Consider the following 226,979-nt stretch of genomic DNA (forward strand, 5'->3'; position numbering starts at 1 on the left):
ACTTCGCAGGGCATGCCGTCGACCGCGACGGGCACCTCGGCCTTCGGCAGCAGGAAGGAGAATAGCCGCAGCAGCGGCGTCACCTTCGGACGGCCGCCGGCGAAGCCGGTAATGCCCTGCGCCATGCTCGTGGCTGGCGGAATGAACTCGCGCGAGAAGATTTCCAGGGCGTCGCGATTGTCGTGATGTACGGCAATCTTGAGAATGACCTCGCGCGTGTGCCGTGTCTGTGACTGCGGTCCCCAGTTGGCTTCGGCGCCCAGGGTTTCAATGTGGGCGCGGCGATAGTCGCCCAGGCTGCGCTGCTCGAAGAGCCGGCGCGTGCGCTTGAGGATGGCCGCGGCCACCGCTTCGGCCTTCTCCACGGCCTCGGGGCCGCCGATCATCATCGTGCCAGTGGCGCGGAATCCGTCCTGGTAGGTGGCGCAGACCTTGTAGTCGCCGCCCGGGGCGGCTCCCTTGGCGCCGCTGACCTTCACCCGGTTGTCGCCGTCCTGTTTGCAGCGCACCTGCCGGAAGTCGCAGCAGACGTCCGGCAGCAGGTAGTGGCCGGGATCGCCGATCTCGTAGACGATCTGCTCGGCGACGGTTTCCGGCGTGATGCGCCCGCCGGTGCCTTCGGGCTTGGTCAGCGTGAAGCTGCCGTCCGCGGCCACCTCGGCGATGGGGTAGCCCATGTTGTCCCAGCTGTCGGCGACCTCGCGCCAGTCCGTGGTAATGCCGCCGGTGGCCTGGGCGCCGCACTCGATGACATGCCCGGCGAGGCTGCCCATGGCCAGCTTGTTGTAGTCGGTGGGCGACCAGCCGAAGTGCTGGATCAGCGGGCCCAGCGCCACGGCGCTGTCGACGCAGCGGCCGGTGATGACGATGTCCGCGCCGTTGGCCAGCGCCTGCGCGATGGGGAAGGCGCCCAGGTAGGCATTGATGCTCCAGGGTTTGGCCGGGAATTCGGCGCCGCTGAACATCTCGCGGATGCCGCGCCCCTGCAGCTCGCCGGAGCGGTCGAGCAGATTGTCGCCGGTGACGATGGCCACCTTCAGATCGACGCCCAACTCCTTGAGCTTGGCGTCGATGGCTGCCTTGCAAGCCGCCGGGTTCACTCCGCCGGCGTTGCTGACGACCTTGATGCCCTGCTCGGCGAGCTTGCCGGCCTGGGCGGCAACGACCGCCGGAAAATCCGTGGCGTAGCCGGCCTCCGGATTCTTCGCGTGCGCCTTGGCCAGCAGCGACATCGTGATCTCGGCCAGATAGTCGAAGACCAACACGTCGATCTGCCCGCTGTCGACCAGCTGGCCGGCAGCCTCCGCGCTGTCGCCCCAGAAGCCCGAGGCGCAGCCGATGCGCAGGTTCTTGCCGCTCATTTGCCGGTCCATTGCGGTGCGCGCTTGTCCTGGAAGGCGCCCATGCCTTCGGCGGCATCCTGCGTGGAGGACATCACCGGCACCATGGCCTGGGCGTACTCCAGTGCCTGCGGCAGCGTCATGTCGCGCATTGCGTGGAAGGCCTGCTTGCCCAGGCGCACGGCGGTGGGTGACTTGCCGACGGTGCGCTCCAGCAGCCAGTCGAGCTTCGAATCCAGCTCGGCGCGCGGCACGACATAGTTGAACACGCCCCACTCCAGGGCCTCGGCGGCCGAGAACTGCTCGCCGGTGATGCACATCTCCTGTAGCTTGCGCGCGGGCAGCATGCGCAGCATGTAGGGCAGGATCATCATCGGCGTCAGGCCGATTTTCGACTCGGTGGTGCCGATGCGGATGTCGTCGGCCGCTACCGCCATGTCGCAGGCGCAGAGCAGGCCGAAGCCGCCGGCCATGACGTGGCCGTTGACGCGCGCGATCAGCGGCAGCGGGCACTCCTCCAGCTCCTTGAAGAGCTTGACGATGTAGTGCTTGGGCTGCGAGAAGTCGACTGCGAAGGCGCCACCCTTGACGTTCTTGGCGAGGTCGGCGCCGGCGCAGAAGGCCTTTTCTCCGGTGCCCGTCAGCACGATGGCCCGGGCATCCTCGGCCACGGCCTGCCGGATGCCGTCGCCGATACGGCCGATGACCTCCTGATTGATGGCGTTGCGTCGCTCTTCACGGTTGATGGTGATCCACTGCGCCGCGCCGCGGCGCTCGACGATGACCGAATCGCTCATGACGGCTCCCTGTTCTGGACAGAATCCTTGACTGGGAGAGCCTATGCAGCGGCTGGTGAGTCGGCCTCACCCATTTGCGCGAGACGGGCGTCAGCGGTAGCGCGGGGTCGTCGTCCTTCAGCCCGACAAGGCGGCTGGGCTGAAACCTCGCTGTCGGGCTAAAGCCCGACCCACGGGCGGTCTGTGGGTCGGCCTTCAGGCCGACATGGTGGTCAAGCCGAAGCGCGGGAGTCGGGCTCAGGCCCTACCCGCATTCCGACGGTCCGGATCAGTCGCCGTAGAGATCGCGCGTCATGCGACTGAAGAAGCGCGTGCGCGTCCGGCTGCCGAACAGGCCCATGACCGCGCGTACGGCGCGGTTCATCCGGCCGGGCACGAAGAGCGGTCCGCGTCCGCGCGCCAGCGCCTGCAACGCCTCCTCGGCGACGGCCTCCGGCGCCATCGGCATGGCCTTCGCCTGCTTGTGCTCGGGCGTGTTGGCGAGATAGGAGGGCGTGCCGATGGCGCCGGCCATGCAGGCCATCACCGCCACACCGCTGCCGCGGTTTTCTTCCCACAGGCTCTCGGCCAGCACATTGTTGAAGGCCTTGCTGGCCGCGTAGCTGGCGATCAGTGCGGAGCCCTGCAGGCTGGACATGCTGGACATCAGCAGGATGCCGCCGTGCCCGCGCTGGCGCATGGGCGGGATCAGCGCATGGCAGAGCGTCAGCGGTCCGCGACAGTTGACGTCGAGGATGCCCAGATGATTGGAGAGATCGGCCTCGTGGAAGTCATCCAGATGCGTGCGCGCCGCGTCGTAGACCAGCAGGCCGATCTCGCGGTCGCCGACGGCCTTTGGTAGGGCATCCGGCAGATCCGGCGCGCCCAGATCGAGCACAGCGGTGGCGACCTCGACACCGTGTGCCGCGCGCAGGCTCTCGGCGACGTCCTCCAGTGCGTGGCTCCTGCGCGCGACCAGCAGCAGCTTCAGGCCGCGGCTCGCCAGCGCCTCGGCGTAGGCGCGGCCGAGCCCTTCAGAAGCCCCGGCGACAAGGGCCCAGGGGCCGAATCGTTCTGCGAACTCGGGTGCGGACATGGCGCGTTATTCCGGATTGGGAGGATGTGCGTGATCGTCGCCGGCGGCGGCTGTCGCGCGCCTCGTCCGTTTCGGTTGCATGAAGCGACCGCGCGCTGTGTGCATGATGGGGGTCTCTGAAATATAGAAAACGATTCTCATGAGCGATAAAACCTGCCTTATCACCGGCCCGACCAGCGGCATCGGCCGCGCCACGGCCGAGGCCTTGGCGCGGCAGGGTTTTCATCTGGTGCTGGCCTGCCGCAATGCCGAGCGCGGCGAGGCGCTGGCCGAGGTACTGCGCGCGGCCGGCGGCAGCGCCGAGGTGCTGGAGATGGACCTCGCCAGTCAGCAGAGCATCCGCTCTGCCGCGCAGCGCTTTCTCGACAGTGGGCAGCCGCTGCATCTGCTGATCAGCAATGCCGGCGTCGTCAATCTGGAGCGGCGCGAGACTATGGATGGCATTGAGGAGAACATGGCGGTGAATCATCTCGCCCCCTTCCTGCTCACCGAGCTGCTGCGTCCGCGCCTGCTGGAGAGCCCGCCGGCGCGCATCGTCACGGTGGCTTCGGGCGCGCACGCCTTCGTGCGCGGCTTCCGCGCCGACGACCCCGAGTTCAGCCGGGCCCGCTACCGGCCGTTGAAGGTCTACGGCCACTCCAAGCTCTGCAATATTCTCTGGACACGGCATCTGGCGAAGCAGCTGGAAGGCACGGGCGTGACGGCCAACTGCCTGCACCCCGGGGCTGTCGCGACCTCGCTGGGCACGAATAACGGGCGTATCGGGCGCCTCGCGATGGCGGTGTTGCGCCCCTTTTTCCGCACTGCCGAGCGTGGCGCGAGGACGTCCGTGCATCTCGCGACGAGCGCGGATGTAGCGGATGTCAGCGGCGGCTATTTCGTCGACTGCCGGATACGCAGGCCAAAGCCGTGGGCCGAGGACACGGTCGCCGCCAAGGCTCTCTGGGCGTGGAGCGAGCGCATGACCGGGCAGCTGCCCCTGGGCTGAGCGACACCACTCGACGGCGCGGGGCTGCTGAAGTAGCGTGAGCAGCGTGCGGAAGGGGAGGCTCTGCAAATGGATGTGCAGATGAGCTGCGGGATCGCGCGCTGGCGTGAATTCGCCCTCGTGCTAGGCATCGTGTTGTTAGCCGGATGTGGGAGCGGTGGCGACCGTGCCGGTGAAGAGGCCTCATTCGATGTCGCATTCGAGGCGGCTTCTGCGCGCGCGGACTGCGGCGGCGAGATTGATGTCGGCGCCGATGTGCCGGCCAGTGGTTTTGCGGTCGACGCTGCGAACACGCGCAATGCGTCCTCGATGATCGACGCCGGCAATGTCGAGCAGCTACAGCTCGCCTTCGTCGATGTCGCAGCAGGCGTGACTGAGCGGCGCGGAGCGCCCGCGGTGACCACGCAGGCGATTTTTGCCGCCGCTGGTCGAGACATCCTTGCCATCGACCGTCACAGCGGCTGCCGCTACTGGTCGTACCGCATTCCCCAGCAGCGCCCGTTGCGCGGTCGCAACGCGGTGCGCTCGAGTGCGATTTACTACCTGCCGGGGGAAGCGGAGGCGCCGCCGCTGGTTCTGGCTGGCGACAGCTTCGGCTTTTTCTACGCGCTGAACGCGCGCGACGGCAGTCTCGTCTGGTCGCGCTTTCTCGGCACCGAGCCGCGCCATCACTGGATTACCGGGGCGTCGCAGCTCGCAGGCGATCGGCTGCTTGTGCCTGTATCGAGCAAGGAAGTGCTGACCAGTGCCACCGAGCTGCTCCGGCTCTGTTGCAGCAGTCACGGACTTCTTCAGGCACTCGATCCGCGAAGCGGCGAGACGCTCTGGACCTATCACACCACCGACGAGGCGAGTTATCACGCCGAAAGCGGGCAATTAGCGCCCAGCGGTGCAACGATCTGGAGCGTGCCGGCGGTGGACGAGGTGCGCTCGCAGGTCTACATCAGCACGGGGCAAAATCTGAGCCGCCCCACGACCGAAACTTCCGACGCCATCATCGCCCTCGATCTGGAAAGCGGCGAGCGCCGATGGGTGTTCCAGGCGACGCCGGGCGATGCCTGGAATCTCGGCTGCTTTCGCTTGCCCGGGCTGAGTCCCGACTGCGCGCTGCCGGTCGGCCCCGATCACGATTTCGGTGCGCCTCCGATACTCGCGCGTCGCCCCGATGGCAGTGATCTCGTCGTCGCCGGAGCGAAGAACGGCGTGGTTTACGCCCTGGATCCGGATAGTGGCGCGCTGGAATGGCAGCGGCGAGTCGGTGTTGGTGGCACCCTCGGCGGCATTCATTGGGGTATGGCCGCTGACGATGAGCGCGTCTATGCCGCCATCGCCGATGCAACCGTCAGCAAGGCCCGCGGGATATCGCTGGGCGCCCTGGAAGTCGGACAGCCCGCCGGTATCCAGCCCGTCACCAACGCACGGCCGGGTATCTATGCGCTGGATCTGGATACCGGTGCGCTCGTATGGGAGCGGCATCCGCGGCACGAGCGCGAGGGCGCGATGTACGACTCGCTGTTCTCTGCGGCGCTGACGGTCACCAACGATGTGCTCTTCGCCGCTTCTCTCGACGGCACGCTGCACGCACTGCGCAGCAGCGATGGCGAGCCGCTGTGGCGATTCAATACGGCCGTAGCCGTCGAGAGCCCCGAGGGAGCCTCAGGCAATGGCGGCGAAATCGACGGCGCCGGGCCAGTGGTCGCCGGCGACAGTCTGATGGTGAACTCGGGCTACGACACCTTCGGGAATCCCAATGCTTATCAGGCTGGTCCCGGTAACGCGCTCTTCGTGTTCCGGTTGCAAGAGCCGTAGACGAGGCTCAGCGCGTGGGATGCTATAGGCACCGTCGCGCTGCAGGTTCCGCGCCTCCTGGCAAAAGGCGCTACCGGATGAAGCCGCGCGACTGGCGCGGGTTACTTTGGTTTCGGCCAAAGTAACCAAAGCCATGGTGCCCGCCGGGTGGCCTGCCGCGGCTGCGCCGCGGCAGGTTCCCGAGTCGGACGACGTGCTCGGGGCACGCGCGAACAGACCATCCTTGGCCTGGTCGCGCTCGCTCGGCATCCCTGCCGAGCGACCCCTGCGCGCGACGCCAGGCTCGGCCACCCTCAAAGGGCACGGATCGTTCGGGCTGGCCGCTTCGCGGCATCGCCAAAGCATCTCCAAGACTCAGTCAGGACGCATCTCTGCGAATCTGTGAAATCTGCGGCTAAAAACTCTTGCGCCTGCCTTCAGGCCTTGAGCCGGTAACCGGTGCGGAAGATCCAGACGATGGCCGTCATGCACAGCGCCATGAAGAAGACCGTCATGCCGAGGCTGACGCCGACGTGGACATCGGCGGCCCCCGTGAAGCTCCAGCGAAAGCCGCTGACCAGGTACACCACCGGGTTGAACAGCGTGACGGTCTGCCAGAAGGGCGGCAGCATGCTGATGGAGTAGAAGGTACCGCCGAGGAAGGTCAGCGGCATGACCACCATCAGCGGCACGATCTGCAGTTTCTCGAAGCCGTCGGCCCAGACGCCGATGACGAAGCCGAGCAGGCTGAAGGTCATCGCGGTCAGCATCAGAAAGAGCAGCATGACCAGCGGATGCGCCATCGGATAGTCGACGAAGAAGCGCGCCGTGATCAGGATCAGCACCCCGATCATCAGCGATTTCGTCGCCGCCGCACCGACGTAGCCGAGGACGATTTCGATGGCCGAGACCGGCGCAGACAGCACCTCGTAGATGGTCCCGGAAAAGCGCGGCATGTAGATGCCGAAGGAGGCGTTGGTCACGCTCTGTGTGAGCATCGACAGCATGACCAGGCCCGGCACGATGAAGGCCGCGTAGTCGACGCCGTCGATGTCGCCGATGCGCGAGCCGATGGCTGCGCCGAAGACGACGAAGTAGAGCATCGTCGACAGCACCGGCGAGGCGATGCTCTGCATCAGGGTGCGGCCGGTGCGCGCCATTTCGAAGCGGTAGATGGCGACCACCGCGCGCAGGTTCAGTTGAAGGTTCATTCGGCGTCTCCGCGGACCAGGCTGACGAAGATTTCCTCCAGCGAGCTCTCCCGGGTGTTCAGATCCCGGAAGGCGATGCCGGCGGCGTCGAGCTTGCGCAGCAGCGCGGCCACGCCGGTCTGCTCGGCGGATGCATCGAAGCGAAAGATCAGCTCCGAGCCGTCCTCTGAGAGCGTCAGGTTCTCCTGCGCCACGGCCTCCGGAATGGTCGGCAGGGGTTCCTGCAGATGCAGGCGCAGCTCGCGCGCGCCCAGCTTGTCCATCAGTGCCCGCGTCTCGTCGACCAGCAGGATGCGGCCGCGGTTGATGATGCCGATGCGGTCGGCCATCTCCTCGGCTTCCTCGATGTAGTGCGTGGTGAGGATCACGGTGACCCCGGTTTCGCGCAGGCCGCGCACCATCTCCCACATATCCCGTCGCAGCTCGACGTCGACACCGGCGGTGGGCTCGTCCAGAAACAATATCTTCGGCTCGTGCGACAGCGCCTTGGCGATCATCAGCCGGCGCTTCATGCCGCCGGAGAGTGTCATCAACTGGCTGTCGCGCTTGTCCCAGAGCGACAGCGCACGCAGGACCTTCTCGAGGTGGGCGTCGTCCCTGGGCTTGCCGAAGAGCCCGCGCGAAAAGCGCACCGCGGCCCATACCGTTTCGAAGGCGTCAGTGGTCAGCTCCTGGGGCACCAGCCCGATGCGGCTGCGCGCGGCTCGGAATTCACGCACCACGTCATGGCCGTCGGCCAGCACGCGGCCACCACTGGGGTTGACCAGCCCGCAGATGATGCTGATCAGCGTGGTCTTGCCGGCACCGTTCGGGCCGAGCAGGGCGAAGATCTCGCCTTCCTCGATGGCGAGATCGATGTCGCGCAGTGCGCGAAACCCAGAAGCGTAGGTCTTGTTCAGACGTTCGACGCTGATGATGCTGGACACGGCTGCTCCCGGCTGGGCGGTATCGGCGGCGCATTGTGCGCCAATGGGCGCGGCAGTGACGACGGCGTCACTGCCACTGCTATCACCTTACCGGCATGGTCGAATGCCGATGCCAGGCTTCGACACGACGCCGCGCAATGCGCTCAGCCCGGAACCAGCAAGAGCTTGCCTTCGGTGTCGCCGCTGCCGAGCATGCGCTGGGCCCGCGCGGCTTCGGCGAGCGGGATACGCGCGCCGACGACCGGCTCGAGCGCGCCGTCGGCGAGCAGCGTGACGAGGTGGCTCAGATCCTCGCGATAGGCCGCCGGCCGGGCGACACGCCAGCTGTCGACGTTGTAGCCGATGGCGCCCTTGACGTCGGTGAGCAGCCGCATGGGTGTGAAGCGCGGCGCGCGCAGCAACGAGGGCAGCGCCGAGCGCAGGCCGACGCGGCCGCCGGAGGCCACGCTCAGCGCGCCGTAGCAGACGAGCGTGCCGGTCGGCTGCAGCAATTCCCAGGAGCGGCGCGATTCGCGCCCGCCGACCGCGTCGAGCACCGCCGCGACACCGCGTCCGTCGGTGAGCGCCTGGACACGCGCCGCGACGTCCTCGCTGCGGTAGTCGACGGGCTCGCCGCCGAGGGCGCGCACGCGCTCGTGCTTGGCGGCCGAGCACAACCCGATGACGCGGATGCCGGCGAGCCGCGCCAGCTCCAGCACGGCGGTGCCGACGCCGCCGGCCGCGGCGTGAATCAGAACCGTGTCGCCGGCCTCCAGGCGCGCCACGCGATGCAGCATCTGCCAGGCGGTCAGATAGTTCAGCACCAGCGCCACGGCCTGCGCCGGGTCCACGGCGGCCGGTACGACCACGCACTGGTCGGCCGGCAGAAGGCGATGCAGCGCGTAACTGCCGTGCACGGTCAGCGCGGCGACCCGTGTGCCGACCGCGAAGGCTTCGGGGACGTCGGGGCCCACCGCCTCGATCTCGCCGACGATGTCGTAGCCGGGCGTGCGCGGCCAGGGCAGCGCGATCGGGTAGACACCCTCGCGGATCATCAGATCGGCGAAGGCGACCCCCGCGGCCAGCATCCGCACGCGTACCTCGCCCGGACCGGGCGGCGCAACGCTGACTTCTTGCATCGTCAGCCGCTCCGGCCCGCCGCGACGCGGTATGACGATGGCCCGGCTGCTGCGTTCTTCCTTCGTCATGCGGTGTCTCCCCCGAGCTGCGCTGTTCACCCGAAGGGGGGAGTATGCCGGCCGTCGAAGGCGCTAGCGTGGCAGGCTGACCGGGGAAGAGCGGAAGAGGCATGACCATGCGCGACGCGCAGCGCGAGCAACGCATCGACGAGTTGCTGGACAAGCAGGCGATCACCGAACTGGTCCACGCCTATGCCAATGCCGCCGACCGCCACGATCACGACAAGATGCGCGCGCTCTATCATCCGGACGCTATCGATGACCACGGCCACTTCGCCAAGGGACCGGCCATGGATTTCATCGACAAGCTGCCGGAGATCCAGCGTGACATGGCCATCCTCCATCACAACATCACGACAGTGAACCTCAAGCTGGACGGCGACAGTGCCGAGGGCGAGGTCTACATTCTCGCCATGCATCAGGTGCGCGCGCCGGACCGGCACTTCGACGTGCTCATCGGCGGGCGTTATTTCGACCGCTACGAGCGGCGCGACGGCGTCTGGAAGTTCAGCTACCGCGCCATCGTCGCGGACTGGTGCTGGCCCTCGGACCCGACAGCCATCGATCTGTCGCATCCCTTCCTGGAAGGCGCGCATATTGGCCGGCCGGGGCCGGAGGATCCGTCTTACGGCTTCTTTTCGCTTTTGCAGCGCGGGCGGCGCTAGGCTGGCGTCATGTCGGACCCCCTTGATACGCCGCTGCTTGACGCCGACGACCTCCTCGGCATGGCCGCCGGCGGTGAGGCGCCGTCGCCGCTGACCGGCACCGCTGCGTTGCTCGTCGATCTGGCGGCGACGAGTGCGCTCGACGCCGAGGAAGCCGCGCTGGCCGAGGCTTGGCTGCGCGCGGCCGGCTGCCCGGTGATCGGCGTCGGGCAGAGCAGCGGCGCGCTGTCGGCGGCCTGCGACGCCTGCGTCGCCGACACCGGTGTTGCTGCGCCGTTGCTGGAAGGCATTCGCGCCGCGCCACTGGCTGCCGCCACGGCCATGCAGCTGCTGCGCGTCACCGAGGGTCTGCCGCTGGAGGCGGCGCTGCACGCCGAGTCGCTGGCCTACGCCACGCTGCAGTCCGGCCCGGAGTACCGCGCCTGGCTGGCGGCGCATCAGCCGGGGCCGATCGTCGTCTGCGACAAAGGCCCGGCCGTACTCATGGAACGCGAGGACGCGCATCTGCAGCTGCGCCTGAATCGTGCGTCGCGCCGCAACGCGATGTCCGTGGAGATGCGCGACGCGCTCATCGAGGCGCTGTCGCTGGTTGCCGCCGATTCCGGTATCGCGACCGTGACGCTGGACGCGCTGGGTGCCTGCTTCTCCACCGGAGGCGATCTCGACGAGTTCGGCACCGCTCCCGACCCGGTCAGCGGGCACCTGGTACGCGGCCTGGCGCTGCCGGGGCGCTGCCTGGCGGCGTGTGCCGAGCGCGTGGCGGTGCGAGTGCACGGCGCCTGTGTCGGCTCCGGTATCGAGTTCCCGGCCTTCGCCGGCCGCATCGTCGCTGCGCCGGATAGCTGGTTCCAGCTGCCCGAGCTGGGCTTCGGCCTGATTCCGGGCGCCGGCGGCTGCGTCAGCATCCCGCGCCGTATCGGTCGGCAGCGCGCGGCCTGGATGATGCTGTCGCGGGCGCCTATCAAGGCTGCCACTGCCCTGGATTGGGGTCTGGTCGATTCGCTCGAGTAGGCCCATCAGTGTTGCCTGTGGGTCGGACTTCAGTCCGACGCGCGGCGCTCGATCAGGCTGGGTTGTCGGGCTAAAGCCCGACCCACAGCTGGTTCTCCAGAGGGCGGATTTCAGTCCGACATACGGAAGCCCGCCTCGCCCTTGGCTTGCGCTAGTCGCAGTCGATCGTCCCCTCGACCGCGAAGCGGCTGCGCATGGCGCGGGCGCGTCCCATCAGATCCTCGGTGTCGGCGGGCAGCAGGAAGCCGTCGGCCACGGAGAGTGCGGCGGCGGCTTGCAGTGCGCAGAAGTACTCGGCGTGGCTGGCGTATTCCTGGTTCAGGCGCTGGCGGCTGAAGGGCACGGTCGTGCCGCCCAGGCCGCAGTCCGTGGAGCGATAGCGCGCCACCGGCACTTCCACGGGTGGCAGGCGGATGCCGCCCTGGGCGTTGCCGAAGCGGTCGCGCGCCAGCGCGCCGTCGGCGTCGAAGGTGTAGCGCGGCGCCTCCGGCGGCCTTGCGCCGCCGCGCACCCAGCCGTCGAGATGGTGCAGGGCGGCGTTGACCGCGTAACGCATGGGGAAGGCGGCACCGGCAAGGATGCAGGCGGCGTGCAGCGGGTGCGGGCGCTCGCCGTAGTTGCCGGCCGTTTCCAGTAGGCGGAAATAGGCCTGTGCCGGGCGCTTGGGCAGGCTGGCCTCAGCACGCAGCGCCTGCCCGAAGACCTGCTGATAGCCGACGTGAAAATCCTGGTGCGCGCTGCCGGCGACTTCCCAGAGCACGAGGTTGTCGCGGAAGTCGGCGGCTTCCGGCTGCGCCTCGTAGTCGCTGAGCAGCTGCAGCACCGGCACAGGTGGCGGCGCCTCGAAGACGCGGCCGATGGGGGACTGGATGAGCAGGCCGTCGATGACTTCGCCGTCGACGTGATCGCCACTGGCGAAGTCGAAGAGCTGGTTGGCCGACTGGCTCTGTCCCGCGACGAGCAGCTTCTCGACCGGCTGGCCCGCCATGGGGTCGTTCTCGCCGCCGTCGCCGCGGATAGCGCCGGCGATCTGATTGAGCATGGTGAAGGCGTATTCGTCGCCGGGGTGGTCGAGCGGCGCGTAGCGCACCGGATCCCAGGTCTTGGGCGTCAGCAGCGGCAGGCAGCAGAGACCGGCCTCCTGCACGCTGACGTGGGCAAAGGCGTAGCCCTCGCGCAGCAGATGTTGCTGGGCGTTGAGCAGGACCACCGGGTTCTCGAACTGGGCGGTGACATTGACCCAATCCAGCACCACCGTGCCGTTGAAATCCTCGGCGCGTTGCGGGCGGCGCAGGAGGAATCGGGTGGTGTAGGGCGCCGTGGTGGCGCCGTCGGCGGACTGCGCCTGGCCGCTGACGAAGTACTCGGCTTCCTCGTAGCCGAGATCGCCGAGATCGAACCAGCTGTCCCAGAGCGCGTGGCCGCGCAGCCCGCCGGTGATCGGGCCTTCCACCGTTACGGCATCCGCGCGGATTTCGGCGCTCTCGGCAGGTGGCTCGGAGCCGGAGCAGGCCGCCAGCAGCAGGGCGACAAGGGCAAGTGGGAAAATCGGGTACGGGCGTGCAGGGGACATGGCGCGGCTCCCGGAAGCCGCCAATCCGGCTGGCGACGAGGCGTTCAGCTTGTCTGCGCGGCCGTGGCAGCGGCCTCATCCGTTCGGAGCAGCGAATCTCGCCCGATTGCATGAGTCGAGCCCCCGGAACGGCGGCTATGCTCGCCCGCATTCATGTAGACGGGTAGATAGCAATGAGCGCTGTTCTCGATTTCGAGCAAGCCCAGGATCCGCCGAAGGCAAAGGGTCTGCCGCTGCTCGGCAATACCCTCGAAATGGCCCGCGACCCCGCGCAGTTCTTCCTGCGCCTGTATCGCGATTACGGCCCGGTCAGCCGCGTCACGGTGATGGGGAACGAGTACACCGTCATCGCCGGCCCGGAGGCCGCGAACTTCGTCGGCTCGCGTGAGGGCAAGGACAGCCTGCGCTCCAAGGAGTTCTGGCAAGGGCTGGTCGAGGAGTACGGCGCGACGCGCACCCTTACCGGCGAGGATGGCGAGTCGCACAAGGAACTGCGCAACATCATGCGGCGCGGCTACTCGAAGGACTCCATCAAGGGCCGCTACAACGAGCTCGTAAGGATCACCGATCGCTGCTTCGAGCGCGACTGGCCGGTGGGGCAGTCCATCAACGTGCTGCCGGCCATGCAGTACATGGTCACCGACCAGCTCGGCACCATCCTCACCGGTAGTGCGCCGCTGGAATACGTCGACGCGATCCGTACCAACATCCTCTACATCCTCAATGTCCTGGTGACGCGCCAGCGCCCGAAGATCCTGCTCAAGCGGCCGAAGTATCAGAAGGCCAAGGCGCGCGTTGAGGAACTCAAGGAGAAGATGGTTGCCGACTGGTACGCGCGGCATCCCCAGGGCCAGGCCGAGCCGTCGGAGGACGAGACGCCGAACCTCATCGACGACATCATGCGCGCGCACGTCAATCACCCGGAAGTCATTCCGGAGCAGGATCTGACCGTGACACTGACCGGTCCCTACGTCGCCGGTCTCGACACCGTGGCGAACACCACCGCGGCCATCACCTACTGCGTGCTGAAGTACCCCGATGTGCGTCGCCGCGTCTACGAGGAAGTCGATGCGCTCTTCGCGGATGGCGAGATCGACGAGAGCCAGCTCTTCGCCAAGATTCCGTCGCTGCAGGGCGCGATCATGGAAGCCATGCGGCTGTACCCGATCGCGGTAGCGCAGATGCGCACGGCCACCAAGGACTTCGTCTTCGACGGCTACCGCGTGCGCGAGGGCGAGATGATCTACGTCGCTACTTCCGTGCCGCATTTCATGGAAGAGTTCTACCCCGAGCCGCAGCGCTTCGATATAGACCGCTACGCCAAGCCGCGCGCCGAGCACATGCAGTCCGGCGCCTACTCGCCCTATGGCCGCGGCCCGCACACCTGCCTGGGCAAGAGCCTGGCCGAGGTGCAGATCGCCCTGTCCATGGCACGGCTCTTCTACAAGCTCGACCTCGAGCTCGACCCGCCCGACTACGAGCTGAAGACCAAGACCGCGCCGACGCCCGGGCCGGCGACGACCTTCAAGGTGAAGGTGAAGGGGTATCGGAACTAGGCGCCCGGCTCATCTCAACGGACGAAGCCCCCACGGGAGCGCTATCGCTACGCTGTGAGGTAAGTCCGACTCACAAGAGCGATAAGTCATGCCCGACAGCAGTCCGGCCGCGGAGCGGCCTTCGGTGTATCAGGCCTTCACCGGCCTTTCCCCCGACGAGATGGAAATCCTGCACCAGGCCGACCGCTTCGCGCAGGCGGAGCTGTATCCGCTGGCCGAGCGTATGGACAACGAGGAGTGGTGGCCGCCCGAGGTCTTTCCGAAGATTGGCGAGACCGGTTTCTTCGGCATTACCGCGCCGGAGGCGCTGGGTGGCTCGGGCATGGATGTCTTCACCAGCGGGCTGGTGCTGCAGGCCTTCGGGCGCTGGAACCATGCGCTGGCGCTGTCCTGGGTCGCGCACGAGAACCTCTGCATGCACAACATCCTGCGCAATGCCAGCGAGGCGCAGAAGCAGAAGTACGTGCCGGGCATGTGCAGCGGCCAGTTGATCGGCGCGCTCGGGCTGACCGAGCCGGGTGCCGGCTCGGATGCGCTCGGCTCGATGCGCACGACGGCCTATCGCGACGGCGATCACTACGTGCTCAACGGCAGCAAGATCTACATCACCAACGGCCCCGTCGCCGACGTGCTGCTGGTCTACGCCAAGACCGACAAGGATCGCGGCGCCAAGGGCATTTCGGCTTTCTTGGTCGAGAAGGACACCCCCGGCTTCAAGGTGGCGCAGAAGCTCATCAAGATGGGCTTCCGCGGCAGCCAGACGGCCGAGCTGGTCTTCGAGGATTGCCGGGTGCCGGCCGAGAATCTGGTCGGCGTCGAGAACGAAGGCGTGCGCGTGGTCATGTCGGGGCTGGATCTGGAGCGGGCGATGATCTCGCCGATCTGCTTGGGCATTGCCGAGCGCGCGCTGGAGCTGTCGCTGGAGTTCGCCAAGCAGCGCAAGCAGTTCGGCAAGCCGATCAGCGAGTTCCAGATGATCCAGGACAAGATCGCCACGATCTACACCAAGGTCGAGGCGATGCGGCTCTACACCTACCAGACGCTGCGCGCGGCCAATGTCATGGGTGAGGACGATGGGGGCCGTGGCGAGATTCACAAGCTCACCGCTGCGGGCGTGCTCTTCGTCGCCGAGACGATGAACGAGGTGCTCAACGAAGCCGTGCAGATCCACGGCGGCAACGGCTACATCTGGGAGTCCGAGATCAATCGGCTGTACCGCTCCATCAAGCTGCTGGAGATCGGCGCCGGTACCTCGGAGGTGCGCAAGCTCATCATCAGCGGCGAGCTGCTGCGTGGCTGAGGGGACGATGAGTCACGAAGCCTGGCTGGCCGAGCAGCTGGCCACCAACACGCCGGAGGCGGTGTGGGAGGCGCCCACCGTTTACCGCGACGATCTCTTCAAGGATCAGGTCATCCTGGTCAGCGGCGGCGGCAGTGGTATCGGCCGCGCCGTGGCACTGCTCTGCGCGCGGCTGGGCGGCACGGTCGTGATCTGCGGCCGTACGCAGGAGAAGCTCGACGCGGTGGTCGACTTCGCGCGCGGCCGCGGTAAGACCATGCACGCCTACACGGCCAATGTGCGCGACGCGGAGTCCGTGGAGGCGCTGCATCAGCGCATCGCCGACGAGGTCGGTGTGCCGGACGCAGTCATCAACAACGCCGGCGGGCAGTTCCCGGGGCAGGCCATCGACTTCTCGCCCAACGGCTGGAATGCCGTGGTGCAGAACAATCTCAACGGCAGCTGGTTCATGATGCAGCGCGCCGCCCGTGGCTGGCGCGATGCCGGCCGCGGTGGCGTCATCGTCAACGTCGTCGTGGTGACCGAGCGCGGCATGCCCGGTGTGGCGCATACCGTGGCCGCGCGCAGCGGCGTCATCGGGGCCTCGACCACCGTGGCCGTCGAATGGGCGCCGCTGGGTATCCGCGTCAATTGCGTGGCGCCCGGGCTGACCGCCACCGAGGGGCTGGCGGTCTACCCGCCGGAAGCGCAGAAGGAGTTTCCGCGTGCCAACGCCATGAAGCGGCCGGGCACGCCCATGGAGATCGCCGAGGCCTGCGTCTATCTGGCCGCGCCCTCGTCCAGCTTCATCACCGGCGAAGTGCTCACCGTCGACGGCGGCGGGCGCCTGTGGGGCGAACTCTGGACCGCCGGCCGGCCCGATTGGTACGCCTGACGCACACCCGGCTCATGCGAACGGCCGAGGGGGCGGTAGCGCCGGCTGGCTTACCATCGCGCTACGTTCCGTTTGATACGCATTCATGACCGAATCCGCCAGCGAGCATTACGTCATCCTCGGCGCCGGCCAGGCCGGCGCCGAAGTCGCAGCTTCTCTTCGCAAGAAGGGCTTCGAAGGCCGCATCACCCTGGTCGGCGAGGAGCCGCAGCCGCCCTACCGGCGACCGCCGCTTTCCAAGGCCTTCCTGGCTGGCGAGGCGGAAGAAGCCAGCCTCTTCGTGCTCAAGCCCGAGCAGATGGAGAAGCAGCGCATCGACTTCATCGGTGGCGCGCGCGCCACGGCCATCGACCGTGACGCCAGCACCGTGACGCTGGACGATGGGCGCGAACTGCGCTACGACAAGCTTGCGCTCACCCTCGGCGGCCGCGCGCGCCCGCTGCCGATTCCCGGCGCCGATCTGGCCAACGTCTTCCTGTTGCGCAATATTGCCGACGTCGAGGCGATTCGGCCGCACATCGTCGACGGGCGCCGGCTCTGCATCGTCGGCGGCGGCTTCATTGGGCTGGAAGTCGCCGCGGTGGCGCGCAAGCTGGGGCTCCAGGTCACCGTCGTCGAGACAATGGAGCGCGTGCTGGCGCGGGTCACCGCACCAGTGGTGTCGCGCTTCTTCGAGCGCATCCACCGCGAGGCCGGCGTCGATGTACGCACCGGCGTGGCGGTGGAGGCTTTCGAGGGCGACGACGGCGCCGTGCAGCGCGTGCGCCTCGGCGACGGCTCGACGCTGGACACCGACCTCGTCATCGTCGGCATCGGCCTGATCCCGCACAGCGACCTCGCAGAGGCCGCCGGCCTCGAATGCGACAACGGCATCGTCGTCAATGAATACGCGCGCACTACCGATCCGGACATCGTCGCCGCCGGCGACTGCGCCAATCATCCCAATCGCTTCGCCGGCGGTCGCACGCGGCTGGAATCGGTGCAGAACGCGATGGAGCAGGCGCGGGTGGCTGCGGCCAGCATGCTGGGCGAGGGCCAAGCCTATGAGAATATCCCCTGGTTCTGGTCCGATCAGTACGAGCTGAAGCTGCAGATGGCCGGGTTGTCCGGCGGCTATGACGATATCGTGCTGCGTGGCGATCCGGAGAGCGGTCGGCAATTCTCGGCCTTCTATCTGCGCGAGGGGCGGCTTATTGCGGCGGACTGCGTATCGCGGCCGCAGGACTTCATGTTCGCGAAGAAGCTGATCGCCGCCGATGCGTTGCCGGACGCGGCAAAGCTGGCGGATGCCGAAGTGCCGCTCAAGGAACTGGTCCCGGCCTGAAGGAGCCACCATGCCCACCATTCGTTTCATCGAGCCCTCGGGCACCGAACATGTCGTCGAGGCCGAGAGCGGCCAGTCGGTCATGGAGGCGGCTACGGGCAATCTCGTGCCCGGCATCGTCGGTGAGTGCGGCGGCTCCTGTTCCTGTGCGACCTGCCACGTCTACATCGATCAACCCTGGTTCGGGCAGCTGGGCACGCCGGACGAGATGGAGGAGATGATGCTCGAAGGCGCTATCGAGCCGGGCGAGCAGAGCCGCTTGTGCTGTCAGATCGAGGTCGCCGACGATCTCGATGGGATGGTGGTGCGGATTCCCGCTGGTCAGCTCTGAGTCTTCTTTGCGGCGCTCTTGCGTGCGCTCTTCTTGCGTGCGGTTTTGCTCGCGGCTTTCTTGGCGGTCTTCTTGACCGCCTTCCTGGTGGATTTCGCAGCCTTGCTTCCGGTCTTCTTCGCGGTCTTCGTCGCCTTCGTCGCCGTTTTGTTTGGCGCGCGCCTCTGGTGGGTTGGTTCCAGGGCAGCTTCCAGCTCGTCCAGGGCTTCGCCGGTGTAGACCGCCAGCCGCTGCAGGGAGGGGATGGCGTTGCGGCACCCGATGTAGCCCACCGTGACCTTGTCGGCGTAGCCGACGAGCGTCATGTTCAGCGCGTAGCCGTCGAAGAGCACCGACATTGGATAGATCGACTCCAGCTCGGCGCCCATCATGTAAAGCCGCTCCTTGGCGGCTACGACGTTGGAGACGACGACGTTGAACAGCGGCGGCCACTTGGGCAGCGTGCCGGTGAGCTGGCCCAGCATCAGCGGGGCGATGCCGAACATTCCGAAGCGCTCCAATGCAGCGGAGGCCATGCCCAGCATTTCGTCCTTTGTGCGCTGAGTGGTGGCGTGGATGCGCTGCAGGCGATGCAGGGGGTCGGGAATGTCGCTGCCGATGGGGCAGACGAAGCCGCTGACGGCATTGCCCGAGCGACCATCGGTCCGCGGCAGGCCGATGGGCACCGAGGCCGTCAGCGAACGCTCCGGCAGCTCGCCCTGTTCCTGCAGATAGCGGCGCGTGGCAGCGCCGCACAGGCTCAGCGCAATATCGTTGATGGTGGTGTCGGTGGCGCTGGCGATGGCCTGCAGGCGGGGCAGTGATAACACTTGCGTGCCGAGCCGGCGCTGGCCGGTGATGGGCACGTTGAAGGGCGTGTCCGGTGTGCGCAGGGCGGCGCGAATGGCGCTGTTGTCACCTCCGCGACTGAGGCGGTAGAAGGTTGCCGCGAGATCGCGCGCATTGCCGGCCTGCAGCTTGCCGCGGCTCAATACGCCGCGCAGCATTTCCTGGAGATTGCGTGCCTGCGCGACGTCCTGTCGGTGCGCTGAAGCCTCGCGCGCGGTGCGCAATGCCGCGCGCAGCTCGCCTGGGCTGCGTGGGTCCGTGGGGTCGGCGGTCAGCCAACTCTTGACCAGCTTCATCGCGCCCATGCCGTCGATGGCACAGTGGTGTGCCTTCAGATAGAGGGCGAAGCGGTCGTTCTCCAGCCCTTCGATGATGTGGCATTCCCAGAGCGGCCGGTCGAAATCCAGCGCGTGCGAGTGCAGGCGTGACACGAGCACGCCCAGCTCGCGCTCGCCACCCGGATAGGGCAGCGCTGAATGGCGGACGTGGTATTCGGGATCGGTTTCGGTGGGCACCCATTGCGGTGGCAGCGCGTGGGCCGCCGGCCAGTGCAGACACTGATCGAAGGGCGCGGGCATGAAGGGATGCGCGCGCAGCGCTTCCGTCAGGCGGTGAAGATAGTCCGGCGGTGCGTTGGGCGGGCGCTTGAAGGTCATCAGGCCGCCGACGTGCATGGGCGTGCGCGCAGACTCCATGCGCAGGAAAGCGGTGTCGAGCACGCTCAGTCGGGTCATTGCGGTCTCCCCTTTGTTTTCGTCCTTCTCGTCAGCCTAGCTGTTTTGCGGCCCGATAGCGCGCAGAGCGCCGACCGCTCGCGCTAGTCAGTTTGGATGATGGAAGAAGGGTGGCGGCGAACTAGTGTTACTGCCGCTATTACCCGAATACCACATTAGACCGAAAGACCGGCATCACGGAGGGGAGACCATGCAGAGCTTCAGGGGCGCCGTTGCACGGTGCTGTTCCATCGCCATACCCGTTATCGCGCTGACTGTTCCGGGCCTCGCGGGCGCCAGAAGTCTGTCGTTGCCATTCGACATCGAGGCCAATTACAACCTGACGCTCAACTACGCGGTCGCGATGCGCATGCAGAATCAGGATCCGGCGCTCACCGACGGCACTATCGATCCGCTGCAGCCCGTGGTGCTGCCAGAAGGGCAGATCATTGGCTTCGAGCGCACCGGCCTGCCCGACACTTCCAATAGTGATGACGGCAACCGCAACTTCGACAAGTACAGCCTGATCAATAATCGCATCAGCGCGCTCGCGGAGATGGCTTTCGAGCGCGACAATTTCGCCTTTGTGCTGAGCGGTAACGCCTTCTACGACGACGTCTTCTTCCACGACAACGACAACAAGAACGCGGATTTCCTTAACCGCTTCGACGATACCGAAACCTACAACGACGCCGGTGAAGGCCGTGCCGGTGATCGCGAGGTAACCGACAAGTTCTCGCAGGCCATGCGCTCGCAGAATGGCCGCCGTGCGCGGCTTCTCGACGCGTATCTGATCGCCGATTTCCCCATCGGCGATTCCTCCTATCTGAACCTCCGTATCGGCCAACAGGTGGTGTCCTGGGGCGAGGCGCTTTTCTTCGGTGGTATGGCGCGCGACATGGGTATCGCCGACGCCAGCGCCGGATTCATACCCGGCGCCGAGGTCAAGGACATCCTGTTGCCGACGCCGCAGGTGTCCGCGCAGATTGGTCTTGGCTGGGACTGGACGCTGAAGGGCTACTACAAGCTCAGCTTCGACGAGAACGAGATCTTCCCGGTTGGCCACTACTTTTCGCCTACGGATGTGCTTGGGCCGGGCGCGGAGTTCGCATACGGCTCGATCAACCCGGCGTATCTCGAGGGGTGCCCCGGCCTTCTAGATGTCGGTCAGTTCAACGACTTCGTCGGCAATCTTCTGGGCGAGCTCAGCGACCTCAGCCAGCTCTGCAATCTCGGTGGTCTCGGTGGGGCGCTGCTCAACGCTCGGCCCAATATCCTGACCTTCCGCGAGGCCGACAATCGTCCCAGCGACAGCGGGCAGTGGGGTGTGGGACTCGACTACCGGCTCACGTCGAGCACCTCGCTTAGCGCGCATTATCTGCGCTATCACAACCCCAACCCGGGGCTGAAGTTCACCACCGGTTTCGCCCGGATCGGTGAGGTGGGCGGTATCGAGATCACCACCGGGCTCATCAATCAGACGGTGCCGGTGAGCTACCGGGTGACCTACTTCGACGATATCGAGCTCTACAACCTGTCCTTCTCCACGACGGCCTTCGGGCTCAGCGTGGCGGGCGAGGTGAACTATCGCGATGGCATCAACATCGACGTGCTGACGATTGCTTCCGGTGTGCCCTTCCCGGAGCCGCAGCGCGGCAAGACCGTGCAGGGTCTGGTTTCGACCATCGCCGCTTTCAATCCGGCCGTAAGCTTCATTGACGAGGTCAATGCTGTCGCCGAAGTCCAGTACATCCGCGTGCTCGACGTTGATCCGATCACCAATCCGCAGACCGGCGTCAATCCGGTCGGTGATGGTGATGAGCTCTTCTTCGTCGATAACGACGCCGCAGGCTTCCAGCTTCTGCTGCTGCCCAGGAAGCGCAATGTGCTGTCCGGTTGGGACTTCACGGGACTGGTTTCCTACGCCGAGCTGAGCTATGGCAATCCGGCACAGGCGGGCTCCTTCGGTGCGCTTTTCGGCGAAGGTGATCGTCGCCTGAGCCTGGGCGGCACCATGCAGTACCTGCAGAACCTCTCCTTCAATCTCACCTACAACTTCTTCTTCGGCGATCCCGAAGCCACCATCGGCGACAGCTTCCAGCGACAGAATCCCTTCGTCGACCGCGATTACCTCGCCTTCAACGCGAAGTACCAGTTCTAGAGGCCTCGCGCCGCCGGCTTCGAAGCCGACCACTTGCAATCACCGGGCTTTCATGACGGAACAGGCAGCAGAATTCGACCCCCGCGACTTCCGGCGCGCCCTGGGCAGCTTTGCCACAGGCGTAACCATCATTACTACTCGCGACGCCGAGGGCGAGCCGGTTGGTTTGACGGTCAACAGCTTCAACTCGGTGTCGATGAATCCGCCGCTGGTGTTGTGGAGCCTTGCCAACGAGGCGATGAGCCTGCCCGCCTTTCGCGATGCCGACTACTGGGCCGTGCACATCCTCGCCACCGATCAGGAGGACCTGTCCACCCGCTTCGCCAAGCGCGGGGAGGACAAGTTCGCGGATCTCGATATCGAGGAGGGCCGCGGCGGCATCCCGCTGCTCAAGGGCTGTACCGCGCGCTTCCAGTGTCGTACCGCGTCCAGCTACCAGGGCGGGGATCACCTCATCTTCATCGGTGAAGTGCTCGACTACGATCATTTCGAAAACCCACCGCTGGTCTTCCACGGAGGGCGCTATGCACACGCTACCCAGCGCGCGCACAGCAAACCCGGTGAGCCCTATCTGGCAGGCAGCTTCGGTGAGGATTTCCTCGGCTATCTGCTGGGCCGAAGCCACTTCCGCTTCTTCTCGCGCATCCGTCCGCATTTGGCGGAGGCCGGGCTGAGCGACGAGGAGTTCTACGTGTTGTCGGCGATGACGCTGAAGCCGCGAATGTCGAGCGTCGATCTCGACAAGCTCACTTCCGGCGTTCTGGACGATTGCTGCACGCAGACGCTGGATAGCCTGATCGGCCGCGGCCTGCTCAAGAGCGAAGAGAAGGTTGCGGACGAATCCGGCTACGAGCTCACCCCGGAAGGTCGCGAGCTGGCGCTGAAGCTGATCTCCGTGGCCAAGGCCGTGGAATCGCAGGTGCTCGCCGGCCTCGGGCCGGATGAAGATGCCGTGCTGAAGTCCTTGCTCAATCAGCTGCTCGGTGTGCTCGATCCCGAGGTCGGCAGCATCTGGCATCCGGACGAGAACGAACGCCCCGGCTGATCGCTTGGTATTTGGCAAGGTTGTAGGACGGCCTTCAGGCCGACAGCCGAGCGCGCGGCTCCGACTGAAATCCCGACCTATCGGCCTACAACCAGGGCGAGGCTTCCCTAGCTTCGGGTGAAGCCGCCTCCTTGGCGTCGAGACCTAGTCTTTTCGAGGGAAGATGGCGGCCATCGGTCGCCTTAGTTTCTGCTGCTAGACGAGGCGAGGGAGCAACACGCCCCGCCGAAACCTACGCAAGGGATAGACTCCATGGATCGGAGAAACGTCTTGCCGCGGCTTGGCGGCAGCACAGCTGTTTGCTTTCTGTTCGGGATCGCGTCGGCGACGGCCAACGAGTTGTCGCTGCCTTTCGGAGTCGAGGGTAGCTACAACCTGACCCTCAACTACGCTGTCGCGATGCGTATGCAGGATCAGGATCCGGCGCTGACCGATGGCACCGTCGACCCGCTGCGAGCTGTGGTGCTGCCGGAAGGCCAGATAGTCGGATTCGAGCGCACCGGTCTGCCTGATACCTCGAACAGCGATGATGGCAATCGCAACTTCGACAAGTACAGTCTGATCAACAACCGCGTATCTGCTCTGTTCGAAGCCGATTTCGAGTACGAGAACTTCGCCTTCGTGCTTAGTGGCAACGCCTTCTACGACGACGTCTTCTTCCAGGAAAACGATAACGAGAACGCGGACTTCCTCAACCGCTTCGACGATACCGAAACCTATAACGACGCCGGCCAGGGCCGTGCGGGGGATCGCGAGGTCACCAACAAGTTCTCGGATGCGGCGCGTTCGCGCGTAGGGCGGCGGGCCCGGCTGCTGGACGCCTATCTGGTTGCCGATTTCCCCTTCGGTGACGCTTCCTATCTCAACCTGCGCATCGGCCAGCAGGTGGTTTCCTGGGGCGAGGCGCTGTTCTTCGGCGGCATGGCGCGTGACATGGGTGTGGCCGATGCCGCCGCCGGCTTCGTTCCCGGTGCTGAGGTCAAGGATATCCTCCTGCCGCAGCCACAGGTCTCCTTCCGCATGGGGCTGGGCTGGGACTGGACGCTAAAGGGCTATTACAAGTTCACCTTCAAGTCGAACGAGGTCTTTCCGGTCGGCCATTACTTTTCCCCGGCCGATGTGCTCGGCCCGGGCGCGGAATTCGCTTACGGCTCGATCAACCCGGCGTACCTGGAGGGCTGTCCCGGCCTGCTCGATGTCGGGCAGTTCAACGACGTCCTCGGCAATCTGCTGGGCGGGCTCAGCGATCTGAGCCAGCTGTGCAATCTCGGTGGTCTCGGCGGCGCCCTGCTGAACGCGCGGCCGAACATCCTCACCTTCCGCGAGGAGGACATCGAACCGAGCAGTCGCGGGCAGTTCGGCGTTGGCCTGGACTACCGGTTGACACCCGGCACGTCGGTCAGCGCGCACTACATCAGCTATCACAACCCGAACCCGGCGCTGAAGTTCACGACCGGCTTCGCCAAGCTCGGTGAGCTGGCCGGCATCGAGCTCACGACGGGCTTGATCAACCAGCGGGTGCCGGTAACCTACAACGTCACCTATTTCGACAATATCGACCTGTACAACGTCTCCTTCTCGAGCACGCTCTTCGGCCTCAGCGTGGCCGGCGAGGTCAATTATCGCGATGGCGTGAATCTCGACGTGCTTACTATCGCCTCCGGCGTGCCTTTCCCGGAACCCCAGCGCGGAGAGACGGTGCAGGGGCTCGTCTCGGCGATCAACACCTTCAACCCGCCGGGCACGCTGTTCGACGGGGTCAGCATCGTCGGCGAGGTGCAGTACATCCGCGTTCTGGATGTCGACCCGATTCGCAACCCGCAGCCGGGCATCGAGCCTGCCGGTGACGGCGACGAGCTCTTCTTCGTCGATAACGACGCAGCTGGCTTCCAGTTTCTCGTGCTGCCGGGACGGCGCAACGTGATCAGCGGCTGGGACTTCACGGGCCTGCTTTCCTACGCGGACCTGACCTATGGCAATCCGGCCCAGTCCGGCTCCTTCGGTGCGCTCTTCGGTGAGGGGGACCGTCGCCTGAGCGTGGGCGGGACGATGCAGTATCTGCAGAATCTGTCCCTCGGCCTCACCTACAACTTCTTCTTCGGCGATCCCGAGGCGACGATCGGCGAGAGCTTCCAGCGCCAGAACCCCTTCGTCGACCGCGACTATCTCTCCTTCAACGCCAAGTACAGGTTCTAGGCGCTTGCCGGGCCGGCACGAGCCGGCCCGGCAGGGGATCAGGGCATGTATTCGCCGCCGTTGACGTCGAGCGACGCGCCGGTGACGACGCGCGAGTAGTCAGACACGAAGAACAGTGCCGAACGCGCGCATTCCTCATCGGGCGGCACGATGCGCAAGGGGATGTTGGCCGCGATCTGCCCCTTGATCTCCTCGACAGGCACGCCGGACTGCTCGGACTGCCATTCGACATAGCCCTTCACCGGTGCACCCCACATCCAGCCCATGTGGACGGTGTTGACGCGGATGTTGTCGGGTCCGAGCTCGCTGGCGAGATATTTCACCGTGGTAGCCAGCGCACCCTTGGAGGCGGCGTAACCGGCTTCACCCACCGGCGGCACCTTGCGCGCGGCCATGGTGTTGACCATGACGATGGCGCCCTGCTTCTGCTGCTGCATCTGGCGGGCAACCGCCTGCGTGAGCCGCAGCGTGCCGAAGAGATTGGTCGCCATGGGCTCCATCCAGCTGTCGATGTCAGCCGTGGAAGCGTGGTCCATGGCACCGTGCACAAAGGCGCTGTTGACCAGCCCGTCGATGCGACCGAATTCGGCCACAGCAGCATCGACGAGCGCCTGGCAGTCCTCCGGCTTGGTGATGTCGGTGACCTGCTTGAGCACTCGGCAGTCCGGGTTGACCTCGCGCACGCGCTGCTCGGCGTCCTCCAGCTTGGCTGCGGTGCGGGCCGATACCACCAGTCCCGCCGCTCCGGCGCGCGCGGCCTCAACAGCCAGCTTCACGCCGAGCCCCGTGCCGATGCCCGAAATCACGATGATCTTGTCCTTCAGCATATGAGTCTCCCTCCAATGGTTCGTTCTGGAAACTGCAAATTTCCGTTGATTAAGCCGCTCAAGGCCTGCCATGCGTTGGCGATGCCGCGAAGCGGTGAGCCAGTGGGCTCCGTGCCCTTTGAGGGTAATTCGTGACCGACTTGCCAGCGGCAAGTCGCAGCGCGAATTACGGCTGGGCCAGGGAAGGCCCAGCCAGGGTCACTTGGCGAGGTCTGGACGACCGAGCCTAGTGACCGCGGCGATCTTCGCGCGACATACGGGCTGCGGTTGCCCGCCATCCGTGGCGCTACCTTTTCGCTAGAACCAGGCCCCGGCCCGGACATCCCTGTCCGGGCGCTCCCAGTGCTGCGAAGTGCCACTGGCACCTCGGTCACTGCTCGCCCCCGAGCACGGCATCCGAGACGGGAACCTGTCGCGGCGCAGCCGCGGCAGGCCACCCGGCGGGCACCATGGCTTTGGTTCCTTTGGCCGTAACCAAAGGAACCCGCGCCGGTCGCGCGGCGACATTCGACAGCGCCTTCGCCATGAGGCGCGGAACCCTCAAGCAAGACGGGGCCAACGGGTTGCAGAGCGAAGCTCCTGTCCCCGTCCTCTGGGCTATCAGCCACCATCGATATGCCGCGCGATATACGGCGCAAAATCCCGCCGCAGGCCATCGGCACTCAGGCCGAAGGCTTCCGGGGTGTAGTGATGAGCAGCCTGCGCATGCTGGGCGTTGTCAGCTTCCAGCCATGCCTGCATGGCCTGCTCGGTGTCCGGGGCGATGTCCCAGCCGATGGTGTCGTAGATGCGCCGCACGACCGCCATGGGATCGCGCACCGTGTCGTTGAAGGCAACGTCCAGGAAGCGATCGCGATACTCGGGGCTGTCGCGCACGGCCATGGTGTGCTCCAGGCCTGTCTTCATGCGCGCGCTCCAGCTGTGCCCGACGGCCTCGGCATCGGGTGCGTCGCTGTAGATGCCGTGCAGGGTATGGATGAAGCTGGCAATGGAGGGAATGCTCTCCACCGGATCGCGGTGGGTCTGCACCACCTGCGCGCCGGGGAAGGCGTCCATCAGCAGCCGCATGCGGTGGATGTGGTGTGGCGCCTTCAGTACCCAGCGCTGGGCAGTGATGCCGCGCTTGCGCTTCTGCCACTGTAGGAAGGCGAGCATGCGCTTGAGGAAGTCGTAGGCCGGGCGCTCGTCCTGCTGCGCCAGCCACTCCATGTAGCTGTCCACCCGCGCGTAGGCGTTGAAGTCTGAGAGGAAGGAATGCTCCATGAGCATGAACTCCTCGTCGGCCTCCTCGTTGGCCATGGGGTGGATGGCCATCAGCTGTGGCATGGCCTCGGTCATCATGTTGACGATGGCGGCGCCCTGCTCGATGCGCGGTGAGGGGTCGTCCAGCGACTCGCCGGGCAGCGGTACGGGCATCTGGGATTCCCAGAAAGGCATCCAGTAGAAGCGCGGGTCGCGAGACAGCAGGCGGTGCAGTTTGGTGGTTCCCGTGCGCGGCAGGCCGACGATGATCAGTGGCGGCGCGACTTCCTCGTCGAGGATCTCTGGCTTGCGTTGGATGTGATCTTCCAGCCAGAGTCGGTTGGCGAGCTGGGCAGTCAGCTTCTGCCGGAAGGTCTCGCGGCCAGTATCCGAGAGCCCGGCCTCGGACTCGAGGGCGGCGCAGAGCTTCTCCAGACCGGGTCGGAAGCTGTCGTCACCGAAGTCCGTCAGCCCGCCGGTCATCTGGCGAGCGGCATCGAGCAGCGCCTGCGGCTGCAGCTTGTCGCCGCTCACGAGGCCACCTTCGCGACATCGGCCAGCTTGCAGTGACGCGTCTCGGGGGCGACGAACTCGGTCGCACCGACCCAGCGCAGGCACATCGTGCCCTGCTCGTGCCCTGCAGTCTGCAGCCAGTTGGGCTGGCCGGGATCCCGGTGGGCGAGGACGATGGTGACGCTGCCGTCGGCGGCCTTCGCCGCCGAATGCTGATTGAGATGAATGCGGTGATAGCGGTAGTCCAGCGATTCCATCCAGTAGTTGTTGATCTGGATGTTCCAGAAGCGGCAGTCGGGGATGCGCGGCAGGTGAATGACCAGGGCCTCGTCCTCGGCAAGCTGCCAGTGCGAGTGGTAGTAGTGGATGTTTGGATCGCCGCCCACGCTCTGGCACAGCGCCTGATCGGCCGAGGGCAGTTCGTTGGAATGCGGTTGATAGCTCTGCGCCCAGTCGGCGAAGAGCCTGGCCGTGCCCTCGACGAAGCTGGCCGTGTTGGCCAGCGCGGTCTGCAGCCGCGCCGCCGTCAGCGGTTCCGGCGTGGCGGAAGGATCGGCGCGGCGGATGGTCATGCGCGCCGGCGTCTCTGCGCTTCTGTCCTCGAAGGTTTGGCGCACGATCAGCGCGTTGGTGGCCTCCTCCAGCTGCACCCAGTTGCCGTCCTGCTTCTCGCGGCTGAGGGTGACGCGGAAGCTGCCGTCGGCATTGAGCTGCATGTCGGCGGCATCAAGGAAGCCGGTCTGGATCATCTTGCCGTCGGATTCGTAGCCGCCCTTCTGCGTGCCGAAGGACAGATAGGCCACGCTGCCGCGATCGCCCTCCACGATGTAGTCGTAGCGGCCGTCCAGCCGTGCCATCAGGTACAGGTTGTCGGGGTTGTCGGCGCCGATCTTTGCCGTTTCGTGCGAGGGCGAGAAGAACCCTGGAAAGGCCGGGTCGGCGTATTCCAGATGCATCTCCAGCCCGATACGCAGCAGTCGCGTCAGGTAGCGGAAGCCCTCGGCACGCTCGAGCTCGGTAACCGGCGTTTCCGGGCGCAGCACCTGCTGGCCGGCGCGCCGAAGATCGTCGCAGAAGCGCTCCCACACTGCGCCGCTGATGACATCGCGGCTCGCGTCACTGTCCATGCCCCACCCGTGGTTCTTGCCTGCCTGAACCCTAGGCGGGCGAGGGGGTGGCGACGTCATCTTTATGCAGTAGGCCCTTCATCCGAAAGGACGATTACCGCCGCGCGCGGCCCCCGGTAGTCTGGCACCATCGTGATGCCAGACAAGTTGGCATCCACCCATTCCATCATCGACATTTCACGATCTCAAAAAGGAGACGCCATGTCCGCAGCGGAATTCCTCAAGCAGCTCCCGCAGGCCTTCAACCCCGAAGCCGCCGGCGATACCGAGTGCGTGCTGCAGTTCAACACTTCGATCCCGGCCTACGCCACGATCAAGAACGGCGAGTGCACGGTGACCGAGGGTACGGCCGACAACGCCGACGTAACCCTCATCATGGAAGACGACGATCTCATCCAGCTCTTCAAGGGTGAGCTCAATGGCATGACGGCCTTCATGACCGGCAAGCTGCAGGTCGAGGGCGACATGATGCTGGGCCAGCGCCTTCAGGGCTTCTTCGACGGCTCGAAGCTGTCCTGATGCAGCGCTGAGCTGTGCGTTTCGCGGCCCGGCTTTGCCGGGCCGTTTTGCTTGGGTGGAGACAAAACAATGCAAACAGAAGAACTCGCCGCCCGCCTGCGGGCGGTCGAGGATCGCGAAGCGATCCGGGAATTGAAGTCGACCTATTTCGCGGCCTGTGACGGCAAGGATCCGGCGACCATGCGCGCCTGTTTCCTCGACGGGCCGGTCGCCATCGACTACGGCGCCATCGGCGCCTTCGACAACGCCGACGACCTCGTACAGGTCTTCCGCGATATCGGCTGCCATCCGCACATGGTCGAGATGCATCACGGCCTGAACCCGCGCATCCGGATCACCGGACCGGACAGCGCCGAGGGCGAATGGGCGCTGCAGTACCAGCTGATCAACACCCAGGAAATGACGCTGACCCAGCTCGGGGCGCGCTACGAGGACGATTACCGGCGTACGGCCGACGGCTGGAAGATCGCCGCCACGCGCTGCATCGTGCATTCCACGCTGGTCATCCAGCTCGGGGAGGATGCGCTCAAGCGCGTCATGGCGGGGGCGCCCGAAGCCGTGGGTGGCGCGGCATGAGCGCGCGGCTGCGAGCGACGGCGGCGCTGATCCTGGTAGGCCTGCTTGCTGCCTGCGGCGGTAGCGGAAGCGGTAGCGGTAGCAATAGCCAGGCCCCCGCGAGCAGTGCCGGTCGCGATGCCGACACAAGCTGCGGCGACCACCCCTGGTGCGATACGAGCCTGTCGCCCGAGCAGCGTGCGGCGCTGCTGCTGGAGGCCATGAGCGTCGACCAGAAGATCGGCCTGCTGGCCGGGGATGACCCCTTTGGGTCGCTCACCGGTGAACCCGCCAACGGCACCAGCGACGGCATTCCCGAGCTGGGCGTGCCACGGCTGCTCTTCTCGGACGGGCCCGTCGGTCCCCGCAAGGGACAGGCCACGGCGCATCCGTCGCCGGCTCTGCTGGCCTCTAGCTTCGATGCCGCGCTCGCACGCCGCACCGGCAAGGCTATCGGCAACGAGGTGCGCCACAAGGGCGCGGACGTGGTGCATGGTCCGGCGATGGACATCATGCGGACGCCCAAGGCCGGCCGCAGCTTCGAATCCTACGGCGAGGACCCCTTGCTGTCGGCGCGCATGGGCACGGCCTGGACGCAGGGTGCGCAGAGCGAGGGCGTGATCGCCAACATCAAGCACTTCGCAGCCAACAATCAGGAAGGCCAACTCGGCGTGCCGCCGCTGACCGGCATTCTGGGCGGTCGCTTCTTCGTCAACGCCGTGGTCGATGAGCGCGTGCTGCGCGAGATCTACCTGCCGCCCTTCGAGGACGCGGTCAAGCGCGGCGGTGCCGGTAGCGTCATGTGCGCCTACAACCGTGTCAACGGCGACGCGGCCTGCTCCAACGAATGGTTGCTGCAGCAGGTGCTGCGGGACGAGTGGGGCTTCAAGGGCTTCGTCATCACCGACTACTTCTTCGCCCAGAAGAACACGGTCGGTGCGCTGCGCGCGGGTACCGATCTGGAGATGCCGGTGCCGCTGCTCTACAACCGGCTGACCATCAACACGAACCGGGCGCTGGGGCGCATCGACGAGACGCTGATCGACGAGCGCCTGGGCAAGACGCTGAGCACCATGTTCCGCTTCGGTGTCTTCGATCGCCTGCCCTTCGAGGAGAACAACGACGCCATCGACCAGCAAGGCCACGCCGCACTGACGCAGGAAGTCGCCGAGCAGGGCATGGTGCTGCTGGCCAATGACGGCCTGCTGCCGCTGCGCGCGGATGCGCTGCAATCCATCGCCGTGATCGGCGCGGCCGACCGCATTGTCAGCGGCGGAGGCTCCTCGGCCGTGAGTTCCTTCCGGCAGACCACGCCACTGGATGGCATCCGCGAGCGCGCCGGCGATGGTGTCGAAGTCCGCTTCGCCGACGGCAGCGACCAGGAAGAGGCCGCCGCGCTGGCGGCAGAGTCGGACATCGCCATCGTTTTTGCGGCCGTCGAGATCAGCGAAGGCGTGGATCGTTCCTGCCTGTCGCTGTCCTGTGCCGGTGATCGCCCGGATCAGGACGCGCTGATCGAGGCGGTGGCCGCGGCCAACCCGCGCAGCATCGCCGTGCTGCAGTCCGGCACCCCGGTGCTCACGCCCTGGCGTCACGAGCTGGCAGCGCTGATCCACGCCTGGTACCCCGGTCAGGAGGGGGGCGCGGCCATCGCGCGCGTGCTCTTCGGTGACGTCGACCCCGGTGGTCGCCTGGCCGCGACCTTCCCCGAGCGCGAGGCGGACCTGCCCACCGCCGGCAGCCTGCGCGCCTACCCGGGCCTGCTGCGCGTGGAATACCAGGAAGGCGTGCTCGTCGGTTATCGCTGGTACGACGCCATGGGCATCGAGCCGGCTTTTGCCTTCGGCCACGGCCTGTCCTACACCGACTTCGCCTACGAAGGCCTGGCCGTGGATGCCGAGGGCGTACGCTTCACCGTGCGCAACATCGGCGATCGCGCCGGCAGCACCGTGCCGCAACTCTACATCGGCATGCCGCAGCCCGACGCCGACACCGTGCAGCCACCACGCCAGCTCAAGGGCTTCGACAAGCTGCGCCTGGAAGCCGGTCAAGCCCGGCAAGTGCGTCTTGCCTTCGACGATCGCAGCTTTGCGTACTGGGATAGCGCGGCGCAAGACTGGGCCGTAGCGCCCGGGTGCTACCGCATCGAGATCGGCGCATCGTCGCGCGACATCCGACTGCAGACGCGAACGGCGCGTGCGGGCGGGAGCTGCAACTAGCGGTCGGTTGCCGGTGGCCCTCCAACCCGACAGCCGAGATTGCATGGTGGCGTTGTCGGACTGAAGTCCGACCTACGCCTCCGGCGCCTCCGGCGCTGTAGGTCGGCCTTCAGGCCGACAGCCTGGATGGGTCCGTCGGGCTGAAGTCCGACCTACGTCTCCGGCGTTCCCCGCGCTGTAGGTCGGCCTTCAGGCCGACAGCCTGGATGAGCCCGTCGGGCTGAAGCCCGACCTACGCCTCCGGCGTTCCCCCTGTAGGTCGGCCTTCAGGCCGACAGCCTGGATGGGTCCGTCGGGCTGAAGCCCGACCTACGTTTCCGGCGTTCCCCGCGCTGTAGGTCGGCCTTCAGGCCGACAGCCTGGATGGGTCCGTCGGGCTGAAGCCCGACCTACGTTTCCGGCGTTCCCCGCGCTGTAGGTCGGCCTTCAGGCCGACAGGCTGGATGGGTCCGTCGGGCTGAAGCCCGACCTACGTTTCCGGCGTTCCCCGCGCTGTAGGTCGGCCTTCAGGCCGACAGCCCGGATGGGGAAGGACGGGGCCATCGGATGCTTCGGAGCGGCGCACGCGCGCCTGTCATGGGAGAGCCACCGGGCTCCGAGCAGTCGCGGCTGCGTGAAACAGGGCCGTAGTATGCATGTGGTTTCCTGGGCGATTGCATGGGGAGGCAGGTGATGGGACGAGTGCATTCGGAGTGGCTGCGCGTCGCGGTGCCGGAGGTCGACCGGCGCACGGTACTGAAGGGGTTGGCGACGCTGGGTCTCGCACCCGCGCTCAGCGCCTGCGGGGATTCGGCACCGCAGCAGGCAGGCCCGGCGCCGGATGTTCCCGCCGATGGGCCGGTGCGCTTCGACCATGGCGTGGCGTCGGGTGACCCCTACGCGGACTCGGTCGTGCTGTGGACGCGGGTCACGCCGGCCGACGATGCCGATGTCCCGGTCGCCTGGGAGCTGGCCGGCGACGAAGGCATGCAGGACATCGTGGCCTCCGGTGTGTTCGTCACCAACGCTGCGCGCGATTACACGGTCAAGGTGATGGCCGATCGGCTGCGGCCCGCGACCCGCTACTGGTACCGCTTTCGCTGCGGTGATGCGGTCTCCATCGTGGGGCGGACCAAGACCGCGCCCTCGGCGGATGCGGCGCCGGAGCAGCTGAAGTTCGCCTTTGCGTCCTGCGCCTGGTATTCGATGGGCTACTTCAACGCCTATCGGGGCATTGCCGAGAAGGCGGATCTGGATGTGGTCCTCATGCTGGGCGACTACATCTATGAGTACGGCGGCGACGAACTGCTTTCGACGCCCTTCGCCCTGGGGCGCTACATGGCGCCCGGGCATGAGATCGTCACGCTCGCGGACTATCGGCAACGTCACGCTCTGTACAAGACCGATCCCGACCTGCAGGCCGCGCATGCAGCCCACCCCTGGATCTGCACCTGGGATGACCACGAGTCCACCAACAACAGCTATACCGAAGGCGCGGACAATCACACCGAGGGCGAAGAAGGCGTGTGGACGCAACGCAAACGCGTTTCCGCTCAGGCCTATTTCGAGTGGCTGCCGGTGCGGGATGAATTCAATCCCAACAACGGGCCGGGCGCCGTTCTGTACCGCCGTCTGCAGTACGGCGACCTCGCTGAATTCTTTGTGCTGGATTCCCGTCTTGAGGGCCGCAGCGTGCAGCCGGAAGACAACGAGGCGGCCGCCGATCCTGCGCGGCACATGATCAGCCGGGCACAGGAAGAGTGGCTGCTCGACGGGATGCGCAGCACGACGGCACGCTGGAAGATCGTCGCCCAGCAGACCATGCTGTCGCAGCTCAACGTGGCACCGAACCGGCCCTTCACGCTGGATTCCTGGGACGGCTATACCGCGCAGCGCGGCCGCCTTCTCGACGCTTTTGCCGGGATTGATGACGTGGTGGTCATCACGGGCGATATCCACACCGCCTTCTGCAACGAACTGACTCCGGACCCCACCAGCAGCAGCTATCAGCCCGGTGTGAGCGGATCAGTGGGGGTGGAATTCGTGTGCCCGTCGATCACCTCGCAGGGCCTCCCTCCCGCCGTGGTGAACGCCCTGCAGCCGTTCAACCGCCATATCCGCTACGCCGAGGGGGCGCTGGAAACAAATCATGGCTATGTGGTGGTGACGGCGACCCCGCAGTGGTGCGACGCCGCCTGGATGTATGCGCTGTCGGTATTGACACCCATCAAGGCCGAGCGACCCGGGCAGGTCTGGCGCGTCAACAGCGGCGAGACGACGTTGCGCCTCAGCCGCTTCAGCCGCTAGTGCGCCACGCACCGGATGTGCGGGCGCCAGGGAGGGCGCGGCGCCGCTAGGGCAGGCGAGGGCGACCTTCGCCCGCCCGGGCGGCTCCGCGTGGGGTCAGGCCTGGGCGGTTCCCTCGGCCTCGCGCTTCCGCGCCATGGTCAGTGCCGTGTCCTCGATCATGTCCTCCTGACCGCCGACCATCTTCTGGCGGCCCAGCTCCAGCAGGATCTCGCGGGCGGAGATGCCGTACTTGGCCTCGGCGCGCTGGGCGAAGAGCAGGAAGGAGGAATAGACACCGGCGTAGCCCAGGGTCAGTGCGTTGCGGTCGATGCGCACGGGGAAGTCCAGCAGCGGCTGGATCAGATCCTCGGCGACGTCGGAGACCTTGAAGAGGTCGACGCCGGTTTCGATGCCCATGCGGTTGGCCACCGCCACGAAGACCTCCGTGGGCGTGTTGCCGGCACCGGCGCCCAGGCCGCCGCAGGCGGCGTCGATGCGGTTGGCTCCGGCTTCGACCGCGGCGATGGAGTTGGCCACGCCCATGGAGAGATTGTGATGGCCGTGGAAGCCGATCTCGGTCTCCGGCTTGGCCTTCTCGCGCAGCAGGCTGATCCGCGCCTTGACGTCCTCGGGCAGCATGTAGCCCGCCGAGTCGGTGACATAAAGGCAGTTGGCGCCGTAGGACTCCATCAGCAGCGCCTGCTCGACGAGCTGCTCGGGCGGAATCATGTGCGCCATCATCAGGAAGCCGACGGTGTCGAGCCCCATCTCGCGGCCGAGCTGGATGTGCTGCTCGGAAACATCGGCCTCGGTGCAGTGTGTCGCCACGCGGATGGTGGTGACGCCGCAGTCGGCGGCCATCTTCAGATGATCCACCGTGCCGATGCCCGGCAGCAGCAGGGCCGAGACCTTGCTGTTCTTCAGTTCCGGAACGACCGCGCGCAGATACTCCTCGTCCGATGCGGCCGGGAAGCCGTAGTTGACCGAGGCGCCGCCCAGGCCGTCGCCGTGGGTGACCTCGATCAGCGGCACGCCGGCCTCGTCGAGGCCGCGCGCGACGTCGCGCATCTGCTGCACGGTGATCTGGTGGCGCTTGGGATGCATGCCGTCGCGGAGCGACATGTCGTGAACGGTGACTTTGCGGCCTTCAAGACTCATTGCTGTTCTCCAAAACTCGAAACCGTGACGCGGACCCTCTTCCGCCGCTTCGCGGCACCTTCTCCCCGGCGGGGAGAAGAGAAACTGGCCCCTCTCCCCCTGGGAGAGGGGTTGGGGAGAGGGCCCCTAGGCCGTAGCCGCAGCCGGCACGAAAACCCCGGCTTGCATACGCTCGGCGAACATCTCCGCAGTGCGCGCACCGGCCGCCGTCATGATGTCCAGGTTGCCGGCGTACTTGGGCAGATAGTCGCCCAGGCCCTCGACCTCCATGTAGCAGGTCACGCGGTGCTCCTCGTCGTCGATGACGGGGCCGTTGACCAGGCGATAGCCGGGCACGTACTTCTGCACTTCCTTGATCATGGCCTGCACCGACGCCTCGATCTCGGCGTGCCTGGGCGGTTCCACGGTCAGGCAGTGGATGGTGTCGCGCATGATGATGGGCGGGTCGGCCGGGTTGATGACGATGATGGCCTTGCCGCGCTGGGCGCCGCCGACCTTCTCGACCCCGGCCGCTGTGGTGCGCGTGAACTCGTCGATGTTCTTGCGTGTGCCGGGGCCCACCGACTTCGAGGACACGGTGGCGACGATCTCGCCATAGCGCACGGCCTGTACACGCGACACGGCGGCGACCATCGGGATGGTGGCCTGGCCGCCGCAGGTGACCATGTTCAGATTCATGACCTGCGAGTCGGCGTGCTCGGCGAGATTGACGGGCGGTACGCAGTAGGGGCCGATGGCTGCCGGCGTCAGATCGATCATCAGCACGCCGAGCTCGTTGAGCTTGCGGCTGTTCTCGGCGTGGACGTAGGCCGAGGTGGCATCGAAGGCAATGCGGATGCCGTCGGCCTCGACGTGCGGCACGAGGCCGTCGACGCCTTCGGAGGTCGTCTTCAGGCCGGCCTTGGCGGCGCGCTGCAGGCCTTCGCTGTCGGGGTCGATGCCGACCATCCATGCCGGCTCCAGCAGCTCGCTGCGCTGCAGCTTGTACAGCAGGTCGGTGCCGATGTTGCCGGAGCCAATGATGGCGCAGCGGATCTTGCTCATGATTCCCTCCCGGGTGGCTCAGGCCTCGAAGCGGACCGAAGCCTCGCCGATGCCCTCGAGTGTCAGATGAAAATGGTCGCCGGCACGCGCCGGCAACAGCGGTGCCAGCGAGCCGGAAAGGATGATTTCGCCGGCCAGCAACGGGATGCCGTAGGCGCCCAGCGTGTTGGCCAGCCAGGCGACGGCCGTGGCCGGATGGCCCTGCACGGCGCTGCCCTTGCCCTCGGCGGCGTGCTCGCCGTTCTTGTCGATGCGCATGGCGACTTCCGCCAGGTCCAGCGTCTTCGGATCGACGCGCTGGCTGCCCAGCAGAAAGACGCCGCAGGAGGCGTTATCGGCAATGGTGTCCTGGATCGCGATGCGCCAGTCGGTGATGCGCGAATCGACGATCTCGAAGCAGGGGCAGACGTATTCCGTTGCAGCGATGACGTCATCTTCCGTGACATCCGGGCCCTGGATATCACGCGCCAGCACGAAGGCGATCTCGCCCTCGGCGCGCGGCTGGATCAGGCTGTGCGCGGCCAGGCTGACCGTGCCGCCGTCCGGCACCTGCATGACGTCGGTGAGGAAGCCGAAGTCCGGCTGATGCACGCCGAGCATGTCCTGCACCGCCGCGCTCGTCACGCCGATCTTCTTGCCGACCACCTTCTCGCCCTCGGTCTGACGGCGCGCCAGGAAGTGCCGCGAGACCTGATAGGCATCGTCGATGGTCATGCCGTTGTGCTGCGTGCTCGGCGGCTCGATCGTCTCGCGCTTGCGCAGCGCATTGAAGAGGTCGTCGCCGATGCCGTTGCAGCTCATGTCGCTCAGACTCATGCCGGGTCCATCTCGTTGTTGAGGAAGTCCAGGCAGGCGCGATTGAAATAGTCGAGATGCTCGACCATCACCCAGTGCCCGCACTGATTGAGCAGGGTAACGCGGGCGCGCGGGCAGCCGGCGGCGATCTTCTGCGCGCCGCCCGGCGGGTTGAACTGGTCGTTGACGCCCCAGAAGCAGAGCACCGGGCAGCAGATCTCGCTCAGGCGCGATTCCATGTTCGGCACGCGCATGGTCGATAGCACGGTGCGCGGCTGATCGGCGCAGACCGCGACGCGCTCGGCGACCACCTCGTCGGCGACCTGCGAAGCATCGAAGAGCTGGAAGCTCAGCAGCTTCTTCATCGCGTCGAAGTCCAGCGGCCCCTCGGCGAAGAGCGCCATCATGCGCTTGATGCCCGCCATCTCGAAGTAGGCCTCGCGTTCCTCGACGCCGCCCGGTGCCATCAGCACCAGGCCGCGCACGACATCCGGATGCGCCAGCGTGTAGCCCAGCGCGATGGCGCCACCCAGTGAGTTGCCCAGCAGCACGCAGCGCTCGATGCCCAGCGCGCCCAGCAACTCGTGCAGCGTCGCGACGAAGAAGTCGTTGACGTACTCCTGATCCTCGGGCTTGTCGGAGAGGCCGTAGCCCGGCAGGTCCGGCACGATCACGCGGTGCCCGGCCTCGGCCAGCGCCGGGTAGTTGTGCTTGAAGTTGCTGTAGCCGCTGGCGCCGGGGCCGCTGCCGTGCAGGAAGACCACGGTCTCGCCGCCGCGGCCGGCTTCGCGCGCACCGGACTCGTGATAGTGCAGCCGCAGGCCGGAGGCGGTCGTCACATAGCGGCCCTCGGGAATCGGGGTGGCGGTCATGGCGGCGACGGAATCCTCGCTGAAGTTGCCGCAATGCTGGCCATCACCGCCGCACGCTGCGTCGTCCTTTTGGATGACGGCGCCCCGAAGGGCGGGGCCTAGCATGGCTTTCGACACAAGCCGTTCAGCGGGGGATCGTTTTGGCGCAGCAGCGCGTAGTGCTCATCACCGGCGGCGCCAAGGGCGTCGGCCGCGGCATCACCGAGGCCTTTCTGGCGGCCGGCGACCGCGTCATCGTCTGCGGGCGCAGCGCCCCCGAGCAGCCGCTGGAGCGCGACGGCAACCGCGCCGGCTTCATCAGCGCCGACGTGCGCGACATGGAAGCCGTCGACGCCATGATGCGCCAGTTCGAGCAGGACTATGGCCGGCTGGACGTGCTCGTCAACAACGCCGGCGGCTCGCCGGAGGCCATGGCCGACAAGGCCTCGCCGCGCTTCCACCGCGCCATCGTCGAGCTGAATCTGCTGGCGCCGCTGCATCTGGCGCAGCACGCCAATCGCCTCATGCAACCGCAGGACGGTGGCGGGGTCATCGTCTTCGTCGGCAGCGTCAGCGCGACCCGGCCGTCGCCGGGCACGGCCGCCTACGGCGCGGCCAAGGCCGGCATCGTCAGCCTCACGCAGTCGCTGGCCGTGGAGTGGGGGCCGCAGGTGCGCGTGGTCTGCGTCAGTCCCGGCATGGTCGAGACCGAGCAGTCGACGCTGCATTACGGCGATCAGGCCGGTATCCAGCGCGTGGCCGACACCGTGCCGCTGCGGCGTCTCGCCCAGCCGCGCGAGATCGGCGACGCCTGCCTGTGGATGAGTGACGCCAGGAGTGCCTATGTTTCGGGAAGCAATCTCGTGGTTCACGGCGGCGGCGAGCGGCCGGCCTTTCTCGATGCGGCTGCGCGTGGCTGAGCGGCGCGCAGGGCTGGGGCTGCTGACGGCGCTGCTGCTGGCGGCCTGCGGCGGCTCGGAGTCGATGCCCATGCCCGATCCCGTCGAGGACGCGCAGCGCCGCTGCGTCAACGCCGATCCGCTGCGCCAGCCCTTCTTCGGCGACACGCATATCCACACGCGCTATTCGCTGGATGCCAGCACGCAGGGCACGCGGCTCGGGCCCTTCGACGCCTACCGCTACGCCCTGGGCGAGCGCATCGGCATCCAGCCCTACGACGATGACGGCGAGGCCACGCGCTTCACACAGCTGGCACGGCCGCTGGACTTCGCGATGGTCACCGATCACGCCGAGTTCTTCGGCGAGATCGAGATCTGCAGCAACCCCGAGGCACAAGGGCACAACTCGCTGGAGTGCATTCTGCTGCGCACTGCCCCGGACCAGGCCTTCATCGCCATCAACGCGCTGCTGGCGCTGCCGGGCATCCCGACCGGAAGCGGTGATTCCGAGGTGCCGCGGTTGCCCTACTGCGGTCTCGACGGCAGCCGCTGCCGCGAGCAGGCGCTGACGCCCTGGGCCGAGATGCAGCGCGCCGCCGAAACCTTCTACGACCGCAGCACGGCCTGCAGCTTCTCCTCCTTCGTGGCCTACGAGTGGACCGGCTCGCCGGGCTCCAACAACCTGCACCGCAACGTCGTCTTCGCCAACGAGCGCGTGCCGGCCTATCCCCCGTCCTATATCGATCAGCCCAGCATCGGCCAGCTGTGGGACGCCCTCGACGAGGGCTGCAATGCCGAAGAAGGCTGCCGCTGGCTGACCATCCCGCACAACTCGAATCTCTCCGGCGGCACCATGTTCGAAGCGCCCGAGGACGGCGCCTTCGCGGCGCGTCGCGGCCAGGCCGAGCCGCTGGTGGAGGTCTATCAGCACAAGGGCGACTCGGAATGCTCGAATGCGGTAGGCGCCGGCATGACGGATGAGCAGTGCGGCTTCGAGAAGCTGCCCTACAACAATTTCGGCGCGCAGCAGCTGGGCCCGTCCGGCACCGGCAACCTCGACGAGCAGGATTTCGTGCGCAACGCCCTCAAGCGCGGCCTGGCCTTCGAGGCCGAGCTGGGCGCCAATCCCTTCGCCTACGGGATGGCCGGTGGATCGGACACGCATATTGCCGCGGCCGGCGAGACCGCCGAGAACGCTTTTCCCGGCCACGGCGGGGCGGGGCAGGGCAATCGCGACGAGGTGCCCGGTCTGACCGATCTCATCGAGTTCAGCCCCGGCGGCCTGACCGTGATCTGGGCCGAGCAGAACACCCGCCCGGCGCTCTTCGACGCCATGCGCCGCCGCGAGGTCTACGCCACCAGTGGCACGCGGCCCATCGTGCGGCTCTTCGCCGGCAGCGAGCTGCCCGCCGACATGTGCGCCGCCGGCGATTTCACCGCCACCGGCTACGACGCCGGCGTGCCCATGGGCGGTGAGCTGGCGGCCGTCGAGGGCGCGCCGCCGCGCATCGCCGTCTGGGCCATGCGCGATCCGGGCGATGCGACCGTCACCACCGCCCAGCCGCTGCAGCAGGTGCAGATCATCAAGGGCTGGCGCGACGCCGACGGCACGCTGCACGAGGAAGTGCGCACCGTGGCCGGCGACCCCGACAATGGCGCCAGCGTCGATACCGCCACCTGCGAGACTTCCGGAAGCGGTGCGGCCAGCCTGTGCACGGTCTGGGAGGACCCTGATTTCGATCCCGACGAGCGCGCCTTCTACTACGCGCGCGTGCTGGAGAACCCCAGCTGCCGCTGGTCCACCTACCAGTGCAACGCCGCGGGCGTGGACTGCGACGACCCGGACGGCGTGCCGGAAGGCTTCGAGGATTGCTGCAACGCCAACTACCCGAAAACCATCCAGGAGCGCGCCTGGACCTCGCCGGTCTGGTACCGGCCGGAACCGTCGTGACGGCGCTGCTGCGCCATCCGCTGCTGCATTTCGTGGCGCTCGGCCTCCTCGTCTTCCTCGGCCAGAGCGCGCTGCAGACGAGCGGGCTCCTGCACAGCCCCAAGCCGCTGTTGCAGCTGGACGCCGCCACCGTCGCGCAGCTGCGCCAGCAGGCCCGGGCCAAGGGCATTCCCTTCGAGCCCCTGCTGCGCGCGCGCGTCGACGAGGAAGTGCTTATCGACCGGGCACTGGCGCGCGGCCTCGATCGCCGTGACCCGGTGGCGCGTCGCCGACTGCTGCAGAACATGCGGCTGAGCTATCCGAAGGCCGGCGAGGCCGAGTTGCTGCGCCGCGCCCGCGCCCTCGACATGCCGCGCCGCGACGTGCTGGTGCGGCGTCGGCTGATCGAGCGCGTGCAGGGCGATATCGTCGACGGCAGCGCAATCGCCGTCGCAGCAGCCGGCGCGCCCATGGCCGAGCAGCGCCGGGCTTCGCGCATGCATCTGACCCACGTCTTCGTCGCCGGTCGCGACACGGCGGCGCAGCAGCGTGCCGAAGCACTGCGCGACGCTCTGGTGCGCGGCGAGATCGCCCCGGAAGCAGCGGGTGAGCCGCATCTCGGCGGTCGGCGCCTTCGCGACGTGGCACCGGCCGATATCCGTCGCCAGCTCGGCGGTGCCGTGGCCGACGCGGCCGCGCGCATGCAGGCCGGGCAGTGGCACGGCCCGGTCGGCTCCGCACAGGGTTGGCACTTACTGCACGCAACGCCCAGCGAAACTGCCGTGCGCAGCGACGCCGGCTGGGAGCAACGCGCTGCACGCTATCTGGCGCATGAGCAACGCCGCCGCGGTGCGGTGGCCGAGGAGCTTGCCGGGCTGCGCGCTGGCTACACGATTCGCCTGCCCGGTGCGCAGGAGGCGCTTCGCCCATGACGAGGCTGTTCAGCACGCTAGCGCTGCTCGTCACCCTCGGCCTGCCGGGCTTGGCAGGGGCGCACGCCCTGGCGCCCAGCGTGCTGACGCTGAGCGCGGAAGGCGACGGCCGGCTGATTGCAGGCTGGCGCTACAGCCTGCGCGACCCCGGCGCCGCCGAGCTTCGCCCCGTCTTTCCGCCGGCCTGCGAGCACCTGCAAGGCCCAGCCTCCACACCGGCCGAGGCCGGTTTCGCGGCGCAGCGCTGGCGCCTGGATTGCAGCGCTGCCAAGCCCGAGGCGCAGCTGCGCATAGCGGGCCTGGCCGACGGCCCGCGCAGCGTGCTGCTGCGTCGCGAAGGCCAAGCCGGCGTCATCAGCACGCAGCTGCTCGATGGTGGGCGCGTCACTGCGCCGTTGTGGCCGGTCGGCTCCGTTCCCTGGTCCGAAACCGCGCGCGATTACATGGGCATGGGCGTTGAGCATCTGCTGCTTGGCCCGGATCATCTGCTCTTCGTCGTGGGCCTTTTCCTGCTGGTTGCGCGCCTGCGTCAGCTACTGGCGCTGACGCTGGGCTTCACGCTCGGCCACAGCCTGACGCTGGCGGCCTCGGTGCTGGGCTATCTGCAGCTGCCGCAGGCCGTGGCGGAGTGGGGCATTGCAGCCAGCATCGTCTGGCTGGGCTGGCGGGTGCTGCGCGCCGGCCCGGCGCAGCAGTCGGGCACGCTGTGGCTGACGGTGGCCGCGTCCGGCTTCGGCCTGCTGCACGGCCTGGGCTTCGCCGGCGCGCTGGCCGATATCGGCCTGCCGGAGTCGCAGCTCTGGCTGGCGCTGGCGGCTTTCAATATCGGCATCGAGCTGGGGCAGGTGGCGGTCGTCGTCGCCCTGACCGGCTTGGCGTGGGTGTTGCGTGCCCTCGCTCGCGCGCCCTCGATACGGCACGCGCACACGACGGCGGCGTACGCGATGGGAACGATGGGCGCATTCTGGTGTATTGACCGCGGGGCGCTGTTGCTGCCTCCGGTATGGTGAATTCGACGGTTTTCGAAGGAGATTGCAATGATGATGCGCAGGGTAATGGCATGGGGCGGCTGGCTGGTACTGGCACTGAGCACCCCGGCGACAGCGCAGCAGGCGAGCGTGGCGGATGTGCTGGATTGCATGTCCCAGGCAGTTCCGGAGGAGGTTGTCATCCTCCAGGAGTTGCGCTTCGAAACCTTCTCCAGTGAAAGCGATGCCGACCCCGAGCTGCTGGCCGCGCGCCTCCACATGCGCGTGACCCGTAATAGCCCGGACGCCGAGCGGCGCCTGCAGGCGGTGATGAAGGTACAGGCCCCGGACTATCTCGCTGGCGCCTCCTATCTCCTGCGCGAGGCCGACCATGAAGACTCGGACGGCATGTACGTCTTTCTGCCGTCGGTAGGGCGCGTGCGCCAGGTCAGTGGCGGCTTCGCGGACACGGCCCTGATGGGCACGGAGTTCAGTTACAACGATTTCCGGCGCTGGCAGGGCCTCTTCGGCAACGTCAACGTCGAGTATGTCGAGCGCGGCGAGCGCCAGGGCCGCCCCGTGCATCGCTTGCGCCTGACCGACCCCAGGCCCCGGCGCAGCGCGCACGATCGCGTCGATGTCGCTGTAGACGCCGAGCATTGTCTGGTGGTGCAGGCCGATCTCTACGCCGGCGACAAGATGCGCAAGCAGCTCACGGTGGACGCCGAGCACCTGCGCCAGTTCGGGAGCTACTGGTATCCCATGCAGCTGACGATGCAGGATCTCGACAGCGGCGCCCGCACCGACCTGCGCGTAGAGCGCATCCGCGCCCGGGTAAGTGCACCAGAAGGCGTCTTCGACCCCACCCGCTTCCACCGAGTCGAATAGCTCCATCTTCCCCTCTCCCGCTTGCGGGAGAGGGGTTAGGGGAGAGGGCCCAGGGCCCACAGAAGCACCGCCCCCTCCAAGCCCCACGTCCCCCTCTCCCGCCTGCGGGAAAGGGGTTAGGGGAGAGGGCCCAGCAGAAGAAGCAAGGCTCCCCAAGCAACAACAAAGACCCCCAACTCATCCATCTGCGCGAGGCGCGCGAAGCCTCCTCCCGCAAAGCTGGGCATCAAGCGGCACCGACCGCCAACCCAGCCCTGTGAGGAGACACCATGGCCCTGAACCTGGAAGCCATCGAGCTGATCCGTCAGCTCAAGTACCGCTATTTCCGCGCCATTGACACCGCCGACATGGAAACGCTGAAGGAGGTCTTCACCGAAGACGCCACCGTCTGCTACGTCGGCGGCACCTACCGCTTTGAAGCCGAAGGCCGCGACAACATCCTGCAAGCCCTGGAATACGCCTTCCACGCCGAGGCGATCGCCTTCCACCACGGCAATCACCCGGAAATCGAAGTGCATTCCGACACCGAGGCCAGCGGCCGCTGGTACCTGCGTGACTGGTTCCTCGACCTGCGCCGCAAGATCACTACCGATGGCGCCTCCTTCTACCGCGACCGCTACGTCTTCTGCGACGGCCGTTGGCAGATCCAGCACAGCGGCTACGAACGCGTCTGGGAGATCGTCGAGGAAGTCACCAAGACGCCGAACATTACCGCGCACTACCTCGCCAAGCACGGCAAGACGCTGCCCCCCGACGCCTAGCGACCCCCAGGTCCGCCTTTAGGCCGGTTGAGGCATGCTTTTCGGTGGCTTGACTTTAAAAAGTTCACCAATATCAATGCGCTAAGAAAAAACCTGATCACGGCGTCATCCAAGTCACGCCCCCGAACGTAAGATCGAACAACGAAGACGTATAATTGGTAGCCATGAACGCAAGTCAGCGTGGATACGCGACAACTTTGATGCTGGCAGCGGGATTGTTGTGGGGGGAGGTTGTCTCCGCGCAGGACGTGAGTGGCGAGCCCGGTGTGGCGCGTGTCGCCGTTGTGTCTCCGGACGTCGAGCCGCTGGAAATGGGCCGCCCCCTGGAGACTTCAGGGGATTCCTCGCGTGCAGAACTGGTCGAGCAGCTCCAGCTGCTTGAGTGGGACCGCCAGCAACCCCCGCGTTTTGCTTCCGGGTCTTCGCTACCCGAACGGGCGTTCGGAGTCTTCTTCCGGGCGGTTTCTGGGGGCGGTGGCGCTAGCCAGGATCTCGCGCGCATCAATCCGGATCTGCCCGAATAAGGCTTCACTTTTGGTTCATCTGGCTTAAGGCACGTTTCGTGCTTGTCGTAACTTGACAACGTAATAGGTAGCTGATTAGCTCATGCAACGGTTCAAGGGGTTTCCCGAATGAAAAAAACAGCAATTGTTCTGGCGGCAAGCGCGTTCGCTGGCACCTCAGCATTCACGCACGCCCCGCTCGTGCTGGCGCAGCAGTCGCGTGCGATGTCTCAGGCGGAGGCCAACCAGGTTGCGAATAGCCTCGGCCAGGCGAATGTAGACGAGGCTGTCGAAGCCGGTTACATCGTTCAGGTTGATGGTGGCTACGCGCTCACCTCGCGAGGCCTTCAGGCCGCCGAGGGAGCCGGGCTGCTGGTTTCCAAATCGCTGATTCCGCTGGCCGTCGGCTTCGGCGTGGCTTTCGTCGGGCTCGGCATTGTCGCAGTTGCTGATGACGACAGGATCGAGGCGCCTGGGGCGGGCCCGGATCCCGATCCAGACCCGGATCCCGATCCTGATCCAGACCCCGATCCGGACCCAGATCCCGATCCGGACCCCGATCCAGACCCGGATCCCGATCCCGATCCGGACCCAGATCCTGATCCAGACCCGGATCCCGATCCCGATCCCGATCCGGACCCGGATCCCGATCCCGACCCCGATCCCGATCCTGATCCAGACCCCGATCCAGACCCGGATCCCGATCCGGCACCGGGCGGTGGCGGCACGGGCGGCACGGGCGGCACCGGCGGCACCGGCGGCACGGGTGGCGGCACCGGCGGCACGGGTGGCGGCACCGGCGGCACGGGTGGCACCGGGAGCTAGTTAGCGACCCTGGTGATCAGGCATGCCCAAGGAGGGGGCGGGTTCCCGCCCCCTCCGTTTTTTTGGCGTCTCGCATGAAAATCGTGGAAAGGACGAAGGGCAGTTACCGGTCTGCTGCGTTGTTGGCGTTGGCTATCTGTGCCTTGTCACCGGTCCAGTCGGTTGGCGCGTATTGCGTTGCGGGCGTGGAAACCGACGCAGCCTTGCCGCGTCAGGAAATCACTATCGCGGGCGCGATCGCGGGCAGCTCGCCCACGCATGTCCTTGCACGCGCGGAAGGCATGCCCATCTCCGAAGCACTCAAACAGGCCGGGGGTCTCCGCCGGGACGCTTATCCGCTAGGCGCCCTGCTGTTCCGCCGCCTGCCCGAGATGGCGACAGCTCCGCGTGGCTCGCAGTCGTATGCGGACCTGTCTGCGGGCGCGTTGGAGGCCTTGCAGATCGTCATTTCCGGCCCTGCTTCGGGTGCGGCGCGCGATGCGCTCGTCGATGTGCTGCGCCGCGACCGTGGCTTTGCCCGTCTCCCGGTGGCCGTCGATATGCCGACAAGGCGTCGCTTCCCCGAGCGTGACGTGCTGCTACGCGCGGGTGATGTGCTGTTCATTCCGCAGCGCCCCAGCAACGTCGCAGTGATTGGTGCCGTCAAGTCACCTGGCGCCATCGCCTTCAGCACCGGCGCTTTGGCCGACGACTACCTCGACCGTGCCGGTGGCCTGCTGGAAGGCGCAAGCATGGAATCGGTCGGCGTCTATCTCCCGTCCGGCGGGCTGCGCGAGCTGGCAGTCAGCCCCTGGAAGTACCAGCCTCAAAACGTGCCGCCGGGTTCCATCATCGTTGTGCCTTACCGCAACGAGTCACTGCAGCGCTACGCCCGCGACGCGCGAGCACAACTGGCGCTCAATGAGCTTATGGCGGCCGACGGGGATCGCGGTGGGCGTGAAGGCGCGGCGGTGCTGTTGCCCCCGCTCGCCGAAGCAACCACCGCCTGCCCGGCACCGTGACGCGGCACCGAAGTAAGGAACTGCCGCGCCGAGCCCGGCTTGCTTCCGTCGCCTCCTTCGCCCTGGCTTTGCTTGCAGCTACTTCGGCCCCGGAAGCACAAAGCCAGGCCTGGGTAAACCAGTACGGTCAGGTCGGCCTCGCCCAGACGCCGACAGCGCGTGGCATGGGTACGGGCGCACTGGATTTCGGCTACGCGCAGTTCGACCCGTACCGAAGCTACACGCTGCATGCGCAGCCCTTCGATTGGTTGCAAGGCACCTTTCGCTTCACCGACGTCCGAAATCGCCGCTTCGCGACTAGCACGACGGGAGAAACCTTCACGGACAAGGGCTTCGACCTTCAGTTGCGGCTGTGGAAGGAGAGCGACCTGTTGCCGCAGGTTGCCGTCGGATTGATGGATTTCGGCGGCACTGGCCTTTTCTCCTCGGAGTATGTCGTTGCCAGCCGCCGCTACTACGACCTCGATTTCCACGTCGGTATCGGCTGGGGGCGACTGGGCAGCAGCGCCGATTTCGATAATCCCTTGGGCCTGGTGGCTGATCGTTTCGACAACCGCCCCCGCGGCTTCGAAGGCGGCCTTGAGAACACCGGCGAGTTGCAGCCGGAAACCTGGTTCCGTGGTGATACAGCGATATTCGGTGGTATTTCCTGGACTCCCAATCAGGGGCCACTCTCTCTCTATGCGGAGCTGGAGGGCAATGACTACCAGTCCGAGCGTGGCCCGAATCTGCCGGCATCCTCCCGCCTGAATTTCGGGCTGAACTATCGGGCCTGGGATGTGCTGGATCTCGGCCTGAGCTACCAGCGCGGCGAGACACTGACCTTTTCCGCCCACACGCATGGCCGCTTCGATGCGTCGCCGAAGCGTTCGCAGATGCACACGGGCGCCCCCCTCGCTGTGCGTTCCTACAGCACGGCGCTGGGCCGCCCGACGTCCCGCAAGATCGATCCGCCCACCGTCACCCGCATCACGCGCGAGCTGGCGCCCCAGGGTATCTACCTCCATGCCATGGACGATGATCAGGGCAGCGACACCCTGACTGTCTGGTTCGGGCAAGGGCGTGCCAATAGTCTTGCGCCTGCCGCAGGCCGGATCGCCCGATCAGTGCTGCGCTACACCGGGCGCGCCTATCAGGACTACACGCTGGTCGACGTCACCGGCGGCGCGGAAAGTGCGCGCTTCCGCTTCCCGCGCGCGGTCTTCCACCAGGCCGTGGCCGGCCCCGCTTCACCGGAAGAGCTCATCAGCTACCTGGAAGTGCAGGCGCCACGCACGGCGGGCTACAGCGAGGCGCGCTACCGGGATCTGCTGAGCTATCCGGCGTTCAGCCACAGCTTCTCGCCCCAGGCCCGCACCAATATCGGCGGGCCTGACCAGTTCGCGGTGGGGCAGTTGCTGCTTCGGGGCGCGGGTACGCTGCAGCTCACCAAGGGTTGGAGTTTCACCGGAGCTGTCGCACTTAACCTATTCGATAACATCGGCAATCGCCTGGGCACGCAGTTCCCGAGCGGTCTGCCCCGCGTGCGCAGCGACATCGGCCTGTACCAGCGCACCGGCAAGGACTACTACCTGGCCCAACTGGAGACCAACTACATCTTCCCCGTGGCCAGCGACTGGTATGGCCGCGTATCGGCAGGCATCTTCGAGGAAATGTACGGCGGTCTCGCCAGCGAGCTGCTTTACCGGCCGACCGGCGCGCGCTGGGCGGTGGGCGCGGAAGTCAACCGCGTGCGCCAGCGCGACTTCGATCAGCGCCTCACCTTCCGGGAGTACGAAGTCACTACCGGTCATCTCACCTACTACCACGAGCTTCCCTGGCAGAACGTACGAGCGGTCGTCAGCGCTGGGCGTTATCTGGCCGGTGATCTGGGCATGACTTTCGACTTCTCCCGCGGCTTCCGTAGCGGCGCGCGTTTCGGTGTCTTCGCCAGCTTTACGGACGTCTCCTCCGAGGAGTTCGGGGAAGGTTCATTCGACAAGGGCATCTATTTCAGCATCCCGCTGGACTTCTTCGGCCCGCGCAGCGCCAAGGGTGCCGCCACCTACATATTCCGGCCGCTGGTGCGTGACGGTGGGCAGAAGGTCACCGCCGGGCGCTCGCTCTACGACACGTTGCAGTATTCCCATACGCGGACGCTGCAGAACGAGCCGGAGGCCTGGCTGCGATGAAGCTTTCGGTGCGCAACAGTTTCCTGCTGATGGCCATGGTGCTGCTTGCTGGTTGCAGCACCACCAGGTCTGTAGTCGATGCGCTGTCGGCGCCTTTCTCGAAGGCGGTCGACTATCCGCCCGTGGCTACCGTGCCGCGGCTGGATTATCCTTACGCGCAAATCAGTGTGCGAATCGACGGCGGAACGCCGGGTCGCATGATGCTGGTCAGGGAGGAGAATGGCGTTCAGCAGTGGATGGCGGCCGACGGTTCGGCCATCTGGCTGGAAGGCTGGCGCATCCTCGCTACCCGTGGCCTGCCGGAGGACGCCGTCATCAACCAACCGATCTTCGCGACGCCGAACCTGCAGTCGCTGCTTTCCGGGGAAGCGCAATCGCTGGACCACGCGGCCTATGTAGCAGGCTCGGACGACGTGCTGGGTGAGACGCTTGTCTCTCGGCTATACCCTATCGGGCAGCCCACGCCAGTCCGCATTGGTGGTCAGGTGCGCCCGTTGCAGCGCGTCGACGAACGCGTTCAGCGCGAGGCTTCGGGGGGCCGCTACACCAATGTCATCTGGCTGGACCGAAGCTCGGGCCGCGTCGTGCGGCTTCAGCAGCGGATTCCGGGAACCCCTCATCGGGCCGATATCGTCTGGCTTTCCAGAAGCCCGGACGCCGGCCAAAACAGTAATCAGGACCCTGACGAGTGAATCAGTACCAAGACCCGCAAACGCAACAGGGAGCCATGCCCTTCCAGGCTGACGAGGACGAGATCGACCTGCGCCAGCTGTTGAAGACACTCTCCGAAGGCCGCCTGATCATCATCGGCTGCATTCTGGGGGCGCTGCTGCTCGCGGTTCTCTACGTCTGGGCTGCTGAGCGCGAGTACGAATCCAGCGCGCTGGTGCAGGTGGAGATGGAGAACAAGAGCTCGCTGGACGCAGCGCTCGGCGAGCTGCAAGGCGTGCTCGGTGGGCAGGAAACGCCGGTATCGGCCGAGATCGAGATTCTCAAAAGCCGCATGGTGGTTTCCAATGTGGTCGATCAGCTGCGCGAGTTCATTGTCGCCGAGCCACGGTATTTCCCGATCATCGGTCGTGCCTGGGCGCGTACTTTCGGCGGCGACGAGCCTGCAGATGCCTTCCTGGGCCTGCGGCAGTTCGCCTGGGGCGGCGAGCGCATCACGGTCACGAATCTGGAGGTTGGTCCTGAGCTGATCGGGAAGGAGTTGCGGCTGACCGCAGCAGGTGACGGCGAGTACCGGCTGACGGGGCCGGACGACCATGTTCTGATCGAGCGGGGACGGGAGGGCGAGTTGGAGCAACGCGCCACCCCTCTGGGGGTAGTGGTCATCTTCGTGCAAGAGATCGTGGGCCAGCCGGGCACGGAGTTCGTCGTGACGCGCCGTAGCCGCAACCGTGTCATGAGTACGCTTCAGCAGGAGCTCTCCGTGACTGAGCGCGGGCGCGACAGTGGCATCCTCTACATCACCGCGTCGGGCAGCTCGCCGAAGGAGGCCGCCGCGCGCGCCAACAAGCTCATTCAGGCCTATCAACGCCAGAATGTGGAGCGAAAGTCGCAGGAAGCACAGCAGACGCTCGACTTCCTCAACGAGCAGTTGCCCCAGGTCAAGCAGGATCTGGAAGCTGCCGAAGCCAAGCTCAACGAATACCGACTGCGCGAGGGCTCGGCCGATCTCACCAAGGAAACCGAGCTGGTGCTGGAGCGCAGCGTCACATTGGAGCAGCAGCGCACCGAGCTGGAGCAGAAGCGCCAGGAAGCCCTGCGCCGCTACACGGCGGATCACCCCGTCATCCAGACGGTCGACGCCCAGCTGGCGGATACCGAGCGCCGGATGGAATCGCTGCGCGGCGAGGTTAACCGGCTGCCTGAAACGCAGCAGGAGCTGCTGCGCCTGCAGCGCAACGTGGAGGTGAACACCGAGCTGTACACCTCCATGCTCAACTCGGCGCAGGAACTGCAGATCAAGCGCGCCGGAACCGTTGGCAACGTGCGCATCATCGACCTGGGCGTGGAACCCGAGGAAGCCGCGAGACCGCGTGGCGGTCTGGTGCTGGCGTTGGCCTTGGTGCTCGGCGGCATGCTGGGCGTCATGGCGGTCTTCCTGCGCCGGGCACTGCGCGAAGGTGTCAGCGACCCAACGGAAGTCGAGCAGAAGCTGGGCTTGGCGACTTATGCCGCCATCCCCTTCAGCGAGGAAGAGCGCAAGCTGGAGCGCCAGCAAAGGCGCCGCGCGCGCAAGCGCGGCGAATCGGTGGGGCTGTTGGTCGGCAATGCGCCGCAATCCATTACCGCCGAGTCGCTGCGCAGCCTGCGCACCTCGCTGCATTTCGCGTTGCTGGACGCGCCCAGCCGCGTCATCGCAGTCACCGGCCCGTCACCGGGTCTGGGCAAGTCCTTTCTGTCGCTCAACTTTGGTGCGGTGTTGGCCGAAGCCGGCAGCAAGGTCGCCGTCGTGGACGCCGACCTGCGGCGCGGCCACATGCACGAGCGGATGGGCATGCAGCGCAAGCCGGGTCTGGCGGATTACATCGCCAGCGATGCCAGCCTGCAGGACGTTATCCGCAGCGTCGAGAAGCACCCTGGGCTTGATTTCATCAGCGCCGGCACGGTCGCTCCGAACCCGGCCGAGCTGCTGCTGAACACCCGCTTCGAGGAGCTGCTGAACACCCTCGCAGAGCAATACGATTACGTCATCGTCGATACACCGCCGGTCCTTGCGGTGACCGACGCGGCTATCGTCGGCCGCCTGGCCGGCGCCACCCTGCTCGTGCTCAAGGAAGGCGAGCACCCGATGGCGATGATTGCCGACGCCGTCAACCGCCTGAAGCGAAGCGGCGTCACAGTGCGCGGCGTCGTCTTCAACCAGATGGGGGTCACTGCCGGGCGTTACGGCCGGCAGGGACGTTACGGCTACCGCTACGGATACACCTACCAGTACAGCTCGAAGGCATGATGAACACATCCAACAGACGCCTCGCCCCGGTCCGGATCCTCGCCGGTCTTCTCGTCGCCGGCCTACTAACGGGCCTCGCCGGCTGCTCGGTTCTGCCGGGTCTGAACGTGAATCCCGAATCGGACGCCGATCGCCGACAGGCCGCGTTGCCCTACACGCTGCTGCCGATCACGCCCTCGGTCATCCGGGAGCTTGAGGACCGCCAGAGTTCGCGCGCCCAGTTGCCGCTCGAAGGCTCTCTGCGCCCTGTCGAGGAAGTCCGGAATCGCGGCTACAGCTACCGCGTGGGTGCCGGCGACGTGCTCAATGTTGTCGTCTGGGAGCATCCCGAACTCACTAACCCGGGCAACGAGCTGCGCGATACGCAGAGCGCCGGGCGCCTGGTGGGGCCCGACGGCAAGATGTTCTATCCCTATGTCGGCAATTTCCAGGCAGCGGGCATGACCCTTGCCGAGATCCGTGATTACATCGCGGAGAATCTGCAGCGGGTTATCCGCACGCCGCAGGTGGACGTGCGCGTGCTGGAGTACCGCAGCCAGCGGGTCTTCGTCACCGGCGAGGTCGAACAACCCGGCGTCTCGGTCATCGACGACACCCCCCGCGGCATTCTCGACCTCATCAACGAGCATGGGGGCCTGCGCGAAACAGCCAGCCGCCGCCTCGCCGTACTGTCACGCGAAGATGAGTCGCACCTGATCAACCTGCATGCCCTTCATGCGCGTGGCGATACGCGCTACAACATCGCGCTCGAGCCCGGCGACGTTCTCCATATCCCGGACAATTCGGCGGACAAGGTCTTCGTGCTGGGAGAGGTCGAGGAGCAGGGCTCGGTACCCATCGACCGCAACTACATGTCTCTGACCGAGGCCATCGCCAGCGCTCGCGGCATGGACGCGCTGGCGGCCAACGACGCTTCGGTATTCGTCTTCCGCAGCGGCGTCCAGCCCGGTGTCAGCCAGCTCTGCGATTGCGAGCCGGAGGAAGCCCTGGTCTTCGGCCTGGATCTGAGCCGGGCGGACGGCATCCTTCTCGCCGAACGCTTCGAGTTGCAGCCGAGAGACGTCGTCTACGTATCAGCAACCGATTTCGCGCGCTACAACCGCGTCGTGAGCCAGATACTGCCGACCGTATCAACGCTTTTCCAGCTCGACCGCCTGGTCAACGATTAAAGCCGACGCTCAATCGAGCGCCAGCGTGACATCAATAAACATCCCTTCTCCCCGTGGGGGAGAAGGTGCCGCGAAGCGGCGGAAGAGGGGCGGGGGGCGAGGAGTCACGCCACGCACCAATAAAGTGCGCGACACGTCCGGTTCCAAAATGTCACATCGCTCCTGCGGCCGGTCGCTAGTTGGTGTACGGGTAAGTCGTCATGGCACCGGGAGACCGTGGCGTACGGGGTTGCCAGGGAGGCACCCAATGGCCGCCTGGGGAAGGGCGCAGCGTCCCGATTCATCGAAGAGTAAGCACCCCATTGGCACGTTAGCCGCCACGCAGCACCAGTAGCAGGGGCCGTCATCAGCGCGAAAAGTCACTTCGGCACAATTCTTGTTTCAGCTGTATGTCGAGAAAAAGGGGGGGGAGGCGTCATGCTTCTCCCCGCGGCGCCCAGAGCTTTGGCGACGCACGTAAGCTGAAATCTGGATTAGGAATTCACTCAACCTCCCCAAGTCATGGGGTTGCGCGTGCTGATGTTGCAGCGCATCATCGGCAAAGAGCGCAGGGAGTACTAGGGAGAAGCGCATAGTGGCGAAATATTTAGTTTGTGGCGGCGCCGGCTATATCGGCTCCCACATGTGCAAGCGTCTCCACGAGGCGGGTCATGAAGTGGTCGTCTGCGACGATCTCTCCACTGGCCACCTAGGCGCTTTGCAGTGGGGTTTGCATGCGTGCGGCTCACTTGAGGACGCCGCCTTCCTGCGCGAGCTTTTCGCCACTCACGACTTTGATGGCGTGCTGCACTTCGCCGCCCTGTCAGTCGTGGCGGAATCCATGCGCGACCCCCAGCGCTACTACGGCCACAACGTGGCCGCCACCTTGAACCTTCTGCGCGTCATGCGCGAGTTCGAGGTGAGCAAGCTCGTGTTTTCCTCTACCGCCGCCGTCTTCGGTGAGCCGCTGTCCCGCGTCATTGCGGAAGATCATCCTACCGTCCCAGTAAACCCTTATGGTCTGTCCAAGCTGATGGTGGAGCAGATACTGCGGGACAGTGCCCGTGCATACGGGCTGCGAGCAGTTGCCCTGCGCTACTTCAATGCTGCCGGCGCCGACCCTTCCGCGGTGATAGGTGAAGCCCATGATCCGGAGACCCACCTGATCCCCAAGCTGGTGCGCAAAGCCGCTGGGGAGGGTATGCAGGTGACGATCAATGGAACCGACTACCCGACCGAAGACGGCACCTGTATCCGCGACTACGTCCACGTGAACGACCTTGCGGAGGCGCATTTGCTCGCGCTGGATCACTTGGACAACGCGGTCGGTATGCATACCTTCAACCTGGGGAATGGCACCGGCCATAGCGTGAAACAAGTTGTAGACGCAGTGCAAGAAGTGACCGGCGTGGCGCTAGACATACCGGTTACCGGGCGTCGTCCCGGCGACCCGGCACATCTGGTAGCCGGGAGCAAGCGGGCTCGTGCGGTGCTCGGCTGGGAACCACGCTATACAAAGATTGCGGACATCATAGAAACGGCAGTTCGCTGGCATGGGACCGATAGCTTCCGTAACTGGATAGCCGAAGCAAGTGAGGCGGGCGATGCGGCCGCCGAGACGGTGCGGTTCGACGCACGTCAACAACAGCGGAAACAGGGCTAACCTCAATGGAGGGAAGCATCACTCGTAGCGTGGATGGCATCTCCTTGGATCGTCCGGCAGGGCGGGGGATCGTAAGAAACCCCTATCTGCAAAGCCGTAGAAAGAGACTCGTCGACATAGCTGGTGCCCTAGGTATTGGTGTGGTTTTTTCCCCAGTCATCGTTGCCCTTGTCTCGATCATGGCCTTTCAAAATGGTCCGATCATATTCGGTCATGAACGTGTGGGGCATCGCGGAAAGAAGTTCAGGTGTTACAAGTTTAGGAGTATGGTCCCTGATGCAGATCAGGTTCTTAGCGATTTGCTAGAGAATGACTCGGAAGCGCGTGCCGAATGGGAAAGGGATTTCAAGCTGAAACGGGACCCTCGCGTAACCAGAATAGGTAATTTCTTACGAAAGACAAGTCTCGACGAGCTTCCACAGCTTTGGAATGTGCTGAAGGGTGAGATGAGCTTGGTGGGCCCGCGGCCTATCGTGCGGGAAGAGCTCGCTCGTTACGGCAGGGGGGCGCGATTCTATCTGAACGCTCGACCGGGACTTACGGGGTTGTGGCAGGTTTCTGGCCGCAGTGACATCGATTACGGTCGACGGGTTGCGATGGATCGAACCTACTCAGAACGTGCAGGATTCCAGATGGATGTGAACATCATCGCCCGTACCGTTCTGGTTGTGCTCAAAGTAAAAGGGGCGTATTAAAAATAAGCGAGCGCACACCGGATCGTGCGCGGTTGTATGGCGTTATCTCACTGCCCTGACGCCACAAGGCGTTTTAAAAACTCTCAAGACATCTCCTAATGCATATCTTAGACACGGGCTTAGCGCGCCGTTCGAATCTGTTCAGAAAAAGCGCAGCCTACGGAATGCAGGTGCCGAGGGCCGGCCGAAGGTTGATAGGGAAGACCCGGGCGGGCAGTACTACGAATCGGCCGATAATAGTCAATTCCATACCTAAAAGCGGCACGCACCTCTTGATGCAGGTTGCTAGAGCGCTTCCCAACACACCATATTATGGTGCGTTCATCGCCCAGACGCCATCAATTTCCTTGCGGATGCGCACGGACAAGGAAATATGTAGGAAATTAAGTAGCGTAGTTCCTGGAGAGGTGGTTGGCGCCCATCTTCATCATTCAGAACCTGTCCGAGAAACGTTAACCGCACTAAATGCTGTTCATCTGATGATCGTGCGCGACCCCGTCGATATTCTATTGTCCGAGGCCCACTATCTCGGTAGCATGAACCGCTTTCATCGGATGGCTAGAGAGTTCAAAGGCCTGGGCGAAGAACAGCGGATTCAAATGGCGCTGCATGGATCGAAGCAAGTTCCATCGTTATTTCCGGAATTCCCCAATCGCATTAATCCGTATCTAGGTTGGTTGCGAGATCCATCCGTGATGGTCGTGCGCTATGAAGATATAAATGACTTGGAACGCAGACACAAAATTGTAGAAGCAATCGTCAAGAGATGGTATTCAGGCGATGATCTTGATGGCGAGAAGCTGCAGAGTCTGGTTGCGTCATGTGTTAACGCTATTAACCCTGAGAAATCGCATACAGCTAGCCGCCGCCGTTCATCGAGTAGCCGGGAAAAATTGAAGTCTCACGAACTCGTTGCGGATCTTCGTGACAGTCTCGGCTATCGATGAACGGCAGCGTCCATCAGAAGTATATCAATGTGGTCGCCATTGTACCCCCACCGCACAATGGTATGACTGCGGTATCTAGAAAGTTCGTGACAGAGCTATCGTCGCAATTTTCTACCAACGAGTTTCTGGTGAGCAAACCCGGATTTGTCAGAAGAGAACTCTGGCCAATCTACCGCCAGCTGGCTATATTTTCGAAGTTGATCGAGGCTCTGTGCAAGACGAAGGGCCCGATATATTTCGTTCTGGACTCTAACAAGGGCATTTGGGCCAATCTGTTGCTTCACTTGCCGTTGTTCATGTTCAGTAAAAGACCATTGATCTTGCATCATCATGTTTTCAGCTATTTGAATAGCCGTGATGCGAGAGTTGGATGGATATCTCATCTCCTCGGTGAGCGAGCGATGCATGTTGTCTTGTGCACTTGCATGCAGGAAAAACTGCAGACCCTGTACCCAGGTGCAAGAAATGCGATTGCTATAGGCAATGCCCGGTTCCTTAACATAGAAACAACACACCGCGAATCTGCGGCATTGAACAAGTTGGGATTTCTCGGCAACATTTCCCGCGAGAAGGGCGTTCACGTCTTCATGGATACTGTCAGGCGCCTTTCGGTTCTGGGGGTAACGTTGGAGGCAGAGATAGCTGGCCCGATTGCCGACAAAAGCGTTTGGAATGACATTGAAGCGTTCGTGAACGAAGCTCCGGATTCTCGATCTTACATTGGCCCTGTATACGGGGGCGATAAAGATCGGTTCCTTGCGGGAGTCGACGTGCTTTTGTTTCCCTCAGAGTATTCAAACGAAGCACAGCCTGTAACGATATTTGAAGGTATTGCTTCTGGTATGCCGGTTCTCGCGACAAATATAGGTTGCATACCAGAACAATTGCCAAAGGATTGGGTTTTTTCTCGAGCAGATTTCGTCGAAAAAGCGGCTCATTTGCTTGAAGAATGGTGCCGAATGCCTGCGAAGTTTTTTGCTGCCACCCAGGAAGCTTCCAGCCGATGGCGATCAGAGCAGTCAGAGGCGGTATTGCAGTATAACGATTTCGTAGAATTGGTTGATGCGCATTTGGCATAGCTGATTTTTATTCCCCGCAAGGAAAACATGAACGCAAAAAGAAGATCGGTTGATCGCGTTAAATTCATTATTGATTCTGTGACTGGTCGTTCAGTGCTGCATTTGGGGTGCGCTGATTGGCCTTACACGTTGAAGAAAATAGAAGATGGCGCGTTACTGCACGATGTCATAAATCTCCATGCAGCCAATGTCACAGGGTTCGACATATCGACTCCGGGCGTGAACGCTATGCTGGAGGCGGGATACAGCGATATCGTGTTAGGTAACGCTGAGGAGAGCCTTTATGCGCAGCTAGGCAAGACTTTCGACGTTGTGCTCGCCGGAGAAATAATAGAGCACGTCCTTAATCCGGGTTTGTTTCTTGAATCTATAAAATCGGTGATGGGCGATGACTCTCGATTGGTTATAACGACGCCGAATTACGCGGCTATTAAGAAGGTCGCCAGGGCTCCTCTACGAGAAATCGTCCACCCCGAGCATGTTTGCTATTTCTCCCCAAACACCCTTGCAGTATTGCTAGAGAGTGTAGGGTTGAACATTGAAGATGTTCAATATTATTGGGTCGCGCCGAGAAAAGCTTCAAGGGTCGCGAACTGGCTCTTGAATGTGTTTCCGCTATTTCGGCCATGGGCCGACGGTATCTGCGTGACCGCGACTCGAGCAGACTAAAGGAATGAGTCTTTCTCGTAAAATCCAGCGGCTTAAAAAAAGACTGGAAGAGACTGTCACGGCAAACGCTAGCGCGCGCGATAGTCGAGCGGAACGTCGCGGTATTGTCTTTGTTTGGGTCACCAGTCTCCCATATCATATCGACAGGGTTCTCTCGTTAGGCCCTGAGGCACACGGCATCTTTGTCGCTGAGAGATCGGAAACGTATGGAGGTATACAAGGTTCTACGCAATTGCCCGCGAACTGCGTATATTTGTTTCCCAGGAAATATGAAGATATTGGCGCGATAGAACGTTCGCTCAAGCTCGTTGTAGAATTATATAGACATCCGGGTAGCTGTATATTTGTATCGGGCTACAACAGACCGGAAGTGATGGTGTCGTCTATTATCTTCAGGATTTTTGGCCGTCCTGTTTTCGTAATGCAGGATTCGAGATACTCCGATAGGCCGCGGTCGTTAGTCCGGGAGCTAGGGAAAATGATCCTCTACCTCCCTTATAGTGGGGCGCTTGTGTCAGGTAAAGAGGCGTCGGATTATCTCCGTTTTCTTGGGTTCAGGCGCCGGCCGATTGCAGAGTTTGGTTACGATACAATTTCTTTGGATCGGATCAGGGGAGGGGCTTCTGCTTCGATGCCCCAGAATAGAGCGCCGTTTCTTTTTGTTGGAAGGTTGATTGAAAAAAAGGGTTTAGATTTTTTACTCCAAGTTTACGCAGAGTACCGACGCGTCGCGAAAAGCCCAAGAGATTTGCGCGTGCTGGGTGATGGCCCTGAACGTGATAAGTGCGAAGAACTCGTATCATTTTACGCAATAAATGAGGTCCATTTCTTGGGAGCGGGTGGGCAAAGCGATGTTGCTGCCGAGATGGCTACAGCTCACGCTTTACTTGTACCGAGTAAATATGAGGAATGGGGCCTAATTGTCAATGAGGCCCTGGCATTCTCTCTCCCGATTATCGTTTCGTCGACAGTTGGAGCTAGTAAAGAACTCGTAAGAAATCTGGTTAATGGGATTATCGCTTCACCTAATGATGCGAATGAATGGATTGCGGCATTGCTTTCGGTCGACGAAGATGAGGCCCTTTACAAAAAGCTGGTCTCCGGGGTGAGCGAGTCGGCACAGAAGGCGGATGTGGTAGAGTTCCGGCGCGCGGTTTTGAATTTAGTCGCAGGAAATCGCGATTAAAAGCCCAATTCTACTGGGGAGTCGGCTCAATCAGTCGACTAGGAGTTTGCTTCAATGATAAAGAGATGGGTGCGTACATGAATCTACGCTGGACGTTACGACGGTTGCGGGCTTATATCGGTAGGCCGCGAACCGAAATCCAGATAAAAGCAGTTTCGCTAGATGATGGGGATCGATGCAAGAATCCGATATTTCTTATTGGAGTTCATCGTTCCGGTACAAGCTTGACCCGTAGGATACTGAACAGCCATCCATCCATTGCTTGCCCGCCGGAAAGTTTCTTTTTCTCGCATTTTGTTGAAATGATGGCGGACCCGTTAACTTACGCCGGCTTTCGTGGCTTGGGTTATGAAGACCAGGCAGAAGTTGACAAGTGTCTTGCAAAGCTGGCCTCAGTTCACCATGAGCAATACCGTATTGCTTGCGGGAAGGCCCGTTGGGCGGACAAGACACCACAGTACACGGCTATTATTCCCCAACTTGGCAGATTGTTCGGCTCTCGCGCGCAGTTTGTATTGTTGTATCGACATCCTTACGACATTGTTCATTCCATTTATTCGCTTGGATGGGAAATGGGTGAGGGCGGAAGAGATAGATTCGAAAATAATGTGCTTTATGTTCGTGAGCGGCTGTCGATGATGCTTGATTTTGAACGGACAAGCACGCAAGGGGTCCACCGGATAAAGTATGAAGAGTTGGTTGCGAACCCTGAGGCTGAGCTGAAGGCGACTTGCGACTTTTTGGGTGAAGAATATTGCGATTCCATGCTTGATTTTAATAGCGGCAATCACAATGTAGGAACAGAGGATTCGCAAGTTCGTGGCACATCGAAATTCCAGTTGAGCTCAAACAATTGGGGTGATCTGTCGTTCGATAAGATGAGAGTTCTAAAGGAACATTTGTCGGATATTGTTTCAGAGCTGGGTTACTAATAGCGACCTATTGTTCGATGCCTTCAAAAGAGATTAATTAATGCTGCGTTATCCAGACTTTCTGATTGTAGGTGCCATGAAGGCTGGCACAACGACGCTTCACGCTGATCTCGGGCTTCACCCCTCTGTGTATACGAGTGACCTTAAAGAGCTCGCATTCTTTTCAAGCGAAGCATGTCTTGAGAGTGGGAATCAGAGATTATACAAGCGACACTTTGAAAAGGCAGCTTCGGATCAAATATGCGGAGAAGCATCAACTCAATACACGAAGATTCCGCAGTTCACCGGTTCGGCTGAGCGTGCGGCATCGATCGTTGGTCCCGACCTAAAAATTATATACGCGGTGAGGGAGCCTCTAGACAGAATAGTAAGTCATTATGTTCATGAATTTTCGCGTGGCGCGACAGATTTATCGATCGACGATGCGGTGCGTTCGGACAAGCGGTATATAGCTTTTAGCTCTTACTACCAGCAGATAAAACCCTGGGTTGGAGCGTTTGGAAGAGGCAATGTAGCTATTGTCGTTTTTGAAGAGTACATGCGGAACAGGGGGCGCGGCCTTCGCCAGCTGTGTGATTTCTTGGGGATTGATTCTTCCGTGCTTGAAAACCGCGGCGCCGAAGAGTTGAAAAGTCACTTAAATCATGGATCAGCGCAGTACAGGGTCGAGGGTGCGTTTGCGAAGCTCATTACAACGCGATCTTACCGCGCCGTGAGGCGATATGTCCCGGAGAATATAAGAAAGAGAGTCCAACGAGCTGTTGGAAGAAGGCGAATTCCGAGCGACGTCAATCTCTCGCTGGCTACGCGTTCTCTGGTGACGCAAGAAATATTGGCGGATCAATATAGTTTTATAGACCTCTTAGGTATCGATTCCGACGGGTTATGGGAGCAGTGGAGGGGTGGGGGCGCTATCGACAGCGGGGTAAAATCTATTAGCCCAGTGCTAACTGCGCGTCCGACGCATTGAACATTATTTATTAATCATGAGTGCTAACGGCGATCAGATGCAGGACGTAACAAAGCACGGTCATGGCAGCGCGGCGCCGTCTTACCGGGTGCCCTTGTTGGCTTGTGTTGTTTTATTGATCGGCCTGGGCTTTACGCTGAATTTCACGTCAAGCGAATCAAATAGCCCCTTAGCACTGATATTTTTCACCTTGAACGGATCGTTTTTTGGCCTGATGCTGAGCCGGAGCCTTTCCCGGCAGCCAATCTCGTTCGAAACCATGGCCTGGTACTTTGCTTTTGTCTTTTTCTTTCTTGTTCCGCTTGCCCAAGCGATTAGTGGTAACTGGAAATGGTTTGAAGCCAGCAACCTGTCCGATGGTATCTTACTGAGCTATGTCAACCTCTACATCCTTTCGGCTTTCACTGTTTTCTTCTTCGCTTACAACGTCGCGAAGAGGAGGTTCCAGCGTCGGTATTTTGATCCGCATAAGCATTTTTACTATTGGGTGCCATGGAGAACGTTCATAGTTGGCAGTGGTTTCCTGTGCCTGCTCCTTTTATATGCGGCAGATTTTGGTGGTATAGAGTCCTTGATCTCGAGGTCGGCCAGAGGCGAGTCGGTTGATATGACGGTAGGAGAGCAGTCAGACCAAAGAGCTATCCTTGTTATAGGGAATAATATCGCTCGCCCGGGTCTGCTTTTCTTTGCGCTGATAACATTGTTTCTTCCGTCTATTGCTAGAGACAGGCGTTTTGGGGGGTGGGCTACTTTGGGTCCATTTTCTTTTGTCTTTTTTGTTTTCGCTATTTTAGCAAACCTACCGACAGGACCGGCGCGCTACTACGTATTATCTTTGGCTATGCTTATTTTGGCTTTTGTCTTTAGATCTCAGTCTGTGAGAGCTGGCGTAATGCTCATGTTCTTGACGCTCGGTATTTACATATCGAGTATTTTAGACCGCTTGCGGTATACTGGCTGGGACTTGATGGGCTTGTTTCAGTTCAATACAGATTACTTTTTTGTTGGGCATTTTAATAGCTTTGAAACTGTCGCGCATTGCGTGCTCTGGGTGAAGGAGAAAGGGGTATCGTTCGGCGCGGAACTTCTTGGTGTTGTATTGTTTTGGGTTCCAAGGTCTCTTTGGCATGGTAAACCGCAGACGCCGAGCGTGGAGTTCTCGTCTGGATACTTGTATCCGCAATATGGGTTTGAAATCCATAATGTCGGGCTTTCGACTCTCGGTACTTTTTATAACTCTTTCGGTATCATCGGGGGGCTGATTTTTGGTCTAATTATGGGTGTTTATGCGGGCTTTATGGATGGTAGATTTTCAGGTGTTCATGCATCCTATAAGACGAGCCGCGAGCAATTACAGCACGCGCTCCCTTCATTAACCCTATATCCTTTCCTGGCGGGCGCGTTCTTCATGTTGTTACGCGGGCAAGTATGGATGGGGTTCCAGTGGAGTGTTTCTATAGCTATCAGCTACTTCTTGATTAGAAAAATAGCTGTGCGCCGGGCTCGAGTCTGTCCAGTTAATTAACAAAAGGCCATCAATGTTAGTTCGCAACCAGGTTTTGAGGAGAATGTACGAATTTACTGCACCCCTTCGGCGAGGCGTTCCTGTTCGAACGAGAAAGATTGCAAAGTTCGAGTTGTATCGCGCCCTTCATATGGCAGGGTTCAGGCCGTCACCTTCTCTTCGAGGGCTTTCTGAGAAATTCGATGGATTCCTGCTGCCTGCTTATCGAAAAGGGTTTTTTATAGAAGCTGGTGGCAACGATGGCTTTAGCCAGTCTAATACTTATCACCTCGAGAAGTATTACGGTTGGAACGGTCTCCTTATAGAGCCTGTACCGTGGCTCGCGGATCTCGCAGAGAAATTCAGAAATGCTACAGTTGAGCGGGTAGCACTCGGACGGGCGGGGACGGCGGAGTCAACTATCCGCATTACAGAAGATGATCTGAAGAGTAAGGCGTTTGTTGAAGGGCAGTCGGGCGGTTTAGAAGTGCCAGTCCGGCCGTTATCCGAAATCCTCAATGAAAAAAAAGTTTTCGAATGCGATTTTTTCTCGCTCGATGTTGAGGGCTTTGAATGTGAAGTTCTCTCTGGGGTGGATTTCGAGAGCTGCAAGTTCCACAATATTCTTATAGAGACTAGTGATATTGGTTCTTTGCCTATTCCATGGTCCATGTTTGAGAAGCCTTTGCAACTCACCCATCACGATTATCTGCTCGTCGGAAAAAAGGATTGACCTAGTGTTGCCCCTGTGGGGGCATGGTGGAATGAGCGAGGGGCTCTTGATTAGAGAGCATATTGAGGGCTCGCTGCTCATCCTCGGGCTTTTTTAGAGCCGTCTACATGGCGGCTGCTTTTATTTTGATGAGCTCGAATGGATAGTTTGCGGTATCAATGCGTGAATGTTTTTCGAGTGCCCACGGTTGTGATTAATATGTCTCGGTGTGCCTATCTTTCTTCACAATTCAGATTTTGTGATTTTGGTGGATGTGAGATTAATGAGTCCCGTAGACGAGCGTTCAGTTCCTTTTTAGTTGCGATGAACGGTTAAGTTGATGTTATACCATCTAAGAAAGTTTCGGTCGATAATAAATGTTAAGCAAGAGTATATACTCCGTCGAGCGGGGTATTCCGTATTGCCAGCCAAAAAGTCATTAACTCCAGCTGTTGTACACGCGTGCACCTGGAAAACTGGGAGTCAATGGGTTCGCCTTGTCCTGTCGGATCCGCGAATCTACATGAATACTGGTCTTACGCCCTACTTTTTTCCTAGCATGTTGGAGTCGGCTAAAGGCGGGCAGAGGTTCCGTATTCCATCCCGTAGTATCGTGACCAGTGCGATGATCGACTATGAGAGCTATAGCGATTTCCTGAAGCCGCCGGGAACGCGGCCATTTTTTGTCGTGAGGGATCCTCGCGATCTTGTTATCTCAAGATATTATTCGGCTCGTTATTCTCATCCGGACAATAAAGGTATTTTAGAGGTAAGAAAAGTGCTCGAATCGATGAGCGAGGAAGACGGTATAATTTATACCATTCGAGAGCGGTTTGAGCCCATTGCAGTCCGTATCAATAGCTGGTATGAGGCTGGAGAAATAGAGGGTGTTCCAATCGTGCGCTTCGAAGCTCTCACTGGGGAAAAGCAAGTGACGGTTTGGACTGGACTGCTAGACCGCCTTGGTATGACTGTGGGCCCTGATGTTGTAGAAAAGGTTCTTTCATTTTACAGCATGAAAAATATGCGTCCGCCAGGAACTAATAAGTCTATAAAGTCGGCTAAGTATAGGAGCGGAGAGTCGGGAGAGTGGCGAGAGCATTTCACACCCGCGGTATCAGATGCATTCTATTCGCTTTATGGGGATCTCCCTAGCAAGCTTGGCTATGAGTAGTCGTCTTTGAATGCGGATAATAGAGTGATAGCGGGAGCCGTAACCTGGCTGGTTCCTGCGCGCCTGATTTACACCGCTTCGCAATGGGGAATGCTGAGTTCGGTTGCTTGGTTCACCGATCCGGAAACAGTCGGTGCGTATGGCTTGGCATTGGGGGTCGTCACGCTTGTATATCGTTGCTTCGAATTTGGAATGGGGCAGGCTGCTAATGTAGATCACAATCGGGCCGCCTTGGACTCAGAGTATTACTCTTTACGCGTTCTTTTTACGTCGACGGGGTTTCTTGTATGTGTTGGCATTGCTCTGCTGTATTACCAAGGGTCATTTTCTGGGCTTTTGATTTTGTCTTTAGCGGTTCCGAAGGGGATTGAGGCTTACTCGGTTCTTATTTATGCATTTCAGCGTCGTGCGAATAAAACGCACTACATGGCGCAATCTCTTATTCTTCGAGGTGTTTCTGGTGTTTTAGCGTTCGCTTGTGTTTTGTACTTCTCTCGTAGTTTGGTCGTGGCGCTGCTTGCTCTAGCGTTAGTATGGTTGATGATTGCTGTTTGTTTCGACCGAATCCGTGATCAGAGCGATATTACAGGCAGTCGGTTTCGTGTGCTTGTTTCCTTCGCGCGGGGCGTCGCGTTAAGAGATGAATATTTTGACAAAGCTATAGTCTTAACGATCAAGTTGCTGCCGTTAGCTGTTGCTGGAGCTGCAGCTTATGCCACCGGAGTGGTCCCTCGAATCTTGCTTGATGGGACTCATGGAATGGCTGTTATCGGGGTCTTTACTGTATTATTTTACCCGATGCAAGCAGGTAATATGGTCTTTTCTGCAGTTGAGTCAGCTACTCTTGGACCGCTTTCTGCGAGTCTGCAGAAAAAGGACTGGGTCCAGTCCATGAGTATATTTATTCGCCTTATTGCGTTCGTCTCCACTTTTTGTGCTTTAGGTGTTGTGTTTGTGTATTTTCTTGGGGGGTGGGCCTTAAATGTATTCTATGGCCCAGATTACTCAGGTTATAAGGGCGCATTCTTTTTGCTGGCTATTGCGTGGGTGCCGAGGTATCTTGGTTCGTCAATAAAGTGCATTGCTATCGGCTTGGAGTATTTTCGTGCTGCACTGTGGGCGCAAGTCGCTATGTTTGCTGTAGGCTTGTTGACGGCATTATTGTGGATTCCTGACTATGGTTTATATGGAGCTATATATTCTATCGCAGCTGCACACTGTGCTTTCTTGATATCGAGTGTGGTTGTTTCAGGAGTTTCCGTTCATCGGGTTTATCATTGAGTGTTTCTTGTTTCATTATAGGGGAGCGCTGCTAACTATACGGATGGGGCGTTGGGTTGGATTCCTAGAGTTATGGTTTTCAATGTATATTGAGCGATTATGATTTATTGGGTTCAGGCGCGGTTGCCGTTCCGTATTTCGTCGGATCTTGAGGTGGTGTAATTGAAACGGGCATTAATAACTGGTGTTACGGGGCAAGATGGCGCTTACCTGGCCGAGTTTCTCCTTCACAAAGGCTACGAGGTCCACGGGATTAAGCGCAGGGCCTCACTGTTCAATACGGATCGGATTGATCACCTTTATCAGGATCCACACGAGGACAAGCGTCGGTTCATCTTGCATTACGGCGATCTCACCGATGCAACGAATCTGATCCGCATCATCCAGACCGTGCAGCCGGACGAGATCTACAACCTCGGGGCGCAGAGCCATGTGGCAGTGTCCTTTGAGAGCCCGGAGTACACGGCGAACTCGGATGCGCTGGGGACGCTGCGCATCCTGGAGGCGGTGCGGATCCTCGGGTTGGAGAAGAAGACGCGGGTCTACCAGGCCTCGACGTCCGAACTCTACGGCAAGGTCCAGGAAATACCGCAGAAGGAGACGACGCCCTTCTATCCGCGCTCGCCCTATGCGGTGGCCAAACTGTATGGCTACTGGATCACGGTGAACTACCGCGAGTCCTATGGCATGTATGCCTGCAACGGGATTCTCTTCAATCACGAGTCGCCCTTGCGGGGCGAGACCTTCGTTACCCGCAAGATCACGCGCGCGATGGCGCGGATCTTCCTCGGGCTGCAGGAATGTCTCTACCTCGGGAACATGGATTCGCTGCGCGATTGGGGCCACGCTCGCGATTACGTAGAGATGCAGTGGCTGATGCTGCAGCAGGATGAGCCGGAGGACTTCGTTATCGCTACCGGCCGCCAGTATTCGGTGCGGGATTTCGTCAATGCGGCTGCGAGCGAACTCGGCATGAAGCTTCGCTGGGTAGGCACCGGGGTCGACGAAGTGGGGTATCTGGAGTCGGCGGGCGAGGGATGTGTGGTCGCCCCTGGGGCACGAATTGTGGCGGTTGACTCGCGATACTTCCGACCGGCGGAAGTGGAAACGCTGTTGGGTGATGCGACCAAGGCGCGCGAGAAGCTGGGTTGGACGCCGAAGATCACCTTCGAAGAGCTTGTCGCGGAAATGGTGCGTGAAGACCTGAACAGTGCTCGTAGGGATGATCTGGTCCGCAACGCCGGTTACAAGTCCTTCGACTACCACGAGTGATGATGCAACAGGATTCGAGAGTTTTCGTTGCCGGCCACCGCGGTTTGGTGGGGTCGGCGATCTGCCGCAAGCTGCAGGCGGAGGGCTACTCGGGCGTGCTGACGCGGTCGCGCAGTGAGACCGACCTGACCGACCCGGGCGAGGTTCGGCACTTCTTCGCGGAGTCGCAGCCGGAGTACGTGTTCCTCGCAGCGGCCAAGGTCGGTGGGATCCACGCCAACGACAGTGCGCCTGCGGATTTTTTGCGCGACAACCTGCAGATCCAGCTCAATGTGATTGATGCCGCGTACCGGGCTGGGGTGAAGAAGCTGGTATTTCTGGGCTCCTCCTGCATCTACCCGAAGCACGCGCCGCAGCCGATGAAGGAAGAGCATTTGCTGACGGGGCCGCTGGAGCCGACCAACGAGTGGTACGCGATCGCCAAGATCGCCGGCATCAAGCAATGCCAAGCTTACCGTCGGCAGTACGGCTTCAATGCCATCAGCCTGATGCCCACGAATCTCTATGGGCCGGGCGATAACTTCGACCTGCAGAATTCCCATGTGCTGCCGGCGTTGATCCGGAAATTCCACGAGGCGCGGGAGGCCGGCGAAGCCACCGTGACGGTATGGGGTTCCGGCATGCCGCGGCGCGAGTTCCTGCACGTGGATGATCTGGCCGATGCCTGCTTGTTCCTGATGCAGCACTACGACGGCGAGGACATCGTCAATATCGGCTGGGGGGAGGATCTGAGCATCGCCGAGTTGGCCGCGATGGTGAAGGAAGTCGTCGGCTTTGAGGGCGAGATCGTCTATGACAGCGATAAGCCGGATGGCACGCCGCGCAAGCTGATGGATACCAGTCGCCTGACGGGGCTGGGCTGGCGGCCGAGCATCGGCTTGCGGGAAGGTCTGGAGCAGACCTACCGGTGGTTTCTGGAGAATCGCGAGGCGATCCGGGCGTAGTTCGATAGCGTGCGGGTGAGTCAGGCGTGTCCGATTGGGGAGAAGTCGCGATGTCCGCCCCTCATCCGGCGCTGCCGCGCCACCTTCTCCCGCGGGGAGAAGGGACAGCAGCCCGGTCTTGCCAATATGGGATTGCCGTTCCGAGGCGAGGCGAAAGCCGGCCTCCCGATCCGCCGCCCTCCATCCCTGTGACGCAGGGCGCGCCCTTAATGGTCGGGGTGGACATCTTCGCTGAGTGCAACAGAAATGTTGTGTTGAACGCAACAGAAGTGTTAAGTTCCTCTTCGTGAATAGCCGGGAGATGAAGCGGTGGCTCGAGAAGCAGGGAGCGACCTTCGAGCCGGGCAAGGGCGGCCACCTGAAGGTCTACCTGAACGGCCGGCGTTCCATTCTCCCGATGCACTCGGCTGAGCTGAAGAAGGGCACCGAGCAGGCGATCAAGAAGCAGTTAGGGCTGAAATGACGATGAACCTCAATTACCCAGTAGCGCTCGAGGCCGCAGACGATGGCGGCTTCGTAGTGACCTTCCCGGACGTCCCTGAAGCAATCACGCAGGGTGAGGACGAAGATGAAGCCTTGCTGCGCGCGGTCGATGCGCTTGAGACCGCGCTTGAGATGTACGCGGGCGCCGGTGAGGCACTCCCGGTGCCCAGCAAGGCGGATGGTGGGCAGCGCCTGGTTCACCCGACCACGCAGGTCGCCATCAAGTTGGCCGTCTATCAGGCTATGCAGGAAGAGGGGGTACGCAAAGCCGAGCTGGCGCGGCGCCTGGGCTGGCATATGCCGCAGGTCGATCGGCTTCTGGATTTCCGGCACGCGGGCAAGCTGGCGGCGGCGGAGTCAGCGCTGTCGGCGCTTGGGCGAGACATTCACGTTGATGTCGTGAAGATTCCGACGGCTGTGACTCGACAGAAGCGGAGATCGCGGAGCACGCAGCGTGACGAAGCAGCGGTATAGGTAATCCCTTGGGGCGGGGCCCCAAGACTCCGATTTTATGGAGCTACCCAAGTTGTCATTATTTTGGGAAGTTCGAAGTAGTCGTAGTGTGGCTGCGATCAAGCCAAGCAAGCTAAATGCGCTCTGCACCGGACCGGTACGAGGCGAGGCTCGATCGGTTTCAGCTGATGTTGTAAGCCACGGAGGTGTCAGGTTTTGAGCGAAGGAGCTGGCGGGTATCTCAGCGAAGACGATTTCAGGCACGCGGTTGCGTCGGTGCCGCTGGTTTCGGTGGATCTGCTCGTGGTGCGCGATGGCCATCTGTTACTGGGACGGCGGCGGGATGAGCCGGCGCGCGATACCTGGTTCGTTCCGGGTGGCCGCATTCGGCGCGGGGAGGCGATTGCCGACGCGCTGCAGCGGGTCTGGTGGGCCGAGATCATCGGCGATATGCCGGCTGCTAGCCCGCAATTGGTCGGCGCTTACGAGCACTTTTACGATTGCGCCTTCGATGGGTCGGAGAGCGCGACCCATTATGTGGTGCTGGCGTACCGTTTCGATCTATTGGAGAAGGTCGAGCTGCAGCCGGGATCGCATGTGGAGACGTGGTGGGCGCCGATTGACGGGCCAGCTGCGGAGCATGAGGGTTGTCCGGTGCATCCGAACGCACGCGCCTATTTCAGCGCGTTGCGTGGTGGCTACCGGGCCTGATTTCCGGGCTCACTCGGCAGGCACGGCGAGTGGAGATTGGCAGGGCGTTGTCGTAGTACGATCACGTTATGCGCCTTACCGCTGAACAACACCGCGCTATTGTCGACGAGGTCCGCAGCATCTTCGGCCCCGAGGCTACCGTGCGCCTGTTCGGTTCACGGGTTGACGACACGCTGCGGGGCGGGGATATCGATTTGCACATCGAGGCATTCGGGACGCCCGAGGTTGTGTTCGACAAGGAGCTTGAGCTGAACGCGCGGCTGCAGCGCCGATTGGGCGACAGGCGGATTGACGTCGTGGTGCACCGTAAGGGCGCCAACCCGCGTTCGATCGATGAGCAAGCACACGAACAGGGCGTGGTGTTGTGAGCGAGGGGTTGGTTGAAGAGCCGTCCCGCCGGATACGGTATCTCATCGATCTCGTGGATCGGGAAGCAACACAGCTCTCCGGTGTGCGGAGTCGGTTGCTGGGCGACCACTGTGAGGTTGATGAGGCGCGCGCCAAGTCGTTGTTGTCCGATGATCTGGGGATTGATCGGTTGGAGTCCTTCGGAGCGAAATTCAGCCGTATGCAGGACACCGTCATGGACAAGCTCGCACCGGCGGTACTTCGGCTCGTGGGGGAGCTACCGGCTGCGGCAGCCGATAACCTCGATCGGTTGGAGCGCCTCGGGCTTGTCGGCGTCGCTGATGATTGGCTTGCAATGCGGCGGATCCGGAACCGCCTCGTACATGAATACATCAAGGACGCGGCCGATCTGGCGTTGGTACTGGAGCGCGCTTGTCACTTCAGTAAGCAGATGCAGGCGGACTATGGACGCGTCCGGGAGTATGTCCTCAATCGCATCGATTGAGGAGGTCGGCTTTGATCCCCATGCATGTGACGCTGGGTGCGATTAGTGAGAGGTCTGCGAACGTGAGAGTTGCCTGCTGGTGACTCGGCCTGATTCCCGGCCAAGGACGTGGATCAGGTACTTGTGTTCGATTTCCGGCCTACCAACGTGAAGAGCTTCTGCTCGAAGGCATGCAGGATTGCGTCCTGGTCCAGGTTCTCCTCTGCATACTGTCGTGCCTTCAGGCCCTTCGCATCGCGCTCGCCAGCATCGGTACCCAGTTTGCTTAGTGCTTTGGCGAGTGCGGCGCTATCTCCAGGGGGCGTGCAGACGCCGCAGCCTCCGTCTTCGAGGGCGTCCCACAGGGCCGTTCCCTGCTCTGCCGTCGCGATGGCGGGGCGACCAGCCGCGAGGATGTTGGTCAGCTTGGAGGGCATGACGAGGTCTGCTGCTTCGCGCTTCTGGATCACCAGATGGATATCGGCAGCACCCAGCATCTCCCCCAGGCGGGCGCGCGGTTGCAGGTCCATAAAGTGCAGGCGGGGGAGCCCCAGTTCCGCGGCTCGCGCTTCCAGGCGTTCGCGATCGGAGCCGTTGCCCACGATCACAAAATGGAAGCGGTCGTCGTCCTTCATCTCGTGAGCCGCGTCGAGCAGGACATCCAGCCCTTGCTTGGTGGCGATGGCGCCGGCGTACATCACGAGGACGTCGTCCGGGCTGACACCGAGCTCCTTTCGGAAGCGGTTGTCGCGATCCGTGGGTGTGATCTGGGTGATATCAGCCCAGTTGGGGGATAGCCAGGTGCGATCCGTGTCGGCGCCCTTCTCGTTGGCGCGCCGGCACATGGAGGGCGTGATCGAGGAGACCCGGGTCGCGCGGCGGAGGAAGAAGTTTTCCAGGGCGAAGAGCAGCCGGTCGAGCTTGCCCATCTTCAGCATTCCGAGTCGCAACGCGGCGTCGACCTGGAAATCCTGGACATGCAGGGCCCAGGGGACGCGCCGGAGCGCACGGTAGAGCGTCGGCATGACCGCCGTCTGCAACGGCGGGCAGATGGCGATGACGACGTCGTAGCGCTTGCGGGAAAAGAGGATCCGCGACCACCAGTACAGCGAGGCGAAGGAGAAGCCCAGCTCCATCAGGATGCGTTTCTTCGCGGAGACGCTTCCGCTGGCTGGGACGGGATGCGGCGTGCGGAAGACGGTGACGCCTTCGAGGGATTCCTTCCAGAGGCCCTTTCCCGCATAGCCAGCCTGGACGCGCCATTCGGGATAGTGGGGCAGGCCGGCGATGGCATCCACGTCGTGTCCGCGGGACGCCAGCCATTGCGCCAGCTCGCCGGTGTACTTGCCGGTGGCGGTTTCTTCCGGGGAGAAGTTCAGGCTGACAATGAGAACGCGGAGGTTGGGCGGCTCTGACACTTTGGTGGGGTCCGATGGGGGTTGTGGATGGGTGGGATCTGGGGCGCTGGGGGTTCTTGCGTTCTGGTGCCGCGCGTGTCTGTCCCTCTCCCCTAACCCCTCTCCCGCAGAGCGGGAGAGGGGGACGAGCTTGCTCGGACGCGCAGGGCGGCGGCTTGCAATTTGCTTGCCATTTCCGGGGTGCGGCTGTAGCCATCCTCGAAGCGCACGATGTCGTCCTCACCTAGGTAGCTGCCGGACTGGACTTCGATCAGTTCCAGCGGGACGTGACCGGGGTTGTCCAGGCGGTGGCGGGTGCCGCACTGTCCTGTGGAAGCTATCGGATCGAGGCCTCGATTCCCCGGCAGATTCTGGGTGAGGCCTTCAGTGTCGTGCGGGCATGGAGCGGCAATCGTGGGGCGGATTGCGATTCACGCGGCGATACCTTCGAGTTGCAGATGGCTCACATCCGTGCGCCTGCTGGCGTGCTCGAAAGTGATGGCGCAGACGTTGCCGCTGGCATCCAGCTCCAGCAGCGTGTTCTCGTCCAGATCGCGAGTTTCTGCGATTACTCGCTCCTGGAACTCGATGTACAACGTGTCCGTATCGTCGAAGTACTGCACTTTCATGATCTGACACCTCGATCAAAGAACGCATTGTGTACCGTCTCTCCGTCGGGAAGCAAAATAACCCGGAGATGCTTGCCATCCGCTTCCGGAATGCATCGCCACCGCCGGATGCCGCCATCTTCCTGGATCTGCTCTTGTTCCGGGTATTCAACGACACTGGCGATCCAGTCATCCTTTATCCCCGAACGATCAGGGCGGGCGCGCGTGACCTCAAAGTATCTTGTGGTTTTCATTGCGCTTGAGTAGCCGTCGTATGGCGAAGGAGGGTTCGCAGAACTGACACCGATGCAACTGCGACGAACCGAGGTCAGCTGATGGTGGGCTGAGCATCGAAGGCTACCCTGGGTCCGCGTGCTCTCGTGGGTGGCTGACTCCCGATCTACAGGCGGGGCCTTACGGCTTACAAGGCATTCTCCTGCTCCTGCGTCCGTCCGTAGACATCCTCGAAGCGCACGATGTCGTCCTCGCCGAGGTAGCTGCCGGACTGGACTTCGATCAGCTCCAGCGGCACATGGCCGGGGTTGTCCAGGCGGTGGCGGGTGCCGAGGGGGATGTAGGTGCTTTCGTTCTCGGTGAGCAGGAAGGTGTCCTCGTCGCGCGTGACGCGGGCGGTGCCGCAGACGACGATCCAGTGCTCGGCGCGGTGGTGGTGCATCTGCAGGCTGAGCTTGGCGCCCGGCTTGACGACGATGCGCTTGACCTGGAAGCGAGGGCCTTCGGCGATGGTCTCGTAGCTGCCCCAGGGGCGCAGAACGCGGGCGTGCAATTCTGTCTCATAGCGCTCCATCAGCTGTAGGCGCTTCACGAGCTTCTTGACGTCCTGGGCACGGTTGGCGGGGGCGACCAGCACGGCGTCGGAGGTCTCGACGACGATATGGTCCTGCATGCCGACGGCGGCGACGAGGCGGGATTCGGCGTGCACCAGGTTGTTGCTGCTGTCTTCCAGCAGGACGTCGCCATGGGTGACATTGCCGTGCTCATCGGCGGGGAGCTTTTGCATGAAGGTCCAGGAGCCGACGTCGTCCCAGCCGGCGTCTATCGGGACCAGGGCCGCGGCCTGGGTCTTCTCCATGATGGCGTAGTCGATGGAATCCGAGCGGGCGGCGCAGAAGGCGCCGGGTTCCAGGCGGATGAAGTCGAGGTCCTTGGTGGCGTTGTTCAGTGCTTCGCGGCAGTGCTGGAGCATCTCGTTTTCCAGTCGCTCGGCTTCCTGCAGGAAGGTGGCGGCCGGGAAGAGGAAGAGGCCGCCGTTCCAGGAGTAGCTGTCGTCGCTGCAGTAGCGCTCGGCGGTGGCGCGGTCCGGCTTTTCGACGAAGGCGTCCAGCTGGAAGCCGCCCTGGGGCAGGGCGGTGCCGCGCTTGAGATAGCCGTAGCCGGTTTCGGGGCGCGTGGGGGCGATGCCGAAGGTGACGATGCACCCTTCACCCGCAACAGTGCTGGCGGTTGCGGCGGCGGCGCAGAAGCTGGCGATGTCCTCGACGGCGTGGTCCGCGCTCATCAGGAAGACCTGGGCCTCGGGGCCGTAGCGCTCGCTGACGTGCAGGGCGGCGATGGTCGCGGCCGGGGCGGTGTTGCGGCCTTCCGGCTCCAGGATGATGGTGGCGTTGTCGATGCCGATCTCGCGCAGCTGCTCGGCAACGAGGAAGCGGTGATGGTCGCCGCAGATGACCAGCGGCGGCGCTGCGTCGGGCAGCTGAAGCGCGCGCTGGGCGGTGGCCTGCAGCAGCGAGACATCGCCGAGGAGCTTGTGGAACTGCTTCGGGAAGCCGTCGCGGGACAGCGGCCAGAGGCGGGTGCCGGTGCCGCCGGCGAGCAGGACGGGGACGATCATGCGGTGACTCCTGATGTCGTGTCGATCATGGCGAGCAGTTCCTCGGTCTTGCGCTGCATGAGTTCGGTGTCGCCACGCGCTTCGACGTTGAGCCGGATCAGTGGCTCGGTGTTGGAGGCGCGCAGATTGAAGCGCCATTCCGGGTATTCGATGCTGAGGCCGTCGACGCGCTCGATCTTCTGGGCTGCCGGGGCGTAGTGCTGCTCGATGGCAGCAATGGTCGTGCCAATGTCGGCCACGCGGCGGTTGATCTCGCCGCTGGCCGGGAACAGCGCCATGCGCTCGTCGACCAGCGCTGACAGCGGCTTGCCGGTCTCCGAGATCAGCGCGGCGATCAGCATCCAGGGCAGGGTGCCGTTGTCGCAGTAGGCGAAGGCGCGGAAATAGTGGTGCGCGCTCATTTCGCCGCCGTAGAGCGCGTCCTCGGCGCGCATGCGCTCCTTGATGAAGGCGTGGCCCGTCTTGGACTGCACGGCACGGCCGCCGGCGCGCTCGACCATGGCGATGGTGTTCCAGGTCAGGCGCGGGTCGTGAATGATGGTGGCGCCGGGGGTTTCGCGCAGCAGGGCCTCGGCGAGCAGCCCGACGATGTAGTAGCCCTCGATGAAGCGGCCTTGCTCGTCGAAGAGGAAGCAGCGGTCGAAGTCGCCGTCCCAGGCGACGCCGAAATCGGCGCCGTGAGCGATCACCGCGTCGCTGGTGGTCTGTCGGTTCTGCGGCTCCAGCGGGTTGGGGATGCCGTTGGGGAAGTCCGGGTCCGGCTCGGTGTGGATGCCGATGAATTCGATGGGCAGGTGCGGCTTCAGCGCTTCGATGAGCAGGCCGGCCGTGCCGTTGCCGGCATTGACGACGACGCGTAGCGGGTCGATGCGGCGGTTGGCGACGTAGCCGCGCAGGAAGGCGACATAGTCAGGGCGCATGTCCACCCGTTCGATCTCCGGGGTGCCCTGGGGCTCTGCAGTGGATGCGGCGACGGCCGCTTCCAGGTCACGCAGGCCTGTGTCGCCGGAGATGGGGATGGCGTTCTCCCGGACCAGCTTCATGCCGTTGTAGTCGGCGGGGTTGTGGCTGGCGGTGATCATGATGCCGCCGTCATAGCCGGCTTGCTGCGCCGCGAAGTAGACCTCCTCGGTGCCGCAGTAGCCGATGTCTACCACCGCGCTGCCGCCGTGATTCAGCCCCAGCGCCAGCGCCTCCAGCAGGCTGCGGCTGGAATGCCGAATGTCGCAGCCTAGCGCGACACGCTGGGGCGCGAAGCGCTCGGCATAGGCCAGGCCCAGGCGGTAGGCGATGGTTGGGTTCAGCTCATCCGGCACGCGGCCACGGATGTCGTAGGCCTTGAAGCAGCTCAGGCGGGGGCTGGTCGTCATGCGGCGCATTGATCGCGGTACAGGCTGACTATTGTGCACTACAGCATTGGATCGCTGCGGGCGCTTTAGCGGCCGGCTATTGGGACGAGTCAGCCTGTTTGGCGGGTTGTGTGTTTGGCATGGCGTGAGCGTGGTCAATCCTTTCGATCGGTCGTTCTGTCGATAGTGGATCCCCGATGTGTGGCAATGGCCTCTAGGCCGGCTTGGGTCGTTGTGTTGTTGCGTGGGACCCTACCTTCGAGTGGAAGCTTGAGGGTCGGTCCGGCTCGGGCCATATTGTGACCAATTGAATGGTCATGAATGCTATGGAAAAGACCTCCGTTACATTGGCAGAAGCCAAGGCCCGCCTCAGCGAATTGACCGCGCGCGCAGCCGCTGGCGAGGACGTTGTCATCACCAAGCGTGGCCGCCCTGTCGGCCGATTGACTCGTTTCACGCCGGCCAAGCAAGCGGTGGATATCACGCGCCTGCAAGAGCTGACTGCGGAACTGCCGAAGCCGTCCGCGGCGGATGGCGATGCCGTAAGCCTCTTGCGGGAAGACGCGCGCTACTGATGTTCAATGCGGATACGGGCATCCTGGTTGCCGGGCTGACTAATGAGGTGCGTACCGCCGATGCGCAGCAATGGCTGGCCGAGCAGTCGGCAGGTGAGCTTGCAATCAGCCAGTGGGTCGACACGGAATTCTCCGCCGCGCTGTCGATGAAGCTGCGCATGGGCCAGCTGCAATCGAGCGACCGCGCGGAGGTGTTGTCAGCCTTTGCGCAGCTGGTCGCGGAGTCCTTCCATATCCTGCCGATTGGCAGCATGGATTCCGGTGTTGCTGCGCGCTATGCGGATCAGCACGCTACCGGCTTGCGCGCTGGTGATGCGCTGCACTTGGCGATTGCCGCGAATCAGGGGGCGCGGATCCGTACGCTGGACAAGCGCTTGGAGGCGGCGGCCGAGTCCCTGGGCGTGAGTGCGGCATTGATCTAACCGGTTTTTGTCGGGCAGAAGCCCGACCTACGGGGGGTTGACCGCGTAGGCCAGGTTTCGGGCCGACATGGACGGTGCTAGCGGCTGGCTTCGCGCGAGACGTTCGATGGGTCGAAGTGCCGGTCGTCGAAGTCACGCTCGACGATCGGCTCGTGCTCGTTGTGCAGGGCCTGTACCAGGTAGCGGCCGTTCTGGAAGTCGTAGATGGTCTCCGCGACGGGGGCCAGTGCCTTGAAGGCATAGGCCATGACGGTATGGCCTTCCTGGAAGCGCCATAGCTCGCCGCGCTGGTCGTAGACGTCCACGAGCCGGATCTGCCAGCCATCCTCGTCGATGTAGAAGGTACGGCGGCCGTAGATGTGCGAGGTGCCCTCCTTCACCTCGGATTCGACCACCCAGACGCGGCGCAGCTCGTAGCGGGGCAGCTCCTGGTCGATGTGATCCTGTTGCACGATGTCTTCGTAGCTGTGCTCGTTGCTGTGCAACCCGTAGCTGTTCGCCGGTACGTACATTTCCTTCTTGCCGACGAGCTTCCAGGAGTAGCGGTCCATGGCGCCGTTGAACATGTCCAGCTGGTCGTTGGTGCGCTGGCCGTCGGCGGCGGTGCCGGGGTTGTCGTAGGCGACGCTGGGGGCGCGGCGCAAGCGGCGTTGGCCGGGGTTGTACTGCCAGGCGCGGCGCGGTTCCTTGGTCTGATCCATGGTGTCGTGGACCAGGGTGATGGTGCCGGCCAGGCGTGCTGGCTCGGTGACCTGCTGGAGAAACCTGATGATGACGTTATCGAGATCCTCCGGCTCCTTGCCCTTGGTGTTGTAAGGGAAGGCGACGTCCTCCTGGATGACGACGTGGTTGTAGCGGCCGCCCTTGGTCACTGCGAACTGGTTGTTCCAGCGGCGGACGCCAGAGCCCAGATAGCGCACCTTGTGGTTCCACATGGCGGCTTTGCCGTTTTCCGGGATGGGGAAGGGGTAGCCATTGATGGCATCGACAAGGGCCTCGCCGTTGCCGCCCAGGCTGGCTTCCTTGGCGTTGCGCTTGGTGCCCTCGTAGATCCACTCCGGGTTGGCGAAGGTGCGGCGCGTCTCGTAGACCTTCATCTTGAAGGTCTCCGGGTGCTGCTCGAACATCTTGATCTGCCCGGCCGAGAGCTTGTCCTTGTGCTCGTCGACGTTGTCGGCCGTGATGGTGAACTTCGGCGTGTCATCGGGGAAGGGGTTGCAGTACCAGCTACCGGGGCCGTCGTAGCAGTCCGGGGGCTCGGTCAGGCCGCCGTCCCAGGCGGGGATCGTGCCTTCCTCGTTGCCGGCACGCTTGGCGCCGACCGGAGTCAGCTCGTCGCCGAGCTTGGCGGCGTCGCCGTCGGCGGCGAGTGTGTGCAAGGGGGTGGCGAGAAGTACCGCGCCCGTCAGCGCGGCGGCGGTCTGGCGGAGGAGTCGCTGTGGCATCTGGCGTCCTTGTTTGAATTCCTCCCCAATGGACACGGTATAAAGCGCCTCGTTCGCATGCGATGTCGGCGTTGGCCATGCTCGCTGGCAACTGGATGGTCTCGGTGCGGTGATGTTGCGCCGCTTGCAGCGGTCTGTCGGTCTTGCGTCCAAGGTGCTGGATGGGCGGGCAGGGTGTAAGCCCGACCTGCGGATGCCGTGCTGTTGCCCAATTCGTCGATCTTCGGCCCTAAGCGCGGGCTTACGCTTCCATTTTCGTGTACATATAATGTGTACACAATTCCATCAGGAGCGTGGCAATGACCGAGGTCAGCGTGCGCGAGGCGCGAGAGCAGATCTCCCGGCTTTTGGAGCGGGTGCAATCGGGCGAAGAGGTCTTGATCCTGCGCCGGGGCAAGCCCGCAGCGCGGCTGGTGGGGCCGGCCCCCGGCCATGTCGTGTTCCGGTCGAGGGCGTCGCTGCGTGACGAACTGCCGGCGATGCAGGAGTCGGCGAGTGTGGCGGTTCGGTCGCTTCGTGATGCCGAACGCTACTGATGCTCTATGTCGATACCAGTGCGCTGCTGCCCTACTATCGGTCCGAGTTGGCCAGCGCGGTGGTCGAATCGCTTTTGTTGGAGCAGTCTCAGCCAGTGCAGATCAGCGACCTGACGCGCGTGGAATTTGCGTCGGCGCTGGCGCGCTGGGTACGGATGGCCGAGCTCACGGAATCACAGGCCAACCGGGTGGAGTCGGCTTTCTACGAGGATGTCTCCGAAGGGCGCTTCCAGGTCGCGGCGCTGACGCGTTCCCACTATGAGCGGGCAAGCCACTGGCTGCTGACACGGCGCACAGGGTTGCGGACGCAGGATGCACTGCATCTGGCGTGCGCAGAAGTGGGCGAGGCGCGCTTGCTGACCCTGAACGATGATCTTCGCGCTGCAGCGGCGTTCTTCGGGGTGGCAACGCAGGCGTTCCCCCCGTGATCGCGGCATACGCATGGGGCCGGGCAGGGGGTGCGTGGAATCGGCTTTGCTGGAGGTGTATCATATTTGTGTCTGTTTGTGTTGCACCCTCATGGAGGTGGAAGCGATGACCAGTTCAACGATTCACATCCGGGTCGACGACGAAACGAAAGCCAAAGCTGTGCGCGTCCTGGAAGCCATGGGGTTGGATGTTTCGACCGCCGTTCGTATTTACTTGGTGCGGATCGCCGCAGAGCAGCGCCTGCCGTTCGAGCTTCGTGTGCCGAACGCTGTGACGCAGGAGGCCATTTCAGAACTGGAAGGTGGGCGTGCCCACCGGGCCGAGAACGTCAACGATCTGCTCGATCAGTTGAATGCGGACGATTGAGTACGCTTCGCAATTCAAGCGCGACTACAAGAAGGCCAAAAGGAACCCGCAGTACCGCAGGATCGACAGCTGCTTAGCGCCTGCTCTTGAAGACTTGGCCAGCGACCGTTCCCTTGAAGGCCCGCCGCTCCGTGACCATCCGTTGTCTGGCCGGTGGAGCGGATATCGCGAGCTGCACGTCCGGCCCGACCTTTTGCTGATCTACGCGAAAACCGATGCCGAGACGCTGCGCTTGTTTCGCCTGGGCTCGCATTCTGAGGTGTTTGGTTGAGGCGGAGGCCGCGCCCGCTTCGGAAGTAGATTTCAGCCTTGCTAGCCTTCCGCTTGCGTCGTTCGGCATGGAAACGGAGTCGCCCTCATGGAAGACATCCGCGATTACTGGAGCGCTTTCGTATGAGTGAGCTGCATCGTGTGACGATTGATCCCGACATGTGTGGCGGCCGCCCATGCATCCGCGGGCTGCGGATTCGTGTCAGAGACGTTCTCGAGCTACTCGCTGCGGGTGCTTCAAGGGAAGAGATTCTCGAGGACTATCCCTATCTTGAGGCGGCGGACATCACGGCGGCGCTGGAATACGCGGCGCGGCAGAGTGATCACTCGGTGTTGTCGGTGGCTTGATGCGGTGCTAAGCGTCGCTGGCGCACCGTGAGCGAGCCGTTTCTGCGGCGACGAATCGTGGCAGGGCGCGGAGATCGCCGCGGTCACTAAACTCGATCTTCCGGATCTCGTTAAGTGACCCGGCCCGGGCCATCCGTGGCCCGGGCGCTAACCCGGATTCGACTTGCCACTGGCAAGTCGGTCGCTGGAGCTTCGAGGACGATTTGTCGTTTGGGCCGCTATGGGGCGTGTAGCGAGAACCGCCGCAGGCACTAAACTCGGTCATCCGGACCTCGTTAAGTGCCCCTGCTCGGGCCATCCATGGCCCGAGCGCTGAGCCGCGCTGCGACTTGCCCCCGGCAAGTCGGTCGCGGCTCAGCCCAATCGAATCACCGAGTTGAGGAGAAGGCGCACCAGCATGGTCTGGCGGGTGACGCCGGTCTTGCAGAAGATGGAGCGCAGGTGGGTGCGGGCGGTGTTGCGGCGCACGTTCATTTCCTCGGCGGCTTCGTCGAGGGTCAGGCCTTCGGCGAGCAGCAGGGCGAGGGTGGCTTCCATGCGGGTCAGGCCGAAGAGGCGGCGTACCAGCTCGTGCGAGGGCTGGGCGGCGTTGGCTTCGGGGTCGCGCAGGTAGACCACTGCGGCCGGGCGGTTGGCGCCTTCGGAGTACTCGCCGGCGGGCACGGTCTTGATGAGGATGCCCAGGTTGGCGCGGCCGGAGGGGCGCGTTACGGCCAGGGCGTCGACCATGGATGGGGCGTCGTCCTCGCATTCGCCCGAGCAGGCGCGGCGGATGATGCGATGCAGCTCGCGCTCTTCCTTGGTGCGGTCGAGACGCAGCGCGTCGCGCGTCATCCAGATGCCGTCCTTTTCATCGAGGATGCGGCGCGCTTCCTCATTGGTTTCCATGATGTTGCCGTGCTCGTCGTAGCTGACGATGCCCAGCAGCATGCGGTTGATGGTGCCGGCGAAGAGCTGGCGCTCGGTCTCCAGGAAGTCCAGGCGCGAGTGCAGCTGGATGGCGCGCTTGAGGTGAGGCAGCACGAAGCCGACCAGCGCCTTGTCCTCGTCCGAGAAGGCTTCGGCCTCTTCGGTGCGCGTGACGCGCAGGCGGCATTCGATGCCGTCGGCGGTGTAGATGTCGGCGCCCAGCAGGTGCCGGATGCTCAATGGCTTGAGGTATTCCTGGTAGACAGTGCTGTTCAGCCACTCCTTGCCCACCATCTCTTCGGCCGTGACCACCTGGCCTTCCTTGAGGCGTACGAAGGGGTCGATGGAGGAGAAGTGGGAGGTGTAGGAGTCGGTGGCCTGCTGCGTGGTCTCGCCGGTGTTGATCATGACGCCGGAGTTCTCCGCCGACGGCGGGCGCAGCATCAGCGTGACGTGTTCGGCGCCGAGGCGCTGCTGGAGGATTTCCAGGGCTTCGCGCCAGGGCGGGGTGCTCAGTGGTCCGTCGTAGAGCGCCCCGACAAGCGCATCGAGCGCCTGAAAGGCGGGCGAGCCGGTGAGCTCGGCGAGCTCGTTCGTGGCGGACATATCAGGCCGCGTCGCGGCGCGAGCCTCGGCGAGGCTGGTCTGGGTCAGAGGCATGCTTGTTGTCTCCTGCGATCATTCCGGTCGGGTGGCGTCCCGGCGAAGGCCGGCGCCCCAATCTCATTTACTTTTGCGTCGTATCCTGCGCGCCCGGTCAAGCGTTGTCGAGTCGTTGTTTCTAATGAATGGCGACGGGGGTCGTGGCTCGTCCTTGCGGGGGAGGCGTCGCAGCGCGGCTGCGGTGAGGATGCCGCCACTGTCCGCCGTTGCGGCGTGCAGCCTTTCCGAACCCACGCAGAGGACGGCAGCGACCCATGCCCGAAGAGAGCCAGATGAAGCAGGCCATGCAGGCCTATATCGACCACTTCAATGCCGCCGACCCGGATGCCGTTGCGGCGCTCTACACCGAGGACGCCACGGTGGAGGATCCGGTGGGCAGCGAGCCCAAGCGCGGGCGCGAGGCGATTCTGGAGTTCTACCGCATGGCGGTGCAGACGGGGGCGAAGCTCTCCCTGGCCGCGCCCATCCGCGCCTCGCATGCTGATGCCGCGGCCATGGCCTTCGACGTCAATCTGCAGATGCCGGAAGGCCGCAGCCTGATCCGCGTCATCGACGTCATGCGTTTCGACGACGCTGGCCGCTTCCGCAGCATGGAGGCCTACTGGGGGCCTTCCGATGTGACGCCCGCCGCCGAATAGGCGGCGGGCACCGCGCCGGGCCGGCATAAGCGGTCCGGCGCCCTCAGGCCTCGAAGACGTGGGCGAGCGTCGGCTTTTCCTGCAGCCCCTGGTCCATTTCGACCACGCGCCGCTTCTGCTGCTCGGCGGGTACCTTGTCGATGTCGGTGTAGAACTGCTCGTACCACTCGCGCAGCTGATAGATCGGGCCGTCGCCTTCGCAGAGCAGCGGATTGTCGATGCGCACCTTGTTGTGCCAGATCTCCACGTCCTCCGAGAAGGCCTTGCAGGTGAGGTCGACGTACTGCTTGATCATGTCGTTGCTCTGCTCTTCGCTCATGCCCGGAATCTTCTTGACCATGACGCCGAAGCGCAGCTCGAAGCGGTTCTGGTCGATGGGCACGTGCGAGTTAAGCAGGATCGACTCGATGGGTACGCCCTGCGCCTCACCGAACATATGAGTGATGTGATACGCGGGCCCGAAGTAAGTTGCGATGGTGGTGAGGTGGCCGTTCGCGCCGCCCAGGCGCTCGTTCTTGCCGACCATCACCTGGGTGGCCTTGTAGCCTTCGAAGATGTTGGCGAAGTAGAGGACGTTCTCGGAGCCGTGCACCGGCGTGAAGTGCGCCATGTCGCTCTGGTTATCGATCAGCTCGCGGCAGTTGGTGGCGATGTCCCACTTGACGATATGCCAGTCCGACCATTCGTCGGATTGGGTCGCGTCGATGTGCGGAATATTCTGATCCGCCGGCGGCTCGTTGCCTTCGGGGTCGTTCCAGACGAAGAGCAGCTGGTTTTCCTCGTAGGTGGGCCATGACCGAATGCGCGCCTTCGGAGGGATGCGCTTGCAGTAGGGAATCTCGGTGCATTTCCCATCGCTGCCCCAGTGCCAGCCGTGGAAGCGGCAGACAACCGCGTCGCCCTTGACCTCGCCCAGGCCGAGATCGGCGCCCATGTGTGGGCACCAGGCGTCCAGCACGTTCAGCTTGCCGGACTCGCCCTGGAAGACCACCAGACGCGTGCCGAAGATGTCCATCGAATGCGGCTTGCCGTCCTTGTAGTCGGCCGCCAGGCCCAGGCAGTGCCAGCCGCGGGCATAGCGCTCGGGCGGTGCGGCAGACTCGATCTGATGTGTCGGTGCCTTACCGGAAGCGGGGCGGATTGCAGTGACCATGGGCTACTCCAGAGGTGCTTTTCTATCGAACAGTCTTGGAGGCAGCGGGCCCGGCTGCATCACCCATTTGCGTGAGTCCTTCAGGCGTCAGGAAGTTCGACAAAAAGGCCGGTAGTCATTTCGGACGATGCCCCGAGGAGGGCCGGGTGGTTGTAATGCATGCACCAATTTTTGCCGTCGGCGGCGTCGTCCGCCGGCCGATGACTACGACAGCAGGAGCAAGGCATGCAGAACAAGGCCCAGAGCAACGTCACGCCGGCGAGTCCCGAAGTGTTGGTCCAGCGCGCGCGCGATCTCATCCCGAAGCTGGTGGAGCGTGCACCGGAGGCCCGCAAGAACCGCCGCGTCCCGGACGCCACGATCCGCGACCTGCAGGAAGCCGGTCTCTTTCGCGTGCTGCAGCCCAAGGCCTACGGCGGCTACGAGATGGATCCGCAGGTCTTCTACGACATCGCCATGACGCTGGCCGAGGGCTGCATGTCCACGGGCTGGATCTACGGGATCATGGGGGTCCACAACTGGCAGCTCGCACTGTTTGATCCGCAGGCCGCCGCGGATGTCTGGGGCGAGGACACCAGCACGCTGGTTGCTTCCACCTACATGCCGAAGGGGCAGGTGACGCCGGTCGAGGGCGGCTTCAAGTTCAGCGGGCGCTGGGGCTTCTCCAGCGGCATCGACCATTGCGACTGGGTGCTGCTCGGCGGGCTGATTTTCACCGACGGCCAGCCGCCGGAATACCGCACCTTCCTGGTGCCGCGCTCGGATTTCCGCGTCGAGGACACCTGGCACACCATGGGTCTGCAGGGCACCGGCAGCAACGATGTGGTCGTCGAGGACGCCTTCGTCCCCGAGTACCGGACGCACAAGGCTTCCGACGGCTTCAACGGCACCAACCCCGGCGGCGACACCTTCACCTCGCCGCTCTACAAGATTCCCTTCGGGCAGATTTTCGTGCGCGCTGTCTCCTCGGCTGCCATCGGTGCGCTGGAAGGCGCGACCAAGTCCTTCCGCGACTGGGCGACCGACTGGACCGGCAACATGGGTTCGAAGACCGCCGAGCAGCCGCTCGCGCAGTTGGCCATTGCGGATGCGCTGACGGCCACCGACGAGATGAAGCTGGTGCTGCACCGCAACTTCGAGGAAATCCTCGACAGCATCCACAACAATCAGCCGCTGCCCATCGAGCGCCGCGTGCACTTCCGCTATCAGGCTGCGCAGGTCGTCGAGCGTTGTGCTGATCGGGTCTCCCGGCTGATGGGGGCGGCCGGTGGTCGCGCCATCTTCACGGACTTCCCCGTGCAGCAGCCCTTCCTCGACATCCACACCGCCCGCGCGCACTACGCCAACAACGCCTTCATGTTCGGCGGCAACTACGGCAGCGTGATGCTCGGCAAGGACAACACCGACTTCTTCCTGTAAGCGCGGCCCGGGGGCACGGCAATGAGCACGGAACATTGGGATGAGCGCTTCGATGTGGTCGTCGTCGGCTCCGGCGCCGGCGGCATGACCGCTGCGCTGCGCGCGCAGACGGAAGGCCTGTCGACTGTCCTGCTGGAGAAGAGCGACCGCTACGGCGGCACAAGCGCCGTCTCGGGAGGCGGTATCTGGATCCCCTGCAACGACCAGATCGCCGAGCTTGGTGAGTCGGACAGCTACGAGGAGGCGCTCACCTATCTGCGTTACCTCACCGGCGGTGAGGTGCCGGAATCCCGCATCGAGGCCTATCTGCGGAACGCGCCCGAGATGGTGCGCGCGCTGGCCGCGGACAGCGGCATCCACTACCGGGCCGTGCACAAGTATCCCGACTATTTCCCGGACAAGCCCGGCGGCAAGCCGGGCTTTCGCACCATGGAGCCGGCCGCCTTCGACGCCGCCCAGCTCGGCGATGCCTTCTGGCAGCAGCGCGAGCCCTTTGCCGGCACGCAGCTGATGGGCCGCGTGTCCATGGACCAGGTCGAGGCGCATACGCTGTTCACGCGCGGCAAGGGATGGTTCCTGCTGACGCTGAAGATGATGGGTCGTTACTGGTCGGATCTTCGCTGGCGCCTCAAGACGCGCCGCGACCGCCGGCTGACGCTGGGACAGGCGATGGTCGCCGCATTGCGCCACGGGCTCGATGCACGCGGCGTGCCGATCCGGCTCAATAACGCGCTCGTCGGGCTGATCGAGGAGAACGGTCGCGTCGTCGGCGTCGAGGTCGATTCGCCGGAGGGCCGCAAGCGCCTGCGCGCCGAGCGCGGCGTCGTGCTCGCCACGGGCGGCTTCGAGTCCAACCAACAGATGCGCGAACAGTATCTGCCGCAGCCTACGCGCGCCGAATGGACGGCGGCCCCTTACGGCCTGAATGAGGGCGAGGGCATCCGCGCCGGGCAGGCGCTGGGTGCTGGCACGGCATTCATGAACCTCACCTGGGGCACGCCCACCGCGCACATGCCGGATGAGGCGCCGCAGCCGGGGCTCTTTGTCGAGCGCGCGCTGCCGGGCTGCATGCTGGTCAACGGCAACGGTCAACGTTTCTGTAACGAGGCCGGGCCGTATACCGAAGTCATCTATGCCATGTACCGCGACCACGAGAAATCCGGTTGCACGGTGCCGGCGTGGTTCGTCTTCGACGCCACCTTCCGCAAGAAGTATCCGGCCGGGCCAACGCTGCCGGGCAGCATCCAGCCGGATCGCAAGCTTCCGAAAAAGTGGTGGGACAAGGTCATCTACAAGGCGGATTCGCTGTCCGAGCTCGCCGCCAAGATCGGCATTGATGCTCAGGGCCTGGCGCAGTCGGTGGAGCGCATGAACCGCTATTCCCGGCTGGGTGTGGACGCGGAATTCGGCAAGGGCGTCAACGTCTTCGATCGCTACTACAGCGATCCGACCGTCAAGCCGAATCCCTGCCTGGGGCCGCTGGAGAAGGGGCCTTTCTACGCGCTGCGTGTGGATGCTGGCGAGATCGGCACCAAGGGTGGCTTGACGACCGACGAGCGCGCGCGCGTGCTGCGCGAGGACGACGGTCAGCCCATCGCCGGTCTCTACGCCGTGGGCAATTGCTCGGCGGCGGTCATGGGTCGCACCTACGCCGGCCCTGGCTCGACGCTGGGCCCGGCCATGACCTTCGCCTATATCGCCGCGCGCGAGATGGCAGCCGAGGGCGGCGCGCAACGCAAGGCTGCCTGAAGTCGGGCGGACCGGCCGGCGTGCGGCTTTGCCGCGCCGCCGGCACTAAAGAACAAGATCAGGAGACAGCATGGGCAGACTGCAAGGAAAGGTCGCGCTGGTGACCGGCGCCGGCCAGGGCGTGGGGCAGGGCATCGCCTACGCACTGGCGGCCGAGGGTGCGGCTGTGGCCGTGACCGGGCGCACCGCATCGAAGCTCGACGACACCGTCGCCGGCATCCGGGAGCGCGGCGGCAAGGGCCTGGCGATTGCTTGCGACGTCAAGGATGCCGCCGGCATCAGCCAGTCCGTCGAGACCACCGTCCGCGAGCTGGGCGGGCTCAACATTCTGGTCAACAACGCCCAGGAAGTTCCGCTCGGCGCGCTGAACGACGTCACCGACGAGGCCTTCACGGCGGGCTGGGAATCCGGCCCGCTGGCGAGCTTCCGGTTGATGAAGGCGGCTTACCCGCACCTCAAGGGCGACGGCAATATCGTCAATCTGGCCTCGCCCGCGGCGCACCGCTGGGATATGGCCGGCTTCGGCTGCTACGGCGCCGTCAAGGAAGCCATCCGCCAGCTGACGCGCGCCGCGGCCTGCGAGTGGGGCGGCGAGGGCATCCGCACCAACGCCATCCTGCCGCTGGCGGCGTCGCCGGCCATGGCCTGGTGGATGCGCGAGTATCCGGAGCAGGGCGAGGCCTTCGTCGGCACCGTGCCCATGCAGCGCGTCGGTGATTGCGAGGCTGATATCGGTCGTTTCGTCGCAACCCTGTGTTCGGCTGATTGCGCCTATGTGAATGGTCAGAGCATCGCCTTGGATGGCGGGCAGGCTCGAATTGCATAGAGAGGCTCGAGGAGGATGATTACGAAACTTCTCCTCCTCGCGAGACGAGTCAGTACAGCGGACGCTATTGGCACCGTCTCGCCAGCGGTTCCGCGCTTCATAGCGAATGCGCTACCGGATGATGCCGCGCGGCCGGCGCGGGTTACTTTGGTTTCGGCCAAAGTAACCAAAGCCATGGGCGAGTCCGCTGCGAATGCCCGGTGGGCATTCGCAGCGGAGGAGCGCCCGGACAAGGATGTCCGGGCAGGGTCACTTAGCGAGGCAGGAGCCGAGCTTAGTGACCGCGGCGGTTTGAGCGAAAAGGCGGCGCTACAGATGCCTTGCACTTACAGGCCATGCGTCGCGCAAGGATCGCCGCTGTCACTAGATTCGGTCTTCCAGACCTCATCAAGTGACCCTGGCTGGGCCATCCATGGCCCAGCCGTGATGCGCGCTGCGACTTGCCACCGGCAAGTCGGTCGCGCATCACCCCTCAAGGGCACGGATCGCTCTGGCTCGCCGCTTCGCGGCATCGCTGCTGAGTCGTTCCTGTTCGTTTCTGGTTGCAATCGTCCTCGAGGGTGTACGCCATGACTGCTCCCGCTGAGATCGCCGAGGCCTACACGCCGCTGAGCATCGGCCCGCTGCAGCTGCGCAACCGCTTCATCAAGTCCGCTACCAACGAGGGCATGGCCAGGGGCGGTGTGCCCTCGCAGGCGCTGGTCAATCACCATCGCCGCATGGCGGCGGGCGGGGCGGCGATGACGACGGTGGCCTACTGCGCGGTGACGCCGGACGGGCGCACCTTCGAGGATCAGGTCTGCCTCGATGAGGCGACGCTGCCGCATCTGCCAGCACTCACCGAGGCCGTGCACGCTGAAGGCGGCGCGGCCTGCGCGCAGATCACGCACGGCGGCTGTTTCACCTTCCTGCCCGAGATGTCGACGCGTTATCCGCTGTCGGCCTCCGGCGGATTCAACCCGCCCGGCGTCATCAGCGGCCGCTTCTTCAAGACCGCCATGGACGAGGACGACATGGAGGCCGTGGCAGAGGCCTTCGTGATGGGAGCGAAACGCGCCCAGGCAGCCGGCTTCGACGCGGTCGAGATCCACATGGGGCATGGCTATCTGCTGTCGCAGTTCCTGTCGCCGCTCTACAACCGTCGCAAGGACGGCTGGGGCGGTGACGCGGCCGGCCGCGTGCGCTACCCGGCCGAGGTGTTGCGGCGCGTCGTGGCCGCTGTCGGCGATGAACTGGCAGTGACCTGCAAGATCAGTGTCGTCGAGGGCCACAAGCGCGGGCCCGCCATCGAGGATGTCATCACTACGGTGCGCGCCCTGGAGGCTGCCGGTGCGCACATGGTGGTGCTCTCCGGCGGCATGAACGTTGAAGCGCCCTGGCAGATCTTCGGCAGCAATATGCCGAAGGCCGCCGTCACGCAGATTCAGAACGGCGTCGTGCGCACGGCCACCAAGCTGATGCGGCTGGTGGAGCCGAAGATCACCTTCCGCGAGCTGTATCTGCGCGAGTACTCCAAGCGGATTCGCGAGGCCGTGCCGACGCTCAAGCTGGCCTATCTGGGCGGGGCGAAGAGCGTGGACGGCGTGGCGCAGATCATGAATGACGGCTTCGACGCCGTGGTCATGGGCCGCGCGCTGATCCACGATCCGGCTCTGGTCAACAAGTTTGCCGGTGGCGAACTGCGCGTGTCGGGTTGTACGGCCTGCAATGAGTGCGTGGTGACGATGTACGGCCCCGGCGGCACGCACTGCGTGCTGACCGAAAGCGGCGACGCTGAGGCCAACGCCCGCCCCGCGGCCGGTTGATATGGCGGACGATACGGACATCACCGTCTGGGCGCGCGCGAATCTCGGCCCGCGCCAGGGCGCACGAGCGCTGGTCACGGGCGGTGCCAGCGGCATCGGTCTGAGTGTGGCGCGCGGGCTGGGCGCACTGGGTGCCGAGGTCTGCATCGCCGACGTCAATGCCGAGGGCGGGGAGGCCGCCGTCGCGGCGCTGCGCGCTGAGCTGCCGGAGGCGGACTTTTCCTTCGCCCGGCTGGATCTGGTCGACCCGGATTCGGTGGCCGCCTTCTGTGACGGATTCGACGGCCCGGTGCTGGATATCCTCGTCAACAACGCCGGCATTCTGCCGCCGCTGCGGCGGATTGAAACGTTCGCCGGCCAGGAACTGGCCTTTGCCATCAGCGTGCTCGGACATTTCGCCCTGACCGCCCGGCTACTGGGCCGCCTGGAAGCTGCCGATGCGCCGCGCGTGGCCTGGCTGTCCAGCCTTGTGCACAGGCGCGGCACGATACGGCTGGACGATCTTGCCTGCCATGACTATGAGGCCCAGCACGCCTACAACCAGGCCAAGATCGCGAGCCTGATGCTGGCGCTGGAATGCGAGGCGCGTGCCCGCGCCCATGGCGCGAAGCTGGTGTCTCTGGCTGCGCACCCGGGTGTTGCGCGCACTGCCATCGGCCACAGCCGCGATGGGCAGCCGCGCCAGAATCTGCACGACCGGCTCACCGATTTCGCCTTTCACGCGGCCATGCGGTTGCTCGGCCAGCCGGCGGAAGTCGCGGCGCGGCCGGTGCTGCGCGCAGCCACCGATGCGCAACTGCCGGGTGGCAGCCTGTTCGGTCCCGGCGCGCTGGGCGAGACGCGCGGAGCGCCGCGCCTTCTGACGCCCACGGCCGTGGCGCGAGAGTCGGGCGCTCGTGCGCAGCTGTGGGACTACTGCTGCGAAGCCACCGGCACCGATTTCGACTGGGATGGGATCAGCAAGGGGAGAGCGGCATGAGCGAAAGAGGGAAGGCGCTGGCGACTGTCTGGTTCGCCTACGCGGTGGCCATCGCCGCCGGTGCGGTGACGCTGTGGCTGATGGAAGGATCGGCGCTGTGGCGCGCCTTCGTGGCCGATGTGGTGGCCACCGTCGTCATTTTCGGTTTCAGCCGCGCCTACAGGAACTCCAGCTTCTACGACGCTTACTGGAGCGTGATTCCGCCGCTGCTGGGTGCCTATTGGTGGTGCGCCGCCGGTGCGCCCAATGATGCGCGTGCGCTGCTCGTCATGGCACTGGTGCTGTTCTGGGGTATCCGCCTGACCTGGAACTGGGCACACCACTGGACCGGCATGCAGCACGAAGACTGGCGCTATCCGATGGTGCGCAACGCCAAGCCGAAGATGGCGCTGTTCACGGACTTCTTCGGCATTCACTTCTTTCCGACTATCCAGGTCTTCCTGGGCTGTCTGCCGCTCTATGCCGCTACCACGTATTCGCGGCCGCTCAACTGGCTCGATGCGGTGGCGGCGGTGGTGACCTTCGGCGCCATCTGCATCGAGATGATCTCGGATCTTCAGCTCAGAAGCTTCCTCAGGACGGCCAAGCCGGGCGAAGTCATTCGCAGCGGCCTGTGGGGCTGGTCGCGGCATCCAAACTATTTCGGCGAGATCAGCTTCTGGGGTGGTCTGGCGCTGTTCGGGCTGGCGGCGCATCCGGAAGGGTGGTGGTGGCAGATCATCGGTGTCATCGCCATGGCGCTGATGTTCATCTTCGCCAGCATCCCGATGATGGAAAAGCGCAGCCTCGAGCGGCGCCCGGCCTACGCCAAGCTCATGCGTGAAGTCTCGATGCTGGTGCCTCTGCCACCGAGGCGCGGCTGATGACCGCGCACCCGCTCACCGTGCCCACCGAGGCGCCGGAGCGGGTGCCGGCCGGCTGGTACACGGTGGCTGCCGGCGCTGCGCTGCAGCCCGGGGCGCTGCAGTCGGCGCGAATTGCCGACATCGATCTGGTCGTCTACCGCACGGCCGACGGGCAGGCGCATTGCGTGCACGATCGCTGCCCGCATCTGGGCGGCCGCTTCAGCCAGGGTGGCTGGGTCGACCACGAGCTGCTGGTCTGCCCGGTGCATCGCTTTTCCTTCGATCGCGAAGGGACCTGCCAGCGCACCGGCTACGGCAGCGCCGCGCCCAAGGCCTGCACCCAACCCTGGCCCTGTCTGGAGCGCAACGGCCTGGTCATGGTCTGGTATCACCCCGAGGGCGTCGCGCCCGGCTGGGAGCCGGAGGCTCTCGATGCCAGCGGCCATCTCGGGCTGAAGGTCTGGAACGATGCCGTGGCGGCGCCGGCGCAGCTGATCATGGAAGGCATCGCCGACCAGGGCCATCTGCAGACCGTTCACGGCTACGAGGCGGTGGCGCGCACTGCCGAGTTCGACACGAGCGGAGCCAGCCTGCGCACGGCCTATCGCTTCGACAACCCCGGCGATCCGCCGCGCTGGCTGCCGGCGGCGCTGCGCAATCGGCTACAGGGCGGCCAGGAAGTGCGCTTCGAGTACTGCGCCTGGGGGCTGGGATACTCGGTGACCGATGTCGAAATCCCGGCGCTGGGCCTGGGCATGCGGACTTACGTCAATCCCACGCCGGTCGCACCCGACCGCTGCCAGCTCTGGCACGGCATGGCGCTGCGCCGGATCAGCGACCCTGGCCGGATCAGCACCGCCCTGAAGCCGCTGCCACGCGGGATGGTCGAGGCGCTGATGCAGGCCGTGCTGCGCCGCGGCTATCTGAAGGATATCCACGACGACATGCGGCTCTGGGAGCGTCTGGAGCCCGTGGCCAAGCCCGCGCTGGCGCCCGGCGACGGCCCCGTCGCCGCGCACCGGCGCTGGGCGGCGCAGTTCTACGATTGAGGCGTGTGCTAGCACGCTAGCATTCGCCTAGAATGGCGGGCTGCAAGCCGATGGAGCTCGGATATGACGGACCTGCACGTGCGCGATGTCGACCCGGAAGTGGTGGCCGCCCTGAAGGCCATGGCGGCGCGGCAAGGGCGTTCCATGTCCCAGGTGCACCGGGAACTTCTGGAACGCGCCCTGCGTCCCGATAAGCGTTCGTTGGCGGCGCATTTGCTGACGATTCCGGAAGTCGGGTGCGACGAGGATTTCGAACGCGTCGACGAACCGCCGCGCGATGTATTTGATTGACACCAATGTGGTCTCGGAACTGCGCAAGGGGCGCAGAGCCGATCCGGGTGTGCGCGCCTTTTTCGAGGACGCCGCGAACGAGCAGGTGTCGCTATTCCTTTCCGTCATCACACTCGCCGAGCTGGATGCTGGCGTTACGCGCGTGCGCGGCCGGGGCGACCACGAGCAAGCCGCGCATCTGGCTGCCTGGCTGCAGGCGATCCGGCGTGACTACGGAAGCAGTCTGCTCGCGGTGGATGAGTCGGTTGCCGCTCAGCTCGGCCCGCTGCTGGCGCACGGGCGCGGTGGGGTCGTCGACCGCATGATCATGGCGGCGGCGCTGGCCCACGGCCTGACCGTCGTGACGCGCAATACCCGCGACTTTGCGGCGGTCGCTACGCGCAACCCCTTCGCGCACCAGTAGGGTCAGTCGATCCCCGGCGTCCGGGGAAACCAAGTAGTACTGGCCGGCTAGCGTGCCGCCGTCGACGTTGCGCACGCCGCCACGCATTGCATGCACTGCAGGCGTTGGGTGCCTCAACATTCTTGCGCTATCCTCCGATTCATGATCAGACCCGCGCTAATTGCCGAAGTCCAAAAGCTCAGCCCGACCGAGCGGCTGGAATTGATCAGCGCCGTATGGGATTCGCTGCCTCATGCGCAGCTGCCAGTCTCCGATGCAGAGAAGCGGCTTTTGGATCAGCGGCTAGCCGATGCCGAGGCCAATCCGGATGATGAATCCTCATTGTCGGATGTAGTTGCTCGGCTGGAACACCGTAGCCATTGACTTACCGCGTCCGGATCCGTCGGCCAGCTGAAGCGGATATCCAGCAGGCCGAGGACTGGTACGACGAGCAGCGACCGGGATTGGGCGTGGATTTCCGGAGCGAAGTCATTTCGTTGTTGTATCGGCTCGGTGATACGCCCCTAATCCATGAGCAGGCTTATGGGGAGGTGCGGCGCGCCCCTGTGCGTCGGTTCCCGTTTCTCGTTTGGTATCGCGTCAGCGGCGACAATGCCCAAGTCCTGGCGTGTTCTCACTGTCGCCAGCACCCCGGCGCGGTATTTCAGAGGTTTCGGTAGCGTGGTGGGTTGGCGGGCGGTTCGGTGGCACGGAGCGGTTGGCGACACCTGAGCTAGCCGATGCGCAGTGGCAGAGCGCCTGACCTGATTCCCAGTGTCACGCATTTGAGGGAGAGGCTTAAGCGTTTGGACCCCGGCGCCGCAAAGCGCAATGGTCAAATCATTCCACCCCCGGCGCCCCCGGAAATCCGACGTAGTACTGGCCGGTGAGCATGCCGCCGTCTACGGCGATCTCGGAACCGCAGAGGTAGGAGGCCGCGTCGCTGGCCAGGAAGGCGCTGACGCGGGCCACTTCGTCGGGGTCGCCGACGCGCTGCAGCGGCACCATGTGGTAACGCTTGTTGACCTCGGCGCGTTCCTCTGAGAAGGGGTTGCCCATGGAGGTGTCGACGCCGCCGGGGTGCACCGAGTTGACGCGTACGCCGCGGTGGCCGTACTCCATGGCCGCCACGCGCGTCAGCCCGCGGATGCCCCACTTGGTGGAGCAGTAGGCACCCAGCCCGTTGGCGCCCTTCATGCCGTCTGCCGAGGAGATGTTGACGATCGAGCCGGAACCGCGCTCCAGCATGTGCGCGCCAATGATACGTACGCCCAGGAAGGTGCCTTCCAGATTGATGCCGAGCACGCGCTTGTAGTCATCCAGGCTGGTTTCCTGGATGGTGCGGAAGAGCAGCACGCCGGCGTTGTTCACCAGCACGTCGATCTGCCCGAAAGCCTCCAGCGCGGCATCGCGCGCCGCTGTCCATTCGGCCTCGGAGCTGACGTCCAAATGCACGAAGCGCGCGGCCTCACCCAGCTCGGCTGCCAGCGCGGTGCCCTCGTCGTCGAGGACGTCGCCGATCAACACGCGCGCGCCTTCTGCGACGAAGCGGCGCACCGTTGCCGCGCCCATGCCGCGGGCGCCGCCCGTGATTACGGCGACCTTGCCGTCGAGATTGCCTTCTGCCATTGCCGGTCTCCCTTGTCGTATTGTCGTGTCGAGCCTTTCGAGCGGGCTCAGATATAGATGCGCAGTTGCTCGATGTGCCGCGGGCCCTTGAAGCGAAAGAGCGCGATGCCACGCCGTTCGCCGATGTGAATCGTGGCGGTCACGTAGTCGCCAGCGGCGATGAGCTTTTCCCAGAACAGGCCGCCGAGTTCGGCGCCCAGCTCCTGTGTCGAGGCCGTGGGCTGGCCGGGTAGATCGATGCGACAGGGTTCGCCCAGACACTGCTTCAATCCGTTGCGGTGACCGTCGCGCAGCGCGCGCAGGCAGCCCTCGGCGCGCGCCTTGCCGCGGCTACCGACACCGCCGAAGCCGCGCATGAAGCCGAGCATTCCGCCCAAGCCTTGGTGCCGCAGCATGTGGCTGGACAGCGCAGCGTGGCTTCGCATGCCCTTCATCCCGGCGCGCAGCGACTGGCCGATCATCTGCGGCAGTTCCCAGTGCGCGCAGAGCCGGCGCACGCGCAGCGCGTCCTCGCTGCCCGTTAGCTCGTAGCGGATGTGTGCGGGGACGCCCAGCTCCAGCCCGGTCGCCATGCGCGTATGGATGATGACGTCGCGCGCGACGGAATCGCCGCAGGCCAGCTCGTGCGCAACCTCGAAGTGGATAGTGTTGGGCGCGATGAAGGTGTCGTAGAAGCACGCGATGGCTGCAGGCCCGGCGTGCGGGCGCGAGCCGACGGGGTCGTGGATCTCCGCGTTCTCGGCGAAGAGGCCCAGCCAGGCCGCGCGGTCGTGCGCCGCCACCGCCTCCGGCGAGGCGCTCACGCAGGCCAGCATGGCCTGCGCCGGCCAGTCAGAGGACATAGGGGATCAGGGCGCGCCGCTGCGCGGGGTAGTCCGGGAACTGTTCGCGGTACCAGCGGTGCGTGGCCAGCGCGCGCGGCACCAGGTTCGAGGCCGTGATGAGCAGAATCATGACGCCCGGCAGCCCCCAGGTCAGGACCGCGAAGCCGGTCCAGGCGACGATCTCGCCGAGATACTGTGGATTGGAGACCCAGCGGAAGCCCCAGCCAAAGGGAATGCGATAGCGCGGCGCATCGGGGGGCGGATTCGGTTCGCGCAGGTTCCGCATGACCGACTCCGAGGTCAGGATCAGCAGGAGCCCGACCGCGTAGATCGCCAGCCCGATCAGAAAGCGCGGATCGGTCAACCAGCCGGGTGTCAGATGCGTGCCGTACTCGGTGAACCACAGCGCGTGCAGGTAGCCGTGGATACCGGTAACGAACATGCCCATGGCCATGACCATGAGACTGAAGCTGCTGCGCGCACCGGGCGCGGCGCGGATCGCCAGCGGGAAGAACCAGCCGCGGTTGCCGTAGTGGAGGATCCAGATGCCGGCGAGTACCAGCGTCGTGACGGTCCAGGCGTCCGTGTCGCTGGCCAGGAAGAAGACCAGAAAGGCCACCGTGGCTGGGATCTCCATCAGCCACCAGCCCAGCTTGGGATGGAGATTGATGCCACCGCCCTGCGCGAAGCGGCCGTAGGGGGCGGGCGTGAAGATGCTGCCCAGGAAGGTGACGACGGCGAATGCCAGGCCGATGGCCAGCACCGTGTCGAAGACTGCGTCGCCTGTGTACCAGCTCATGCTTCTCTCCCCCTAGCGCGATCATTGTTTCGGAGCTTGTCGTCTCCGTTGCTGTGATGGTGCCGGGGGCTGGGGGTGATGGGCCTCATGCGAATGCATGAAGGCGTGTGCGACAGCAGCGCTTCTCGAGTTGCAGCGTGGCTGCAGCGATGGGGTCTCCAGCGAGCACGAAGCCAGTGATTGCAGATTTCTAAAATGCCATCATAATGATGGCGGGTAATGAAGGTGAAATCATATGGCGAGGATGACTATCCGAAATATTTCCGATCCGCTGCACCGGGCGCTCAAGGCGCGGGCCGCAGCCAATGGGCGCAGCGCTGAAGCGGAGGTGCGCTGGATTCTGGGCGAGGCCGTGAAGCGGCCCGACGGGCTGCGCATGGGCGAGGCCCTGCATGCTCTCGGCCGGGAACTGGCGATCAGTGATGCCGATGTCGATGCCATCGAAGCGCAGCGCAGCACCCAGGCGGCGGAGCCGCCGCGTTTCGAGTGATTGTTCTCGACACCAATGTCGTTTCCGAGATGATGCGTCCGCGGCCTGACGCGGCTGTACGCGAGTGGCTGGATGCCCAGGCTCCGGAAACGCTCTATCTCGCCAGCCTGAGCCTCGCTGAACTCTGCTTTGGCGTTGCGGCTCTGCCTGAGGGACGACGGCGCGCCAAGTTGTCTGCAATGGTGGATGGCATTGAATCGCTCTTTCGCGGACGGGTGCTCGTCTTCGATGCCGCTGCCGCCCGGCGTTTCGCGACGCTGGCGGCCGCTGCGCGCGCGACCGGTCTGGGGTTCCCGCGGCCGGATGGCTACATTGCGGCCATTGCCGCGGAATACCGCTACAGCGTGGCAACGCGCGATACCGGTCCTTTTGAAGCGGCTGGCATCAGTGTCATCAATCCTTGGCGCATGCCAGCCGGGGATGGGGCGGGAGGCTAGCCGCCCTACTGCACCACCGCCGGATGCGCCTGACAGGGCTCGCCCAGCATCTCCCGATGCGACGGCGGCTGACGGCCGTCTTCTTCGGTGATGCCGTATTCCTGCGCCAGCTCGGCGCCGATCAGGGTCTTGCCGGAGCGCTCCATGCGCTGTTCGTCGCGATACAGCGCGGCGACGAGATTGCCGGTGAACTCCGGCGTCTCGGCGATTTCCCAGAAGCCGGTGTACTTGTCCGGCTCGCGGCTCATGACGCGGCGCGTGCGGTCGGTCTGCAGCATGCCCATCCAGATCGAAGCCGTGGCCACGTTGTGCGGCTTGAGATCCACCGCCATGTCGGCTGCGAACTTGTCGACGGCCACTTTCTGTGCGCCGTAGGCCGGCCCGTGCATGTAGCAGCGCGCGCCGAAGGATGAGGTGAAGACGATGAGCCCGCCGCCACGGCCGACCATCTGCGGCGCGGCATGCCAGCTGGCGACGTAGCCGGACTTGATGCCGACGTCGAAGACCTGGGTCATGTCCAGCGGCTTCTCCCAGAAGCCGCCCGGCTCGATGAGCTGGTCGTGCAGGAAGGTGGCGTTGTTGACGAGGATGTCGCAGCCGCCCTGCTCCATTTTCACGCGCTCGAAGAGCGCTTCGACCTGTGCGTCGTCGGCATGGTCGCAGGCTACCGCGATGCCCTTGCCGCCGGCCTGGTTCACCAGCTCGGCGGTGGCGCCCACCGTGCCGGGCAGGTCGGCGTCGCCCTCATTGAGCGTGCGGCCGGTGACATAGACCGTTGCGCCGTGTCCGCCCAGGGCGAGGGCAATTCCCTTGCCGGCCCCACGCGAGGCGCCGGTGACCACGGCCACCACGCCTTCAAGCTGCTTGTCGCTCATCGCTTCTCCTTCTTGAATTTCGTCGCTTATCCGGTCCTGCTATCAAGCAGCCGGTTTCTCGTTGCGCAGTTCGTATTTCAGGACCTTGCCCGAGGCATTCATCGGCAGGGATTCGCGCACTTCCACGTAGCGCGGCGCCTTGTAGTTGGCCATCTGCTCGCGGCACCAGTCGCGGAAGGCTTTTTCGTCGAGGCTCTGACCGCTTCTCGGCACCACGAAGGCCTTGCCGACCTCGCCCATGCGTTCGTCCGGAACGCCGACCACGGCGACCTGCGCGACGGCCGGGTGGGCGCTGATCAGGCGCTCGATCTCGGCGGGGTAGCAGTTGAAGCCGCCGCAGATGTACATGTCCTTGAGGCGGTCGGTGATCCGGAGATAGCCGCGCTCGTCCAGGCTGCCGACGTCGCCGGTATGCAGCCAGCCCTCGGCATCGATGGCCTTGGCGGTAGCTTCCGGGTCCTCGAAATAGCCCTGCATGACGTTGTAGCCGCGTACGACGATCTCGCCGGCTTCCTCTGCAGGCAGCAGCCTGCCGTCCTCGCCCATGCAGGCCAGATCGATGCCCGGCAGCGCGCGGCCGACGGTGTTGACGATGGTTTCGGCGTCGTCGTCGGCGTCGCAGAGCGTGACGATGCCGCAGGTTTCGGTCAGTCCGTAGCCGGTGAGCACGATGTCGAAGCCCAGCTCGGCGCGCACGCGCTCGATCAGGCTGGGCGCCACGGCCGCGGCTCCGGTGATCGTGGCGCGCAGGCTGGAGAGATCGCGCCTGGACAGCTCGGGGTCGTCGAGCAGGCTGACGAAGAGGGTGGGCGGTCCCGGCAGCACCGAGATGCGGTCGGAGGCGATGCGCTCGACGACCTTGGTCGTATCGAACACGGCCTGCGGATAGACGGCCATGCCGTGCATCAGCCCGGCGAGCCAGCCCACCTTGTAGCCGAAGGCGTGAAAGAAGGGGTTGATGATCAGATAGCGGTCGTCGGCCGAGAGCCCCATGCATCGCGACCACTCGCGGATCGCGCGCAGGTTCTGGCCGTGGGCCGTGACCACGCCCTTGGGCAGACCGGTGGTGCCCGAGGTGAACATGATGTCCATGACGCTGTCGGCGTCGAGCGCTTCGAGGCGCGCGTCGACGGCGGTGCGCCCATCCTTGGGTGCTGACTCGAGGAGGGCTTCCCAGGTCGTGTCGCCGGCTGCTGCATCGTGCAGAACCACGACATGCTCGAGACTGTCGGGGCGGTGGGCGTCGAGCTGGCTGGGATAGTGCGCATCGAGGAAGCGGCCGGCGCAGAACAGCAGCTTGGCGCCGCTTTTTTCCAGAATGTAGCCAGCCTCGTTGCCGCGCATGCGTGTATTGATCGGTACCAGCACCGCGCCGGCGCTGTGGATGGCGAGTGCGGCCATCACCCACTGCACCGTGTTGGGCGCCCAGATGGCGACGCGATCGCCGGTTTCGATGCCCTGGGCGATCAGCGCCGCCGCAGCGCGATAGCGGATGGCGTCCAGCTCGCTGTAAGTCGTGACGCCGCCCTGCTCGTCAACGAGGGCGGGGCGATCACGATGGTGGCGGACGGCTTCGGCGAAGACGCCCGGGGTCGTTTGGGGCAGTGCGTCCTGGCTCATTCCGGATAGGTGATGCGTAGCTGTGAGGATGTGGGCAGCGCCTGGCAGGAAAGGATCCAGCCTTCGGCGAGCTCGGCGTCGTCGAGCACGACGTTGTTGCGATGCGTGACGCTGCCTTCGTCGAGTCGACACATGCAGGCGCCGCAGGCACCGCTGCGACAGGAGAAGGGCGCCTCGATGCCCGCTTCCTGGAAGGCGTCGAGCAGGGGTTGGTCGGCGCGGCCTTCGGCTTCGACGGTCTGTCCGTCGATGTGCACGGTCAGCGCGACCGGGCCCTCGGGGGCGTCGGCTGCCGGCGCGGCCGGCTCGGCGAGCGCGTCGGCGTCGCTCGGTAGCGAGACGAAGCGCTCCACGTGCACACGATTGCGCGGCAGGCCCATGGCATGCAGGGCAGCGGTGGCCGTGTCCATGAAGACACCGGGACCGCAGACAAAGCAATCGGCGCGTTCCCAGCCGCGGGCGAGCATGGTGAGCTGCGTCTGCGTGGGGTAGCCCTGCACGCTGTCGAGCCAGTGGATGATCTCCAGGCGGTCGGGGTGTTCGCGCGCCAGCTCGGCCAAGGCTTCCCGGAAGATGATCGAGGCCTCGTCGCGATTGGCATAGATCAGCCGTACGTGGCCCCGGCCCGCTGTCAGCACCGATTGCAGAATGGAATAGCAGGGCGTGATGCCGCTGCCGCCGGCGAACATCAACAGGTCGGCGTCCAGCGTGCGTGGCACGAAGACGCCGGCCGGCGGCATGACCTCGAGCGTGTCACCGGGGGTGATGTTGTCGCAGATCCAGTTCGAGGCGCGGCCATCGTCGATGCGTTTGATGGTGACCTGCAGCGGCTCTCCGGCATAGGGATTCGAGGACAGCGAATAGCAGCGCGGCAACGCGCCGTCGTCGTGCGGCACGTGCAGCTGCAGGTGCTGGCCGGGTTTGTAGGCGAAATCGTCGAGCAGGTGCTCGGGGACGGCGAAGCGCAGGGAGTGCGCATCCGCTGTCTCGGTGATGACTTCGTCGACCGTCAGGCGATGGTAGGCAGGTACGTTCATTTCCGGTGAATCAGCCGTCGAGCATTGCCCAGCCGTTGTCGACGCGCATCTCGGCACCGTTAACGAAGCGGGACTCGTCGGAGGCCAGGTAGATCACCATCCAGGCCAGGTCGCGCGGCTCGGCCATGCGCGACATGACCTCTTCCATATCCGGCATGTCGGGCAGCTGGCCGGGTTCTATGCTCTCGTGCAGCTTGGCCACCATGGGCGTCTTGATGCCGTCCGGCACCACCGCGTTGCAGCGGATCGGCAAGTGGTGGCGCTTGCAGTGCGCGGCGACGCTGCGGGTCAGCGCGAGGACCGTACCCTTGGAAGCGCTGTAGGCGGCAAAGGTCGACTGCCCCATGATTCCGGAGATCGATCCCATATTGATGATCGAGCCCGAAGGGCGCTGCTTCATCGCCTTCAGGCCGAAGCGGCAGCCCAGGAAGTAGCCGTCGGCGTTCACGCGCATGATCTTGTGCCACAGATCCAGCGAGGTGTCCTCGATGGAGCCGGGCAGCAGGATGGCGGCGTTGTTGACCAGTACGTCCACACCGCCGAAGTGCTTCTCGGCTTCGGCCATGACGCGCTCCCAGTCGCTTTCCGAGCTGATGTCGTGCTTGAGGAAAAGCGCGTCGGTGCCGAGCTCCTTGGCGATGCTGTTGCCGGCCTCCTCGTCGACGTCGGTGATCACCACGCGCGCGCCCTCGGCGACCATTAGCCGCGCGTCCTCGCTGCCGAGTCCGCCGCCGCCGCCCGTGATGAGGGCCACCTTGTCCTTGAGTCTGTCCATGCGCTGCTTTTCTTCCTTGCTGATTCTGTATGCCGCGGGAGGTGTACCGACCTGCTATCCCGGCCGGTGGATCAGGCCGCCTCGGTCGAGGCGCTCTGCTGCGGGTTCTTGCTCGCGAGCACGGCACCGGCACGGCGGCCGGACCACAGGCAGTCCGCCAGCGAAAGACCGCTGACGTAGCCGTTGGAGGCCAGCCCCACGGCTGCCCGGCCGGCGGCATAGAGCCCCGGGACGGCTTGGCCGTCGTCACGCAACACCGCACCGCTGTGCTCATCGACACGCAGGCCGCCGAGAGTGATGGCCGGGCAGGGGAACATCGGATTGCCCGCCGAAATATCGATGGCGTAGAAAGGGCCGGTGGTGAGCGCGTGCCGCATCTTGTCCGACTTGCCCAGCGGGTCGGGCTGGCCGTCGCGGATGGCGTTGCTCATGCTGGCTGCCGCGCCCTGCAGGTTGGTGGCCGACAGGCCCAGCTTCGGTGCCAGGCTCGCCAGTGTCTTCGCGCGCTTGGCGAAGAGCATCAGCAGCAGCGAGGGGATGGCCTGGAAGGCCCAGAGCTTGCCGAAGATTGCTTCGCGGATCGCGCGGCGCCGGAGCTCGCGGTCGAGGATCAGCCAGGCGCGACCGTCGTGTTCTTCGCACATGCGCACGCCCAGCTTCGCGCCATAGACCTCCTCGTTGCAGAAACGCTTGCCCTGACTATCGACGATCAGACCCTCGGGCCAGGGCGACGGCGGGTTGATGAAGCGCCAGGCCGAGACTTTCTCCAGGCGAGCGGTGCTGCCACCAGCGGACAGACCGAGCCGGATGCCGCTGCCGTCGCAGCCGGTGGCGCCGAGGCGCAGGTTGTCCATGTAGCTGGGCGCGTGCTCGGAGAGCATTTCCCGGTTGAAGACGAAGCCGCCGGTGGTGAGCACCACGCCACGCGTCGCGCGGATGCGCAGCGTTTCGGCTTCCTCGGCCTCTATACGCGCGACCCGCGCACGCAGCTTGTCGGCGAGGCCGCCGGCGACGTTGTGCAGGCGCTGGGCGAGGGCGCTTAGCCGCGCGTGACGCTTGGCGGCCTTGGACCCCGGCGGCAGGCGGCCGACCTCGGCACCCAGCACGGCGCCGGAGTCGCGGTCAGTGATCAGGCGGCGTACGGCGGTCTGGCGACTGACGCGGATGTCGCGCGCGGCTACCGCTTCCTGCAGCGCGGCGAAAAGCTTCCAGCCGGACATGCCCGGTGCGGCCGTGCGGTGGCCGCGCGGCGCGGGCTTGGCGATGGCAGCGTTCTCGGGAACGGTTTCGCTGCCCGAGAAGTAAAGATAGACCCCGTCGCGCGGGTAGGAGGTCTTGGGAGGCTTTGACTCGCTGGCGAAGGGTATGCCCAGCGTTTCCAGCCACTCCAGCAGGCCGACGCTATCCGCGCAGAAACGTTGCAGGGTCTCGGGGCTGACGGCGTCGCCGACCTCCGTGGCCAGATAGGCAGCCATGGCTTCGGGGCTGTCTTCGAAGCCGGCTTCGCGCTGGTAGCGCGTGCCACCGCCAGCGTAGACCACGCCGCCCGACAGTCTTGAGGCCCCGCCGCCGTCGAAGCGCTCGCAGATGAGGGCGTCGGCGCCGTCGTCATGCGCGCTGATGGCGGTGGCTGCGCCCGCGGCACCGAAGCCGAGCACGAGAACCTGGACTTCCTGGTCCCAGCTTGCACCGGCCGGGTCAATGGCCAGCGGCTGTGCAATCGCCAGTGTGCCGTCGCGTTGGCTGTTGCTGTGTGGGTCGCTGGCCATTGCCTGTCCGCGCGCCTGTCGCTGCAATCGAAGCCTCGATTATTCGTATATGGCGAATCCGGGCTTCGTCCGGAATGACTAGCCTTCAGCTCGCGCCCGTGTTGAGGGCTTCGGGAACGTTGTGATCGAAGCACTTCTCTTCGCTGCGCCGGCTGATGCGCCAGCCCTGCGCGGTGCGCACCAGCTCGTCCACGTACCAGAGGCCAAGGAACATGGTCTGCCGCACGCCGCCGGCCAGCTCCACGGTCATCGGGTTGAAGCAGACACAGCGCGCCCTGGCCGTGTCGCCGTCGACCTGGATGCTGATGTTGCCGATCATGTGGCAGTAGGCCGGGAAGTTGGGCAGCACTTGGGCGAGCCAGGGTTTGACCTTGTCATAGCTGCCTTCGATGCCCCCCATGGCGGTGTAGTCGATGTGCGCGTCCGGTGTGAACACGGCGTCGAGGGCATCGAAGTCGCGGGCATCGATGGCGTTGACGTAGGTCACCAGCACCGACTCGATCTCGAGGCGGTCCGAGATGGTCTGCAGGTCGAGCATGGTTGTCTCCTCCTTGGTTATCGCGTGAGCGTGCGGCGGCACGCTCACCACGGCACCGTCCGAGTGCATGAGCCATCGCGAATTCCCGGTGGCAAGGTTCGGCCGTGCATGGCTGGCCGAGATGCGGGTGTGGCGGCCGTTCTGCGCGATCGCTTCTTCAGCCCTGCGTCACGGCCAGCGTCCGCGCACAGGCCAGCGCCTCGCGACGCAGGGCGGCGTCGCCGCCGGGCGGGTTGCGCCCGTCGCCCCGGAACAGCGAAAGCCCCTCGATCATCGCCGTGATCAGCACGGAGCGTCGCCGGCGCTGCGCCGGGCGCATCTCCGGGCTGGCTTGAGCGATCAGGGATTCCACGGCCGTGCTGTAGCGCTGGTAGAAGCCGGCCATGATGTCGGCGATATCGCGATTGCGTGCCGACAGCGCCCACAGCTCCCAGAACAGCCGGCAGCTTCCGTCGTCATCCTGCTCGTTGAGCAGCATGGCTAGCAGTGCTTCCAGATCCTTGGAGCCGCTCGCCTCGAAGCGCTCGCGAGCGCGATCCAGCTCACGCGTGAACAGCGCTGACAGCAACTCCACCAGTGTCGGGAAGTAGTACTGCAGGTTGGAGAGGCGGATGCCGAGGCGCTCCGCGACCTTGCGCAGCGAGAAATCGGCGTAGCCGGCCTCGATCAATGTAGACGCGGCTGCATCCAGGATCTGGTCGCGCCGCTCGCGGCCCTTCGTGCTGGCAGGCGCTTTCATATGAAGCACGGCCTTTTATGGCGAGCGCTCCAGCATACCCAGGGTTAGGTCGCTTGACTAATTACAAGAAAGTAGGTCGAATGACCAATATCAGCAAGTGGCGCGCGCTGGATTACCCGCGAGCAATGTGCACCCGGCTTTCTTCATCACCGGCGAAGCCGCTTGCTGATCGGGATGTGCGAGACAAGTGACAGGAAGGAGGATGCGAAGTGATTCCAGATAGTTCCGAGTCGAGGTCCGTGGTGATCGTGGGTGGCTATGGCGTAGTCGGCAGCCAGGTCGCTAGCCTGCTGGCGGCCCGTGATCCACAACTCGAGCTGCTGATTGCCGGCCGCGACGCGATCAAAGCAGCCGCAGTTGCTGACACCTTGCCGCGGGCCCAAGCGGTGGCTGTGGATCTGAACGACATCGACCCCTTGCACGGCCTGTCCCAGCTGCCGGATCTGGTGTTGTGCGCGGCCAACGATCTGCACGACAAGCTGCTGCGAGCGTGCGCGGCTCGCGGCGTTGCGCTGATCGATATCACGCGCTGGCCGGCGCGCATTCAGGACGCGCTGCGCGTGCTACCTGCAGTTAGTGGTGCCGAGGCGCCGGTGGTGTTGGCTTCCTCATGGATGGCGTCGGTGCCGGCGACGCTGGCCGCGTACGTCGCGCGCGGCATGCATCGAGTGACGTCCGTCGAGATCGATATTCTCTATGCCCTGGCGGATCGGGCCGGTCCCGACTCGGTGGCGTATCTCGATCGCCTGGCCACTCCCTTCGAGGCGATGGTGGATGGCGAATGGGTCCGGCGCCGGCCCTTCGCGGAGTCGGCGCGGGTGGCCTTCGACGGCGCCGGCCACGCGACAACCTATCGCTTCGACACACCGGACCAGATGACCTTGCCGGCCATCACCGGCGCCGGCAGTGTCACCGCCCGCATCGCCTTTGACGATGCCTGGGCCACCGGCGCGCTGGCCCTCCTGATCCGTTCGGGTATCTGGCGCCTCATCAGCGGACCGCGCTTCGCGGGGCTGCGTCGTCGCATGCTCTACAACCCCGGCGAGGGAGGTCATCACCGCATTCGGATCCAATTCAGCGGTCGCGATGCGCAGGGCGCCGGTGTGTCGCGGGAGCTGATACTGGATGATCCGGCAGGGCAGACCCACCTGACGGCGGTGGGCGCTGTTATTCAGATAGAGCGCGTGATGGGGTTACGCGGGCACGAGCGGGCCGCGGTGCCGGAGGGGGCACAGTACGCCGAGGCCGTGACCGATGGCGCGCTGGCAGTGGAGACCCTGCGCCAGTGCGGAGTGGAGGTGGCGGGCCTCGACGCGACCGCTGGCGCCGACGGCGAGCCGGGGCGGCGCGCGGCGTAGTCCCGGCCCGGTTCGCGGGCGTTCCCCACCGCGAGCGGGCGCGCAGCTGCCGGCGGGGAGCGGGGCGGGGCTTCGTCCCTTCGGACGACGCACCGGCTGGCCGGCCGGTTGAAGAATACGCGCGTAATCAACAAGAACCACCATTACTCATGCAGGGAACATCGCCGTCCGCCGCGCGCTGTGCCGGCGTCCGTGGCAGGCCGCGCGCGGCCGCCGCGGCGCGCGCCACCACCTATCCGCGGTGCTCCCGCGCGTCGACACTGCGCGTTGGCGAGCGCGTTGAGTCCATGCTCTGGGACGCGGCATGAGCGCTGACGGTCAAAGCTTCTTCCATCGCATCCGCACCGGCTTTGAGGGCGCCTTCGCGCGCTGGGGGGAGTTCTGCCATGACCACCCGTGGTGGATCGTCCTCATCCTCGTCGGCGCGCTGGCCTATCTCGCCACCGAGTTCGACACGATGGAGGTCGATACCTCCAACGAGGTCTACCTGCACAAGGACGACCCGGCACGGGTGGCGTACACCGCCTTTCAGGAGGAATTCGGTAAGGACGAGCGGCTGGTGGTGCTGGTCGAGTCCGACGGCGATATCGTCAACGAGCGCTTCCTCCGTCAGCTCGAGGCTTGGCACGAGCGCCTGAAGGAGATCCCGCAGGTCGACAAGGTGGATAGCCTGATCAATGCGCGGCTCACCATCGGTCGCGAGGACGAGTTGATCGTCAAGGATCTGCTCGAGGATTGGCCGCAGACCGAGACGGAGTTCGATGCGCTGCGCGAGCGCATCCGCAGCAATCCGCTCTATCGCAACCATTACGTCAATCCGGACCTGACGAAGACTGTCCTGATTGTTACGCCGGATGCCCACACGGCGAGCTATTCGGGCGCCGGGGCCAGCGACGACGTCGACGACTTCGACTTCAGCGCCGGTTTCGGTGATGACACCGCATCGGCCGAGGATCCGGAGAGCGAATCGAAGGACGCGGAAGATGAAGCCAAGTTCATCACCGACGACGAGATCTACGCGATAATCGACACGGTTCGCGAGCTTGAGTCGGACTTCGCCCGCCCCGACTTTCGGATTGGCGTCTCCGGATCGCCCTTCATGATGCACCAGCTGAATTTCATCCTGGGGCGGGACATGTTCGTCTTCTCCGGGGTCGGGATCCTGGTGATTGCGGCGCTGCTCTTCGCCTTGTTCCGGCGCTGGGTGATGGTGGTGCTGCCGGTGGGTGTCTCTGCACTGGCGGTGTACTCGACCTTCGGGTTGATGGGCGTTCTGGGCATGGTGATCACGCCTTCCGTGCAGATCCTGCCCTCGCTGCTGCTGGCTGTCGGTGTCGGCAGCGCAGTGCATATCCTCACCGTCTACTTCCAGGCCGTGGATCGTGGCGACGACAAGCGTGGCGCGCTTCGCTACGCCCTCGGCCATTCCGGCCTTGCCGTGCTGATGACGGGGCTGACCACTGCCGGTGGCCTGGTCTCCTTCATTACCGCGAATCTCGCACCCGTGGCCGATATCGGCATCATCGCGCCCATCGGCATTCTCAGCACGCTGGTGTTCTCGCTGGCGCTGCTGCCCGCGCTGATCGCGATCATCCCCTTCCGGAACAAGGGGCTGCGCGACGAGGCCTCGGGGCCGTTGCAACGCTTTCTGATGTGGTGCGCGGATGTCTCCACAACGCATCCGCGGCGCGTCGTCGGGATCTGGTTCGCGCTCATTGCCGTTTCGTTGATTCTGATTGCGCAGATCCGTCCCAGCCATTTTCCGCTGGACTGGTTCCCCGAGGGCAGCGAGATCCGCGACGCTACCGAGACCATTGACGCGCATTTCGGTGGCGCGACTTTCACCGAGATCGTGGTCGATACCGGCGAGGAGAACGGCCTGCACGATCCCGAGCTACTGCACGCGGTGGATCGGGCCATGCGCTTCACCGAGGAGCTGGAGGTCAGCGGCGTGCAAGCGGGCAAGGCGACCTCGCTGCTGGACATCAACAAGGAGCTGCACCAGGCACTCAACGGCAACGATCCGGACTATTACCGCATCCCCGACGACCGTCAGCTCATCGCCCAGGAGCTTCTGCTCTTCGAGAATTCGGGTTCCGACGATCTGGAGGACATCGTCGATACCCGATTCAGCAAGATGCGCATCACCGTGAAGATGCCCTTCGTCGACGGTATCCATTACGCGGACTATCTCAAGGAGTTCAAGAGCGGTTTCCGGGAGATCATCGGCGAACGTGCCGACGTTACCTTCACGGGGGTGATCGCTCTGCTGGCTGGCAGCGTCAAGGTGCTGATGGGCGACACCATCCGCGCCTATCTGCTGGCCTTCTGCATCATCCTGCCGCTGATGATGCTGATCGTCGGCTCGGTGCGTATCGGGCTCATCGCGATGATTCCCAATCTGGCGCCCATTGCTCTCACGCTGGCGCTGATGCCGGTGCTCGGTATTCCGCTCGACGCCTTCACCATTTTGGTCGGCTCCATCGCCCTGGGGCTGGCTGTCGACGACACCATTCACTTCATGCACAACTATCACCGCTACTACGCTGAGCTCGGCGATGCGCCTAAGGCGGTGCGGGAGACGCTGCGCACGACCGGCAAGGCGCTGCTGGTCACGACATTGGTGCTGTCCAGTGCCTTTTTCGTCTACCTGCTCGGCACGATGCACAACCTCCAGGATTTCGGCCTGCTCACCGGCTTCTGCATCATCGTGGCTTTCCTGGCGGACGCCCTTCTGGCCCCCGCGCTGATGATGCTGGTGGCGCAGCGTCAAGCGAAACAACGCAAGGAGAAGACGGCATGACCTACATCAACAGGCTCCTCACGCTGGCCATTCTGCTCGGCCTGTCGCTGTCGGCCGCGGCCGAGATGTCGGCGCGCGAGATCATGCAGAAGGTCTACGACCGCGATGACGGCAACAACGCGGTGATGGACATGAAGATGGCGCTTATCGACGCCGACGGCGATACGCGCCGGCGCGCGATCCGCTCCTTTCGACGCGACGACCCGGAGAACCCCGAGGATGCCCAGAGCGTCATGTTCTTCCTGGAGCCGGCCAACGTCGAGGGCACCGGATTCCTGACGTACGACTACGACGACAGCGACAAGGACGATGACCAGTGGCTCTACCTGCCGGCGCTGAAGAAGGTCAAGCGCATCGCTGCCTCGGACAAGAGCGGCAGCTTCATGGGCACCGACTTCACCTACGCCGACATGAGCACGCCGGATATCGAGGACTACAGCTACGAGCTGATGAAGGAGACCCAAGTCGGCGAGCACAAGGTCTGGCAGATCCTGGCCGAGCCGAAGTCCGAGGACGAGGTCGAGCGCACCGGCTACAGCAAGACGGTGAGCTTCGTGCGGCAGGACAACTTCGTGGTCATCCGCTCGGCCCACTGGCTCGCAGACGGCGGCCGCATGAAGTTCATGGAGGTCAAGGAGCTGGAGAAGGTCGACGGCATCTGGACGCCGCTGCACATGGTCATGACGACCAAGAAGGGTAAGCAGACCGAGCACGCCAGCGTGCTGCGCTGGGAGAACATCAAGTACGACCAGCCCCTGGAGGATGCGCTCTTCACGCAGCGGCGCCTGAGGCAGGGGCTGTAGTCCTGCTGCAGGATTCAGGCATGCGCGCCCGATCTCCCGCGCCGCGGCGTTGTGCCGGGGCCATGGCGGTGGTGCTCCTGCTCGGCCTCGCGCCGAATGCCGGCGCGCAGGACGACATGGACGACATGCTCGGCGGTTTTGACGACAACGAGGACTACGCCGACGTCATCGAAGTCGACGACCCGTCTTCGGCTGCGCCGGAGCGTCGACGTATCTGGGGCCTGAGTGGCAGCCTCGCGGCTGCGGCCAGCTACAACTACCGGGACCATCGCTCGACGACCGGCACGGACTACTCCGGGCTGTCGAAGTTGCGCCTGCGCGGCACGATCACGCTGGAAGGGCGCTTCGGTGACAACTGGCGCTCCGAGATCGACCTTAGCGGCTGGCAGGACCTCGCTTATGCCTGGCGCGACGCCGACTACACGCAGGCCGTTCTGGACGCCTACGAAAAAGAGCTGGAGGTGCTCGACGCCTGGGTGGCCGGCGAGGTACTGCCATCCACTGATCTCAAGCTGGGGCGGCAGATCGCCGTCTGGGGCTTCTCGGACAATCTGCGCGTCCTCGACGTGCTCAGCCCGCTGGACAATCTGGAGCCGGGGCTGGCCGACATCGAGGATCTGCGCCGGCCGGTCGGCATGGCGCGTCTGGACCACTACATCGGGCCCTGGCGGCTGAGCGCCTTCGCCACCCCCGAGCACCGTTTTTCGCGCAACCCACCTTTCGGTAGCGACTTCTACAGCGTCACCGACGGCGAGGGCAATGCGGCGCGTTTCCGCGAGATCCGGCCGGATGACTTCGACAGCGTCGATTACGCCTTTGGCGCGCTGGGACGCTTCTCGGGTTGGGATCTCAGCTTCAACTACGCGCGTTACTGGGCCGACCAGCCTTATCTCGACGCCAGCGGATTCGATCGCAGCGACGCCGCCGCTACGCAGGAGGATTTCGAGAACGATGTCGTTCTGCGGCACAGCCGCGTCACGCTTGCCGGCTTTGGCAGTCAGCTGACGCAGGGTGGCTGGCTCTTCAAGCAGGAAGCCGCAGTCATCGACGGCCTGGAGCTGACACGCAGCACGCCCTTGGAGCAGCCGCTGCCGCTGATCAACGCCCTGCCCATCGTCGGCGCGCTGGTGCCCGACACGGGCGGGCAGATCCTGCCCGAGGACGCGCGCGAAGTCCGGCGCTACGACATGCTGCTCGGTGTCGAGTACTTCGGCATGGCTGATACCACCTTCAGCTTCGACCTGGCCGCGCGCCGGATCGCGGATTTTGACCAGGACCTGGCGCGCTCCGGCTATCTGAAATGGCGCAGCGAGACAGCCTTCCGCATGACCCGGGATTTCCTCAACCAGCGCCTGCGCATGCTGCTCATCACGGTGCTCTTCAACCGTGATGGCGAATTCTGGACCAGTACCGGCGGTGCGATTCACCGCGCGAGTGCCGAATACGAGCTGACCGGCAGCGTCGAGCTCACCGGCGGTGTCGCCGTCTACGAAGGGGGTAATCAGGAGCCCTTCAATGTGGCGGGGGACAACGACCGCGTCTTCGGGGAAGTGAAGTGGTCCTTCTGAAATGGGATGGCGGCTTCCAGAGCCTCCTTCGTCTGCTGCATCGGGGTGAAGTCGGCCGGCCGGCGCCCCGTTATGGTCAACCCATTACCTTGGAATCTGGAAAGACATGAAAACGGCGATCACTGGAGCTTGCGGTTATGTCGGGCTGAATCTGGTCCGGACACTTCTTGATGCCGGGCACGAGGTCGTGGCGCTGGATCGCGTGCATTCGCCGCATCTGGATACGCGGGCCAGCTGGCAAGAGCTGGATATTTTCGACGGGCCGGGTCTGCGGCGTGCGCTCGACGGTGTTGAGGTTGTTTTCCATCTGGTAGCGAAGATCTCGCTGCTGCAGGAAGACGAGGCCACCTGGCACGTCAATGTGGAAGGCGTAAAAGCGGTCGCTGAAGGCGCACTGGCAGCCGGCGTACGCCGTATGGTGCACGTCAGCTCGATCGCCTCCTTCGATATGTACCAGAATCGGGGGCGGACTATCGACGAGACCGCACCGCGCTCGACTGACGCGGCGCTTCCGGTCTACGCGCGTTCGAAATACGCCGGCGAGTGCGAGTTGCTCAAGGTCGCGGAACGCGGCCTAGAGGCGGTCGTCTGCTATCCCACTGGCGTGTTCGGGCCGGAGGATTTCGGATCGCCGATGCCCCACCTGAACGGCAACATGGTGGACGCCGCCCGTGGCCGCCTGCCGGTGATGGTGGAGGGTGGTTTTGATCTGGTCGACGTGCGCGATGTCGCACAGGGCCTGCTATTGGCGGCCGAGCACGGCCGCAACGGCGAGAACTACCTGCTCGGTGGCGACTTCGTCTCGATGATCGAGGCCTGCCGCATGTCCGCACGGTTGGTCGGGGAGCGCGGCCCCCGCATCATGCTACCGATGAAGGTGCTCAAGACGATCGCGGCGATCGTTGGGCCACTCGCCCGGCTCCTGGGCAAGGAGGCAGGCTCCTTCTCCGAGGTGGCGCTTGCCACCATCGAGACGTCCGGGCCGATTGACCACTCCAAGGCCAGCCGGGAACTCGGTTATCAGGCACGGCCAACCGAGGAAACGCTGCGCGATCTGCTGACCTTCTGCATCGACCACGGCATTCTGCAGTCTCGTGGCAATGGGCTGCAGGATGACGGCAGCGGCTTGCGTGGCGCGAGCGAACGCGACGCATGAGCAGCGCTGACGCGGACGCCCACGGGGCTTTGCAGCAACTGGCGATCGAATACGCCAACGCCATCGACGCCCAGCAATGGGATCGCCTGGACGACGTCTTCCTGGCGGATGCCTGGATCGATTACACCGCGGTCGGCGGCATCGCCGGGCACTATCCGGAGGTGAAGGCGTGGCTGCCGAAATCCCTGGGTCTGTTCGGTGGTTATATGCACTTCGTCGGCAACTTCGCTTTTCGAATCGACGGAGACACGGCGACCGGGCAGGTGGCCTGTATCAACCCCATGGTGCTGCCGGGCCTGATACCAGGGCTGAAGCGGACCATGGCGATCGGCGTCTGGTATGACGATCAATACCGCCGCACCGAACAGGGATGGCGCATCCAGCAGCGCCGTGAGCGCAAGAGTTTCACGCTCAACGAGCCGCTGTGGATGATGATCGGGACCTGGATCTATCGGCGTCGCAATATGCGCGATGCCGAGAAGCGTCAAGCCAAGCCATCCTGAGTAGAGCCGAAGCGCTAGCGTCAGGCCCCTGCCTTCTTCTTCAGACGATAGGCGTGCAGCAGCGGCTCGGTGTAGCCGCTGGGCTGGGTGGTCCCCTCGAAGATCAGCGCGCTTGCAGCCTGGAAGGCGATGCCGTCGAAACCCGGCGCCATCGGCTCGTAGCTGGGGTCGCCGGCGTTCTGGCGGTCGACGACCTCGGCCATGCGCTTGAGCGTGTCGGTGACCTGCTCGCGGGTGCACAGGCCATGTAGCAGCCAGTTCGCGATGTGCTGGCTGGAGATGCGCAGTGTGGCGCGATCCTCCATCAGGCCGACATCGTTGATGTCCGGCACCTTGGAACAGCCGATGCCCTGGTCGATCCAGCGCACGACGTAGCCGAGGATGGTCTGCGCGCTGTTGTCCAGCTCGTGCTGGATCTCGTCGGCGGACAGGCTCTTCGGATCGTCGAGCAGCGGAATGGTGAGGATGTCATCGAGGCTGGCGTGCTCGCGATTCTTCAGTTCCTTGATGCGCGCGAAGACGTCCACCTGGTGATAGTGCAGGGCGTGCAGCGCCGCGCCGGTGGGTGAGGGCACCCAGGCGGTGGTGGCACCGGCCTTGGGGTGACCGATCTTCTGCGCCATCATCGCCGCCATCTCGTCGGGCATGGCCCACATGCCCTTGCCGATCTGGGCGCGGCCGGGCAGGTCGCAGCGGATGCCGACGTCGACATTCCAGTCCTCGTAGGCCTTGATCCAGGTGGTCTGCTTCATCTTGGTCTTGGCGACCACCGGGCCGGCCTGCATGCTGGTGTGGATCTCGTCGCCGGTGCGATCGAGGAAGCCGGTGTTGATGAAGACGACGCGCGAGGCGGCCTTGCCGATGCAGTTCTTGAGGTTGACCGTGGTGCGGCGCTCCTCGTCCATGATTCCGATCTTCAGCGTGTCGCGCTCCAGGCCGAGGGCATCCTCGACGGCCTCGAAGAGTTCGACGGCGAAGGCGACTTCCTCGGAGCCGTGCATCTTCGGCTTCACGATGTAGACCGAGCCGCTGCGCGAGTTGCCCTTGCGGTCGCGGTTGCTGCTATCGGCCTTGAGATCGTGCATGGCGGCGAGGGCGGTGACGAAGGCATCCATGATTCCTTCGAAGATCTCGTTGCCCTCGGCGTCGACGATGGCCGGGTTGGTCATCAGATGACCGACATTGCGCACGAAGAGCAGGGAGCGGCCGTGCAGGCGCAGCTCGCCGCCGTCGGGCGTCGTGTAGAAACGGTCCGGGTTCAGGCGGCGCGTGTAGGGCTTGCCGCCCTTTTCCATCTGCTCCTCGAGGTCGCCCTTCATCAGGCCCAGCCAGTTGCGGTAGACCTCGACCTTCTCCTCGCCGTCGACCGCGGCCACGGAATCCTCGCAGTCCATGATGGTGCTGACCGCGCCTTCGACCAGCAGGTCCTTGACGCTGGCGGCGTCGGTCTTGCCAATGGGGTGCTCGGGGTCGATCTGGATCTCGACGTGCAGGCCGTTGATGCGCAGCAGCACGCCCTTGGGCTTGGCAGCGTCGCCGGCGTAGCCGACGAACTGCTTGGGGTTGGCGAGCGCACTGGCCTTGCCATCGGCCAGCTTCACGCTGAGCTTGCCGTTGGCGATGGTGTAGGCGGTGGCGTCGGCGTGGCTGCCATCGGCCAGCGGCGCGACCGCGTCGAGATGTGCGCGCGCCCAGGCGACGACCTTGTCGCCGCGCACCGGGTTGTAGGCGCCGCCGCGTTCGGCGCCGCCGTCCTCGGGAATGATGTCGCTGCCGTAGAGGGCATCGTAAAGACTGCCCCAGCGCGCGTTGGCCGCGTTCAGCGCATAGCGCGCGTTGCGCACCGGCACCACCAGCTGCGGACCGGCCTGGGCGCTGATCTCGCTATCGACGTTCTTGGTGGAGGCCTTGACGTCGCCGACGTCCGGCTCGATGTAGCCGAGCTCGCTAAGGAAGGCCTTGTAGGCGGCGTGATCGTGCGGCTGCCCCTTGCGCGCCGTGTGCCAGTCGTCGATCTGCTTCTGGATCGTCTCGCGCTTCTCCAGCAACTCGCGGTTGCGCGGCGCGAAGCGGGTAATGGCTTTTTCGAGGCTGGCCCAGAAGTGCGCCGGCGTGACCTCGGTGCCGGGGCAGATCTCCTTGTCGATCAGTTCCTTGAGCTCCGTGGCGACGCGCAGCCCGCCGACCTGCGTGAAATCGGTCATCGCTTCCTTCCTGATAGTTCTGAGCAATATCGGCCTATTTTAGTCGCCTCCACCGGTGGAGCGATTTCGCGTGCCGCGCGGCCGGTCACGGGCGCCGCCTCGACTCACTCCTCCCAGGCCGGCGGCAGCAGCGCGCGCACATCGGCACGGCTGTAGCGCGGGTCGATGAGGTAGACGCAACCGGCGTCGTCGGCCGAGCGGATGACGCGGCCGGCTGCCTGCACGACCTTCTGCAGGCCTGGGTAGAGATAGGTGTAGCGCCAGCCGCTGTCGGCGCCGAAGATGCCCTCGATGGCCTCGGCCATGCGATCGTGCAGCGGGCTCACAGGCGGCAGCCCCAGCGTGGCGACGAAGGCGCCGATCAGGCGCTCGCCGGGCAGATCGATGCCTTCGGCGAAGACGCCACCCAGCACCGCGAAGGCGATCGCCGGACTGTCGGGCCGGAAGTCGCCGATGAAGGCCTGTCGCTCGGCCTGCGCCATACCGGCATGCTGCCGCCGCTGCGGAACTTCCGGATGATGCGTGGCCAGCGCGTCGGCGACGTCCTGCATGTAGGTGAAGCTGCTGAAGCAGGCGAGGTAGTTGCCCGGACGCTGCTGAAACTGCCGCGCCATGAGTGCTGCGATCGGCCGTGCCGAGGCGGTGCGGCCGCGCCAGGTGGTGTCGATGTGAGTGACGCGATGCACCGCCAGGCGTTCCGGGTCGAAGGGCGAGGGCGCCTCCAGTGTCGTCGTGGCTTCCGGAAAGCCGAGCAGTTGGCGGAAGTAGTCGAAGGGTGCCAGCGTTGCCGAGAAGGCGACGACGCCGGCGGCGTCGCGCAGCCGCGGCGCCAGATGCGGCGCCGGCACGACGTTGTGAATCGCCAGCCCGATCTGCTCGTTGGCGAGCAGGCCGGTGTCGCGCCCCCGCTGCAACTCGCAGAGGCTGTGCGGGCCGAAGATGTCGCAGAGCTGCTGGAAGGCCAGCAGATTGAAGTACAGGCCGAGCAGCTCCGTATCCGGCCGCGCCGGATCCTCGGCCAGATGGCCGCCCAGCGCGCTGACGGCGCGGGTGACTGCGTCGCGCAGCTGCTGCGGCGGCGCTTCCGGTTCGCTGTGGCCTTCGGGCAGGTCGATTTCCAGCCGGCCCAGCGCCTGATCCAGCCGGCCGAGAGCGGAGCGCGCGTCGGCGGGCAGCTTCGTCTGCAGCGCGTGCAGCTCACCCTGCGCCAGGCTGGCCGAATACATGGCGCGGGCGCGCGCCACCAGATTGTGCGCCTCGTCGACGAGCAGGCCGGCGCGCCAGTCCTGCTCGCGCGTCAGCGCGTGCAGCAGGGCGTGGCGGTCGAAGTAGTGGTTGACGTCGCCGATGACCACATCCGCCCAGCGCGCCATCTCCTGGCCCAGGTAGTAGGGGCAGATGCCATGCGCGCCGGCCACGCCGCGCAGCGCGTTCAGATCCAGCCGGCGCAGGCTTCGCGCCTGCTCGCGCGCGGCTGGCAGGCGGTCGAAGAAGCCGCGCGCCAGTGGGCAGCTCTGGCCGTGGCAGGCCTTGTCCGGATGTTCGCAGGCGGTATCGCGCGCGCTTAGCTCCAGCGCGCGTAGCGGCAGCGGCTCGTCGTCGTCCCGCAGGGCGGCGATGGCCTCGCGCGCAGCCAGCCGGCCGGAGGTCTTGGCCGTCAGCCAGAAGACGCGGTCGAGATGCCCGGCGCCCAGCGCTTTCAATGCCGGGAACAGCGTGCCCATGGTCTTGCCGGTGCCGGTCGGCGCCTGCGCCAGCAGGCGGCCGCCGTCGCGGAAGGCGCGGAAGGCGTCGCGCATCAGCATTCTCTGGCCGGCGTGGCGTTGCGCGAAGGGGAAGACCATGGCGGTCAGCGCGGCGTCGCGCGTGGTGCGGTGTTCCTGCTCGCCCTTCAGCCATTGCGCGTAGCGGGCCGCGCGCTCCTCCAGCCAGGCACTGAGTTCGTCGCTGCTGAAGGTCTCGGTGTCGCTGTGCTCGCGGCGCTCGTCGACGTCGTAATAGACCAGCCGCAGCGCTACCGTTTCGAGCTTCTCGGCTGCGGCATAGAGCGCGCCGTAGCAGCGCAACTGCGCCCAGGCCAGCGCGCGGTGATTCTCCGGCACGCGCTCGATGCCGCCGCGGAAGGTCTTGACCTCCTCCAGCACCGGGCCGTCCGCGTCGATGCCGTCGATGCGGCCACCGATGCGCAGCCCGGCAATGTCGCCGCTGACCGGTACCTCGCGCCGGTAGTCCGCTCCGCGCATCGAAGCCACGGCCTGGTGCCCGGCGATGCCTTCCTCGGCGCTGGGCGCGGGCGTGAAGCGATGATCGAGATCGCCGCTGCGCGCCACGAAGGCGCAGAGGCTGCGTACGGCAATGCGTGGACGGTTGTCGCCTTTCTCCGCGACACCGCCGTCACCCGCCGGAAATGACGGTCCAGTAGACTCGGTTCCGGCCGGTCGGGAGGCTTCGAATCGTTCGGGGATGTCGGGCCGGTTCGTCATTCAAAACAAGGGAGATATTCAATGCGTCAAAGCAAGGGAGCGCTTGCGGCGCTCGGTCTTTCGCTGATGCTCAGCGTACCGGCAGCCAACGCGCAGCTTTTGGGAGGAGTCCAGTCCACGCTCGGCGGGCTGGTCGGTGAAGTTGGCGACACGCTGGGCGAGGTGCTCAATGCGGGCGCGCCGGATGCCATTGAGGGACAGTACATCGTCGTGCTGGAAGACGACGCCGGCCCCGTCACTTCCGTTGTGCAGCAGCTTCTGGGCACCGTTGGCGGTGAGCTCCTCGGCGAGCTGCCCATTATTAACGCGGCGGTGGTGCGCGTGGACGCTCTGTCGGCCCGCATCCTGGCGGCAAGCCCGCTCGTCGACTATGTCGAGCAGGATCAGCTGATGCACGCGACGGCCACCAGCACGCAGACGCCCGCCACCTGGGGGCTGGATCGCAGCGACGAGCGCCAACGCCAGCTCGACAATGCGTACAGCTATCCCGGCGACGCGGCCGCTGGCGCACACATCTACATCATCGACACCGGCCTGCGCGCCAGTCATGAGGAATTCGTCGGCCGCGTCGGCGGTGGCCGCAACTTCGCCGGCACCGGCTTCCTCGGCCTACCCATTCCGCTGCTTGGCCCGGTCCTCGACGGCCTGCTCGGCGGCGAGCCGGACCCGGAAGACTTCTCGGACTGCAACGGGCACGGCACGCATGTCGCCGGCACTGCGGCCGGTACGACTTACGGCATCGCCAAGCAGGCAACGGTCTACGGCGTGCGCGTGCTGGACTGCGCCGGAAGCGGTGCCAACTCGGCGGTGATCGCGGGTATCGACTGGGTGGCCGAGAACGCGCAGATGCCGGCCGTGGCGAATATGAGCCTGGGCGGCGGTGCCTCGACGGCGCTGGATGATGCCGTGCGCGCGGCCGTTGACGCTGGTGTTGTCATGGTGGTCGCGGCCGGTAACGACGACGCCGATGCCTGCGGCGGCTCGCCGAACCGCGTCGCCGAGGCCGTCACGGTGGGCTCGACGACGATCAACGACGATCGCAGCAGCTTCAGCAACCGCGGCAGCTGTGTCGACCTCTTCGCGCCGGGTAGCGACATTACTTCCGCCTGGTACGAGAATGACACGCAGACCAACACCATCAGCGGTACCTCGATGGCGTCTCCGCATGTCGCTGGCGCAGCGGCTTTGCTGGTCGACGAGGGAGCTGGCGATGTGCAGGCCGTCTTCGATTTGCTGATCGACGACGCTACCAGCGACGTCCTCAACGGGATCGGCTCCGGTTCCCCGAACCGGCTGCTCTATGTCCGGCCCGAGTAAAGGACACTAGTTGCGAGCAGGTAAGACGGGCGCCGATCGGCGCCCGTTTTTCGTGGAGCCGCCCCAAGTCCGTCGACGCATGCTGGACACGTGGCGGACGCGGACAGCGTCGCGAGATCCTGCCCGATATTGTCGGAATCGTCGGAGGCCTCCCCCCGGTCTTCGACACCTCCGTAGTCGATGCAATGATCGACACTGGCCCCGGCTATTCGCCGGGGCTCTTTTTCGTGTGGCGCCGTATTGCCTTGTCGCCGGCATAGCGCAGAGTGGATGATGGCGGTATTGATGGATCGCCCACTGCATGGAGGCGATCACCCGCCAATCCGCGAGGAGGTGCCATTGCCGCTTGAAGCGACGCCCGGGCAGACGCGACGCATCTTGATCCTCGATGACGATGCGCTGGTCGGGCAGACCATTCAGATGATGATCGAGGAGCAGGGCATCGGCGAAAGCCGCGTCCTGAGCACTTCCGATGAATTCTTCGCGGTACTCGGGGAATGGGAGCCCTCGCATGCCATTCTCGATCTCGCGATGCCGGGAATGGACGGCGTGCAGATCATTCGCGAGCTATCGGAGCGGGCGCCGGATATCCGGATCGTGCTGCTCAGTGGGCTCGGCCAGCGGGTTATCGACTCGGCTCGCATCTACGCGCGCGAGCGCGGGCTGCATGTGGACGGTGCGCTGGAAAAGCCGGTGTCGTCGGCTCGGCTACGCCAGGTCCTCTGCTCCCTGCCGGCCGACGATGGGCTGATTCCGATTGCCGAGCTGTCCTCGCAGCCGGATATCTCGGTGGCCGACATTCGGGGCGCGCTGAGTCGCGGCGAGATTGAGCCCTTCTACCAACCCCGGGTCAATTGCGCCACGCGCAGCCTCGTCGGTTTTGAAGCGCTTGCGCGATGGCGACGGGGCGAGCAGGACATCGTCATGCCACCGCGCTTTCTGGATCAACTGGAAAGCGGTGGGCTGATGGATCAGCTGACCGAGTCGATGGCGGAGCAGGCCCTGCGCTGGTTCTCCGGCCAATCCAGTTTCGGCTCGGGGCTGACCCTGAGCCTGAACATCGCGCGCGAGAGCCTGCGCAGCGAAGCGCTGCTGGAACAGCTGGTGGGGCGTTGTAAGGCGCTGGAGCTAGACCCGACCCGCATCGTGCTGGAAGTGAGCGAATCCGCTGTCATGTCCGAGCCGAAAGAGGCAGTGGGGCTTTTCACTCGGGCGCGCGCCCGCGGCTTCGAGCTGTCGGTTGACGACTTCGGCAGCGGTTACGCTTCGTTGGCGCAATTGGTAAGGCTGCCCTTCTCCGAGCTCAAGATCGATCAAGGGGTCGTGCGCGCAGCTACGCAATCGCGGCAAGGGGAGCTCTTGCTCAGCACCATTGTCGATCTGGCCGCAAATCTGCAGATGCGCGCTACCGCGGAAGGTGTCGAGGATGCTGTCACTTGCGAGCTGCTCGCCAGCATGGGATGCAGCTGCGCGCAGGGCTTCTTCTTCTCGGAGGCCTTGCCGGCCGATGAGGTGACAGGCTGGGCCGAGCGCTGGGAGGCAAGCCAGTCCTTGCCGTGGGAGTCGCCTCCGCTGCGCTACGGCTGACCCCGGCGGTTTCCCTTGCGGCGCACGTTCAGGGATGGCGCTGCAGCCACCAGCGTTCGATGGTAGTGACGCTGCGTTGCAGCAGCTCGGCGTCGCGGGGTGCCGTGACGCGCAGGGTGCCGCCGATGCGCTGGCCGTCGCGGCCCTTCGCGACGGTGCAGACAGTCAAGGGCAGTTTCAGGTCGCGCTCGGGCAGCGGCAGCACGCAGTCGATCTCGTCACCCTCGTGCAGCGGCAGATCCTCGCGGCTGAGGAGCAGGGCGGCGCCGGACGCCGAGATGTCGAGCAGGCGGGCCGGACGCGCGTGATTGTCGAGGATCAGCCGGGCTGGCGATGCGACGAGAGTGGCAGGAACCGTGACGCGGTAGTCCCGGCGGCGCTCGAAGTAGCTCAGGCGCGAAGGCCAGTCGACCATCAGACTGGCGTCCGCGGGGTCGTCGTCGCTGGTATTGCCGATAAGGCTGTCGATGCGCGTCACCATCACCAGCGCCGCACCATCGAGTTGGCTCTGCACGTAGAGCCGGGTGTCCGCGTGCAGTGGCCCCCCCGGTGGTCGCGGGCGCGGGGCATCGAGCACCAGATAGCGTCGTGCCAGATCCATGGAAAGCAGCATGGAAGTGAACTCACGCGGGCTGTTGGCCGGGCGGATCGTCAGCAGGTTGCGCATGCGGCGCAGCCGCACGAGCAGGCGGCAGACTTCCTCCGGGTCGTCAATGGCGCCGGAAGTATCGACTTCAGCCGGCGGGGAAGGCGAGATGTCCGCCACGCTCGTAGCGCTCCGTTGTCAGGCCCAGGGCATCCAGGCGGTCGCGCGACTGACCGAGCCGGGCGCGCAGCATGCCGCCGAGGCGGCGCTGGGTAGCGGCGAGCGCGCCGAGTGTCTCGGTGTCGCGCTCCGGGTCACGCGCCAGCGCGGTCGCGGCGGTCTGTAGAGCCGTGGTGGCGTTGCGCACGCTTGTAGCGTCACCGTCGGCCAGCGCCCGCATCAACTCATCCTGGGCCTCGGCGACGGCCGTGGCAGCGGTGCGGCTCATCCGAGCCGGCTCCCGAGGGCAGCCTCAAGGCCGATCAGCGCGTCGGCAATGCGCTGGCTGTCCGGCTGATAGCGGCCCTCGTCGACGGCGCGCCGCAGCTCGGCGACGCGACTGCTGTCGAAGGGCGCCGTGCCGCCGGCCTCGTTGCGCGCGGTGAGCACAGGGGCGTCGCCGCGGGCGTCGGAAGGCGCGGCCGCCGCGTCGGCGGGCCGCACATTGCCGCCGGCGCTGCCGCGGACCGCGGCATTGGCCTTTGTGGGATCGATCTTCATGCTGGCGCCTTCCTGCGACGACGGGTTCGCAGGCTGTATCGGCGCGATGACGGGAGACTTTAGGCCGGCCAGCAGGCCGGAAAGTGTCGGATTCATGGCGAGACCTCGACGGTGCCGGCGGCGACGATGCTGGCTTCCACCTCGCGGCCGGACTGGGTGTTGCGTACGCGCACGACGTCATCGCGGCCGCCGGCGGCCATTGCCTGGCCGGGCATGCGAACCTCGATGCCGTGGGCACGGCTGATGATGGTGACGCGGTCGCCGGTGGCGACCAGGCGCGATCGCTCGATGTCGGCCGGGCTGAGCACATGGCCGGCGGCCAGACTGCGCCGGGGGCGGCGGCCCACCACATCGTCGGCGCCGCCGAACCAGCCGTAGCCGAGACTGGCGGTGTCGCGTGGCATCATGCGGATGTCGGCGGCGCGCAGTGCCTCGCCGGCTGCGACGGAGCGCTGCAGCACGGCGACCTCGGTACGGCCGCCGCTGCGCACCGGCACATAGATGCGCCAGGCGGGTTGGCTGCAGGTGATTTCAACGCTGGCGCCACTGCGATTGCGCGCACGTACCCGGCCCTCCGGTGCGCGCCGGCAGCGCGGCACGCGGGTGTTGGGGTCAATGGCTGCGCTCGCGGCTTCGTCGCCGACCGCGGTGGCCGCCGCGTGCTGCAGACGCTGTGCATCTTCCCACTGCGCAACGGCCAGCGGTGCGGTGAGCAGCAGGAGCAGGGCGAGCAGGATTCGGACAGGCGACATGGGCAAAGGCCGTTGGGCGTGCCCGGAATGAGGCAATGCCCGTGCCGTGGCCGCTCGTCGGCGACGGATGGCGGGGACTCAAGCCTGCGGCGTCCGGGCCGATGACGGCGTCATGGACACCGGACTCTTGCAGAGCATCGACCAGCAGACCCGGCTAGCGGGCTACAACCGGCTGGCGCTGCTGATCTTCTCGCTAGGTGGGCAGGCGACCTTCGGCATCAATGTTTTCAAGGTGCGCGAGGTTCTGCCCATGCCGGCGCTACAGCAGCTGCCGCGGGCGCATCCGCTGGTGCGCGGTATCTTCGATTGCCGTGGCGTGGTTATGCCGGTGGTCGATCTCGCCGCGGCACTGGGGCTGGCCGGCGGACAACCGGCCTCGCACGTGGTGGTCACCGAGTTCAACCGGCGTCTGCAGGCCTTCGCGGTAGGCGGTGTCGAGCGCATCCTGCACGTCGATGTCGCCGACGTGCTGCCGCCTGAAGATGCCGACGGCTTCCTAACAGCGATGACGCGTTTCGAGCAGCGCACCGTACAGATCGTCGATGTCGAGCGTGTCCTCGTCGAGATCGGCGGCGGTGGCGAGCGCATCGCGGCGGCCGCGCCGCAGCAGCAGAACGGCTGGCGCGCGCTGATTGCCGACGATTCGGTGGTGGCGCGGCGACAGGTGGAGGACACCGTGCGCAGCCTCGGCCTGGACTGCATCTGCGTGCCGGACGGCGCGCGCGCGCTGGAATGGCTGCGCGATCAGGCGGCCGCGGATCGTCTGGGCGATCTGGCGCTGGTCATCTCCGACGTCGAGATGCCGCGGCTGGACGGTTACGCCCTGACCGCCGAGATCCGGCGCGATGCGGCGCTGCAGGGCCTCTTCGTGCTGCTGCACACTTCGTTGTCGGGCGTGAGCAACAGCGCGATGGTTACGCGCGTGGGCGCCGATCGCTTCATCACCAAGTTCTGCCGCGAGGAGCTGGCGCGCGCCATCGCCGAGCGGCTGCAGGCGCTGGGCGTGGCCGAGGCGGCCTGAGCCGCCGCCCGGCGGCTCGAGTGCCGCCGCTCGTCGGTATGGGCCTCAAGGGTCGGGGCAGGGGTATGCCGGTTGCTCGGCTTCCAGGGCATTCGTCCTTGGGGAGCCCGCAATGGCCCATCCGCTCTTCGGTATCCACGCCAACGCCCTGTCGCTGCAGTCGCAGCGGCTGGAGATGATCGCCGGCAATCTGGCCAACGCCGATACGCCCGGCTACCGCGCTCGCGACATCGACTTCAAGGCCGCGCTGGAAGCCGCCGCGGCCGGCCAGCAGCGTCCCGCCGAGACGGTCTACCGCACGGTCGATGCTGCGCTCGACGGCAACAGCGTCGACGCCTCGAAGGAGCAGGCCGCCTTCGCCGACGCCGCGCTGCGCTACGAAGCCGCGCTGCGCTTCATCGACGGGCGCGCCTCGTCGATGATGACGGCGATCACCGGGCAGTAGGAGGCGCCATGTCCAGCATGCGCATCTTCGATATCGCCGCCAGCGCCATGAGCGCGCAGAACACGCGCCTCAACGCCACCGCCAGCAATCTTGCCAACGCCGACAGCGTCGCCGGCACCGCCGAGGGCGCCTATCGCCCGCGCGTACCGCTGTTCCACACGCTGATGGACGACGCCGGGGTCGCGGGCGTGGCCAGCGGCGGTGTTGTCGATTCGGCCAAGCCGGCCGAGGCGCGCTACGAACCCGGCCATCCCATGGCCGACGAGCAGGGCTATGTCTACGCCCCGCCCATCAATTCCGTCGAGGAGATGGCCAACATGATTTCCGCCTCGCGCTCCTACCAGAACGCGGTCGACGTCATGAGCACCTCCCGCGACCTCATGCTCGCCACGCTGCGTCTCGGGAAGTAAGCCATGGATATCGCCAGCAGTTCCGCCAACCCCTTCGCCGCCCTCGGTCTGGCGCGCGAAGCGCCCGAGCAGCAGAAGCAGGAGCTGGGCCAGGAGGATTTCCTGCGCCTCATGCTCGCCCAGCTACAGAATCAGGATCCGCTCAAGCCGCAGTCCAACGGCGAGTTCCTGGGCCAGATGGCGCAGTTCGGCATCGTCGACGGCGTGCAGGAACTCAACAGCGGCTTCGCCGACCTCGGCGGTCGTCTGGCCGGCGAGCAGACGCTGTCGGCGGCGGCGCTGCTGGGCCGCGATGTGCTGGTCGATGCCGAAGGCCGCTACAGCGGCGATGGCATCGCCGGCAGTGTGCAGCTCGACCGCCCCGCCGAGCGCGTCGCCATCGAAGTCGTCGACGGCAGCGGCCGCACCGTGCGCCAGCTCAGCTTCGATGGCAGCGCCGGCGGTGAGATCACTTTCGCCTGGGATGGTCGCGACAGCGAAGGCGAAATGCTGCCGGCCGCCGACTACAGCCTGGTCGCCAGAGCCGAGCGCCCGGGCGGCAGCGAGCAGCTCGCCACCTGGCTGGCCGCACCGGTGCGTGCGGTTAGCCGCGACGGCAACAACGTCCGGCTCGAGCTGGATGGTCTGCCCCCGACGCCGCTTTCCGATATCCGTCGCATCTCCTGAATCGCCCGCCGACCCCGAAGCAATCCCGAATCCTTCTCGAATCTTCCCCGGAGCCCGCCATGTCCTTCTCCACCTCGTTGTCCGGCCTCAATGCCGCTTCCGAGAACCTGAATGTCACCAGCCACAACGTGGCCAATGCCAACACCACCGGCTTCAAGGGCTCGCGCGCCGAGTTCGCCGATGTCTTCGCCAATGCCGGGCAGGGGCTGACCGACCGCGCTGTCGGCGGCGGCGTGCGCCTCGCCGGCGTGCGCCAGCAGTTCGACCAGGGTTCCGTGGAATTCACCAACAAGCCACTGGATCTCGCCGTTTCCGGCGAGGGCTTCCTGACCTTCGCCAATGGCGAGGAGCTGAGCTATTCGCGCGCCGGCGCGCTTGGCACCGACCGCAACGGTTTCGTCACCAACCCACAGGGTGGACGGCTGCAAGTCTTCCCGGCCGACGGCAATAACGGCTTCGATACCGGCCGGCTGGAAGATCTTCAGGTGTCCACGGCCGACAACCCGCCGCAGGCGACCACGCGCATCGGGGCCGGCATCAATCTGCCCGCCGGCTCGGATGTTCCGGCCACCACCCCCTTCGATCCCGACGACACCAGCAGCTTCAATCACACCACCTCGGTGACGGTATTCGACTCCCTCGGTCAAGCGCGCACGGCCGCCCTCTACTTCTCGAAGACCGCCAACGACGGTGAGTGGGAGCTGCGCACCCGCGTCGACGGTCAGGATGTCGGCGGCCCGCAGACCATCGCCTTCGACACCGCCGGCCAGCTGAGCACGCCGGCGGGCGGCGAGATCGCGCTGCCGGCGCAGGCGCTGGGCGGCGGTGTCGACGACCTCGAGCTGACGCTGGGTCTGAGCGATATCACCCAGTACGGCGGCGGCTTCAGCGTCGACGCCCTGCGACAGGACGGCTTTTCCACCGGCCGCATGACCGGCCTGGAAGTGACCAAGGAGGGCATCGTCCAGGCCCGCTTCACCAACGGTCAGGCCAGCCCGCTGGGACAGATCGCATTGACCAGCTTTGCGAACCCCGAGGGGCTTTCCAAGCTCGGTGACACGAACTGGGGCGAGAGCTTCAACTCCGGTCCGGCCATTCGCGGAGTTGCTGGCTCCGGCGACCTCGGCCGCATCGAGTCCGGTGCGCTGGAGGCCTCCAATGTCGATCTGACCAAGGAGCTGGTGAACATGATCACTGCGCAGCGGACCTTCCAGGCCAACGCCCAGATGATCACCACCAACGATCAGGTCACCCAGACCGTGCTGAACATCCGCCGCTAGTAGCGCGCCCCCGCCATGGATCGCTCCCTCTACATCGCCGCTAACGCCGCCACGCTCGCTCTGCGCGGGCAGGCGGCGAACAGCAACAACATCGCCAACGCCACAACCAGCGGCTTTCGCGCCGAGATGGTGGCCTCCGAGGCAATGCCGCTGTCGGATTCCCGACACTACTCGCGCACGCTGCCCGTTGGTGTGTCAACGGCCGATGGCGCGTTGCAGCACACCGGCGATCCGCTGCACGTGGCCATGCAGGGGGATCATTACCTCGGCGTGCTCGGCCCCGACGGTGAGCCGGCTTACACCCGCGCCGGCGATCTCAAGCTCAACGCCAACGGCCAGCTCGTCACCGGCGCCGGGCATCCGGTGATGGGGCAGAACGGGCCCATCGCCGTGCCACCGCACGAGCAGATCGCCATCGGCGCCGACGGCACGCTCTCCATCGTGCCGCAGGGCGCGGCCGACGGCACCCTCGTACAGCTCGACCGTCTGCAGGTATCCGCGATCTACGGCGGCGATATCCGCCGTCGCGACGACGGCCTGCTGCGGCTGCGCGAGGGCGGCGAAGCGGTACCGGCGGCGGGCGAGGTGCTCGCCACCGGCAGCATCGAAGGCGCCAACGTCAATACCGCCGAATCGCTCGTCAAGATGATCGAGCTGTCCCGGGCCTTCGAGCTCAACGTCAAGCTCATGCAGAGCATTGACCGCAACGCCGAGGCCGGATCGCGCTTGATCCGCCGCGGCTAGGGCCTGTTAACCATCACCGGGTCGCCGCGTTGCAGCCCGAAATCCGTGCAGGCAAGGAACGAGGAGAGAAATTTGGAAATCGCAAATGAACGACGAGTGACGCCGCCTGGGCGGATTTCGGGCGCAACCCGGAGGGCCGGGATCAATTTCCCGCAATCCGGCGTCGTCACTCGCTCGTGTAGTGCGGCTACACCACGCTCGCTCCTCCTGGGCTTGCGTGAAATTGATCGCCGGCGCGGCGACGCGCTGATGGTTAACAGGCCCTAGGAGTCACCGCCATGATGAAAGCACTGTGGGTTGCCAAGACCGGACTCGAAGCGCAGGACACGCGCATGTCCGTGGTCTCCAACAATCTCGCCAATGCCAACACCACCGGCTTCAAGCAGGATCGCGCCGTCTTCGAGGATCTGCTCTACCAGACCGTGCGCCAGCCTGGTGGCGCCACCACGCAGCAGAGCGATATGCCGACGGGCCTGATGCTGGGAACCGGCGTGCGCGTGGCGGCTACCGAGAAGAATCACGCCCAGGGCAATATGCAGCAGACCGGCAATGCGCTGGACGTCGCCATTGATGGCCGCGGCTATTTCGAGATCCAGATGGCCGACGGCAGCCTCGCCTATAGCCGCGACGGTAGCTTCAAACTGTCGGCGCAGGGCGAGCTGGTGACTGCGCAGGGCTTCCTGCTGCAGCCGCCTGTGAACGTGCCCGACGGCGCGCAGAGCGTCACCATCGCCGCCGACGGCACGGTCAGCGCGAAGCTCGCCGATCAGGCGCAGCCGCTGGAGATCGGGCGCATCACGCTTACCGATTTCGTCAATCCCGCCGGCCTGCAGCCGCGCGGCGGCAACCTCTACGCCGAGACGGCGGCCAGCGGCCCGCCGCAGCAGGGCACGCCGGGCCTGGACGGCCTGGGAAGCCTGGCGCAGGGCGCGCTGGAGGCTTCCAACGTCAATATCGTCGAAGAGCTGGTGTCCATGATAGAGACGCAGCGCGCCTACGAGATGAACTCCAAGGCGGTGAGCGCGGCCGACGACATGCTGCGCTTCGTCAACCAGCAACTCTAGGCCCGCGATCATGCACAGGCTTGCCCTTATCCTGGTTCTGGCACTGCTCGCCGGCTGCGCGTCGACGCCGTCGCCCATCGACGAGCCGCCAGAGCCTGTCAGCTATCCCGAGCCCGAGGCCGGAACCGCTGGCAGTCTCTACCGGGGCAACAGTGCCATGGCCCTCTTCGCCGATCAGCGCGCGCGGCGGCCGGGCGACGTGCTCACCATCCTGCTGCAGGAGAATACGCAGGCGCGGACTTCCTCGAGCACCGAAACCAGCAAGAGCAGCGGCATCTCGCTGCCCAACCCGACGCTCTTCGGGCGGCCCGTGACGAAGGGCGGGGTGCCTATCCTCGACACGGCCGTGGACACCGACAACAGCTTCAGCGGCAGCGGCGCCAGCGAGCAGACCAACCAGCTCGACGGCTTCATCAGCGCGCGCGTCATGGAGGTCACGCCGAACGGCCTGCTGCGCGTGCGCGGCGAGAAGCGGCTGCGCATCAACCGCGGCGACGAGATCATCGTGGTGACTGGCCTCGTACGCCCGCAGGACATCGGCGCCGACAACACCGTGCCATCGCTGCGCGTAGCTGACGCAGATATCGCCTATCGCGGCCGCGGCCAGCTTGGCCAGGTGAATCAGCAGGGCTGGCTCGGCCGCTTCTTCAACTCACCTCTGTGGCCCTTCTAGGTGACGGCAATGTCCAAGCACCGCAGCTTCTATCTGGCGCTGGCCCTGATCGCGATGCTGGTCGTGGCCTCGGCCGCGCACGCCGATCGCCTCAAGGATCTGGCCGACGTCGAGGGCGTGCGCGCCAACCAGCTCATCGGCTACGGTCTGGTGGTCGGCCTCGACGGCACCGGTGACCAGACCAGCCAGGCGCGCTTCACCGTGCAGTCGCTGAAGAGCCTGCTCACCCAGCTCGGCGTGACTATCCCGCCGGATGTCAATCCGCAGCTCAAGAATGTCGCCGCCGTGGCGGTGCACGCCGAGCTGCCTGCTTTCGCCAAGCCGGGTCAGACCATCGACATTACCGTCAGCTCACTGGCCAACGCTGGCAGCCTGCGCGGCGGTTCGCTTTTGATGACGCCGCTCAAGGGGCCGGACGGCCAGGTCTACGCCATGGCCCAGGGCAGCCTCGTCGTCGGCGGCTTCGGTGTCTCCGGGCGCGACGGCTCGCGGGTGTCGGTGAACGTGCCTTCGGCAGGCCGCATTCCCGGCGGTGCCATCGTTGAGCGCGCCGTAGCCAGTACCACTGACCCTGGCGATCACATCACGCTGAATCTGCACAGTGCCGATTTCACCACGGCTGCGCGCATTACCGAGTCGCTCAACGCCGTCTACGGCGCCGGCACGGCCGAGGCGCTCGACGCCGTCTCGGTGCGCGTCGCCGCACCGCGCGACGCCTCCCGGCGCGTGCGCTTCATGGCCGAGCTGGAGACGATGGAGGTCGACCCGGGGCAGGCGGCGGCGCGGGTGGTGGTCAACAGTCGCACCGGCACCATCGTCATTGGTTCGAATGTGCGCGTGTCGCCGGCGGCGGTGGCGCATGGCTCGCTGAGCGTGACCATCTCCGAATCCTTCGGCGTGTCGCAGCCCAATGCCTTCAGTGACGGCGAGACCGTAGTCGTGCCCGAGAGCCGCATCCGCGTCGAGGAGGAGGACAGCCGCATGTTCCTCTTCGACCCGGGTGTGACGCTGTCCGATCTGGTGCGCGCGGTCAACGAGGTGGGCGCGGCACCGGGCGATCTCATCGCCATCCTCGAAGCTCTCAAGCGCGTCGGTGCGCTGCGCGCCGAGCTGGTGGTGATCTGAGCATGAATCCGGCCGCAGCCAATGCCATGCCGGCCAACGGCGCCAATCTAGACGCATTGCGCCGTCAGGCCGTCGCCGACCCGGATGCCGCATTGCCTGAAGTTGCGCGTCAGTTCGAGGCGCTGCTCACGACGCAGATGCTGTCGGCCATGCGCTCGGTGAGCCTCGGCCCGGACGACGCCGGCAAGCACGCCGAAACCTGGCGCGCGATGATGGATGGCGAACTGGCGCAGGCGCTGTCGCGCAGCGGCAAGGGCCTGGGGCTGGCCGAGCAGCTGGTCGCGCAGCTGAAGCGCGGTGGTATTCAAGACGCCGCGGCGACAGCCGATAAGGTGGGCATGAAGCTGCCCGAGCATCGCATCGAAGCCCGGCGCGCCGCCCCAGTGGCAGCGGCGCCGGCAAGCGGCGCCGGCGGTGCCGGCAATCCGCGCAACTTCGTCGAGCGCATCCGTCCGCACGCCGAGGCCGCAGCTGCCGCGCTGGGAGTGCCCCTGCGCGCGGTCGTTGCCCACGCCGCGCTGGAGTCGGGCTGGGGCGCGTACGCGCCCGGGGACAACTTCTTCGGCATCAAGGCCGACAGCCGTTGGCAGGGGCCGAGTGCCACGCGCGCCACGCTTGAATTCGAGGATGGCGCGCTGCAGCCCCGGCGCGAAGCCTTCCGTGATTACGATGGCCCGGCGCGCGCCTTCAGCGACTATGTCGACTTCCTGCGCTCCAACCCGCGCTACACCGGCGCGCTCGCCAATAGCGACGGCGAGGCTTTCCTGAATGGGCTGGCCGAAGCCGGCTACGCTACCGACCCCGGCTATGCCGACAAGCTGTCGCGCGTCTACCGCTCGTCGCTTCTGGATGCCGCACTTGATGCCTCGCCGGCACCGCCGGAGCCGAGGGAGCAGAGACTATGAGCGACATGCTGCGTATCGGCACCTCGGCGCTGCTGGCCTACCAGCGCTCGCTGAGCACGACTTCGCACAACGTTGCCAATGCGGGGGTCGAGGGCTACTCGCGCCAGCGGGTGGGCCTGTCGGCACAGGTTGCCGGCTCGCCTTTCGGCTCGGGTGTCACCGTTACCGGTGTCGAGCGCATGACCGACGTCTACGCCAACAGCCGCCTAGTCGACGACAGCAGTGGCCTGGCCGCGAGCGGACGGCTGGCCGATATCGCCGCGCGCGTCGATCGGCTGATGTCCGACGCCGACACCGGCATGTCGGGCGCCATCAGCGAGTTTTTCGCTGCCGCACAGGATGTGGCGGCCGAGCCGAACAGCCTGGCCGCGCGCGAAGTGCTCTTGGGCAGCGCCGAGAGCCTCACCAGCCGTGCCGGCGCGCTGTCCTCGGCGCTGAATCGCCTCGACGGCGAGATCGACCAGCGCGCCGCCAGTGTGGTCGAAGAAGCCAATGACCTGATCGCGCAGATGGCGCGCGTCAACCGCGACATCGCCGCCGGCGCAGGCAGCGTCAACGATCTGCGTGACGAGCGCGATCGGCTGACTCGACAGCTGTCGGAGCGCATCGGCATCCGCACGACGTTGCAGGACGGCGACCAGCTCAATGTCTATACCCGCGACGGGCATGCGCTGCTGCTCGGTGCGCAGCCCGGTCGCCTACAGATGCAGTCCGACCCGTCCGACCCTTCGCGCCAGCGGCTGACTGTGGGTGGCGGCAACGGCAGCATACCGATTGCAGCCCCCAGTGGCGGCGAGCTGGGCGGGCTCTTCTCTGCGCGTGGCCAGATTATCGACCCGGCGCGCGATCGGCTCGGCGCGCTGGTCGGCGACCTCGCCACCGCAGTCAATGCCGCGCAGGCCGCCGGCACCGATCTCGACGGTGCCGCCGGTGCGCCGCTGTTCCGGCTGGGAGCGCTTGGCGCCGTGCCGAATGCCGCCAATACGGGCGGTGCCACGCTGGCCGCGAGCATCGCGGGCGATGCCCCGCTGCCCGAAGGCGGCTTCACGCTGCGCTACAGCGGCGGCGCCTGGCAGATCAGCAGCGGCGGGCAGGGGCAGTCTCTTTCGGGCAGTGGCAGTGCGGCCGACCCACTGCGTATTGGCGGCGTGGCTGTCACCGTCTCCGGAACGCCCGCCGAGGGCGACCGCTTCCGGTTGCGCCCGGGTGCCGACGCGCTCGCCGGGCTGCAGACCAGCAGTATCGGCGCGCGCCAGATCGCGGCCGCCGGTGCGCTGGCGCCGACGCAGGATGCGGCCAATGCCGGCACGCTGGAGCTGCGCGCGCTGGAAACCACCGACGCCAGCAACCCCGGCGCGCGTGCGCCGGCCGAGATCGTATTCGATGATCCGAACAGCTATCGCATCGATGGCGGCGCCTTGCAGACCCTCGGCGGTGACGGCCGCATTGACGGGCCGGGCTGGTCCCTGCAGCTCGCCGGACGCGCGGAGGCCGGCGATCGCATCCAGCTGACGCCCACCGGCGCGAACAGCGGCGACAACGCCGGCGCCAGCCGCTTGGCGGCGCTGGCCAGCATGCCGCTGACGGCTTCCGGCTCTACGCCTGCCGGCGGTTACGCCGACCTGGTGGCCAGCGGCGGCGTCGTCAGCCGTCAGGCTGAGGCCTCGCGCGACGGTTTCGAGCGTTTGATGGCGGCCGATGAGGCCGCGGCGAGCGCCGTCTCCGGCGTCAATCTCGACGAGGAGGCCGCGAATCTGCTGCGTCTGCAGCAGGCCTACCAGGCCGCATCCAAGGTCATCGCGGTGGCCGACGATCTCTTTCAGTCCCTGCTCGCGGCCGTTCGGAGATAAGGCATGCGCATCGCTTCCGAGACCATTTTTCGCCAGGCCGTTGCGGCCATGCAGCAGGCACAGACCGATCTGGCGCGCGGCCAGGAGCAGCTTTCCAGCGGCGAGCGCATCCAGCGCGCCGGCGAGGATCCCAGTGCCTTTTCCAGCGCGGCGCGCATGGCTGCACGCGAGGCGCAGCTGGAGAGCTTCGCGCGCTCCGGTGAGCGCGCCACCCAGCGACTGTCGCTGGCCGAGACGCGCATCGCCGAGACGCGCGACGTGCTCGACCGCGTCCGCGAGATCGCCGTGCAGGGCAACAGCCCGGCGCTTTCGGCCACCGATCGTCAGGCGCTGGACACCGAGCTCGCACAGATCCGCGAGCAGCTGATGCAGTCCATGAATGCCACTGACGGCGCCGGGCGGGCGCTTTTCGCCGGCACGGCTGAGGGTGAGGCCTTCACGGTAGCCGGCGACGGCAGCCTGCGCTACGCTGGCGACTCCGGCGCGCGCCGCATCGCGATCAGCGAGAACGCCAGCGTCATCGACGGCGAGCCCGGCAGCCGCGTCTTCGGTAGCGATGGCAGCAACGTCGTGGATGCTGTCGACGGTCTGCGTGCCGCCCTGGCCGAGCCGGACGCGACCCTGCGTGCGACCGGAATCGCCGATTCCCTTGACGCGCTGGACCTGCGCCTGGATGCGTTGTCGCTGGCACGCGGGCGCATTGGCGCGCGCCTGTCTGCCGTCGAGCAGGCGGCCGATGTCGGCGTCGCCGAGCGCGACCAGCTCACCGCTGCGCGCTCGAAGCTGATGGATACCGACATCGCCAAGGCCGTAACGGAGGTCGCTCAGGCCGGGAATCGCCTGACGGCAGCCCAGCAGAGCTATCTCCAGGTCCAGCGCGGTTCGCTCTTCGATCTCATCCGCTAGTCGGAGCGCCGCTACCGTCTTGCGGGTCGGGCGTGCCCGGATATGGTTGCGACTGCATTGTCGGTTGGTCGTCCGCTGCCTAAAGAATCGGCCATGACTGCATCTACTCCGCGACACGAAGCTGAAGCTTCATCCGAAGCCTCCTCGGAATTCGGCGATCTTGATCACCGCTATCGAGCGGTATTCAACTCCACCTACCAGTTCATGGCCGTAGTACACCGCGATGGCTGGGTGCTGGACGTCAACGATGCCGCGCTGGCCTTCGCCGGCGTGGCGCGCGAGTCGGTAATCGGCAAGCGCGTCTGGGACACGCCCTGGTTCGCCTACAGCGCGGCTGCTGCGCAGCGCGTGCGCGAGGCCTTGCAGCGTGCGCGGCAGGGTGAGCTGGTGCGCTACGAGGAAACCATTGCCGGTTGCGCGAGCGCGCGCGCCGAGATCGACTTCTCCATCAAGCCGGTCGTGGGTGACGCGGGCGCGGGCAGCCTGCTCATCGCGGAAGGTCGCGACCTCACCGAGCGCCAGGTGGCGCGCGGTGCGCTTCTGGAATCGGAGGAACGACTGCGCTTGAGCTTCGATCTGGCGCCCACCGGTAAGGCCCTGGTCGACCTCGATGGCAGCTTTCTGAAGGTGAACCATGCGCTCTGCAGCCTGCTCGGTTACGACCAGGAAGAGCTGCTGCGCATGGGCTGGCGAGAGATCAGCCATCCTGACGACCTCGAAGTTGGCCGCCAGCTGGCCGAGGACACGGTGGCCGGCAAGCGGCGCGGCTACCGCTTGTTCAAGCGCTATCGGCATCGCGCCAGCCACTGGGTGCATGTGCAGCTGGATGTGAACATCGCGCGCGACACCGAGGGCGCGCCGCTCTATTTCATCGCCCAGATCCAGGATGTATCGGCGCGCCGTCGCGCCGAGGAGGCGCTCTTCGAGGCCAAGGAACTGGCGCAGGTAACCCTCGCCGCGATCGGCGACGGTGTTGTGCGTACCGATGCGAGCGGTGTCATCAGCTACGTCAACGACGCCGCCTGCGCGCTGCTCGGCCGGCCGCGCAACTCCCTGGTCGGTCAGCGCTTCGGCGCATGCGTGACGCTGCATGCACAGGAGGGCGACGACCCGCTTCCCGATCCGGTGGACCATCTGTTGCGTTTGGGTGTCGAAGTCGATGCCGATCCTTTTCCGCGCCTCGCCGCCACCGGTGGCGCCCTCATTCCGGTGCGCTACACGCTGAAGCCGATGATGGGGCGCGACGGTGGCGTGCTGGGCTGCGTCTTCGTTGTCCAGGATGTCTCCGACGCCAGCCAACTCAGCGCGCGCTGGGCGCATCAGGCCCGGCATGATCCGCTGACTGGGCTGCTCAATCGCCGCGCCTTCGAGGACTCTCTCGATGAATGCAGTGACAGCGTCGCCGATAGCGGTGATCTGTCGTCGCGCCAGCACGCCCTGATCTACTTCGACTTCGATCACTTCAAGATCGTCAACGACACCTGCGGCCATAGCGCGGGCGATCGTATGCTGGTGGACCTCTCGCGTCTGCTGCGTCGCCGCCTGCGCTCCGGCGATCAGCTGGCACGGCTGGGTGGCGATGAATTCGCGGCGCTGCTTCTCGATTGCACGCTGGAGGATGCGAAGATCATTGCCGGCAAGCTGCTGGAGAGTGCCCGGGCCTTTCGTTTCGAGTTCGGTGAGCGCCGCTTTGGAGTGACCCTGAGCGTGGGTGTGACCGCGGTCGGCGCCAGTGTCGACGAGACGCTGGCGCGTGCCGATACCGCCTGCTATGTCGCCAAGCACGACGGTGGCAACCGTGTGCACGTTTCTCACGAGCGCGACGCCGGTGTTCGCCGCATGCGGCGCGAGATGGATTGGGCCAACCAGCTGCAGGCGGCGCTGTCCGGGGAGGCCGACCGGCTCGTGCTGCAGCAGCAGGCCATCGTCTCGCTTGCCGACGGCAAGGTGCACGGCCACGAGATCCTGCTGCGCTTCCGGCGGGAGGACGGTGAACTCGTGATACCGGAGCACTTCCTGCCGGCGGCGCGGCGCCTGGGCTTGATGCCGCAGATCGACCGCTTCGTGCTCGCCAGCGTGGTGGATGCCGTAGCTGCCGGACACGCTCCCGAAGGACCACTCTGGATCAATCTCTCCGCCGCCTCGATCACCGATCCCTGTTTCGAGGCGGAGGCGATGATGCTGCTCGATGCAGCCGGCCTGGGCGCAGAGCGCTTGAACTTCGAGATTGCGGAGGGGGGCGTTGCCGGCAACGCGCTGGCGAATGCGCCGTTGGTGAGCGCGCTGCGACACCGCGGCCACGGTATCTGGCTTGACGATTTCGGCACCGGCTTCGACGCCTTCGAGACCCTGCGTCTGCTGCGTCCCGATGGCATCAAGATCGAGGGCCGCACCGTCATGCATCTTGAGAGCGAGCCGGTCTACCGGCATCTGCTCGATGCGGCCTGCGCGGCTATGCGCGAAATGGACGGCTTGGTGGTCGCCGAGGGCGTTGAGAACGAGGCGGCCAAGGCGGAGCTGCTTCGGCGGGGCGTGACCCTGGCGCAGGGCTATGCGCTGTCGGGTGTGGTACCGCTGGCGGCGGGCTGAGCGGCTTCGGCAACCGCTCGTCGGTCGCGGACGACCGCTGAGGCGAGCGGTGACCGGGCGGGGCTCAACGTGGGGCGCGGGGGGCCGATAGCGGAATCGAAGGCGCCGCTGGCGCCCCACCACTGCCCGGCACGCCGGGCCCGCTATAGGCCCAGAGCCACCACAGGAGTCTTCGCCATGCTTTCGATCAACACCAATGTCATGTCGCTCACCGCGCAGCGCAACGTGTCGGCCTCGCAGTCCTCGCTGGCCACCTCGATGGAGCGTCTGTCCTCGGGTATGCGCATCAACAGCGCCAAGGACGACGCCGCCGGCCTCGCCATTTCCGAGCGCTTCAGCACGCAGATTCGCGGCATGAACCAGGCCGTGCGCAACGCCAATGACGGCATCTCGCTGTCGCAGACCGCCGAAGGCGCGCTCAACGAAGTCACCAACAACCTGCAGCGCATCCGCGAACTGGCCGTGCAGTCCTCGAATGCGACGAACTCGCAGTCCGATCGCGACGCCCTGCAGGCGGAAGTCAGCCAGCTGCTCTCCGAGGTCAACCGCGTCGCCGACAACACCAGCTTCAACGGCGTCAAGCTCCTCGATGGCAGCTTCACCGGTGCGCAGTTCCAGGTCGGTGCCAATGCCGGCGAGACCATCACCATCGCCTCGCTGGCTGACGTCAACACCGGCGACATCGGTTCGGTGTCGGCGAACAACGATGCCGGTCTGACGGTTGCGGCATCCACCCTGACCGGCTTCGGCACCGCCTTGTCGGCCGGTGACCTCACCATCAACGGCGTCGACATCGGCGCGCTCTCCGCTGCCGGCAGCACCGCCGAGCGTGCCGGGCAGTTGGCCAACGCCATCAACGAGGTTTCGCAGCAGACGGGTGTGGGCGCTTCCTACGACGCCGCCACCGGTGATCTGACGCTGAACAGCGAGGCAGGGGTTGTGGTGGCCGGTGCGGCCGATGACGCCACCATCACTGGCTACGCGAATGCCACCATCGGCTCGGCCACGACCAGCACCGGTATCGACACGCTGACGGTTGCCAACTTCGCCGGCGCCCAGACCGCCATCAAGCTGATGGACAGCGCGCTTCAGACGGTCAACGGGGCCCGCGCCGATCTGGGTGCGCTGCAGAGCCGCTTCGAGTCGGTGGTAGCCAACCTGCAGACCAACAGCGAGAACCTGACGGCTTCCCGCTCGCGGATTCAGGACGCCGACTTCGCCTCCGAGACGGCCAGCCTGAGCCGCGGTCAGATCCTGCAGCAGGCCGGTACGGCGATGCTGGCCCAGGCCAATGCCGCGCCGCAGAACGTGCTCAGCCTCCTCCGTTAATGGAAGCGGCGGTGCACAGGTATCCGTAGTCCCGAGACGGGGGTCGAGGCAACTCGGCCCCCGTTTTGTCTCGTGCCGGCATCTCCGGCCAGGAGTAGAGAGCAATGAACGAAATCACATCCATCGAGCGTTTCCCGGCCGAGGCCCCGCGCATGGCGCAGGGCATGCCGCCCGCGCTACCGGCTGCGCCGGCCGCGGCGCAGCCGGTAGCGCAACCCGCTACGCCGGAGGCCGTGCCGCAAAGCGCGTCGCCGGCCGACGTCCGTTTCGAGGTCGATCAGGCTCACGAGCGTGTCGTCATCCGCTTCAGCGACCCCGCCACTGGCGAGGTCGTCCGTCAGATTCCCAGCGAAGTGCTGCTGCGCGTCGCCGATATGATCGCCGAGTCTCGTGGCGGCACGGTGGATGCAAGGGTCTAGGAATCGTCACCAGGAACACTCGGAGTACGCCTCATGGCTACGACATTTGCCGGTATCGGATCGGGTCTCGATCTGGAATCGATGGTTACCCAGCTTGTGCAGGCCGAGCGGCAGGGCCCTATCCAGCGCATCAATCGTGTCGAGGCCCGCGCCAACCAGGAAAACAAGGCCTTCGACGCCGTCAACAGCAGCATGAGCGCGCTGCAGAACGCCGCCAAGGCGTTGGAGGACGCAGTCGCTGGTCGCGCCATGAAGGCGGTGGTGCCGGAAGGCGCGGCCTTTTCGATCACTGCCGGTGCCAGCGCAGCTGAGAGCACCTTCGATGTCGAGGTCGAGGCCATCGCGGGGGCGCAGAAGCTGCGCTCGACGGCGCTGGATGCCGAGACCAGCCTGGGCAACGGCACGCTGACCTTGTCGCTGGGTGGCGAAAGCTTCGATGTCGCGGTCGCTGCGGGAGAGGGAACACCGGCGGAAATTGCCCGCGCGATCAACGACGCCGGCGACAATCCGGGCATCCGTGCCAGCGTCATCAACGGTAGCAACGGCGCCTATCTGGTGCTCGCCGCCGAGGAAACCGGCGCGGCGAACACCATGACCGTCACTGCCAGCGGTGGCGACGGCGGGTTGGCAGCTCTGCAGTACACCGGCGATCCTGTTACCGACGGTCTTGAGCAGATCGCCGCGGCGCGTGATGCAGTGATTCATGTCGACGGCGTGCAGCTGAACAGCGCCACCAACAGCTTCGTCGACGTGCTGGATGGCGTCAGCATCGACGTCAGCAGCGCCGCGCCCGGCGAGACGGTGGCCACCATGGTCACTCGTGACGATGACGCCTTGGCCGGGGCCGTCGCGGCCTTCGTCAAGGCCTACAACGACAGCCGCGAGCTGATGGCCGGGCAGACCCGCTACAACCCTGAATCGGGATCGGCCGGGCCGCTGCAGGGTGACGCCGCAGCGCGCGGCTTGACGTCGGCGCTGCGCGATATGCGCAATGTCACCGGCGCCGAAGGCAGTGAGTTGCAGGCGCTGGTGCAACTCGGTATCAGCAGCGATACCAGCGGCAAGCTCAGCTTCGACCGCAGCGCTTTCGATACGGCGCTGGCCGACGATCCCGAAGGCGTGGCGGCATTGCTAGGCGGGCAGGGGCTGGCCGGGCGCGCCGACAGTCGTCTTAGCGGATATCTGGGCAGTGATGGCCTCATCGCTTCGCGCAAGGAGGCCCTCGACAGCCGTTTGGAGCGGGCTTCCAGCGATCGTGAAGCACTGGATCGCCGGCTCGAGCAGGTCGAGCGCCGTCTGCGCAGCCAGTTCGCCGCACTCGACACGCTGATGGCGCAGATGCAGCAGGACAGCAATTTCCTCGCCCAGCAGCTGGGCAGCACAGGCTTCTAAAGTCGGCGCGCGCGCAGCCGATAGCCTGAACAGGTCCACCAGCGAGAACACATCATGTCCGTCGCCTACGCCCGAGCCATGCAGGATTACGGTCGCTCCGGTCCCCTTGCCGCCGCCAACGAGCAGTCACCGCAGCAGCTGGTTGCCTGCCTGCTGGATGGTGCGCTGACCCGCATCGCCGTCGCGCGCCGCGCGCTGGTCGAAGGTGACGCAGCCGCGCGCGGTCAGGCTTCCACTCGCATCATCGAAATCCTCGGCTATCTCGACGGAATTCTGGACGTGCAGGCTGGTGGTGACATCGCCGAGCGCCTGCGTGGCCTCTACAGCTACTGCGTGCAGCGGGTCTTCACCGGCAACCGCCGTGCGGATGACGACGCCTACGCCGAGGTCGCCGCGCTCATCGGCGAGATCAAGTCGGCCTGGGATGCCTTGCCGATGCAGGCCGGAGCCGCGGCGTGAGCGGTCCGACCGAGCTGGCCGCGCGTCTGGGCGCCGCCCTGCAAGGGGGCGACTTCGCGGGCGCACTGGCGCTGGCGCAGTCCAATGGCGAGCAACTGCGCAGCGCGCACGCCGAGGGGCGTCTGGCGCCGGAAGGCATGCGCGAGTGGCTGGATGTCTATCAGGGCTTGATGGCCCACGTCGCCAGCCTGCGCGAGGACACGCGTACCGAGCTCGCCCGCATGCAGGGCAGCCGGCGCGTAGCGCGCGCCTACGCCGATGCCTGACACCGCTCTGACCGCGCGCGCGCGCATGCCGCTGGCGTTCCAGCCGCGGCAGGACGAGGCGCCGACGCCCTTCGTCTCGCTACTGCGACGGCTGATCGACATCGGCGGACTGGGCGGCGTCCAGGAGAGCGAGGAATCCGACGCCGAAACCGGCGCCACCAGCGAAGCCGCGCGCAGATTGCACACCAAGCTCGATCTGCTGCTCTGGATGGGCGCGGAACTGCTCGCCGTTCATCGGCCCTTACCGCCTAACCGGTCGGTTGAGCTCCACTCGGACCGTCTGCTGTTGGAGACGGACGGCAGCGATAGCGGCGATGAACGGCGGTGGTTGCTGCTCTACTGTCTCGACGGGCTGCCCTTGCCGCTGCCGTTGCCCGTGCGCTGCACTGCTGACGGTGATCGCCTGGATTGCACGCTGGACGCACCCGATGCGGCCACCGCAGAACTCTACAGCCAGCTGCTTTTCCGACTTCACCGACGCGAGATCGCCGCCCGTCGCACAAGCTGAACAGCTGGGCGGATTGGCGTTCCACGCGCCTTCGCTGCGACTATGATCGGCATCGTCTGGGTTCTGTCGGGGGCATCAGCCGCTTGCGCATCGCCATTGTTTTCCCGCATCAGTCGGTGGCCGACTTGGTCGCCGCCGGCCTGCGTGCGCAGAAGGGTGTCTCTCGAGTAGACGTCTTGCCCTCGGGCAGCGGTTTCATGCGCGCGCTGCGCACGACCAGCGCGAAGCTGTTCATGCTCGACGGCATGAGCATCAGTGTTGCGCTGATGGTGGATCGCCTCGACCGCATCCGGCGCGCGCACCCTTCCGCCTCCGTTCTCCTACTCGCTTCCGAGTATCGCGAGACCGTGCGCCTCGGGCTTCAGCACGGCGTGACCGGCGTCGTCAAGGCGGATGCCGATAGCGAGCGCTGCATGGAAGCGCTGCGGCAGTTGGACCAGGGGCACAGCTGGCTGCCCGCGGATCTCGTCGGTGAGCTGGTTGGGGCGCGCGCCAAAGGCAACGATCGCAGTGCGGTCGCTGAGTTGCCGGCACGTCAGCGTCAGGTGCTGGAATTGCTCGCCAATGGCATGACCGTGCGCGAGATCGCCGAGGTGCTCGGTATCGGCGTCAAGACCGTGGAGACCCACCGCGCGCGTCTCATGCAGCAGCTCGGTGCGCGCAGCAGTCACGAGCTTCTCGTCATGGCTTTGCAGGGTCGGGTCGAGGTATAGCACCTTCCCTCGCGGTACGCTGGTTCAGGTATCGGAGAAACCCTTACACGGTTCAGGATATCCCCGGTAGGCGCCTGACGTCCCTTAGCCAATGATGCATTCCGCGACGGGAATTCGTCGCTCGCCCCGCGACGGGGTTTAGACAAGCATCGATAAGAGCCTGAGGGGAACGCCATGCCGATGAATGCCGTCCAGCAGAGCAGCAACCGCACCACGGTGACGCCGCAGCTCGCGCGTCAGATCCGCTTGCTCGGTCTCAGCGCCGAGGATCTCGAGACCGAGGTTGCGCAGTGGCTCGCCAGCAACGTGATGCTGGAGTTCGATGTCGCCGAAGAGGACGCCGAGGATGATTCCCTCGACGCGGATGGCGAAGACAGCGCTAGCGAGCTGGCGCTGGATTCCAACTGGGATGAGAGCTACAGCCCCATGGCCGGCGGCGCCGAGCGCTTTGACGCGCCGGCACCGGTGGCGCAGCCGGAGCCGCAGTCGCCGATGGCGCAGTTGACGCGCGATCTGCCGCTGGAGTGCGGCAGTGCTCAGCAGCTCGCTGCGGCATTCACCGTGCTGGCGGCGATCGACGAGCGCGGATGGCTGGAAAGCGATCTGCACGAGCTGGCTTGCGCCAGCGGCCACCCCACCGGCGAGCTGGTTTCGGCCCTGGCTCTGATCCGCAAGCTGGCGCCGCCCGGCTTCGCTGCGCGCGATCTGGCGGAGTCCTTCCGCCTGCAGCTGGATGCGATGGCAGACAGCCCGGCCGTGCGCGACGCGCGTCGCCTGGTCGACGCCGGTCTCGAACGCCTGGCCGGACGCGAGATCACGACCGTGCAGCGCCGCCTGCGCATGGATGACGCCGCGCTCGCCGAGGCGCTGGCCTGCCTGCGTCGTCTCGATCCGCACCCGGGCCGCGCGACCACCGAGGGCGCTCCGGTCTATCCCGACGTCGTGGTAGCGCCCGTCGATGGTCGCTGGACGGTGACGCTCTCCGAATTTGCGACGCCGCGCCTGCGTGTGAATCCGGTCTATGCGCGCGCGGTGGAAGCCGCCGGCCCCGGTCAGGGCGCCATGCGTGATCAGCTGCAGGAAGCGCGCTGGCTGCTGCGCGGCCTGGAGCAGCGGGCCGACACCCTGCTGCGTGTGGCGCACGCCATCTTCCGTCGCCAGTTCGCTTTTCTGGCCGACGGCGACGAGGCGCTGACGCCGCTGATGCTGCGCGAGATCGCCGGCGAAGTGGGCGTGCACGAGTCCACCGTATCGCGCGTCACGCGCGGCAAGTACGTGGCCACGCCGCGCGGCATCTTCGAGCTCAAGCACTTCTTCGGTGCTGGCTTCGGGGTTGGCTGTGCCGCCTCCAACGGCGCGGCGCGGGCTCTGGTTCGACGCTTCATCAGCAGTGAGCGCCCGGGCGCACCCATGGATGACGCCGCCATCGCGGCCTGTCTGGCCGAGCGCGGCATCCGCGTGGCGCGGCGCACCGTCGCCAAGTACCGAGAGGCCATGGGCATTCCGCCCGCTCGCTTGCGCGGCATCGCTCAGCCACTGGCGCTCAGCGCTTGATCTCGAAGCTTTCCTGATCCGCGGTAATCAGCGCGTGCTTGGGCGCGCGCAAGGAGCCCTCTGCATGGTTTACGACACCGTCATGACGCTGGAAGCGCCAGCTGCCCCCACCGATACGGCAAGCGCGCTGCCTTCCCAGAGCGCTCGCGCTTCCGGTCGCGACGCCGTGCGGTCGGCGGCGGCGTCTGCCGGCAAGGTCGGCGACAGCCTCGTCGGCGACAGCCAGGCCATGCGACGCGTGCGCCAGCTGATCGGGCAGGTGGCCGGCTTCGATACCAATGTGCTGATCACCGGCGAGTCCGGTACCGGCAAGGAGCTGGTCGCCCGTGCCATCCACGACGCCTCCGAGCGCGCCGGACGGCCCTTCGTCGCCATCAACTGCGGCGCCATTCCGGCCGAGTTGCTCGAATCCGAGCTTTTCGGCCACGAGCGCGGCGCCTTCACCGGGGCCATTGCCGCTCGCAAGGGGCGTTTCGAGCTGGCCGACGGTGGCACGCTCTTCCTCGATGAGCTCGGCGACATGCCGTTGCCCATGCAGGTCAAGCTGCTGCGCGTCATCCAGGAGCGCAGCTTCGAGCGTGTCGGCGGCACACAGACGCTGAGCTGCAATGTACGCATCGTCGCCGCCACACACCGCGACCTCGAAACGCGCATCGATGAGGGCAGCTTCCGCGAGGATCTCTACTACCGCGTGGCGGTATTCCCCATCGAGCTTCCGCCCTTGCGCGATCGCAGCGAGGATCTGCCCGCGCTCATCGCCGCACTCTGCGCGCGCACCCAGACGCACGACGGCCAGCCACTGCTGATCGACGACTCCGCCTGCCGTGCCCTGGCGCAGTACGGCTGGCCCGGCAACGTCCGTGAGCTGGCGAATCTGGTTGAGCGGCTGGCTGTGACCTGTCCCACCGGCAGGGCCGGGCTGCAGGATCTGCCGCCGCGCTACCGCGGCGATTTTCGTCTGCCCATTGTCGAGGCGCCGACGTCGACTGCCACGCCGGCCGCCGAGGGCGCTACGACGCTGCCACCGGAAGGTATCGACCTGCGCGATCACCTCGCGCGCATCGAGGTTGCGTTGATCCGCGAGGCGCTGACGCGCACGGACGGTGTCGTCGCCCACGCGGCGCAGATGCTGAACGTGTCGCGAACGACGCTCATCGACAAGCTGCGCAGGCACGGCATGACGCCGGACGGCGCTGCTGCGCCGGTGAACGGCTGATGGCGCGGCACGGCGATTGCCCCATGAACAGCGGGACCCTTCGGTGGGGAATGTCTGGCCATGGATGACATCGGAATCAATCGCGTGCTCGGGGAAATGCGGGCGCTGCAGCAGCGCTCGCAGCTACCGGCCGCACAGCCGGTTGCCGAGCCGGCCAAGGAGAGCGGCTTCGTCGACGCTCTGCGCGACGCGGTGCGCGGGGTCAATGACAAGCAGGTGGACGCCGCGCGCGCTGCCGAGGATTTCCAGCTGGGCCGCGGCAACCTCGTCGAGACCATGCTGAAGTCGCAGGAATCCGGCATTGCCTTCCGGGCTGCGGTCGAGGCGCGCAATCGCGCCGTCTCGGCCTACCAGACCATCATGAACATGCCGTTGTAGGAACCACACCATGGCGCAAGGCACTTTTCCCGGTCTCCAGCAGCTCGCTCCCTTCAAGCCGGTGCTGTTGCTCGCCGGGCTGGCGCTGGCTATCGCTGCCGGCATCAGCATCTACATGTGGTCGCGCGGCACGGACTGGACGCCGGTTACCAGCGGCGTCGAGTTGAGCACTGCCTCCGGGGTTGCGCGCGAGCTTGAGTCCGCGGGCATTCCTGCGCGTGTGGCCGCCAGCGGCGACAGCGTGCAGGTGCCACGCACGCAGCTGCACGCCGCGCGCATGCAGCTCGCCGGCAGCGACAATCTGGGCGGTGCCGGTGGCTTCTCCATGCTCAGCGAGTCGCCCGGCTTCGGCGTCAGTCAGTTCATGGAATCGGCGCGCTATCAATATGCGCTGGAGACCGAGCTGGCGCGCACCGTCGCCAGTCTCTCCCCCGTGCGCAGCGCGCGCGTGCATTTGGCCACGGCACGCGATTCGGCCTTCGTGCGTGACCGCAGCCGGGCGAGCGCCTCGGTGGTGGTGGAACTGCGCAGCGGCCGTCGGCTGGACGCCGCCCAGGCCCAGGCCATCGTCAATCTGCTGGCCGCCAGCGTCCCCGATATGGCGCCGGAGGCGGTGACCGTCGTCGACAGTGCCGGCAACCTGCTGTCGCGGCGCGAAGGCGATGAAACCGCCTTCGGCACGCGCGAGCAGTTCGATCTCGCGCGCCAGACCGAGGCCATGCTGGCTTCGCGTATTGTCGGGATGCTCGAGGCCGTGGTTGGCGAAGGGCGCGTGCGTGCCCAGGTGACCGTCGAGCACGAACCGCAGAGCACCCAGCGTGCCAGCGAACGGCTGGACAGCGAAGCCCCGGTGATAACCCGCGAACGGCTGCGCGAGGAGCGCGAGGGCGTCGGTCGGCAGGGCGAGCCCGCCGGCGCGGCGGCCAATATGCCCGGCGAGCCCGAAGCCGCCGCCGGTGAGCCGCCGGCGGGAGCGGCCGGCGATGGGCCCTCGATGCGCAACGTCGAGCGCGATTATGTCGTGGGTCGCGAGTACGTCGTCGAGTCGGTGCCCGCTGGCAGCCTGCGCCGTATCTCGGCGGCGGTGCTGGTCGACCAGATGCCTGTCATCGATGCCGAGGGCAACGCCACGACGCGCGCGCCAGAGCCGGCCGAGCTGGCGCAGCTGCGTCAGTTGGTTGAGGGCGCGATCGGCTTCGACGCTGAGCGCGGCGACCGCCTGAGCATCGAGCACGCCCGTTTCGCCACACCCCTGGTCGGCGAAGGCGCGACACCCCAGGCGGCCTCGCTCTGGGAACAGGCCGTCGATGATGGCTGGCTGCAGATGGCACTGCGCAACTTTGGCGGCGTGCTGCTGCTGCTGGTGCTCATATTCACCGTGCTGCGCCCGACGCTGCGCGCGCTGCTGCAGCCGGTTACGGTCGATGCCGCCACCGACCGCGGCGATCAGCTCCAGCTCGCCGGTCATGGCGAAACGGCCGAGGCCTACGATGAGGCGCCGAGCGTGCGTGAGGCGCCCTACGAACGCCAGTTGCAGGCCGCGCGCAGCGTCGTGCAGCAGGACCCCAAGCGCGTGGCGCAGCTGATGCGTACCTGGGTGGGCAACGATGGCTGAGGCCCTGATGGAGCGTCCCGCCACGGCTGCCGCAGTGCCGGGTGACGGCACGCATCGCGCCGCGGTGCTGCTGCTGTCGCTGGGCGAGGCCGAGGCCGCCGAGGTGCTCAAGCACATGAGCGCGCGCGAGGTGCAGAAGCTGGGCGCGGCCATGGCCCGCATGGGCCCGGTGTCCACCGAGCAGGCGCAGCAGGTCATCAGCAGCTTCGTCAGCGAGCTGGATGGCCAGACCTCGCTGGGCGTTGGCGCCGACGAGTACGTGCGCAAGGTGCTGGCCAATGCCCTCGGCGACGACAAGGCTGATCGCCTCATCGACCGCATCCTCGTCGGCAGCCAGACCAAGGGCCTCGATGCGCTGAAGTGGATGGACGCACGCGCCATCGCCGATCTGGTGCGCAACGAGCATCCACAGATCGTTGCCATCGTGCTGGCCTACCTGGAGCCCGACCAGGCCGCCGAGGTGCTGGGCCTGCTGCCGGATCGCACGCGCGCCGATGTCGTCATGCGCATCGCCACGCTGGAGGGCATCCCGCCCAACGCACTTTCCGAGCTGGACGAGATCATGGAGCGCCAGTTCTCGGGCAACAGCAATCTCAAGGCTTCCAGCGTCGGCGGCATCAAGGTGGCGGCCAATATCCTCAACTTCCTGGACTCCGGCGCGGAGACCGAGCTGATGGAGGTCGTGCGCAGTCAGGACGAGGCGCTGTCCGAGCGCATCGAGGACTTGATGTTCGTCTTCGACGACCTCGCCACCCTCGACGACCGCTCCATGCAGCGCCTGCTGCGCGAGGTGCCGGGCGACCGGCTGCCGGTGGCGCTGAAGGGGGCGGAGTCGCGCGTGCGCGACAAGATCACCGCCAACATCTCCAAGCGCGCCGCCGAAATGCTCATGGAGGATCTGGAAGCGCGCGGGCCGGTGAAGGTCTCCGACGTCGAGGCCGCGCAGAAGGAGATCCTGGCGCTGGCGCGCCAGTTGTCCGACAGCGGCGAGCTGACGCTGGGCAGCAAGGGCGGGGGCGAGGAATATGTCTGAGCCCGCCCGCCGCGCCGAGTTGCCCGACTTCGGCAACATGCGCCGGCCGCCCACGGCGGGCGAGCTGGAGGATCTCGAGACCCGCGCTTACGCCGAAGGCTGGGAGAAGGGCCACGCCGACGGCTTTGCCGCCGGCTTGGCCGAAGCGCGTGGCGCGGCGCAGCGTCTCGACGCTATCGCGGGCGCGCTGGCCGCGCCGCTGGCCGCCGCCGACGCGGCAGCCGTCGAGCAGCTGCGCGAGCTGGCGCTGCGCGTTGCCGGGGCGCTGGCGCGCCACACGCTGGTCGCCCGTCCCGAAGCAGTGGCCGGCCTGCTGCAGGAAGCCGTCGCCGCGCTGGCCGACGCCGAAGGGCCGGTGCACATCACCCTGCACCCGCAGGATCGTGCGGCGCTGCCCGAGTCCATCGCCTTGCCCGAGTCCGTGCGTTGGCACGACGACCCGGATCTGGCGCGCGGTGACGTGCAGGTGCAGCGCGCGGCGAGCGGTATCGACGCGCGGCTGGAGTCGCGGCTGCGTGAGTTGGCGCGTCGCTGGCTGGACGCCGATGACGATGAGGCGGCACACGAGGCGCGCGAATGACGGTCATCGATCCCGCCCAGCGCGCTGGTGCCCTGAGTGCGCAGTTGCGCCAGCTCGGGCGCCGCTGCCCGAATAGCGAGGAATACTTCGTGCGCAGCGGTCGATTGCGCCGTGCCGTCGGACTGACGCTGGAAGCCGAGGGATGCAACGCCCCGATGGGCGCGCGCGTGCAGATTCTCTGCGGCGAGGGGCGCGAGGTCAGCGCCGAGGTTGTCGGCTTCGCGCACGGTCGCACCCTGTTGATGCCATTGGAGCACGCCGCCGGCCTGACGCCGGATGCCGTCGTGCTGCGGCGCGGCGACGGTGTTGCGCGCATCGGCGCGGATTGGCTCGGGCGCGTGGTCAATGCCAACGGGCGAGCCCTGGACGGGCGCGCCGATCCGCGCGGCAGCCGTCCTTCCGACGCGCTGCCGCCGCCGATCAATCCGCTGTCGCGTCAGCGCATCACCCAGCCGCTGGATGTGGGCGTGCGCGCCATCAACGGCGTGCTGTCGCTGGGGCGCGGCCAGCGCATCGGCCTCTTCGCCGGCAGCGGTGTCGGCAAGTCGACACTGCTCGGCATGATGACGCGCAACACCACGGCCGATGTCGTTGTCGTCGGCCTGATCGGCGAGCGTGGCCGTGAGGTTGCCGACTTCGTGCACGACACCCTCGGCCCGGACGGCCTGGCCCGCGCCTGCGTCGTCGCCGCGCCGGCCGATGCGCCGCCGCTGGCACGCCTGCGCGGCGCCTGGCTGGCCACCGCCGTGGCGGAATACTTCCGCGACCGGGGCCAGTCGGTGCTGCTGCTAATGGATTCGCTGACGCGCTTCGCCCACGCCGGCCGCGAGATCGGTCTGGCCACCGGCGAGGCGCCGGCCACGCGCGGCTATCCACCGTCGGCACTGGCGCGGCTGCCGCAGCTCGTGGAGCGCGCCGGCAACGCCGACGGCCCGGGCAGCATTACTGCTATCTACACCGTGCTGGTCGACGGCGACGACCTGCAGGAGCCGGTGGCCGATGCTGCGCGCGCGGTGCTCGATGGCCACATCGTGCTGTCGCGCGCCATCGCCGAGAGCGGACGCTTTCCGGCCATCGATATCGAAGCCTCGGTGTCGCGTGTTATGGACGCCGTCACCGACCAGCCGCAGCAGCAGGCCGCGCGTCGGCTGCGTCGGCTGCTCGCCGCCTACAGCACCCATCGTGACCTCATCACCATCGGGGCCTACAAGGCGGGCAGTGATCCGGACACCGACGAGGCACTGGCGCGCTGGTCGCGCATCGAGGCCTTCCTGCGCCAGGACACGCGCGAGGCTGCTGATCTCGACAGTGCACGCCACGCCCTGCAAGCCATATTCGAAGACAAGGGGACATCATGAGCAAGCGAGAGCCGCTGGACGCCGTCGCCACCGTGCGGCGGCAGCACGAGAACGCCGCCGCCCGTGATCTTGCCGCCGCGCAGGCGCGGCATGCGGCCGAGGAACAGCGCCTGGCCGAGCTGCAGGGCTATCTGCGCGAGTACGAGACGTCGCCTGCGCAGGCTTCCGTGCAGTGGCTGGCCAACCGCGCGCGTTTTCTGAGCCGCCTGCAGGAAGCCGTGCAGGCCCAGCGCCAGCGCCTGCAACAGACCGAGTCGGCGCTGGAGGTGAGCAGTACAAGGCACCTTCTCGCGCGCCAGGACCGCGAAGTACTGCAACGCCTGCAGGCCGGCTATGCCCGCGCCAATGATCGCGACGCTGAGCGGCGCGCTCAGAACACGCTCGACGACTGGAGTGGAACGCGTCACGGCGGCGCCGTGGCATGAACGGCGCCGGCACCATCTCGGGGACGGCCTCGACCCAGCCGGCCGCGCGGCCTTCGGAGCGTGGCGCCAACGGCGGCTCTGACGGCGGCGCTTTCGCGCGCCTGCTCGGCGGCCACGACGCGGCACCCGCATCGCGTCCGCCCGCCCTCGCGGATGAACCCACCGCGCGCCGCACCGAGTCCGCCGGCGACGGCGAGGCCGCGCGCAGCTCCGCCGCAGGACCGGAAGAAGCCGATAACCAACCGGCCCGCACCCCGACGCCCGAAACAGAAGCCAGCGAAGCGAGCGAGAGCGGCAAATCCGAGCGGGCCGAGCGTCCGCGCGTCGGCGCCGAAAGTGCTCAGGAACCGGACCCTGAAGCTCCCGATATGCGTGCCGATGCCAACGCCACCCGCAACGCCGACACCGATAGCAATGCCAACAGCAATGGCGATGGCGAGTCCGACGCCAATGCGGACGCTGAAGGTGAAGCCGAACTGATGGCGGCACTCGTGGCGCCCGCCGAGGGGCGTCGCGCCACTGCCGAGGCGTCGGGGCGCGCCGAGGCGGCGCGAGCCGCGGCGTTGCGTCAGCCTTCGAGTGATGCAGCCGCCGGAGCCGCACGCGCCGACTCCGAAGCACAGTTGCGCGCGGCAGCCGAATCCCTGGCGGCGGCGAAGGCCGTCGCACCCGAGGTGGCGCCCGCCGCGGCGCGCTCGGCGATGCAGACGCTGCCGGCGGTACTGAAGCAGCCCGCGGCGCAGGCCCAGCAAGGCATCGGAGCAGCCAGCGCCGCCGCGAGCGAGAGCCCGGGTGCGGTCATGACGGTACTGCCCGCGAGTGTGTCCACCGCGACCAGCGCGCCGACGATGCCGATGGCTGCGGTCAGCGCCACTTCTCCGCAGCAGCTGGCCGAAACAGCAGTACGACTGATGGTGCAGAGCGTCGCCGAAGGCAAGTGGCAAGCCAGCCTGCACCTGGAGCCGGCCGATCTTGGCCGCGTGGAGGTGCAGATCGGACGTGACCATAACGGGCTCAGCGCGCACTTCGTCACCGCCACCAGCGGCGCGCGCGCCGCGCTGGAGCAGGCCATGCCGCAACTGGCGCAGCAGCTCGCGGAGCAGGGCATGAGCTTGAGCGATGCGTCGGTTTCCCAGCAGCAGAACCGCGGCGGATCGTCGCACGAGACAGCTGCCATGGCTGAAGACGAGGGCGGTAGGGGCAGTGATGCGGAGGTGGCGCTGCCGCTGATACCTGAAAGCGGCGCCGCTCTTCGGGCGCGCGGCCTCTTCGAGGGCTGGGCCTAGGCTCGCGGACCCGCGCTTGCAGCAGTAAGCGCAGCACTAACGATCCGATGGAGCAAGCGCGATGGCCGAGGCCGCGACAGAGCCGAAGAAGGGGGGTGGCGTCATGAAGCTGCTGATGGGCCTGCTCTTCGCTGCGGCCGTGGGCGGCGGCGGGGGCTGGTACTACTTCACGCAGATGGTGCCGGTCGAGGCCTCCGAGGCGGAAACCGTCAAGCGCGCCGACCCCATCTACTGGCCCTTCGATCCGGCCTTCGTGGTGAATCTTCCGGATGGCGCCTATATGCGCTACCTGAAGGTGGATCTGGCTTTGATGACGCGCGACGTTCAGTTGCCCGCGATGCTTGAGAAGCACGCGCCGCTGTTGCGCAACGAGCTCCTGATGCTCTTCTCCAACGCGGAGTACGAAAAGCTGCTGAACGCCGAAGGCAAGGAATCGCTGCGCGCGGACGCGATCAGCAGCCTGAATGCGCGCCTGGTCGAACTGGGCGCCGCCGAGGGCGGTATCGAGGATCTCTACTTCACAAGCTTCGTGATGCAATGAGCGGCAACGATCTTCTCTCCCAGGACGAGATCGACGCCCTGCTCGGGGGTGTCGATTCCGGCAGCGTAGACACCGAAGGCGACGACGTCACCGCCGGCGAGGCGCGTCCCTACGATCTGGCTGCGCAGGACCGCATCATCCGCGGCCGGCTGCCGACACTGGAGATGATCAACGAGCGTTTCGCGCGCCATTTCCGCATCGGCCTCTTCAACATGCTGCGCCGCAGCCCGGAGATCTCCATACGCGGCGTCGAGATGGTGAAGTTCTCCGACTACGTGCATTCGCTCTTCGTGCCTACCAGCCTGAACCTGGTCAAGGTCAAGCCGCTGCGCGGCACCGCGCTCATCGTCTTCGAGCCCAAGCTGGTCGTGACAGCTGTGGACACCTTCTTCGGCGGCGCCGGCAAGTACCCGGTCAAGATCGAGGGACGTGAATTCACGCCGGTGGAGTATCGCGTCATCCAGCTGATGCTGCACCAGGCCTTCGCCGACATGCGCGAGGCGTGGGGGCCGGTCATGCAGCTCGACTTCGAGCAGAGTGGCTCCGAGGTCAATCCGCATTTCGCGACCATCGTCTCGCCCAGCGAGCTGGTGGTGGTCTCCCGTTTCCACGTCGAGCTGGAGGGCGGGGCGGGGGATATCCACGTCACGCTGCCCTACGCCATGGTCGAGCCCATCAAGGATCTGCTCGATGCCGGCCTGCAGTCCGACCGCAACGACCGCGACGACCGCTGGGCGGCGGCGCTGAAGCACCGCATGCAGGACGCCGAGGTAGAGATCTCCAGCGTGCTGCGCACCTCGTCAGTGTCGCTGCGCAAGCTGGTGCAGCTGCAGGCCGGTGACGTCATTCCGCTGGACTGGCACGAGAACCTGGAAGTCTGCGTCGAGGACATGCCCGTCTTCCGCGGCCGTCTGGGTACCGCCAACGGCAATCACGCCGTGCAGATCACCGAGTTCATTCGCCGCGACAACCCGACGCCGTCGCTCACCGCGCTGGCTTCCCCCTCCTCCGGCTGAGTATCCGCATCATGAGCGAAACCGCCAAGACAGACACCGAAAGCGCCACCGAAACCGAAGCCGCGAGCGAAGGCAGCAAGCCCGAGACCACTGCTTCGAAGGGGCCACCGCAGGCGCAGCCGGCGCAGTTCGATCCGCTGCACGACAGCAGTCAGGCCGCCGACAGCGATCTCAACCTCGACGTCATTCTCGATGTCGGCGTGACGATGTCGATGGAAGTCGGCCGCGTGCGCATTCCCATTCGCAACCTGCTGCAGCTCTCACAGGGCTCGGTGGTCGAGCTGGACCGGCTCGCCGGCGAGCCGCTGGACGTCTTCGTCAACGGCACCCTCATCGCCCACGGCGAAGTCGTCATGGTCAACGAGAAGTTCGGCGTGCGCCTGACCGATGTGGTCAGTCCCGCCGAGCGCATCCGCAAGTTGCGGTAATGGAGCCAAGTTCTCTGGCAGACGGCACCGGCGCTGCTGCGCTGCGCGCCTTCCTGGCGCTGCTGGCAGTAGTGGCCGCCATATTCGCCACCGCCTGGTTCGCGCGACGTGTGCGCGGCCGGCTGGGCGGCAGCGCCGGCTGGTTCCGCGTGCGCGCTGCCCATGCCCTGGGTCCGCGCGAGCGGGTGTTGCTGGTGGATGCCGCCGGCGCGCATCTGCTGCTGTCGGTGGGCAGCCAGGGTGTGCGCGTGCTGCATCGCTACGCCGCCGAGCCCGAGCTTCCCGAAGCCGTGCCCGCGCCGAGCTTCGGTCAGGCGCTGGCGCGCATGCGCGGAGAAGCGCAATGACGCGCGCGTTGCTCGCACTGGGGCTGATATTCGTCGCGCTGCCGGTGGGCGCGCAGGAGCTGTCCATGCCGGCGCTGACCATGACCACGCAGGAAGACGGCAGCCAGAGCTGGAGCCTCAGCTTCCAAGTGCTGGTGGCGATGACGCTGATCACGCTGATGCCGGCACTGTTGCTGTCGATGACCGGCTTCGTGCGCATCATCGTGGTGCTGGGTCTGCTGCGTCAGGCGCTCGGCACCGGCCAGACGCCATCGAACCCCATCCTGCTGGGTCTGGCGCTGATGCTAACCGCCTTCATCATGCAGCCGACCGCGAATGCCGTCTGGGAGCAGGCGGCGGTGCCCTATACCGAAGAGGAGATGGACTTCGGCGAGGCCTTCGCGGCCGCGCAGCAGCCTATGCGCACCTTCATGCTGGCGCAGACGCGTGAGTCGGACCTGGCCAGCTTCGCGCAGCTCGCCGGTGACGCGCCCTACGCCGACGCCGAGGCGGTGCCCTTCACGGTGCTCGCCGCGGCCTTCGTCACCAGTGAGCTGAAGACCGCCTTCCAGATCGGCTTCCTGCTCTTCATTCCCTTCGTCATCATCGATCTGGTGGTCGCCAGCGTGCTGATGTCGCTGGGCATGATGATGCTGTCGCCGATGCTCATCAGTCTGCCCTTCAAGCTCATGCTCTTCGTGCTGGTGGACGGCTGGACGCTGGTCATCGGCGCGCTGGCGGGTAGCTTCGGATGACCCCGGAAACGGTACTGACCATCGGCCGCGGCGCGCTGGAGGTGGTCGTGCTGCTGGCCGCGCCGCTGCTCGTCATGGCATTGCTGGTGGGTCTGTTCATCGGCGTCTTCCAGGCTGCCACGCAGATCAACGAGATGACGCTGAGTTTCATTCCCAAGCTCGTCGCGGTGGCGTTGGCCATCATGGTGGCCGGGCCCTGGATGCTCAGCCTGCTGGTGAACTACACGCAGCGGCTCTATACGAGCATCCCCGGCCTGGTCGGCTGAGGTGGAGGGCGTGCTGGCGCTGGATGCGCTGGCGGCGGCCTACCATGGCCTGCTCTGGCCACTGCTGCGCACGACGAGCTTCGCCGTCATCGCGCCGGTGCTGGGCGCGCGCAATGTGCCGGCGCGCGCGCGGCTGACGGTTGCGCTGGCGCTGGCGATCCTGCTGGCTGCGGTGTTGCCGGCGCCCCCCGACCTGGCCGTCTTCTCTGCACCGTGGTGGCTGACCGTGCTGCAGCAGGTTGTGGTCGGGCTGTGCATCGGCTTCGTCTTCCTCTTCGCCTTCGAAGCCGTGGCGCTGGGTGCCGAAGCCATATCCGCAGCATCCGGCCTGTCCTTCGCGCAGGTCACCGATCCGCTGCGCGGTACCAACTCGGGCGTGCTTGCCGGCTTCATGACGGTGATCGTCATGCTCATATTCCTGGCCATGGACGGGCATCTGCGACTGGTCGATGCCCTGGCCACCAGTTTCCTGCTGTTCCCCGTGGGGGAGGCGCTGCCCGGACCCGAGCAACTCATGGTCTGGATGCGTTTCTCGGCGATCATCTTCACCGGGGCGGCGCAGGTGGCGCTGCCCGTACTGACGGCACTGCTGGCCGCGAATCTGGCGCTGGGTCTGGTGTCGCGCGCTGCGCCGGCGCTGAATCTCTTCGCCATCGGCTTCCCGGCGACGCTGCTGCTGGTGCTGCTTGCGATGTGGGCCTGGCTGCCAGCGCTGACTGCGCCGCTGGGTGAGCTCTTCGAGGCCTCCTTCCGCATGGCCAGCGGAGGCGGCTGAGGGTTGGCTGCCCGCTCGCGGTGCAGTCGCGCCCCAAGGTTGCGCGCCCGGTTCGAGCGCGACCCGCGCGTGGAACAGCGCCGCCCGCTGCTTCCGGCGTCAACACACTGAAATAGAAAGGAAAACGCCTACCGCGTCGGAGTTGGCAAGGCCCTTGCGTTCCTGAGAGGAAAGTTTCTTTCTTCACAGGAAATATCGCATGCAGCAGTGTTGCCGTCTCCGCCACCTCCCGCCTTCCGCCGACCCGGGCCGGGGCTAGGGCGGTGTCCTGGAAGCTGCTCAAGCTGGGCTTGCTCGGCACGGCGGGCGAGCCGCGCTTCTTTCCGAAGGCGGCGCCGCTGCGCGAGCACTACGACGTCGTGATCATCGGTGGCGGCGGCCACGGTCTGGCCTGCGCCTATTATCTGGCACGCGATCACGGCATCACCAAGGTCGCGGTGCTGGAGCAGAACTACCTGGGCGGTGGCAACACCGGGCGCAACACCACCATCGTGCGCTCGAACTATCTGACGCCAGAGGGAGTGCGCTTCTACGACACCAGCCGCCGCATGTTCCGCGATCTCTCCGGCGAGCTGGAGATCAATCTCTTCTATTCGGAGCGCGGCCATTACACGCTTGCGCACTCCGACGAGGCCATGCGCACCATGCGCTGGCGCGCCGAGGTCAACCGCCACCACGGCGTCGACAGCGAGCTGGTGGACCGGGAGGCAGTCGCAGCCGGCGTGCCGGGTATCGATCTGGACTGCGGCGGTCAGCAGGCCGTGCAGGGCGCCCTCTATCACGCCCCCGGAGCGGTGGTGCGGCACGACGCCGTGGCCTGGGGCTACGCCCGGGCGGCGGTCGAGCGTGGCGTCGAGATCCACCAGAAGACGCGGGTGACGGGCATCCGCTGCGAGGGCGGGCGGGTGCGCGGCGTCAGCACCGACCGCGGCGAGATCAGCTGCGGTGCAGTGGTTTCGGCCGTGGCCGGATCGACGCCGTCGGTCACCGACATGCTCGGCCTGGACACCCCCATCGAGATCTATCCGCTGCAGGCCTGCGTCACCGAGCCGGTCAAGCCCTTTCTCGACACCATCGTCGTCTCGGGCAGTCTGCACGTCTACGTCAGCCAGTCCTCGCGCGGCGAGCTCGTCATGGGTGCGGCGGTCGATCCGGCCGTGCTGCACGGCACGCGTTCAACCTTCGACTTCGTCGAGGGCCTGGCCGACCGCCTCATCGATCTTTTCCCCTTTGTCGGCCGGCTGCGCGTGCTGCGCCAGTGGGCCGGCATGGCCGATCTGACGCCCGACTTCGCGCCCATCATGGGCACCACGCCGGTGCAGGACTTCTATCTGGATGCGGGCTGGGGCACCTGGGGTTTCAAGGCGACGCCGGTCGCGGGCTGGACGATGGCTGCCACGGTGGCCGCCGGCCGCAACCACGAACTCATCACGCCCTTCGGCTTCGAGCGCTTCCGCGATTTCGCGCTCGTCGGCGAGAAGGGCGCGGCCTCGGTGGGGCACTGATCATGAAGCTGCTCGATCTCCCCATCATCGGCGCGCGGCCGCTATCCGAATTCGTCTACGGCGGCGAGCATCGCCCGGCGCCGCTGGGCGAGCCGGATGGCGCGGCCACGGCCGATCACGCCTTCAACCGCAGCGGCGGCGCACCGGTGCTGCGCGAATGGTGGTGCCACACGCCCACCGGGCGCTGGTTCCTGCTGGAGCGCGACACGCGCAGCGACACCGTGCTGCGCGTGCTGCCGACCGAGGAGGTGGCGCGTGCCCTTCCGACGCTCTGAAGCCGGACCGCGCGAGTGGATCGATCGCTCGCGCGCCATCGCCTTTCATTTCGAGGGACAGGAGTACAGCGCGCATCCCGGCGATACGCTGAGTTCGGCGCTGCTCGCCAACGGCGTGACGCTGCTCGGGCGCAGCTTCAAGTATCACCGGCCGCGCGGCGCCTTCTCGCTGGCCGATCACGACGTCAATGCGCTGTTCTGCACGAAGCAGGACACGCATCTGCGCGGCGATGTCACGACGCTGCGCGATGGCAGGGATCTGTACCCGGTCAATGTGCGCGGCACGCTGGCCAACGATGCCGACCGCTATCTGGATCGCCTCGCGCGCTTCCTGCCGGTGGGCTTCTACTACAAGGCCTTCTACCGGCCGCGCGCGCTCTTCCCGAAATGGGAGCGTGCCATCCGCAAGCGCGCCGGGCTGGGCAGCGTCGACCGCAGCTGGAAGGCGCAGCGCCGTCCCAAGCGCAACGAGCATTGCGACGTGCTGGTCGTCGGCGCCGGCCCGGCCGGGCTGAGCGCGGCGCTGGCCGCCGCCGAGGCCGGCTTCTCGGTGGTCATCGCCGACGACAATGCCCATCCCGGCGGCAGCTTCGACTACCAATGGCTGCACGACGAGGCGGCGCAGCGCACGCGCGACGCGCTGATCGCGGCCGTCACCGCGCATCCGGACATCCGCCTGCTGTGCCCGGCGGTGGCGCTCGGTCATTACGCCGATCATCTGGTGCCGCTGTCCACGCCCGCCGGCATCGTCAAGATGCGCGCACGCGGCGTGATCGTCGCCACCGGCTTGATCGAGCAGCCGGCGGTCTTCCGCAACAACGACCGTCCGGGCGTCATGCTGGCCTCGGGCGCGCAGCGCCTGCTGCATCGCTTCGGCGTCGCGCCCTGCCGGCGCGCCGTCGTGCTGACGGCCAACAGCGAAGGCTATGCCGTGGCCCTCGATATGCATCGGGCCGGCGTCGAGGTCGCCGCCGTCCTCGATATGCGCGAGGGCGAGGAGGCGAGCCCCGCCGCAGCGACGTTGGCGCAGGCCGGGGTGCCGCTGCTGTACGGCCACGCCATCTACGAGGCGCACGGCGCCGAGGCCGTGGAGGCCGTCACTGCCGCGCCGCTGGGTTCGCCCGGTCGCTGCAACACCGTGGGTGCGCAGCGCATCGCCTGTGACGGCGTGCTGCTCAGCACCGGCTGGGCGCCGGCCGGGGCGCTGCTCTATCAGGCCGGCGGCAGCTTCCGCTACGACGCGCATCTGGCCATGCCGGTACCGGAGCGCTGGCCGGAGACGGTGGTGCCCGCCGGTCGTCTCAACGGCGCCTTCACGCTGGCGCAGCAGCAGGCCGACGCCCGCGACGCCGCGCAACGCCTGGTCGCCGCGTTGCGCGGTGACCGCGTGCCGGCCTCTGCGGACCACCGCGACGACCAGGCGCATGGCTCGGAGTGGCCGGTGATCCGGCATCCGGAGGGACGCAACTTCGTCGATCTCGACGAGGACCTGCAGCTGAAGGATCTGGAGCAGGCCGCGCGCGAAGGCTTCGACAACATCGAGCTGCTCAAGCGCTACTCGACGGTGGGCATGGGCCCCAGCCAGGGCAAGCATTCCAATCTCAACGCCATCCGCATCCTGGCCGATCATCTGGGGCAGGGCATCGACGAGACCGGCAGCACGACGGCGCGGCCGATGGTGCGGCCCGTGCGCCTGGAGGATCTCGCCGGTCGCCGGCTGCGGCCGCAGCGTCTGACGCCGCTGCATGAGGCACATCAGGCGCTGGGCGCGCATTTCATGGAAGCCGGCGAATGGCTGCGGCCAGCCTTTTACGGCGATGCCGCCGAGGCCGACAGCGCGATCGCCGCGGAGGTCGCCGCGGTGCGCAGCCGGGCGGGGCTGATCGACGTCTCGACGCTGGGCAAGATCGAGGTGCTCGGTGCCGACGCCGGCCGGCTGCTCGAAGCGGCCTACACCATGCGCATGACCAACATTGCCGTAGGGCGCACGCGCTACGCGCTGATGGTCGACAGCTCCGGCGTCATCGTCGATGACGGCATTGTCGGGCGCCTGGCCGAGGACCGCTACTACGTCACGACCACCAGCGGCCACGCCGCGGCGACCTTCCGGACGCTGAGCCGCTGCGCGCTGGAATGGGGGCTGGACGTGCATCTGCTCAACCGCACCGGCCAGCTCGGGGCGCTCAATCTGGCCGGGCCGGAGGCGCGCCGGCTGTTGGCGCCGCTGGTGAGCGATGTCGGTCTCGACGAGGATGCCTTTCCCTATCTCGGCATCCGCGAAGGGCGTGTCTGCGGCCATCCGGCGCGGCTGGCGCGGGTCGGCTTCGTCGGCGAGCTGGGCTACGAGCTGCATCTGGATGCGCGCGCCACGGCCGAGGTCTGGCAGGCGCTCATGCGCGATGCCGACGCGCCACGACCCTTCGGTGTCGAGGCGCAGCGTCTGTTGCGGCTGGAGAAGGGACACATCATCGTCGGGCAGGACACCGACGGCCTGAGCGATCCCTTCGAGGCCGGCATGGGCTGGGCGGTGCATTTCAAGAAGCCCTTCTTCAACGGGCGCGCGGCGCTGCAGCAACTGAAGCCGCGCATGCGGCGCCGTCTGGTCGGCTTTGCGTTGCCGGCGGGTGTCGAGACGCTGCCGCGCGAATGTCATCTCGTCATCCGCGACGGTGTCATCGCCGGTCGCGTCACCAGCATCGCGCACAGCCCGACGCTCCGGCATCCCGTCGGGCTGGCGATGGTGGACGCGGCGCTGGCCGACAGCGGCGAGGCGCTGCAGATCCGCGGCGACGACGGGCGCATGCATCGCGCCGAGCAGCGAGCAACACCTTTCTACGATCCCGAAGGGCTGCGCCAGAAGGCCGGGGAGGCCACGGCATGAGCGAGCTGCTGCGCATCGAGCGGGCGCTGCGCCTGCATCAGCTGCTCGGGCCGGGCGCGGCGGCGGCGCTGCAGGCCGCCGGCCTGCCTTGCCCCGAGGCCGAGCAGAGCGCCCTGTCGCACGGCGGCGGCTTCGTCGCGCGCACCGGCGCCGAGAGCTATTTCCTCGCCGTCGAGCACGACTTCGCGCCGCTCTTGGCCGCGCCGGCCTGGCACTTCCCGGTGAGCGACACCGTCTTCCGTCTCGAGGGCGCGGGCTGGGGCCGGCGCCTGGGCGAGCTCTGCGCGCTGGATCTGCGCGCCCTCGCCGAGGGTGGCTGGCTGATGACGCGGCTCGCCCACCTCAGCGTCTGGCTCTACCGCCCGCCGGCGACGGCGGCGCTGCTGCTCGGCTGCGATCCCTCCTACGCGCGCTACATGCAGACCACGCTCGAAGCCGTGGCTGCGAGCGCTTCCGATACCGCGAAACCCTGACCACAGGAGTCACACCATGCTGCCCAACCACATCCAGGACATGCTCAAGGAGCACGACATCCGCTTCGTGCTCGCCCAGTTCGTCGACATTCACGGCGTCGCCAAGACCAAGTCGGTGCCGGCGCAGTGTCTGATGGACGTCGTCGAAAGCGGTGCCGGCTTTGCCGGCTTCGCCGTCTGGGGCCTCGGCATGGGACCGCACGGGCCGGACTTCATGGCACGCGGCGATCTCGACACGCTGACGCCGGTGCCCTGGCAGCCGGGCTATGCGCGCATCGCCTGCACCGGCTACGTCAACGGCGAGCCCTATCCCTACGACACACGCTACGTGCTGCAACAGCAAGTCGCGCGGCTGGCCGAGCGCGGCTGGACCTGCCACACCGGGCTGGAGCCGGAGTTCAGCCTGCTGCAGCGCACCGAGGACGGTAGGCTGGCGCCGGTCGACGAGACCGACACGCTGGCCAAGCCCTGCTACGACTACAAGGGGCTGTCGCGTTCGCGCGAGTTCCTGGAGCAGTTCGTCGAGGCGCTGCAGAAGATGGACTACGACGTCTATCAGATCGACCACGAGGACGCCAACGGCCAGTTCGAGGTCAACTACACCTACACCGATGCGCTGACCTCGGCCGACCGCTTCGTGCTGCTGCGCATGGCTGCCGGCGAGATCGCCAACAAGCTGGGCATGATCTGCTCCTTCATGCCCAAGCCGGTCTCCAACCGCACCGGCAACGGCATGCACTATCACATGTCCATCACCGACGCGGACGGCAATGCCGTCTTCCACGACGACGCCGACCCGCAGAAACTGGGGCTGTCGAAGACGGCCTATCACTTCCTCGGCGGGCTGCTCGCCCACGCGCCGGCGCTCTGCGCCTTCGCCGCACCCACCGTGAACTCCTACAAGCGGCTGGTGGTCGGTGGCTCGGCGTCGGGGTCGACCTGGGCCCCGGTCTACATCACCTATGGCGACAACAATCGCTCGGCGATGGTGCGCATCCCCTACGGCCATCTGGAGTACCGCCTGCCCGACGCCGGTTGCAATCCCTATCTGGTCACGGCCTCGCTGATCGCGGCCGGCCTCGACGGCGTCGAGCGCGAGCTGGACCCGGGTCCGGCGCGCAACATCAATCTCTACGATCTCGGGCTCGACGAGTGCCGCAGCCAGGGCATCGGCATCCTGCCGCAGAATCTCGGCGAGGCGCTGGCCGCACTGGAGGCGGACCCGCTCTTCGGCCAGGCGCTGGGCGAGGATCTGGTGCGCGAGTTCATCACCATCAAGCGTGACGAGTGGATCGACTACAGCCGTCACGTCTCGGACTGGGAGGTGGCGCGCTATGCCGAGTTCTTCTGAGCATCCATTCCATCCGCATCGGGAGCGAGCATCATGTGCGGCATCGTAGGGCTGTATCTCAAGGACCCGTCGCTGGAGCCCAGCCTGGGCGCCCTCTTCGCGCCCATGCTGCTGAGCATGGGCGACCGCGGCCCGGACAGCGCCGGCTTCGCCATCTACGGCGACGAGGTGCCGGAAGGCAGCCTCAAGCTGACGCTGCAGAACGAGGACCCCGCCACCGACTGGCAGGCGCTGGCGACGCGCTTCGAGCAGGAGCTGGGCGCGCCGCTGGATTGGTTCCGCAATGCCAGCGCCGCCGTTTTCAAGACCGCGGTCGCCGAGGATGCCGCGCGCGAATGGCTGGCGGCGCAGGCGCCCGGCACGCAGCTGATGAGCGTCGGCCGCAGCATCGAGATCCTCAAGGGCGTCGGCCATCCGCGGCTGGTCGCCGAGCGCTTCTCGCTGGCCGGCATGCGCGGCACCCACATCATCGGCCACACCCGCATGGCGACCGAAAGTGCCGTCAGCATGGCCGGCAGCCACCCCTTTTCCACCGGGCATGATCTCTGCCTCGTGCACAACGGCTCGCTGTCCAATCACAACCGCCTGCGACGCCAGCTGCAGCGCGAGGGCATGCGCTTCGAGACCGACAACGATTCGGAAGTCGCCGCCGCCTATCTCACCTGGCGCATGGCGCGCGGCGACACGCTGACGGCGGCGCTGGAAGGCGCCATCGATGATCTCGACGGCTTCTTCACCTTCGCCGTGGGCACGCGCGACGGCTTCGCGGTTCTGCGCGATCCCATCGCCTGCAAGCCGGCCGTGCTGGCCGAGACCGACGCCTTCGTGGCGATGGCCTCCGAGTACCGCGCGCTGGCGAAGCTGCCGGGCATCTCCGGCGCCCGCGTCTGGGAGCCGGAGCCGGGGCAGGTCTACGTCTGGGAGCAGCGCGGCAGCACGCCGCAGCGCATGGCGGAGACCGGATCATGAAGACGATCAGCCTCGCCGAGACCAGCGTGCGCGCGCTCAACGGCCAGCTGCACGCACAGGCGGCCGAGTGCAGCGAGCGCGAATGGCGCATCACTGAGCCGGACGGTCGGCATGCCATCGCCTGCGGCCTCGATCAGGAACTGGATGTGCGCATTGCCGGCCATGCCGGTTACTACTGCGCCGGCATGAACCAGAAGGCCAGCGTCACCGTCGAGGGAACCGTGGGTGTGGGCGTCGCCGAGAACATGATGTCCGGCCGCGTGCACATCATGGGCAATGCCTCGCAGTCGGCGGGTGCCACGGCGCACGGCGGCCTGCTGCGCATAGACGGCGACGCCTCGGCGCGCTGCGGCATCTCGATGAAGGGCGTGGACATCGTCGTCGGCGGCAGCGTCGGCCACATGAGCGCCTTCATGGGCCAGGCCGGCCGGCTGGTGGTCTGCGGCGACGCCGGCGAGGCGCTGGGCGACTCGATCTACGAGGCCCGTCTCTACGTGCGCGGCAGCGTCGCCTCGCTGGGCGCGGACTGCGTCGAGAAGGCGATGCGCGACGAGCACATCACCGAGCTGGGCGCCCTGCTCGAAGCCGCCGGCGTGGCGGCCGATGCGCGCGATTTCCGGCGTTACGGCTCGGCGCGCGCGCTCTACAACTTCCGCGTCGACAATGCCGACGCCTTTTCCGGAGACGGCGATGGACAATAGCCAGGACGCGTGGACGCTGCGCGAATCGCACAGCTTCGATCGCCACACCATCCACGAGATTCAGCGCGCCGCCACCACCGGCATCTACGACATCCGCGGCTTCGGCGCCAAGCGCGCGCTGCCGCATTTCGACGACCTGCTCTTCCTCGGCGCCAGCATGTCGCGCTACCCGCTGGAGGGTTATCGCGAGAAATGCGCCACTGATGTCGTGCTCGGCGACCGTTTCGCGGAGGCGCCGCTGCATCTCGACATTCCCGTCACCATCGCCGGCATGAGCTTCGGCGCGCTCTCCGCGCAGGCCAAGGAAGCCCTCGGCCGCGGCGCCTCGGCCGTCGGCACCTGCACCACCACCGGCGACGGCGGCATGACCGACGAGGAGCGCGGCCATTCGCGCCAGCTGATCTATCAGTATCTGCCCTCGCGCTACGGCATGAACCCGGATCACCTGCGCGCCGCGGACGCCATCGAGGTCGTGCTGGGGCAGGGCGCCAAGCCGGGCGGCGGCGGCATGCTCATGGGGCAGAAGATCAGCGACAGGATTGCGCAGATGCGCACGCTGCCGATGGGCATCGACCAGCGCAGCGCCTGCCGCCACCCGGACTGGACCGGGCCGGACGATCTCGCCATCAAGATCGAGGAACTGCGCGAGATCACCGACTGGAAGAAGCCCATCGCCATCAAGATCGGCGCCAGCCGCACCTATTACGACGTCAAGCTGGCGGTGAAGGCCGGCGCCGACTTCGTCGTGCTGGACGGCATGCAGGGCGGTACCGCCGCCACGCAGGAAGTCTTCATCGAGCATGTCGGCATCCCCATCCTCGCGGCCATCCCCCAGGCGGTGCAGGCGCTGCAGGAGATGGATATGCACCGCAAGGTGCAGCTGGTCGTCTCCGGCGGCATCCGCAGCGGCGCCGACGTTGCCAAGGCGATGGCGCTGGGCGCCGATGCGGTTTCCATCGGCACCGCGGCGCTCATCGCGCTGGGTTGCAACGATCCGCGCCGCGACGCCGACTACCGGCGCATCGGCTCGGCCGCCGGCTTCTACGACGACTACCACGCCGGGCAGGATCCGGCCGGTATCTCGACGCAGGATCCGGAGCTGGGCGCGCGCCTGGATCCGGAGCTGGGCGGCCGGCGGCTGGCGAACTTCCTGCGCGTGCTGACCATGGAGGCGCAGACCATCGCCCGCGCCTGCGGCAAGTCGCATATCCGCAATCTGGAGCCGGAGGACCTGGTCGCGCTGAGCATCGAGGCCTCGGCCATGGCGCGCGTGCCGCTGGCCGGCACGGAATGGATTCCGGGGCGGGGCTGATGTGATGGCGTCCGATCCTCGCGCCAGGCAGGCGGCCGGGTCGCCGGGCGACGCCTACGTCCCCAAGACGCTGGCGACCCGGCACAGCGACGCCGATCGCGATCACGCCCTGGAGCGCTACATCGGCACCGTGCTGCGCCGCTCGCGCAACGCGCAGGAGCTGACCATCGCCGATGTCGGGCAGCTCGCCGACCTCAGCGCGAGCATGGTCAGCAAGATTGAGAACGGGCAGGTGGCCACCAGCCTCGACGCACTGGCGCGGCTGTGCGGCGCGCTGGGGCTGACGCTGTCGCAGCTCTTCCGCGACTACGACTCGCCGGAGGGCGGCGCGCAGCTGGTCAAGGCCGGCGAGGGGCTGGAGGTCGTGCGCCGCGGCACGCGCCGCGGGCACACCTACCATCTGCTCACCGATCACCGCGGGCACCAGCGCAACTTCGAGCCCTTCCTGATCTCGATGGACGACGAGAGCGAGGCCTTTCCGACTTTCCAGCACGAGGGCATGCAGTTCATCTATCTGCTGCAGGGGCGCATCGATTACCGCCACGGCAAGCACGTCTACCAGCTCGAGGAAGGCGACGCGCTGACCTTCGACGCCAGCGTGCCGCACGGACCCGAGCGACTACGCGCGCTGCCTATCCGCTTTCTCGCCGTCACGGTCTTTGACGAAAAAGCCTGACCCGGCGCGCCGTCGTTACTCGGCGACGGTAGCCACGAGTTCCCGCTCGGCATGCCACCGGTCCCGCAGCGCTGCTCAGCTTCGGGGTTCGGGCCGCAACGGCCAGCGCGCCTGCACGCGATAGGCGCCCGGCCGGCCGGCGCTGCCGGACTCGATCAGCGCGAAGTCGTGCACGTGCCACGCCACTGCGGGCACGGCCATCCGTACCGGTTGCGTGACCCGGCGGCGCAGCGTCAGGTGCGGGCGGAAGGGCTCGTCGGGCAGGGCGATACCGGCTTCGCGACAGACGGTCTGCAACTGCGCGACGAGGGCGGTCAACGACTCCGGCGCTAGGCTGGGCCCCAGCCACTGCACGCCGGCGGCATCGAAGCCATCGAGACGGTCCAGCGTCAGGCTGAAGGGCGCGGCGTCGATCGCATTCGCAGCCTGCTGCAGCGTGGCGACCTGGGCCTCGCTGACGGTGCCGGCGAAGGCCAGCGTCAGGTGCAGGTGTGCGCGCGGCACGTCGCGTCCGGGCGCGGAGTAGCGCGAACGCAGCTGCACTGCGGCATCGCGCGGCGCGTCATCCGGCCAGAGCGCGAAGAAGACCCGGTGCGCCATCAGCACGCTCCGACTGTCGCCGGCCACAGTCCGCGATTAGGATGAGCGCTGGCCGTATCGGGCGCTTTGCCAGCCGGCGGCTGCATCCAGCACGAAAGAAAAAGGAAGTGGAGACGATGAGTGAATCCGAGTGGCGCTTCGAGACCATTGCCGTGCACGGCGGCTATTCGCCGGAACCGACCACGCGCGCGGTCGCGGTGCCGATCTACCAGACCGTGGCCTATGCCTTCGATGATACCCAGCACGGGGCGGATCTCTTCGATCTGAAGGTCGAGGGCAACATCTATTCGCGCATCATGAACCCGACCTGTGGCGTGCTGGAACAGCGCATGGCCGCGCTGGAAGGCGGTGTCGGTGCGCTGAGCACGGCCTCCGGACAGTCGGCGGTGCTCTATGCCATCCAGACCATCGCACGGGTGGGCGACAACATCGTGTCGGCCAGCACGCTCTATGGCGGCACCTACAATCTCTTTGCGCACACCCTGCCGCAGCTCGGCATCGAGGTGCGCTTCGCCGACCCGCGCAAGCCGGACAGCTTCGGCGCGCTGATCGATGACCAGACCAAGGCGGTCTTCATCGAATCCATCGGCAATCCGCTGGGCAATATCAGCGATATCGCGGCCATCGCCGAGATCGCCCACGCCGCCGGCGTGCCGCTGATCGTGGACAACACCGTGGCCACCCCCTATCTGCTGCGGCCCTTCGAGCACGGCGCGGATATCGTCGTGCATTCGCTGACCAAATACCTGGGCGGACACGGCACCACGCTGGGCGGCGCCATCGTCGATTCCGGCCGCTTCGACTGGGCCGCGCACGCCGAGCGTTATCCGCAGCTCAACGAGCCGGATCCGAGCTATCACGGTGTCGTCTACACCGAGGCACTGGGCGCCGGGGCCTTCATCGGCCGCGCCCGCGTCGTGCCGCTGCGCAACACCGGTGCGGCGCTGTCGCCCTTCAATGCCTTTCAGCTGCTGCAGGGCATCGAGACGCTCGGGCTGCGCATGGATCGCATCAACGACAACAGCCTGCGGATCGCGCAGCACCTGCAGCAGCATCCCAAGGTGCGCTGGGTGAGTTATGCGGGGCTGTCGGATCATCCGGACCACGAGCTGGCCAAGCGCTATCTCGGCGGTCGACCGTCCGGGGTGCTGACCTTCGGCGTCGCGGGTGGTCTCGAGGGCGGTGCGCGCTTCCAGGATGCGCTGCAGCTGTTCACGCGGCTGGTCAACATCGGTGACGCCAAGTCGCTGGCCACGCACCCTGCCTCGACCACGCACCGGCAGCTCAACGCCGAGGAGCTGAAGGCTGCCGGGGTGACCGAGGACATGGTGCGGCTGTCGGTGGGCATCGAGCATATCGACGATCTGATCGCCGACCTGGATCAGGCGCTGGCGGCCGCGTAGGCCGCCGGCCCGAGGGCGCCGCTCAGCGCACGACGAAGACGGAAACGTCGGCGCGGGTGGCGATCTTGCCCGCGTTGGAATGCAGGATGTGCAGCTTGTCGGCAAGGCCCGGCACATGCGAGGCCATGACGACGAGATCGACGCCGGTCTCCTTGATGGCGTCCAGCAGCTTGTCATCCAGATCCACGGAGGGGTCGTGGGAGACGATGGCCTTGGCCGAGGTCTTGATGCCGTGCGTGACGCCCTGCTCGTCGGCAAAGGTTTTCAGCTTCTGCTCGAACTCGGTCGGGTTGGCGGCAACCGAGGTGGGCGTATTCCCCGTCACGCCTACGTAGCAGAGATTGGCGTCGTACTTCTGCGCCAGGTGGATGGCTGTCTCCAGCGACTTGTAGAGCTTGTCGCTGTGCTCGAGATCGGTGGGCACGAGGATGGACTTGTACATTCTGATGTCTCCCTTCGGCTTGGTGGTTGCGACCACGGCGATTCCAGTCTAGAGCACGATGGCTCGCTTCGCCCGGTACGGATGCTGGTGTGCAAGCGGACTTGCTGTGGGCGTCAGGTGATGCAAGCATGAAACGCCGCTCGCCGGCCCGAGGAGACACGCGGTGAAACCGCTATCGCTTATCGACAACGCCTTTCTGCTCCTAGAGCAGCGCCAGCAGCCGCTGCATGTTGCGGCCCTGTGCGTGCTGCAGCCGCCACCCGACGCGCCACCGGACTTCGCCTACCGGCTCGCCGAGCGCATGCGCCAGTCCACGGGCGCCGTGCCGCCCTTCAATCATCGGCTGGTGCGGCGCGCTGGAATCAACTTCTGGGAGGAAGCCGACGACTTCGATATCGCGCAGCATTTCGTGCATCTGGCGCTGCCCAAGCCGGGCCGCATGCGCGAGCTGCTGGCGATGATCTCGCGCGTGCACGCCGCGCATCTGGACCGTGCCTATCCGCTTTGGCGCTGTTATCTCATCGAAGGGCTCGCCGACGGGCGCATCGCGCTCTACTTCAAGATTCATCACGCGCTGGTCGACGGCGTCGCCGGCATCCGCCTGCTGATGAAGACGATGGGGCCTGACGCCGAGGCCTCGCTGGCCATTCCGCCGCCCTGGGAGGCTTACACGCGACGCGGTGGCAAGCGCTCGCTGCCGCTGCCGTCACCGGCGCTGCGTGGCGTGGAAACACTGCGCGGGCTGGCGCGGCAGGGCGTGGCCAGTGCGGCTCCCGTATGGCATCGCCTGTCGCAGAGCCGGCGCGACAAGCGTGCCGGCGATCCTGCCTGCGTCGATGCCGCGCAGGCGCCGCGCAGCATTTTCAATCAGAACATCAGCGGCTCGCGGCGCTTCGCTGCGCAGTCCTATTCGCGGGCGCGCGTCAAGGCCATCGCCGCGCATTTCGGCGCTACCAGCAACGACGTCGTGCTTGCGATGTGCGGCTCGGCGCTGCGTCGCTACCTGATCGACAACAACGCCCTGCCGAGCGATCCGCTGGTGGCGGCGGTGCCGGTTTCCACGCGCAGCGACGACGGAACGAGCGGTAACGAGGTCGCCTTCGCGCTGACGCACCTCGGCACGCATATCGCCGATCCGGCGGAGCGTCTGTGCGCGGTCAAGGGCTGCATGGATTACAACAAGGCAGCGCTGCGCAGCCTGAATCCGGCCCAGCTCTACGCTTATGAGGGGCTGCTGTTCGCGCCCAGCCTCTTCGGCCTGCTCACCGGCCAGCGGCGCGGGCGCACGGTGGTGAACGTCGTCATCTCGCATGTGCCGGGTCCGAGCGAGGATCTCTACTGGCAGGGGTGCCGGCTGGATGGCATCTATCCGGTGTCGGTGGTCATCCACCAGATCGCCCTCAACATCACGCTCATCAGCCGCAACGGCGAGATCGACTTCGGTCTCATCGGTTGCCGCCGCACGCTGCCGCATATGCAGCGGCTGCTGGACTACCTCGAAGAGAGCATCGTGGAGCTGGAGAAGGCCATAGGGGTGACCGCCGCGGAAGCCGTCACCGAAGAGGCCTGAGCGCGTCGGCGCAGGTCGGGCTCAGCGGCTCCATTCCAGGCCGAGCAGCAGCGTGTTGCGCTGGTAGGCGAAGCTGTCGAAGGAGCTGTTGTTGTCGCGATATTCGTATTCCAGCAGCGCGCTCCAGTTTCTGCCGAAGCGCCAGCGCGTTCCCAGCCGGGCGGACAGGCGATCCTCGGTGCGCCGCTTCTCGGTGGTGCTGCCGTCCGTATTGCTGAAGCGGTCCGCGTCGCGATACCGGCTGTGCCGGTAAGCGAGCCGAGCTTCCAGGGAGAAGGGGCCGGGCAGGGGCTGACCGACTTCCAGCCGCAGGCGGTGCCGAATCGGCGAGCGACTGAAGAAGGCCTCGGGCTCTTCGAGATCGTCGCGGTCGTTGAATTCGATCCGATAGCCCGTGCGCCACCAGCCGCGACCGAGCCGGCCGGAGGTGCGCAGGCGTGCCCGGTAGCGCCAGCCGGTGAGGAAGTCGTAGCTGTCATCGGCCTGCACGCGCGTGGCCGCTAGCCGGGCGTCCAGATAACGACTGCCGCCCAGAGCGCGCTGCCAGTCGAGGCGTCCGGTGTATTCCTCCTGCAGGCGCTCGTCGTCGATGCGGATGGCGGCTAGCTCGCCGCGGTACTGCAGCGTGCCGCCGGCGAAGGCGGTCTGGCGGCCGGCCGAGCCGCTCAGCAGGGCGGTATTGGCGCGGCGCGTGCTGTCGTAGCGGCGCAGGAAGGCGCTGGCATCGAAGATCCCGGCGCCGCGCCGATGCGAGGCGTAGCCGAAGAGTTCCAGGTAGCCGTCGCTGTCGGTATCGCCGCGGTTGATGTCGTTGAGCAGCGAGGGGTTGCCATCGAAGCCGCCGCCCGCAAAGGCGTAGACGCTGGTCTCCCGGATGCTGCGCGTCCGGCCCAGGCCGGCTTCCGTGAGCCGCCGCAGCGCATCGGTGTCGGCGCGGTCGCGGGCCTGCTGGTAGCGACGCGCTGCCTCGGCGTCGCGCCCGCGGCGCTCTGCGATCAGGCCGAGGTGATAGCGCGCCATGGCGTCGAATCCGGAGGTGTCCGCGAGGCTCTCGAAGGCCGTCTCGGCGCGATCGTAGTTGCGCAGCTTGTAATGCGTCAGCGCCATGTTGAAGTGGAGCTTGGGCGTGTCCATGCCGGCATCGCGCGCACGCTGAAAGGCGCCCAAGGCCTTCCGTAGCTCGTCGTTACGGAAGTGCGACACGCCTTCGTCGAAGTGGTAGCGGCCGCTTTCGGCGGCTGCGCCTGTAATCGGCATGCCGATGCCGAGTTGAAGGGCGACCAGTACGAGCGCCACTGCGCGGAGGTATCGAAGACCTGCCGATGGGCTTGCTGTCACGCCGTTGCTCTCCTGTCGCAAATATTTTCGTTATGTACGCGAAAAAGGAGCGGCGTCTGCCGCTCCCTTCCCACCATCCGATACTGCGATGGTGACTGTAAAGGCGCTCGACGGGTGTTAGCTGTTGCCGCTACCGAGGCCTTCAGGCCGGCCTGCACCCTCCGGGCGGCCCGCCCCTTCAGGGCGCTCGGCGTTGTCGGGGCGTTCCATGTCCTCCGGGCGTTCGGCGTCATCCGGCCGATCCATGCCGTCGGGGCGGATCATGTCATCGGGACGGCCAGCGTCGTCCGGGCGCCCGGTGTCGTCGGGACGACGGTCCTGGGCGGCCTCGGCCTGCTCGCGGCCGAAGGCTTCGCCGTCCTCGCGTGCCTGCCGTGCGGTTTCCAGGCCCGCGCGGGAGGCTTCCTGCGCCTGCTCGCTGGCCTGTTCGGGCAGCGCAAGCTCGGCCTGCGCATCGGCCTCGGCTGAGGCATCGGTGTCGTCGCCGACTTCCGCGTCGGCTTGGCCTTCCGCATCGGCTTCCGCGGCATCGGCGACCACGGCTTCGACATCGGCGGAGACCGAGGCGTCGATGTCGACGACGTCGGAGGGGGCCTCGGTGGCGTCCATGACGTCAGCTTCGAGGCCGTCGAGACCCTGGGCGTCCTGGGCATGGACGGTGGAGAAGGCGAGTGCGGCGGCTGCGGCCAGCAGCATTGCGGGTGTCTTTGGCATGTGTCTGCTCCTGATTTCGTGCGAGAGGTGAGCCGACGTTCCCGGTTGGATCAGTGCCGAATTTGTCGCTCGTCCTCTACACGAGGAGGTGCCACGATTCGTTCCATTCCCGCGCCGGGAAACGGCCGTTGAACCCCACTCCGAAAGCAGCGACGCCCCGAGCTGTTGTCAGCCCGGGGCGTCGCTGCTGCGCATGGCCGGGAAGGCTGCAGAGGTCGGGTCGGCTACCGCCGTTGCTACGGCCTACCGCCAACGTCGTCGGGGGCATTGCCGCCCACGCCGTCCGGGCGGCTGTTGTCCGGCAGATCGGGTTGCTCGCCGGTGGGCGTTTCCGGTCGGTCGCTGCCTGGGTTTTCCGGGCGGTTGCCGTCACCTGCGTTGTCCGGTCGATTGTCGTTACCGTTACCGGGGCGACCGGCGCCGTCCGGCGGGCCGACGCCCTCGGGCGGCCCCTGGCGCTCGCGTGCCTCTTCGGCGGTTTCCTGGCCGAACTCGGCGCCGCGGTCGCGTGCCTCGGCCGCGGTATCCCGCCCCGGTATCTCGCTGCCGCCATCGCCGCTGTTCGGGCGCGCGGCGTCGGGCAGTTCGATGCGGCGGGCGGCATCGTCGGGCCGTTCCTCGGCGCCGATGACATCCATTTCGAGCCCGTCGAGCGGGTCGGCGTAGACCGCCGGCGCGGCCACAACGAGGGCGGCGCCCACCAGGAAACTGTAGAAGGCCTTATGCATGAGGGTCACTCTGGGGCTTGGTCGCGATGCTCGCGAGAAGGTCGTTGGCATTGTGACGATTCAGATTGGCGCCATCCATCTTCCGGGCGCGCAGGTTGACACTGAAACTCCGCGTGCCGCCGCCGTAGGAAATCGTGGCAACGACGCTGCCTTCATCGCCCAGCAGACGCACCGGCAGATCCAGCGTATTGGTGCCCTGGGCGAGGTCGGTGGTCCAGCGCAGCTCGCGCTGGCCCGGGTAGCCCTCGATCTCGACGCTGTCCGAAGCTTCGAGGCGGATCTCCGCATTCTTGAGTTCGCCCGGGCTGCGGAAGGCGAGCTGCACCGACTGCGTGACATTCGGCTCGAGTACCACGGCTTCCATTGCGTTCAGCGGCTGGGGCTGCCCGCTCCAGGGCGACCAGAGCACGCCGATGGCGACGCCGAGCACGAGGCTGGCGGCTGCTGCGAAGCCGCCCCACTGCCGGTGCCTGCGGCGGCTGTCGGCAGCACGGAGCGGCGCCAGCAGGCGATCGTTGCGCTGGCTGTCTGCGGGCACATCCTCGCCGAGGGCGCGGAGCTGTGCCCGGAACCGCCGCTCGATGGCCAGCTGTTGCGCGCAGACGGCGCAGGCCTCGGCGTGGGCGCGCAGGCCGGTGTCGTCGGCGATCTCGCCGTCGAGCCATTCATCGATATGGGTGCGGAATTCTTGACAGTTCATGGCATCACTCTCCAGCCCTTACACGCTCTTCGGGGACGCAGGGTTCCATCAGCAGCGCGCGCATGCGGGCGCGGGCGCGGTGCAGCCGGGACTTGAGCGTGCCCAGCGCGATGTCGCCGTCGCGGGCCAGCTCCTCCAGCGAATAACCTTCGATGTCGTGCCAGGCCAGCACGGCGCGATGTGCGGCGCTCAGTTGCGCTATGGCCGCGTTGAGGCGCTCGCGGTCGAAGCGCTGCTCGGCTTGCGCTTCGGGTGTCTGCTGAGCGTCGCCGGGCCACTCCTCGAGCACGGTTTCATCAACATCGGCAATGTCCAGCGGCGTTCGCGTGTGCCGACGCACTTCGTCGATGTAGAGATTGTGCAGCGCGCGCGCCAGCCAGGAACCGGCTTGATCGAGTTCCTCCAGGCGCTGCTCGCGCTGATACAGCTTCAGCAGCAGGCTCTGGACCAGATCCTCCGCGCGTGCGCTGTCCTGCGTGAGCTGCCGGGCGTAGCGGTACAGACGGTCGAGATGCGGCCGCACGCTTGCCTCGAAGCGCTTGCGACGGCTCTCGAACAACTGGCTGACCCGGCCCATTTTCATAGCCCCCTTACACGCTGAGACGCCCGGAATCGTTCCATCCGGGCACCGCCCCCGGGTCGACGATACACGCGCGAAGTCCGGGCGCTAAACCGGAAGCGCCTCAGTCGTAATGGCTCCAGAGTCGGAGCACTTTCACGACCCGCTCCGCTTCCAGCACCTGGTAAACCAGCCGGTGCTGGATGTTGATCCGCCGCGAATAAGCACCCGAGAGGTCGCCGACCAGCTTCTCGAACGGTGGGGGCCTTTGAAAAGGGTCTTCAGCGAGGATGGCCAAGAGCTCCTGTGCCTTCGGCTTCAAGCCGCTGGCGGCCAGCTTCCTTGCATCCTTCTGTGCCTGCCGGGTGTAGACCAGCCGCCAGCTCACCAGTCCAGATCCTCATCGCATTCATCAACCGGGGCCGCCATACCTTCCCGGATCGATTCACGCATGCCGGGTACCGACAACAGATAGAGCGTCTCCTGAATCGCCTCCCAGTCTTCTTCTGAGACCAGAATCGCCTTGTTCCGCTTGCCGGAAATCAGCAGCGGCTGGTGCGAGGACGCCGCTTCGTCGATGAGGCGATACAGATTGGCGCGGGCTTCGCTGGCCGTGATGGCAGACATGGCAGAGACCTTCTTCACTAAGGGACCCCGCAGGATAGTACGGAAAAACGTACGTACGTCAAGAAGTACGTTGTATCGGACGCACCTTAGTAGTGGAGGAAGTGTCAGTCACCGCTGTGAAAACGTTCAGGGGCAGTTCAAGCCACTTGCGCTGAAATCAAATCGCAGTCAGGAGTGGCGCGTCCACATAGCTGCGCCGTTTTCCCGTCAAGACAATCCATAACAATCACTGGGAGTGATTATGAAAAAGCACATTGCCACTATCTCCGCGTTTGCGCTGACCCTCGCAACCGGCCCCGCTGCTGCCGACGGCTTGCTCGGCCTTTCAGGCGGCGCCGACGTCAAGATCGGCGTCAACGCCGAGTCCTCGCTCGGCAAGCAGTTCAAGGCCCTTGATGCCGATGGCGACGGCGTCATCACCAGGAACGAGGCCGAGGCGAACGCCGAGCTGACTTCGAACTTCGGTGCCATGGATGACGACAACGATGACGCCCTGACCAGGGCCGAGTTCAAGAGCGGCCTCAAGGCACGCGCCGAAGGCGCCGGCAACGCCGCAGCGAATGCGGCCGACAAGGCCAAGGCCAGCGCCAGGGCCGGCGCCGACGCATCCGCGGACGCTGCGGCCAAGAGCAAGGCCAAGATGGAAGCTGGCGTCGAGGCCACCGGCGAGGCAGCCAGCGAGGCGGCCTCCAAGACCAAGGCGGGCATCAACGCGGGCGTTGAGGCGACGGCGAACCTCGGCAGCAAGCTTACCGAGCGCTTCCGCTCACTCGACGAGAACGGCAATGGCCTGATCAGCAAGGCTGAGGCCGATGCCAGCGCCGACATCGCCAGCAACTTCGAGGCCGCAGACGACAACGGCGATGGCGTGCTCACGGGCGCCGAGTTCAAGGTGGCCGCCGAGGCCGACGCCGAGAAGGAAAGCGGCGGTTTCTTCAGCAATCTCTTCGGCGGCTGATCACAGCCTGCAGCCAAGGCGGGCGCCCGCTTCCCCGGCATTCGCCACATCGAGCCCCGCGCAGTGCGCGGGGCTTCTTTGTTTGGAACGCTGGTTCCTGGATGACCGCTTTCCTCACAGCAGGCTTCCGCTGCTGAGAGGCCGATCCAGGCTGGGCTCAGAGCAGATACATCCGTAGGGGCATCCAGAGCCCCATGGCGATCATGATCAGGTTCTCCGTGAGGGAGACAAAGCCGAGGGGCACATTGCTGTTGCCCCCTACGCAGGCGCACTTGAGTTCGCGGCGATCCATGTACACCGCCTTGAACACCGATATGGCGCCCACGGTGCCGATGAACAGCGCCACCGGAGCCGCCAGCCAGGTCAGCGCACCCGCCAGCATCAGGATGCCCGCGAAGGTTTCGCCGAAGGGATAGAGGTACCCGTAACCCACCTGCTTCTGCGCCAGCAGGTCGTAGTTGAGAAACATCGTGCTGAAGCTTTCCACATCCTGCAGCTTCTGCAGCCCCAGCAGGATCATGGCAATGGCAACGAACTTCTCGACGGTCATCAGCGAGAACACCGCGCCGCTGAAAAACCACATGATGGCGGTGGCCATCAGCAGAGCGGTGCCGAAAATGGCGATCACCGGCTGGTAACTGGTCTCGTTGTCGGGGTTGTCGAGCCCTAAATGCACACGCAGCTCCTCGTAACCGCCGACGCGCCGGCCGTCGATGAAGGCCTGCGGTGTGGTCTCTACATTCTGTTCCTGCTGGAAGGCATCGACCTCTTGCCGGGTGGTCAGCGGATGGTCCTCTACCCGGTAGCCCTTGCGCTCAAGTAGGAATTTGCTCTTCAGGCCAAACGGACACAGATGCTCCGACATGACCATTCGGTAAAGCTGGGCGGTCTTGCCCTGGTCGCTATCTGCCATGGTGCTTGCTCCTCAAGTTGACTGCCGAGATGGCCTGTCACGTCCGGCACTTCGCCGCCTGATCGAGGTTATCCGGTACCCCGATGGCGCGCACCGAAGCGGCGAATGTGGCGTGCACTTCACGTCACTCGGCGCAGCAGCGCCGCGTCATTCCCTGCCGCTGAAGCTGCGTTCCTCGCGGTAGGGTTGCTCGGCGGAATCCTGCACGAGCACGCGCGCATCACGACCGCGCTCCCGGGAATTCTCCGCCGAGAGAATGGCGGCCGAAACGGCGGCTTCCTTGCTGTCGTAGCGGGGGATGTCGGCGTCCCCCTGCGCCTCGTCGGTGGTCAGTTGCCAGTGGCTTTCCTTCGGCGTGACGTAAAGCGTATCTCGCGACATTGCGGTAACGATCCGATGCATTGAAGGGGCACCGTGGAGTAGACGCCTGATCTTGCGATGAACAGCGCTTCAGTTCCGGGAAGCTGGCCGCTGCGCATGGTCACGGACATCCTGCAGGATCCATTCATCGACCGCGGTATCGTCGGAACTACCGTGGAGCACGTTGATATTTCCGGTGCCCTCAATGACCACTGCGCGGATGGCGCGGCGATCATGCACATTGGCTTTGCGCAGGTGCGTGCGCAGATCGTCCTCCGTTACGCGTGCCACGCGCATGTTCTCTTCCTTGACGATTCCGCCCGGCCCCATCAATAGAATCGGCGTGTTGTCCGTCGCCTTGGCAATGCCGCTGAAGCGTCCACGCAGGCGCGAGACCAGCAACTGCAAGCCATAGAGTGTGGCAAGGGCCACCATGCCCTGCAGCAGCGGCGGATCCTTCGACGCGACCGTGGTCGCGATCATCGAGCCGACCGCGATAGTGACTGCGATGTCGAATGTCGACATCTGCGCGAAGCTGCGTACGCCCGACCATCGCGCGAGGACGAGCGTCGTGCCGTACATGCCCAGCGTGCCCAGCACCACCCAGAGCAGTGGCGTAAGTCCAGGGGCGGTAAACCAATCGATCCACATAGTAGGCTCCTGATGATGTGCAGCGCGCTAGTAATGAGCGGGGGAAGATTGCGGCGCGTCCTTCTGGGTCCTTATTGCTCCGCTGCGCTGGAGGGCGGCGGTCAGGCTGCGGCTGAAGGGAGAGGCGGGGGCACTCCTTGAGGGCTCTGGCGGAAGCGCCCGGAAGGACCGTCACACGCCGAGCCGTCGCGCCGGGAAGCGGCCATCGGAAAGACGTTCTGCCGAGAGCGGGCCTACCGAAGATGCCGCCTGCTCCGCCGCAAGGGCTTCAGGTGTCGGCGAACATCTCTTCGGGCGTGCGTTGCCAGATCAGCTTCTGCCCCTCGTCCTCGCCCAGTAGGGTGATGGGGTCGGCGTTGTCGACGTGGCCATACAGCCCGCGATAGACCGAATACCCGCAGAGCTGCTGCAGCCGCTTCGGGAACTGCCGCGCCGTTTCCAGCGGGATGCCGAGCTGCTGGTTCTCCTGCTGGCGCATGAACCCGGCGGCGTAGTAGTTCGCCACCGCGAAGCGGCGCTCGTTGCTGCGGTTCTCGCCGCCGGCGTGCCAGAGGCTGCCGTGCCAGAAGAGCAGGCTGCCGGCCGGCATCACGCCCGGCACCGTGTCGCAGTCGATGTCGTACTCCGGCATGCCGGAGGCCTTGTGGCTGCCGGGTACGAGGCGCGTGGCGCCGTTCTCCTCGGTGAACTCGGTGATCGCCCAGACGCAGTTCAGCGTGAAGGCTTGGTGCGGCTTCGGCACGGGAATGAGCTGGTCGTCGGCGTGAACGGGCTGCGCCCCCTGGCCGGGCGACAGCGTGATCGCGCTCAGCGAAGAAAGCTGCAGCTCCTCGTCCAGCACGCGCTCGGCAAAGGCCAGCGCTGTCGGATGCACCGGGATCTCCCAGAACTCCGGACCGTGCACGAGCAGGTTGTAGATGCGCACCGTGCGCTTGCCCTCGAAGTCGGTATCGCGAAAGCCGAAATCCTGTTCGCGCTCGACCCGCAGCAGAGCCTGCTTGATGGTCTCCACCTGTGCGGGATCAATGGCGTTCTCGAAGATGACGAAGCCATCGCGCTCGAAGTCGCGCAGCTTGGCGTCGATGTCCCAGTCGGCTGCCGGCATGCTGTTCTCCTCCTTCTTCTTGGTATGCCCTGTCAGCGCATAGCAGTAGGCGCGACGGGGACAAACTTGCACGGAGTGATTCAGCCCCGCAACCGCAGCATGGTTGCGCGTACCCAGAGCTTCCGCGTCGGCATTAGCCCCTTATGGGCCGAGGGGGCGGGCTGGTTGTTCCCGATGGCCCTGTTGTGCCGGAATCCGTCATCTCTCCGACTGGTGGCCTCTCCCCGACGGCTCATCGAGGCTGCTGCAGACATCTTGGTACCGATGATGCAGCCTTCACCTTTCAGCGACTTTTTGGTCACATTAGTGCTGCTACCTTTCCTGCCATTCTTCGAACAATGATGATCGATCAGTGGAGGTATAGGGATGAGAGCGCTCTTCAATCAAGCACCGCTGTTGATTCTGACGGTGCTCCTGATTGCCTTTCCACTTATTACAAAAGCAGCTGAAGCGCCCGGGGCCCTGACTTTCATCGTTAAAGATCAGAACACCGATCGGCCGCTCTCCACCGCAATAATAACGATTACGGAACGGGCGACCTCCTCCACACGATCTGTAGCCACCGACGACCAAGGCCGCATCGTCGTTGAAAACCTCGACCCCGGTCTCTACTCAGTGGGCGTCGCAAAAGATGGGTTCGCTTCATTGTATGAGCCAAGCGTACGCGTGGTAACCCGCAAAAACACCAAGCTCGAGCTCGAACTTAGTCGTCCCTGAAGATTCCTTCACAAGCTCGCTTCCGGCGCCATAGCCCTGCGGTCCGGCGTGGTGAGCGGCAGTAGCGCGGCCAGGATTTGGGCCCAAAAAGCGATGATCCAGCGCATCAGCCACCGTAGGTTATAGCCGGCAGCGGCCAGCACCGGGTTCATGGCATCGCCGAGCGCACCCTTGAGGTGGCAGCGGCGCATGCGGTTCTCTTCCTTGAGGTGGCCGATGGTCGGTTCGACCGCCTGTCGGCGCTTGAGCAGGCGTTTCTGGCTGGGTGTCAGGGTCTTGGGCTTGCCGCGATGGATGACGGTGACGCCTTCGGGCTGCCTGCCGCGATAGCCGAGGTCGACGATGGCGGTAGTCGGTGAGATGCCGGTGAGGATCTCGGTCTGTTCCAGATGCTCGGCCAGGGTGTCGCCGTCATAGGGATTGCCGGGGAAACTGCGGGCACCGACGATGAGGCCTTTCTTCGCCGTGATGGCGATGCCGGCCTTGACGCCGAACTCGTAGGGCTGCCGGGCTTTGCCCTTGCCGATGCACTCGACCTCCGGGGCGTGCAGGGCGTAGAGCTTGTTTTTGTCTTTCTTCTGCTGGCTGCGGATGCGCTCGGCGCGCGCCAGCAGCGTGGCGAGCTTGTCTTGCTGTTCCGGGCTGGCTTTGCGTTGGATGTCGCGGATCAGCCGGCCGAGGATGGTGCGCTGCTTGCCCAGCACGCGCCGTAGGCGCTTGTACTGCTTGGCGTGGGCGTAGCCGCCGGCGCGGCGGCGCAGGCTGGGGCCGATGCGAGCGTAGCTTTGGCGGAGATCGATGCCTTCGGATCTCGCGGCTTTGACCAGCTTGTAGCGGGCAATCTCGAGCAGGCGGCTGTCGGTGGGATAGGCCACGGCCTTCTCCTGCACGGTGCTGTCGATGACCACGCGTTCCAGATCCCGAGGCCGGATGGCCTTCATGGCCTTGGCGGCTTCGATGGTCTGGGCCAGCAGCTCTTCGACACCGGCTTCGCCGAGGCGCTGGCGGAAGCGGGTCAATGAGGAGGGGTCGCAGGGCAAGGTGGTCTGAAAGTAGACCTCGCCGCAGAAGTGCTGCCAGTAGGGATTCTCCAGCCAGCGGGCACAGACCTGTTCGTCGGACAGGTTGTAGGCGTGCTTGAGATACAGCAGGCCGACAACCAGGCGCATGGGCAGCGCCGGGCGGCCCGCACCGGCCGGCTCCGGTGGCAGCACGCCGGAGAGCCGCTCGGCGATGGCCTCCCACGGCATCTTCTCGGCCAGCTTCACCAGCGGGTGCTCATTCCCGATCATCTGATCGAGCCGCGCCCGAAACAGATCGTCGCTTCGTCCTTCGGGGCCTTCGCAGGCCGCAGGCTTGTGGCGCATCAGCAGGCGTCCAAGTTTTGCAAGGTTTCGAGGCCCATTATCGCCTTTGCTGGCGATTTCTGGAAGCAGATATCGCTACTTTCTCGCGCCTGATCAATGGGTTGCGGATTGTTCAGGGCCGACGAACTTAGAGAGCAGCTATTCGAGATCGTTGTCCGAGAATGGAAAACTGACCCCCTCGAGTCACCTAGCAGCGTCTATATAGATCGAGAAGCATTACGAAGTGCAGTTGGCGGCGGCGCAGATCCACTCCTCTCTCTTGACGGCTTGCCTGGCCTGGCATCCGCCAGTGAATTCGCCAGCTTTAGCGTGCGCGGCCGTGGGCCAAGAGATAACTTGATATTCGTTGATGAATTCCCCTTCGATAAAGCGATACACTTTGACGCGACACTTGGTGAAGAAGAAGATGTCGGTGGGGGCGGGCGGTTCTCCATTTTCGCACCGAACGTTATCAGTGGTGCAGAGTTTTCACCGGGAGGCTGGGGAGCGGCATATGGTGGCCGCGCGGGATCATTACTCAAACTAGAAGTCGCTGACGGAAATCCAAGCCCATCAGCGAGCTTGCGGCTCGATCTAGCGGGCTACGAGGTGGGTTATGACGGCCCCGCCGGAATTACTGAAGGCTCAACTTTACTCGTTTCTGCCCGACGGCTGGATTTTGGTGACTTGTTTGAAACCATCGAAGAACTAGACATCGGGGAGCCTGTCTTAAGGGACATCCTTATAAAGTCTGTCGTACCAGTCAGCCAGGACAACACGTTAGAAATTCTGATGATAGATACACGCGAAGACTTTACTCGCGACGTGAACAACGTGTTCGAATCACCAAATTTCGAAGATGCTTCACTTCAAGACTCCGAACAAGATAGTGATTTGTATGGTCTGACATTGCAATCCTTGCTCGGCGATAATGCTGTCTGGTCCAACAAGGTCTACTATCGCAAAAGCGACAAGGTCAGTTCAGAGGGCGAGGCATTTCCAGATTTGGCACCTTCGGGGTCGCCCGCTTCCAGTTTTCCGGTGCGGGAGGACATCATCACCATCGGAGAAGCTGAGACGGAGATAGGCTGGCGAAGTGACTTCGAGACCCTTAATAGATGGGGAATTTTCAGTAGCGGTATTCGAGTAACGGAGCTTGAGCTAGTCTATGAGACAACCCTCGATGGCGACTGGATCCGGTTTGTTTATGACAGCGATGACTTTAGACCAGACTCAGAGCAGAAATTTATTGTGCTGACGCCAGAGAACACCGACTCCTCACTCAACCAGACAGAAACGAGTTATGCAGGTTACGTAGATCAGGTCTTTGAATTCGGTGATTGGAGCTTTGGCGCGGGCGTACGGGTTGAGCGGGACGGTTTCGCGAGAGAGAGTTTCGCGTCGCCGCGTTTCAGAGTCAATTGGCGCCCGAGCGGAACAATCAGATATTTTGCGACCGCAGGACTCTTTCACCAGTCTCCACGTTATTTAGAACTTGCCGCGAACGATTCGAACAATCTGGATAACGAAAGAATCACTCATCGTAGCTTAGGCGTTCAGTGCTTTCCCAACAGAAACTGGTCGATATTGACGGAGACGTATTACCAAAGCCTGGACAACTTGATCGTAGACCTAGATCGAGTCAACGGAACCTTTGCGAACATCGGTGAAGGCAGATCGTACGGATTGGATATCGTGGCCGACGGCATGATTCGCGAAGGCGTTTACGGGACCGCGACCTATTCTTATAACAATGCAGAGGTTGACCGAAAGGACGGTCGCGGTAACGTGGCAGCCGAGTTCAGCCGCGACCACGTCGCCACACTCGGCCTTACCTGGGAAATCAATGACAGGTGGAAGGTCGCGGTGCGCTACAAATACCTTTCCGGGAGGCCAGACGACGAGTTTATAATTCACCCAGACGTCTTGGGAGACGGGGAACCTCTACGCTTCTCTAAAGAGATCACCGAGCGCAATATCGGTCGCAAAAGCAGTTCTGCTTTGTTGAACGCTCGCGTTGACTATCGTCGCGCGTTTGGGCCCATAGACGTAACAGCGTTTCTCGATGTCATCAACGTAACCGCAGCATCTTCGAGCGATGATACCGAGTTTGATTACCGTCGAGGCGTCCAAGTTGAAGATGACAGTGAAGCCGAGCCGCTTATTGGCCTGCGACTGGATTATGCTTGGTAAGGATGCAGCAGATGGCAGACAAGCTTTTTGCCGCTCCTATTAGAGTTTTGGTCGTGGAAGACAATCGCGATATCTGTGAGAACATTGCCGCATACCTTGAGAAGTACAGGTACGTTTTGGATTTTGCTTATGATGGCATAAGCGCTATGCACTTGGCGTTGACGAATCCATTCGACGTTATTGTTCTGGATATTATGCTGCCGAGAATGGACGGCCTAACGTTCTGCCAAAAGCTGCGAGCTGATGCTGCACTGGAAACGCCCATTATCATGCTTACGGCCAGGGATACGCTGGACGATAAGCTTAAGGGGTTTATGGCGGGTGCCGATGATTATTTGGTCAAGCCATTCGCGCTGCAAGAGCTACATGCCCGACTGCAGGCCCTGTACAAGCGCCGTCATGGAAAAACCATGAATCGCTTGACCATTGGTGACCTGACCATGAACAGGTCTACGTTGCAAGTGCATCGCGGGGGGAGGCGCGTCGATCTCACCCCTGCCTGCTTGAGGCTACTTCAACGATTGATGGAAGAGACTCCGTCTGTTGTGGCGCGCGAAGATCTCGAAGCGTCGTTGTGGGCCAACGAGCGCCCCGATGGTGATGCGCTTCGCTCGCACATGTACAAGCTGCGGCAGGCTGTTGATAGGCCGTTCGATAAACCACTAATTCATACCGTACACCGCGTCGGGTACCGAATTGCAGAGGATGCTTAGAAATGTACCGGTACAGTTTGCGCACGCGTGTCGCAATTGCATTTGCAATATGTGTCGCTGTACTCAGTATGGCTTGGGGGTTTGCTTTCTTCGCTGCGATTAGGTTGAGCGAGGACCGTGTGCTGATGCATCAGCTGCAGCGCGCCGCCGAAAGTTATCCCTCGCCGACGATGAACCTTCGCGGATACGATGATGTTGACAGCCTGCCTGAATCACTCAGGGGCTGGGCGAAGACAAACCCCAATGAAGGGTTGCACGAATTCCAGACCGAAGAGCTTCATGTCGCTGTAGTACCTACAGATACGGGACAGGGACAGGCATTCGTGGTCTTCGATGTTGCCGGGATTGAGGCAGCGTCTTCAGAGGATTGGTGGTTACTGCTCTTGATCACCGGTGTCGTGGGGACGCTCGGTGCTCTTGGTTTCGGGTTGGGGGTTCTTGTGATGCGTAGAGCTGTCGCCCCCGTCGCGCAACTTGCCAGAGTGGTCGCAGATATTGATCTGGACCAACGATCGGGCGCAGATCATAAACGGATAGAGTCGAGTCGCTTCGGCGACGATGAGGTTGGCGTACTCGCTGCGGCCATCGAGAAGACGCTTGATCGTATCAGCGAATTCGTCGAGAGAGAACGAAACTTTACGGCTGCAGCCAGCCACGAGTTGCGAACGCCGATCACGGTGATCACAGGCGCGATTGAACTGCTAGAGCAAAGCGATCTGTCGGCGGATGACGTAAGGGCGTTGGATCGAGTGAGGCGTGCGACACTCGACATGAGGACCACGATTGAAATGTTTTTGAGCCTCGCTCGTGAAACTGATGACGGGTTGTATAGCGAGCATTTTTTGGTAAAGCCGATGGTCTGCCGGGCGATAGATCAACAGCGGCATCTACTGAACGGCAAGTCGGTTTATGTTGATGTCGACGATCTCGCTGGGCCGGAGGTCGATGGACATCCGCAAGCATTTTTTATAGCGGTGAGTAATCTGGTGCGCAATGCATTCGAGCACGCGCTCGACGGGCAGGGGCCGATTACCATTACCATAAAAGAGCGGGAGCTATTAGTGGCCAATCAGGTGAGCAGTTGCGCGGATGGGAGGTACGGAGCGGCCGAGCCATTGTCGTCCGATGGATATGGTCTAGGTCTGGGCATTGTTCAACGGTTGTGCGAACGCAACGGCTGGTCGTTCTCGCTGAACGTTGATGATGCGCGCGTAGCCGCATGCCTCTCGTGGTGATGGCTGACGCTTGAATTCCCCAGTACCGAAAGCAGCTTCCCACCCAAAATTGCGGCCCTCGCGAAGGCCTCGGGACTGACACCACCGAGGCGGCTTTGACGTCGATTGGAGTCAATCTCCGACAGACCACGGTTTCGCCACGACCGCTTCGGGCTGCGGATTCAACCGATCGACGCAATCTTCATGGCCCCCTCAGGTTGCTACTTTCGTAGCGCTCCGTTGCTTGCTCACGTTGTCGCCTTCCCGTAAATTCGGTCCATTGCAAGCTGGAGATCTCCGGGCACACTACGGCCCAGGAGGCCAGCGATGCGCAAGAGCAAGTTTTCCGAGAGCCAGATCGTCAACACGCTGAAGCAGGTGGAGGGCGGTCGCTCCGTCAAGGAGGTCTGCCGTGAGATCGGCATCTCCGATGCCACGTACTACACCTGGAAGTCGAAGTACGGGGGCATGGAGGCGGCTGATGTGCGGCGGCTCAAGGAGCTGGAAGAAGAGAACAACCGGCTGAAGCGGATGTATGCGGATCTGGCGCTGGAGAACACAGCGCTGAAGGATGTCATCGCAAAAAAGCTTTAGGTCCGGCGCACAAGCGCCCGCTGGTGGCGATGCTCCGCGAGGAGCACGGTTTCAGCGAGCGCCGGGCTTGTCAGGCGGTGGGCTTGTCCCGATCGGTTGCGCGATACCGGCCTCGGCCGGATCGTGACGAGGAGGTCATCGTGGTGCTCCAGGAGCTGGCAGAACGCTATCCCGATCGCGGCTTCGGCAAGCTGTTTAAGCTGGTGCGTCGGCGTGGCCTGGTCTGGAATCACATACCGTAATCGCACACAGTTCAAGAGCTGACCTGACTGTGCGGAGGTTGCGATGAAAAGCTATGTGGGCCTGGATGTTTCGCAAAAGACCACGATGATTTGCGTGGTCGACGAGGAAGGCAACTGCTTGTGGGAAGGCGCCTGCGATAGCCACCCACTCGAAATGGCGCAGGTCCTAAAAGCCCATGCGCCGAATCTTCAGCAGGTCGGTCTGGAGACTGGTCCGCTTGCCGTATGGCACTGGCACGGCTTGAAGGATCTTGGTTTGCCCATCGTGTGCCTGCATGCCAGGCATGCCCATGCCGCCATCCAGATGCAGGTCAACAAGACGGACCGCAATGATGCACGTGCTCTGGCTCAGATCGTCCGTACAGGCTGGTACCGACCTGTTGCCGTGAAAAGCATGGAAACCCACCGTATCCGCCTCATGTTGACCGCGAGGGCTCGCGTCGTATCCATGCGGGTCACGCTCTACGCGCAGATTCGAGGGCTGGTGAAGACGTTCGGGCACGTGATGCCACCTGGCCGAGGCAGCCAATTCGAGCAGCTCGTTCGCGACGTTATGGAAGCAGATCCTGTGCTTGCCGGAACATTAGGCCCTCTACTTGAGTTGTGGTGCGACTTGAGTCGCCAGTTACGAAAATACGATCGCGACCTGGTTCGGACCGCGCGCAGACTTGAGGTCTGCCGCCGTTTGATGACCGCGCCTGGTGTAGGGACTTTGACGGCACTAGCCTTCGTGACCGCCATCGAAAACCCACATCGCTTTCGACGGTCGCAGGATGTTGGTGCTTATCTTGGCCTTACACCGAGGCGGTATGCTTCCGGCGAGGTCGACCGTAGTGGCCATATCTCCAAATGCGGCGACCGGATGACCCGAAGCCTACTCTTTGAAGCCGCGAACGTGCTCATCACCCGCAGTCATACCGACTCTGCTTTGCATGCGTGGGCACGTTCGCTACGGCAACGGATCGGCGCCAAAAAAGCGAAGGTTGCTTTGGCGAGACGTTTAGCTGTAACGCTGCACCGCATGTGGGTGGACGGCACTCAGTTTGACGGGCAGCGGGGATTACCCGCTGCTGCTTGAAGGGTAAAGAGGACGCAACTGCCGGTTCGTCGCCAGGATCATCCCGAGACTCGCTTGACGGCTTGTGTTTCAAGACCGCGTGAATCACATAGGGAGATCCTTGCGACACTTGGGCGCTATGTGGAGGCCGACCAGATCGGACCTCGGAGACGACAACGAGCCAGGCAGTTGCGCATTCTCAGTGCTGGATGTTGACAGGGGCGATTAGACGACAAGCGCGTGTGGCGCGTGTACTGCGCCCTGAAGCTCAACCTACGGCGCAAGGGCAAGCGGCGCCTGCCGCCGCGCATTCACCAGCCGCTGGTGATCGGCGAACGCATCAACAGCTCATGGTCGGCGGATTTCATGTCGGATTCGCTCTGGGATGGCCGGCGTTTCCGTACCTTCAACGTGGTCGACGACTTCAACCGTGAGGTGCTGGGCGTCGAGATCGATCTGAACCTGCCGGCACCGCGTGTCATCCGTGTTCTCGACCGCATTGCTGCCTGGCGGGGATACCCGCAAAAGCTTCGACTGGACAACGGCCCGGAACTCATCTCCATCGCCCTGGCCGATTGGGCAGAGGCGCGCCACGTCGAGCTCTGCTTCATCCAGCCCGGCAAGCCCATGCAGAACGGCTTCATCGAACGCTTCAATGGCAGCTATCGGCGCGGCGTGCTCGACATGTATGCCTTCCGCACACTCTCAGAGGTCCGCGAGCGGACCGAGCACTGGCTGCGCGACTACAACGAAACGATTCCCCACGACGCCCTGAACGACCTTACCCCTGCCGAATTCCGGCAGATCCACCAACCCGGAACCTCTAGTTATGCGTGGACCTGATCTGGGGAGTCGACAACGTTACTCGCCATAGCGCACGTTATCCAGTCGATTTTTGGTGGGCCTTGACCGAGATCAAGATGCTGCTTTGTGGAGCCGCTTAGGCTGCCACTGTTGGGTGCGGATGCGCCCGCTAGGGCCGTCAGGAGCGCGTGTTATGGCTAGCGGGATCGGAATGCGAAAGTACGGCACCGGTGGGTATGTCTCGGCTCTTGCTGGTTGGCATCACCCGATGGCGCTTGGGGCGGTGAGCGTATTGCTCGCGTTGGTAGGGCTGCGTTGCGGGGGGTGGGTTTATGCCTGGTAAGCGCGCTGAGGCCGGTGGTGCTTCGTCGAAGCTGATCGGCATCCTCAAGGAAGATCACAACCATTTCGCGGTGTTGCTGGATGCGCTGGACAGGCAGGCCGACTTGTTCGCGGATGGCGAGGCGGTGGATTACGAATTGCTGGAGACTGGAATCTCTTATCTGCGCGCTTACGCGCACGCCGTGCATCACCCGCTCGAGGAAGCCATTCTGGAAAGGCTTAGCGAGAGGGCGGCGGATGACGGTTTGGTTGGTCGGGAACTCTCGCTTCAGCACGAGCGCCTTGAGGACTCTCTGAAGTTGCTGCAAAGCGCTTTCCACGACGCCGGCGAGGATCAGTCCACGCTGCGTCAGCCACTGGCCGAAGCCCTGCATCGCATGGTCAGCGATATGCGCGCCCACAACGTGTGGGAGGAGGCGAATTTCTTCCCGGCGGCCGGGCGCGCCCTGGGTGCGCAGGATTGGGCGCAGTTGTCGACGGGGGCAGAGGGGCAGGCCGTTCCCGCGGCGCGGCCGCTGGACCCTCGCTTCAGCAATCTGTTGCAGCAGCTCGGCTGCTCGGTGTCTGCGGACGGCGAGTAGACGCTTCAGGCGGGGCTGATTCAATGGCTCTATCCGGGCCGGTTTCCTGCGGTGTTGGCAGTGACTTGCTAAGTTGATGCAGCGCGTGGCATATCGCCTTCCTGTTCCTTCGGGAGGCTTGACGGAGTGACGCCCTTCCGCCTCGCTATCCGACTTGCGCCGCAAATACCTAAAGACAAGGAGACCTGCTCATGCATATCACCCAGACCCTTCGTCGCGCCGTACAGACGCGCGGTGACGCCACGGCCACCGTGTGTGGCGACCGGCGCCGCAGCTGGCGCGAGGTCGCTGACCGTGTGGCGCGGCTGGCGGGGGCCGTGCAGGCGCTGGGTGTGCAGCGCGGGGATCGGGTGGCGATCCTGTCGCTGAACAGCGACCGCTACATCGAGTATCTCTACGCGGTCGCCTGGGCCGGGGCGGCGGCGAACCCGGTGAATATCCGCATGGCGCCGGGCGAGATCGCCTACACGCTGGAGGATTCCGGCAGCCGCGTCTTGTTCGTGGACGATACCTTTGCGCCGATGCTGCCCGCGCTGCGCGAGCAGGTGTCGGCGCTGGAGCAGGTCATCTTCTGCGGCGACGGCGAGCTGCCCGAGGGCACGCAGGGCTTCGAGGCGCTGATTGCTGCGCACGGGCCGGTGCCGGACGCCGACGCTGGCGAAGAGGATCTGGCCGGCCTGTTCTACACCGGCGGTACCACCGGCAAGGCCAAGGGCGTGATGCTGTCGCACGACAACGTCATGCACAACATGCTGAACGCGATACCGATTCTGGGTTACGACGCGTCGACGGTGTATCTGCACGCGGGGCCGATGTTCCATCTGGCGGACATGGCGAGCACCTTCGCGGTTACCGCGGCCGGCGGCGTGCACTGCGTGATTCCGCGCTTCGACATCGAGCCGCTGCTGGAGATCATGCAGCGGGAGAAGGTCACGCACACCATGCTGGTGCCGACGATGATCAACATGCTGCTGGCTTCCGGCCGCATTCAGGAATTCGATCTGTCCAGTCTGCGGCGCATGCTCTACGGTGCCTCGCCGATGCCGGAGGCGGTGCTGCTGCGCGCCATGGAGGCGCTGCCGACTACCGGCTTCACGCAGGGCTACGGCCAGACCGAGGCCGCGCCGCTGATCACCTTCATGCCGCCTGAGGCGCACTACGCGGGTAGCGACAAGCTGGCTTCCGCCGGTGTGCCCGGCTACAGCGTGGACGTCGCGATCATGGACGAGGACGGCACGGCGCTGCCCAACGGCCAGGTGGGCGAGGTCTGCGCGCGTGGCGGCAACATTATGCAGGGCTACTGGAAGCGCGCCGAGCAGACGGCCGCGACGCTTCGCGACGGCTGGCTGCGGACGGGGGACCTGGGCTACATGGACGACGACGGCTTCGTCTTCATCGTCGACCGCGCCAAGGACATGATCATCAGCGGTGGTGAGAATGTCTTCAGCGTGGAGGTCGAAGGCGCCATTTATCAGCACCCGGACGTGCAGGAGACCGCCGTCATCGGCGTGCCCAGCGAGCGCTGGGGCGAGGCCGTGCACGCCGTCGTCGTGCCGAAGGCGGGTGCCACGCCCACCGAGCAGGCCATCATCGAGCACTGCCGCGGCGTCATCGCCGACTACAAGCTGCCGCGCAGCGTCGAGATCCGCAGCGAGCCGCTACCGGTCAGTGGCGCGGGCAAGATCCTGAAGACGACGCTGCGCGACGACTGGGGCACGCGCAACGGCGCCTGAGCGGGCTCAGCAGAGGCCGGGTGCGGCCAGCCAGGCCGTGAGCGCGACCGGCGGGATGGCCAGCAGGTTGAGGGCGAAGCCGGCACGCGCCATCTGGCCGACGCTGACGCGGCCGGTACCGAAGACGATGGCGTTGGGCGGGGTGGCCACCGGCATGATGAAGGCGTAGCTCGCCGACAGCGCCACGGCCACCACCAGCATCGCCGGCGGTGCGCCCAGGCCGACGGCGACAGCAGCCAGCACCGGCACGAAGGTCGTGGCCACCGCCGTGTTGCTGGTCAGCTCCGTGGCGAAGATGACTAGCGTGACCACCGCAAGCAGCAACACGGTCGCTGGCACGGCGCCCAGCCCGCCGATGCCGCCGGCAATGAAATGGTCGACCCCGTGCGTGCCGATGGCCTCCGCCAGACTGAGGCCGCCGCCGAAGAGCAGCAGCACGCCCCAGGGCAGGCGCAGCGTCGTGTCCCAATCCATGGCCGGCACGCCGCGCCGTACCGGAATCAGGAAGAGTGACAGCGCGCTCAGGATGGCGATGGTCGGGTCGGTGAGCAGCGCAAGACCGGGCAGTTCGGCGAGCTGCGGGCGCAGGATCCAGGCCAGCGCGGTGAGGCCGAAGACGATGCTGACGATCTTCTCGCCGCGGCTCATCGGGCCGAGCGCGGCCACCGCCTTGCCGATCTGCTCGCGGCCTGTGCCGAGGCTGGTCAGCCGCATGGGGAAGGCCCACCAGGTCAGGTAGGCCCAGGCCAGCGGCAGGAAGACTGCCACCAGCGGAATGCCGAAGCGCATCCAGTCGAGCATGCCGATGCGGCAGCCCAGCTCGTGCTCCAGATAGCCGGCCGCCACCAGATTCGGCGGCGAGCCGATCAGGGTGCCGACGCCGCCGATGGAGGCCGCGTAGGCAATGGCCAGAAGCAGGCAGGTGGCGAAGCTGGTCAGCGCGGGATCGTCGGGTGCATCGGGCGCGTCCGGCTCGCTGACCATGCGGATGACGCTGATGGCCACCGGCAGCAGGATGATGGCCGCGGCGGTGTTGGAGATCCACATGCTCAGCCCGGCCGACGCCAGCATGAAGCCGGCGACGAGCCGGCGCGGGCCGGTACCCACCGCTGCGACAATGTGCAGCGCCACGCGCCGATGCAGCCCCCAGCGCTCCATGGCCAGGCCCAGAATGAAGCCGCCCATGAAGAGGAAGATGATGTCGCTGGCGTAGGGCTTGGCGGTAGCCGCCATGCCGGCCACGCCCAGCAGCGGGAACAGGCCGAGCGGCAGCAACGCCGTGGCAGGCAGGGGTAGCGTCTCGCACAGCCACCAGGTAGCCATGAGCACGCCCACCGCCGCCGTGGCACGGCCGGCGTGACCCAGGCCGCCAGCGTCGGCATCGGGAATGAGTGCATAGATGACAAGCGCCAGCGCCGGTCCAAGCATCAAGCCGATGCGCTGGATGCGCAGGGAGGGGCCAGCGTGTTCGCTGCCAGTGGCGGGAGTCATATGTGCAGCCTACTGGCGGCGCCGGAAGCGCACTAGCCGCTGCGGGCTTGGCGGTGTCGGGCGAGGATTGTCCGGGCGTCGACGCGAGGTGCCTGCAAACAAGAAGGCGGTGGGGTGCCCATTGGGCAAACCCCGCCGCCAGTTCTGTACCGCCTTGCCGCTTCGACTAGAAGCGGTAGCCGGCGCCGACCATAAGCACCCAGGGATCGATATCGACGTCGACGCGCGTGCTGCCGTCGTCGCTGGGATCATTCGGGTCGCCCTCGAAGTTGATGGTTGCTTCCGTATCGATGGCAATCCACCAGAGTGCTGCGTTGAGGAACCAGTTCTCGGCGACTTCCCAGTCCGCGCCGACTTGAACCGCCGGGCCGAAGCTGTCTTCGAGGTCGATCTTCGACCGACCCAATGCACCCTCGAGGCTTTCCGAGCTGCTCTCGTCGAAGAAGAGGGTGTAGTTCACGCCGATACCGGCGTAGGGGTGGAAGTTGTTCTGCGTCGGGATATGGATGTTGAAGAGCAGGGTCGGCGGCAGGTGAGTGACCTCCGCGATCTTGCCGAGGCCGCCGAGATCCGGGCCGGTGGCCTTGATGTCGTGGTCGAATGGCACCGCTCCGAGCAGGTCGATGCTGAAACGATCATTCAGCATATAGCTGATGGAGAGGCCGGCGGAGAAGGCGTCATCCACCTCGACACCGTTGCCGGGGAAGCCAGCGACGTCGCCGCTCGAATCGTTCGGATAGACCCAGGCGCCGCCGACGCGCACGATCAAGTCGCCCGCTTCGTGTGCATGAGCGAGTGGCGCGAGACCGAGCGATGCGACGACACCCAGTGCCGCGATGAGACGGGTGCTTTGCCTGTTTGCGTACATGACCTTGCCCTTGTTGTTGCTGCTGGTTGCAGGAACGACCCCCGGAGCAGTGCATCGTCAGCCAATGCCGCGTGGGCGCCGTGCCGGGGTATCGAAGCGATCCCGCTTCTCCATCCCCGACAAGCGCCAGCGTAGGCAAGTCGATGGTTAGGCCCTTTGACCCAAGTCAAGCTTTTGCAGCCGATTGAGGGTCGTATCGGCGGGCCTTCTTGCTTCGGCTAGTAGCCCGTACGTTGCAGCTCGGCAACGATGTCGGCGAAGACTTGCTCGCGCGAGAAGTGCAGAGCGCTGTTGTCTTCGCCGTTGCAGCTTACGCTCAGCATTCCGGGAACGGCGGAGCTGCTCACCGCCATGTGATCGAGGCCGGGGTGTGGCTGTTCCGGGTCGCTGCTCGTGCCGTCGATCTGGCGGGCGATGACCGGCGTTTCGCCCATGCCGTCGACCCCGTAGCTGCGGAAAGCCTGCGAGTCCACCGGGATGTAGCCGTCATTGGGTCCGTCGCGGCGGCTCACCACGTCGTAGAACAGGCGGAGGTCGCGATAGCAGGGATGCGAGATGTCGTCGATCTTCAGGCTGTAGGTGACGTAGCGGATCGGGTGCTGCGGATCCTCGGGCAGGGGATAGCGCGCGTTGAAAGCGGGCGGGCAGTCCTCGGTGATTGGGTCGCAGCGCATGTCCGTGCTCTTCAGCATGTAGTGGCGCGACAGTGCGACGACGGATTCGGTAGCGTCCTGCAGGCCGATGGTGCCGTTGGCGATGAGGCCGTCCAGGCCGAAGACCGCGCCCAGCGCGGCTAGCCGGCATTCCGGCAGCAGGCAGGCGGCGCTGATCTGCAGCGCCCAATCCGCCAGCTCGGTGCCCATATTGGCGCCGGCCAGGGAAGTCCAGCTGGCGATATGCCGGTGCATGGGCTTGCCGCTGTGGTCGTTGTCCAGCGCCGCCATCATGTAGCGTGAATCCGGGCAACCCTGCGAGTGGCAGATGATGTTGAATTGCAGCCCATCCAGGCAGCTGGCCTCGTCGGCGAAGCCGCTGCGTTCACGCAGGGCCGGGTCGCTGCAGTAGTCGGTCTGGGCAATATGCAGGCCGTCCACGCCCTCGCCGGCGCCGGTCTCACAGAGCTTGGCTGCCACCGTCGGTCCATCGCAACGGCGGTAGAGCAGCTGCCCGCGTGTGGCGTGGCTGGCGTAGGCCAGCTTGTCCGGTTGGTAGACCACCGCACCACCGGCTTCCAGCATCTTCTTGATGCCGTAGACCTCGAAGTCGCCGTTGCCGTCCATGCGGTCGCCGTGGAAGGAGCTGTCGGCGGTATTCGACCAGGAGTGCGACAGCAACACCGGCCAGCGCGTGGCGAAGGGCTCCGCGCTGGCCGTGCTGCCATCGCCGCCGCCGCAGCCAACCAACGGCTGCGCCAACAGGAGCAGCGCGAGGAGGCGACCCCGGGCTTTCATCACAGCAGCGGGATTCGGGTGCCTATGCGATCGGCTGGTGTTTCGTCGATAGCGTCGATGATGTCGGCCATCGCTCGTGCTACCGGCAGCAGTTCGTCCTGCGCGATCTTGTCCAGGGTATCGGCCGCGTCGTAGAGATAGGCGGGGCCAGCGATGTAGCTGACGGTAGGTACGCCGGCGACATAGACGAAGGAGGCGTCGGTGGGAATGCCTTCGCCACCCAGCAGGATACCGGCGGCGTCGACGCGGTTGGCCGACATCACGACCGTGCGTTGCAGGTCGTGCTCGACGACGGCGTCGATGATGCGCTGTTTCAGCGGAAACGCCAGATTTTCCATGATGCCGCGTGGCTCGACGCTGCCGGTCAGTGTCAGCGTGCCGTCGTCGTTGATGGCCTGCTTGGCGACATGCTCGATGGTGACATTGGCCACCAACTCGTAGGGCGTCTCGTTGTTGGTGATGTACTTCTCGACGAAGGCCATGTGGCTCTGGTAGCCGGTGAAGTGGCTGTCGAAAGTCGAGAACATCAGCGTTCGCTCACGCGATTCGGGCGGTTGCTGCGCGTAGTATTCGGCCAGGGCCAGCACCTCGGCCGAGCCGCTGGCGTCCTCGACGGCGCCGTCGAAGACCGAGTCGTGGTGCGATTGCACCTGGATGGTTTCGGCGCTGTTGCCGGGCAGGAAGCCGACGACGGTGCGCGCCTCGACTTCCTCGCGGCTGCCAGACATCACCAGCCGCGCGGTCAGCGGCTCCTCGGCGGCGTCCATCATTGCGCGGATGCGCTCGCCCTCGGTGGCCGTGACCCAGACGCCGGGAATCGTCATGCCCAGGTCGCGATAGAACTCGTTGTAGTACTTGTTCGAGTCGAAGTAGTCCGACAGCACGCCGACCACGCCCACCGCACCGGCATCGATCGCCGCTTCCACCGCAGAGCTGATGTTGGTGATGTAGGGATTGGCGGCAAAGAGGGTGTCCAGCGGGTCGACCATCGTCAGCCCCGGGTCGTAGACGTATTCGCCGAAGGCGAGCAGGCCGGCGTTGGCCAGGATGAAACTCAGATCGAAGAGCACCAGCTTGCCTTCGACATTCTGCGTGGCGAAGGACAGCGCACCGGCGCCGCCGACGTCGACGATCTCGGTCTCGATGCCCTCGTCGCCGGTGGAAAAGCGCGACGGCTCGCCCGGCGTGATGAAGGAATGCGCGATGGGGAAGCTGTCGACCGGCTCGCCGCCGACATGCAGCTCGTGGCGGTCGCTTTCCCACTTCCAGGTGGTCGCCGTCTCGTACTGGACGTCTTCGAGCCCGATGGCCTCGAACTGGCACTTCATGTAGGCCGCGGCGCGATACCCGGATTCCGTGCCGCTGCGGCGGTAGCCGAGATTCACGATTTCCTCGGCGTAGCGGAAGATGGCCTCGGTGCTTGGCATGCCGTCGTCCTCGCGGCCGAGGCGCTCGCCGGCCGGCGTGCAGTTGTTCACCGCCACGCCCGAAGGGGCCTCGTCGCTGCCGCAGCCGCTCAGCAGAAGTAGTCCGGCAGCGCAGGCTGCCAGCAGGTGCATGGATCTCGTCATTTCTCCCCCGCGAATGGTGATCATCGTCCCGGCGTCGCACACGGCGCGCCGGCAATCGCGAAGCTTCGCCCGCGAGGGTCCGGCCGGCAATCACTTCGGACGACACATGCCTTATCCTTTTGCGCCAGGGGGAAGAGTTATGACGAGAGCCGCCGAGCGTTTACTGCAGCGACCGAGCGTGCCCATCAGCTATGTGTTGTTGACGATCGCGCTCGGCGATGAGCAAGGCGCGGATCGCGCCGCGCTGCTGCGGCGCGCGGGCATCGCGCCACAACAATTGGATGATCCGCAGGCACACATCTCGCTGGCGGCCTATCGCGAGCTCTGCCTGGGGGCGATGGAAGCCTCCGGCGATGACGGACTAGGGCTGGCCTTCGGGTTGCGCGCGCCGCTGACGGCGCACGGTATTGTCGGCTTCGGCCTTATGAGCCAGCCGACGCTGCGTGCGGCCTTCAACTTCGCCGAGCGCTTCGGCACACCGCTGCGGCTGCCGGCCTGGGATCTGCATTTCCGGACCGAGGCCGGCGCCGGAGTCATCGATGCGGTGGAAAGCGTGCGCTACGAGCCGCTGCACGTCTTCGCCTGCGATCAGCTGCTGGCGACGCTGGCTACGCTGATCCGCGCGATCCTGCCGCAGGCGCATTGCACCGTCTGCTTCGATTACCCGGAGCCGGCGCATTTCCGCCGCTACGCCGATGCCCTGCCACCCGCGCGCTTCGATTCCGGCGTCACCCAGCTTCGCATCGCCGAGGAGGCGTTGGATTGGCCGATTCCCTCGGCCGATCGCATCGCTGCCCTGCAGGCCGAGCGGGCCTGTGCGAATGAGATGGCGCGATTGAATCCGCCCACCGACCTGGTGGGACGGGTGCGCCGTATCCTGACCGAGGCGCAGGGCGGTTATCCCGACATGAGCGCGGTGGCGACGCAGCTGCACGTCAGCCCGCGCACCCTGGTCCGACGGCTGTGCGAGCGCGGCAGCAGCTTCAGCACGCTGCTCGAAGAGGCCCGGCGCCGCGATGGTGTCTCGCTGCTCGCCGATGGCACGCTGACCACTGCCGAGATCGCCGAGCGTCTTGGCTACAGCAGCGCAGCGAGCTTCGCGCGCGCCTTTCGCAAGTGGACCGGCAGTCCGCCGGGCGCCTGGCGCAGCCGGGCAGGGGCTGACGCCCCGGCCGCCGCCGCGGTCGGGCGTCGCAACTAGGAGCAGGGCCATGGCCGGAGCCACACGCGACGCCGCCTACGACGCCAAGCGCCGCATCACCCTGGTCACGGCAGTGGTGAACCTGCTGTTGGCCGGCGGCAAGATTGCCGGCGGGCTCATCGGCAACTCGCAGGCGCTGGTGGTCGACGGCGTGCACTCGCTGTCCGATCTGGCCGGGGATGCGCTGGTGCTCTGGGCGGCATGGATCGGCGCCAGCGGCGCGGACCACAACCATCCCTATGGCCACAAGCGCTTCGAGACGGCCGCGGCGCTGGGCATCGGCGCGCTGCTGCTGCTTGTCGCCGGCGGCTTTGCCTTCGACGCGCTGCGCCGGTTGGCGCAGCCGGAGTCGCTCGCTGTCCCGGGCGCCCTGGCGCTGTCTGTGGCGGTGGTCTCGGTACTGGCCAACGAGATCATCTATCACTACTCGCGACGCGTGGGCGAGCGCTACAACTCCGACTTGATCCTCGCCAACGCCTGGCACCACCGCAGCGATGCCTTGTCCTCGGTGGTTGTCATCGTCGCGGTGGCGGGCGCGATTGCCGGTGCGCCCTGGCTGGATGCGCTGGCGGCGCTGGTGGTTGCGCTGATGGTTGGGGCCGTCGGTTGTCAGCTGGGTTGGCGAGCAGTACGGGAGCTGGTGGACACCGGCGTCGATGACGCCGCGCTCGCCGAGCTGGGGGTGCTCATCCGCAGCGTCGACGGTGTCGCGGATTTCGATGATCTGCGCACACGCCGCATGGGCGGCGCCACGCTGGTGGATGTGCGCATCCGCGTCGACGGTGACCTCAGCGTGCGCGAGGCGGAGGTGATTGCCGAGGCCGTGCGCGAAACACTGGACCGGCACGCGCCGCACACCACCGGGGCCCTAGTGCGCATCGCGCCGCACTGAGCGCGACCGGGCTCGTCGGGCGCGGCCTACCGGTCATCCGGAGCGCGCCGCGCGCCGGGGGTGGGGGAGCAGGGGTTGCATCCCGGGGGCATCGCACACCCAGAAGGCGCGCCCCCGGCATGGCCGAGAACGAGAGCGGTCAGGAGAAAACCGAAGCAGCAACCCCGCGCCGCCTCGAACAGGCCCGCGAGGAAGGCCAGCTTGCCCGCTCGCGGGAGCTGCCCGGTGCGCTGATTGCGGTGGCCGCCGCGCTGTCGGCCTGGTCGATGGGCGACGTGCTGCTGCGCGACTTCGCGGGATGGTTCGCCCACGCCATGCGCCAGGCCGGGACACAGCATGACGACATGCTGATAGCGGCCGGCGATCTCGCCGTGCACGCCGGTGTCGTGCTGCTGCCCTGGCTGGCTATCGTCATCGTCGCCGGTGTCGGCGGTACGCTGGTGCTTGGCGGCTGGAACCTCAGCGCCAAGGCGCTGGTGCCCAAGGGCGAGCGGCTGGACCCGGTCAAGGGCTTCAAGCGTATCTTCGGTCTCAACGCCTGGGTGGAGATCAGCAAGACTCTGCTCAAGTTCCTTCTGGTGGCGGGGCTGAGCTTCACCGTCATCTGGCTGATGCGCGAGGACATCGCCCGCCTGCCGCGCATGGACGCGGCCGCCGGCTTCGGCGCGGCAGGCGGCATCCTGCTCGCGGTCTTCGCCGCCGGCGCATTCTCGTTGCTCATCATCGCTGCCATCGACGCGCCCTGGCAGCTCTTCAACCATCGGCGCCAGATGCGCATGACGCGCGAAGAGGTCAAGCGCGAGGCCAAGGACACCGACGGCAAACCCGAGATCAAGCAGCGCCAGCGCCAGCTGCAGGCCGAGGCCGCGCGCGGGCGCATGATGGAGGCCGTACCTGAGGCCGATGTAGTGGTGCTCAACCCCATCCACGTCGCCGTCGCGCTGCGCTACGACGCCGGTTCCATGGATGCACCGGAGGTCGTCGCCAAGGGCGCCGGCGAGGTCGCCGCGCATATCCGCAGCATCGCCGCCGAGCACCACGTGCCGATGCTGCAGGCCGCACCGCTGGCGCGTGCGCTGTACCGGGCCACCGAGGTCGGCGAGCGCATTCCGCCCGGGCTCTTCGCCGCAGTTGCCGAAGTGCTTACGTGGGTCTACCGCCTGCGCGCGGCGACTCCCGGAGATCAGCCGGAGAAACCGAATCCGGCGGTCGATGACGCGCTCGGGGCGCCGCTGACATGAGCAACGCCCTGACTGAAACCGCTGGCCCGGGCTGGGGCGACCGCCTGCGCGGAGTGCCCTTGGCCGCCGCCGCGGCGCCGCTGCTGCTGATGACCATGCTGGCAATGGTGGTGCTGCCGCTGCCGCCCTTTGTGCTGGATCTGCTCTTCACCTTCAACATCGCCGTCTCGCTGATGGTGGTCCTGGGCGTGGTCTACGTGATGCGGCCGCTGGACTTCAGCGTCTTCCCGACCATCCTGCTGCTGGCCACCCTTCTGCGCCTGGCGCTGAATGTGGCGTCGACGCGCGTCGTGCTGCTCAACGGTCACGAGGGCGGTGACGCGGCGGGCAAGGTCATCGAGGCCTTCGGTTCCTTCGTGGTGGGCGGCAACTACGGCGTCGGCATCGCCGTGTTTCTGATTCTCACCATCGTCAACTTCGTGGTCATCACCAAGGGCGCCGGCCGCGTCTCGGAAGTCTCGGCGCGCTTCATGCTGGACGCGCTCCCTGGTCGCCAGATGGCCATCGACGCTGACCTCAACGCCGGCACGCTGACGCGTGAAGAGGCGAGCGCCCGGCGCGAGGAGCTGCGCGAGGAGACCGACTTCTACGGTGCCATGGACGGCGCCAGCAAGTTCGTACGCGGCGACGCCATCGCAGGCATCTTGATTCTGGCCGTCAATCTCATCGGCGGCTTCGCCATCGGCATGGCGAGCCACGGCCTGTCGGCCGGCGAGGCCGGATCGCGCTACACGCTGCTGACCATCGGCGACGGCCTGGTGGCGCAGATTCCGGCTCTGCTGCTGGCGACGGCGGTGGCCATCCTGGTGACGCGCCTGTCGCGCTCGCAGGCCATGGGTGCTTCCGTGCGCGGCCAGCTCTTCGGCGATCCGCGCGCCTTGCTGGTCACCGGCGGTCTGCTGACGGCGCTGGGCTTTGTGCCCGGCATGCCGAACGTGGTTTTTCTGCTGCTGGGCGGCGTCGCGCTGGGCGCGGCCTGGCTGATCCAGACCCGCCGCGCCGCCGAAGCGGTCGAACAGGCTGCCGAGGACGCTGCGCCCGAGACCGAGGCCAAGCGCGATCTGAGCTGGGAAGATATGGCGCCAGCCGACGCGCTGGCGCTGGAGATCGGCTACCGCCTGGTGCCGCTGGCCGACGACAAGGCCGGCGGCGAGTTGATGGGGCGCATCCGCGGTGTGCGGCGTCGGCTTTCCGACGAGCTGGGGTTCCTGGTGCCGCAGGTACACGTGCGCGACAACCTGAGCATGGAGCCGGCCCAGTACCGCATCCTGATCGGTGGCGCCGTCGTCGGCCACGGCGAGGTCATGCCGGAACGCTGGCTGGCGCTGGACCCCGGCAATGTCATTGCGCGCGTCGAGGGGCACGCCACCAAGGACCCGACCTTCGGCATGCCGGCGCTGTGGATCGAGGCCGAGACGCGCGCTCAGGCGCAGGCCAACGGCTACACGGTCGTCGACCCGGCTACGGTGGTAGCCACGCACATCTCGCACATCGTGCAGAACCACGCGCACGAGGTGCTGGGCCCGGACGAGACCCAGCATCTGCTCGACGTGCTGGCACGCAGCTCGCCGAAGATGGTCGAGGACCTGGTGCCGAAGACGCTGCCGCTGGCCACTGTCACGCGTGTGCTGCAGGCGCTGCTCGCCGAGAAGGTTTCGCTGAAGAACCTGCGCGCCATCATCGGCGCCATGGCCGAGCGCGCTTCTGCCGGGACCACCGATCCGCAGGCGCTGCTCGCGGCCGTGCGCGCCGCGGTGGGCCGCCAGATCGTACAGACCATCTCCGGAGGTACCGATGATCTGCCCGTGCTCAGTCTGGCGCCGGCGCTGGAACGCCTGTTGCAGGACGGCGCCGGGAACAACGCCTTGGAGCCGGGTTTGGCGGAACGACTGCAGCAGGCCATCGGCACGCACGCCGAACGTCAGGAAGCAAGCGGTGATCCGGTCGTGCTGCTGGTGCCGCCGGCGCTGCGTCCGACCCTGGCGCGCTTCGTGCGCGCCGCCGTACCCAGCGCTCACGTGCTGGCCTTTGACGAGATTCCCGACACGACCCGGCTGCGACTTGCCGGGACGGTTGAATAAAGCGGAGAGAGAGCCACGTGAAGATCAAGCGCTATTTCGCACCGACCATGCGCGAAGCCATGCGCCGCGTACGCGCCGATCAGGGAGCCGACGCGGTGATCCTGGGCAGCGAATCCCGCGACGGCGGCATCGAGCTGGTCGCCGCCATCGACTATGACGCGGCCTTGCTGCAGCAGGCAGTGCGCCGACAGAGCGGCGCGGCCGAGCCGGCGCATCCCGCTTCGACGCAGGCGCAGCCGCAGGACGAGGCGGCATCCCGCCCTGCACCCGGGGTCTGGGAGCAGGATCCGCAACTGCAAAGGCTGCAGCGCGAGCTCGCCGACGTGCGCCGCATGCTGTCGACCAGCCTCGAGCAGCAGACCGACGCCACCCTGCGCGCGCATCCGCAGCGGGCGCGGGCCCTGCGCAACCTGGAGGCGCTGGGCATCGACAGCGGTCTGGCGCGCGAGATCGCGGCACATATTCCCGAGCAGGCCGCCGGTCCGCGCCAGCGCAATCTGCCGCTGGCGCTGTTGGCGCGCCGACTGCGCGTGCCGGGGGCGGCTTTCTACAGCGCGCCCACGCGGCTGGCGCTGATCGGCCCCACCGGCGCCGGCAAGACGACGACGCTGGCCAAGCTGGCCGCGCGCGCCGTCGCCGCCGACGGTGCGCGCGAGGTTACGCTGATCAGCATGGATGGCCACCGCGCCGGCGCAGAGGCGCAGATCGGCGTCTATGCCCGGCTCCTGGGTGTGCCGCTGCGCATTGTGCGCGGCGCCGACGAGCTGGCGACGGCGCTGGCGGATTGCGCCGATTGCCGGCACGTCTTCGTCGACTGCGCCGGTACCGGCCCGGCCGACAGCAAGCTGGCGGCGCTGCTGCCGCGGCTGGCGGCGATGAAGGAAGGCCCGCAGCCGCTGCAGACATTGCTGGTGCTGCCCGCCAATGTGCAGCGCGAGGACCTGCTCGGCGCCATCGCCCGTTTCGCCCCGGCAGCGCCGGTGGCGGCGGCGCTCACCAAGATCGACGAGTGCAGCCGCTTCGGTGGCGCGCTGTCGGCGCTGATCGGCACGCGCACGCCGCTGGCCTGGCTGGCCGACGGCCAGGCCGTGCCGCGCGACCTGCACCGCGTCGACGCCGGCGAGGTCGTTCTGCGCGCTGCACGCCAGGCGCGTGCCGCCCAGCAGCAGGAATTCTCCGAGCAACAAGCCCTTCGGGAGGGCACCCATGCATGATTCCATTCCGGGCCAGGCCGCTGGTCTCGCCGACGCACAGCACGGCCCCGTTCGCGTCATCGCCATCGCCAGCGGCAAGGGCGGCGTCGGCAAGACCAACGTCGCCGTGAATCTGGCCCTGGCGCTGCAGCTGGCGGACAAGCAGACCATGCTGCTCGACGCCGATCTCGGCATGGGCAATGTCGACGTGCTGCTTGGCCTGCAGCCGCACTTCAACCTGATGCACGTCGTCGGCGGGCACTGTAGCCTCGACGAGGCATTGCTGGAAGGTCCAATGGGGCTGGCCATCGTGCCGGCGGCTTCCGGCAAGCAGCGCATGGCCGATCTTGCCCACGCCGAGCACGTTGGGCTGGTCAATGCCTTTTCCTCGCTGACGCGGCCGCTGGATTGTCTGGTCATAGACACCGCCGCCGGCATCTCCGACAGCGTGGTCACCTTCTCGCGCGCCGCGCAGGAGGTCGTCATCGTGGCCTGCAACGAGCCGGCCTCGCTGACCGACGCCTATGCCCTGATCAAGGTGCTGTCGCGCGAGCACGGCGTGGCGCGCGTGCACGTGGTGGCGAACATGGTGAAGAGCGCGCCCGAGGGATTCGACGTCTACGAGAATCTCAAGCGGGTGGCTGCGCGCTTTCTGGATGTGCACATCGACTATCTCGGCCACGTGCCTTACGACGACTTCCTGCGCCGCGCCGTGCAGCGCCAGCGCGCCGTCGCCGAGGCCTATCCGGGCTCGCCGTCGGCGGCAGCCTTCCGCGAGCTGGCGGCGCGCGCGCTGAAATGGCCGCTGCCGAAGGGTGCGCGCGGCGATACCGAGTTCTTCGTCGAGCGCATGGTGGCCGGAGGTGCGACGGCATGATTCCGGCCGCGGCCTACGAGGCCAATGCGGGCACTTCGGTGAACGCGCTGGTCGCCGAGCATCAGGAGCTGGTGCGGCGCATCGCCTGGCATCTGAGCGCGCGGCTGCCCGATTCGGTGGATGTGGATGATCTCATCCAGGCCGGTCAGATAGGCCTGATCGAAGCCGCGCGCCACTACAAATCCGACGGCGGCGCCAGCTTCGCGACCTTCGCCGGCACGCGCATCCGCGGTGCCATGCTCGACGAGCTGCGCCGGGGCGACTGGATGCCGCGCTCCGTGCATCGAAACGCTCGCGCCATCTCTCGGGCTGTGCGCGCGGTGGAAGGGCGTAGCGGGCGCGCGGCGACCGAGACCGAGATCGCCGCCGAGCTGGGCGTGCCGCTCGCCGAGTACCACGCCATGGCCGACGCCGCTGCGCGCGGGCCGCTGCTGTCGCTTGAAGGCCTGAGCGCAGAGGACGACGCGCCGCCGGATGTTCCCGACGCCGACAGCCCGGATGCGCTGGAGCAACTTGCCGGCGCCGGCTTCCGTCACGCCCTTACCGAAGCCATTGATCGGCTCCCCGAGCGCGAACGTCAGGTTATGGGCCTGTACTACGACGAGTCCCTCAATCTTCGGGAAATCGGCGGCGTGCTCGGCGTCACCGAATCCCGGGTCTGCCAGATCCATGCCCAGGCCGTAGCCCGTTTACGCGGGCGACTGACGGCCTGGCTCTAAGCCCACAGCGAGGCCTGCCATGAATACCAATCTCCGCATGCTGGTTGTCGACGACTTCTCGACCATGCGCCGCATCATCCGCAACCTGTTGCAGGATCTCGGCTTCAAGGACATCACCGAGGCCGACGACGGCAGCACGGCGCTGACGACCCTGAAGAGTCAGGAAATCGACTTCGTCGTCACCGACTGGAATATGCCGGGTGTCACCGGCATCGACCTGCTCAAGGCCATCCGCGGCGACGCGACGCTGAAGCACCTGCCGGTGCTGATGGTCACTGCCGAGGGCAAGCGCGACCAGATCATCGAGGCCGCGCAGGCCGGGGTGAACGGCTACATCATCAAGCCCTTCACCGCGCAGACGCTGCGCGAAAAGCTCGAGAAGATCTTCGAGCGCCTGGAACAGGCCGCCTGAGATGAGCGGCCTTCCCACCCAGGATCGGGCGCTGGCCGCACAGGCCGAGGCGCTGGTGGCCGCGCTGGGTCGTGACGACCACGAGGCCGCTGCCGAGGCGCTGGCGGCGCTGGCAGCCTTCGACAGCGCGCATCTGCGCGGTCGGCTCGGGCGGCTGGCGGCGGCGCTGCACGCGCGCATGGACGCGTTGCCGGGGCAGGCTGCCGATAGCGTTGCGCAGACCGGCCACGCCACGCTGCCCGGTGGCACTGAGGCCGTGCAGTCGCTGGATCACGTCACTGCGCTGACCGAACAGGCGGCGCACCGCTCGCTGGATCTGGTCGAGCAGGGGCGGGCGCTGGTCAGCTGCCTGGAATCATCGCCCGACCACGCCACGGCCTGCGCCGAGCTGCGCGGCATCTTTAACGACCTTGCTCTGGCGCAGGGCTACCAGGACCTCACCGGTCAGATCCTCAAGCGTGTGCGCCAGCTGATGGCGGGTGTCGAGCACAGCCTGCAGGCGCTGGCCGAAGGTCAGGACAGCGGCACAGTCGCGACCGGCCCGGCCGTGCCGGGCGTCGATGGCACGCGCAGCTCGCAGGCCGACGCCGACGACCTGCTGGCCGAGCTGGGGATCTGACCAATGAGCATGGATCCGGAACTGCTGAGCGACTTCCTCAACGAGGCGCAGGACCTCGTCGATGCGGCCAACGCCGACGTCGGCGCGCTGGAGGCTGCGCCGGAGGATGCCGATCTGCTCAACCGGATGTTCCGCGCCTTTCATACCGTCAAGGGTGGCGCCGGATTTCTCGGCGTCCAGCCGCTGGTCGATCTCTGCCACAAGGCGGAGGATCTGCTCTCCGAGGTGCGCGCCGGCAAGCTGGCGTTGGGCGCCGAAGGTATCGATGCGGTGGCTCAGGCGCTGATGCAGGCTGAGGGCATGCTGACCGCGCTGGCCAACGAAACCGAAGTCAGCCCCGCGCCCGAGGCTGTCTTCGAGGCGCTGCATCGTGCCCGCCATCCCGAGGGCGTGCAGACCGATTCCGAGGAGATCAGCGAGGACGAGTTCGAGGCGCTGCTCGATGAACTGCACGGTGGCGCACCGCCGGGGAAGAGCGCCAAGGATCAGACGGGCGCCGACGACGAAAAGGCTTCAGCCACCGAGTCGGCGCAGCCGGATGCAGTTCCCGCCGCGCCGGCTGCGCCTAAGGCCGCCGTGCCTGCCGCAGATAAGGCCCCGAGCAGCAAGGAAGGCGGCGCGGGCGCGCGCGAAGCACCGGTGCGTGTCGAGGCCAAGCGCCTGGATCAGCTCATGGATCTGGTCGGAGAACTGGTGCTGGTGCGCAATCGCCTGAAGGCGCAGCCGGAAGGTCTCGACCAGACGGCGCGGCGCGCGGTGGCAGAGCTGGATCACGTCACCGGCGCGCTGCAGCGCAGCGTCATGGCTGTGCGCATGCAGCCGGTGGGGCGCGTCTTCTCACGCATTCCGCGCCAGGTGCGCGAGCTGGCGCGTGGCCTTGGCAAGCAGGTCAACGTCGAGCTTGAGGGCGAGGAGGCAGAGCTAGATAAGCACATGCTCGATGCCATGGCCGATCCGCTGGTGCATCTGGTGCGCAACAGCCTGGATCACGGCATCGAGGAGCCGGTGGTGCGGCAAGCGGCTGGCAAGCCCGCCGCCGGGACGCTGCGCGTGGCCGCGCGCCAAGCCGGCGACCACATCGAGATTCTGCTTTCCGACGACGGCGCCGGCATTGATCCGGAGGCCGTCAAGGCCGTGGCCGTCAAGCGTGGCGTCATCACCAGCCAGGAAGCCGCCACCATGGAGGCCGAAGCCGCGCAGAAGCTCATCTTCGCGCCCGGATTCTCCACCCGCGAGGCGGTGTCGGATGTCTCCGGCCGGGGCGTTGGCATGGATGTGGTCAATAGCCGCATCCAGGAACTGGGCGGCAGCGTGACACTGGAATCGCAAGTCGGGCAGGGCACGCGCATCCGCCTGCGCCTGCCGCTGACGCTGGCCGTGCTGCCTTCGCTGATGGTGCGGGTGGGCAGCCATGTGCTGGCGTTGCCGCTGGCCGAGGTGCGCGAGCTGTCGGCGCTGGACCCCGAGCAGATCGAGCAAGTCGGTCAGCGCTGGCAGCTGCCCATGGCGCGCGATGTGCTGCCGCTGCGATTTCTGCGCGGCTGGATGGATGGCGACGAGGCCGTGCATCCGGGCCTGATCGTGCAGGTGGTGGTCGAGCAGCGCAGCTGGGGACTGGTGGTCGACAGCGTCGTCGGGCGCGAGGACATCGTGGTGCGCCCGTTGGCCCGCCAGCTGCGTGGTATTCCTGGCTACAGCGGCGCCACGGTCACCGGCCGGGGCGAGGTCGCGCTGGTGCTCGACCCGGCCTCGCTGGTGCGCGCCGGGAATCGCCGGCAGGTAGCTGCCTGATGGACAAGATCACGCCCATCGGTCTGCTGCTGGCCGCCGTGGCGGTGGTCGGCGGCAGCATTCTCAAGGGCGCAGGGGCCGGCGCCCTGCTTTCCGGCGCCGCCTTCATGATCGTCTTCGTCGGTGCCTTCGCTGCTATCTGTATTCATACGCCCCCGGCCACCCTCAAGCACGCCGGCGGCATCCTGAAGTGGATCTTCAAGCCGCCGGCGACCTCGGCCGAGGCCCTCATTGCCGAGCTGGTCGAGTGGAGCAATCTGGCTCGCAAGCAGGGGCTGCTGGCGCTGGAGCCAGCGGTTGAAACGCAGTCGGACGCCTTCGTCCAGAAGGGGCTGCAGCTGCTCGTTGATGGTTCCGAGCCGGATGTACTGCGCAGCACGCTGGAGGTCGAGATCGACGCGCGGGAGCACGCCGACACGGCCGCGGCCAAGGTCTACGAGAGCGCCGGCATCTATCTGCCGACCATGGGCATCCTGGGCGCGGTCATGGGCCTGATGGCCGTGATGCAGAATCTGGCCGATCCCAGCAAGCTCGGCGCCGGCATTGCCGCGGCCTTCGTCGCCACCATCTACGGCATCGGTGCGGCGAATCTCTTCTTCCTGCCTGCGGCGGCCAAACTCAAATCCGTCATAGCCGACCGTACGCGGTTGCGCGAGATTGCGGTGGAAGGCCTCGTCGGCATCGCGCGCGGTGACAACCCGCGCAACATCGAAGCGCGCCTGCGCGGCTTCACGCACTAGCGGGCCGGTCATGCGTATGCCAGCCGAAGCGGCCTTCATGCCCCCTCTTCCCCAGCCCTTTTCCCCGAGAGGAGGGGGGAGCAATAGCTCCTCTGCCTCCGAAAGAGACGCCGGGAAGATATCCGATGTTCCTTCGGTGCTTTGGTGTATCGCCCTTCGTTCATATCCCCGCATAGAGGAGCGGCGGAATAGCCCCTCTTCCTCAGGGAGACGGTTTGGGCAGAGGGCCCACTGACATGGCGCGCAAGGTCAAGCACGAGGATCACGTCAACCACGAGGCCTGGGCCATTCCCTATGGCGACCTCATCACGCTGCTGCTGGCCTTCTTCGTGGTGATGTACGCGGTGAGTTCCATCAACGAGGGCAAGATGCGCGTGCTCTCGGACGCCATGGTCGTGGCCTTCGGCGGCCCGCCGCGCGCGCTGCAGCCCATCGACATCGGCGACCACTCACCGCGTCGCGCCATGCGCGAGCAGAGCGTCGATCTGATGTCGATTACCCGGCCGATACCGCATCCGGCCGGCATCCAGGCCGATCTGCCGATGTCGCGCCTGCCGCCGCAGCGGCCCACCGAGCCGCAGGTCGATCCGCAGCTCGCGGAGCTGGGTGCCGAGATCGAGCGCAAGCTGGCCGAGCTTGTCGCGGAGGGCTCGGTGCGTGTGCATCGCGGCAAGGACTGGCTGGAGATCGAGATCAAGGCCGACATCCTGTTCCCGAGTGGCTCGTCGGATCTGACGTGGCCGGCGCGGAGCATCATCGCCGAGATCAGCGGCGTACTGGCCGAGTTCGCCTATCCGCTGCGCATCGAGGGCCATACCGACAATCTTCCCATCGCCACCACGCGCTTTCCCTCCAACTGGGAGCTGTCCGCCGCGCGGGCCGGCAGCGTCGTGCACATGCTGCGCGGCGGCGGCGTTGCGCCGGAGCGCATGACGCTGGCCGGTTTCGGCCCGTACCGGCCGGTGGACGGCAATGACACGGCCGAGGGCCGCAACCGCAACCGGCGCGTCACCATCATCGTGCTCGGTGACGACTCGGTGCTGGTGCCGCGAGTGGGGGAGCGCTCATGAGCGTCTGGACCGTCGCCAATCAGAAGGGTGGGGTCGGCAAGACGACCACTGCCGTCACGCTGGCCGGCATCGCCGCCGAGCGCGGCCTGCCGGTGCTGCTCATCGATCTCGATCCGCACGCCTCGGCCACACACTATCTGCGCGCCGCCGACGACGATGGCGCGCAGGCGCTGTTGCGCGGCGAGACGCCGGTGCCGGTGCGCTGTAGTGTGCCCGGCATCCATGTACTGGGAGCCGGCGCCGGCCTGGCCGCCATCGAGCGTCAGCATGGCGCCAACGGCATGGGTCGGCGCCTGAGCCAGGGTCTGGCCGCCCTGCGCGAGCGCTTCGACCCCATCATCATCGATACGCCGCCCATGCTCGGTACGCTGCTGATCAACGCGCTGGCTGCGGCCGATGCGCTGGTCGTACCGGTACAGACCGATCCGCTGGCCCTGCACGGCCTGGAAGGCCTGATGCGCACTGTCGAGATGATGCGCAAGGCCGGTGCGCAGGTGCCGGAACCGGTGATGCTGCCGACGCTGATGGACCGCCGCGTCAGGATCAGCCACGAGACTCTGGATCAGCTCAAGAGCCGCTGGGGCGCGGCCGTCTTCGACGGCGGCGTCGTGCCCATGGATACCCGCATCCGCGAAGCCGCGCGCGACGGGCGCACGCTCAATAGTGCTGCACCCTATCGCCACGCCACCTCGACCTATGAGGCGCTCTTCGAGCGTCTTTACCAGCCCACGCCGGAGGCGGCCTGATATGCCCCGAGCCGATCTGCAGGAATATTTCGACAGCATGCTGGCGCCGGAAGCTCCGCCGGAAGCGCCTTCGGCGCCATCTGGCACGCCCCCAAGGCCGCCGCAGCTGGCACCGGACGTCGCCGAGCGCCTAGCCGGTGCGGTGTCGGTGCCGGTGCCCGAGCCGGAGGAGGCGCATGTCGGTGGGCCGATGCAGGAGTGGGTGGTCTTCAGGCTCGGTTCCCAGCACTACGCGGTGGATGTACACGGCGTGCGCGAGATTGTGCGGCCGCCGGAGCTGGTGGCCGTGCCGCACGGCCCGTCCACGCTGGTCGGCATGGCTAACCTGCGGGGAGCGGTGGTGGCGGTCTTCGACGCCGCCGCGCTCATCGACAGCGGTGCAGTGACGCCGGGCATCGCTGCCCGCATCATCGTTCTGGAGCACAAGCAGGATGTCATCGGGCTGCTGGTCGACAGCGTCGAGGAGATATTGCGCTTCGACGGCGACCGCGCCGAGCCGCCGCCACGAGTGGGCGCCGATGCCGCGCACGTCAAGGCACTAATGCGCCAGCCCGAGCGCATCGTGCTGCAGCTGGACCCCGACAGTCTCTTTGGCTGAGAGGGCGTTTTCAAAGCCGCTGCGCTCGGCCTCTCGGCCTGCGCGGTGCTCGAGGCGCTTCGTCCGGAATGACACGGCGCGATAGCCCCGAAGGAGCAGGCGCATCACGTGCCCGAGGATGCTCATGTATCGGCTGATGACCTGGACTTCCTGCACTTCGGGCATGGCTGAATGGCCTTCGTCCGCTCGGTTCCGAGAATCCCCTCTGCGCGCCGGCCGGCCGACGTAGGCATCTGCAGCTCGCGCTGATTGCCGGGGGCGCCCGCGTTCCGTCGCCTTTCCGGCCGTGGCGCCTGAGTCGATGCACCGCAGTCGATCCCCGCAACCACTCATGCGCGTACAGGCACCGCCAGTCGGTTGCGGCATCAGTTTTGCCCGCTCCTGACCGTTAATTGCTTCAGAAGCGGTGACGTCAGAGCCCGTAGCCCAAGGAGCGGAGATGGCAGAGCAGACAACGCCGGCGCATGAGATTTCCGATTCGCTCTCGGTCCTTCCCGCCGACTGCGGTATCGCGCAGGCGGAAGCACTCCGTGGCCGTCTGGCCGGACTGCGCGAACTGGAGGTGCCGTTGCAGCTCGACGCTTCCGCGGTCGAGCGCGTGAGCACGGCCTGTCTGCAGCTGCTGGTCGCGCTTTTCCGCGAGCGCGCGGAGACCGGCCGCAGCAGTGCGCTGCAGGCGCCCTCAGCGCCTCTGGCCGAGGCCGTTGTCTGCCTCGGTCTGTCGGCCTCCCTGCCCATCGTTGCGCCCGACGCAACCCACGACGAGATCCACAACGAGACCGCCTCATGACGCACATCCTCACTGTCGACGATTCCGCCTCCATGCGGCAGATGGTCGCCTTCACGCTGCGCGACGCCGGCTTCGATGTTTCCGAAGCGGGCGATGGCGCCGAGGGCCTGAGCGCCGCCGAGCAGCAGCGCTTCGACCTGGTGTTGGCCGACGTCAACATGCCGAATATGGACGGCATCGCCATGATCAAGGCGCTGCGCGGCCTGCCGGACTACCAGTACACGCCGATGCTGATGCTGACCACCGAGTCCTCGATGGAGCGCAAGTCCGAGGGCAAGGCCGCCGGCGCGACGGGCTGGATCGTCAAGCCCTTCGAACCCGAGAACCTGGTCAACACGGTACGGAAGGTCCTGGGGTGATGCGCCCGGCCGGTCACGACATCGAAGCGCGTCATGGCGATTGACGTCAGCCGCTTCCGCGAGGCCTTCTTCGACGAGGCCGACGAAGGCCTGGCCACGATGGAGTCCGGGCTGCTGGCTCTGGAGAACGGTCAGGCCGACACGGACACGCTGCATGCCGTCTTCCGCGCTGCGCATTCCATCAAGGGCGGTGCCGCCACCTTCGGCTTCCCGGACATCGCCGAGGTGACGCATCACCTGGAATCACTGCTCGACGCTGCGCGCAACGGCAGCCGCGAACTGGGCGCGTCCGAGATCGACGCTCTGCTGTCGGCCACCGACTGCGTGCGCCGGCAGGTCGCTGCTGCCCGCGAAGGCGAGACGCTGGATCACGACACGCTGGCGCCGGTGCTCGCTGCGCTGGAAGCGCTGCAGAGCGCGCCGGAGCCGACTGCACGCGCGGAAGCGCCCGAGGCTTCCGGCGCCGCGGGCTGGGATATCCGCTTCGTGCCGGAGCCGCATTTGCTCAAGACGGGCAACGACCCCATCGCCATCCTGCGCGAGCTGCGCACGCTGGGTAATTGCGAAGTTGCCTGCGATATCTCGGCGCTGCCGGCGCTGGCTGAGTTGACGCCGGACCAGCTCTATCTGGATTGGCGCATCCGCCTGCACGGAGAAGCGCAGGAGGCGGCGGTACGCGAGCTCTTCGCCTGGGTGGAGGACGATTGCGCGCTGGAGGTCGTCCCGTTGCAGGCCGAACACGTCGAAGAGCCGGAAGCGGCGGAGGTCGCACCCGTCGCCGCGGCCTCGGTTGAAGCGCCGGCATCAAAGCCCGCTGCCGCGCCGCCGCCGGTGGCACAGGCCGAGCAGTCCTCGATCCGCGTGCCGGTGGACAAGGTCGACGCGCTCATCAATCTGGTCGGCGAGCTGGTCATCACCCAGGCCGCCATCGCGCAGGATTCGGCCGGGCTCGACCCGGTAAAGCACGAGCGTCTGCTCAATGGTTTGTCCGACCTCGAGCGCAACACGCGGCATCTGCAGGAGGCCGTCATGGCCGTGCGCATGATGCCGGTGGGTACGGTCTTTTCTCGCTTCCCGCGCATGGTGCGTGACCTGGCCGGCAAGCTCGGTAAGCAGGTGAAGCTGCAGATGGTGGGCGAGGCCACCGAGCTCGACAAGGGGTTGATCGAGCGTCTTGCCGATCCTCTGACGCATCTGCTGCGCAACGCCGTGGATCACGGTATCGAGCAGCCCGAGGTGCGCATCGCCGCCGGCAAGCCGGCCGCCGGCACGCTGTCGCTGGCCGCGCGCCACGAATCGGGGCAGGTAGTGCTGGAGATCACCGACGATGGTGCCGGCCTGAATCGCGAGCGCATCCTCGCCAAGGCGCGCGACCGCGGTCTCATCAACCAGGACCCGGCGACCGATGCCGAGGTCTGGCAGCTCATCTTCGAGCCCGGCTTCTCCACCGCCGATGAGGTCACGGATGTTTCCGGACGCGGCGTCGGCATGGACGTGGTGCGCAAGAACATCAGCGCGCTGTCCGGGCGCCTGGACATCGCATCGGAGGCCGGTGTCGGGACGCGCCTGACGCTGCGCCTGCCGCTGACTCTGGCCATCGTCGATGGCATGCAGGTGGCGGTGGGCGACCAGATCTTCGTGCTGCCGCTGGGTGATGTCATCGAGTCGATGCAGCCGCAGCCGGCGGATATCGAGGGCGTCGGCGGGCGGCCGAGCCTGCTGCGCATGCGTGGCGAGTTCGTGCCCATCGTCGAGCTGCGCAGCCGCTTCGGAGTGGGCGGCGAGCAGCCGCCGCTGACCGAGGCCATCGCCGTGCTGGTCGAGGCCGAGGGCCGGCGTGTGGCGCTGGTCGTGGATGCCTTGATCGGCCAGCAGCAGGCCGTCGTGAAATCTCTGGCCTCGAACTTCCGCCGCGTCGATGGTGTGGCGGGCGCCACCATCCTCGGCGACGGGCGGGTGGCCCTGATTCTGGATGCCGCCGACATCGTGCGCGGGTTGTCCCGCGCGCAGGCGGCCTGACCTATGGAGCAACGCATGCAAGCACAAGCCGTGGCCGAGCGCGCCATCGAGGATGCCGAAGCCGGCAACGCCAGCCGCGAGTTCCTCACCTTCGTTCTGGGTGAGGAGGAATACGGTGTCGACATCCTCAAGGTCCAGGAGATCCGGGGCTACGACACCGTCACGCGCATACCCGAGGCGCCCGAATTTCTGAAGGGTGTCGTCAATCTGCGCGGGACCATCGTGCCGGTCATCGACCTGCGGCTGAAGTTTCACCTGTCGCGCGCTGATTACGACGCCTTCACGGTCATGATCGTGCTCAACCTCGCCGAGCGCGTGGTGGGGGTAGTCGTCGACCGCGTTTCCGACGTCATGGCGCTGGGCAGCGATCAGATCTTCGATCCGCCCGAATTCGGCAGCACTGTCGATACCGCCTTCATTACCGGTTTGGGCTCCGTCGAGGATCGGATGCTGATCCTGCTCGACATCGAGGGCCTCATGCGATCACGCGAAATGCAGCTGATCGACCACGCCATTCAGCAGTAACCCTTCCCGAGGAAGACCCCAATGAGCAAGCCGAACAATCTCTTTTCCCGTCTCGGGAAGCAGCACACCAACCACGTTACGGAACTGGAGGCGCAGGTCTCCGCGGTACGCGAGGCCCTGGCTGTCATCGAGTTCGATCTCGGTGGTCACGTGCTGGACGCCAACGAGAACTTCCTGAATGTCTTCGGCTTCACGCTCGACGAGCTGCGCGGCAAGCATCATCGCGCACTGGTTGACCCCGCCGAGGCAGCGACGCCGGCCTATCGCGCCTTCTGGGAGGCGCTCGGGCGCGGCGAGCGCGCTTCGGGGCGTTATCGGCGCTTCGCCAAGGACGGCAGCGAGGTCTGGCTGGAGGCGAGCTACAACCCGCTACGCGACGCCGACGGCAAGCCCTACAAGGTCGTCAAGTACGCCATCGACATCACGGCCAGCATGCAGGCCAGCGCGCAGCACCTGCGCGTCTCGCACGCGCTGGAGAACGTTACGACGAATGTGATGATCGCCGACAACGAACGGCGCATCGTCTACATGAACCCGGCGGTGAAGGAGATGCTGAAGGAGGCCGAGGCCGATATCCGCAAGGAGATTACGAGCTTCTCGGTCAACGGCCTGATGGGGGCATGCATCGATGGCTTCCACAAGGATCCGGGTCACCAGGAAAAGATGCTCGCGGCGCTGAAGTCGACCTATCGCACCGAGATCAAGCTGGGTGGACGCACCTTCGGGCTGATCGCCAGCCCGGTCTTCGACGCGGACGGCTCGCGCGCCGGCACCGTCGTGGAGTGGCAGGACCGCACGGCGGAGTTGAAGCTGCAGGCCGAGGTCGCCGAGCGTGCGGAGAAGGAGAAGGCGATCGCCTCCGAGAATCTGCGTGTGCGCTACGCCCTCGACAACGTGACCACCAACGTCATGATCGCGGACAACGAGCGCCGCATCATCTACATGAACCCCTCCGTGACGGAGATGCTGGAGGCGGCCGAGAGCGATATCCGCAAGGACATCCCGAGCTTCGACGTCGCCAAGCTGATGGGTGCCTGCATCGACGGCTTCCACAAGAATCCGGCGCACCAGGAGAAGATGCTTGCAGCGCTGGAGGACACCTACCGTACCGAGATCAAGCTCGGCGGTCGTACCTTCGGCCTGATTGCCAGCCCCATCTTCGAGGCGGATGGCACGCGTAGCGGCACGGTCGTGGAGTGGAAGGACCGCACGGCTGAGCTGAAACTCGAAGCGGAGATCGCCGAGCGCGCCGAGAAGGAGAAGGCCATCGCCGAGGACAACCTACGCGTGCGCAACGCGCTGGACAACGTCACGACGAATGTGATGATCGCGGATAACGACCGCAACATCATCTATATGAACAACTCACTGGAGGCGATGCTCAGCGAGGTGGAATCCGACCTGCGCAAGGATCTGCCGCACTTCGATGTGCGCAAGGTCATGGGCGCGAACATCGATATCTTCCACAAGAACCCCGCGCATCAGATCCGTGTGATCGAGAGCCTGCGCGATACTTTCAGCACGCAGATCAGGGTGGGCGGGCGCATTCTGTCGCTGACGCTGAACCCCATCAGCGACGAGAACGGCGAGCGCCGCGGAACGGTGGTCGAATGGCTCGATCGCACGCTGGAGGACGCTGTGGAGCGTGAGATCGGCGGCATCGTAGACGGTGCGGTGCGCGGCGACTTCTCGACGCGCGTCTCGCTCGACAGCAAGACCGGCTTCTTCGAGCGGCTGGCGCAGGGCATGAACGAGCTGCTGGATACCAACGAAAAAGCCTTCAACGAGGTGCTGACGATCCTCGGCAGCATGGCCGAAGGCGATCTTACCAAGCGCATCACCGCCGATTACGAGGGCACTTTCGGGCAGCTCAAGGCCGACGCAAACGCCACCATGGAGAAGCTCACGGATATGGTGGTGTCCATCCGGCAGGCCTCGGAATCCATCAATGTTGCGGCGCGCGAGATCGCGGCTGGTAACTCCGATCTGTCCTCGCGTACCGAGCAGCAGGCGGCGAGCCTGGAGGAAACCGCTTCCTCGATGGAAGAGCTGACCGCCACCGTCAAGCAGAACGCCGAGAACGCCCAGCAGGCCAACGAGCAGGCGCAGAGCGCATCCACGGTGGCCTCGCGCGGCGGCACGGTGGTTGAGCAGGTGGTCGCCACCATGGGCGATATCAACGAAAGCTCGAAGAAGATCTCCGATATCATCGGCGTCATCGACGGCATTGCCTTCCAGACCAACATTCTGGCGCTGAATGCCGCGGTCGAGGCCGCGCGAGCCGGCGAGCAGGGCCGCGGCTTTGCGGTGGTGGCGGGCGAGGTGCGCAATCTGGCACAGCGCTCAGCAGCGGCGGCCAAGGAGATCAAGGAACTGATCTCCACTTCCGTCGACAAGATCAAGGGCGGCACCGAGCTGGTCAACAAGGCTGGCACGACCATGGACGAGATCCTGGCATCGGTGAAGCGGGTGACCGACATCATGGGCGAGATCACCTCGGCCTCGGCCGAGCAGTCCTCGGGCATCGAGCAGGTCAGCCTGACGATTCAGCAGATGGACGAAGTCACTCAGCAGAACGCCGCCCTGGTCGAGGAGGCCTCGGCCGCGGCACGCTCGATGGAAGAGCAGGCGGGCTCCATGGAGGAGCTGGTCAAGCAGTTCCGCGTCGTCGAAGAGGTCGAGAGCCACGCCAAGGGCTCGGGCGTGCGCAAGGAAGTCACCCCGGCCATCAGCGAACCCGCGGTCCGGCGGGAGCCGGTCCCGGCGAAGCCGGCTGCGGCGCTTGCCGCCAACCGCAACGGCGGGGTCAATGGCCAGCACGCGCCAGCAGTCGCGGCGGCCAGTGACGGAGCGGGAGCCGAGCAATGGACCAGCTTCTGAGGTCGCGCGCCGCGATGCCGGAACCGGCGCTTTGGGTGGGCGTGCTGACTGCGCTTCTCGGTTGCTGCTACTGCTTTGCCGCCTGGGGCGCAGCCCTGGACGGCAGCAGTGCGATACCGCCTTCGGCGGGGGAGCGCGCGGAGCCTCGCCGGTGAGCGACTTCGCGTACAGCGAGCGCGACTTCACGCGCATCCGGCGCCTGATCCACGAGCGGGCAGGGATCGCCCTGGCCGAGGCCAAGCGTGACATGGCCTATTCGCGGCTGACGCGCTTGCTGCGCGCCGGCGGGCATCGGCGCATGGCTGACTATCTCGACGGTCTGGAGCGAAAGGGCAGCGACGACGACTGGCAGGACTTCGTCAACGCGCTGACCACCAATCTGACGAGCTTCTTCCGCGAGGCGCATCACTTCGAGATGCTGGCCGAGCATCTCCGGCGACCTGGGGCGCCGGCCAAGCAGCGCATCTGGTGCGCGGCCGCCTCGACAGGCGAGGAAGTCTGGAGTCTGGCCATTGCGGCCTGCGAAGCCTTCGATCGCATCGATCCACCGGTAGAGATCATCGGCAGCGACATCGACACGGCCTGCCTGCAGAAGGCGGCGGCCGGTGTTTATGCGCTGGCGCGTATCGAGGATGTTTCGGGAGCCCGGCGCAAGCGCTTCTTTCAACGCGGCATAGATGGCAACGCGGGGCTCGCGCGCATGCGGCCCGAACTGTACAAGCTGGTGCGCGTCTATCGCTGCAATCTGCTGGATGCGCGCTGGCCGGTGCAGGGGCCATTCGACGCGATCTTCTGTCGCAACGTCATGATCTACTTCGACAAGCCGACGCAGCACCGTGTGCTGCGGCAGATGGCGCCGCTGCTGCGCGACGACGGCCTGCTCTTCGCCGGCCATTCGGAGAGCTTCTTCCACGCCGCCGATGTTGTGACCTCTCGCGGACGCACTGTCTACGCACCCGTGCGCGGCGCCATGGGGAATGCGGCGTGAGCGCGGCTGCCACCGAGGGCTATGTCGACAGCCAGCTCGGCGCGCGGGTCATCAAGATCCTGCCCGGCGAGTACCGCGCGCTCGCCGCGCGCGACATCCCCGGCCAGCCGGTGCTGGCGACGACGCTGGGGAGCTGCGTGGCAGCCTGTCTCTTCGATGCGGAGCGACCGGGCATCGGCGGCATGAACCATTTCCTGCTACCCGACAGCGAAACCGGAGACGGCGCGCGCTACGGCGTGCACGCCATGGAGTTGCTCATCAACGCCATGCTGGCGCTGGGCGCGCAGCGGCACAGCCTTCGCGCCAAGGTCTTCGGTGGCGGAGCAGTGTTGGCAGCGGTGACCAACATCGACGTCGGCAAGAAGAACGCGGCCTTCGTGCGTCGTTTCCTGGCCATCGAAGGCATTCCGGTGGTGGGCGAGGATCTGCTCGGTCCGCATCCGCGCAAGTTGCTCTTCTTTCCCGCCACCGGCGAGGCACGAGTCAAGCGTCTGCCGCTTTCCGCCGGCGTGGCGCTGGCCGATAGCGAATCGCGGCTGCGGCGCAGCGGCCCTCCGGCCGCCCCCGACGTGGAGCTGTTCTGATGAGCGCGCCCATCCGTGTGCTGCTGGTGGATGACTCCGCGGCCATGCGCGCGCTGTTGCGCGAGCTGCTGGCTGACTATTCCGATATCGCGGTGGTCGGCGAAGCCGCCGACGCCTATGCCGCGCGCGAAATGATCAAGGCACTGGACCCCCAAGTGGTGGTGCTCGACGTCGAAATGCCACGCATGAACGGTCTGGCCTTTCTCGAAAACCTGATGCGGCTGCGGCCGACGCCGGTCGTGATGTTCTCCTCACTGACCGCGCGCGGCGCGCAAACGACGCTGCAGGCCTTCGCCCTCGGCGCCGTGGAGGTGCTGCAGAAGCCGGCCAGCACCGACGATGCGGCGTTGCGCGCGGCGGCCGAATCCTTGGCCGCGGCGCTGCGGATGGCCGCACGCAGCCGGCCGCGCATGCGCAAGGCACCACCGGTGGCGCCCGGCAAGTTCGCCGGAGCCGTGGCCAGCGCGCGCCGGGTGTGCCTGATCGGAGCCTCTACCGGTGGCACCGAGGCCATCCGCGAGTTGCTTGCCGAATGGGCGCTACCGGATCTGGCCGTTCTCATCGTGCAGCACATTCCGGCCGCCTTCTCGGCTTCTTTCGCCGAACGACTGGATCGCACCAGTCCACTCTTCGTACGCCATGCCGTTGACGGTCAGGCGCTGCAGGCCGGGCACGCCTACGTCGCGCCGGGCGGCTGGCACATGCGCGTGGCGCGTGCGGCGGGCGGCTACGCGCTGCAGCTCGACGAAAGCCTTCCGGTCAACCGCCACCGGCCATCGGTGGACGTGCTCTTCGACTCGGTCGTACCGCTGGCGCAAGACTGCGCCGCCGCAGTGCTCCTGACCGGCATGGGCAACGACGGTGCCGAGGGCATGGCGCGGCTGCGCGCTGCCGGTGTGCACACCGTGGCGCAGGACGAAGCCACCAGCGTCGTCTGGGGCATGCCTGGCGCGGCCGTGCGCTTGGACGCCGCCGACGCGGTGCTGCCGCTGGGCGCCATCGCCGGTCATCTGCGCGGCACCGTTCGTCCCGATAACGTCGGCGCGGCCTCAAGCCGCCGTCCGGACAGCCGATATCCCGAAGTAAGGATTCCCCGATGAGATCTCCCATGCTCCGTTACTTCGCCGCTCCCGTCGTTGCCTCCCTGATAGCGCTTGCCCTGCAGCCGCTGCCGGTCTCCGTCTGGATCACGGTGCCGGTGGCGCTGACGGCCTTCGCCGCCTGGGGAGTGGCGTTGTATCTGGCCATGCGTGCCACCGAAAGCGATTCCGAGGCGCCGGCGTTGCTCAGCCAGCTGGGGGAGCGCGCCGACGCCGAGATCGGCGGTGCCCGCGGCGAGATCGCGCGCGTGCGCGAACTGCTGAGCGAGGCCGTGGGTGGGCTGACCAGCAACTTCCAGGACATGGCTCGACAGGCGCGCGAGCAGGAGCAACTCGTACAGAGTCTGGCTCGCCCGGAAGGGCAGGACATTAGCGTCAGCAGCTTCGCCAGTGAAGCGCAGGCGCTGATGCAGGGCTTCGCCGGCCGGCTGTCCGAGGTCGGCCGCCGCTCGCAGGCGACTGTCGAGCGCATCGACGCCATGGCTCAGCGCCTGGACGAGATGTTCGTACTACTCGAGGACGTCAAGTCCATTGCCGACCAGACCAATCTGCTGGCGCTGAATGCCGCCATCGAGGCGGCGCGTGCGGGTGAGGCCGGGCGCGGTTTCGCGGTGGTGGCGGAGGAAGTGCGCTCGCTGTCGCAGCGCTCGAACAATTTCAACGAGCAGATCCGCAAGCTCGCTACCGAAGCGCGCGAATCCATCGCTTCGGCGCGCGAGGCCGTCGAGGAAATGGTCGATCGCGACGGTGACCTTTCCGCCGAAGCCACGCGCCAGACCGAGACGCTGGTCGGGCATGTGCGCACCGTGCGCGAGGCACTGGATCGCACCGCCGAGCAGGCCACAGCCGGCAGCCAGAAGGTTGGACGCGCGGTCGGAGAGGCGCTGCGCGCGCTGCAGTTCGACGATATCGCGACACAGGCCCTGGGGGCGGCCGACCAGCATTTGCTGCGCCTGACCGAGACGGCGGAGCATGTCGGTGCGGTCAGCCGGCCGGCGGCCAGTCGCAGCGAGGCCGGGGTGGCACAGGCCGCTGCGCAGTCCAAGGTGGTGGAGCTGAGCCGGCCGATGCACAAGCCGGTGTCGCAGGCGAATCTGCAGGCGGGCTCAGTCGAGCTTTTCTGACTCGCGGAGCTGGCGATGCGGCGGCTATCATCGCGGGATGCACGATTCCATGATCCCGGCGCTTCGTCGCCTCGCCGCCTTCCTGTTCCTCGGCTTCGCTGCGCCGCTTGCCGCGGTCGCCGATGACGCGGACCTCTACGCGCGCTTCGACGAACTGACGGCGGCGGTGCTGCCGCATCTGCCTGTGCCGGAGTACGCACGGGCGCCCGACCGTATCGCCTGGTTCGCCGGCGCCGCCGAAACGGCGGATCTCGCCGGCTTGCAAGTTCGCCTGCTGGATGCCAACGGCGCAACGATTGCCGAATACACCATCGATGAGGCGGGCGTCGCGGCACAGCCGCATCCGCTCGGTCAGAACGTGCATCCGGGGCCGGGGGAATATCTGGTCGAGACCGTCAGCCCGGGGGAGGCGGAAGCGACCCAGCGCGAGCCCCTGACGCTGCGCGGCGACGAGCAGCTGATCCGGGTACTGGCGCCGGGCGCAGGGCTGCGCAATCGCGATCCCAAGCTGCGCATCTGGGGCGATGAAGGCGGAGCCGGGCTCATGACGCGCGTGATCGACTGGTTCGGGCTGGGTGGTCAGCCGACGCGCCTGTCTCTGCGCGAGGATCTGCTGGAGGCGCCCGATGTCGTTCACGCGCAGCAGCTCTGCCGCGAGCCGGCCACGGCGCTGGCAGGGCTGCAGCATCTTCGCGGCGTCGGTGTAGCGTTGGAGGCACGGCCGCCGGGGCTCGAACTTGCGCAGGCGCGCTGCGCGCTGACGCTCGGCATGCGCGGCGTGGCAGTCGATGGTCTTGGCGCCGTCGGCAAGCGACAGGTGTCGCAAAGCGGGCTGGTCGACGCCGTCATTGATCTGGCTGCCCTCGATATCGAGCGCGGGGCAGCGGAAACTGCCATCGAGGTGTTGCGCGCCTTGGAGCCGATGATCGAGCCACAGGCGCACCCGCACTTTCTCGACCGGCTTTCGCTGGCGCTGCTGGAGACCGGCAATCCCGCTGCGGCCGGTGAGGTGTTGGCCCAAGGCCCGCATCTGAGCGTCTCTCAGATCTGGGACGAGGAGGGCGCAGCCGAGCCGGTGCTCGCCTTCATGCTGCTCAACCACGCAGTGACGCTGCACGCGGCGGGGCGTGGGGACGAGGCGCTGTCGGTCTTCGACATCATCGGTCAGCGTGATACGCGCGGCCCATTGGGTCGAGCACTGCGCGATCGCGCCAATCTGGTCCTGGGCAGCGAGATGCTGCAGCGGCGTCAGGGCAGCGAGGCAGCGGCCGCCTTCAACCGCATCAACCTCGACGGTCCGCGCTCGGCAGCGGCGCTGCTGGGCCGCGGCTGGGCGGTGTTGCAGGGGCCGAGCGCGCATATGCGGCGCGAGCGTGTGCAAGGCCTGAGTCAGGCGGGTTGGTCCGAAACCGCGCTGCGCGCGATGTTCAAGATCGGAGCTATCGGCTGCTTCGAATTGCAGCATTTCACCCACGATGTGGGGGCCTGCTCCGGTTCCACCCGCTTCGAGCGCGCTCCGCTTGAGCCCGAGGAAGCGCAGCTGCCAGAAGCGGCTATGCGATTCTGGGGGCCGCTGATGGAGCGCGACCCGCGCGAGCCGAATGTGCTGCGCGCGCATCTTGCGGGGGCCGAGGCCTTTCTGCTGGTCGGCCAGGTCGAGCGCGCACAGCAGCTGCTGGACGCGGCATTGGAGCGACTGGATGCGGTAGAGGCCAGGCTGGGGGCGGCGCGTAATCGCCTGTCGAGCCGCGGCGCGCCGGATCCCGGATCGTTGCTTCAGCCGAACGCCGCGCGCGTGGAATCCGATCTGCGCTATTGGCTGCTGGATTGGTCGAGTGGCGCGCGAGCGGCGCAATTGGCTGCGAGCCGGGATACGCTGGATAGGCTGGCAGCCGCCGTGCGCGACGGCGATGCGCGCCGATCGCTGCGCACGCTGGCCGACGATTTCGGCGAACGACGTACCGCCGCCGCTGCCGAGGCCCTGGATGCCCAAGCCGAGGGCTTGCGCAGCCTGCGCGCCGAAGCGCGACTAATGATGGCGCGGATCTATGACCGGCCGGCCGGTCAAAGGACCGGGCCGTAAGCATCATCAAGCGCGCTCGGTGCGCCGAAGGAATGGGCCCACCGCGTTCGCGCGAGCGTTGCGCCGCGGTCATCGCCTTGGTTAGCGCGCGCGTTCCGCCGCGCTCAGTGCGTTTGCTTGAAGGCGCCGTCGAAATAGACCAGGAAGGCGTCGTCGGTGTTGTCGTCCGGTCGCTTGCAGATCAGCTGACCTTCCCAGACCCCGCGCGCGGGGTCCGTGCCGTAGAAGGAAATGCTAATGCTGTCTTCATTGTTGACGCAGGTGTACTCGCTGTCGCTCCAGCGCACATTGAAGAGCGAGGGTTTGTAGTCGTCCTTCTCCGGGCCATTGAAACCGACCGGCACACTCATCACGACGCGTCCCTGCTCGCTACCGACCCCGTCCAGATGCACCTCCCGGCCGAAGCTGCGCAGCGTGAGCTGGTCGCCTCTTAGGTCCGAAAGCGCTAGAGGGCCGGAATCGCCATCCAGATCGACCCGCCATCCGTCGACATTCGAGCCACCGTCGCACGCTGCCAGCGCTGCAACCAGCGCGGCGCCAATGATCCTTCGCTTCATTGCTCCCCTCCTTCTACCCGGTCTCCCCGCCGGTGACGCGAGGGTAACGGTGCCGGCACTGCCTGTCACGCTGGCGGCAGGTGTGCCTTGCGTCAGGGGGGCGGAGTGGCCGACTGGTGCCGCGCGATGACGCGGCATGCGAGTTGCGGTGCCAAAGCCGAGTAGATCGCGAGCGGTACGCACCAGAGCAGCAGCGGAATGCCCGCGTCCAGCGCCAGCCCGAGCAAGGGCGGGGCGATCGCCGTGGTCAGAACCATGATGGCGGCGGCTACGCCGCGTACCTTGCCCATTTGCTGCGTGCCGAAGAGCTCAGCCCAGAGCGCGCCGGCGTTGACCTGGTTGGCACCGCTCATCATTCCGAGCAGCGCGAAGACCAGCCATGGCCCGGCAGCCGGTGGCAGCCAGACCAGGGCCAGCAGCGCCGGTACCAGTGGCAGGATCTGGTAGCGCAGCACTGCGACGCTGCCGATGCGATCGATGGCGCGGCCGGTCAGCCAGTTGGCCAGCGCCTGCGTCACGGCGAAGACGGCGAAGGCCGGCGCGATGTCGGCCAGGCTCCAGCCCTTGATGCCACCGATGGAGGATTGGTGAAAGAAGAGCGCCGTGATGATGAAGGGGGGCAGGAGCACTACCGCCAGCGCGGCTCGGAAGCGCGGCATGCGAAGTAGTTCGATGCGCAGCAGCGACGGTGCCTGCGTGTCACCCGCAGTGTGGGCTGGTTGTGGCAGCGGCCTGGCCATTCCGGCGAGCAGTGGCACTCCCGCCAGCAGCACGACGCCGGCCGTGGCGGCCCAGACCATGCGCCAGGGCAGCAGATCGAGGGAAGCGGTGATGACCAGCGGCCACATCGCCTCGCCGACGATGAAGCCGAAGGCGGCGATGCTGAGGGCGCGTCCACGTCGGGCATCGGCGTGGCGGGCTGCGGCGACGATAGCGATGTGCCCGCACAGCCCCTGGCCGCCCAGGCGCAGCAGCAGGAAGGCGGGCAGCAGCATCAGCGGATGCGTGGCCGTTGCGAGCAGGCCGGCGCCGACGCCCATGCAGCCCAGTGCCAGCATCGCTGCGCGGGGCAGGCTGAGGCGGTCGGCCACAGCCCCCAGCCAGAACATCAGGCTGCCGCTGATCAGGGTGGCGACGCCGTAGACCATGCCGAGCTGGCCCTCGCTGAGTCCCAGCGCCGTACGCAGGGGCTCGCCGAAGAGGCCGATGAAGTAAGTCTGCCCAGCGCCTGAGGTCAGTGCGGCGAAGAAGCCGAACCAGGCGGCGCGTCGGGCGAAGTCTGCGGGCATGCGGGGCAGGGTGCGGCTCAGGGGGCGCGCATTGTCGGCGATGCGCGCCGTTGCTGCCGCTCCCGACTCACTCTTCGGGGGTATTGCGCAGTTCGGCGAGGATCTCGCTGATCGTTTCGAGACGCTGCAACGGGCCGTCCTCCTCGAGCAGCTGCTGTCTCCGCTCGGGCGTGATCGGCAGGTGCTCGGCGATGCGGCAGGCCACCCAGTCGGCGTCGTCGAGGCGCTGCGGCGCCGGAAAATGATCGGCGCCGACGCGCTCGATGGCGTCCTCGAGCATGGTGCGCAGCGGCGCGAAGTGATCGGGCAGCGGCATCGGGTCGGGTGGCTCCAGCAGGGCGACGCGGGCGCTGATCAAGCCGTCGTCGGCGACAGCGCGCGTGGTGATGCGGAAACGGTTCTCGCCGCGCGCGCGGATCAGGAAGCGGTCCTCCGAGGGTTCTTCCCAGTGGCTGATGCGCGCCGTGCAGCCGACCTCATGCGGGATGGCGGCAGCGCCTACCTCGAAGCCGGCGCGGATGAGGCAGACGCCGAAGGGGCCGTTCTCGGCCAGGCAGCGCCGCACCATCGCCACGTAGCGCGGCTCGAAGATGCGCAGCACGATCTCGCCGCCCGGAAAGAGTACGGTGCCCAGCGGGAAGATCGGCAGGGTCTGCTGCAGTTCGTCGTCGGCCTCCATGACGGCAGGATGCGGGTCGATGGGCGCGCCGGCAAGCGCCGCCCTGGCGCCGACCGCACTATGATGTTCGGCTGTATGTCGATCCCCTCTGCCAGATCCGATGCCGGTATGACCGGGCGCGGCCTCGTGCTGCTGCTCGGCGCGATCATGGCTTTCGGTCCCTTGTCCATCGACATGTATCTGCCGGCGATGCCGGCGCTGGCCAGCGCCTTCGATGCCGGTGAGGCGCAGGTGCAGCTGACGCTGAGTGCCTATCTGGTGGGGCTGGCCATCGGGCAGCTGCTCTACGGGCCGATCGCCGATCGCTTCGGCCGGCGGCGGCCGCTGATCTTCGGCATCGCTGTATTCGTGGCGGCATCGGCGGGCTGCGCCTTGGCCGGCAGCATCGAGCAGCTGATCGCGCTGCGCGTGCTTCAGGCGCTGGGTGGGGCGGCTGGCATGGTGATGGTGCGGGCGGTGGTGCGCGATCTTTTCGACGCCAGCGGCGCTGCGCGCATCTACTCGACGCTGATGCTGATCATGGGCGTGGCGCCCATTCTGGCGCCGGCGCTGGGTGGCCAGATCCTGATCTGGCTGGACTGGCGCTGGATCTTCGGCCTGCTCGCGCTCTTCGGGACAGCGTGTCTTCTGGCCGTGACGCTGCGCTTGCCCGAGACACTGGCGGCGGCGGTGATGGCGGACAATCGCGCGCGACCGATCGGGGCGGTGGCTGCTGACTATGCGGAAGTGCTGCGCACACGCCAGTTCCTGGCCTATGCCCTTACCGGTGGCAGCAGTCTGGCGGCGCTCTTCGCCTATATCTCCGGCTCGCCCTTCGTACTGATCGAGCTGCTGGGCGTGTCGCCCGGGCTCTACGGCATTCTCTTCGGCGCCAATGCCGCGGCCTTCATTCTCGGCTCGCAGGTGAACGCACGGCTGCTGCGGCACGCGGCGCCAGCGCGCATTCTGCCCTGGACGGTGGGTGCCTTCTGCGTCGCTACGCTGCTGCTGCTGGTCGTGGTGGCGACGCCGCTGTTCGGTGTGCTGAGCTTCATGATCGCGATGGGGCTGGTGCTCTTCGCGGTGGGTTGCTCACTGGCAAATACCACGGCGTTGGCGCTGCATCCCTTCTGGCGCCAGGCCGGTTCGGCCTCGGCCATGCTGGGCACGATTCAGCTCGGCGCCGGCGCGCTGACGGGCGTGATCGTGGGTGTGAGCTACAACAGCAGCGCCGTGCCACTGGCGCTGGTCGTGCTCGGCTGCGGCGTCGCGGCAAGCATTGCGCTGCGCGCAGCACTGCGACTGCCGGCGGACAACCCATAGAAGAAATCACTGGGTGATGCACCAAGCCCGATAGTTTTTGAAACTTCACCTTATCGACAAGGTGGCGCAATAGCCGCTCCTCAGGATGCCCGGCGTGATGCGTCGCGACTCTCCGGCACAAGCCGGCGACCGCTGCGCACGCGCACCGGCCTTTGCCGGTGCCGCTACGGGCCAATCCAAGGGAGTTTTGCGCATGTCTATATTCAAGCTCTGCGGCGCGCCGGCTGCGCGTCGCGCGCTGTCGGGCGTCGTGCTCGCCGCTGCGGTGTTGCCGCATCCGGCCATGGCGCAGGAAGAAGGGGCGGATGAGGCGCCGAGTGAAGCCGAGGTCGGCAGCGAGGTCGAGCTGCTGGAGGTGACCGGCAAGCAGCGCGACGCAGCTCTGGCTGTCGATCTGGAGCAGTACGGCAACAAGGTGCAGATCGTCGACGCCGAGCAGATCGAGGCGGGCGGCTATACCAATATCGCCGAGGCTGTGCAGGGGCTGGTCAAGGGCGCCAACATCGGCTATTCGCCGGACGAGGGCGAGTACACGCTGCGCCTCGACGGCGGCAGCGATCGCGACACGCTGGTGCTGCTCGACGGCATTCCGCTCTTCGATCGCGGACCGGCGCTGGAGACGATCTGGGGCGCGACCATCGTCGACGTCCACATGATCGAGCGCATCGAGGTCTACCGCGGCGGTCAGAGCCTCTACTTCGGCTCCAACGGCGGCGTCGGCGTCATCAATCTCATCACCAAGCAGCCCGATGGCACGACCAAGGGCGAGATCGGCGTCAGCTACGGCGATTTCAACACGCGCGATCTCTGGGCGAATCACAGCTTCCCGCTCGGCGAAAGCGGCAAGCACAGCCTGATGATCTACGGCAGCAACAAGTCCTCGGACGGGCCGGAGCTCTTCGAGCCGGAAGTCTATGTGGACAACATCGCGCGCGCCGGCGCCATCCACGAGTACCCCCTCAATCGCAACAATCTGGGCGTCAAGTATCTCTGGGATATCGACGCCTCCAGCGAGCTGCGGCTGGGCGCGCAGTACGCGCAGATCGAGTTCCGCGACGCCTTCCCGCACACCACCATCTTCGCGCCCAACACCACCGAATACCCGATGGTGGATATGCGCTACCGCAAGCGCTGGTCGGACCGATTTCAGACCGAGGTCGAGGCCTATTACACCAATCCGGTGCTGCACAACACGGAGCTTTTCCCGGTGGTCTGCGAGCGCCCGGATGGCTGTCCGGACGCCAACGACCCGGATCGCACCGTGCCCTACGGCCAGTGGACCGGCGAGGCGCAGCCCTACAACAACCAGGGCTTCGACCAGCGCAAGGGTGGCTACGAGGAACTGACCGCCTCGGTGCGCAACCGCATCTACTTCGGCAGCAGCCTCGAGATGGTGCTGGGCCTGCAGTCGGTGAACTATCGCAACGATTCGCACGAGGCCTTCGGCATCGATGACGACATCGCCTCGGTCAACGGCGTCTACATCGACCTGCGGCCGCGGTTGCCCTTCAGCCCGTCGACGACGCTGTCGCTGGCCGTGCGCACCGACTTCGCCGATTCCTTCGGCTCCAAGACCATCTACAAGGCCGGCTTCCGTCAGCCGGTGGGCGGCGGCTTCTATCTGCGCGCCAACGGCGGCACCTCCTACAGCCTGCCGCGTACCAACGAGCTCTTCCGCGACACCGAGGATCTGGTGGGCAATCCGGACCTGGAGACGGTGGAGACCGAGTCCTACAACTTCGGCTTCGGCCTGAAGCGCCAGCTCGCCGGTCGGCCCTTCTCGGCGGAGATCGGCGGTTTCGCCACGGATATCGACAACCGTATCGATACCACCGACAACCAGATGCCGGATACCTACTTCAACGCCGAGGGCACTACCGAGATCCGCGGCGTTACGGCCGACATTGAGTATCGCATCACCGAGCGCTGGTCCGGATCGCTCAGCTACACCGGCATCGACGCCACCGAGGAGGGCAGCGACCTGCAGCTCGATCAGCAGCCTGAGTGGTTCGTAGTCGGCAATCTGCGCTATAGCTCGGCCGAAGATCGTTACCACTTCACGCTGCTGCCGCGCTTGCAGGGCCCGGAGTTCGCGTCCAGCGGCGACCGCGTGCGCTTCGACTACGGCGACTATTTCCTGCTCAACGCCAGCCTCGGTTACTGGGCGGGAGATTCCCGCCAGCACCGATTCCAGCTGCGCATGGTGAATGTGCTCGATGAGGATTACGCCGAGCGTGGCGGCGTCGGCGACCAGCGCTACGGCGAAGCCTTCATCCGCGGCGAGATCTCGCGCGACGACCCGGCGTATC

At 65.6% G+C, this 226,979-nt stretch carries 217 protein-coding genes and 4 pseudogenes (2 of these 221 running past the window's edge); 160 read left to right on the plus strand and 61 right to left on the minus strand.

Annotated elements, in window-relative coordinates:
- The 3 genes from U743_RS03420 to U743_RS03430 form a co-directional block, all read right to left on the minus strand.
- On the minus strand, nt 1-1,361 hold the 5' portion of the coding sequence (locus U743_RS03420; protein WP_043765524.1) for an acyclic terpene utilization AtuA family protein. The gene continues 421 nt to the left of window position 1, outside the view; 1,361 of the gene's 1,782 nt are visible here — the first part of the coding sequence; it begins with the start codon at nt 1,359-1,361; its stop codon lies beyond the left edge, outside the window.
- The gene (locus U743_RS03425; protein ID WP_043765525.1) at nt 1,358-2,137 is read right to left on the minus strand and encodes an enoyl-CoA hydratase-related protein; all 780 of its coding nucleotides are present in this window, start codon (nt 2,135-2,137) and stop codon (nt 1,358-1,360) included. The genes U743_RS03420 and U743_RS03425 overlap by 4 nt, the downstream gene beginning before the upstream one ends.
- Nucleotides 2,138-2,405: 268 nt before the next feature.
- Complete coding sequence (locus tag U743_RS03430; protein WP_052367480.1) at nt 2,406-3,212, minus strand: SDR family NAD(P)-dependent oxidoreductase; 807 nt, start codon at nt 3,210-3,212, stop codon at nt 2,406-2,408.
- Nucleotides 3,213-3,351: 139 nt separating this feature from the next.
- On the opposite strand from U743_RS03430, the gene U743_RS03435 reads away from it, so the two are divergent.
- Together U743_RS03435 and U743_RS03440 are read left to right on the plus strand one after the other, a co-directional pair.
- Nucleotides 3,352-4,200 carry an SDR family oxidoreductase gene (locus U743_RS03435; protein WP_043765526.1) on the plus strand — a complete coding sequence of 283 codons (849 nt, stop codon included), beginning with the start codon at nt 3,352-3,354 and terminating at the stop codon, nt 4,198-4,200.
- 81 nt (nt 4,201-4,281) lie between these two features.
- On the plus strand, nt 4,282-6,009 hold the full coding sequence (locus U743_RS03440) for an outer membrane protein assembly factor BamB family protein (RefSeq protein WP_198021908.1): 1,728 nt from the start codon (nt 4,282-4,284) through the stop codon (nt 6,007-6,009).
- A 416-nt stretch (nt 6,010-6,425) separates the two neighbouring features.
- Here U743_RS03440 and U743_RS03445 read toward each other — a convergent pair whose 3' ends face one another.
- The 3 genes from U743_RS03445 to U743_RS03455 form a co-directional block, all read right to left on the minus strand.
- Entirely contained in the window at nt 6,426-7,187 is a 762-nt protein-coding gene (locus U743_RS03445) for an ABC transporter permease (protein ID WP_043770946.1), read from the minus strand.
- Nucleotides 7,188-7,195: 8 nt separating this feature from the next.
- Nucleotides 7,196-8,125: an ABC transporter ATP-binding protein gene (locus U743_RS03450; protein ID WP_043765527.1), complete on the minus strand. Its 930-nt coding sequence runs from the start codon at nt 8,123-8,125 to the stop codon at nt 7,196-7,198.
- Nucleotides 8,126-8,268: 143 nt separating this feature from the next.
- Nucleotides 8,269-9,312, minus strand: a complete 1,044-nt coding sequence (locus U743_RS03455; RefSeq protein WP_043765529.1) for a medium chain dehydrogenase/reductase family protein — start codon at nt 9,310-9,312, stop codon at nt 8,269-8,271.
- Between the two features lie 101 nt (nt 9,313-9,413).
- Here U743_RS03455 and U743_RS03460 point away from each other — a divergent pair, with 101 nt between their 5' ends.
- Nucleotides 9,414-9,968: a nuclear transport factor 2 family protein gene (locus U743_RS03460; RefSeq protein WP_043765531.1), complete on the plus strand. Its 555-nt coding sequence runs from the start codon at nt 9,414-9,416 to the stop codon at nt 9,966-9,968.
- A gap of 9 nt (nt 9,969-9,977) precedes the next feature.
- Nucleotides 9,978-10,979, plus strand: a complete 1,002-nt coding sequence (locus U743_RS03465) for an enoyl-CoA hydratase/isomerase family protein (RefSeq protein ID WP_043765533.1) — start codon at nt 9,978-9,980, stop codon at nt 10,977-10,979.
- Nucleotides 10,980-11,130: 151 nt separating this feature from the next.
- Here U743_RS03465 and U743_RS03470 read toward each other — a convergent pair whose 3' ends face one another.
- A complete protein-coding gene (locus tag U743_RS03470) occupies nt 11,131-12,552 on the minus strand; it encodes an alpha/beta hydrolase domain-containing protein (RefSeq protein WP_043765535.1) in 1,422 nt (473 codons plus the stop codon).
- Nucleotides 12,553-12,725: 173 nt separating this feature from the next.
- Between U743_RS03470 and U743_RS03475 the strand changes: the two genes are divergently transcribed.
- The 5 genes from U743_RS03475 to U743_RS03495 all read left to right on the plus strand — a co-directional run bounded on the left by U743_RS03475 (nt 12,726) and on the right by U743_RS03495 (nt 17,937).
- Entirely contained in the window at nt 12,726-14,108 is a 1,383-nt protein-coding gene (locus U743_RS03475; protein WP_043765536.1) for a cytochrome P450, read from the plus strand.
- Between the two features lie 88 nt (nt 14,109-14,196).
- Entirely contained in the window at nt 14,197-15,408 is a 1,212-nt protein-coding gene (locus U743_RS03480) for an acyl-CoA dehydrogenase family protein (RefSeq protein WP_052367482.1), read from the plus strand.
- Between the two features lie 7 nt (nt 15,409-15,415).
- The gene (locus tag U743_RS03485) at nt 15,416-16,282 is read left to right on the plus strand and encodes an SDR family NAD(P)-dependent oxidoreductase (RefSeq protein ID WP_043765538.1); all 867 of its coding nucleotides are present in this window, start codon (nt 15,416-15,418) and stop codon (nt 16,280-16,282) included.
- An 85-nt stretch (nt 16,283-16,367) separates the two neighbouring features.
- Nucleotides 16,368-17,606 carry an NAD(P)/FAD-dependent oxidoreductase gene (locus U743_RS03490; protein ID WP_043765541.1) on the plus strand — a complete coding sequence of 413 codons (1,239 nt, stop codon included), beginning with the start codon at nt 16,368-16,370 and terminating at the stop codon, nt 17,604-17,606.
- 10 nt (nt 17,607-17,616) lie between these two features.
- Entirely contained in the window at nt 17,617-17,937 is a 321-nt protein-coding gene (locus U743_RS03495) for a 2Fe-2S iron-sulfur cluster-binding protein (protein WP_043765543.1), read from the plus strand.
- Here the strand turns inward: U743_RS03495 and U743_RS03500 are convergent.
- A complete protein-coding gene (locus tag U743_RS03500) occupies nt 17,928-19,499 on the minus strand; it encodes a WS/DGAT/MGAT family O-acyltransferase (RefSeq protein ID WP_084191321.1) in 1,572 nt (523 codons plus the stop codon). The genes U743_RS03495 and U743_RS03500 overlap by 10 nt on opposite strands.
- Before the next feature lie 190 nt (nt 19,500-19,689).
- Between U743_RS03500 and U743_RS03505 the strand changes: the two genes are divergently transcribed.
- The 3 genes from U743_RS03505 to U743_RS03515 all read left to right on the plus strand — a co-directional run bounded on the left by U743_RS03505 (nt 19,690) and on the right by U743_RS03515 (nt 24,880).
- Nucleotides 19,690-21,639: a DUF1302 domain-containing protein gene (locus tag U743_RS03505; protein ID WP_084191322.1), complete on the plus strand. Its 1,950-nt coding sequence runs from the start codon at nt 19,690-19,692 to the stop codon at nt 21,637-21,639.
- Between the two features lie 52 nt (nt 21,640-21,691).
- On the plus strand, nt 21,692-22,684 hold the full coding sequence (locus U743_RS03510) for a flavin reductase (RefSeq protein ID WP_043765545.1): 993 nt from the start codon (nt 21,692-21,694) through the stop codon (nt 22,682-22,684).
- 252 nt (nt 22,685-22,936) lie between these two features.
- On the plus strand, nt 22,937-24,880 hold the full coding sequence (locus U743_RS03515; protein ID WP_084191323.1) for a DUF1302 domain-containing protein: 1,944 nt from the start codon (nt 22,937-22,939) through the stop codon (nt 24,878-24,880).
- Between the two features lie 38 nt (nt 24,881-24,918).
- On the opposite strand, the gene U743_RS03520 is transcribed toward U743_RS03515, so the two are convergent.
- From U743_RS03520 to U743_RS03530, 3 genes are all read right to left on the minus strand, one after another.
- On the minus strand, nt 24,919-25,707 hold the full coding sequence (locus U743_RS03520) for an SDR family oxidoreductase (RefSeq protein WP_043765547.1): 789 nt from the start codon (nt 25,705-25,707) through the stop codon (nt 24,919-24,921).
- A 600-nt stretch (nt 25,708-26,307) separates the two neighbouring features.
- Nucleotides 26,308-27,483 carry a sulfotransferase family protein gene (locus U743_RS03525; protein WP_043765549.1) on the minus strand — a complete coding sequence of 392 codons (1,176 nt, stop codon included), beginning with the start codon at nt 27,481-27,483 and terminating at the stop codon, nt 26,308-26,310.
- Nucleotides 27,480-28,589 (minus strand): DUF1214 domain-containing protein, encoded by a 1,110-nt coding sequence (locus tag U743_RS03530; protein WP_043765551.1) that lies wholly within the window; start codon nt 28,587-28,589, stop codon nt 27,480-27,482. Before U743_RS03530 ends, U743_RS03525 begins: the two co-directional genes overlap by 4 nt.
- 201 nt (nt 28,590-28,790) lie before the next feature.
- Between U743_RS03530 and U743_RS03535 the strand changes: the two genes are divergently transcribed.
- The 4 genes from U743_RS03535 to U743_RS03550 all read left to right on the plus strand — a co-directional run bounded on the left by U743_RS03535 (nt 28,791) and on the right by U743_RS03550 (nt 34,168).
- On the plus strand, nt 28,791-29,108 hold the full coding sequence (locus tag U743_RS03535) for an SCP2 sterol-binding domain-containing protein (protein WP_043765553.1): 318 nt from the start codon (nt 28,791-28,793) through the stop codon (nt 29,106-29,108).
- Between the two features lie 69 nt (nt 29,109-29,177).
- Nucleotides 29,178-29,684 (plus strand): nuclear transport factor 2 family protein, encoded by a 507-nt coding sequence (locus tag U743_RS03540; RefSeq protein ID WP_043765555.1) that lies wholly within the window; start codon nt 29,178-29,180, stop codon nt 29,682-29,684.
- On the plus strand, nt 29,681-31,882 hold the full coding sequence (locus tag U743_RS03545) for a beta-glucosidase (protein WP_052367485.1): 2,202 nt from the start codon (nt 29,681-29,683) through the stop codon (nt 31,880-31,882). Before U743_RS03540 ends, U743_RS03545 begins: the two co-directional genes overlap by 4 nt.
- A gap of 672 nt (nt 31,883-32,554) precedes the next feature.
- Nucleotides 32,555-34,168, plus strand: coding sequence for an alkaline phosphatase D family protein (locus tag U743_RS03550; RefSeq protein ID WP_052367486.1), 1,614 nt, complete (start codon nt 32,555-32,557; stop codon nt 34,166-34,168).
- A 96-nt stretch (nt 34,169-34,264) separates the two neighbouring features.
- Here the strand turns inward: U743_RS03550 and dmpG are convergent, their stop codons facing one another.
- The 4 genes from dmpG to U743_RS03570 form a co-directional block, all read right to left on the minus strand.
- Nucleotides 34,265-35,308 carry a 4-hydroxy-2-oxovalerate aldolase gene (dmpG, locus tag U743_RS03555; RefSeq protein ID WP_043765557.1) on the minus strand — a complete coding sequence of 348 codons (1,044 nt, stop codon included), beginning with the start codon at nt 35,306-35,308 and terminating at the stop codon, nt 34,265-34,267.
- A 126-nt stretch (nt 35,309-35,434) separates the two neighbouring features.
- On the minus strand, nt 35,435-36,352 hold the full coding sequence (locus tag U743_RS03560; RefSeq protein ID WP_043765559.1) for an acetaldehyde dehydrogenase (acetylating): 918 nt from the start codon (nt 36,350-36,352) through the stop codon (nt 35,435-35,437).
- Nucleotides 36,353-36,370: 18 nt separating this feature from the next.
- On the minus strand, nt 36,371-37,168 hold the full coding sequence (locus U743_RS03565) for a fumarylacetoacetate hydrolase family protein (protein WP_052367487.1): 798 nt from the start codon (nt 37,166-37,168) through the stop codon (nt 36,371-36,373).
- On the minus strand, nt 37,165-38,019 hold the full coding sequence (locus U743_RS03570; protein WP_043770960.1) for an alpha/beta fold hydrolase: 855 nt from the start codon (nt 38,017-38,019) through the stop codon (nt 37,165-37,167). Before U743_RS03570 ends, U743_RS03565 begins: the two co-directional genes overlap by 4 nt.
- Before the next feature lie 140 nt (nt 38,020-38,159).
- Between U743_RS03570 and U743_RS03575 the strand changes: the two genes are divergently transcribed.
- The 32 genes from U743_RS03575 to U743_RS03685 all read left to right on the plus strand — a co-directional run bounded on the left by U743_RS03575 (nt 38,160) and on the right by U743_RS03685 (nt 70,511).
- Nucleotides 38,160-38,918 (plus strand): SDR family oxidoreductase, encoded by a 759-nt coding sequence (locus U743_RS03575; protein ID WP_232226713.1) that lies wholly within the window; start codon nt 38,160-38,162, stop codon nt 38,916-38,918.
- On the plus strand, nt 38,842-40,848 hold the full coding sequence (locus U743_RS03580) for a DUF3604 domain-containing protein (protein ID WP_156966314.1): 2,007 nt from the start codon (nt 38,842-38,844) through the stop codon (nt 40,846-40,848). The genes U743_RS03575 and U743_RS03580 overlap by 77 nt, the downstream gene beginning before the upstream one ends.
- A complete protein-coding gene (locus U743_RS03585; RefSeq protein ID WP_043765563.1) occupies nt 40,845-41,759 on the plus strand; it encodes a peptidylprolyl isomerase in 915 nt (304 codons plus the stop codon). The genes U743_RS03580 and U743_RS03585 overlap by 4 nt, the downstream gene beginning before the upstream one ends.
- Nucleotides 41,756-42,769: a HupE/UreJ family protein gene (locus tag U743_RS17910; RefSeq protein ID WP_052367489.1), complete on the plus strand. Its 1,014-nt coding sequence runs from the start codon at nt 41,756-41,758 to the stop codon at nt 42,767-42,769. Before U743_RS03585 ends, U743_RS17910 begins: the two co-directional genes overlap by 4 nt.
- Before the next feature lie 27 nt (nt 42,770-42,796).
- Nucleotides 42,797-43,615 carry an outer membrane lipoprotein-sorting protein gene (locus U743_RS03595; protein ID WP_084191326.1) on the plus strand — a complete coding sequence of 273 codons (819 nt, stop codon included), beginning with the start codon at nt 42,797-42,799 and terminating at the stop codon, nt 43,613-43,615.
- Between the two features lie 269 nt (nt 43,616-43,884).
- Nucleotides 43,885-44,376: a nuclear transport factor 2 family protein gene (locus U743_RS03605; protein WP_043765569.1), complete on the plus strand. Its 492-nt coding sequence runs from the start codon at nt 43,885-43,887 to the stop codon at nt 44,374-44,376.
- Nucleotides 44,377-44,540: 164 nt separating this feature from the next.
- Nucleotides 44,541-44,900 carry a hypothetical protein gene (locus U743_RS03610; protein ID WP_156966315.1) on the plus strand — a complete coding sequence of 120 codons (360 nt, stop codon included), beginning with the start codon at nt 44,541-44,543 and terminating at the stop codon, nt 44,898-44,900.
- Nucleotides 44,901-45,104: 204 nt separating this feature from the next.
- Nucleotides 45,105-45,704 carry a hypothetical protein gene (locus U743_RS19010; protein ID WP_156966316.1) on the plus strand — a complete coding sequence of 200 codons (600 nt, stop codon included), beginning with the start codon at nt 45,105-45,107 and terminating at the stop codon, nt 45,702-45,704.
- A 74-nt stretch (nt 45,705-45,778) separates the two neighbouring features.
- Nucleotides 45,779-46,705: an SLBB domain-containing protein gene (locus U743_RS03620; RefSeq protein ID WP_084191327.1), complete on the plus strand. Its 927-nt coding sequence runs from the start codon at nt 45,779-45,781 to the stop codon at nt 46,703-46,705.
- The gene (locus U743_RS03625; RefSeq protein ID WP_269530554.1) at nt 46,702-48,876 is read left to right on the plus strand and encodes a YjbH domain-containing protein; all 2,175 of its coding nucleotides are present in this window, start codon (nt 46,702-46,704) and stop codon (nt 48,874-48,876) included. The genes U743_RS03620 and U743_RS03625 overlap by 4 nt, the downstream gene beginning before the upstream one ends.
- The gene (locus U743_RS03630) at nt 48,873-49,568 is read left to right on the plus strand and encodes a YjbF family lipoprotein (RefSeq protein WP_043765579.1); all 696 of its coding nucleotides are present in this window, start codon (nt 48,873-48,875) and stop codon (nt 49,566-49,568) included. The genes U743_RS03625 and U743_RS03630 overlap by 4 nt, the downstream gene beginning before the upstream one ends.
- On the plus strand, nt 49,565-51,835 hold the full coding sequence (locus tag U743_RS03635; protein WP_198021910.1) for a polysaccharide biosynthesis tyrosine autokinase: 2,271 nt from the start codon (nt 49,565-49,567) through the stop codon (nt 51,833-51,835). Before U743_RS03630 ends, U743_RS03635 begins: the two co-directional genes overlap by 4 nt.
- 107 nt (nt 51,836-51,942) lie before the next feature.
- Nucleotides 51,943-53,004 carry a polysaccharide biosynthesis/export family protein gene (locus U743_RS03640; protein ID WP_198021911.1) on the plus strand — a complete coding sequence of 354 codons (1,062 nt, stop codon included), beginning with the start codon at nt 51,943-51,945 and terminating at the stop codon, nt 53,002-53,004.
- A gap of 574 nt (nt 53,005-53,578) precedes the next feature.
- Complete coding sequence (gene galE, locus U743_RS03645) at nt 53,579-54,646, plus strand: UDP-glucose 4-epimerase GalE (RefSeq protein WP_156966317.1); 1,068 nt, start codon at nt 53,579-53,581, stop codon at nt 54,644-54,646.
- Nucleotides 54,647-54,651: 5 nt separating this feature from the next.
- Complete coding sequence (locus U743_RS18595; protein WP_084191330.1) at nt 54,652-55,341, plus strand: sugar transferase; 690 nt, start codon at nt 54,652-54,654, stop codon at nt 55,339-55,341.
- A gap of 164 nt (nt 55,342-55,505) precedes the next feature.
- Nucleotides 55,506-56,288, plus strand: coding sequence for a sulfotransferase domain-containing protein (locus tag U743_RS19015; protein ID WP_269530717.1), 783 nt, complete (start codon nt 55,506-55,508; stop codon nt 56,286-56,288).
- Entirely contained in the window at nt 56,285-57,367 is a 1,083-nt protein-coding gene (locus tag U743_RS18600) for a glycosyltransferase family 4 protein (RefSeq protein WP_084191331.1), read from the plus strand. The genes U743_RS19015 and U743_RS18600 overlap by 4 nt, the downstream gene beginning before the upstream one ends.
- A gap of 27 nt (nt 57,368-57,394) precedes the next feature.
- Nucleotides 57,395-58,036: a class I SAM-dependent methyltransferase gene (locus U743_RS18605; protein ID WP_084191332.1), complete on the plus strand. Its 642-nt coding sequence runs from the start codon at nt 57,395-57,397 to the stop codon at nt 58,034-58,036.
- A gap of 478 nt (nt 58,037-58,514) precedes the next feature.
- On the plus strand, nt 58,515-59,222 hold the full coding sequence (locus U743_RS19255; RefSeq protein WP_198021912.1) for a glycosyltransferase: 708 nt from the start codon (nt 58,515-58,517) through the stop codon (nt 59,220-59,222).
- A 77-nt stretch (nt 59,223-59,299) separates the two neighbouring features.
- Nucleotides 59,300-60,154, plus strand: coding sequence for a sulfotransferase family protein (locus U743_RS18615; RefSeq protein ID WP_198021913.1), 855 nt, complete (start codon nt 59,300-59,302; stop codon nt 60,152-60,154).
- Between the two features lie 40 nt (nt 60,155-60,194).
- Nucleotides 60,195-61,124 carry a sulfotransferase family protein gene (locus U743_RS18620; protein ID WP_084191335.1) on the plus strand — a complete coding sequence of 310 codons (930 nt, stop codon included), beginning with the start codon at nt 60,195-60,197 and terminating at the stop codon, nt 61,122-61,124.
- A 16-nt stretch (nt 61,125-61,140) separates the two neighbouring features.
- On the plus strand, nt 61,141-62,649 hold the full coding sequence (locus tag U743_RS03650; protein WP_156966319.1) for a hypothetical protein: 1,509 nt from the start codon (nt 61,141-61,143) through the stop codon (nt 62,647-62,649).
- A gap of 43 nt (nt 62,650-62,692) precedes the next feature.
- The gene (locus U743_RS18625) at nt 62,693-63,361 is read left to right on the plus strand and encodes an FkbM family methyltransferase (protein ID WP_198021914.1); all 669 of its coding nucleotides are present in this window, start codon (nt 62,693-62,695) and stop codon (nt 63,359-63,361) included.
- A 604-nt stretch (nt 63,362-63,965) separates the two neighbouring features.
- On the plus strand, nt 63,966-64,514 hold the full coding sequence (locus U743_RS18630; RefSeq protein WP_198021915.1) for a sulfotransferase domain-containing protein: 549 nt from the start codon (nt 63,966-63,968) through the stop codon (nt 64,512-64,514).
- Between the two features lie 24 nt (nt 64,515-64,538).
- The gene (locus U743_RS19020) at nt 64,539-65,795 is read left to right on the plus strand and encodes a lipopolysaccharide biosynthesis protein (RefSeq protein WP_156966320.1); all 1,257 of its coding nucleotides are present in this window, start codon (nt 64,539-64,541) and stop codon (nt 65,793-65,795) included.
- Between the two features lie 162 nt (nt 65,796-65,957).
- Nucleotides 65,958-67,067: a GDP-mannose 4,6-dehydratase gene (gene gmd, locus U743_RS03655; protein WP_043765584.1), complete on the plus strand. Its 1,110-nt coding sequence runs from the start codon at nt 65,958-65,960 to the stop codon at nt 67,065-67,067.
- 2 nt (nt 67,068-67,069) lie between these two features.
- Nucleotides 67,070-68,011: a GDP-L-fucose synthase gene (fcl, locus tag U743_RS03660; protein WP_043770970.1), complete on the plus strand. Its 942-nt coding sequence runs from the start codon at nt 67,070-67,072 to the stop codon at nt 68,009-68,011.
- 301 nt (nt 68,012-68,312) lie between these two features.
- On the plus strand, nt 68,313-68,474 hold the full coding sequence (locus tag U743_RS03665; protein WP_043765586.1) for a type II toxin-antitoxin system HicA family toxin: 162 nt from the start codon (nt 68,313-68,315) through the stop codon (nt 68,472-68,474).
- Nucleotides 68,471-68,968 carry a type II toxin-antitoxin system HicB family antitoxin gene (locus U743_RS03670; RefSeq protein ID WP_198021916.1) on the plus strand — a complete coding sequence of 166 codons (498 nt, stop codon included), beginning with the start codon at nt 68,471-68,473 and terminating at the stop codon, nt 68,966-68,968. The genes U743_RS03665 and U743_RS03670 overlap by 4 nt, the downstream gene beginning before the upstream one ends.
- 195 nt (nt 68,969-69,163) lie before the next feature.
- Nucleotides 69,164-69,658: an NUDIX domain-containing protein gene (locus U743_RS03675; RefSeq protein ID WP_043765587.1), complete on the plus strand. Its 495-nt coding sequence runs from the start codon at nt 69,164-69,166 to the stop codon at nt 69,656-69,658.
- Between the two features lie 68 nt (nt 69,659-69,726).
- Nucleotides 69,727-70,026: a nucleotidyltransferase domain-containing protein gene (locus tag U743_RS03680; RefSeq protein WP_043765589.1), complete on the plus strand. Its 300-nt coding sequence runs from the start codon at nt 69,727-69,729 to the stop codon at nt 70,024-70,026.
- Nucleotides 70,027-70,034: 8 nt separating this feature from the next.
- The gene (locus U743_RS03685) at nt 70,035-70,511 is read left to right on the plus strand and encodes a hypothetical protein (RefSeq protein WP_043770978.1); all 477 of its coding nucleotides are present in this window, start codon (nt 70,035-70,037) and stop codon (nt 70,509-70,511) included.
- Between the two features lie 113 nt (nt 70,512-70,624).
- On the opposite strand, the gene U743_RS03690 is transcribed toward U743_RS03685, so the two are convergent.
- The 6 genes and pseudogenes from U743_RS03690 to U743_RS03705 form a co-directional block, all read right to left on the minus strand.
- On the minus strand, nt 70,625-71,908 hold the full coding sequence (locus tag U743_RS03690; protein ID WP_043765591.1) for a WcaI family glycosyltransferase: 1,284 nt from the start codon (nt 71,906-71,908) through the stop codon (nt 70,625-70,627).
- A gap of 92 nt (nt 71,909-72,000) precedes the next feature.
- Nucleotides 72,001-72,207 (minus strand): annotated as a pseudogene (locus U743_RS19625) (hypothetical protein); the annotation flags it as partial.
- A gap of 111 nt (nt 72,208-72,318) precedes the next feature.
- Nucleotides 72,319-72,516, minus strand: a complete 198-nt coding sequence (locus U743_RS03695; RefSeq protein WP_043765593.1) for a DUF2283 domain-containing protein — start codon at nt 72,514-72,516, stop codon at nt 72,319-72,321.
- Nucleotides 72,513-72,749 carry a hypothetical protein gene (locus tag U743_RS19745; protein WP_084191341.1) on the minus strand — a complete coding sequence of 79 codons (237 nt, stop codon included), beginning with the start codon at nt 72,747-72,749 and terminating at the stop codon, nt 72,513-72,515. Before U743_RS19745 ends, U743_RS03695 begins: the two co-directional genes overlap by 4 nt.
- Nucleotides 72,750-72,916: 167 nt before the next feature.
- Nucleotides 72,917-74,347: a mannose-1-phosphate guanylyltransferase/mannose-6-phosphate isomerase gene (locus U743_RS03700; protein WP_043765595.1), complete on the minus strand. Its 1,431-nt coding sequence runs from the start codon at nt 74,345-74,347 to the stop codon at nt 72,917-72,919.
- On the minus strand, nt 74,344-75,717 hold the full coding sequence (locus tag U743_RS03705; protein ID WP_043770982.1) for a phosphohexomutase domain-containing protein: 1,374 nt from the start codon (nt 75,715-75,717) through the stop codon (nt 74,344-74,346). The genes U743_RS03700 and U743_RS03705 overlap by 4 nt, the downstream gene beginning before the upstream one ends.
- Nucleotides 75,718-76,013: 296 nt before the next feature.
- Between U743_RS03705 and U743_RS03710 the strand changes: the two genes are divergently transcribed.
- Together U743_RS03710 and U743_RS03715 are read left to right on the plus strand one after the other, a co-directional pair.
- Nucleotides 76,014-76,271 carry a type II toxin-antitoxin system Phd/YefM family antitoxin gene (locus tag U743_RS03710; protein WP_198021918.1) on the plus strand — a complete coding sequence of 86 codons (258 nt, stop codon included), beginning with the start codon at nt 76,014-76,016 and terminating at the stop codon, nt 76,269-76,271.
- A complete protein-coding gene (locus tag U743_RS03715) occupies nt 76,271-76,693 on the plus strand; it encodes a type II toxin-antitoxin system VapC family toxin (protein ID WP_043765599.1) in 423 nt (140 codons plus the stop codon). The genes U743_RS03710 and U743_RS03715 overlap by 1 nt, the downstream gene beginning before the upstream one ends.
- Before the next feature lie 77 nt (nt 76,694-76,770).
- On the opposite strand, the gene U743_RS03720 is transcribed toward U743_RS03715, so the two are convergent.
- Nucleotides 76,771-78,138, minus strand: a complete 1,368-nt coding sequence (locus tag U743_RS03720) for a DUF1329 domain-containing protein (protein WP_043765601.1) — start codon at nt 78,136-78,138, stop codon at nt 76,771-76,773.
- 299 nt (nt 78,139-78,437) lie between these two features.
- Here U743_RS03720 and U743_RS03725 point away from each other — a divergent pair, with 299 nt between their 5' ends.
- The 5 genes from U743_RS03725 to U743_RS03745 all read left to right on the plus strand — a co-directional run bounded on the left by U743_RS03725 (nt 78,438) and on the right by U743_RS03745 (nt 80,087).
- Nucleotides 78,438-78,674, plus strand: coding sequence for a type II toxin-antitoxin system Phd/YefM family antitoxin (locus tag U743_RS03725; protein ID WP_043765603.1), 237 nt, complete (start codon nt 78,438-78,440; stop codon nt 78,672-78,674).
- Nucleotides 78,674-79,102, plus strand: coding sequence for a type II toxin-antitoxin system VapC family toxin (locus tag U743_RS03730; RefSeq protein WP_043765605.1), 429 nt, complete (start codon nt 78,674-78,676; stop codon nt 79,100-79,102). Before U743_RS03725 ends, U743_RS03730 begins: the two co-directional genes overlap by 1 nt.
- A 106-nt stretch (nt 79,103-79,208) precedes the next feature.
- The gene (locus tag U743_RS03735) at nt 79,209-79,469 is read left to right on the plus strand and encodes a type II toxin-antitoxin system RelB/DinJ family antitoxin (RefSeq protein ID WP_084191692.1); all 261 of its coding nucleotides are present in this window, start codon (nt 79,209-79,211) and stop codon (nt 79,467-79,469) included.
- Complete coding sequence (locus U743_RS03740; protein WP_043765609.1) at nt 79,456-79,740, plus strand: type II toxin-antitoxin system RelE/ParE family toxin; 285 nt, start codon at nt 79,456-79,458, stop codon at nt 79,738-79,740. Before U743_RS03735 ends, U743_RS03740 begins: the two co-directional genes overlap by 14 nt.
- 122 nt (nt 79,741-79,862) lie before the next feature.
- Nucleotides 79,863-80,087: a DUF433 domain-containing protein gene (locus tag U743_RS03745; RefSeq protein ID WP_043765611.1), complete on the plus strand. Its 225-nt coding sequence runs from the start codon at nt 79,863-79,865 to the stop codon at nt 80,085-80,087.
- A 354-nt stretch (nt 80,088-80,441) separates the two neighbouring features.
- Here U743_RS03745 and U743_RS03750 read toward each other — a convergent pair whose 3' ends face one another.
- Nucleotides 80,442-81,656: a helix-turn-helix transcriptional regulator gene (locus U743_RS03750; RefSeq protein ID WP_043765613.1), complete on the minus strand. Its 1,215-nt coding sequence runs from the start codon at nt 81,654-81,656 to the stop codon at nt 80,442-80,444.
- Between the two features lie 257 nt (nt 81,657-81,913).
- On the opposite strand from U743_RS03750, the gene U743_RS03755 reads away from it, so the two are divergent.
- Nucleotides 81,914-82,297, plus strand: a complete 384-nt coding sequence (locus U743_RS03755) for a nuclear transport factor 2 family protein (protein WP_043765614.1) — start codon at nt 81,914-81,916, stop codon at nt 82,295-82,297.
- A 43-nt stretch (nt 82,298-82,340) separates the two neighbouring features.
- Here U743_RS03755 and U743_RS03760 read toward each other — a convergent pair whose 3' ends face one another.
- Complete coding sequence (locus U743_RS03760) at nt 82,341-83,450, minus strand: Rieske 2Fe-2S domain-containing protein (RefSeq protein ID WP_052367491.1); 1,110 nt, start codon at nt 83,448-83,450, stop codon at nt 82,341-82,343.
- 225 nt (nt 83,451-83,675) lie between these two features.
- Between U743_RS03760 and U743_RS03765 the strand changes: the two genes are divergently transcribed.
- The 11 genes from U743_RS03765 to U743_RS19750 all read left to right on the plus strand — a co-directional run bounded on the left by U743_RS03765 (nt 83,676) and on the right by U743_RS19750 (nt 93,475).
- Nucleotides 83,676-84,869, plus strand: a complete 1,194-nt coding sequence (locus tag U743_RS03765; protein WP_043765616.1) for a flavin-dependent monooxygenase — start codon at nt 83,676-83,678, stop codon at nt 84,867-84,869.
- Between the two features lie 21 nt (nt 84,870-84,890).
- Nucleotides 84,891-86,618: an FAD-dependent oxidoreductase gene (locus U743_RS03770; RefSeq protein WP_043765617.1), complete on the plus strand. Its 1,728-nt coding sequence runs from the start codon at nt 84,891-84,893 to the stop codon at nt 86,616-86,618.
- A 70-nt stretch (nt 86,619-86,688) separates the two neighbouring features.
- Nucleotides 86,689-87,444, plus strand: coding sequence for an SDR family NAD(P)-dependent oxidoreductase (locus tag U743_RS03775; RefSeq protein ID WP_043765619.1), 756 nt, complete (start codon nt 86,689-86,691; stop codon nt 87,442-87,444).
- Between the two features lie 569 nt (nt 87,445-88,013).
- Nucleotides 88,014-89,249, plus strand: a complete 1,236-nt coding sequence (locus U743_RS03780; protein WP_043765622.1) for an NADH:flavin oxidoreductase — start codon at nt 88,014-88,016, stop codon at nt 89,247-89,249.
- Nucleotide 89,250: 1 nt separating this feature from the next.
- Nucleotides 89,251-90,228, plus strand: coding sequence for an SDR family NAD(P)-dependent oxidoreductase (locus tag U743_RS03785; protein ID WP_052367492.1), 978 nt, complete (start codon nt 89,251-89,253; stop codon nt 90,226-90,228).
- Nucleotides 90,225-91,091: a DUF1295 domain-containing protein gene (locus U743_RS03790; RefSeq protein WP_043765624.1), complete on the plus strand. Its 867-nt coding sequence runs from the start codon at nt 90,225-90,227 to the stop codon at nt 91,089-91,091. Before U743_RS03785 ends, U743_RS03790 begins: the two co-directional genes overlap by 4 nt.
- Nucleotides 91,091-92,122: a Rieske 2Fe-2S domain-containing protein gene (locus U743_RS03795; RefSeq protein ID WP_043765626.1), complete on the plus strand. Its 1,032-nt coding sequence runs from the start codon at nt 91,091-91,093 to the stop codon at nt 92,120-92,122. Before U743_RS03790 ends, U743_RS03795 begins: the two co-directional genes overlap by 1 nt.
- Before the next feature lie 63 nt (nt 92,123-92,185).
- Nucleotides 92,186-92,413, plus strand: a complete 228-nt coding sequence (locus U743_RS03800; RefSeq protein WP_043765628.1) for a FitA-like ribbon-helix-helix domain-containing protein — start codon at nt 92,186-92,188, stop codon at nt 92,411-92,413.
- Nucleotides 92,400-92,816, plus strand: coding sequence for a type II toxin-antitoxin system VapC family toxin (locus tag U743_RS03805; protein WP_043765630.1), 417 nt, complete (start codon nt 92,400-92,402; stop codon nt 92,814-92,816). The genes U743_RS03800 and U743_RS03805 overlap by 14 nt, the downstream gene beginning before the upstream one ends.
- A 141-nt stretch (nt 92,817-92,957) precedes the next feature.
- Nucleotides 92,958-93,179 carry an addiction module protein gene (locus U743_RS18645; RefSeq protein ID WP_198021920.1) on the plus strand — a complete coding sequence of 74 codons (222 nt, stop codon included), beginning with the start codon at nt 92,958-92,960 and terminating at the stop codon, nt 93,177-93,179.
- Entirely contained in the window at nt 93,176-93,475 is a 300-nt protein-coding gene (locus U743_RS19750; protein ID WP_043765632.1) for a type II toxin-antitoxin system RelE/ParE family toxin, read from the plus strand. The genes U743_RS18645 and U743_RS19750 overlap by 4 nt, the downstream gene beginning before the upstream one ends.
- 160 nt (nt 93,476-93,635) lie before the next feature.
- Here U743_RS19750 and U743_RS03815 read toward each other — a convergent pair whose 3' ends face one another.
- Genes U743_RS03815 through U743_RS03825 form a run of 3 tightly spaced genes read right to left on the minus strand, consistent with a single transcriptional unit; the run spans nt 93,636 to nt 96,047 of the window.
- Complete coding sequence (locus U743_RS03815) at nt 93,636-94,424, minus strand: SDR family NAD(P)-dependent oxidoreductase (protein ID WP_043765634.1); 789 nt, start codon at nt 94,422-94,424, stop codon at nt 93,636-93,638.
- A 47-nt stretch (nt 94,425-94,471) separates the two neighbouring features.
- A complete protein-coding gene (locus tag U743_RS03820) occupies nt 94,472-95,266 on the minus strand; it encodes a nuclear transport factor 2 family protein (protein WP_043765636.1) in 795 nt (264 codons plus the stop codon).
- A complete protein-coding gene (locus tag U743_RS03825) occupies nt 95,256-96,047 on the minus strand; it encodes a phosphatidylethanolamine N-methyltransferase family domain-containing protein (RefSeq protein WP_043765638.1) in 792 nt (263 codons plus the stop codon). Before U743_RS03825 ends, U743_RS03820 begins: the two co-directional genes overlap by 11 nt.
- Before the next feature lie 235 nt (nt 96,048-96,282).
- On the opposite strand from U743_RS03825, the gene U743_RS03830 reads away from it, so the two are divergent.
- Both U743_RS03830 and U743_RS03835 read left to right on the plus strand, forming a co-directional pair.
- The gene (locus U743_RS03830; protein ID WP_043765640.1) at nt 96,283-96,537 is read left to right on the plus strand and encodes a FitA-like ribbon-helix-helix domain-containing protein; all 255 of its coding nucleotides are present in this window, start codon (nt 96,283-96,285) and stop codon (nt 96,535-96,537) included.
- Nucleotides 96,534-96,974, plus strand: a complete 441-nt coding sequence (locus tag U743_RS03835; protein WP_043765641.1) for a type II toxin-antitoxin system VapC family toxin — start codon at nt 96,534-96,536, stop codon at nt 96,972-96,974. The genes U743_RS03830 and U743_RS03835 overlap by 4 nt, the downstream gene beginning before the upstream one ends.
- 5 nt (nt 96,975-96,979) lie before the next feature.
- On the opposite strand, the gene U743_RS03840 is transcribed toward U743_RS03835, so the two are convergent.
- The 7 genes from U743_RS03840 to U743_RS03870 form a co-directional block, all read right to left on the minus strand.
- Nucleotides 96,980-97,849 (minus strand): SDR family NAD(P)-dependent oxidoreductase, encoded by an 870-nt coding sequence (locus U743_RS03840; protein WP_043765643.1) that lies wholly within the window; start codon nt 97,847-97,849, stop codon nt 96,980-96,982.
- Between the two features lie 42 nt (nt 97,850-97,891).
- Complete coding sequence (locus U743_RS03845) at nt 97,892-99,469, minus strand: FadD3 family acyl-CoA ligase (RefSeq protein ID WP_043765646.1); 1,578 nt, start codon at nt 99,467-99,469, stop codon at nt 97,892-97,894.
- On the minus strand, nt 99,466-100,506 hold the full coding sequence (locus U743_RS03850; RefSeq protein WP_043765648.1) for a ferredoxin--NADP reductase: 1,041 nt from the start codon (nt 100,504-100,506) through the stop codon (nt 99,466-99,468). The genes U743_RS03845 and U743_RS03850 overlap by 4 nt, the downstream gene beginning before the upstream one ends.
- A gap of 10 nt (nt 100,507-100,516) precedes the next feature.
- Nucleotides 100,517-101,281 carry an SDR family oxidoreductase gene (locus U743_RS03855; RefSeq protein ID WP_043765651.1) on the minus strand — a complete coding sequence of 255 codons (765 nt, stop codon included), beginning with the start codon at nt 101,279-101,281 and terminating at the stop codon, nt 100,517-100,519.
- A gap of 71 nt (nt 101,282-101,352) precedes the next feature.
- The gene (locus U743_RS03860) at nt 101,353-103,050 is read right to left on the minus strand and encodes an FAD-binding protein (RefSeq protein ID WP_052367493.1); all 1,698 of its coding nucleotides are present in this window, start codon (nt 103,048-103,050) and stop codon (nt 101,353-101,355) included.
- Between the two features lie 85 nt (nt 103,051-103,135).
- On the minus strand, nt 103,136-103,588 hold the full coding sequence (locus U743_RS03865; protein ID WP_043765653.1) for a nuclear transport factor 2 family protein: 453 nt from the start codon (nt 103,586-103,588) through the stop codon (nt 103,136-103,138).
- 157 nt (nt 103,589-103,745) lie between these two features.
- Nucleotides 103,746-104,327 (minus strand): TetR/AcrR family transcriptional regulator, encoded by a 582-nt coding sequence (locus U743_RS03870; RefSeq protein WP_052367494.1) that lies wholly within the window; start codon nt 104,325-104,327, stop codon nt 103,746-103,748.
- Between the two features lie 209 nt (nt 104,328-104,536).
- Between U743_RS03870 and U743_RS03875 the strand changes: the two genes are divergently transcribed.
- From U743_RS03875 to U743_RS03900, 6 genes are all read left to right on the plus strand, one after another.
- Nucleotides 104,537-105,685 (plus strand): saccharopine dehydrogenase family protein, encoded by a 1,149-nt coding sequence (locus U743_RS03875; RefSeq protein ID WP_084191343.1) that lies wholly within the window; start codon nt 104,537-104,539, stop codon nt 105,683-105,685.
- A 304-nt stretch (nt 105,686-105,989) separates the two neighbouring features.
- The gene (locus U743_RS03880) at nt 105,990-108,488 is read left to right on the plus strand and encodes an efflux RND transporter permease subunit (RefSeq protein WP_043765655.1); all 2,499 of its coding nucleotides are present in this window, start codon (nt 105,990-105,992) and stop codon (nt 108,486-108,488) included.
- Nucleotides 108,485-109,291, plus strand: a complete 807-nt coding sequence (locus tag U743_RS03885; RefSeq protein ID WP_043765658.1) for an outer membrane lipoprotein-sorting protein — start codon at nt 108,485-108,487, stop codon at nt 109,289-109,291. Before U743_RS03880 ends, U743_RS03885 begins: the two co-directional genes overlap by 4 nt.
- A gap of 20 nt (nt 109,292-109,311) precedes the next feature.
- Nucleotides 109,312-110,859 (plus strand): DUF1302 family protein, encoded by a 1,548-nt coding sequence (locus U743_RS03890; protein WP_156966322.1) that lies wholly within the window; start codon nt 109,312-109,314, stop codon nt 110,857-110,859.
- A 106-nt stretch (nt 110,860-110,965) separates the two neighbouring features.
- Nucleotides 110,966-112,015 carry an NAD-dependent epimerase/dehydratase family protein gene (locus tag U743_RS03895; protein ID WP_052367496.1) on the plus strand — a complete coding sequence of 350 codons (1,050 nt, stop codon included), beginning with the start codon at nt 110,966-110,968 and terminating at the stop codon, nt 112,013-112,015.
- Nucleotides 112,012-112,518, plus strand: a complete 507-nt coding sequence (locus U743_RS03900) for a nuclear transport factor 2 family protein (RefSeq protein ID WP_084191344.1) — start codon at nt 112,012-112,014, stop codon at nt 112,516-112,518. The genes U743_RS03895 and U743_RS03900 overlap by 4 nt, the downstream gene beginning before the upstream one ends.
- 20 nt (nt 112,519-112,538) lie before the next feature.
- On the opposite strand, the gene U743_RS03905 is transcribed toward U743_RS03900, so the two are convergent.
- Nucleotides 112,539-114,722, minus strand: coding sequence for a malate synthase G (locus tag U743_RS03905; RefSeq protein WP_043765663.1), 2,184 nt, complete (start codon nt 114,720-114,722; stop codon nt 112,539-112,541).
- A gap of 104 nt (nt 114,723-114,826) precedes the next feature.
- Nucleotides 114,827-117,205, minus strand: a complete 2,379-nt coding sequence (locus U743_RS03910; protein WP_084191345.1) for an ATP-dependent DNA helicase — start codon at nt 117,203-117,205, stop codon at nt 114,827-114,829.
- Between the two features lie 21 nt (nt 117,206-117,226).
- Between U743_RS03910 and U743_RS03915 the strand changes: the two genes are divergently transcribed.
- Both U743_RS03915 and U743_RS03920 read left to right on the plus strand, forming a co-directional pair.
- On the plus strand, nt 117,227-118,522 hold the full coding sequence (locus U743_RS03915) for a S8 family peptidase (RefSeq protein ID WP_052367497.1): 1,296 nt from the start codon (nt 117,227-117,229) through the stop codon (nt 118,520-118,522).
- A 339-nt stretch (nt 118,523-118,861) separates the two neighbouring features.
- Entirely contained in the window at nt 118,862-120,109 is a 1,248-nt protein-coding gene (locus U743_RS03920; protein WP_198021921.1) for an EAL domain-containing response regulator, read from the plus strand.
- A 28-nt stretch (nt 120,110-120,137) separates the two neighbouring features.
- On the opposite strand, the gene U743_RS03925 is transcribed toward U743_RS03920, so the two are convergent.
- The 4 genes from U743_RS03925 to flgA are packed head-to-tail and all read right to left on the minus strand — an operon-like array spanning nt 120,138 to nt 122,167.
- A complete protein-coding gene (locus U743_RS03925; protein ID WP_043765666.1) occupies nt 120,138-120,875 on the minus strand; it encodes a flagellar brake protein in 738 nt (245 codons plus the stop codon).
- Nucleotides 120,844-121,143 (minus strand): hypothetical protein, encoded by a 300-nt coding sequence (locus tag U743_RS03930; RefSeq protein ID WP_043765668.1) that lies wholly within the window; start codon nt 121,141-121,143, stop codon nt 120,844-120,846. The genes U743_RS03925 and U743_RS03930 overlap by 32 nt, the downstream gene beginning before the upstream one ends.
- Nucleotides 121,140-121,511 carry a flagellar biosynthesis anti-sigma factor FlgM gene (flgM, locus tag U743_RS03935; RefSeq protein ID WP_084191346.1) on the minus strand — a complete coding sequence of 124 codons (372 nt, stop codon included), beginning with the start codon at nt 121,509-121,511 and terminating at the stop codon, nt 121,140-121,142. The genes U743_RS03930 and flgM overlap by 4 nt, the downstream gene beginning before the upstream one ends.
- Nucleotides 121,508-122,167, minus strand: coding sequence for a flagellar basal body P-ring formation chaperone FlgA (gene flgA, locus U743_RS03940; protein WP_052367499.1), 660 nt, complete (start codon nt 122,165-122,167; stop codon nt 121,508-121,510). Before flgA ends, flgM begins: the two co-directional genes overlap by 4 nt.
- Nucleotides 122,168-122,279: 112 nt before the next feature.
- Between flgA and U743_RS03945 the strand changes: the two genes are divergently transcribed.
- From U743_RS03945 to U743_RS04165, 45 genes and pseudogenes are all read left to right on the plus strand, one after another.
- Nucleotides 122,280-123,188: a chemotaxis protein gene (locus tag U743_RS03945; protein ID WP_043771014.1), complete on the plus strand. Its 909-nt coding sequence runs from the start codon at nt 122,280-122,282 to the stop codon at nt 123,186-123,188.
- Nucleotides 123,189-123,300: 112 nt separating this feature from the next.
- The gene (locus tag U743_RS03950; RefSeq protein WP_043765670.1) at nt 123,301-123,633 is read left to right on the plus strand and encodes a flagellar basal body rod protein FlgB; all 333 of its coding nucleotides are present in this window, start codon (nt 123,301-123,303) and stop codon (nt 123,631-123,633) included.
- Between the two features lie 8 nt (nt 123,634-123,641).
- Nucleotides 123,642-124,043 (plus strand): flagellar basal body rod protein FlgC, encoded by a 402-nt coding sequence (flgC, locus tag U743_RS03955; RefSeq protein ID WP_043765671.1) that lies wholly within the window; start codon nt 123,642-123,644, stop codon nt 124,041-124,043.
- 3 nt (nt 124,044-124,046) lie between these two features.
- Nucleotides 124,047-124,709 (plus strand): flagellar hook assembly protein FlgD, encoded by a 663-nt coding sequence (locus tag U743_RS03960; protein WP_052367500.1) that lies wholly within the window; start codon nt 124,047-124,049, stop codon nt 124,707-124,709.
- A 59-nt stretch (nt 124,710-124,768) separates the two neighbouring features.
- Nucleotides 124,769-125,989 (plus strand): flagellar hook protein FlgE, encoded by a 1,221-nt coding sequence (flgE, locus tag U743_RS03965; RefSeq protein ID WP_043765673.1) that lies wholly within the window; start codon nt 124,769-124,771, stop codon nt 125,987-125,989.
- A gap of 15 nt (nt 125,990-126,004) precedes the next feature.
- Complete coding sequence (locus U743_RS03970; RefSeq protein ID WP_043765675.1) at nt 126,005-126,733, plus strand: flagellar basal body rod protein FlgF; 729 nt, start codon at nt 126,005-126,007, stop codon at nt 126,731-126,733.
- Nucleotides 126,734-127,011: 278 nt separating this feature from the next.
- On the plus strand, nt 127,012-127,797 hold the full coding sequence (gene flgG, locus U743_RS03975) for a flagellar basal-body rod protein FlgG (protein WP_043765678.1): 786 nt from the start codon (nt 127,012-127,014) through the stop codon (nt 127,795-127,797).
- 10 nt (nt 127,798-127,807) lie between these two features.
- Nucleotides 127,808-128,470 carry a flagellar basal body L-ring protein FlgH gene (locus U743_RS03980; protein WP_043765679.1) on the plus strand — a complete coding sequence of 221 codons (663 nt, stop codon included), beginning with the start codon at nt 127,808-127,810 and terminating at the stop codon, nt 128,468-128,470.
- 9 nt (nt 128,471-128,479) lie between these two features.
- Entirely contained in the window at nt 128,480-129,595 is a 1,116-nt protein-coding gene (locus tag U743_RS03985; protein ID WP_043765681.1) for a flagellar basal body P-ring protein FlgI, read from the plus strand.
- Between the two features lie 2 nt (nt 129,596-129,597).
- Nucleotides 129,598-130,500, plus strand: a complete 903-nt coding sequence (flgJ, locus tag U743_RS03990) for a flagellar assembly peptidoglycan hydrolase FlgJ (protein ID WP_052367501.1) — start codon at nt 129,598-129,600, stop codon at nt 130,498-130,500.
- Nucleotides 130,497-132,350: a flagellar hook-associated protein FlgK gene (flgK, locus tag U743_RS17915; protein WP_052367502.1), complete on the plus strand. Its 1,854-nt coding sequence runs from the start codon at nt 130,497-130,499 to the stop codon at nt 132,348-132,350. The genes flgJ and flgK overlap by 4 nt, the downstream gene beginning before the upstream one ends.
- A gap of 3 nt (nt 132,351-132,353) precedes the next feature.
- A complete protein-coding gene (flgL, locus tag U743_RS04000) occupies nt 132,354-133,256 on the plus strand; it encodes a flagellar hook-associated protein FlgL (RefSeq protein ID WP_043765683.1) in 903 nt (300 codons plus the stop codon).
- 93 nt (nt 133,257-133,349) lie between these two features.
- Nucleotides 133,350-135,845, plus strand: a complete 2,496-nt coding sequence (locus U743_RS04005) for an EAL domain-containing protein (protein ID WP_043765685.1) — start codon at nt 133,350-133,352, stop codon at nt 135,843-135,845.
- A gap of 177 nt (nt 135,846-136,022) precedes the next feature.
- Nucleotides 136,023-137,174, plus strand: coding sequence for a flagellin (locus tag U743_RS04010; protein ID WP_043765687.1), 1,152 nt, complete (start codon nt 136,023-136,025; stop codon nt 137,172-137,174).
- Between the two features lie 104 nt (nt 137,175-137,278).
- Nucleotides 137,279-137,593, plus strand: a complete 315-nt coding sequence (locus tag U743_RS04015; RefSeq protein WP_043765690.1) for a flagellar protein FlaG — start codon at nt 137,279-137,281, stop codon at nt 137,591-137,593.
- A gap of 33 nt (nt 137,594-137,626) precedes the next feature.
- Nucleotides 137,627-138,985 carry a flagellar filament capping protein FliD gene (fliD, locus tag U743_RS04020; RefSeq protein ID WP_043765692.1) on the plus strand — a complete coding sequence of 453 codons (1,359 nt, stop codon included), beginning with the start codon at nt 137,627-137,629 and terminating at the stop codon, nt 138,983-138,985.
- A gap of 54 nt (nt 138,986-139,039) precedes the next feature.
- On the plus strand, nt 139,040-139,444 hold the full coding sequence (gene fliS / locus U743_RS04025) for a flagellar export chaperone FliS (protein WP_043765693.1): 405 nt from the start codon (nt 139,040-139,042) through the stop codon (nt 139,442-139,444).
- Complete coding sequence (locus U743_RS04030) at nt 139,441-139,710, plus strand: hypothetical protein (RefSeq protein ID WP_043765695.1); 270 nt, start codon at nt 139,441-139,443, stop codon at nt 139,708-139,710. The genes fliS and U743_RS04030 overlap by 4 nt, the downstream gene beginning before the upstream one ends.
- The gene (locus tag U743_RS04035) at nt 139,703-140,218 is read left to right on the plus strand and encodes a PilZ domain-containing protein (protein WP_043765697.1); all 516 of its coding nucleotides are present in this window, start codon (nt 139,703-139,705) and stop codon (nt 140,216-140,218) included. Before U743_RS04030 ends, U743_RS04035 begins: the two co-directional genes overlap by 8 nt.
- A gap of 83 nt (nt 140,219-140,301) precedes the next feature.
- Nucleotides 140,302-140,931 (plus strand): response regulator transcription factor, encoded by a 630-nt coding sequence (locus tag U743_RS04040; protein ID WP_043765699.1) that lies wholly within the window; start codon nt 140,302-140,304, stop codon nt 140,929-140,931.
- Between the two features lie 174 nt (nt 140,932-141,105).
- Complete coding sequence (gene rpoN, locus U743_RS19465; protein WP_084191348.1) at nt 141,106-142,485, plus strand: RNA polymerase factor sigma-54; 1,380 nt, start codon at nt 141,106-141,108, stop codon at nt 142,483-142,485.
- Nucleotides 142,486-142,699: 214 nt separating this feature from the next.
- Nucleotides 142,700-143,701, plus strand: a pseudogene (locus tag U743_RS04050) (sigma-54 interaction domain-containing protein); the annotation flags it as partial.
- A 60-nt stretch (nt 143,702-143,761) separates the two neighbouring features.
- Nucleotides 143,762-144,079, plus strand: a complete 318-nt coding sequence (locus tag U743_RS04055; protein ID WP_043765704.1) for a flagellar hook-basal body complex protein FliE — start codon at nt 143,762-143,764, stop codon at nt 144,077-144,079.
- Between the two features lie 10 nt (nt 144,080-144,089).
- Complete coding sequence (gene fliF / locus U743_RS04060; protein WP_043765706.1) at nt 144,090-145,694, plus strand: flagellar basal-body MS-ring/collar protein FliF; 1,605 nt, start codon at nt 144,090-144,092, stop codon at nt 145,692-145,694.
- Nucleotides 145,687-146,727, plus strand: coding sequence for a flagellar motor switch protein FliG (gene fliG, locus U743_RS04065; protein WP_232226714.1), 1,041 nt, complete (start codon nt 145,687-145,689; stop codon nt 146,725-146,727). Before fliF ends, fliG begins: the two co-directional genes overlap by 8 nt.
- Entirely contained in the window at nt 146,720-147,307 is a 588-nt protein-coding gene (locus U743_RS04070; RefSeq protein ID WP_043765708.1) for a FliH/SctL family protein, read from the plus strand. The genes fliG and U743_RS04070 overlap by 8 nt, the downstream gene beginning before the upstream one ends.
- Entirely contained in the window at nt 147,304-148,665 is a 1,362-nt protein-coding gene (locus U743_RS04075; RefSeq protein ID WP_043765710.1) for a FliI/YscN family ATPase, read from the plus strand. The genes U743_RS04070 and U743_RS04075 overlap by 4 nt, the downstream gene beginning before the upstream one ends.
- Entirely contained in the window at nt 148,662-149,090 is a 429-nt protein-coding gene (gene fliJ, locus U743_RS04080; RefSeq protein ID WP_052367504.1) for a flagellar export protein FliJ, read from the plus strand. Before U743_RS04075 ends, fliJ begins: the two co-directional genes overlap by 4 nt.
- A complete protein-coding gene (locus U743_RS04085) occupies nt 149,087-150,376 on the plus strand; it encodes a flagellar hook-length control protein FliK (RefSeq protein ID WP_043765712.1) in 1,290 nt (429 codons plus the stop codon). The genes fliJ and U743_RS04085 overlap by 4 nt, the downstream gene beginning before the upstream one ends.
- Before the next feature lie 61 nt (nt 150,377-150,437).
- Nucleotides 150,438-150,917, plus strand: coding sequence for a flagellar basal body-associated FliL family protein (locus U743_RS04090; protein ID WP_052367505.1), 480 nt, complete (start codon nt 150,438-150,440; stop codon nt 150,915-150,917).
- On the plus strand, nt 150,914-151,933 hold the full coding sequence (fliM, locus tag U743_RS04095) for a flagellar motor switch protein FliM (protein ID WP_043765714.1): 1,020 nt from the start codon (nt 150,914-150,916) through the stop codon (nt 151,931-151,933). Before U743_RS04090 ends, fliM begins: the two co-directional genes overlap by 4 nt.
- Nucleotides 151,934-151,944: 11 nt before the next feature.
- Nucleotides 151,945-152,361 carry a flagellar motor switch protein FliN gene (gene fliN, locus U743_RS04100; RefSeq protein WP_084191350.1) on the plus strand — a complete coding sequence of 139 codons (417 nt, stop codon included), beginning with the start codon at nt 151,945-151,947 and terminating at the stop codon, nt 152,359-152,361.
- Complete coding sequence (locus U743_RS04105) at nt 152,361-152,708, plus strand: FliO/MopB family protein (protein ID WP_052367506.1); 348 nt, start codon at nt 152,361-152,363, stop codon at nt 152,706-152,708. The genes fliN and U743_RS04105 overlap by 1 nt, the downstream gene beginning before the upstream one ends.
- Nucleotides 152,705-153,442, plus strand: a complete 738-nt coding sequence (gene fliP / locus U743_RS04110) for a flagellar type III secretion system pore protein FliP (RefSeq protein WP_043765716.1) — start codon at nt 152,705-152,707, stop codon at nt 153,440-153,442. The genes U743_RS04105 and fliP overlap by 4 nt, the downstream gene beginning before the upstream one ends.
- Nucleotides 153,439-153,708 (plus strand): flagellar biosynthesis protein FliQ, encoded by a 270-nt coding sequence (fliQ, locus tag U743_RS04115; protein ID WP_043765718.1) that lies wholly within the window; start codon nt 153,439-153,441, stop codon nt 153,706-153,708. The genes fliP and fliQ overlap by 4 nt, the downstream gene beginning before the upstream one ends.
- Before the next feature lie 10 nt (nt 153,709-153,718).
- Nucleotides 153,719-154,483 (plus strand): flagellar biosynthetic protein FliR, encoded by a 765-nt coding sequence (gene fliR / locus U743_RS04120; RefSeq protein ID WP_198021922.1) that lies wholly within the window; start codon nt 153,719-153,721, stop codon nt 154,481-154,483.
- A 263-nt stretch (nt 154,484-154,746) separates the two neighbouring features.
- Nucleotides 154,747-155,988 (plus strand): FAD-dependent oxidoreductase, encoded by a 1,242-nt coding sequence (locus U743_RS04125; RefSeq protein ID WP_052367508.1) that lies wholly within the window; start codon nt 154,747-154,749, stop codon nt 155,986-155,988.
- Nucleotides 155,989-155,990: 2 nt separating this feature from the next.
- Complete coding sequence (locus tag U743_RS04130) at nt 155,991-156,263, plus strand: sarcosine oxidase subunit delta (RefSeq protein ID WP_043765720.1); 273 nt, start codon at nt 155,991-155,993, stop codon at nt 156,261-156,263.
- Entirely contained in the window at nt 156,244-159,144 is a 2,901-nt protein-coding gene (locus U743_RS04135) for a glycine cleavage T C-terminal barrel domain-containing protein (protein WP_043765722.1), read from the plus strand. The genes U743_RS04130 and U743_RS04135 overlap by 20 nt, the downstream gene beginning before the upstream one ends.
- Complete coding sequence (locus U743_RS04140) at nt 159,141-159,617, plus strand: hypothetical protein (RefSeq protein ID WP_043765724.1); 477 nt, start codon at nt 159,141-159,143, stop codon at nt 159,615-159,617. The genes U743_RS04135 and U743_RS04140 overlap by 4 nt, the downstream gene beginning before the upstream one ends.
- A gap of 16 nt (nt 159,618-159,633) precedes the next feature.
- Nucleotides 159,634-160,968, plus strand: coding sequence for a type III glutamate--ammonia ligase (gene glnT / locus U743_RS04145; protein WP_043765726.1), 1,335 nt, complete (start codon nt 159,634-159,636; stop codon nt 160,966-160,968).
- A gap of 33 nt (nt 160,969-161,001) precedes the next feature.
- On the plus strand, nt 161,002-161,937 hold the full coding sequence (locus U743_RS04150) for a class II glutamine amidotransferase (RefSeq protein ID WP_043765729.1): 936 nt from the start codon (nt 161,002-161,004) through the stop codon (nt 161,935-161,937).
- Nucleotides 161,934-162,638: a hypothetical protein gene (locus tag U743_RS04155; protein ID WP_043765731.1), complete on the plus strand. Its 705-nt coding sequence runs from the start codon at nt 161,934-161,936 to the stop codon at nt 162,636-162,638. Before U743_RS04150 ends, U743_RS04155 begins: the two co-directional genes overlap by 4 nt.
- A complete protein-coding gene (locus U743_RS04160; RefSeq protein WP_043765732.1) occupies nt 162,628-163,950 on the plus strand; it encodes an FMN-binding glutamate synthase family protein in 1,323 nt (440 codons plus the stop codon). Before U743_RS04155 ends, U743_RS04160 begins: the two co-directional genes overlap by 11 nt.
- Before the next feature lie 4 nt (nt 163,951-163,954).
- Nucleotides 163,955-164,626: a helix-turn-helix domain-containing protein gene (locus U743_RS04165; protein WP_084191352.1), complete on the plus strand. Its 672-nt coding sequence runs from the start codon at nt 163,955-163,957 to the stop codon at nt 164,624-164,626.
- 75 nt (nt 164,627-164,701) lie between these two features.
- On the opposite strand, the gene thpR is transcribed toward U743_RS04165, so the two are convergent.
- Entirely contained in the window at nt 164,702-165,226 is a 525-nt protein-coding gene (gene thpR, locus U743_RS04170) for an RNA 2',3'-cyclic phosphodiesterase (protein ID WP_043765733.1), read from the minus strand.
- Between the two features lie 116 nt (nt 165,227-165,342).
- Between thpR and U743_RS04175 the strand changes: the two genes are divergently transcribed.
- Nucleotides 165,343-166,629 (plus strand): O-acetylhomoserine aminocarboxypropyltransferase/cysteine synthase family protein, encoded by a 1,287-nt coding sequence (locus tag U743_RS04175; protein WP_043765734.1) that lies wholly within the window; start codon nt 165,343-165,345, stop codon nt 166,627-166,629.
- Between the two features lie 22 nt (nt 166,630-166,651).
- Here the strand turns inward: U743_RS04175 and U743_RS04180 are convergent, their stop codons facing one another.
- On the minus strand, nt 166,652-167,071 hold the full coding sequence (locus U743_RS04180) for a universal stress protein (RefSeq protein WP_043765735.1): 420 nt from the start codon (nt 167,069-167,071) through the stop codon (nt 166,652-166,654).
- Nucleotides 167,072-167,234: 163 nt separating this feature from the next.
- Between U743_RS04180 and U743_RS04185 the strand changes: the two genes are divergently transcribed.
- Complete coding sequence (locus U743_RS04185) at nt 167,235-168,641, plus strand: WS/DGAT/MGAT family O-acyltransferase (protein ID WP_043765736.1); 1,407 nt, start codon at nt 167,235-167,237, stop codon at nt 168,639-168,641.
- Between the two features lie 21 nt (nt 168,642-168,662).
- Here the strand turns inward: U743_RS04185 and U743_RS04190 are convergent, their stop codons facing one another.
- The 7 genes from U743_RS04190 to U743_RS04220 form a co-directional block, all read right to left on the minus strand.
- Nucleotides 168,663-169,979: a tetratricopeptide repeat protein gene (locus U743_RS04190; RefSeq protein WP_232226715.1), complete on the minus strand. Its 1,317-nt coding sequence runs from the start codon at nt 169,977-169,979 to the stop codon at nt 168,663-168,665.
- Between the two features lie 117 nt (nt 169,980-170,096).
- Complete coding sequence (locus U743_RS04195; RefSeq protein WP_156966324.1) at nt 170,097-170,693, minus strand: hypothetical protein; 597 nt, start codon at nt 170,691-170,693, stop codon at nt 170,097-170,099.
- 236 nt (nt 170,694-170,929) lie between these two features.
- Nucleotides 170,930-171,421 carry a hypothetical protein gene (locus U743_RS04200; protein WP_043765741.1) on the minus strand — a complete coding sequence of 164 codons (492 nt, stop codon included), beginning with the start codon at nt 171,419-171,421 and terminating at the stop codon, nt 170,930-170,932.
- Nucleotides 171,414-172,121, minus strand: coding sequence for an anti-sigma factor family protein (locus tag U743_RS17920; RefSeq protein ID WP_052367509.1), 708 nt, complete (start codon nt 172,119-172,121; stop codon nt 171,414-171,416). The genes U743_RS04200 and U743_RS17920 overlap by 8 nt, the downstream gene beginning before the upstream one ends.
- Before the next feature lie 4 nt (nt 172,122-172,125).
- Nucleotides 172,126-172,698 carry an RNA polymerase sigma factor gene (locus tag U743_RS04210; protein WP_052367510.1) on the minus strand — a complete coding sequence of 191 codons (573 nt, stop codon included), beginning with the start codon at nt 172,696-172,698 and terminating at the stop codon, nt 172,126-172,128.
- Nucleotides 172,699-172,804: 106 nt separating this feature from the next.
- A complete protein-coding gene (locus U743_RS04215) occupies nt 172,805-173,068 on the minus strand; it encodes a Txe/YoeB family addiction module toxin (protein WP_043765743.1) in 264 nt (87 codons plus the stop codon).
- Nucleotides 173,065-173,307 carry a type II toxin-antitoxin system Phd/YefM family antitoxin gene (locus tag U743_RS04220; protein WP_043765744.1) on the minus strand — a complete coding sequence of 81 codons (243 nt, stop codon included), beginning with the start codon at nt 173,305-173,307 and terminating at the stop codon, nt 173,065-173,067. Before U743_RS04220 ends, U743_RS04215 begins: the two co-directional genes overlap by 4 nt.
- Before the next feature lie 241 nt (nt 173,308-173,548).
- Between U743_RS04220 and U743_RS04225 the strand changes: the two genes are divergently transcribed.
- Nucleotides 173,549-174,265, plus strand: coding sequence for an EF-hand domain-containing protein (locus U743_RS04225; RefSeq protein ID WP_043765746.1), 717 nt, complete (start codon nt 173,549-173,551; stop codon nt 174,263-174,265).
- A 157-nt stretch (nt 174,266-174,422) separates the two neighbouring features.
- Here the strand turns inward: U743_RS04225 and U743_RS04230 are convergent, their stop codons facing one another.
- The 4 genes from U743_RS04230 to U743_RS04245 form a co-directional block, all read right to left on the minus strand.
- Nucleotides 174,423-175,178 (minus strand): MauE/DoxX family redox-associated membrane protein, encoded by a 756-nt coding sequence (locus U743_RS04230; RefSeq protein WP_043765748.1) that lies wholly within the window; start codon nt 175,176-175,178, stop codon nt 174,423-174,425.
- A gap of 147 nt (nt 175,179-175,325) precedes the next feature.
- Entirely contained in the window at nt 175,326-175,559 is a 234-nt protein-coding gene (locus U743_RS04235) for a hypothetical protein (RefSeq protein WP_043765750.1), read from the minus strand.
- A gap of 69 nt (nt 175,560-175,628) precedes the next feature.
- Nucleotides 175,629-176,189: a DUF421 domain-containing protein gene (locus tag U743_RS04240; protein WP_043765751.1), complete on the minus strand. Its 561-nt coding sequence runs from the start codon at nt 176,187-176,189 to the stop codon at nt 175,629-175,631.
- Between the two features lie 268 nt (nt 176,190-176,457).
- Nucleotides 176,458-177,366, minus strand: coding sequence for a phytanoyl-CoA dioxygenase family protein (locus U743_RS04245; protein ID WP_198021923.1), 909 nt, complete (start codon nt 177,364-177,366; stop codon nt 176,458-176,460).
- Nucleotides 177,367-177,660: 294 nt separating this feature from the next.
- Here U743_RS04245 and U743_RS04255 point away from each other — a divergent pair, with 294 nt between their 5' ends.
- The gene (locus U743_RS04255) at nt 177,661-178,011 is read left to right on the plus strand and encodes a carboxypeptidase-like regulatory domain-containing protein (RefSeq protein WP_043765753.1); all 351 of its coding nucleotides are present in this window, start codon (nt 177,661-177,663) and stop codon (nt 178,009-178,011) included.
- Between the two features lie 8 nt (nt 178,012-178,019).
- On the opposite strand, the gene U743_RS04260 is transcribed toward U743_RS04255, so the two are convergent.
- Nucleotides 178,020-179,378 carry an IS5 family transposase gene (locus U743_RS04260; RefSeq protein ID WP_052367512.1) on the minus strand — a complete coding sequence of 453 codons (1,359 nt, stop codon included), beginning with the start codon at nt 179,376-179,378 and terminating at the stop codon, nt 178,020-178,022.
- 108 nt (nt 179,379-179,486) lie between these two features.
- Here U743_RS04260 and U743_RS04265 point away from each other — a divergent pair, with 108 nt between their 5' ends.
- From U743_RS04265 to U743_RS04305, 8 genes and pseudogenes are all read left to right on the plus strand, one after another.
- On the plus strand, nt 179,487-181,550 hold the full coding sequence (locus U743_RS04265) for a TonB-dependent receptor (protein ID WP_198021924.1): 2,064 nt from the start codon (nt 179,487-179,489) through the stop codon (nt 181,548-181,550).
- A 38-nt stretch (nt 181,551-181,588) separates the two neighbouring features.
- The gene (locus U743_RS04270) at nt 181,589-182,263 is read left to right on the plus strand and encodes a response regulator transcription factor (protein ID WP_043771065.1); all 675 of its coding nucleotides are present in this window, start codon (nt 181,589-181,591) and stop codon (nt 182,261-182,263) included.
- A gap of 125 nt (nt 182,264-182,388) precedes the next feature.
- Nucleotides 182,389-183,498, plus strand: coding sequence for a sensor histidine kinase (locus tag U743_RS04275; protein ID WP_198021925.1), 1,110 nt, complete (start codon nt 182,389-182,391; stop codon nt 183,496-183,498).
- Between the two features lie 306 nt (nt 183,499-183,804).
- Nucleotides 183,805-184,304, plus strand: a pseudogene (locus U743_RS18650) (transposase); the annotation flags it as partial.
- Nucleotides 184,305-184,356: 52 nt separating this feature from the next.
- A complete protein-coding gene (locus tag U743_RS04290; protein WP_043765763.1) occupies nt 184,357-185,391 on the plus strand; it encodes an IS110 family RNA-guided transposase in 1,035 nt (344 codons plus the stop codon).
- Nucleotides 185,392-185,604: 213 nt separating this feature from the next.
- Nucleotides 185,605-186,213, plus strand: a pseudogene (locus tag U743_RS04295) (integrase core domain-containing protein); the annotation flags it as partial.
- A 293-nt stretch (nt 186,214-186,506) separates the two neighbouring features.
- Nucleotides 186,507-187,097 (plus strand): hemerythrin domain-containing protein, encoded by a 591-nt coding sequence (locus U743_RS04300; RefSeq protein WP_043765766.1) that lies wholly within the window; start codon nt 186,507-186,509, stop codon nt 187,095-187,097.
- Nucleotides 187,098-187,288: 191 nt separating this feature from the next.
- Nucleotides 187,289-188,830 carry a long-chain-fatty-acid--CoA ligase gene (locus U743_RS04305; RefSeq protein WP_043765768.1) on the plus strand — a complete coding sequence of 514 codons (1,542 nt, stop codon included), beginning with the start codon at nt 187,289-187,291 and terminating at the stop codon, nt 188,828-188,830.
- A gap of 6 nt (nt 188,831-188,836) precedes the next feature.
- Here the strand turns inward: U743_RS04305 and U743_RS04310 are convergent, their stop codons facing one another.
- The 4 genes from U743_RS04310 to U743_RS04325 all read right to left on the minus strand — a co-directional run bounded on the left by U743_RS04310 (nt 188,837) and on the right by U743_RS04325 (nt 194,211).
- Nucleotides 188,837-190,321, minus strand: a complete 1,485-nt coding sequence (locus U743_RS04310; RefSeq protein WP_043765770.1) for an SLC13 family permease — start codon at nt 190,319-190,321, stop codon at nt 188,837-188,839.
- Between the two features lie 166 nt (nt 190,322-190,487).
- A complete protein-coding gene (locus tag U743_RS04315; protein WP_043765773.1) occupies nt 190,488-191,189 on the minus strand; it encodes an OmpW/AlkL family protein in 702 nt (233 codons plus the stop codon).
- 218 nt (nt 191,190-191,407) lie between these two features.
- Nucleotides 191,408-192,640, minus strand: coding sequence for a lipase family protein (locus U743_RS04320; protein WP_043765775.1), 1,233 nt, complete (start codon nt 192,638-192,640; stop codon nt 191,408-191,410).
- Entirely contained in the window at nt 192,640-194,211 is a 1,572-nt protein-coding gene (locus U743_RS04325; protein WP_198021927.1) for a M28 family peptidase, read from the minus strand. Before U743_RS04325 ends, U743_RS04320 begins: the two co-directional genes overlap by 1 nt.
- A 139-nt stretch (nt 194,212-194,350) precedes the next feature.
- Here U743_RS04325 and U743_RS18655 point away from each other — a divergent pair, with 139 nt between their 5' ends.
- The 24 genes from U743_RS18655 to U743_RS04445 all read left to right on the plus strand — a co-directional run bounded on the left by U743_RS18655 (nt 194,351) and on the right by U743_RS04445 (nt 220,843).
- On the plus strand, nt 194,351-195,412 hold the full coding sequence (locus tag U743_RS18655; protein WP_052367514.1) for an AraC family transcriptional regulator: 1,062 nt from the start codon (nt 194,351-194,353) through the stop codon (nt 195,410-195,412).
- Between the two features lie 10 nt (nt 195,413-195,422).
- Entirely contained in the window at nt 195,423-196,304 is an 882-nt protein-coding gene (locus tag U743_RS04335; protein WP_052367515.1) for a cation diffusion facilitator family transporter, read from the plus strand.
- A 119-nt stretch (nt 196,305-196,423) separates the two neighbouring features.
- Nucleotides 196,424-197,545 carry a flagellar biosynthesis protein FlhB gene (gene flhB / locus U743_RS04340; RefSeq protein ID WP_043765777.1) on the plus strand — a complete coding sequence of 374 codons (1,122 nt, stop codon included), beginning with the start codon at nt 196,424-196,426 and terminating at the stop codon, nt 197,543-197,545.
- Entirely contained in the window at nt 197,542-199,626 is a 2,085-nt protein-coding gene (gene flhA, locus U743_RS04345; RefSeq protein WP_084191356.1) for a flagellar biosynthesis protein FlhA, read from the plus strand. The genes flhB and flhA overlap by 4 nt, the downstream gene beginning before the upstream one ends.
- A 17-nt stretch (nt 199,627-199,643) precedes the next feature.
- Nucleotides 199,644-200,840 carry a flagellar biosynthesis protein FlhF gene (gene flhF / locus U743_RS04350; protein ID WP_052367516.1) on the plus strand — a complete coding sequence of 399 codons (1,197 nt, stop codon included), beginning with the start codon at nt 199,644-199,646 and terminating at the stop codon, nt 200,838-200,840.
- The gene (locus U743_RS04355) at nt 200,833-201,696 is read left to right on the plus strand and encodes a MinD/ParA family protein (RefSeq protein ID WP_043765779.1); all 864 of its coding nucleotides are present in this window, start codon (nt 200,833-200,835) and stop codon (nt 201,694-201,696) included. Before flhF ends, U743_RS04355 begins: the two co-directional genes overlap by 8 nt.
- Nucleotides 201,693-202,415: an RNA polymerase sigma factor FliA gene (locus U743_RS04360; protein WP_043765781.1), complete on the plus strand. Its 723-nt coding sequence runs from the start codon at nt 201,693-201,695 to the stop codon at nt 202,413-202,415. The genes U743_RS04355 and U743_RS04360 overlap by 4 nt, the downstream gene beginning before the upstream one ends.
- Nucleotides 202,416-202,434: 19 nt before the next feature.
- The gene (locus U743_RS04365; RefSeq protein ID WP_043765783.1) at nt 202,435-202,827 is read left to right on the plus strand and encodes a chemotaxis response regulator CheY; all 393 of its coding nucleotides are present in this window, start codon (nt 202,435-202,437) and stop codon (nt 202,825-202,827) included.
- 1 nt (nt 202,828) lies between these two features.
- Entirely contained in the window at nt 202,829-203,446 is a 618-nt protein-coding gene (locus tag U743_RS17930) for a protein phosphatase CheZ (protein ID WP_052367517.1), read from the plus strand.
- A gap of 3 nt (nt 203,447-203,449) precedes the next feature.
- Complete coding sequence (locus tag U743_RS04375) at nt 203,450-205,237, plus strand: chemotaxis protein CheA (RefSeq protein WP_052367518.1); 1,788 nt, start codon at nt 203,450-203,452, stop codon at nt 205,235-205,237.
- A complete protein-coding gene (locus U743_RS04380; RefSeq protein WP_043765785.1) occupies nt 205,237-205,977 on the plus strand; it encodes a flagellar motor protein in 741 nt (246 codons plus the stop codon). The genes U743_RS04375 and U743_RS04380 overlap by 1 nt, the downstream gene beginning before the upstream one ends.
- A 236-nt stretch (nt 205,978-206,213) precedes the next feature.
- Nucleotides 206,214-207,047: a flagellar motor protein MotD gene (motD, locus tag U743_RS04385; RefSeq protein WP_052367519.1), complete on the plus strand. Its 834-nt coding sequence runs from the start codon at nt 206,214-206,216 to the stop codon at nt 207,045-207,047.
- Entirely contained in the window at nt 207,044-207,793 is a 750-nt protein-coding gene (locus tag U743_RS04390) for a ParA family protein (RefSeq protein WP_043765787.1), read from the plus strand. Before motD ends, U743_RS04390 begins: the two co-directional genes overlap by 4 nt.
- A 1-nt stretch (nt 207,794) precedes the next feature.
- Nucleotides 207,795-208,391: a chemotaxis protein CheW gene (locus U743_RS04395; protein ID WP_043765789.1), complete on the plus strand. Its 597-nt coding sequence runs from the start codon at nt 207,795-207,797 to the stop codon at nt 208,389-208,391.
- Between the two features lie 439 nt (nt 208,392-208,830).
- Nucleotides 208,831-209,181, plus strand: a complete 351-nt coding sequence (locus U743_RS04400; protein WP_052367520.1) for an STAS domain-containing protein — start codon at nt 208,831-208,833, stop codon at nt 209,179-209,181.
- A complete protein-coding gene (locus U743_RS04405) occupies nt 209,178-209,540 on the plus strand; it encodes a response regulator (RefSeq protein WP_043765791.1) in 363 nt (120 codons plus the stop codon). The genes U743_RS04400 and U743_RS04405 overlap by 4 nt, the downstream gene beginning before the upstream one ends.
- Before the next feature lie 33 nt (nt 209,541-209,573).
- On the plus strand, nt 209,574-211,559 hold the full coding sequence (locus U743_RS04410) for a chemotaxis protein CheA (RefSeq protein ID WP_043765793.1): 1,986 nt from the start codon (nt 209,574-209,576) through the stop codon (nt 211,557-211,559).
- A 15-nt stretch (nt 211,560-211,574) separates the two neighbouring features.
- On the plus strand, nt 211,575-212,084 hold the full coding sequence (locus U743_RS04415; RefSeq protein ID WP_156966328.1) for a chemotaxis protein CheW: 510 nt from the start codon (nt 211,575-211,577) through the stop codon (nt 212,082-212,084).
- A gap of 21 nt (nt 212,085-212,105) precedes the next feature.
- A complete protein-coding gene (locus U743_RS19630) occupies nt 212,106-214,964 on the plus strand; it encodes a methyl-accepting chemotaxis protein (RefSeq protein ID WP_052367522.1) in 2,859 nt (952 codons plus the stop codon).
- Between the two features lie 151 nt (nt 214,965-215,115).
- Complete coding sequence (locus U743_RS04425) at nt 215,116-215,952, plus strand: CheR family methyltransferase (RefSeq protein ID WP_043765799.1); 837 nt, start codon at nt 215,116-215,118, stop codon at nt 215,950-215,952.
- A complete protein-coding gene (locus U743_RS04430) occupies nt 215,949-216,536 on the plus strand; it encodes a hypothetical protein (protein ID WP_043765802.1) in 588 nt (195 codons plus the stop codon). The genes U743_RS04425 and U743_RS04430 overlap by 4 nt, the downstream gene beginning before the upstream one ends.
- Nucleotides 216,536-217,636 (plus strand): protein-glutamate methylesterase/protein-glutamine glutaminase, encoded by a 1,101-nt coding sequence (locus U743_RS04435; protein ID WP_084191358.1) that lies wholly within the window; start codon nt 216,536-216,538, stop codon nt 217,634-217,636. Before U743_RS04430 ends, U743_RS04435 begins: the two co-directional genes overlap by 1 nt.
- Nucleotides 217,633-218,760, plus strand: a complete 1,128-nt coding sequence (locus U743_RS04440; RefSeq protein WP_043765805.1) for a methyl-accepting chemotaxis protein — start codon at nt 217,633-217,635, stop codon at nt 218,758-218,760. The genes U743_RS04435 and U743_RS04440 overlap by 4 nt, the downstream gene beginning before the upstream one ends.
- 49 nt (nt 218,761-218,809) lie before the next feature.
- Entirely contained in the window at nt 218,810-220,843 is a 2,034-nt protein-coding gene (locus tag U743_RS04445; protein ID WP_156966329.1) for a hypothetical protein, read from the plus strand.
- Between the two features lie 104 nt (nt 220,844-220,947).
- Here U743_RS04445 and U743_RS04450 read toward each other — a convergent pair whose 3' ends face one another.
- The 3 genes from U743_RS04450 to U743_RS04460 form a co-directional block, all read right to left on the minus strand.
- A complete protein-coding gene (locus U743_RS04450) occupies nt 220,948-221,400 on the minus strand; it encodes a hypothetical protein (RefSeq protein WP_043765811.1) in 453 nt (150 codons plus the stop codon).
- A gap of 92 nt (nt 221,401-221,492) precedes the next feature.
- Entirely contained in the window at nt 221,493-222,689 is a 1,197-nt protein-coding gene (locus tag U743_RS04455; protein WP_052367524.1) for an MFS transporter, read from the minus strand.
- Between the two features lie 67 nt (nt 222,690-222,756).
- Nucleotides 222,757-223,368 carry an LON peptidase substrate-binding domain-containing protein gene (locus tag U743_RS04460; protein ID WP_043765814.1) on the minus strand — a complete coding sequence of 204 codons (612 nt, stop codon included), beginning with the start codon at nt 223,366-223,368 and terminating at the stop codon, nt 222,757-222,759.
- Nucleotides 223,369-223,476: 108 nt separating this feature from the next.
- Between U743_RS04460 and U743_RS04465 the strand changes: the two genes are divergently transcribed.
- Both U743_RS04465 and U743_RS04470 read left to right on the plus strand, forming a co-directional pair.
- Nucleotides 223,477-224,670, plus strand: a complete 1,194-nt coding sequence (locus tag U743_RS04465; RefSeq protein WP_043765819.1) for a multidrug effflux MFS transporter — start codon at nt 223,477-223,479, stop codon at nt 224,668-224,670.
- Between the two features lie 193 nt (nt 224,671-224,863).
- Nucleotides 224,864-226,979 carry the 5' portion of a TonB-dependent receptor plug domain-containing protein gene (locus tag U743_RS04470; RefSeq protein ID WP_043765821.1) on the plus strand. Its footprint extends 65 nt past the window's final position, so the window shows 2,116 of its 2,181 coding nt (coding positions 1-2,116); the start codon lies at nt 224,864-224,866; its stop codon lies off the right edge, out of view.

Source organism: Algiphilus aromaticivorans DG1253 (genome assembly GCF_000733765.1).
In the GTDB taxonomy this organism is placed as follows: domain Bacteria; phylum Pseudomonadota; class Gammaproteobacteria; order Nevskiales; family Nevskiaceae; genus Algiphilus; species Algiphilus aromaticivorans.

Excerpts from the sequence above, each read along its gene's own strand:
- U743_RS18630 (WP_198021915.1), top strand. The coding sequence starts at position 63,966 with ATGATCGACTATGAGAGCTATAGCGATTTCCTGAAGCCGCCGGGAACG.
- U743_RS04140 (WP_043765724.1), top strand. The coding sequence starts at position 159,141 with ATGAGCGAGCTGCTGCGCATCGAGCGGGCGCTGCGCCTGCATCAGCTG.
- U743_RS04180 (WP_043765735.1), bottom strand. The coding sequence starts at position 167,071 with ATGTACAAGTCCATCCTCGTGCCCACCGATCTCGAGCACAGCGACAAG.
- U743_RS04405 (WP_043765791.1), top strand. The coding sequence starts at position 209,178 with ATGACGCACATCCTCACTGTCGACGATTCCGCCTCCATGCGGCAGATG.
- U743_RS03950 (WP_043765670.1), top strand. The coding sequence starts at position 123,301 with ATGGCCCATCCGCTCTTCGGTATCCACGCCAACGCCCTGTCGCTGCAG.
- U743_RS18645 (WP_198021920.1), top strand. The coding sequence starts at position 92,958 with ATGATCAGACCCGCGCTAATTGCCGAAGTCCAAAAGCTCAGCCCGACC.
- U743_RS04220 (WP_043765744.1), bottom strand. The coding sequence starts at position 173,307 with ATGTCTGCCATCACGGCCAGCGAAGCCCGCGCCAATCTGTATCGCCTC.
- U743_RS03505 (WP_084191322.1), top strand. The coding sequence starts at position 19,690 with ATGCAGAGCTTCAGGGGCGCCGTTGCACGGTGCTGTTCCATCGCCATA.
- U743_RS03430 (WP_052367480.1), bottom strand. The coding sequence starts at position 3,212 with ATGTCCGCACCCGAGTTCGCAGAACGATTCGGCCCCTGGGCCCTTGTC.
- U743_RS04200 (WP_043765741.1), bottom strand. The coding sequence starts at position 171,421 with ATGCATAAGGCCTTCTACAGTTTCCTGGTGGGCGCCGCCCTCGTTGTG.
- U743_RS03885 (WP_043765658.1), top strand. The coding sequence starts at position 108,485 with ATGACCTACATCAACAGGCTCCTCACGCTGGCCATTCTGCTCGGCCTG.
- U743_RS04230 (WP_043765748.1), bottom strand. The coding sequence starts at position 175,178 with ATGGCAGATAGCGACCAGGGCAAGACCGCCCAGCTTTACCGAATGGTC.
- U743_RS04315 (WP_043765773.1), bottom strand. The coding sequence starts at position 191,189 with ATGTACGCAAACAGGCAAAGCACCCGTCTCATCGCGGCACTGGGTGTC.
- U743_RS18625 (WP_198021914.1), top strand. The coding sequence starts at position 62,693 with ATGTACGAATTTACTGCACCCCTTCGGCGAGGCGTTCCTGTTCGAACG.
- U743_RS03620 (WP_084191327.1), top strand. The coding sequence starts at position 45,779 with ATGAAAATCGTGGAAAGGACGAAGGGCAGTTACCGGTCTGCTGCGTTG.
- U743_RS03580 (WP_156966314.1), top strand. The coding sequence starts at position 38,842 with ATGTTTCGGGAAGCAATCTCGTGGTTCACGGCGGCGGCGAGCGGCCGG.
- U743_RS03895 (WP_052367496.1), top strand. The coding sequence starts at position 110,966 with ATGAAAACGGCGATCACTGGAGCTTGCGGTTATGTCGGGCTGAATCTG.
- U743_RS03725 (WP_043765603.1), top strand. The coding sequence starts at position 78,438 with ATGACCGAGGTCAGCGTGCGCGAGGCGCGAGAGCAGATCTCCCGGCTT.
- U743_RS03455 (WP_043765529.1), bottom strand. The coding sequence starts at position 9,312 with ATGACGAAGGAAGAACGCAGCAGCCGGGCCATCGTCATACCGCGTCGC.
- U743_RS04400 (WP_052367520.1), top strand. The coding sequence starts at position 208,831 with ATGGCAGAGCAGACAACGCCGGCGCATGAGATTTCCGATTCGCTCTCG.
- U743_RS04390 (WP_043765787.1), top strand. The coding sequence starts at position 207,044 with ATGAGCGTCTGGACCGTCGCCAATCAGAAGGGTGGGGTCGGCAAGACG.
- rpoN (WP_084191348.1), top strand. The coding sequence starts at position 141,106 with ATGCCGATGAATGCCGTCCAGCAGAGCAGCAACCGCACCACGGTGACG.
- U743_RS03840 (WP_043765643.1), bottom strand. The coding sequence starts at position 97,849 with ATGAGCGACAAGCAGCTTGAAGGCGTGGTGGCCGTGGTCACCGGCGCC.
- U743_RS03915 (WP_052367497.1), top strand. The coding sequence starts at position 117,227 with ATGCGTCAAAGCAAGGGAGCGCTTGCGGCGCTCGGTCTTTCGCTGATG.
- U743_RS03860 (WP_052367493.1), bottom strand. The coding sequence starts at position 103,050 with ATGGCCAGCGACCCACACAGCAACAGCCAACGCGACGGCACACTGGCG.
- U743_RS19015 (WP_269530717.1), top strand. The coding sequence starts at position 55,506 with ATGCAGGTGCCGAGGGCCGGCCGAAGGTTGATAGGGAAGACCCGGGCG.
- flgC (WP_043765671.1), top strand. The coding sequence starts at position 123,642 with ATGTCCAGCATGCGCATCTTCGATATCGCCGCCAGCGCCATGAGCGCG.
- U743_RS04380 (WP_043765785.1), top strand. The coding sequence starts at position 205,237 with ATGGACAAGATCACGCCCATCGGTCTGCTGCTGGCCGCCGTGGCGGTG.
- U743_RS03795 (WP_043765626.1), top strand. The coding sequence starts at position 91,091 with ATGACCGCGCACCCGCTCACCGTGCCCACCGAGGCGCCGGAGCGGGTG.
- U743_RS04255 (WP_043765753.1), top strand. The coding sequence starts at position 177,661 with ATGAGAGCGCTCTTCAATCAAGCACCGCTGTTGATTCTGACGGTGCTC.
- U743_RS04015 (WP_043765690.1), top strand. The coding sequence starts at position 137,279 with ATGAACGAAATCACATCCATCGAGCGTTTCCCGGCCGAGGCCCCGCGC.
- U743_RS18595 (WP_084191330.1), top strand. The coding sequence starts at position 54,652 with ATGGAGGGAAGCATCACTCGTAGCGTGGATGGCATCTCCTTGGATCGT.
- U743_RS04460 (WP_043765814.1), bottom strand. The coding sequence starts at position 223,368 with ATGGAGGCCGACGACGAACTGCAGCAGACCCTGCCGATCTTCCCGCTG.
- U743_RS04375 (WP_052367518.1), top strand. The coding sequence starts at position 203,450 with ATGAGCATGGATCCGGAACTGCTGAGCGACTTCCTCAACGAGGCGCAG.
- U743_RS17910 (WP_052367489.1), top strand. The coding sequence starts at position 41,756 with ATGACGAGGCTGTTCAGCACGCTAGCGCTGCTCGTCACCCTCGGCCTG.
- U743_RS18615 (WP_198021913.1), top strand. The coding sequence starts at position 59,300 with ATGAATCTACGCTGGACGTTACGACGGTTGCGGGCTTATATCGGTAGG.
- U743_RS03890 (WP_156966322.1), top strand. The coding sequence starts at position 109,312 with ATGCGCGCCCGATCTCCCGCGCCGCGGCGTTGTGCCGGGGCCATGGCG.
- U743_RS04325 (WP_198021927.1), bottom strand. The coding sequence starts at position 194,211 with ATGACGAGATCCATGCACCTGCTGGCAGCCTGCGCTGCCGGACTACTT.
- U743_RS03740 (WP_043765609.1), top strand. The coding sequence starts at position 79,456 with ATGCGGACGATTGAGTACGCTTCGCAATTCAAGCGCGACTACAAGAAG.
- fliS (WP_043765693.1), top strand. The coding sequence starts at position 139,040 with ATGTCCGTCGCCTACGCCCGAGCCATGCAGGATTACGGTCGCTCCGGT.
- U743_RS04130 (WP_043765720.1), top strand. The coding sequence starts at position 155,991 with ATGAAGCTGCTCGATCTCCCCATCATCGGCGCGCGGCCGCTATCCGAA.
- U743_RS04335 (WP_052367515.1), top strand. The coding sequence starts at position 195,423 with ATGGCCGGAGCCACACGCGACGCCGCCTACGACGCCAAGCGCCGCATC.
- U743_RS03960 (WP_052367500.1), top strand. The coding sequence starts at position 124,047 with ATGGATATCGCCAGCAGTTCCGCCAACCCCTTCGCCGCCCTCGGTCTG.
- U743_RS03485 (WP_043765538.1), top strand. The coding sequence starts at position 15,416 with ATGAGTCACGAAGCCTGGCTGGCCGAGCAGCTGGCCACCAACACGCCG.
- U743_RS03845 (WP_043765646.1), bottom strand. The coding sequence starts at position 99,469 with ATGAGCCAGGACGCACTGCCCCAAACGACCCCGGGCGTCTTCGCCGAA.
- U743_RS03715 (WP_043765599.1), top strand. The coding sequence starts at position 76,271 with ATGTTCAATGCGGATACGGGCATCCTGGTTGCCGGGCTGACTAATGAG.
- U743_RS04195 (WP_156966324.1), bottom strand. The coding sequence starts at position 170,693 with ATGCCAAAGACACCCGCAATGCTGCTGGCCGCAGCCGCCGCACTCGCC.
- U743_RS03560 (WP_043765559.1), bottom strand. The coding sequence starts at position 36,352 with ATGAGCAAGATCCGCTGCGCCATCATTGGCTCCGGCAACATCGGCACC.
- U743_RS03820 (WP_043765636.1), bottom strand. The coding sequence starts at position 95,266 with ATGTCCTCTGACTGGCCGGCGCAGGCCATGCTGGCCTGCGTGAGCGCC.
- U743_RS03730 (WP_043765605.1), top strand. The coding sequence starts at position 78,674 with ATGCTCTATGTCGATACCAGTGCGCTGCTGCCCTACTATCGGTCCGAG.
- U743_RS03930 (WP_043765668.1), bottom strand. The coding sequence starts at position 121,143 with ATGAGCCGCACCGCTGCCACGGCCGTCGCCGAGGCCCAGGATGAGTTG.
- U743_RS19010 (WP_156966316.1), top strand. The coding sequence starts at position 45,105 with ATGTCTCAGGCGGAGGCCAACCAGGTTGCGAATAGCCTCGGCCAGGCG.
- U743_RS04175 (WP_043765734.1), top strand. The coding sequence starts at position 165,343 with ATGAGTGAATCCGAGTGGCGCTTCGAGACCATTGCCGTGCACGGCGGC.
- U743_RS04150 (WP_043765729.1), top strand. The coding sequence starts at position 161,002 with ATGTGCGGCATCGTAGGGCTGTATCTCAAGGACCCGTCGCTGGAGCCC.
- U743_RS04450 (WP_043765811.1), bottom strand. The coding sequence starts at position 221,400 with ATGAAGCGAAGGATCATTGGCGCCGCGCTGGTTGCAGCGCTGGCAGCG.
- U743_RS03495 (WP_043765543.1), top strand. The coding sequence starts at position 17,617 with ATGCCCACCATTCGTTTCATCGAGCCCTCGGGCACCGAACATGTCGTC.
- U743_RS03680 (WP_043765589.1), top strand. The coding sequence starts at position 69,727 with ATGCGCCTTACCGCTGAACAACACCGCGCTATTGTCGACGAGGTCCGC.
- U743_RS03735 (WP_084191692.1), top strand. The coding sequence starts at position 79,209 with ATGACCAGTTCAACGATTCACATCCGGGTCGACGACGAAACGAAAGCC.
- U743_RS03910 (WP_084191345.1), bottom strand. The coding sequence starts at position 117,205 with ATGACGAACCGGCCCGACATCCCCGAACGATTCGAAGCCTCCCGACCG.
- U743_RS03425 (WP_043765525.1), bottom strand. The coding sequence starts at position 2,137 with ATGAGCGATTCGGTCATCGTCGAGCGCCGCGGCGCGGCGCAGTGGATC.
- U743_RS03970 (WP_043765675.1), top strand. The coding sequence starts at position 126,005 with ATGGATCGCTCCCTCTACATCGCCGCTAACGCCGCCACGCTCGCTCTG.
- U743_RS04055 (WP_043765704.1), top strand. The coding sequence starts at position 143,762 with ATGGATGACATCGGAATCAATCGCGTGCTCGGGGAAATGCGGGCGCTG.
- U743_RS03510 (WP_043765545.1), top strand. The coding sequence starts at position 21,692 with ATGACGGAACAGGCAGCAGAATTCGACCCCCGCGACTTCCGGCGCGCC.
- U743_RS03755 (WP_043765614.1), top strand. The coding sequence starts at position 81,914 with ATGCCCGAAGAGAGCCAGATGAAGCAGGCCATGCAGGCCTATATCGAC.
- U743_RS03710 (WP_198021918.1), top strand. The coding sequence starts at position 76,014 with ATGAATGCTATGGAAAAGACCTCCGTTACATTGGCAGAAGCCAAGGCC.
- U743_RS18655 (WP_052367514.1), top strand. The coding sequence starts at position 194,351 with ATGACGAGAGCCGCCGAGCGTTTACTGCAGCGACCGAGCGTGCCCATC.
- U743_RS03500 (WP_084191321.1), bottom strand. The coding sequence starts at position 19,499 with ATGACCCGACTGAGCGTGCTCGACACCGCTTTCCTGCGCATGGAGTCT.
- U743_RS03540 (WP_043765555.1), top strand. The coding sequence starts at position 29,178 with ATGCAAACAGAAGAACTCGCCGCCCGCCTGCGGGCGGTCGAGGATCGC.
- U743_RS04435 (WP_084191358.1), top strand. The coding sequence starts at position 216,536 with ATGAGCGCGCCCATCCGTGTGCTGCTGGTGGATGACTCCGCGGCCATG.
- fliF (WP_043765706.1), top strand. The coding sequence starts at position 144,090 with ATGGCGCAAGGCACTTTTCCCGGTCTCCAGCAGCTCGCTCCCTTCAAG.
- fliJ (WP_052367504.1), top strand. The coding sequence starts at position 148,662 with ATGAGCAAGCGAGAGCCGCTGGACGCCGTCGCCACCGTGCGGCGGCAG.
- U743_RS18605 (WP_084191332.1), top strand. The coding sequence starts at position 57,395 with ATGAACGCAAAAAGAAGATCGGTTGATCGCGTTAAATTCATTATTGAT.
- U743_RS03830 (WP_043765640.1), top strand. The coding sequence starts at position 96,283 with ATGGCGAGGATGACTATCCGAAATATTTCCGATCCGCTGCACCGGGCG.
- U743_RS03570 (WP_043770960.1), bottom strand. The coding sequence starts at position 38,019 with ATGACCGCCACCCCGATTCCCGAGGGCCGCTATGTGACGACCGCCTCC.
- U743_RS04090 (WP_052367505.1), top strand. The coding sequence starts at position 150,438 with ATGGCCGAGGCCGCGACAGAGCCGAAGAAGGGGGGTGGCGTCATGAAG.
- fliP (WP_043765716.1), top strand. The coding sequence starts at position 152,705 with ATGACGCGCGCGTTGCTCGCACTGGGGCTGATATTCGTCGCGCTGCCG.
- U743_RS04320 (WP_043765775.1), bottom strand. The coding sequence starts at position 192,640 with ATGAAAGCCCGGGGTCGCCTCCTCGCGCTGCTCCTGTTGGCGCAGCCG.
- U743_RS04010 (WP_043765687.1), top strand. The coding sequence starts at position 136,023 with ATGCTTTCGATCAACACCAATGTCATGTCGCTCACCGCGCAGCGCAAC.
- U743_RS03815 (WP_043765634.1), bottom strand. The coding sequence starts at position 94,424 with ATGGCAGAAGGCAATCTCGACGGCAAGGTCGCCGTAATCACGGGCGGC.
- U743_RS03980 (WP_043765679.1), top strand. The coding sequence starts at position 127,808 with ATGCACAGGCTTGCCCTTATCCTGGTTCTGGCACTGCTCGCCGGCTGC.
- U743_RS03760 (WP_052367491.1), bottom strand. The coding sequence starts at position 83,450 with ATGGTCACTGCAATCCGCCCCGCTTCCGGTAAGGCACCGACACATCAG.
- U743_RS04070 (WP_043765708.1), top strand. The coding sequence starts at position 146,720 with ATGTCTGAGCCCGCCCGCCGCGCCGAGTTGCCCGACTTCGGCAACATG.
- motD (WP_052367519.1), top strand. The coding sequence starts at position 206,214 with ATGGCGCGCAAGGTCAAGCACGAGGATCACGTCAACCACGAGGCCTGG.
- U743_RS04440 (WP_043765805.1), top strand. The coding sequence starts at position 217,633 with ATGAGATCTCCCATGCTCCGTTACTTCGCCGCTCCCGTCGTTGCCTCC.
- flgJ (WP_052367501.1), top strand. The coding sequence starts at position 129,598 with ATGAATCCGGCCGCAGCCAATGCCATGCCGGCCAACGGCGCCAATCTA.
- fcl (WP_043770970.1), top strand. The coding sequence starts at position 67,070 with ATGCAACAGGATTCGAGAGTTTTCGTTGCCGGCCACCGCGGTTTGGTG.
- U743_RS04105 (WP_052367506.1), top strand. The coding sequence starts at position 152,361 with ATGGAGCCAAGTTCTCTGGCAGACGGCACCGGCGCTGCTGCGCTGCGC.
- U743_RS03825 (WP_043765638.1), bottom strand. The coding sequence starts at position 96,047 with ATGAGCTGGTACACAGGCGACGCAGTCTTCGACACGGTGCTGGCCATC.
- U743_RS03535 (WP_043765553.1), top strand. The coding sequence starts at position 28,791 with ATGTCCGCAGCGGAATTCCTCAAGCAGCTCCCGCAGGCCTTCAACCCC.
- U743_RS04240 (WP_043765751.1), bottom strand. The coding sequence starts at position 176,189 with ATGTGGATCGATTGGTTTACCGCCCCTGGACTTACGCCACTGCTCTGG.
- U743_RS04210 (WP_052367510.1), bottom strand. The coding sequence starts at position 172,698 with ATGGGCCGGGTCAGCCAGTTGTTCGAGAGCCGTCGCAAGCGCTTCGAG.
- U743_RS03490 (WP_043765541.1), top strand. The coding sequence starts at position 16,368 with ATGACCGAATCCGCCAGCGAGCATTACGTCATCCTCGGCGCCGGCCAG.
- U743_RS19630 (WP_052367522.1), top strand. The coding sequence starts at position 212,106 with ATGAGCAAGCCGAACAATCTCTTTTCCCGTCTCGGGAAGCAGCACACC.
- fliG (WP_232226714.1), top strand. The coding sequence starts at position 145,687 with ATGGCTGAGGCCCTGATGGAGCGTCCCGCCACGGCTGCCGCAGTGCCG.
- U743_RS18600 (WP_084191331.1), top strand. The coding sequence starts at position 56,285 with ATGAACGGCAGCGTCCATCAGAAGTATATCAATGTGGTCGCCATTGTA.
- U743_RS03790 (WP_043765624.1), top strand. The coding sequence starts at position 90,225 with ATGAGCGAAAGAGGGAAGGCGCTGGCGACTGTCTGGTTCGCCTACGCG.
- U743_RS03750 (WP_043765613.1), bottom strand. The coding sequence starts at position 81,656 with ATGCCTCTGACCCAGACCAGCCTCGCCGAGGCTCGCGCCGCGACGCGG.
- U743_RS04305 (WP_043765768.1), top strand. The coding sequence starts at position 187,289 with ATGCATATCACCCAGACCCTTCGTCGCGCCGTACAGACGCGCGGTGAC.
- U743_RS04395 (WP_043765789.1), top strand. The coding sequence starts at position 207,795 with ATGCCCCGAGCCGATCTGCAGGAATATTTCGACAGCATGCTGGCGCCG.
- U743_RS19745 (WP_084191341.1), bottom strand. The coding sequence starts at position 72,749 with ATGAAAACCACAAGATACTTTGAGGTCACGCGCGCCCGCCCTGATCGT.
- flgA (WP_052367499.1), bottom strand. The coding sequence starts at position 122,167 with ATGTCGCCTGTCCGAATCCTGCTCGCCCTGCTCCTGCTGCTCACCGCA.
- U743_RS03850 (WP_043765648.1), bottom strand. The coding sequence starts at position 100,506 with ATGAACGTACCTGCCTACCATCGCCTGACGGTCGACGAAGTCATCACC.
- U743_RS04165 (WP_084191352.1), top strand. The coding sequence starts at position 163,955 with ATGGCGTCCGATCCTCGCGCCAGGCAGGCGGCCGGGTCGCCGGGCGAC.
- U743_RS03745 (WP_043765611.1), top strand. The coding sequence starts at position 79,863 with ATGAGTGAGCTGCATCGTGTGACGATTGATCCCGACATGTGTGGCGGC.
- U743_RS04310 (WP_043765770.1), bottom strand. The coding sequence starts at position 190,321 with ATGACTCCCGCCACTGGCAGCGAACACGCTGGCCCCTCCCTGCGCATC.
- U743_RS04365 (WP_043765783.1), top strand. The coding sequence starts at position 202,435 with ATGAATACCAATCTCCGCATGCTGGTTGTCGACGACTTCTCGACCATG.
- U743_RS03515 (WP_084191323.1), top strand. The coding sequence starts at position 22,937 with ATGGATCGGAGAAACGTCTTGCCGCGGCTTGGCGGCAGCACAGCTGTT.
- flgG (WP_043765678.1), top strand. The coding sequence starts at position 127,012 with ATGATGAAAGCACTGTGGGTTGCCAAGACCGGACTCGAAGCGCAGGAC.
- U743_RS03905 (WP_043765663.1), bottom strand. The coding sequence starts at position 114,722 with ATGACCGATTTCACGCAGGTCGGCGGGCTGCGCGTCGCCACGGAGCTC.
- U743_RS03775 (WP_043765619.1), top strand. The coding sequence starts at position 86,689 with ATGGGCAGACTGCAAGGAAAGGTCGCGCTGGTGACCGGCGCCGGCCAG.
- U743_RS04465 (WP_043765819.1), top strand. The coding sequence starts at position 223,477 with ATGACCGGGCGCGGCCTCGTGCTGCTGCTCGGCGCGATCATGGCTTTC.
- U743_RS03780 (WP_043765622.1), top strand. The coding sequence starts at position 88,014 with ATGACTGCTCCCGCTGAGATCGCCGAGGCCTACACGCCGCTGAGCATC.
- U743_RS04410 (WP_043765793.1), top strand. The coding sequence starts at position 209,574 with ATGGCGATTGACGTCAGCCGCTTCCGCGAGGCCTTCTTCGACGAGGCC.
- thpR (WP_043765733.1), bottom strand. The coding sequence starts at position 165,226 with ATGGCGCACCGGGTCTTCTTCGCGCTCTGGCCGGATGACGCGCCGCGC.
- dmpG (WP_043765557.1), bottom strand. The coding sequence starts at position 35,308 with ATGAGTCTTGAAGGCCGCAAAGTCACCGTTCACGACATGTCGCTCCGC.
- flhB (WP_043765777.1), top strand. The coding sequence starts at position 196,424 with ATGGCCGAGAACGAGAGCGGTCAGGAGAAAACCGAAGCAGCAACCCCG.
- U743_RS03630 (WP_043765579.1), top strand. The coding sequence starts at position 48,873 with ATGAAGCTTTCGGTGCGCAACAGTTTCCTGCTGATGGCCATGGTGCTG.
- U743_RS04290 (WP_043765763.1), top strand. The coding sequence starts at position 184,357 with ATGAAAAGCTATGTGGGCCTGGATGTTTCGCAAAAGACCACGATGATT.
- U743_RS03470 (WP_043765535.1), bottom strand. The coding sequence starts at position 12,552 with ATGTCCCCTGCACGCCCGTACCCGATTTTCCCACTTGCCCTTGTCGCC.
- fliM (WP_043765714.1), top strand. The coding sequence starts at position 150,914 with ATGAGCGGCAACGATCTTCTCTCCCAGGACGAGATCGACGCCCTGCTC.
- U743_RS04155 (WP_043765731.1), top strand. The coding sequence starts at position 161,934 with ATGAAGACGATCAGCCTCGCCGAGACCAGCGTGCGCGCGCTCAACGGC.
- U743_RS03880 (WP_043765655.1), top strand. The coding sequence starts at position 105,990 with ATGAGCGCTGACGGTCAAAGCTTCTTCCATCGCATCCGCACCGGCTTT.
- U743_RS03770 (WP_043765617.1), top strand. The coding sequence starts at position 84,891 with ATGAGCACGGAACATTGGGATGAGCGCTTCGATGTGGTCGTCGTCGGC.
- U743_RS03720 (WP_043765601.1), bottom strand. The coding sequence starts at position 78,138 with ATGCCACAGCGACTCCTCCGCCAGACCGCCGCCGCGCTGACGGGCGCG.
- U743_RS03870 (WP_052367494.1), bottom strand. The coding sequence starts at position 104,327 with ATGAAAGCGCCTGCCAGCACGAAGGGCCGCGAGCGGCGCGACCAGATC.
- U743_RS04085 (WP_043765712.1), top strand. The coding sequence starts at position 149,087 with ATGAACGGCGCCGGCACCATCTCGGGGACGGCCTCGACCCAGCCGGCC.
- U743_RS04225 (WP_043765746.1), top strand. The coding sequence starts at position 173,549 with ATGAAAAAGCACATTGCCACTATCTCCGCGTTTGCGCTGACCCTCGCA.
- U743_RS04275 (WP_198021925.1), top strand. The coding sequence starts at position 182,389 with ATGCATCAGCTGCAGCGCGCCGCCGAAAGTTATCCCTCGCCGACGATG.
- U743_RS03855 (WP_043765651.1), bottom strand. The coding sequence starts at position 101,281 with ATGGACAGACTCAAGGACAAGGTGGCCCTCATCACGGGCGGCGGCGGC.
- U743_RS03460 (WP_043765531.1), top strand. The coding sequence starts at position 9,414 with ATGACCATGCGCGACGCGCAGCGCGAGCAACGCATCGACGAGTTGCTG.
- U743_RS17930 (WP_052367517.1), top strand. The coding sequence starts at position 202,829 with ATGAGCGGCCTTCCCACCCAGGATCGGGCGCTGGCCGCACAGGCCGAG.
- U743_RS03705 (WP_043770982.1), bottom strand. The coding sequence starts at position 75,717 with ATGACGACCAGCCCCCGCCTGAGCTGCTTCAAGGCCTACGACATCCGT.
- U743_RS03550 (WP_052367486.1), top strand. The coding sequence starts at position 32,555 with ATGGGACGAGTGCATTCGGAGTGGCTGCGCGTCGCGGTGCCGGAGGTC.
- U743_RS03985 (WP_043765681.1), top strand. The coding sequence starts at position 128,480 with ATGTCCAAGCACCGCAGCTTCTATCTGGCGCTGGCCCTGATCGCGATG.
- fliN (WP_084191350.1), top strand. The coding sequence starts at position 151,945 with ATGAGCGAAACCGCCAAGACAGACACCGAAAGCGCCACCGAAACCGAA.
- flgM (WP_084191346.1), bottom strand. The coding sequence starts at position 121,511 with ATGAATCCGACACTTTCCGGCCTGCTGGCCGGCCTAAAGTCTCCCGTC.
- U743_RS03520 (WP_043765547.1), bottom strand. The coding sequence starts at position 25,707 with ATGCTGAAGGACAAGATCATCGTGATTTCGGGCATCGGCACGGGGCTC.
- U743_RS03785 (WP_052367492.1), top strand. The coding sequence starts at position 89,251 with ATGGCGGACGATACGGACATCACCGTCTGGGCGCGCGCGAATCTCGGC.
- U743_RS03900 (WP_084191344.1), top strand. The coding sequence starts at position 112,012 with ATGAGCAGCGCTGACGCGGACGCCCACGGGGCTTTGCAGCAACTGGCG.
- U743_RS04355 (WP_043765779.1), top strand. The coding sequence starts at position 200,833 with ATGCATGATTCCATTCCGGGCCAGGCCGCTGGTCTCGCCGACGCACAG.
- U743_RS04160 (WP_043765732.1), top strand. The coding sequence starts at position 162,628 with ATGGACAATAGCCAGGACGCGTGGACGCTGCGCGAATCGCACAGCTTC.
- flhA (WP_084191356.1), top strand. The coding sequence starts at position 197,542 with ATGAGCAACGCCCTGACTGAAACCGCTGGCCCGGGCTGGGGCGACCGC.
- U743_RS19255 (WP_198021912.1), top strand. The coding sequence starts at position 58,515 with ATGATCCTCTACCTCCCTTATAGTGGGGCGCTTGTGTCAGGTAAAGAG.
- U743_RS03440 (WP_198021908.1), top strand. The coding sequence starts at position 4,282 with ATGAGCTGCGGGATCGCGCGCTGGCGTGAATTCGCCCTCGTGCTAGGC.
- U743_RS04035 (WP_043765697.1), top strand. The coding sequence starts at position 139,703 with ATGCCTGACACCGCTCTGACCGCGCGCGCGCGCATGCCGCTGGCGTTC.
- U743_RS03695 (WP_043765593.1), bottom strand. The coding sequence starts at position 72,516 with ATGAAAGTGCAGTACTTCGACGATACGGACACGTTGTACATCGAGTTC.
- U743_RS04260 (WP_052367512.1), bottom strand. The coding sequence starts at position 179,378 with ATGCGCCACAAGCCTGCGGCCTGCGAAGGCCCCGAAGGACGAAGCGAC.
- U743_RS03605 (WP_043765569.1), top strand. The coding sequence starts at position 43,885 with ATGGCCCTGAACCTGGAAGCCATCGAGCTGATCCGTCAGCTCAAGTAC.
- U743_RS04445 (WP_156966329.1), top strand. The coding sequence starts at position 218,810 with ATGATCCCGGCGCTTCGTCGCCTCGCCGCCTTCCTGTTCCTCGGCTTC.
- fliQ (WP_043765718.1), top strand. The coding sequence starts at position 153,439 with ATGACCCCGGAAACGGTACTGACCATCGGCCGCGGCGCGCTGGAGGTG.
- flgK (WP_052367502.1), top strand. The coding sequence starts at position 130,497 with ATGAGCGACATGCTGCGTATCGGCACCTCGGCGCTGCTGGCCTACCAG.
- U743_RS03595 (WP_084191326.1), top strand. The coding sequence starts at position 42,797 with ATGATGATGCGCAGGGTAATGGCATGGGGCGGCTGGCTGGTACTGGCA.
- flgL (WP_043765683.1), top strand. The coding sequence starts at position 132,354 with ATGCGCATCGCTTCCGAGACCATTTTTCGCCAGGCCGTTGCGGCCATG.
- U743_RS03475 (WP_043765536.1), top strand. The coding sequence starts at position 12,726 with ATGAGCGCTGTTCTCGATTTCGAGCAAGCCCAGGATCCGCCGAAGGCA.
- U743_RS03800 (WP_043765628.1), top strand. The coding sequence starts at position 92,186 with ATGACGGACCTGCACGTGCGCGATGTCGACCCGGAAGTGGTGGCCGCC.
- U743_RS03435 (WP_043765526.1), top strand. The coding sequence starts at position 3,352 with ATGAGCGATAAAACCTGCCTTATCACCGGCCCGACCAGCGGCATCGGC.
- U743_RS03530 (WP_043765551.1), bottom strand. The coding sequence starts at position 28,589 with ATGGACAGTGACGCGAGCCGCGATGTCATCAGCGGCGCAGTGTGGGAG.
- U743_RS04075 (WP_043765710.1), top strand. The coding sequence starts at position 147,304 with ATGACGGTCATCGATCCCGCCCAGCGCGCTGGTGCCCTGAGTGCGCAG.
- U743_RS04415 (WP_156966328.1), top strand. The coding sequence starts at position 211,575 with ATGCAAGCACAAGCCGTGGCCGAGCGCGCCATCGAGGATGCCGAAGCC.
- U743_RS03665 (WP_043765586.1), top strand. The coding sequence starts at position 68,313 with ATGAAGCGGTGGCTCGAGAAGCAGGGAGCGACCTTCGAGCCGGGCAAG.
- U743_RS04005 (WP_043765685.1), top strand. The coding sequence starts at position 133,350 with ATGACTGCATCTACTCCGCGACACGAAGCTGAAGCTTCATCCGAAGCC.
- U743_RS03700 (WP_043765595.1), bottom strand. The coding sequence starts at position 74,347 with ATGATCGTCCCCGTCCTGCTCGCCGGCGGCACCGGCACCCGCCTCTGG.
- U743_RS04300 (WP_043765766.1), top strand. The coding sequence starts at position 186,507 with ATGCCTGGTAAGCGCGCTGAGGCCGGTGGTGCTTCGTCGAAGCTGATC.
- U743_RS18620 (WP_084191335.1), top strand. The coding sequence starts at position 60,195 with ATGCTGCGTTATCCAGACTTTCTGATTGTAGGTGCCATGAAGGCTGGC.
- U743_RS03670 (WP_198021916.1), top strand. The coding sequence starts at position 68,471 with ATGACGATGAACCTCAATTACCCAGTAGCGCTCGAGGCCGCAGACGAT.
- U743_RS04360 (WP_043765781.1), top strand. The coding sequence starts at position 201,693 with ATGATTCCGGCCGCGGCCTACGAGGCCAATGCGGGCACTTCGGTGAAC.
- U743_RS03650 (WP_156966319.1), top strand. The coding sequence starts at position 61,141 with ATGAGTGCTAACGGCGATCAGATGCAGGACGTAACAAAGCACGGTCAT.
- U743_RS03805 (WP_043765630.1), top strand. The coding sequence starts at position 92,400 with ATGTATTTGATTGACACCAATGTGGTCTCGGAACTGCGCAAGGGGCGC.
- U743_RS03865 (WP_043765653.1), bottom strand. The coding sequence starts at position 103,588 with ATGCTCGACCTGCAGACCATCTCGGACCGCCTCGAGATCGAGTCGGTG.
- U743_RS03545 (WP_052367485.1), top strand. The coding sequence starts at position 29,681 with ATGAGCGCGCGGCTGCGAGCGACGGCGGCGCTGATCCTGGTAGGCCTG.
- U743_RS03610 (WP_156966315.1), top strand. The coding sequence starts at position 44,541 with ATGAACGCAAGTCAGCGTGGATACGCGACAACTTTGATGCTGGCAGCG.
- U743_RS03465 (WP_043765533.1), top strand. The coding sequence starts at position 9,978 with ATGTCGGACCCCCTTGATACGCCGCTGCTTGACGCCGACGACCTCCTC.
- U743_RS04235 (WP_043765750.1), bottom strand. The coding sequence starts at position 175,559 with ATGTCGCGAGATACGCTTTACGTCACGCCGAAGGAAAGCCACTGGCAA.
- glnT (WP_043765726.1), top strand. The coding sequence starts at position 159,634 with ATGCTGCCCAACCACATCCAGGACATGCTCAAGGAGCACGACATCCGC.
- U743_RS03945 (WP_043771014.1), top strand. The coding sequence starts at position 122,280 with ATGGACACCGGACTCTTGCAGAGCATCGACCAGCAGACCCGGCTAGCG.
- U743_RS04455 (WP_052367524.1), bottom strand. The coding sequence starts at position 222,689 with ATGCCCGCAGACTTCGCCCGACGCGCCGCCTGGTTCGGCTTCTTCGCC.
- U743_RS03765 (WP_043765616.1), top strand. The coding sequence starts at position 83,676 with ATGCAGAACAAGGCCCAGAGCAACGTCACGCCGGCGAGTCCCGAAGTG.
- U743_RS03480 (WP_052367482.1), top strand. The coding sequence starts at position 14,197 with ATGCCCGACAGCAGTCCGGCCGCGGAGCGGCCTTCGGTGTATCAGGCC.
- flgE (WP_043765673.1), top strand. The coding sequence starts at position 124,769 with ATGTCCTTCTCCACCTCGTTGTCCGGCCTCAATGCCGCTTCCGAGAAC.
- U743_RS17920 (WP_052367509.1), bottom strand. The coding sequence starts at position 172,121 with ATGAACTGTCAAGAATTCCGCACCCATATCGATGAATGGCTCGACGGC.
- fliD (WP_043765692.1), top strand. The coding sequence starts at position 137,627 with ATGGCTACGACATTTGCCGGTATCGGATCGGGTCTCGATCTGGAATCG.
- U743_RS03565 (WP_052367487.1), bottom strand. The coding sequence starts at position 37,168 with ATGAGTCTGAGCGACATGAGCTGCAACGGCATCGGCGACGACCTCTTC.